The 230686-nt window shown below is 51.7% G+C and carries 209 protein-coding genes, 2 tRNA genes, 2 pseudogenes and 1 riboswitch (2 of these 214 only partly in view); of the genes and pseudogenes, 93 read left to right on the top strand and 120 right to left on the bottom strand.

Annotated elements, in window-relative coordinates; translation table 11 throughout:
* From dedD to pdxB, 7 genes are all read right to left on the bottom strand, one after another.
* On the bottom strand, positions 1–593 hold the 5' portion of the coding sequence (dedD, locus tag KKH3_RS13060) for a cell division protein DedD (RefSeq protein WP_039360292.1). Its footprint begins 142 nt before the window's first position; 593 of the gene's 735 nt are visible here — the first part of the coding sequence; its start codon is at positions 591–593; the stop codon falls past the left edge of the window.
* Complete coding sequence (folC, locus tag KKH3_RS13065) at positions 583–1851, bottom strand: bifunctional tetrahydrofolate synthase/dihydrofolate synthase (RefSeq protein WP_039360295.1); 1269 nt, start codon at positions 1849–1851, stop codon at positions 583–585. Before folC ends, dedD begins: the two co-directional genes overlap by 11 nt.
* 105 nt (positions 1852–1956) lie before the next feature.
* Positions 1957–2874, bottom strand: coding sequence for an acetyl-CoA carboxylase, carboxyltransferase subunit beta (accD, locus tag KKH3_RS13070; RefSeq protein WP_010285052.1), 918 nt, complete (start codon positions 2872–2874; stop codon positions 1957–1959).
* 224 nt (positions 2875–3098) lie between these two features.
* Complete coding sequence (locus KKH3_RS13080) at positions 3099–3761, bottom strand: DedA family protein (protein ID WP_010285058.1); 663 nt, start codon at positions 3759–3761, stop codon at positions 3099–3101.
* Between the two features lie 194 nt (positions 3762–3955).
* On the bottom strand, positions 3956–4807 hold the full coding sequence (truA, locus tag KKH3_RS13085) for a tRNA pseudouridine(38-40) synthase TruA (RefSeq protein WP_039360297.1): 852 nt from the start codon (positions 4805–4807) through the stop codon (positions 3956–3958).
* Complete coding sequence (locus tag KKH3_RS13090) at positions 4807–5817, bottom strand: aspartate-semialdehyde dehydrogenase (protein WP_039360300.1); 1011 nt, start codon at positions 5815–5817, stop codon at positions 4807–4809. The genes truA and KKH3_RS13090 overlap by 1 nt, the downstream gene beginning before the upstream one ends.
* Before the next feature lie 130 nt (positions 5818–5947).
* Positions 5948–7084, bottom strand: a complete 1137-nt coding sequence (gene pdxB / locus KKH3_RS13095; RefSeq protein ID WP_039360301.1) for a 4-phosphoerythronate dehydrogenase PdxB — start codon at positions 7082–7084, stop codon at positions 5948–5950.
* A 215-nt stretch (positions 7085–7299) separates the two neighbouring features.
* Here pdxB and KKH3_RS13100 point away from each other — a divergent pair, with 215 nt between their 5' ends.
* The 3 genes from KKH3_RS13100 to KKH3_RS13110 all read left to right on the top strand — a co-directional run bounded on the left by KKH3_RS13100 (position 7300) and on the right by KKH3_RS13110 (position 10598).
* Positions 7300–8271, top strand: a complete 972-nt coding sequence (locus KKH3_RS13100) for a DMT family transporter (RefSeq protein WP_039360304.1) — start codon at positions 7300–7302, stop codon at positions 8269–8271.
* Positions 8272–8375: 104 nt separating this feature from the next.
* Entirely contained in the window at positions 8376–9611 is a 1236-nt protein-coding gene (gene flk, locus KKH3_RS13105) for a flagella biosynthesis regulator Flk (protein WP_039360306.1), read from the top strand.
* 63 nt (positions 9612–9674) lie between these two features.
* Entirely contained in the window at positions 9675–10598 is a 924-nt protein-coding gene (locus tag KKH3_RS13110) for an alpha/beta hydrolase (RefSeq protein ID WP_039360309.1), read from the top strand.
* A gap of 70 nt (positions 10599–10668) precedes the next feature.
* Here the strand turns inward: KKH3_RS13110 and fabB are convergent, their stop codons facing one another.
* Entirely contained in the window at positions 10669–11886 is a 1218-nt protein-coding gene (gene fabB / locus KKH3_RS13115; protein ID WP_039360313.1) for a beta-ketoacyl-ACP synthase I, read from the bottom strand.
* Positions 11887–12059: 173 nt separating this feature from the next.
* On the opposite strand from fabB, the gene mnmC reads away from it, so the two are divergent.
* Complete coding sequence (mnmC, locus tag KKH3_RS13120) at positions 12060–14087, top strand: bifunctional tRNA (5-methylaminomethyl-2-thiouridine)(34)-methyltransferase MnmC2/FAD-dependent 5-carboxymethylaminomethyl-2-thiouridine(34) oxidoreductase MnmC1 (RefSeq protein WP_039360316.1); 2028 nt, start codon at positions 12060–12062, stop codon at positions 14085–14087.
* A gap of 68 nt (positions 14088–14155) precedes the next feature.
* On the opposite strand, the gene KKH3_RS13125 is transcribed toward mnmC, so the two are convergent.
* The 6 genes from KKH3_RS13125 to prmB form a co-directional block, all read right to left on the bottom strand.
* Complete coding sequence (locus KKH3_RS13125) at positions 14156–14440, bottom strand: YfcL family protein (protein WP_039360320.1); 285 nt, start codon at positions 14438–14440, stop codon at positions 14156–14158.
* Between the two features lie 33 nt (positions 14441–14473).
* Positions 14474–15019 carry an elongation factor P hydroxylase gene (locus tag KKH3_RS13130; RefSeq protein WP_039362433.1) on the bottom strand — a complete coding sequence of 182 codons (546 nt, stop codon included), beginning with the start codon at positions 15017–15019 and terminating at the stop codon, positions 14474–14476.
* 28 nt (positions 15020–15047) lie between these two features.
* A complete protein-coding gene (locus KKH3_RS13135) occupies positions 15048–15848 on the bottom strand; it encodes a sulfite exporter TauE/SafE family protein (protein WP_039360323.1) in 801 nt (266 codons plus the stop codon).
* Positions 15849–15880: 32 nt separating this feature from the next.
* Positions 15881–16723: a penicillin-insensitive murein endopeptidase gene (gene mepA, locus KKH3_RS13140; protein ID WP_039360326.1), complete on the bottom strand. Its 843-nt coding sequence runs from the start codon at positions 16721–16723 to the stop codon at positions 15881–15883.
* Positions 16724–16729: 6 nt separating this feature from the next.
* On the bottom strand, positions 16730–17815 hold the full coding sequence (gene aroC / locus KKH3_RS13145; protein ID WP_039360328.1) for a chorismate synthase: 1086 nt from the start codon (positions 17813–17815) through the stop codon (positions 16730–16732).
* An 86-nt stretch (positions 17816–17901) separates the two neighbouring features.
* On the bottom strand, positions 17902–18834 hold the full coding sequence (prmB, locus tag KKH3_RS13150) for a 50S ribosomal protein L3 N(5)-glutamine methyltransferase (protein ID WP_039360330.1): 933 nt from the start codon (positions 18832–18834) through the stop codon (positions 17902–17904).
* Positions 18835–19005: 171 nt separating this feature from the next.
* Here prmB and smrB point away from each other — a divergent pair, with 171 nt between their 5' ends.
* Complete coding sequence (smrB, locus tag KKH3_RS13155) at positions 19006–19548, top strand: endonuclease SmrB (RefSeq protein WP_039360331.1); 543 nt, start codon at positions 19006–19008, stop codon at positions 19546–19548.
* 90 nt (positions 19549–19638) lie between these two features.
* Here smrB and sixA read toward each other — a convergent pair whose 3' ends face one another.
* Complete coding sequence (gene sixA, locus KKH3_RS13160; RefSeq protein ID WP_039360333.1) at positions 19639–20121, bottom strand: phosphohistidine phosphatase SixA; 483 nt, start codon at positions 20119–20121, stop codon at positions 19639–19641.
* Positions 20122–21521: 1400 nt separating this feature from the next.
* Between sixA and KKH3_RS13165 the strand changes: the two genes are divergently transcribed.
* The 5 genes from KKH3_RS13165 (at position 21522) to KKH3_RS13185 (ending at position 27041) form a co-directional block, all read left to right on the top strand.
* Positions 21522–22070 (top strand): Csu type fimbrial protein, encoded by a 549-nt coding sequence (locus KKH3_RS13165; RefSeq protein ID WP_039362435.1) that lies wholly within the window; start codon positions 21522–21524, stop codon positions 22068–22070.
* Positions 22071–22252: 182 nt separating this feature from the next.
* Positions 22253–22789, top strand: a complete 537-nt coding sequence (locus tag KKH3_RS13170) for a Csu type fimbrial protein (RefSeq protein WP_039360334.1) — start codon at positions 22253–22255, stop codon at positions 22787–22789.
* 35 nt (positions 22790–22824) lie between these two features.
* Positions 22825–23598, top strand: coding sequence for a fimbrial biogenesis chaperone (locus tag KKH3_RS13175; protein ID WP_039360336.1), 774 nt, complete (start codon positions 22825–22827; stop codon positions 23596–23598).
* Between the two features lie 58 nt (positions 23599–23656).
* Positions 23657–26023, top strand: a complete 2367-nt coding sequence (locus tag KKH3_RS13180) for a fimbria/pilus outer membrane usher protein (protein ID WP_039360339.1) — start codon at positions 23657–23659, stop codon at positions 26021–26023.
* 4 nt (positions 26024–26027) lie between these two features.
* Positions 26028–27041 carry a Csu type fimbrial protein gene (locus KKH3_RS13185; protein WP_039360341.1) on the top strand — a complete coding sequence of 338 codons (1014 nt, stop codon included), beginning with the start codon at positions 26028–26030 and terminating at the stop codon, positions 27039–27041.
* Here KKH3_RS13185 and fadJ read toward each other — a convergent pair.
* The 7 genes from fadJ to KKH3_RS13220 form a co-directional block, all read right to left on the bottom strand.
* Entirely contained in the window at positions 27034–29250 is a 2217-nt protein-coding gene (fadJ, locus tag KKH3_RS13190) for a fatty acid oxidation complex subunit alpha FadJ (RefSeq protein ID WP_039360343.1), read from the bottom strand. The genes KKH3_RS13185 and fadJ overlap by 8 nt on opposite strands.
* Positions 29247–30560, bottom strand: coding sequence for an acetyl-CoA C-acyltransferase FadI (fadI, locus tag KKH3_RS13195; RefSeq protein ID WP_039360346.1), 1314 nt, complete (start codon positions 30558–30560; stop codon positions 29247–29249). The genes fadJ and fadI overlap by 4 nt, the downstream gene beginning before the upstream one ends.
* A gap of 189 nt (positions 30561–30749) precedes the next feature.
* A complete protein-coding gene (locus KKH3_RS13200; protein ID WP_039360348.1) occupies positions 30750–31949 on the bottom strand; it encodes a M20 family metallopeptidase in 1200 nt (399 codons plus the stop codon).
* A 95-nt stretch (positions 31950–32044) separates the two neighbouring features.
* The gene (locus tag KKH3_RS13205) at positions 32045–32899 is read right to left on the bottom strand and encodes a MetQ/NlpA family ABC transporter substrate-binding protein (RefSeq protein ID WP_039360351.1); all 855 of its coding nucleotides are present in this window, start codon (positions 32897–32899) and stop codon (positions 32045–32047) included.
* Between the two features lie 54 nt (positions 32900–32953).
* Positions 32954–33616, bottom strand: a complete 663-nt coding sequence (locus tag KKH3_RS13210; RefSeq protein ID WP_039360354.1) for a methionine ABC transporter permease — start codon at positions 33614–33616, stop codon at positions 32954–32956.
* Positions 33606–34631 (bottom strand): methionine ABC transporter ATP-binding protein, encoded by a 1026-nt coding sequence (locus KKH3_RS13215; RefSeq protein WP_039360356.1) that lies wholly within the window; start codon positions 34629–34631, stop codon positions 33606–33608. Before KKH3_RS13215 ends, KKH3_RS13210 begins: the two co-directional genes overlap by 11 nt.
* A 265-nt stretch (positions 34632–34896) precedes the next feature.
* The gene (locus KKH3_RS13220; RefSeq protein WP_076995011.1) at positions 34897–35193 is read right to left on the bottom strand and encodes a YfcZ/YiiS family protein; all 297 of its coding nucleotides are present in this window, start codon (positions 35191–35193) and stop codon (positions 34897–34899) included.
* Positions 35194–35580: 387 nt separating this feature from the next.
* On the opposite strand from KKH3_RS13220, the gene fadL reads away from it, so the two are divergent.
* On the top strand, positions 35581–36882 hold the full coding sequence (fadL, locus tag KKH3_RS13225) for a long-chain fatty acid transporter FadL (RefSeq protein ID WP_039360358.1): 1302 nt from the start codon (positions 35581–35583) through the stop codon (positions 36880–36882).
* Between the two features lie 131 nt (positions 36883–37013).
* On the opposite strand, the gene mqo is transcribed toward fadL, so the two are convergent.
* Positions 37014–38597 carry a malate dehydrogenase (quinone) gene (mqo, locus tag KKH3_RS13230; protein ID WP_039360360.1) on the bottom strand — a complete coding sequence of 528 codons (1584 nt, stop codon included), beginning with the start codon at positions 38595–38597 and terminating at the stop codon, positions 37014–37016.
* A gap of 362 nt (positions 38598–38959) precedes the next feature.
* A complete protein-coding gene (gene mlaA, locus KKH3_RS13235; protein ID WP_039360362.1) occupies positions 38960–39721 on the bottom strand; it encodes a phospholipid-binding lipoprotein MlaA in 762 nt (253 codons plus the stop codon).
* 540 nt (positions 39722–40261) lie between these two features.
* Here mlaA and KKH3_RS13240 point away from each other — a divergent pair.
* From KKH3_RS13240 to KKH3_RS13270, 7 genes are all read left to right on the top strand, one after another.
* A complete protein-coding gene (locus KKH3_RS13240; protein WP_039360364.1) occupies positions 40262–41200 on the top strand; it encodes a formate/nitrite transporter family protein in 939 nt (312 codons plus the stop codon).
* 76 nt (positions 41201–41276) lie between these two features.
* Positions 41277–41351, top strand: a tRNA-Arg gene (locus KKH3_RS13245).
* Between the two features lie 222 nt (positions 41352–41573).
* Positions 41574–43052, top strand: coding sequence for a hypothetical protein (locus KKH3_RS13250; protein WP_039360365.1), 1479 nt, complete (start codon positions 41574–41576; stop codon positions 43050–43052).
* A 138-nt stretch (positions 43053–43190) separates the two neighbouring features.
* On the top strand, positions 43191–44216 hold the full coding sequence (locus KKH3_RS13255; protein WP_039362440.1) for an IS630 family transposase: 1026 nt from the start codon (positions 43191–43193) through the stop codon (positions 44214–44216).
* A gap of 87 nt (positions 44217–44303) precedes the next feature.
* Positions 44304–44930, top strand: coding sequence for a hypothetical protein (locus tag KKH3_RS13260; RefSeq protein ID WP_039360367.1), 627 nt, complete (start codon positions 44304–44306; stop codon positions 44928–44930).
* Between the two features lie 10 nt (positions 44931–44940).
* The gene (locus KKH3_RS13265) at positions 44941–45750 is read left to right on the top strand and encodes a lysozyme inhibitor LprI family protein (RefSeq protein ID WP_234991506.1); all 810 of its coding nucleotides are present in this window, start codon (positions 44941–44943) and stop codon (positions 45748–45750) included.
* Positions 45747–46550, top strand: coding sequence for a hypothetical protein (locus KKH3_RS13270; RefSeq protein WP_039360371.1), 804 nt, complete (start codon positions 45747–45749; stop codon positions 46548–46550). Before KKH3_RS13265 ends, KKH3_RS13270 begins: the two co-directional genes overlap by 4 nt.
* A gap of 108 nt (positions 46551–46658) precedes the next feature.
* Here KKH3_RS13270 and KKH3_RS13275 read toward each other — a convergent pair whose 3' ends face one another.
* The gene (locus tag KKH3_RS13275; protein ID WP_039360373.1) at positions 46659–47156 is read right to left on the bottom strand and encodes an Lrp/AsnC family transcriptional regulator; all 498 of its coding nucleotides are present in this window, start codon (positions 47154–47156) and stop codon (positions 46659–46661) included.
* A gap of 82 nt (positions 47157–47238) precedes the next feature.
* Between KKH3_RS13275 and KKH3_RS13280 the strand changes: the two genes are divergently transcribed.
* The gene (locus KKH3_RS13280; protein ID WP_052201341.1) at positions 47239–48426 is read left to right on the top strand and encodes an MFS transporter; all 1188 of its coding nucleotides are present in this window, start codon (positions 47239–47241) and stop codon (positions 48424–48426) included.
* Between the two features lie 273 nt (positions 48427–48699).
* Here the strand turns inward: KKH3_RS13280 and KKH3_RS13285 are convergent, their stop codons facing one another.
* From KKH3_RS13285 to KKH3_RS13295, 3 genes are all read right to left on the bottom strand, one after another.
* Positions 48700–49491 (bottom strand): NPP1 family protein, encoded by a 792-nt coding sequence (locus KKH3_RS13285; RefSeq protein WP_039360375.1) that lies wholly within the window; start codon positions 49489–49491, stop codon positions 48700–48702.
* A 570-nt stretch (positions 49492–50061) separates the two neighbouring features.
* Positions 50062–50823 carry a hypothetical protein gene (locus KKH3_RS13290; protein ID WP_039360376.1) on the bottom strand — a complete coding sequence of 254 codons (762 nt, stop codon included), beginning with the start codon at positions 50821–50823 and terminating at the stop codon, positions 50062–50064.
* Between the two features lie 124 nt (positions 50824–50947).
* Positions 50948–51214, bottom strand: coding sequence for a hypothetical protein (locus KKH3_RS13295; protein WP_039360378.1), 267 nt, complete (start codon positions 51212–51214; stop codon positions 50948–50950).
* Positions 51215–51738: 524 nt separating this feature from the next.
* Between KKH3_RS13295 and KKH3_RS13300 the strand changes: the two genes are divergently transcribed.
* Positions 51739–52278, top strand: a complete 540-nt coding sequence (locus KKH3_RS13300; RefSeq protein ID WP_039360379.1) for a hypothetical protein — start codon at positions 51739–51741, stop codon at positions 52276–52278.
* A gap of 103 nt (positions 52279–52381) precedes the next feature.
* Here the strand turns inward: KKH3_RS13300 and KKH3_RS13305 are convergent, their stop codons facing one another.
* From KKH3_RS13305 to KKH3_RS13330, 6 genes are all read right to left on the bottom strand, one after another.
* Positions 52382–52954, bottom strand: coding sequence for an alpha/beta hydrolase (locus KKH3_RS13305; RefSeq protein ID WP_039360381.1), 573 nt, complete (start codon positions 52952–52954; stop codon positions 52382–52384).
* A 60-nt stretch (positions 52955–53014) separates the two neighbouring features.
* Positions 53015–54397: an ATP-dependent RNA helicase DbpA gene (gene dbpA, locus KKH3_RS13310; RefSeq protein ID WP_039360383.1), complete on the bottom strand. Its 1383-nt coding sequence runs from the start codon at positions 54395–54397 to the stop codon at positions 53015–53017.
* A gap of 120 nt (positions 54398–54517) precedes the next feature.
* Positions 54518–55252 carry a molybdate ABC transporter substrate-binding protein gene (locus KKH3_RS13315; protein ID WP_039360385.1) on the bottom strand — a complete coding sequence of 245 codons (735 nt, stop codon included), beginning with the start codon at positions 55250–55252 and terminating at the stop codon, positions 54518–54520.
* Positions 55249–56019, bottom strand: coding sequence for an ABC transporter ATP-binding protein (locus KKH3_RS13320; protein WP_039360387.1), 771 nt, complete (start codon positions 56017–56019; stop codon positions 55249–55251). Before KKH3_RS13320 ends, KKH3_RS13315 begins: the two co-directional genes overlap by 4 nt.
* A gap of 1 nt (position 56020) precedes the next feature.
* Positions 56021–57040: a FecCD family ABC transporter permease gene (locus KKH3_RS13325; RefSeq protein WP_080756542.1), complete on the bottom strand. Its 1020-nt coding sequence runs from the start codon at positions 57038–57040 to the stop codon at positions 56021–56023.
* Positions 57037–58101 carry an ABC transporter substrate-binding protein gene (locus KKH3_RS13330; RefSeq protein WP_039360389.1) on the bottom strand — a complete coding sequence of 355 codons (1065 nt, stop codon included), beginning with the start codon at positions 58099–58101 and terminating at the stop codon, positions 57037–57039. Before KKH3_RS13330 ends, KKH3_RS13325 begins: the two co-directional genes overlap by 4 nt.
* 335 nt (positions 58102–58436) lie before the next feature.
* Between KKH3_RS13330 and KKH3_RS13335 the strand changes: the two genes are divergently transcribed.
* Together KKH3_RS13335 and ypdK are read left to right on the top strand one after the other, a co-directional pair.
* The gene (locus KKH3_RS13335) at positions 58437–59462 is read left to right on the top strand and encodes an LLM class flavin-dependent oxidoreductase (RefSeq protein ID WP_039360391.1); all 1026 of its coding nucleotides are present in this window, start codon (positions 58437–58439) and stop codon (positions 59460–59462) included.
* A 357-nt stretch (positions 59463–59819) separates the two neighbouring features.
* The gene (ypdK, locus tag KKH3_RS22310) at positions 59820–59894 is read left to right on the top strand and encodes a membrane protein YpdK (RefSeq protein WP_099606229.1); all 75 of its coding nucleotides are present in this window, start codon (positions 59820–59822) and stop codon (positions 59892–59894) included.
* 140 nt (positions 59895–60034) lie between these two features.
* On the opposite strand, the gene KKH3_RS13340 is transcribed toward ypdK, so the two are convergent.
* The 15 genes from KKH3_RS13340 to KKH3_RS13410 form a co-directional block, all read right to left on the bottom strand.
* Positions 60035–60880: a prepilin peptidase gene (locus KKH3_RS13340; protein WP_039360393.1), complete on the bottom strand. Its 846-nt coding sequence runs from the start codon at positions 60878–60880 to the stop codon at positions 60035–60037.
* A gap of 88 nt (positions 60881–60968) precedes the next feature.
* Positions 60969–61715, bottom strand: coding sequence for a type II secretion system protein N (locus tag KKH3_RS13345; protein WP_039360395.1), 747 nt, complete (start codon positions 61713–61715; stop codon positions 60969–60971).
* Positions 61705–62199 carry a type II secretion system protein M gene (gene gspM, locus KKH3_RS13350; protein WP_039360398.1) on the bottom strand — a complete coding sequence of 165 codons (495 nt, stop codon included), beginning with the start codon at positions 62197–62199 and terminating at the stop codon, positions 61705–61707. Before gspM ends, KKH3_RS13345 begins: the two co-directional genes overlap by 11 nt.
* The gene (gene gspL, locus KKH3_RS13355; protein WP_039360400.1) at positions 62196–63473 is read right to left on the bottom strand and encodes a type II secretion system protein GspL; all 1278 of its coding nucleotides are present in this window, start codon (positions 63471–63473) and stop codon (positions 62196–62198) included. Before gspL ends, gspM begins: the two co-directional genes overlap by 4 nt.
* Positions 63470–64456 (bottom strand): type II secretion system minor pseudopilin GspK, encoded by a 987-nt coding sequence (gene gspK / locus KKH3_RS13360; RefSeq protein WP_039360401.1) that lies wholly within the window; start codon positions 64454–64456, stop codon positions 63470–63472. Before gspK ends, gspL begins: the two co-directional genes overlap by 4 nt.
* On the bottom strand, positions 64453–65103 hold the full coding sequence (gspJ, locus tag KKH3_RS13365) for a type II secretion system minor pseudopilin GspJ (protein WP_072034533.1): 651 nt from the start codon (positions 65101–65103) through the stop codon (positions 64453–64455). The genes gspK and gspJ overlap by 4 nt, the downstream gene beginning before the upstream one ends.
* Positions 65103–65468 (bottom strand): type II secretion system minor pseudopilin GspI, encoded by a 366-nt coding sequence (gene gspI / locus KKH3_RS13370; RefSeq protein WP_039284733.1) that lies wholly within the window; start codon positions 65466–65468, stop codon positions 65103–65105. The genes gspJ and gspI overlap by 1 nt, the downstream gene beginning before the upstream one ends.
* Complete coding sequence (gspH, locus tag KKH3_RS13375; protein ID WP_039360405.1) at positions 65465–66031, bottom strand: type II secretion system minor pseudopilin GspH; 567 nt, start codon at positions 66029–66031, stop codon at positions 65465–65467. Before gspH ends, gspI begins: the two co-directional genes overlap by 4 nt.
* A 76-nt stretch (positions 66032–66107) precedes the next feature.
* Positions 66108–66563, bottom strand: a complete 456-nt coding sequence (gspG, locus tag KKH3_RS13380) for a type II secretion system major pseudopilin GspG (RefSeq protein WP_052201342.1) — start codon at positions 66561–66563, stop codon at positions 66108–66110.
* Positions 66564–66595: 32 nt separating this feature from the next.
* Positions 66596–67822, bottom strand: coding sequence for a type II secretion system inner membrane protein GspF (gspF, locus tag KKH3_RS13385; protein WP_039360407.1), 1227 nt, complete (start codon positions 67820–67822; stop codon positions 66596–66598).
* A 1-nt stretch (position 67823) separates the two neighbouring features.
* Positions 67824–69320, bottom strand: a complete 1497-nt coding sequence (gene gspE / locus KKH3_RS13390) for a type II secretion system ATPase GspE (protein WP_039360410.1) — start codon at positions 69318–69320, stop codon at positions 67824–67826.
* Positions 69317–71269, bottom strand: coding sequence for a type II secretion system secretin GspD (gspD, locus tag KKH3_RS13395; protein WP_167371713.1), 1953 nt, complete (start codon positions 71267–71269; stop codon positions 69317–69319). Before gspD ends, gspE begins: the two co-directional genes overlap by 4 nt.
* 88 nt (positions 71270–71357) lie before the next feature.
* Entirely contained in the window at positions 71358–72221 is an 864-nt protein-coding gene (gspC, locus tag KKH3_RS13400; protein WP_039360415.1) for a type II secretion system protein GspC, read from the bottom strand.
* Between the two features lie 50 nt (positions 72222–72271).
* The gene (locus KKH3_RS13405) at positions 72272–74251 is read right to left on the bottom strand and encodes a glycosyl hydrolase family 28 protein (protein ID WP_039360418.1); all 1980 of its coding nucleotides are present in this window, start codon (positions 74249–74251) and stop codon (positions 72272–72274) included.
* Between the two features lie 126 nt (positions 74252–74377).
* On the bottom strand, positions 74378–75946 hold the full coding sequence (locus tag KKH3_RS13410; RefSeq protein WP_039360421.1) for a pectate lyase family protein: 1569 nt from the start codon (positions 75944–75946) through the stop codon (positions 74378–74380).
* A 528-nt stretch (positions 75947–76474) separates the two neighbouring features.
* Here KKH3_RS13410 and gspB point away from each other — a divergent pair.
* The gene (gene gspB, locus KKH3_RS13415; protein ID WP_039360424.1) at positions 76475–77044 is read left to right on the top strand and encodes a type II secretion system assembly factor GspB; all 570 of its coding nucleotides are present in this window, start codon (positions 76475–76477) and stop codon (positions 77042–77044) included.
* Here the strand turns inward: gspB and gspS are convergent.
* Together gspS and alaC are read right to left on the bottom strand one after the other, a co-directional pair.
* Complete coding sequence (gene gspS, locus KKH3_RS13420) at positions 77041–77454, bottom strand: type II secretion system pilot lipoprotein GspS (protein ID WP_039360427.1); 414 nt, start codon at positions 77452–77454, stop codon at positions 77041–77043. The two genes, gspB and gspS, sit on opposite strands and share 4 nt — an antisense overlap.
* Before the next feature lie 121 nt (positions 77455–77575).
* Positions 77576–78817 (bottom strand): alanine transaminase, encoded by a 1242-nt coding sequence (alaC, locus tag KKH3_RS13425; RefSeq protein WP_039360430.1) that lies wholly within the window; start codon positions 78815–78817, stop codon positions 77576–77578.
* Between the two features lie 353 nt (positions 78818–79170).
* Between alaC and dgcA the strand changes: the two genes are divergently transcribed.
* Both dgcA and KKH3_RS13435 read left to right on the top strand, forming a co-directional pair.
* Positions 79171–80151 carry an N-acetyl-D-Glu racemase DgcA gene (dgcA, locus tag KKH3_RS13430; RefSeq protein ID WP_039360433.1) on the top strand — a complete coding sequence of 327 codons (981 nt, stop codon included), beginning with the start codon at positions 79171–79173 and terminating at the stop codon, positions 80149–80151.
* Positions 80152–80193: 42 nt separating this feature from the next.
* Positions 80194–81054 carry a D-amino-acid transaminase gene (locus tag KKH3_RS13435; RefSeq protein WP_039360436.1) on the top strand — a complete coding sequence of 287 codons (861 nt, stop codon included), beginning with the start codon at positions 80194–80196 and terminating at the stop codon, positions 81052–81054.
* A gap of 80 nt (positions 81055–81134) precedes the next feature.
* Here KKH3_RS13435 and KKH3_RS13440 read toward each other — a convergent pair whose 3' ends face one another.
* A complete protein-coding gene (locus KKH3_RS13440; protein WP_039360438.1) occupies positions 81135–83588 on the bottom strand; it encodes a DUF3772 domain-containing protein in 2454 nt (817 codons plus the stop codon).
* 398 nt (positions 83589–83986) lie between these two features.
* Between KKH3_RS13440 and KKH3_RS13445 the strand changes: the two genes are divergently transcribed.
* Together KKH3_RS13445 and KKH3_RS13450 are read left to right on the top strand one after the other, a co-directional pair.
* A tRNA-Arg gene (locus KKH3_RS13445) sits at positions 83987–84063 on the top strand.
* A 177-nt stretch (positions 84064–84240) separates the two neighbouring features.
* Positions 84241–85455 carry a tyrosine-type recombinase/integrase gene (locus KKH3_RS13450; protein ID WP_039360440.1) on the top strand — a complete coding sequence of 405 codons (1215 nt, stop codon included), beginning with the start codon at positions 84241–84243 and terminating at the stop codon, positions 85453–85455.
* A 304-nt stretch (positions 85456–85759) separates the two neighbouring features.
* Here the strand turns inward: KKH3_RS13450 and KKH3_RS13455 are convergent, their stop codons facing one another.
* From KKH3_RS13455 to KKH3_RS13480, 6 genes and pseudogenes are all read right to left on the bottom strand, one after another.
* Entirely contained in the window at positions 85760–88777 is a 3018-nt protein-coding gene (locus KKH3_RS13455; protein WP_039360443.1) for a reverse transcriptase domain-containing protein, read from the bottom strand.
* A 177-nt stretch (positions 88778–88954) separates the two neighbouring features.
* Positions 88955–90055, bottom strand: coding sequence for a DUF8606 domain-containing protein (locus KKH3_RS13460; RefSeq protein ID WP_039360446.1), 1101 nt, complete (start codon positions 90053–90055; stop codon positions 88955–88957).
* A gap of 10 nt (positions 90056–90065) precedes the next feature.
* The gene (locus KKH3_RS21840) at positions 90066–90677 is read right to left on the bottom strand and encodes a restriction endonuclease subunit S (protein ID WP_080756543.1); all 612 of its coding nucleotides are present in this window, start codon (positions 90675–90677) and stop codon (positions 90066–90068) included.
* Positions 90589–91245 (bottom strand): annotated as a pseudogene (locus KKH3_RS13470) (AAA family ATPase); the annotation flags it as partial. The pseudogene KKH3_RS13470 and the gene KKH3_RS21840, both read right to left, overlap by 89 nt.
* A gap of 555 nt (positions 91246–91800) precedes the next feature.
* On the bottom strand, positions 91801–92004 hold the full coding sequence (locus KKH3_RS13475) for a helix-turn-helix transcriptional regulator (protein WP_039360449.1): 204 nt from the start codon (positions 92002–92004) through the stop codon (positions 91801–91803).
* Between the two features lie 189 nt (positions 92005–92193).
* The gene (locus KKH3_RS13480; protein ID WP_039360452.1) at positions 92194–92787 is read right to left on the bottom strand and encodes an inovirus Gp2 family protein; all 594 of its coding nucleotides are present in this window, start codon (positions 92785–92787) and stop codon (positions 92194–92196) included.
* Between the two features lie 769 nt (positions 92788–93556).
* Between KKH3_RS13480 and KKH3_RS13485 the strand changes: the two genes are divergently transcribed.
* The 12 genes from KKH3_RS13485 (at position 93557) to KKH3_RS22400 (ending at position 101151) form a co-directional block, all read left to right on the top strand.
* Complete coding sequence (locus KKH3_RS13485; RefSeq protein WP_077022189.1) at positions 93557–94405, top strand: hypothetical protein; 849 nt, start codon at positions 93557–93559, stop codon at positions 94403–94405.
* A gap of 82 nt (positions 94406–94487) precedes the next feature.
* The gene (locus tag KKH3_RS13490) at positions 94488–95363 is read left to right on the top strand and encodes a GTPase family protein (protein ID WP_080756544.1); all 876 of its coding nucleotides are present in this window, start codon (positions 94488–94490) and stop codon (positions 95361–95363) included.
* A gap of 298 nt (positions 95364–95661) precedes the next feature.
* The gene (locus tag KKH3_RS13495) at positions 95662–96216 is read left to right on the top strand and encodes a hypothetical protein (protein WP_039360458.1); all 555 of its coding nucleotides are present in this window, start codon (positions 95662–95664) and stop codon (positions 96214–96216) included.
* A gap of 28 nt (positions 96217–96244) precedes the next feature.
* The gene (locus KKH3_RS13500; RefSeq protein ID WP_039360461.1) at positions 96245–96850 is read left to right on the top strand and encodes a hypothetical protein; all 606 of its coding nucleotides are present in this window, start codon (positions 96245–96247) and stop codon (positions 96848–96850) included.
* Positions 96851–97042: 192 nt separating this feature from the next.
* Positions 97043–97516: a RadC family protein gene (gene radC, locus KKH3_RS13505; RefSeq protein WP_039360464.1), complete on the top strand. Its 474-nt coding sequence runs from the start codon at positions 97043–97045 to the stop codon at positions 97514–97516.
* Positions 97517–97555: 39 nt separating this feature from the next.
* Entirely contained in the window at positions 97556–97891 is a 336-nt protein-coding gene (locus tag KKH3_RS13510; RefSeq protein WP_039360467.1) for a type IV toxin-antitoxin system YeeU family antitoxin, read from the top strand.
* A gap of 69 nt (positions 97892–97960) precedes the next feature.
* Positions 97961–98281 (top strand): TA system toxin CbtA family protein, encoded by a 321-nt coding sequence (locus tag KKH3_RS13515; RefSeq protein ID WP_039360470.1) that lies wholly within the window; start codon positions 97961–97963, stop codon positions 98279–98281.
* Positions 98282–98398: 117 nt separating this feature from the next.
* The gene (locus tag KKH3_RS13520; protein ID WP_039362457.1) at positions 98399–99232 is read left to right on the top strand and encodes a DUF4942 domain-containing protein; all 834 of its coding nucleotides are present in this window, start codon (positions 98399–98401) and stop codon (positions 99230–99232) included.
* 93 nt (positions 99233–99325) lie between these two features.
* Positions 99326–99556 (top strand): type II toxin-antitoxin system VapB family antitoxin, encoded by a 231-nt coding sequence (gene vapB, locus KKH3_RS13525; protein ID WP_039360473.1) that lies wholly within the window; start codon positions 99326–99328, stop codon positions 99554–99556.
* Positions 99556–99960 (top strand): type II toxin-antitoxin system tRNA(fMet)-specific endonuclease VapC, encoded by a 405-nt coding sequence (vapC, locus tag KKH3_RS13530; protein ID WP_039360474.1) that lies wholly within the window; start codon positions 99556–99558, stop codon positions 99958–99960. The genes vapB and vapC overlap by 1 nt, the downstream gene beginning before the upstream one ends.
* A gap of 625 nt (positions 99961–100585) precedes the next feature.
* A complete protein-coding gene (locus tag KKH3_RS22395; RefSeq protein WP_200802235.1) occupies positions 100586–100813 on the top strand; it encodes a hypothetical protein in 228 nt (75 codons plus the stop codon).
* Positions 100814–100827: 14 nt separating this feature from the next.
* Complete coding sequence (locus KKH3_RS22400; RefSeq protein WP_200802236.1) at positions 100828–101151, top strand: GNAT family N-acetyltransferase; 324 nt, start codon at positions 100828–100830, stop codon at positions 101149–101151.
* A 364-nt stretch (positions 101152–101515) separates the two neighbouring features.
* Here the strand turns inward: KKH3_RS22400 and KKH3_RS13540 are convergent, their stop codons facing one another.
* From KKH3_RS13540 to KKH3_RS13570, 7 genes are all read right to left on the bottom strand, one after another.
* Positions 101516–101737, bottom strand: a complete 222-nt coding sequence (locus KKH3_RS13540; protein ID WP_010300175.1) for an acyl carrier protein — start codon at positions 101735–101737, stop codon at positions 101516–101518.
* A gap of 17 nt (positions 101738–101754) precedes the next feature.
* Entirely contained in the window at positions 101755–103188 is a 1434-nt protein-coding gene (locus tag KKH3_RS13545) for an AMP-binding protein (RefSeq protein WP_039360475.1), read from the bottom strand.
* The gene (locus KKH3_RS13550) at positions 103185–104303 is read right to left on the bottom strand and encodes a membrane-bound O-acyltransferase family protein (RefSeq protein ID WP_039360477.1); all 1119 of its coding nucleotides are present in this window, start codon (positions 104301–104303) and stop codon (positions 103185–103187) included. The genes KKH3_RS13545 and KKH3_RS13550 overlap by 4 nt, the downstream gene beginning before the upstream one ends.
* A gap of 129 nt (positions 104304–104432) precedes the next feature.
* Positions 104433–105569 (bottom strand): D-alanyl-lipoteichoic acid biosynthesis protein DltD, encoded by a 1137-nt coding sequence (locus tag KKH3_RS13555; protein WP_039360481.1) that lies wholly within the window; start codon positions 105567–105569, stop codon positions 104433–104435.
* An 834-nt stretch (positions 105570–106403) separates the two neighbouring features.
* The gene (locus KKH3_RS13560; protein ID WP_039360482.1) at positions 106404–107030 is read right to left on the bottom strand and encodes a hypothetical protein; all 627 of its coding nucleotides are present in this window, start codon (positions 107028–107030) and stop codon (positions 106404–106406) included.
* A gap of 11 nt (positions 107031–107041) precedes the next feature.
* On the bottom strand, positions 107042–107755 hold the full coding sequence (locus KKH3_RS21360) for a hypothetical protein (RefSeq protein ID WP_052201345.1): 714 nt from the start codon (positions 107753–107755) through the stop codon (positions 107042–107044).
* A gap of 188 nt (positions 107756–107943) precedes the next feature.
* A complete protein-coding gene (locus KKH3_RS13570) occupies positions 107944–108837 on the bottom strand; it encodes a LysR family transcriptional regulator (RefSeq protein WP_039360485.1) in 894 nt (297 codons plus the stop codon).
* Between the two features lie 324 nt (positions 108838–109161).
* Between KKH3_RS13570 and KKH3_RS13575 the strand changes: the two genes are divergently transcribed.
* Positions 109162–109563, top strand: coding sequence for a (R)-mandelonitrile lyase (locus KKH3_RS13575; RefSeq protein ID WP_039360487.1), 402 nt, complete (start codon positions 109162–109164; stop codon positions 109561–109563).
* Between the two features lie 88 nt (positions 109564–109651).
* Here the strand turns inward: KKH3_RS13575 and KKH3_RS13580 are convergent, their stop codons facing one another.
* On the bottom strand, positions 109652–109975 hold the full coding sequence (locus KKH3_RS13580) for a PTS lactose/cellobiose transporter subunit IIA (protein ID WP_039360489.1): 324 nt from the start codon (positions 109973–109975) through the stop codon (positions 109652–109654).
* Positions 109976–110206: 231 nt separating this feature from the next.
* On the opposite strand from KKH3_RS13580, the pseudogene KKH3_RS13585 reads away from it, so the two are divergent.
* Positions 110207–110416 (top strand): annotated as a pseudogene (locus tag KKH3_RS13585) (iron ABC transporter permease); the annotation flags it as partial.
* A 137-nt stretch (positions 110417–110553) separates the two neighbouring features.
* On the opposite strand, the gene arnF reads toward KKH3_RS13585, so the two are convergent.
* The 8 genes from arnF to KKH3_RS13625 all read right to left on the bottom strand — a co-directional run bounded on the left by arnF (position 110554) and on the right by KKH3_RS13625 (position 119368).
* On the bottom strand, positions 110554–110946 hold the full coding sequence (arnF, locus tag KKH3_RS13590) for a 4-amino-4-deoxy-L-arabinose-phosphoundecaprenol flippase subunit ArnF (protein WP_039360494.1): 393 nt from the start codon (positions 110944–110946) through the stop codon (positions 110554–110556).
* Positions 110946–111287, bottom strand: a complete 342-nt coding sequence (gene arnE / locus KKH3_RS13595) for a 4-amino-4-deoxy-L-arabinose-phosphoundecaprenol flippase subunit ArnE (protein ID WP_039360497.1) — start codon at positions 111285–111287, stop codon at positions 110946–110948. Before arnE ends, arnF begins: the two co-directional genes overlap by 1 nt.
* Complete coding sequence (gene arnT, locus KKH3_RS13600; protein WP_039360499.1) at positions 111284–112954, bottom strand: lipid IV(A) 4-amino-4-deoxy-L-arabinosyltransferase; 1671 nt, start codon at positions 112952–112954, stop codon at positions 111284–111286. Before arnT ends, arnE begins: the two co-directional genes overlap by 4 nt.
* Before the next feature lie 17 nt (positions 112955–112971).
* Entirely contained in the window at positions 112972–113865 is an 894-nt protein-coding gene (gene arnD / locus KKH3_RS13605) for a 4-deoxy-4-formamido-L-arabinose-phosphoundecaprenol deformylase (protein WP_039360501.1), read from the bottom strand.
* A complete protein-coding gene (arnA, locus tag KKH3_RS13610; RefSeq protein WP_039360503.1) occupies positions 113862–115862 on the bottom strand; it encodes a bifunctional UDP-4-amino-4-deoxy-L-arabinose formyltransferase/UDP-glucuronic acid oxidase ArnA in 2001 nt (666 codons plus the stop codon). The genes arnD and arnA overlap by 4 nt, the downstream gene beginning before the upstream one ends.
* Positions 115859–116842, bottom strand: coding sequence for an undecaprenyl-phosphate 4-deoxy-4-formamido-L-arabinose transferase (arnC, locus tag KKH3_RS13615; RefSeq protein WP_039360506.1), 984 nt, complete (start codon positions 116840–116842; stop codon positions 115859–115861). The genes arnA and arnC overlap by 4 nt, the downstream gene beginning before the upstream one ends.
* Positions 116835–117983, bottom strand: a complete 1149-nt coding sequence (gene arnB, locus KKH3_RS13620; protein ID WP_039362462.1) for a UDP-4-amino-4-deoxy-L-arabinose aminotransferase — start codon at positions 117981–117983, stop codon at positions 116835–116837. Before arnB ends, arnC begins: the two co-directional genes overlap by 8 nt.
* Positions 117984–118201: 218 nt before the next feature.
* Entirely contained in the window at positions 118202–119368 is a 1167-nt protein-coding gene (locus KKH3_RS13625; RefSeq protein WP_039360509.1) for a nucleotide sugar dehydrogenase, read from the bottom strand.
* A gap of 549 nt (positions 119369–119917) precedes the next feature.
* On the opposite strand from KKH3_RS13625, the gene KKH3_RS13630 reads away from it, so the two are divergent.
* The 3 genes from KKH3_RS13630 (at position 119918) to ybcJ (ending at position 122685) form a co-directional block, all read left to right on the top strand.
* Positions 119918–121465 carry a sensor domain-containing diguanylate cyclase gene (locus KKH3_RS13630; protein ID WP_039360512.1) on the top strand — a complete coding sequence of 516 codons (1548 nt, stop codon included), beginning with the start codon at positions 119918–119920 and terminating at the stop codon, positions 121463–121465.
* Between the two features lie 107 nt (positions 121466–121572).
* A complete protein-coding gene (folD, locus tag KKH3_RS13635) occupies positions 121573–122436 on the top strand; it encodes a bifunctional methylenetetrahydrofolate dehydrogenase/methenyltetrahydrofolate cyclohydrolase FolD (protein WP_039360514.1) in 864 nt (287 codons plus the stop codon).
* Positions 122437–122472: 36 nt separating this feature from the next.
* Positions 122473–122685 carry a ribosome-associated protein YbcJ gene (gene ybcJ / locus KKH3_RS13640; protein WP_010307422.1) on the top strand — a complete coding sequence of 71 codons (213 nt, stop codon included), beginning with the start codon at positions 122473–122475 and terminating at the stop codon, positions 122683–122685.
* An 85-nt stretch (positions 122686–122770) separates the two neighbouring features.
* On the opposite strand, the gene cysS is transcribed toward ybcJ, so the two are convergent.
* Together cysS and KKH3_RS13650 are read right to left on the bottom strand one after the other, a co-directional pair.
* Positions 122771–124156: a cysteine--tRNA ligase gene (gene cysS / locus KKH3_RS13645; RefSeq protein ID WP_039360517.1), complete on the bottom strand. Its 1386-nt coding sequence runs from the start codon at positions 124154–124156 to the stop codon at positions 122771–122773.
* A 302-nt stretch (positions 124157–124458) separates the two neighbouring features.
* Positions 124459–124890: a DoxX family protein gene (locus KKH3_RS13650; RefSeq protein WP_039360520.1), complete on the bottom strand. Its 432-nt coding sequence runs from the start codon at positions 124888–124890 to the stop codon at positions 124459–124461.
* A gap of 419 nt (positions 124891–125309) precedes the next feature.
* On the opposite strand from KKH3_RS13650, the gene ppiB reads away from it, so the two are divergent.
* The 6 genes from ppiB to KKH3_RS13680 all read left to right on the top strand — a co-directional run bounded on the left by ppiB (position 125310) and on the right by KKH3_RS13680 (position 131693).
* A complete protein-coding gene (gene ppiB, locus KKH3_RS13655) occupies positions 125310–125804 on the top strand; it encodes a peptidylprolyl isomerase B (RefSeq protein WP_010280320.1) in 495 nt (164 codons plus the stop codon).
* 10 nt (positions 125805–125814) lie between these two features.
* Positions 125815–126537: a UDP-2,3-diacylglucosamine diphosphatase gene (gene lpxH, locus KKH3_RS13660; protein WP_039360523.1), complete on the top strand. Its 723-nt coding sequence runs from the start codon at positions 125815–125817 to the stop codon at positions 126535–126537.
* A 190-nt stretch (positions 126538–126727) separates the two neighbouring features.
* The gene (purE, locus tag KKH3_RS13665; protein WP_039360526.1) at positions 126728–127237 is read left to right on the top strand and encodes a 5-(carboxyamino)imidazole ribonucleotide mutase; all 510 of its coding nucleotides are present in this window, start codon (positions 126728–126730) and stop codon (positions 127235–127237) included.
* Positions 127234–128304: a 5-(carboxyamino)imidazole ribonucleotide synthase gene (purK, locus tag KKH3_RS13670; RefSeq protein ID WP_039360530.1), complete on the top strand. Its 1071-nt coding sequence runs from the start codon at positions 127234–127236 to the stop codon at positions 128302–128304. The genes purE and purK overlap by 4 nt, the downstream gene beginning before the upstream one ends.
* A 538-nt stretch (positions 128305–128842) precedes the next feature.
* The gene (locus KKH3_RS13675) at positions 128843–130132 is read left to right on the top strand and encodes an HAAAP family serine/threonine permease (protein WP_039360532.1); all 1290 of its coding nucleotides are present in this window, start codon (positions 128843–128845) and stop codon (positions 130130–130132) included.
* Positions 130133–130325: 193 nt separating this feature from the next.
* Positions 130326–131693 (top strand): L-serine ammonia-lyase, encoded by a 1368-nt coding sequence (locus tag KKH3_RS13680; protein ID WP_039360534.1) that lies wholly within the window; start codon positions 130326–130328, stop codon positions 131691–131693.
* Positions 131694–131794: 101 nt separating this feature from the next.
* On the opposite strand, the gene KKH3_RS13685 is transcribed toward KKH3_RS13680, so the two are convergent.
* The 4 genes from KKH3_RS13685 to KKH3_RS13700 form a co-directional block, all read right to left on the bottom strand.
* Positions 131795–132232: a helix-turn-helix domain-containing protein gene (locus KKH3_RS13685; RefSeq protein ID WP_010280336.1), complete on the bottom strand. Its 438-nt coding sequence runs from the start codon at positions 132230–132232 to the stop codon at positions 131795–131797.
* Positions 132233–132363: 131 nt separating this feature from the next.
* Positions 132364–133179 carry a phosphate ABC transporter ATP-binding protein PstB gene (gene pstB, locus KKH3_RS13690; RefSeq protein ID WP_039360536.1) on the bottom strand — a complete coding sequence of 272 codons (816 nt, stop codon included), beginning with the start codon at positions 133177–133179 and terminating at the stop codon, positions 132364–132366.
* A 15-nt stretch (positions 133180–133194) separates the two neighbouring features.
* Positions 133195–134841 (bottom strand): phosphate ABC transporter permease PstA, encoded by a 1647-nt coding sequence (pstA, locus tag KKH3_RS13695; protein ID WP_039360539.1) that lies wholly within the window; start codon positions 134839–134841, stop codon positions 133195–133197.
* The gene (locus KKH3_RS13700) at positions 134838–137018 is read right to left on the bottom strand and encodes an ABC transporter permease subunit (protein WP_039360541.1); all 2181 of its coding nucleotides are present in this window, start codon (positions 137016–137018) and stop codon (positions 134838–134840) included. Before KKH3_RS13700 ends, pstA begins: the two co-directional genes overlap by 4 nt.
* Positions 137019–137235: 217 nt before the next feature.
* Between KKH3_RS13700 and ppk1 the strand changes: the two genes are divergently transcribed.
* The 4 genes from ppk1 to KKH3_RS13720 all read left to right on the top strand — a co-directional run bounded on the left by ppk1 (position 137236) and on the right by KKH3_RS13720 (position 141709).
* Positions 137236–139308, top strand: coding sequence for a polyphosphate kinase 1 (ppk1, locus tag KKH3_RS13705; protein WP_039360544.1), 2073 nt, complete (start codon positions 137236–137238; stop codon positions 139306–139308).
* Complete coding sequence (ppx, locus tag KKH3_RS13710) at positions 139308–140843, top strand: exopolyphosphatase (RefSeq protein ID WP_039360546.1); 1536 nt, start codon at positions 139308–139310, stop codon at positions 140841–140843. The genes ppk1 and ppx overlap by 1 nt, the downstream gene beginning before the upstream one ends.
* Before the next feature lie 232 nt (positions 140844–141075).
* A complete protein-coding gene (locus KKH3_RS13715; protein WP_039360548.1) occupies positions 141076–141264 on the top strand; it encodes a YjfB family protein in 189 nt (62 codons plus the stop codon).
* 229 nt (positions 141265–141493) lie between these two features.
* On the top strand, positions 141494–141709 hold the full coding sequence (locus KKH3_RS13720) for a YfgG family protein (RefSeq protein WP_039360550.1): 216 nt from the start codon (positions 141494–141496) through the stop codon (positions 141707–141709).
* 259 nt (positions 141710–141968) lie between these two features.
* Here the strand turns inward: KKH3_RS13720 and KKH3_RS13725 are convergent, their stop codons facing one another.
* Positions 141969–142394, bottom strand: coding sequence for an organic hydroperoxide resistance protein (locus KKH3_RS13725; RefSeq protein ID WP_039360552.1), 426 nt, complete (start codon positions 142392–142394; stop codon positions 141969–141971).
* Positions 142395–142565: 171 nt separating this feature from the next.
* A complete protein-coding gene (locus tag KKH3_RS13730) occupies positions 142566–143015 on the bottom strand; it encodes a MarR family winged helix-turn-helix transcriptional regulator (protein ID WP_039360554.1) in 450 nt (149 codons plus the stop codon).
* 216 nt (positions 143016–143231) lie between these two features.
* On the opposite strand from KKH3_RS13730, the gene mgtE reads away from it, so the two are divergent.
* Entirely contained in the window at positions 143232–144698 is a 1467-nt protein-coding gene (gene mgtE / locus KKH3_RS13735; protein WP_039360557.1) for a magnesium transporter, read from the top strand.
* Positions 144699–144763: 65 nt separating this feature from the next.
* Here the strand turns inward: mgtE and galK are convergent, their stop codons facing one another.
* Positions 144764–145927 carry a galactokinase gene (gene galK / locus KKH3_RS13740; RefSeq protein ID WP_039360560.1) on the bottom strand — a complete coding sequence of 388 codons (1164 nt, stop codon included), beginning with the start codon at positions 145925–145927 and terminating at the stop codon, positions 144764–144766.
* A gap of 9 nt (positions 145928–145936) precedes the next feature.
* The gene (gene galT / locus KKH3_RS13745; RefSeq protein WP_039360563.1) at positions 145937–146977 is read right to left on the bottom strand and encodes a galactose-1-phosphate uridylyltransferase; all 1041 of its coding nucleotides are present in this window, start codon (positions 146975–146977) and stop codon (positions 145937–145939) included.
* Positions 146978–147440: 463 nt separating this feature from the next.
* Here galT and galR point away from each other — a divergent pair, with 463 nt between their 5' ends.
* The 3 genes from galR to KKH3_RS22515 all read left to right on the top strand — a co-directional run bounded on the left by galR (position 147441) and on the right by KKH3_RS22515 (position 150506).
* Entirely contained in the window at positions 147441–148451 is a 1011-nt protein-coding gene (gene galR, locus KKH3_RS13750; protein ID WP_039360566.1) for an HTH-type transcriptional regulator GalR, read from the top strand.
* 449 nt (positions 148452–148900) lie between these two features.
* Positions 148901–150208, top strand: a complete 1308-nt coding sequence (locus KKH3_RS13755; protein WP_039360569.1) for a maltoporin — start codon at positions 148901–148903, stop codon at positions 150206–150208.
* A 172-nt stretch (positions 150209–150380) separates the two neighbouring features.
* Positions 150381–150506: a hypothetical protein gene (locus tag KKH3_RS22515; protein ID WP_255433889.1), complete on the top strand. Its 126-nt coding sequence runs from the start codon at positions 150381–150383 to the stop codon at positions 150504–150506.
* Positions 150507–150722: 216 nt separating this feature from the next.
* Here KKH3_RS22515 and KKH3_RS13760 read toward each other — a convergent pair whose 3' ends face one another.
* Positions 150723–151805, bottom strand: coding sequence for an ABC transporter ATP-binding protein (locus tag KKH3_RS13760; protein WP_039360572.1), 1083 nt, complete (start codon positions 151803–151805; stop codon positions 150723–150725).
* Positions 151806–152297: 492 nt separating this feature from the next.
* Between KKH3_RS13760 and KKH3_RS13765 the strand changes: the two genes are divergently transcribed.
* The 6 genes from KKH3_RS13765 to KKH3_RS13790 all read left to right on the top strand — a co-directional run bounded on the left by KKH3_RS13765 (position 152298) and on the right by KKH3_RS13790 (position 159826).
* Positions 152298–153530, top strand: coding sequence for an extracellular solute-binding protein (locus KKH3_RS13765; RefSeq protein WP_039360575.1), 1233 nt, complete (start codon positions 152298–152300; stop codon positions 153528–153530).
* 87 nt (positions 153531–153617) lie between these two features.
* Positions 153618–154934, top strand: coding sequence for a carbohydrate ABC transporter permease (locus tag KKH3_RS13770; RefSeq protein WP_052201346.1), 1317 nt, complete (start codon positions 153618–153620; stop codon positions 154932–154934).
* A 12-nt stretch (positions 154935–154946) separates the two neighbouring features.
* On the top strand, positions 154947–155795 hold the full coding sequence (locus KKH3_RS13775) for a sugar ABC transporter permease (RefSeq protein ID WP_039360580.1): 849 nt from the start codon (positions 154947–154949) through the stop codon (positions 155793–155795).
* 35 nt (positions 155796–155830) lie between these two features.
* Positions 155831–157045, top strand: coding sequence for a glycoside hydrolase family 53 protein (locus tag KKH3_RS13780; protein WP_039360583.1), 1215 nt, complete (start codon positions 155831–155833; stop codon positions 157043–157045).
* 227 nt (positions 157046–157272) lie between these two features.
* Complete coding sequence (locus KKH3_RS13785; RefSeq protein ID WP_039360585.1) at positions 157273–159333, top strand: beta-galactosidase; 2061 nt, start codon at positions 157273–157275, stop codon at positions 159331–159333.
* Between the two features lie 151 nt (positions 159334–159484).
* The gene (locus tag KKH3_RS13790) at positions 159485–159826 is read left to right on the top strand and encodes a glucose PTS transporter subunit EIIB (protein WP_010301002.1); all 342 of its coding nucleotides are present in this window, start codon (positions 159485–159487) and stop codon (positions 159824–159826) included.
* 416 nt (positions 159827–160242) lie between these two features.
* Here the strand turns inward: KKH3_RS13790 and KKH3_RS13795 are convergent, their stop codons facing one another.
* Entirely contained in the window at positions 160243–161208 is a 966-nt protein-coding gene (locus KKH3_RS13795) for an aldo/keto reductase (RefSeq protein WP_039360589.1), read from the bottom strand.
* 264 nt (positions 161209–161472) lie between these two features.
* Between KKH3_RS13795 and KKH3_RS13800 the strand changes: the two genes are divergently transcribed.
* The 12 genes from KKH3_RS13800 to yegS all read left to right on the top strand — a co-directional run bounded on the left by KKH3_RS13800 (position 161473) and on the right by yegS (position 179791).
* Positions 161473–162663 carry a NupC/NupG family nucleoside CNT transporter gene (locus KKH3_RS13800; RefSeq protein WP_139338624.1) on the top strand — a complete coding sequence of 397 codons (1191 nt, stop codon included), beginning with the start codon at positions 161473–161475 and terminating at the stop codon, positions 162661–162663.
* Between the two features lie 371 nt (positions 162664–163034).
* Entirely contained in the window at positions 163035–164270 is a 1236-nt protein-coding gene (locus KKH3_RS13805; RefSeq protein ID WP_039360595.1) for an MdtA/MuxA family multidrug efflux RND transporter periplasmic adaptor subunit, read from the top strand.
* Positions 164270–167392, top strand: coding sequence for an MdtB/MuxB family multidrug efflux RND transporter permease subunit (locus tag KKH3_RS13810; protein ID WP_039360599.1), 3123 nt, complete (start codon positions 164270–164272; stop codon positions 167390–167392). Before KKH3_RS13805 ends, KKH3_RS13810 begins: the two co-directional genes overlap by 1 nt.
* Positions 167389–170469 (top strand): multidrug efflux RND transporter permease subunit MdtC, encoded by a 3081-nt coding sequence (gene mdtC / locus KKH3_RS13815; RefSeq protein ID WP_039360602.1) that lies wholly within the window; start codon positions 167389–167391, stop codon positions 170467–170469. Before KKH3_RS13810 ends, mdtC begins: the two co-directional genes overlap by 4 nt.
* Positions 170470–170894: 425 nt before the next feature.
* The gene (mdtD, locus tag KKH3_RS13820) at positions 170895–172295 is read left to right on the top strand and encodes an MFS transporter (RefSeq protein WP_039360605.1); all 1401 of its coding nucleotides are present in this window, start codon (positions 170895–170897) and stop codon (positions 172293–172295) included.
* Between the two features lie 7 nt (positions 172296–172302).
* Complete coding sequence (gene baeS / locus KKH3_RS13825) at positions 172303–173670, top strand: envelope stress sensor histidine kinase BaeS (RefSeq protein WP_039360608.1); 1368 nt, start codon at positions 172303–172305, stop codon at positions 173668–173670.
* Positions 173671–173695: 25 nt separating this feature from the next.
* Positions 173696–174424, top strand: coding sequence for an envelope stress response regulator BaeR (gene baeR / locus KKH3_RS13830; RefSeq protein WP_039360610.1), 729 nt, complete (start codon positions 173696–173698; stop codon positions 174422–174424).
* 21 nt (positions 174425–174445) lie between these two features.
* Entirely contained in the window at positions 174446–175099 is a 654-nt protein-coding gene (locus tag KKH3_RS13835; RefSeq protein ID WP_039360611.1) for a Vat family streptogramin A O-acetyltransferase, read from the top strand.
* Between the two features lie 53 nt (positions 175100–175152).
* A complete protein-coding gene (locus tag KKH3_RS13840; RefSeq protein ID WP_039360613.1) occupies positions 175153–175704 on the top strand; it encodes a GNAT family N-acetyltransferase in 552 nt (183 codons plus the stop codon).
* Between the two features lie 255 nt (positions 175705–175959).
* On the top strand, positions 175960–176919 hold the full coding sequence (locus KKH3_RS13845) for a glutathione S-transferase family protein (RefSeq protein ID WP_039360616.1): 960 nt from the start codon (positions 175960–175962) through the stop codon (positions 176917–176919).
* A gap of 194 nt (positions 176920–177113) precedes the next feature.
* Positions 177114–178475, top strand: coding sequence for a prephenate-dependent tRNA uridine(34) hydroxylase TrhP (gene trhP, locus KKH3_RS13850; protein ID WP_039360618.1), 1362 nt, complete (start codon positions 177114–177116; stop codon positions 178473–178475).
* A gap of 416 nt (positions 178476–178891) precedes the next feature.
* Positions 178892–179791 carry a lipid kinase YegS gene (yegS, locus tag KKH3_RS13855; RefSeq protein ID WP_039360620.1) on the top strand — a complete coding sequence of 300 codons (900 nt, stop codon included), beginning with the start codon at positions 178892–178894 and terminating at the stop codon, positions 179789–179791.
* A 28-nt stretch (positions 179792–179819) separates the two neighbouring features.
* Here yegS and psiE read toward each other — a convergent pair whose 3' ends face one another.
* The 3 genes from psiE to thiM all read right to left on the bottom strand — a co-directional run bounded on the left by psiE (position 179820) and on the right by thiM (position 182000).
* Positions 179820–180227 (bottom strand): phosphate-starvation-inducible protein PsiE, encoded by a 408-nt coding sequence (gene psiE, locus KKH3_RS13860; RefSeq protein WP_039360623.1) that lies wholly within the window; start codon positions 180225–180227, stop codon positions 179820–179822.
* Between the two features lie 178 nt (positions 180228–180405).
* A complete protein-coding gene (thiD, locus tag KKH3_RS13865) occupies positions 180406–181209 on the bottom strand; it encodes a bifunctional hydroxymethylpyrimidine kinase/phosphomethylpyrimidine kinase (RefSeq protein ID WP_039360626.1) in 804 nt (267 codons plus the stop codon).
* Entirely contained in the window at positions 181206–182000 is a 795-nt protein-coding gene (gene thiM / locus KKH3_RS13870; protein ID WP_039360630.1) for a hydroxyethylthiazole kinase, read from the bottom strand. The genes thiD and thiM overlap by 4 nt, the downstream gene beginning before the upstream one ends.
* Positions 182001–182037: 37 nt before the next feature.
* Positions 182038–182134: riboswitch (TPP riboswitch) on the bottom strand.
* A gap of 159 nt (positions 182135–182293) precedes the next feature.
* Between thiM and ahr the strand changes: the two genes are divergently transcribed.
* The 3 genes from ahr (at position 182294) to adhP (ending at position 185625) form a co-directional block, all read left to right on the top strand.
* The gene (gene ahr, locus KKH3_RS13875) at positions 182294–183313 is read left to right on the top strand and encodes an NADPH-dependent aldehyde reductase Ahr (RefSeq protein ID WP_039360632.1); all 1020 of its coding nucleotides are present in this window, start codon (positions 182294–182296) and stop codon (positions 183311–183313) included.
* A gap of 153 nt (positions 183314–183466) precedes the next feature.
* A complete protein-coding gene (locus tag KKH3_RS13880; protein WP_039360635.1) occupies positions 183467–184390 on the top strand; it encodes a GGDEF domain-containing protein in 924 nt (307 codons plus the stop codon).
* Positions 184391–184614: 224 nt separating this feature from the next.
* Positions 184615–185625, top strand: coding sequence for an alcohol dehydrogenase AdhP (gene adhP / locus KKH3_RS13885; protein ID WP_039360638.1), 1011 nt, complete (start codon positions 184615–184617; stop codon positions 185623–185625).
* A gap of 236 nt (positions 185626–185861) precedes the next feature.
* On the opposite strand, the gene KKH3_RS13890 is transcribed toward adhP, so the two are convergent.
* Positions 185862–186629, bottom strand: coding sequence for a sulfite exporter TauE/SafE family protein (locus KKH3_RS13890; RefSeq protein ID WP_039360641.1), 768 nt, complete (start codon positions 186627–186629; stop codon positions 185862–185864).
* Between the two features lie 219 nt (positions 186630–186848).
* Between KKH3_RS13890 and KKH3_RS13895 the strand changes: the two genes are divergently transcribed.
* Entirely contained in the window at positions 186849–187751 is a 903-nt protein-coding gene (locus KKH3_RS13895) for a LysR family transcriptional regulator (RefSeq protein WP_039360643.1), read from the top strand.
* A 17-nt stretch (positions 187752–187768) separates the two neighbouring features.
* On the opposite strand, the gene KKH3_RS13900 is transcribed toward KKH3_RS13895, so the two are convergent.
* On the bottom strand, positions 187769–188542 hold the full coding sequence (locus KKH3_RS13900) for a DUF3750 domain-containing protein (protein WP_039360646.1): 774 nt from the start codon (positions 188540–188542) through the stop codon (positions 187769–187771).
* A 336-nt stretch (positions 188543–188878) separates the two neighbouring features.
* Here KKH3_RS13900 and KKH3_RS13905 point away from each other — a divergent pair, with 336 nt between their 5' ends.
* On the top strand, positions 188879–189085 hold the full coding sequence (locus KKH3_RS13905) for an ester cyclase (RefSeq protein ID WP_080756545.1): 207 nt from the start codon (positions 188879–188881) through the stop codon (positions 189083–189085).
* A 377-nt stretch (positions 189086–189462) separates the two neighbouring features.
* Here KKH3_RS13905 and KKH3_RS13910 read toward each other — a convergent pair whose 3' ends face one another.
* The gene (locus KKH3_RS13910) at positions 189463–190053 is read right to left on the bottom strand and encodes a TetR/AcrR family transcriptional regulator (RefSeq protein WP_039360648.1); all 591 of its coding nucleotides are present in this window, start codon (positions 190051–190053) and stop codon (positions 189463–189465) included.
* A 101-nt stretch (positions 190054–190154) separates the two neighbouring features.
* Here KKH3_RS13910 and KKH3_RS13915 point away from each other — a divergent pair, with 101 nt between their 5' ends.
* Positions 190155–190556 (top strand): nuclear transport factor 2 family protein, encoded by a 402-nt coding sequence (locus tag KKH3_RS13915; protein WP_039360651.1) that lies wholly within the window; start codon positions 190155–190157, stop codon positions 190554–190556.
* Positions 190557–190907: 351 nt separating this feature from the next.
* On the opposite strand, the gene guaA is transcribed toward KKH3_RS13915, so the two are convergent.
* On the bottom strand, positions 190908–192485 hold the full coding sequence (gene guaA, locus KKH3_RS13920; protein WP_039360654.1) for a glutamine-hydrolyzing GMP synthase: 1578 nt from the start codon (positions 192483–192485) through the stop codon (positions 190908–190910).
* A 118-nt stretch (positions 192486–192603) separates the two neighbouring features.
* Positions 192604–194070: an IMP dehydrogenase gene (gene guaB, locus KKH3_RS13925; RefSeq protein WP_039360657.1), complete on the bottom strand. Its 1467-nt coding sequence runs from the start codon at positions 194068–194070 to the stop codon at positions 192604–192606.
* A 171-nt stretch (positions 194071–194241) separates the two neighbouring features.
* On the opposite strand from guaB, the gene xseA reads away from it, so the two are divergent.
* The 3 genes from xseA (at position 194242) to KKH3_RS13940 (ending at position 197253) form a co-directional block, all read left to right on the top strand.
* Complete coding sequence (gene xseA, locus KKH3_RS13930) at positions 194242–195636, top strand: exodeoxyribonuclease VII large subunit (protein ID WP_039360660.1); 1395 nt, start codon at positions 194242–194244, stop codon at positions 195634–195636.
* Between the two features lie 229 nt (positions 195637–195865).
* Positions 195866–196909 carry a M4 family metallopeptidase gene (locus tag KKH3_RS13935; protein ID WP_039360663.1) on the top strand — a complete coding sequence of 348 codons (1044 nt, stop codon included), beginning with the start codon at positions 195866–195868 and terminating at the stop codon, positions 196907–196909.
* Entirely contained in the window at positions 196906–197253 is a 348-nt protein-coding gene (locus KKH3_RS13940) for a protealysin inhibitor emfourin (protein ID WP_039360666.1), read from the top strand. Before KKH3_RS13935 ends, KKH3_RS13940 begins: the two co-directional genes overlap by 4 nt.
* 5 nt (positions 197254–197258) lie before the next feature.
* Here KKH3_RS13940 and KKH3_RS13945 read toward each other — a convergent pair whose 3' ends face one another.
* From KKH3_RS13945 to ndk, 11 genes are all read right to left on the bottom strand, one after another.
* Positions 197259–197483, bottom strand: coding sequence for a zinc ribbon domain-containing protein (locus KKH3_RS13945; protein WP_039362466.1), 225 nt, complete (start codon positions 197481–197483; stop codon positions 197259–197261).
* A gap of 47 nt (positions 197484–197530) precedes the next feature.
* Complete coding sequence (locus KKH3_RS13950) at positions 197531–198490, bottom strand: AEC family transporter (protein ID WP_039360669.1); 960 nt, start codon at positions 198488–198490, stop codon at positions 197531–197533.
* Positions 198491–198582: 92 nt separating this feature from the next.
* Positions 198583–200070, bottom strand: coding sequence for a ribosome biogenesis GTPase Der (gene der, locus KKH3_RS13955; RefSeq protein WP_014916204.1), 1488 nt, complete (start codon positions 200068–200070; stop codon positions 198583–198585).
* Between the two features lie 142 nt (positions 200071–200212).
* Entirely contained in the window at positions 200213–201394 is a 1182-nt protein-coding gene (gene bamB / locus KKH3_RS13960) for an outer membrane protein assembly factor BamB (RefSeq protein ID WP_010280044.1), read from the bottom strand.
* A gap of 10 nt (positions 201395–201404) precedes the next feature.
* Positions 201405–202025, bottom strand: a complete 621-nt coding sequence (locus KKH3_RS13965; protein WP_010302828.1) for a YfgM family protein — start codon at positions 202023–202025, stop codon at positions 201405–201407.
* A 13-nt stretch (positions 202026–202038) separates the two neighbouring features.
* Positions 202039–203313, bottom strand: coding sequence for a histidine--tRNA ligase (hisS, locus tag KKH3_RS13970; RefSeq protein ID WP_039360672.1), 1275 nt, complete (start codon positions 203311–203313; stop codon positions 202039–202041).
* Between the two features lie 137 nt (positions 203314–203450).
* Positions 203451–204572 (bottom strand): flavodoxin-dependent (E)-4-hydroxy-3-methylbut-2-enyl-diphosphate synthase, encoded by a 1122-nt coding sequence (gene ispG, locus KKH3_RS13975; protein ID WP_014698959.1) that lies wholly within the window; start codon positions 204570–204572, stop codon positions 203451–203453.
* A 40-nt stretch (positions 204573–204612) separates the two neighbouring features.
* Complete coding sequence (gene rodZ / locus KKH3_RS13980) at positions 204613–205611, bottom strand: cytoskeleton protein RodZ (protein ID WP_039360674.1); 999 nt, start codon at positions 205609–205611, stop codon at positions 204613–204615.
* Complete coding sequence (gene pilW, locus KKH3_RS13985; RefSeq protein ID WP_181939657.1) at positions 205601–206380, bottom strand: type IV pilus biogenesis/stability protein PilW; 780 nt, start codon at positions 206378–206380, stop codon at positions 205601–205603. The genes rodZ and pilW overlap by 11 nt, the downstream gene beginning before the upstream one ends.
* Before the next feature lie 187 nt (positions 206381–206567).
* Positions 206568–207824 (bottom strand): dual-specificity RNA methyltransferase RlmN, encoded by a 1257-nt coding sequence (rlmN, locus tag KKH3_RS13990; RefSeq protein WP_080756546.1) that lies wholly within the window; start codon positions 207822–207824, stop codon positions 206568–206570.
* 267 nt (positions 207825–208091) lie between these two features.
* On the bottom strand, positions 208092–208520 hold the full coding sequence (gene ndk / locus KKH3_RS13995; protein ID WP_039360680.1) for a nucleoside-diphosphate kinase: 429 nt from the start codon (positions 208518–208520) through the stop codon (positions 208092–208094).
* A gap of 359 nt (positions 208521–208879) precedes the next feature.
* Here ndk and KKH3_RS14000 point away from each other — a divergent pair, with 359 nt between their 5' ends.
* The 4 genes from KKH3_RS14000 to KKH3_RS14015 all read left to right on the top strand — a co-directional run bounded on the left by KKH3_RS14000 (position 208880) and on the right by KKH3_RS14015 (position 213626).
* Positions 208880–210460 (top strand): PTS transporter subunit EIIC, encoded by a 1581-nt coding sequence (locus tag KKH3_RS14000; RefSeq protein WP_039360683.1) that lies wholly within the window; start codon positions 208880–208882, stop codon positions 210458–210460.
* Positions 210461–210473: 13 nt separating this feature from the next.
* Entirely contained in the window at positions 210474–211835 is a 1362-nt protein-coding gene (locus tag KKH3_RS14005) for a 6-phospho-alpha-glucosidase (protein WP_039360686.1), read from the top strand.
* A gap of 91 nt (positions 211836–211926) precedes the next feature.
* A complete protein-coding gene (gene sseA / locus KKH3_RS14010) occupies positions 211927–212796 on the top strand; it encodes a 3-mercaptopyruvate sulfurtransferase (protein ID WP_039360688.1) in 870 nt (289 codons plus the stop codon).
* A gap of 41 nt (positions 212797–212837) precedes the next feature.
* Entirely contained in the window at positions 212838–213626 is a 789-nt protein-coding gene (locus KKH3_RS14015; RefSeq protein WP_039360691.1) for a MurR/RpiR family transcriptional regulator, read from the top strand.
* 375 nt (positions 213627–214001) lie between these two features.
* On the opposite strand, the gene sseB is transcribed toward KKH3_RS14015, so the two are convergent.
* From sseB to trmJ, 11 genes are all read right to left on the bottom strand, one after another.
* Positions 214002–214796: an enhanced serine sensitivity protein SseB gene (gene sseB, locus KKH3_RS14020; protein ID WP_039360692.1), complete on the bottom strand. Its 795-nt coding sequence runs from the start codon at positions 214794–214796 to the stop codon at positions 214002–214004.
* A 54-nt stretch (positions 214797–214850) separates the two neighbouring features.
* Positions 214851–216158, bottom strand: coding sequence for an aminopeptidase PepB (pepB, locus tag KKH3_RS14025; protein WP_039360694.1), 1308 nt, complete (start codon positions 216156–216158; stop codon positions 214851–214853).
* Between the two features lie 201 nt (positions 216159–216359).
* A complete protein-coding gene (gene iscX / locus KKH3_RS14030; RefSeq protein ID WP_010280073.1) occupies positions 216360–216560 on the bottom strand; it encodes a Fe-S cluster assembly protein IscX in 201 nt (66 codons plus the stop codon).
* A 21-nt stretch (positions 216561–216581) separates the two neighbouring features.
* Positions 216582–216917, bottom strand: coding sequence for an ISC system 2Fe-2S type ferredoxin (gene fdx, locus KKH3_RS14035; RefSeq protein ID WP_039360696.1), 336 nt, complete (start codon positions 216915–216917; stop codon positions 216582–216584).
* 1 nt (position 216918) lies between these two features.
* A complete protein-coding gene (hscA, locus tag KKH3_RS14040; protein ID WP_039360698.1) occupies positions 216919–218769 on the bottom strand; it encodes a Fe-S protein assembly chaperone HscA in 1851 nt (616 codons plus the stop codon).
* Positions 218770–218845: 76 nt separating this feature from the next.
* Positions 218846–219364, bottom strand: a complete 519-nt coding sequence (gene hscB / locus KKH3_RS14045) for a co-chaperone HscB (protein WP_039360700.1) — start codon at positions 219362–219364, stop codon at positions 218846–218848.
* Between the two features lie 71 nt (positions 219365–219435).
* Complete coding sequence (gene iscA / locus KKH3_RS14050; RefSeq protein WP_010307854.1) at positions 219436–219759, bottom strand: iron-sulfur cluster assembly protein IscA; 324 nt, start codon at positions 219757–219759, stop codon at positions 219436–219438.
* An 81-nt stretch (positions 219760–219840) separates the two neighbouring features.
* Positions 219841–220227 carry a Fe-S cluster assembly scaffold IscU gene (gene iscU, locus KKH3_RS14055; RefSeq protein ID WP_005970177.1) on the bottom strand — a complete coding sequence of 129 codons (387 nt, stop codon included), beginning with the start codon at positions 220225–220227 and terminating at the stop codon, positions 219841–219843.
* Positions 220228–220251: 24 nt separating this feature from the next.
* Entirely contained in the window at positions 220252–221466 is a 1215-nt protein-coding gene (locus tag KKH3_RS14060) for an IscS subfamily cysteine desulfurase (protein WP_039284484.1), read from the bottom strand.
* A 251-nt stretch (positions 221467–221717) separates the two neighbouring features.
* Complete coding sequence (gene iscR / locus KKH3_RS14065; RefSeq protein WP_010280087.1) at positions 221718–222212, bottom strand: Fe-S cluster assembly transcriptional regulator IscR; 495 nt, start codon at positions 222210–222212, stop codon at positions 221718–221720.
* Between the two features lie 119 nt (positions 222213–222331).
* Positions 222332–223057, bottom strand: coding sequence for a tRNA (cytosine(32)/uridine(32)-2'-O)-methyltransferase TrmJ (gene trmJ, locus KKH3_RS14070; protein ID WP_039360702.1), 726 nt, complete (start codon positions 223055–223057; stop codon positions 222332–222334).
* Positions 223058–223192: 135 nt separating this feature from the next.
* Here trmJ and suhB point away from each other — a divergent pair, with 135 nt between their 5' ends.
* From suhB to KKH3_RS14090, 4 genes are all read left to right on the top strand, one after another.
* The gene (suhB, locus tag KKH3_RS14075; RefSeq protein WP_039360703.1) at positions 223193–223996 is read left to right on the top strand and encodes an inositol-1-monophosphatase; all 804 of its coding nucleotides are present in this window, start codon (positions 223193–223195) and stop codon (positions 223994–223996) included.
* Positions 223997–224145: 149 nt separating this feature from the next.
* Positions 224146–225264 (top strand): ABC transporter substrate-binding protein, encoded by a 1119-nt coding sequence (locus tag KKH3_RS14080; RefSeq protein WP_039360705.1) that lies wholly within the window; start codon positions 224146–224148, stop codon positions 225262–225264.
* A gap of 105 nt (positions 225265–225369) precedes the next feature.
* Positions 225370–226353: a FecCD family ABC transporter permease gene (locus KKH3_RS14085; RefSeq protein WP_370586400.1), complete on the top strand. Its 984-nt coding sequence runs from the start codon at positions 225370–225372 to the stop codon at positions 226351–226353.
* On the top strand, positions 226350–227150 hold the full coding sequence (locus KKH3_RS14090; protein WP_039360709.1) for an ABC transporter ATP-binding protein: 801 nt from the start codon (positions 226350–226352) through the stop codon (positions 227148–227150). Before KKH3_RS14085 ends, KKH3_RS14090 begins: the two co-directional genes overlap by 4 nt.
* A gap of 72 nt (positions 227151–227222) precedes the next feature.
* Here KKH3_RS14090 and KKH3_RS14095 read toward each other — a convergent pair whose 3' ends face one another.
* The 4 genes from KKH3_RS14095 to KKH3_RS14110 all read right to left on the bottom strand — a co-directional run.
* Positions 227223–228350, bottom strand: a complete 1128-nt coding sequence (locus KKH3_RS14095; protein ID WP_039360710.1) for an ABC transporter substrate-binding protein — start codon at positions 228348–228350, stop codon at positions 227223–227225.
* 118 nt (positions 228351–228468) lie between these two features.
* The gene (locus KKH3_RS14100) at positions 228469–229572 is read right to left on the bottom strand and encodes a nickel/cobalt transporter (RefSeq protein WP_039360712.1); all 1104 of its coding nucleotides are present in this window, start codon (positions 229570–229572) and stop codon (positions 228469–228471) included.
* Positions 229563–230222, bottom strand: a complete 660-nt coding sequence (locus tag KKH3_RS14105) for a DUF1007 family protein (RefSeq protein ID WP_029368353.1) — start codon at positions 230220–230222, stop codon at positions 229563–229565. The genes KKH3_RS14100 and KKH3_RS14105 overlap by 10 nt, the downstream gene beginning before the upstream one ends.
* 43 nt (positions 230223–230265) lie before the next feature.
* On the bottom strand, positions 230266–230686 hold the end of the coding sequence (locus KKH3_RS14110) for a 3-phenylpropionate MFS transporter (protein WP_039360715.1). Its footprint extends 740 nt past the window's final position; the window shows 421 of its 1161 coding nt (coding positions 741–1161); the start codon falls outside the window, past its right edge; its stop codon occupies positions 230266–230268.

Consider the following 230686-nt stretch of genomic DNA (forward strand, 5'->3'; position numbering starts at 1 on the left):
ACGGTATACGCGCGGTAGCCAGACAGACGCAGCTTAGCGACAATCTCATTCACCTTATCCGCATTTTTCAGCGCACCAAGCTGCACAATATAGGCCTGTCCGACAGGCGCTTGCTGCGTCGGCTGCGTTTCAGGCTTCACTTCCGGTTTGGGTTCCGGTTTAGGCTCTGGCTTCGGTTTCACCTCAGGTTTTGGCTGAGGCTTCGGCGTCACCGGCGTTGGTGTCTGAACCGGTGGACGCTCAACCACCACTGGCGGTGCCGTCATGGCTGGCGTATTCGTGCCAGAATGAGACGACGGCGGCGCCTGCGTCGTGGTTTCAGGTGCTGTCGTTGTCGATGATCTCGCATCAGGTGCTTCGGCTTCCGCACTGTTTTGCATTGCTGCCTCCGCCCCTTCCGGTGGCAGCGACGGGTTCAGCGCAGGCAGCGCTTCCATCTCATTGCTGTCACCCGGTTTGGGGATCAGCGGAATCGATGCAAACTCGTCCTCGTAGTGCTTTTTCTTGCCGTCCAACAGGCCGGGTAAGACGATCACGCCCAGCGCGACCAGAATAACCGTGCCGACCAGCCGATTCTGAAATTTACTCGCCATTCGCCTTCTCCTCATCCAGCGCTTCCATCACATGCGCTACCGTATGAAAAGATCCACACACAATGACGATATCCTGCTCCGTCGCCTCGGACATCGCCTGCTGCCAGGCGGTAACAACATCGGAGAACGATTGACTGCGCGTCAGGTGCTCGGCAATCTGCTGCGCCGTTGCGCCACGCGGCCCTTCCAGCGGTGCGCAATACCATTCATCTACCACCGGTGTTAAGTGGGCCAGCGTACCGGCGATGTCTTTGTCCGACAGCATACCAACGACAGCCCGCACTTTTCCGGTTTTCGGCAGCCCGGCCAAACGGTTTGCCAAATACGCTGCCGCATGAGGATTGTGTGCAACATCAAGAATCAATCGCGGTGACTCCTGCACAGTCTGAAAACGACCGGGTAATACTGCGTGCTGCAAGCCTTGTCGAATCGCTTCCTCAGTCACGTTGAGTGAAGAGTAGTGCAATGCAGCCAGTGCCGTTGCGGCATTGGCTAACGGAACGTTGGGTAACGGCAGTCGTGACAGCTCGCGCTGTTTATCCTGCCAGCTCCACGTCTCGCGCTGCATTGAATATTCCCAGTCGCGACCACGACGGCGCAACTGCGCCCCTTTCTCAGCGGCAACGTCGGCAATCGTTCCCGGCATATCCGGCTCGCCAACAACGGCTGGTCTACCCTGCCGGAATATCCCAGCTTTCTCGCGACCAATGCTTTCCCGATCGTTACCTAACCAATCGGTATGGTCGATGGCGATGCTGGTTACCACGGAGACATCCGCATCCACAATATTGGTGGCATCCAACCGCCCGCCTAGCCCTACTTCCAGAATAACGACATCCAGATTCGCCTGCTTAAAGAGTTGCAGCGCCGACAGCGTACCGAATTCAAAGTAGGTAAGCGATACCGCCCCTCTTCCGGCTTCGATATCCGCAAACGCCTGAGTATGCAGCGCTTCAGGCAATTCTTTGCCCTGAATACGTACTCGCTCGGTATAGCGAACAAGATGAGGAGAACTGTACACCCCCACCCGCAGCCCGGCGGCTAACAGAATGGACTCCAGCGTACAGCAGGTCGTTCCTTTGCCGTTTGTCCCCGCGACGGTGAAAATCGTCGCGGCAGGCTGGAGCAGTTGGAGATGTTCGGCAACCTGCTTAACGCGATCCAAGCCTAAATCAATGGCCTGAGCGTGCAGGTGCTCAAGATAATGAAGCCACGTGACCAAAGGTGACGTGGCTTGAGGTATTTGAAGAGTATCCATGAGTCCCGTTCACTAGCTTACGGTTCATTGCGGGCAGAGCGTGCGTATTGCTACTCGGTCGAGAACGACGTGGTCGAGTACCACACGTCCTGCCCATCATGTCAATTATGCGTCATCCTGTGATGATTCAGACGGCGCATCGCTGCGGATTTCCACGTCATCGTTGCCCGGTTCTGGATGGTTCGTCAGTTTGGCAAGAATGGTGGCCAGCTTGTAGCGCATTTCTGGACGACGAACGATCATATCGATCGCCCCTTTCTCAATCAGGAATTCACTGCGCTGGAAGCCCGGCGGCAGTTTTTCACGCACGGTTTGTTCGATAACGCGTGGGCCAGCAAAACCGATCAGCGCTTTCGGCTCGGCAATGTTCAGGTCGCCCAGCATCGCCAGACTCGCGGAAACACCGCCCATGGTTGGGTCGGTCAGCACAGAAATGTAAGGCAAGCCGCGATCGCGCATTTTTGCCAATGCCGCACTGGTTTTCGCCATTTGCATCAGCGACATCAGCGCTTCCTGCATACGCGCACCGCCACTGGCGGAGAAGCACACCAGCGGACAACCGTCTTCCAACGACTGCTCAACGGCACGCACAAAACGCGCACCCACAACAGACGCCATTGAACCGCCCATGAAAGAGAACTCAAATGACGCGGCAACAATCGGCATGCCGTACAGCGTGCCTTTCATCACGACCAGCGCATCTTTCTCATCGGACTGTTTCTGTGCAGAAACCAGACGATCTTTATATTTTTTGGAATCCCGGAATTTCAGGACATCCTTAGGTTCCAGTTCGCTTCCCAGCTCGACAGTGTTTTCTTTATCCAGAAAAGCCTGTAAACGGGCGCGCGCGGAAAGGCGCATATGGTGATCGCACTTCGGGCAGACACCCAGATTGCGCTCCAACTCAGCACGATAAAGAACCTGACCGCAGCTATCACATTTTGTCCAGACCCCTTCAGGGATGTTCGCTTTACGGGTCGGTGTAATATTGCTTTTGTTAAGAATTCGTTCAATCCAGCTCATTGATAACCTTTCTGCTTGAACCTGGCAAATGCCAGTCCGCTGTTCATGTTATTCCCTGACAACATTGCCAATGAAAAAATGCCTGAGACGCACGACAATCGCGGTACAAAGGCATCGGCACCCAGGGTGTTCCCAAGAACAGACCATAAATGCTGCCCATTAAACCATAACGTTCCGGTACTGTGGATAAAAAACTGGTCAAACCGGATGTTAAAATACTTCACTTATTTCACATTGCCGCGCGAAGCCGCTCTACGGTGACGGGCAATCTCAATAATGCCCGGCAGGATAGAGAGGAAAATAATCGCGACAATCAGTAATTTCAAATTTTCCTGCACCACAGGCAAATCGCCAAACAGGTAGCCCGCATAGGTGAATGACAACACCCACAACAGCGCACCAATGACATTATAGGCCGCAAAATGCCGATAGCTCATGTGCCCCATCCCGGCGACAAACGGCGCAAATGTTCTCACAATCGGGACAAAGCGCGCCAGAATTATCGTCTTGCCACCGTGACGCGCGTAAAACGCATGCGTTTTATCCAGATAGCTGCGGCGGAAAATCTTTGAGTTCGGGTTGCTAAACAGCTTCTCGCCGAACAGTCGTCCAATCGTGTAGTTCACCGCATCGCCCGTAATCGCGGCAACAATCATCAGGAACACCATCGTGTGCACATTCAAATCATTCGACGGCAGCGCCGCCAGCGCCCCAGCGACAAACAGCAGCGAATCTCCTGGTAAAAACGGCGTCACCACCAGCCCAGTCTCACAGAACAGAATCAGGAACAAAATGGCATAAACCCAGACACCATATTGCGCCACCAGTTCCGCCAGGTGAACGTCAATGTGCAGAATAAAATCAATAATAAACTGTATAAACTCCATCACAACTTCTTCTCCCAAAGTCTCTATCGAACGCACGCGGTCGATATACGCAAAGCAGCCGCACTATCCGTGTTGCCTTGCGTATAGCACGCTGAATAGCATCGTCCTTAATACGCATCGCACGCTGCCTTTTGGCCTACGGCCATCTGGCAGCGTGCAACAGGTAAAAGACGCACTCGCTACAACAAAAAACGTCAATCAGCTAAAAAGAGTGGCCCCATCGTAGGCTGCGGCAAAGCAAAACGCGCGGGATAATCTACCGCCACCAAATACAGCCCTTCGGCTCTGGCCGTTGCGCCAGCCAGCGTACGATCTTTGGCCGCCAGCAGCTCTGCAATCCACGACTCGGGGCGATTGCCACAGCCGACGTCCATCAGGCTACCCACGATATTACGCACCATATGATGAACGAACGCATTGGCCTTAATATCTACCACGATATAGTCACCGTGACGTGTAACCTTTAAATGATTTACATAGCGCCACGGCGTACGTGACTGGCACTGCACCGCCCGAAAAGAGGTAAAATCATTTTCCCCCAGCAGACATTGCCCGGCACGCTCCATGCGTTCCACGTCTAACGGGTGATAAAAATGTGTCATACCACGCGAAAGCACCGCAGGACGATAGCGGTGATTATAGATGACGTAGCGGTAGCGACGCGCCGTCGCGCTGAAACGCGCGTGGAAATCCTCATCTACCGTTTTCACCCAACGCACGGCGATATCCGGCGGTAAATTTGCATTCACGCCCATCGTCCAGGCGGCATCTTTTCGGATCGCATGCGTGGTGAAATGCACAACCTGCCCGGTGCCGTGAACGCCAGCATCGGTTCGCCCGGCGCAAAACACCTCTATCGGTTCATCCGCGACTTTGCTCAGCGCCTTTTCAAGACAGGCCTGCACGCTAGCGACATCAACCTGACGCTGCCAGCCATAATAGAGGCTACCGTCGTACTCAATGCCGAGCGCAATTTTCAGCGGGGCACGTTCGTTTTCCGCAGCGGCATCGGCCTGAGTAGCCTCCGCCTGAGTGGTTTCCGACATTACCCGAGATACTCCTGCACCAGATATTCTGCCGTTTCCACCGCCATCAGCGCGCCGCCAAAGCGAGCGTTATCGGCAACCGACCAGAATTGCAGTAGCTCAGGAATACCGTAATCATTACGCAAACAGCCGACGCTCAGTTGCCCATTGCCGGACGCATCACCCACCTGCGTCGGGTAATCCTGCTCATCGCTTACCTCGATATTCCCGGCATTGAGCAGCTCATCACGCGCTTCTTCCGCAGACAGCGGACGCAGTGATTCAAGATGAACAACCTGCGCGTGACCATAGAACACAGGGGACTGAATACAGGTCACTGAAATCGGCAATCCGTCATCCTGCAAGACTTTACGCACCTGATCGACCAGAGCGCGTTCTTCACGCACGCTGCCCGCTTCATCAGGCAGTAAAGGCAACAGATTGAATGCCAGCTGTTTCGGGAAAAGCCCAGCCTCAGGCGGAACACCATTCAGCAGACGGGCGCTTTGTCCGGCCAGATCGTCTATCGCCGCTTTACCGAGTGCGGAAACCGATAGCATATTGACGACATGCAGGCGCGAGAGCCCAGCCGCATCGGTCAACGGCTTAATCGCCGTCAGCAGTTGGCTAGTCAGGCTGTCGGCCACCGCAACAATATTGCGGTTACGATAATCTGCCAGCGTATGCGTATTTACGCCGGGCACAACCAGCGGGACATCCGGCTCCAGCGCAAACAGACCGCTGCTGTCGATAACCAGACAGCCCGCGTCCCCCGCGTCTTCCGCATAGCGGGCGCTGACATCCTGACCAGCGACAAAAAATGCCAACTGCGCCTGTGACCAGTCAAAATCAGCCACATCGGTGACCAGACAGGATTTGCCGTTAAAACGTATGGTTTCACCCGCGCTACGTTCACTGGCCAGCGGATACAGTTCACCCACTGGGAATTCGCGTTCCTGCAATAATTCCAGTAACGCCGTGCCTACTGCGCCCGTTGCGCCCAGCAGAGCAATATTCCAGCCGTCAGACATTTGGTTCTCTCCCAAATTTTGAATGAAACACAAATCATGAATGAAACCGACAGACGATAGTGACGCCGTCTGTCGGTTTATGAATAAAAAGGGTGATACTCGCGCAACACTGTCGCCAGAGGACGCGCCGTTAACGTGCATCCCGCACTGACGCCGTGAATCCCAGCGCGTTCAGGCAATCTGCGCTGTCAGCATCGGCACAGATAACATGGAGTGACGACCATTCACGTCGTTCCTGATAATGTTTACGCAGGCGATCGAATTCGCCTTCCTGATGCGCAACGTGGCGTAGCAACGCATCGTCCCGGCGCACATCATACACCAGATGCACCAGACGTTTTAGCAGCGCCTCATCCAGCGGTGCGGTCAATGTCACGTCGGCATACTCTGGTGCAGGCAAAAGTGACGAAAGCGCCACCTGCTGCGGGGTTCCGATAAACTCGCTCCATGCCTCAAACACCTGAGTGGTGCCGCGCGCTTTCCCTTCCAAAGTATAACCGGCGATATGCGCGGTGCCGATGTCTACCCGCGCCAGCAAGTCGGTCGATAACGCAGGTTCCGGCTCCCATACATCAAGAATGACGCTGAGTTTTTTACCCTGTTGCAACACCTCAAGCAGTGCCGCATTGTCCACCACTGGGCCACGACAGGCGTTAATCAGAATACGTCCGTCCGCAAACGCGTTCAGTACGGCGGCATCAACCAAATGGTGAGTACGATACGGGCCGTCGAGATACAGCGGCGTATGCAGCGTCAGAATGTCGGCATCACGCACCAGCGTGTCGAGCGGCAGGAAATCGCCCGCCTCACCGCGATCGGCTCGCGGCGGATCGCACAACAGTGTTTTCACGCCCCAGGCTTTCAGACGCGCATCCAGACGTCTGCCAACATTACCCACGCCGACAATCCCGACGGTTTTATCACGCAGTTGGAAGCCATCGCGCTCGGCTAGCATCAGCAAAGAAGAAAATACGTACTCCACTACCGCGATGGCGTTACAGCCCGGGGCAGCAGAAAACGCAATACCGTTGGCGTTAAGCCAGGTGTCATCGACATGGTCGGTGCCTGCCGTCGCGCTGCCGACAAATTTTACCGCCGAACCAGACAGCAGATCCGCGTTCACTTTCGTGACCGAACGCACCATCAACGCATCGGCCTCTGCCAGCAGATCGCGCGGTAAAGGACGTCCCGGCACGGCCTGTACTTCACCCAGACGGCTAAATAGCTCGCGGGCATACGGCATATTCTCATCAACCAGAATCTTCATTGTCTTCTCCGACATCGGTAGCCAGCCAAAAAAAGCGGGGAGATATTTTGCCACCGAATGGTGCAGAAACCCAAGGCAATTACAACGCGATATCTTCCCTTCATCGGTCCGCCCGATAAACGGGAATTTACCGCCCCCCGCTGAACGTCCTATCAGGTTGAACCCACTACAGGCCGATCGTCATACATGGTTGATAGCTATCATGTGGCTCTGCTATGTTGTTTACCACTGCCGCACTTGCCCCATTTTTATCGACCAGACTGGCAATTGGTGCGTTTTCCGTCTGGTCTGTGATGAGAAACCCAACGTTGAACGCCCTATTTCCCACCATTGCCGTCCTGATCTGGTCAATTAACGTCATCGTCAATAAGCTCTCCGCGAGCGTTATTGACCCGGCCGCTATCTCGTTTTATCGCTGGCTGCTTGCGTTCCTGGTCATGACGCCGTTCATGCTGCCAACGCTTCGCCACCATGCGGTGGCTATTCGTCAACACGCCTGGAAACTGCTCGTGTTGGGTCTGCTTGGCATGGTGTTGTATCAAAGTCTGGCCTATTACGCGGCACACACGATCAGCGCCGTGATGATGGGAATCATGGGGTCATTAGTCCCACTACTCACCGTCCTGCTCAGTATCCCTCTGCTGCGTCTGGCTCCCACACTGGGCGTCGTGCTCGGTAGCCTGCTGTCGCTGGCCGGGATTGTCTGGCTGATCGGTGAGGGACATCCAGAACAGATTCTGGCGCAGGGTATCGGCCCCGGCGAATTCATGATGTTTTGCGCGTCGCTGTCCTATGCACTCTATGGTGTGTTAACCAAACGCTGGAGCATCCCGTTGCCCAACTGGGTGTCGCTCTATGTGCAAATTGCCTTTGGCGTAGTCGTGCTGATCCCGAACTTTCTGCTGACGGACAATGTGCAGCTCAATGCCGACAATCTGCCGCTAGTGATTTTCGCTGGCATCATGGCTTCAATCATTGCACCTTTTTTGTGGATTCAGGGGGTGATGCGTCTGGGAGCCAGCAAAGCCGCCATCTTTATGAATCTGACGCCGATCTTTGCGGCGATGATCGCGATTGGCTTTTTGCACGAGCCTTTGCACCATTATCATCTGGTTGGTGGGGGCATCACGCTACTCGGCGTTATCCTCGCTCAGCGTTTACGCATCCCATTAGGGCGTAGCGCATAAGCCCCTCATGAGATTAGTGCCGTTTTAGGCGACGTCTGACTATCGGCCGTCACGGGAGATTGCTATGATTCATCTCAATCATGACGGCAGTGAGGATAATCAATATGCAACCTGTCAGTGGCCCAGGTGCCCCGCTGCCCGGCGAACGTTCAGTGACGCCGACCACCACATCACCAACTTCATCCGCCCCAAGCACTGCGGGTTCCGCCAACGGCGATCGACCGCTGACGCTGGCGCAGCGCACAACGCTGGAAAATCTGGTACTTAAAGTTGCCTCGCTGACCACATCAAAGGCAGCGGAAGTCTGGACGACGGTAAAACAGGGGTTAGGGCTGGCAGAAAATAATGAACTGCTGTCCCGCCATTACCAGCCTGCCGAGCAGATACTCCAGACGCGCTTAACGCAGGCGCAAGATAGCGGTGGACGTCAACAGCTGCTTCAGCGCCTGACAGATATGCTGTCTCAGGGAAATAATCGTCAGGCGGTCAGCAATTTCATCCAGCAACAGTTCGGCAGCACCACGCTAAGCGCGCTGAATAAAACGCAGCTACAGCAGGTTGTTACGCTGCTGCAAAACGGGCAAATTCCTCAGTCAACGGCCTCAGCGGCAGCGTCACAAACCGCTCAGGCCGCCAACTCGCCCGATCGCCCGCTTTCTCCTACGGAACAGCGCGGCTTAAATCAGTTAGTCACTCGATTAGCGACCATGACGGGGGAACAGCCAGCAAGAGTGCTGAACAATCTGATGACAATGCAGAATCTTAGCCCCGGCGACGCCATCCCGTTCAAACATCTGCCGCTGATCACGCAGTTCCTGCAAGCACAGGTTGAGCTACAACAGACGCAAACGCTGCTGCGCGCCACTTCGCCAGCGCCACAGGGAGCATCGACGCATGCCGGCACAGCGGGTGCATCGCCAGAGCCGCTGACAACTAACATTATCAATACGGCTAATGCGAGTCTGTCATCACAGCCGCTATCGGCACAGAATGCACTGTTGTCCCCGAATCTCGCCCCGTTGCAGGCTTTGTTACAACAGCCTCTGACCGCGCAGGAACAGCACTTATTGATGGATTACTCGCAGAATCGCTTCAATATTGGATTACACACTCCGCTGACGCCGATGCAGGTCAGCGATCTGCTGACGCTCCTGTTTACCCAGCGTATCCAACGTTCACAGGAAACGGACTGGACGACCACCTCATCGTTGCTGCATCCGCTGTTTAACCCGCTGATTGCCTCACTGCCGCTCAGTTGGCAATCCCTGTTTCATAAGCCGATGTTTTTGGTGATTGTCAGCACCTGCGTGGCGGCATTTCTGCTTTGGGTGTTGCTGTAGCGCACAATAGGGCTGCGCACCATCATCATTCCGCTCCGCTTGCTTTCAGTCAAAGGACATAAAATGACACTAGAGCCAAACATTGCCGAACTCGTCAATACGTTTATCCGCGAAGGCCGCCCGTCAGTAAAAAACCAAACGTTTGCAGAACGTCGTGAAGGGTATATCGCCAGTACCGTGCTGGCAGGAGATGTACCGCCTGGTGTCCATTGCGAAGAGATACACTGGCAATCACTCACGTTGCGGCTTTACACGCCCCCAAACGCACAGCCACATGCTGCGGCCGTGATTTACTACCACGGCGGGTGTTTCGTCAGCGGAGGTTTCGCGACACATGACTGTCAATTACGCAATATCGCTTTTCATAGCGGCTGCAAGGTCATTGCCGTGCAATACCGTTTAGCACCGGAACATCGCTACCCGGCAGCACATGATGATGCCTACCAGGCTGCCGAAATGATCCATGAGCGCGCCGAGATGCTGGATATTGACCCTAACCGTATCATCTTGATGGGTGACAGCGCTGGGGGACATCTGGCGTTAGTGACGGCGATACGGTTACGCGATCGCGGCGCATTTCAGCCCTGCGGACAGATCTTGATCTACCCAATGTTAGATGCTACCGCCAGTAGCGACAGCTACCGTACCAATGGCACAGACTATGTGATCACCCGAGAGACATTGATGAGTGGCTATGAAGCCTATTTTGCTTCTTTACCCGCCAGCCATTGCGAAGCTAGCCCGGCAATGCATAATCCATTAGCCGGACTGCCGTCGACCCTGATCCTTACCGGAGAATATGATCCGCTAAGAGACGAGGGAGAAGCGTTGTTCCGCGCGTTAACCGAACAGGGTGTCCCTACACAGGGTCGGCGCTATTTGGGGGTCATTCACGGCTTTTTCCAACTGGGAGGCATTAGTCAGGCGGCAAATGATGCCATGCAGGATGTCACGACAGCCATCAAAAAAATGGGCAAGCTCCGTTAAGCTTCATCACGCACAAAAAACCCCGCGGCTTACGCCTACGGGGTTTGTATTTGTCAGTGAGATAAAACGATTACTTATCGAGTTTTCTCATGACCAGCGTCGCATTCGTACCACCAAAACCGAAGCTGTTAGACATCACCGTGGTCAATTTACGCTCCGTCGGTTCAGTCACGATGTTCAGGCCAGCAGCCTGCTCGTCCAGATTTTCCACGTTGATGCTCGGTGCAACAAAACCGTGTTCCAGCATCAACAGTGAGTAAATGGCTTCCTGAACGCCAGCCGCGCCCAGAGAGTGACCGGTCATCGCTTTCGTCGCGGAAATAGCAGGCGAGTTATCGCCAAACACTTCGCGAATCGCCCCCAATTCCTTCACATCGCCAACAGGTGTAGAAGTACCATGAGAGTTCAGGTAATCGATCGGCGTATCCACACCGTTCATCGCCATCTTCATACAGCGAACCGCACCTTCACCCGATGGGGCAACCATATCCGCGCCGTCAGACGTCGCGCCGTAGCCGACCACTTCCGCGTAGATGTGCGCGCCGCGAGCCAGTGCGTGTTCCAGTTCTTCGACGACGACCATGCCGCCCCCGCCTGCAATCACGAAACCATCGCGACCAGCGTCATAGGTACGGGACGCTTTTTCTGGTGTTTCATTGTATTTGGTCGACAGTGCACCCATCGCATCAAATTCACAGGCCAGTTCCCAGCACAGTTCTTCGGCACCGCCAGCGAATACGATGTCCTGTTTGCCCATCTGGATTTGCTCAACCGCGTTACCGATGCAGTGTGCAGACGTCGCACAGGCAGAGCTGATGGAATAGTTCACACCGTGAATTTTGAATGGCGTTGCCAGACAAGCGGATACCGCAGAACCCATGGACTTGGTCACCACGTAAGGGCCAACAGCTTTCAGACCGCGCGGGCTACGCATAGCGTCAGCACCGAATACCTGATAACGCGCAGAACCGCCAGAACCGGCAATCAGTCCAACGCGTGGGTTATTCTGATAAACCTCATCAGACAGCCCGGAATCTTGAATCGCCTGCTCCATGGATAAGTAAGCATAAATCGATGCATCACTCATAAAACGCACAACTTTGCGATCGATGAGGCCAGTGGTGTCCAGTTTGACATTCCCCCAGACGTGACTACGCATGCCGGAATCTTTCAGCTCTTGAGAGAAAGTAATGCCCGAGCGGCCTTCCCGCAATGATGCCAGAACTTCCTGCTGGTTATTACCGATGCTTGATACGATCCCCAGGCCAGTAATCACTGCACGTTTCATTTAATACCTCTTCTTCCACTTATAGAGTTTGGGATTTCGCCTCGCACTTTAGCGTACAGTTGTAAGCTGAACAAGTCCGATCAGCCAAACTATCGCGAAATCATTGCTAAATTTGCGCCACAATATTCAGCTCGATAGAATCTCATCATCACTTGAATAATGAGCTTTTTGTCGTGACCAACCTCCCCATCCAACACGCGTCGTTAAGTTGGAACGCTCAGGGTACACCTGTATCGCAACAGTTTGATGACGTCTATTTTTCGAATCAGGATGGGTTGGCAGAAACCCGTTATGTGTTTTTAAAGGGCAATCAGTTTCCTGAACGTTTCACCACACACCCACGCACAGCCTGTGTGATAGCAGAAACTGGTTTTGGCACGGGTCTGAATTTTCTGACGCTGTGGCAGGCTTTTGCGGACTTCCGTCAACAGCAGCCACAGGCGACATTGCGACACCTGCATTTCATTAGCTTCGAGAAATTCCCCTTGCGTCGGCATGATTTGGCTGACGCACACGCGCAGTGGCCGGAGTTAGCCGCATTCGCAGATGAACTGCGAGAGCAATGGCCGCTACCGCTGCCGGGCTGCCATCGTCTGATTCTGGCGCAAGGTACTATCACGCTCGATTTATGGTTCGGTGACGTTAACGTCCTACTGCCTGAGCTGGATGATACGCAGAACCATCAGGTCGACGCCTGGTTTCTGGATGGCTTCGCGCCCTCCAAAAACCCAGACATGTGGACGGATAATCTGTTTCAGGCAATGGCACGTTTGTGCTGTAAAGAAGGCACATTCGCCACCTTTACTGCCGCAGGCTTTGTGCGTCGCGGTTTACAACAGGCGGGATTTCAGGTCAGCAAAATCAAAGGATTCGGGCAGAAACGTGAAATGCTGAGCGGCATTCTTCCTGATACGCTTCCCGTCACGTCGCCGACGCCGTGGTATGCACGCCCCGCCGCCAGCACGACTGGGGATATTGCGATTATCGGCGGCGGCATCGCCAGCGTGCTCACGGCACTGGCTCTGCAACGTCGCGGGGCAAATGTCACGCTCTATTGCGCGGACACAGAACCTGCCACGGGTGCCTCCGGCAATCGTCAGGGTGCGTTATATCCTCTGTTGAATAATCGGCACGATGCGGTGTCCCGTTTTTTCTCCCTCGCTTTTGACTTTGCCCATCGTCGCTACACCACGCTGGCACAGCAGGGATTGGCATTTGAGCATCAGTGGTGCGGCGTCAGCCAGCTTGCCTGGGATGAAAAAAGTGCGCGTAAAATCGAACAGATCCTGCAAGGGGAATGGCCGGAAGCGCTGGTCGTCAGCGTGGATGCACAGCAACTGGAAAATCAGAGCGGCCTGAACCCCGGCGTAAACGGCATCACTTATCCTGACGGCGGTTGGCTGTGCCCGGCAGAGCTAACGGCTTCTGCGCTGAAGCTGGCGGAGCAAAACGGTCTGTCGGTACAGATGAGTACGGCCATTTCCACACTGGAGAAAACGGACGACGGCTGGGCGCTCACCCTGAGCACAGGCCAACAGATAAACCATGCGGTCGTGGTACTGGCAAATGGTTATCACATTACCGACTGGTCACAAACCCGCCATTTACCCGCCTACGCCGTGCGCGGGCAGGTCAGCCATATTCCGACCAACCCGGTGCTAGGGCAGCTCAAACAGGTGCTGTGCTACGACGGCTATCTGACGCCAGTGAGTCCGCAGCATCAGACGCACTGCATCGGGGCGAGCTATTTACGGGGCGAAACACACTGTGAATATCGGGAAGACGAGCAGCAAGAGAATCGCCAGCGCCTGCTGAATTGTCTGCCTGACGTCGACTGGGCCAAGACGGTCGATGTCAGCGATGCGCAAGCGCGTCAGGGTGTCCGCTGCGCGCTGCGCGATCATCTACCGCTGCTTGGTGCCGTACCAGACTATGAACAAACGCTGGCTGCGTATGAAGATCGACTGCATCCTCAACACCGTGCCAACACCGTGCCAAACGCACCCTATTGGCAAGATCTGTTTATCATCGGCGCGTTAGGCTCACGCGGCCTCTGCTCCGCCCCACTCGCGGCGGAAATTCTGGCCTCGCAAATGTATGGCGAACCACTGCCGCTGGATCGCGACACGCTCGCCGCACTCAACCCGAATCGATTCTGGATAAGGAAACTGCTGAAAGGTAAGCCTGTCACGAAGGATTAATGGGGAAGAAAACTGTGCTGGTTCTACTAAACCAGCACTGACAGATTAACGATTAGCACACATGGAAATCAGTGGGTGTTATTCTGCGCTTGCTGGAACAGACGCTCCCACATCCCGTTAACCAACACCTGATCCGGCGGTGACAGTTCACCGTTTTTGATGGCGTTATTAATGCTGTCGCTAACGCGCACATGCAGTGCTTCGAGCGTCTGTTCACCGTTCTCTTCCGCTTCTGCCACCGACACCGTCAGATGACCACGCAAATAGCCGCCAGCAAACAGTTCGTCATCGCTGGCATGCTCTACCATGTCATCAATCAGCGCCAGAATGCGCGTTTCAAATTCTGCGATCATTTCTTATCCTCAAATTTTTGCGATTCCCGCGCATCACAGATCGGCTGGATACGGGAAGCTCGCCGCCGTCAGCGGTGGCGTATTGTAAAACGATTGTAATGCACGAATAAAGCTGGCCGGGCGCGCGGGAATCCCCTCTTCCAGATACTGCATCACTTGCGCATGCACACGCCGCTGGAAATCAATACGGTCCGGTTCGCAGTCGCCGTTCAGGTTGTCGCAACTGACGTTAAACGGAAAGCCTGCGGCGACACAGAACAGCCAGTCGAAAGCCTGCGGTTTGATTTCTACCCCCTCAAACTGGCTTTGCGTCGAGGCATCACGGCCATCCGGGCAATACCAGTAGCCGAAATCGACCTGCAACCGCCGTTGGGCACCCGCAATGCACCAGTGAGAAATCTCGTGTAGCGCGCTGGCATAAAAACCGTGGGCAAACACAATTCGGTGATACGGAATGTCATCATCCGCTGGCAGATAAATCGGCTCATCATCGCCTTTTACCAGACGGGTATTATATTCGTCACCAAAGCAATCATTGAAAATATCAATCAGTTGTTGATAGTGGTGAGTATTTGTCATGTTATCTGTTGTGATCATAAGCTTGTTATCATAAAAACTGCCCCAGCCAGACGGCAATATCGTGCCCGTGGCTGTCATAAATCAGCTTGCCGCTCATGATGGCGGAAACCAGCACCAGCATAGGACGAATCAGCTTTTGCCCTTTCGTCATCACCATTTTGGCTCCAAGCCGCGCTCCGAGGATCTGACCAATCAACATCGCGCCCCCGACCACCCAGACCACTTTTCCGCTGAGCATAAAAAACAACAGCCCACCGAAGTTAGAGGTAAAGTTTAGGATCTTGGCATTCGCCGTCGCTTTGGCCAGATTAAAGCCATACAGGGTGACAAAGGCCAGCGCGTAAAACGATCCGGCACCGGGGCCGAAAAAGCCGTCATAAAAACCGACGCAGCCACCTGCCACCATCGCAAACGGCAACGGCGACAGCCGACGCTGCCGATCTTCATCACCGATTTTGGGCGTTAATAAAAAGTAGAGCCCGATGCCAATAATCAGCACTGGCAGCAGTTGGCGTAGAAAATCAGCATTGATCTGCTGGATCAGCCAGGCACCAAAAGTCGAGCCGACAAACGTCAGCGCAATCGCCAGTTTCTGCTCGCCCAGATTGACCGCACGGCGGCGGATGAAATACAGGCTGGCAGAAAAGGATCCGCCGACGGCTTGAAGTTTATTCGTTGCCAGCGCCTGCGCCGGGGATAACCCCGCGGCCAGTAAGGCAGGAATAGTCAATAAACCACCACCACCCGCAATCGAATCAATAAAGCCTGCCAACGCTCCGACAAAAAACAGCACGGCCAGCATTTCTGGCCCAAGCACTAACCAGTCCATAATTATTTTTTATCTCGCGACATAGTGACTCGTTATTTCGCGACAAAATGTCTGTCGAGCAGAGCCTGACAAGACGGAGGCAACGGCGGCGTGGTTTTTTCCGGTGCTTCGGTACTCGGCTGCTTTGGTTGGAACCAGCTGGTTAACTCGGCACCGCATCCGTCACCGACAGGTGGTTCGTCCTGATCCTTACACTCTAGGCTGTCCGCCGGGCAACGCAGGCGAACATGCATATGCGCGCGATGCGCAAACCAAGGGCGAACTTTGCGCAACCAGTCACGATCGTGACCCGCTTCAATACACAGCTGTTTTTTAATCGCCGGATTGACGAAGATGCGCGTCACGTCGCTATCCAGCGCAGCGGTTTTGATCAGGGTGGTGATTTCCGGTCGCCAGACGCGTGGGTTAACGTTCAGTCCGCTGGCATTAACCAAATCGATAGGCTGCGGTTTCAGCAACTGCTGCTCGCTCCAGCGCTGTCTGGGCAATTGCAGCCAGATATCGACATCCAGACCGGATTGGTGACTGGCGTGACCGCTGCTGAAGCGTCCACCGACCGGCATTCCCATATCCCCTACCAGCACATTACCGGAGGTCCTGCGCTTGACCTCGTTGCTCAGGCGGTGAATAAACGCCAGCAGATCGGGGTGACCGAAATAGCGGCGCTGATCGACGCGCATCACCTGATAATCCAGCGACTGCAACGGCAGCGGCTGGGCACCGATGATACAGCCATTGGAAAAACTACCAATTGACTGCGGCGTACCCGCAACCGGATGCGTTATCTCCTGCCAGGGCGTTTTCGCCCATGCAACGTTCGACAGCAGTGGCGCGCTCAGTACCAGCGCGAGAACCCCGACTAACCCTTGTTTCATTATTTTTTACCAGCGAGGAACCTGACTGTTCACATCCCCACACTGTGCACGTTGGCGCAGCAGGTGATCCATTAACACAATCGCCATCATAGCTTCGGCAATCGGCACCGCACGAATCCCCACACAGGGATCGTGACGCCCGCGCGTGACCATTTCAGTCGCTTCGCCCAGACGGTTGATCGTTTTTCCCGGCACCATAATGCTGGAGGTCGGCTTCAACGCCAAGTGCGCGACGATAGGCTGACCGCTGCTGATCCCACCTAAAATGCCGCCAGCGTGATTGCTCTGGAAACCGTCCGGTGTGAGTTCATCACGGTTTTCGCTGCCACGCTTGGTGACAACCGCAAAGCCATCGCCAATTTCGACGCCTTTCACGGCGTTGATGCTCATCAGTGCGTGAGCCAAGTCGGCATCCAGACGATCAAAGACCGGTTCGCCTAATCCGACAGGCACCGATTCCGCCACGACGCTGACCTTCGCGCCAATGGAGTCGCCTTCTTTTTTCAGCGCACGCATCAGTTCATCCAAGGCTTCCAGCTTGTCGATATCTGGGCAGAAGAACGGGTTTTGCTCAACCTGTTCCCAATCTTTTAGCTCGCAGGTGACATCGCCAATCTGCGACAAATAGCCACGAACTTTCACACCATGTTGCTGTTGCAGATATTTCTTCGCAATGGCACCCGCGGCAACACGCATCGCAGTTTCACGCGCGGAAGAGCGGCCACCACCACGGTAATCGCGCAGGCCGTATTTTTGCTCATAGGTGTAATCGGCGTGACCGGGGCGGAAGACATCTTTAATCGCACCATAATCCTGAGAACGCTGATCGGTGTTTTCAATCAACAGGCCAATGCTGGTCCCTGTTGTCACGCCCTCAAAAACACCGGACAGAATCTTGACCTGATCGGGTTCGCGGCGCTGCGTCGTATAGCGGGATGTTCCCGGACGGCGACGATCCAAATCGTGTTGCAGATCCGCTTCCGTTAGCGGGATCCCCGGCGGTACGCCGTCAACAATACATCCCAGCGCAATACCGTGGGATTCACCAAATGTAGTGACGCGGAAAAATTGCCCAATACTGTTGCCTGCCATCACAACTCCTTCGCATGTGTTCTGTTTCTGTCTTACCGTCCAGCAAATGCACCAACGGTAAGACTAATGAATATCGTTACGACCGTTTAATCACGGTAAGCGCTGAAATGCGCTTTGCAATCAACCAGCTGTGACCGCGTTAGCATAAACACGCCGTCACCGCCGTTATCAAATTCCAGCCAGGTGAACGGAATTTCCGGGTATTGATCGATCAGGTGCACCATGCTGTTGCCCACTTCGCAAATCAGCACGCCGTCGTCGCTAAGATAGTCTGGCGCACAGGCCAGAATACGGCGAACCAGATCCAGACCGTCGTTGCCCGCCGCCAACCCCAGCTCAGGCTCGAAACGGAACTCCTGCGGCAGATCGAACATATCTTCTTCATCCACATACGGTGGATTAGTCACGATTAGATCATAGCGAATCGCTGGTAAATCGCGGAACAGATCAGAACGAATCGGCGTCACACGGTATTCCATACCGTGCTGCTGAATATTTTGCTCGGTTACCGCCAGCGCATCGCTGGAGATATCTACCGCATCGACTTCCGCTTCCGGGAACGCCTGCGCGCAGGCAATCGCAATACAGCCGCTGCCAGTACACAAATCCAGAATATGGTTTGGCGTTTTTGGCAGTTGCTCATCAAAATAATTATTGATCAGCTCACCGATGGGAGAACGCGGCACCAGCACACGCTCGTCCACGTAGAATTCCAGGCCGCAGAACCAGGCCTTGTTGGTCAGATAAGCGACCGGAATACGCTCATTGACGCGGCGGATCACACGTTCAACAATGCGCTGCCGTTCGCTGGTAATCAAACGGGACGTGTACATATCTTCAGGAATATCGAGCGGCAGATACAGACTAGGCAAGACTAGCTGTATCGCTTCATCCCAGGGATTATCCGTCCCGTGACCGTAATAGACGTTGGCTGCGTTAAACCGGCTGACAGCCCAGCGCAACATATCCTGAATGGTATGAAGTTCACTGACGGCCTCATCGACGAAAATTTTGTCCAAGGGTGTCCTCCGCAGACAATACTGAATGGCAAATTGGCGCTTAGTTTGCCATGAAGCCCGCGACAAATCAGCAGATATAACCGACTGAACGCGCTCCGATACAGACTTTTATTTAGCGACAGCGGGGAGACAAGGTAAACTGATCGAATGTTGACGCAAGATGAATGAAACATGAGTAAAAAATATTCGCTGAATGACGACGAATTGCAGCTTTTTCGCACGTCAATCACTGGCACAAAAAAGTTGCGTCAGGATACTTATACCCACAAACCGCTGCGCAAAAAACCAGGCGAATTACCCGCCAAACGGGTATTGCAGGAGCAGGTTGATGCCAGTTTTTATTTTTCGGATGAATTTCAGCCACAGCTGGATGCAGAAGGCCCGACGCGCTATGTCCGCCCCGGTGCCAGCCATTATGAATTGAAGAAACTCCGTCGGGGAGATTACTCACCGGAGCTGTTTCTGGATTTACACGGCCTGACGCAGCTTCAGGCGAAGCAGGAATTGGGCGCGCTGTTAGCGGCCTGTCGCCGAGAGCATGTTTACTGCGCCTGCGTGATGCACGGGCACGGCAAACATATACTCAAGCAACAAACGCCGCTCTGGCTGGCACAGCACCCTGACGTGCTGGCTTTTCATCAGGCTCCGAAAGAATTTGGCGGGAATGCTGCGCTGCTGGTTTTGGTCGCGCTAGAGGCTCCTTCGCTTGAGTAGCCCCGTCCTTCTTCAAAGAACAACACGGCGTGTCAGTCCATTACACGCCTCATACCGAAGAAATTCAGGCGTTCGACATTAGGTTAGCATTCAGGATTTCGCGCTCAGCTGCGCCGGGCTGATTTGCCAGTGCAGAACGCCATGACCTGATTCTGCTTCCACCTTCACGCAGGCAATAGCAGAGGTGGCGAACATCGGCGCGGTTTCATTCTGGCATAATTCAGCAACCAGATAACCCACCAGCGGAAGATGCGAAACAACCAGAGCCGCTCCCACACCTTCTCTCGCCAACGTTTGTAGATAATAGCTGACAAGCTGGGCATCACCACCCGGCGTCAGCTCATTCAGACAATCCGCTTCTTCCGGCAGCGGCAGCACGTCATTTACTACCTCAAGCGTTTGCTGGGCGCGCAAATAGGGGCTCACCAGGACACGCTCAATATCAATATCTTGCTCGTTCAACCAACACGCCATCTGACGGGATTCATCACGACCAGCGTCGCTCAATGGCCGAACGGCATCACTCGCTGCATCAAGTACCGCATCACCATGACGCATTATCAACACTTGCATATTACACCGCTATGTTAATGAATATATGGTATATCCTCATACTTCAGACAGTATGGGGATTGGCTTTTCTGCCATGTTGGCATACCTGTAAGGTAAACCACTTAGGGTATAACTCTCGTATTACTGTAGGTTACCTGAGTTTCTCGCTATGTAAACTCAACAGAGATCAGGTTTGGGTAGAAAAACGTATTATCTCCGCTTCCCACCCACAGCTTGTCAATCAAAATGTGGCAGGATACTGTTATAACGTTAACGGCTCTCAAGACACGTTTTTAGCGCCCCCGTCGCCAACGGGTCAATAATCGTAATGCATCAATGCTCATACCGACCTCGCCTCCATCATTAATCATATGATAAGTAAAAGTTTTATAAATATACGGCAAGACCTACCCACTCGAAATCCATAACCATATTTTCATAATGGTCATTATGTTCACTTACGATAAAATTAAAAAATAGGATACAGAATTCAGTAATAAACAAAAAAACAGCATAAAGCACTGATAAAATCAAAGATGTCAAATTCTTACACTTTTTTAACGCATATCAATTTTTGTGACATTGTTAAACAACCACTCTGGTTCTATCTTTATCTTAAATAGCAATTTTCTTTACTATTCATTTTTATAAACAAAGTAATTACACCGAATATAACGTCATATAATAAAAATAGATTGATCTTCTATTTATGGACGCATGTGGAATTCAGGATAAATCCCGAAGAATTTTTCTGTTATTTATATGCCGGACATTATTCACACCACGGAAGATATAACCTAAATAATTCGAGTTGCAGGACAAAACGTTAGCGTTTTGAACAACGCAAAGCGTTGACCCCGAAGGGGTCCAAATAACGCGGCAAGAGAAGGGCAAATTCGTCGGGAACGAATTTGACCAGCCAATGGCTGGCCTTCGGTGAGAGACAGGATGTCTCTCATTTCATTCCGATGAGCTTACTCAGGTAAGTGATTCGGGTGACTGACAAATCTGCCAGAGCAGATTTGAACGCGGCTTACAGCGGCCCCTACGGGGCGAGGTCCACGCAAGTGGGCCGAGTAGCGTAGCCAACGCACATGCAGCTTGAAGTATGACGGGTATAAAATGAGTAATACGTTTTCTTGATAGCATTACCTTAACCATACGGAACATACTGAAAGTAATAGCGATATCTATTTCAGTAGTGCGACATTTTGTGTCAATGGCTTAGACGTTCAGGAAAAAGAATACCTGCTCCGCGTTTTCCCGAACGGTAATCCATACCTATAAATATCCGTACTGATTACTCGTTATGATTACTTTTGAAATAGTCATTCTTGACGAGCAGTTTTCACGAAAAATCAATGTATTTTCGTGAAGACACTTTCGATGAAAATAAGTTAGAGGAATATAAAGGAATCGTTATGAATTCTAAGCGTATAACATTGCCTATTCTGGCTACACTTTTCACCACATTCGGCTTTTCCCACACCGCAAGCAGCGTGACGATTAACGGCCAGATCCCCGTATCCTTAACGATTACCGCCGCCTGCACGGTCAATAACGGGGGCGGCGCAGGAACCACATGGGGAACAATCGACTTTGGGTCCCACTCCGACCTGACTGCCGCAATTGATAGTCAGGTTAGCAGCACCGGAGGCAACGGTATTACAGTCAATTGCTCTGTTGGTACGCCCGCAACATTAAAGATAGGTGCTGGTGCCAACGCTACAGCGTCACTACGCACGCTTGCCCCCGGCACCGGAACCTATAACGTGCCTTACCGTTTATACAGTGATTCAACTCGCTCGACAGAAATCCCACTCAGTAGCACCACCGGTATTGCCATTGTTGCAACGGGTAATCCGCAGTTGGTTCCGATCTATGCGCGCATCCAGCCGTCAGACCAGACCGTTCTGGCTCCTACCGCAGGGTCTTATACGGACACCGTCACAGCCACTATCGAATGGTAATGTCTTATAGGCTGGCATGTTTGCATGTCGGCTTTTTTAGGGTCATTGGCTCACAATAAAGGAGCGGTTATGTCACCACATATCATACGCAATGTCGCGCTTACCGCGTGCGCGCTGCCATTCCTTCTGGTCTTGGGCATGTTCCGCGTCACTATTCAGGCCAGGTAACCGATGGTATTGCGATGCGTCTCCCATCGGCATTGATTTTATCATTTCTGCTGCCCGGTTCCATCATGCCCACGATGACGATGGCACTCACCGTGAGCAGCACATTCGATGTCACGGCTACGATACAAAAAGGCTGTGTTTTTGGCACCAGCACACTCAATAGCCAGCCCAATATGGGTACGCTTAACTTTGGGACACGCAGCGCTACGGCGACCAACGTGGATATCGCGAGCACCAGCGGCGGCGGCTCGATTGTTGCCACCTGTACACCAGGGACGAGCGCCATTATTGAACTGAGCTACGGGGCCAATGGCGGCAGCAGCGCACAACGTTATCTGAAAAATGCGGCGGGAACGCGTCTGTTGGCTTATCAGCTTTACCGCGATGCTGCGCGCACACAGGTCTGGGGAACGGGAAGTCTGGCGCTCAGCATTGTCTCTTTTCCCGCGACAACACAAACCTATACCGTTTACGCCCGCTATTTTGGCGGCACACCTCTGCCTCCCGCAGGGGTGTATACCGATAACGTAACCGTCAGCCTGACTTATTAAAAACAAAACAGGACGAACACAAGGTGAAAAGGAAAATGGCATTTTTTATTCGGGCAATGATCTTTTTATTAAGCAGTTTCGGTTCATTTTGCTTTGCCGCCAGCTCTATTCTCGTTTGGCCGATTTATCAGGTTATTGAATCGGATGAGAACAGCTCCGCGCTGTGGCTGGAAAACAAAGGTAATGCCCCCGTCGGTTTGCAAATCCGCATCATGTCCTGGAAACAAATAGACTTTCAGGATCGCTATGCCGAACAACGTAACGTGATTGCCACCCCGCCGTTCATGACGCTGGAGCCGGGTAAGCGTAATATGATACGCCTGATTCGCGTCAACCCTATCCCCGCGAATACCGAACAGGCTTATCGCATCATCATTGATGAAATTTCCACGCCTTACCAAAAAGATGCCCCGCAGATGGGTCTGCAATTCCAGATGCGTTATCTGCTGCCTCTATTTCTTGATGGTGAAGGCATCTGGACGCATAGTCGCCCAGATAAACGACGCACCAACGTTCAACCTACGTTGCCCCTACTCAGTTGGCGAATCAGCGCGCTTGGAGGAAAAAGCTATCTGTATGTCCGTAATCGCGGCCTGGTGCACGCCCGTCTGAGTAACGTTTATTGGTCAGCCGACCCGAGCGGAAAAGGAAGCCGGATAAAGGTCACCGACGGCTTTTTAGGTTATGTACTACCGGGGCAGGAGATGCGCTGGCCGTTGCCTACAGGCATATCGACACCGGGTGCGGCGATGCAGCTCTTCACCCATCTGATCGATATCACCGATCCGATTTTGATTAAACGCGAATGATGACTCGGTTAACGGCAGAGACGTGTCTAGTGGCCGTGAAGCGATGATGAAGTCAGGTATGAAGCGTAAAACCGTTGCCTTCCCCCTACTCATGTACGCTCCATTTGCGCTGTTTTATTCTGCGACGATTCTCGCGGAAGAATATACCGATCTTCCCGCGCCCCCTAGCGCCATGCCCTCACCCAGCGAATCCGTTTATTATTTAACGCTTTCCGTTAACGGACAGAGCGATAACACCATTACCCCTGTGACGTATCGTGACGGAAACTATTATGTAGATGCAGTCGCGCTGCGTCAGAATCACGTTCGCCTGTCGGAGCAAAGCGTGGGACAGGTCAATATCAGCGCTCTGCCAGACATCACCGTCGAGTACGATCAGGCCATACAGCAGCTACAGCTCACCGTACCTATGCACTGGCTCCCCGAGCAGTCCGTCGAAGGCGGAGGACAGGATATGTCGCATGTCCCTGCCCGCAGCAGCCCCGGCCTGTTGTTCAACTATAACCTTTATTACACTTCGCCTCGGAGTAATTCAGATTCGCTCAGCAGTTGGATGGAGCAGCGCTTTTTTAGCCCTTACGGAACCTTATCCAATTCAGGGATCTACTATTTCACATCGGGCAACAATAATTCACAGCAAGATGGCTATCAGCGTTTCGACACCTACTGGCGTTATAACGATAACGAACGCATGCTTACCTATCAGGTTGGCGACCTGATCAGCAATTCCCTGACGTGGAGCAACTCGGTGCGCATGGGTGGCCTGCGTGTCGCCCGCAATTTCGGTCTTCGCCCGGATATCGTGACCTATCCGATGTTGCAATATACTGGTACGGCGGCCGTACCCAGCACGCTGGATCTGTTTATCAACGGCTATAAAGCCAACAGCACCAGCCTGAATGCTGGCCCCTTCACCCTCACGAATACGCCTTACCTCAACGGCGCAGGGGAAGCGACCGTCATCACCACGGATGCGCAGGGGCGGCAAGTTTCCACCACGATCCCCTTTTACGTCTCCAACTCATTACTGAGGGAGGGATTAAGTGATTTCGATCTGTCCGTTGGCGTTTTGCGTCAGGACTATGGCGTAAAGAATAATGCCTATACTGACGATCCTGCCGTTAGCGGCATCTATCGCTACGGGTTGACCAATAAACTGACGGTATCGGCGCATGGCGAAGCGGTACAGGATCTCTATCTGCTCGGCGCAGGGGCGGATTTCACCGTTGGCCGCTGGGGCACGCTGAGTTCGTCCTACAGTCAGAGCGAAAAAGAAGCCACCGGACACCAATACACGTCGGGCTACTCCTACTACACTTCCGCGTTTGGCCTGAGCTTTCAACACGCTAAACGCAGTGAAGCCTACCGCGATTTAACCGCCGTACTCACCGAAGGCCGCCTTAGTCGGGAAAGCTATCAGGCGACGCTCAGCAGCCAAATCTTCGGTGAAGGCAACGGCTCATTCGGCGTGGGGTATTTCGATATCCGTACGTACGATGCAACCCGTACCCGACTGCTGAATTTTTCTTTTAGCCGTCAGGTCTGGCAAGACAGCTCCATTTACCTCGCGGTTAACAAATCACTGGGAGAAAACGGCTACAGCGCCCAGCTCCAGTTCGTGATGCCTTTTGGTAGAAACGGCAGTATCAATACCGGGATTCAGCGCGACAGCAATGGCGATTATTCACCGCGTGTCGGAGTGAACCGTACCGCGCCAACAGAAGGCGGATTAGGTTGGAACGCCGCGTATGGCGCAGGAAAAACCCCTTATCACCAAGGTTCCCTGAACTGGCGCGGCCCTTATGCCATGCTTGCTGGCGGAACCTATGGCAATGAGGGAAATACCACACAGTGGGGAGAACTGAGCGGCTCGCTAATCTCCATGAACGGTGGGCTTTTCGCCAGTAACCGCATTAACGACGCCTTTATTGTGGTCGATACCGAAGGATACCCCGACGTCCCGGTAAAATATGAAAACCAACTGGTGGGAAAAACCAACAAACACGGCCACTTACTCATCCCGTGGGCGGTGTCCAACTACCCCGCAAAAGTGGAAATTGATACGTTACAACTGCCAGCCAACGTCTCCACCCCACAGGTGGAATCCCGCGTGTCGGTCAAAGAAGGCAGTGGGACCGTCGTACAATTCTCGGTTAATGTCGTCCGTTCTGCCAACATCATGTTACGTAATACGGATGGCAATCCGCTCACCATCGGTACCTGGATAACGGACGAAATCAGCGGTGACACCACGATCAGCGGTTACGAAGGTCTGGCCTATTTCGCCAATCTAGGTACCGCTAATCGCTTACGCTTTACACAAGAAGATGGACAACGTTGCCGAGTGGAATTCTCACTGCCGGAATCACAGACCATGATGGCGACCGTCGGCCCACTTACCTGCCAGACTGACCCCAAAGGATGAAACGATGCTGTATCTGATAACGAAGATTCCTCTCACATTTTCCACCAACTGGCAGGCTGCACGTTGGTTACGTCTGGCTTTCCTGCTGATGGCGCTGTATTACGCGCCTGTTAGCTACGCCGACTGCACGATCTCTTCACCAAGCTCCACCACGTTGGGGCCCTATGCTTCTTCTTTGGTCGGCGTTAACGGTACGCCACAGATCGTGTCATCGGGAAGTGGGTTTCGCTGTACGGGAAGTATATTGAGTTTAGCCAGTACCAATACCATCACTGCCACAATACAAAATGACAGTAACCCCAGTGGTACAACGATGAGAATGCGCAGAGGCACAAGTTCAGATTACGTTCCCTACAGCCTATGTATGGATTCAGGCTGCGCTACACTCTATAACATCGGTTCAACCTACACATGGTCACGCACAACGCTTTTGGATCTGTTCGGCTTGTTTAACTCTCCTGATGGCACCATGCCACTCTTTATTCGAACCAGTATAGGTAACAATGTTGCCGCAGGCAGTTACACGGATACGGTAACCATCAAATGGGATTATAGTATTTGTGTCGTTGGTATATTAGGGATTTGCTCTTACGACACAGGGACGCTGATTTCCACACTCCATCTCAGCATGAACATCACGAATGATTGTCAGATCACCAGTGCGCCAAATATCAGCTTTGGTACGGCGGCGTTCCCCGCAGATTTTGCAGCGGTCAACAACAGCCTCGGGGTTCGCTGTACGCTGCTGGGCGCCTATACCGTCAAGCTCGTCAGCACCCACCCCGATGATGCTAACTGGCGCAGAATGACAGCCACCGTCGGGGGGACGCCTTACTATTTGCAATATCAGCTCTATCGCACGGGAAACATCGCCTGGACCGAGACCAACGATTACAGCGGAACGGGTACAGGGATTACGCAGAGTATCCCGTACACCGCCCGCATTAACGCCATTCAGGCCAGCAAGCCAGAGGGCGCGTATAAAGATACCGTCACGATTAACGTCACGATCAACTAGTGCTAAGGTCTTCATTGGTTGGCGGATAAAATGTCCGCCTATCTTCCCGCATCGCGAGCAGACGTTCACAGGGCGCGAACCGATCGCCATACTGCTGTTGCAGCACCAGCAGCGTTTTCACAACCGTTTCCACGCCCAGGCGATCCATATAGTGGAACGGCCCACCGAGGAAAGGCGGGAAGCCAATGCCAAATACCGCGCCGATATCACCGTCACGGGCGCACTGGATCACCCCTTCATCCAGACAACGTGCCGCCTCATTCAACATCATCATCACAGCACGCTGGCTGATCAGCGCAGGGTCGATATGCGCCTTCGCCGTGACATCCAACAGCGGATAAACCGAGCAGTCTACCTCTCTGCCCGCGTGCCAGAAACGGCGTGTTTTATTGTACCGATAGAACCCTTTCCCATTCTTGCGCCCTTTGCGCCCATCTTTCAGGATCGCATCAAACGCGGGTGGAGAAGTAAAGCGCGTGCCCAGTTCTTCACTCAGCACCGGCACAATTTTGGTCGCGACATCAATGCCAACTTCATCAAGCAACGCAAGCGGACCGACGGGGAAGCCAAAACGCACCAGCGCATAGTCAATCGATTCGATCGGTTCCCCTTCCAGCAGACAATAAGCGGCTTCGTTGATATAAGGCGCTAATATGCGATTCACATAAAAACCGGCACTGTCGCCTACGACAATTGCAGTTTTACCCTGCTTTCTCGCCAGAGCAACCGTCGTTGCGACCGTCTCTGCGCTGGTGTGAGCGTGAGGGATAACTTCAACCAGCGGCATTTTGTCCACCGGGCTAAAATAGTGCAGACCCACAACCTGCTGCGGACGGCGCGCGCCTTCTGCAATCTGGTGGATCGGCAGCGAGGAGGTATTCGATGCGAAAATCGTGTGTGATGCAGCGTGCTCTTCAATCTCCGCCACCATTTGCCGCTTCAGCGCCAGATCTTCAAAAACGGCCTCAATAACGATATCCGCATGTTCAAAACCGCGGTAGTCCGTACTACCGGAAATCAATGTCATCAACCGCTGGCGCTCCGTCGGCTTCATGCGCTTACTCTGGACGCGTTTGGTCAACAGTTGCCAGTTGTATTTCAGCGCATGGTTAATGCCCTGTTCATTGATGTCTTTAATGCGCACCGGCACCTGCCCGCGCGTTGCCGTGACGCTGGCGATCCCCCCGCCCATCAGCCCACCGCCGAGAATACCGACACGGTGGATCGGCTTCGCATCAGAAGCCGCACCAGCGGTTTTCTTTAATGCATTGGAGGCAAAGAACAGATGGCGTAGCGCGGCCGATTCCGGCGTCATCACCAGTTTGCCAAACGCTCTCGCCTCGTGCCGATACCCTTCCTCACGGCCTTTTTCTATGCCCCGACGCACCACCTGAATGATTTTTTCCGTGGCCGGATAGTTGCCGTGTGTTTTCGCCCGCGTTTTGCGTTTCACCATTTTGAACAACACGTGGCGAATCCCCGGACTACTCAGCAGTCGCGAACGCCAGCCCAGCGGCACCGCTTTGCGTTTTCCTTTTTTGAGAATCTCGACTGCGGTCTCCAGCAGGATATCGTGCGGGACGGCCTCATCAACCAGCCCCTGTCGTAATGCCTGACTCGCACGGAGGTGGCGACCGGTAAGCATAAGATCCAGCGCGCTATCCAGACCAATCAGCCGTGGCAAGCGCTGCGTTCCGCCCGAACCGGGAAGAAGGCCAAGCTGCACTTCGGGTAGCCCCAGCACCGTTTTTTCATCCAGCGAGCAGACGCGATAGTCGCAGGCCAATGCCAGCTCCAGCCCACCGCCCAGACAGGCACCGTGGATCGCGGCCACCACGGGGAACGGCAGCGCGGCAACCTGATCAAACGTTTCCTGCCCTTGCTTCGCCAGGTTTTCTGCCTGTTCGGCGCTGCTGCACTGGTTCAACATGGTGATATCCGCCCCGGCGATAAATGAATCAGGCTTGGCGGAAATAAAAATCAGTCCTCTGAGCGTCGCATGTTGCCGCGCCTGCTCGAAGACTGAGAGAATTTGTTCTGCAAATTCGCTCTTTAGCGTGTTCACCTTCTCACCGGGGACATCAATGCAAATAACACCGATGTTGTCCGGCCGAATGGTAAGGGAAAAGGCAGACGGGCTTTTCGTTGCAGGCGATGTTGTTTCCATTGCAGACGATGTTGTCACGGATAAAGGCTGTTGATCGTTCATGGCGTCACCTCCAGTACCATTGCCGCACCCAGCCCGCCAGCCGCACAGGCGGTGGTTAATCCCAGCCCGCCGCCGCGACGACGCAGTTCATTCAGCGTTTGGGTAATCATCCTCGCTCCGGTGGCGGCAAAGGGGTGTCCATAGGCAATGGATCCCCCCAGCACATTGAACTTGTCACGATCTACCTCGCCTAGCGCAGTGTTTCTACCCAGTTGATTCCGGGCGAATTCATCGCTGGCAAACAGTTTGAGATTTGCCAACGTTTGGGCGGCAAACGCTTCGTGCATATCAATGAGCGTCAGATCGGCCAGCGTCACACCAGCCCTTGCCAACGCCAGCGGGGAGGCATAAGCCGGCCCCAGCAACATATCACGCTGCACACCGATGGCGCTGAATGCATAGCTGCGCAGGTAGCCCAGCGGCGTGAGTCCCAGACTTTTGGCCTTAGATTCACTCATCATCAGCACCGCCGCCGCACCATCCGTCAGCGGCGTACTATTGGCCGCCGTGACCGTACCATGTCGGCGATCGAACGCCGGGCGTAAGCGGGAATACTGCTCCAGCGCGGAATCATGGCGCACATTGTTATCTTCGCTCAGCGCCTTGTCATAAGGTGGAACATAAGCCGTCATCACCTCATCGCGCAGCACGCCGGATTCCCAGGCCTGAGCCGCCAGCTTGTGTGAGCGGTGCGCCAGTTCATCCTGCTCTTCACGCGTGATGCCGTAGGTTTTTGCCATCTGCTCGGCGGTATCGCCCATGCGCAATCCGGTGGAATACTCCGCCACAGCGGGCGCAACCGGCAGCAAGTCTTTCGGGCGCAGGCCACTTAACAGTTTCAATTTCTGGCTCAGCGTCCGAGCCTTGTTCATATCCACCAGCGTTCTGGCCAACGCTTTGCTGACGCCAATCGGCAGCACGGAAGAGGAATCTGCGCCACCCGCAATGCCGACCTCCACCGTACCCGCCATAATGCTTTCCGCCACGTTGGCGACCGCCTGAAAGCTGGTGGCGCAAGCACGCGACACGCTGTAGGCATCGGTATGCACACTCATGCCCGTGCCGAGTACGATCTCTCGGGCGATGTTCGGCGCTTCCGGCATTTGAACCACCTGTCCGAACACCAATAGCTCGATCAATTCAGGATCGATCCCAGTGCGAACCAGTAATTCGCTGGTGACGAGTTTTCCTAATTCGATGGCAGGTACGCCATGATAGGCCGTTGCCTGCCGGGCAAATGGGGTGCGTAATCCGCTCACGAACGCAATGCGATCGCCACGACGGGTTATCAGAGGTAATACCTCGCTCATAAACGCTCCTGTTAACCGAAAATAAAGTACGCCCACAACAGGTCAGACCTGATTTCATTGTTAACCAGATAGTTACATTACGCAAAGCTGCGCAACACAAAAATGTGAAGAGCATGCGGTTGTCAGCCAACAGGGCACTCGGGATTGCCGCTGAAGCGGTGATTTCAGCAGCAATCCGATCTATTGCCGTCAGGCAGGGGAATGGGTACGGAGAAAATCGGCTTTCACGCTTTCCAGCAGAGAAGGTTCTGTCAATAGACGGTAGCCCGAGAGCGCCAGCGCCTGGGCTGCCACCAGCAACGCACGATCCCCCTGTGGGGAAACGGCAGCTTCACGAAACGCGGGCGTATGGGCGACAAGATCGTCGGGTCCAATCTTGATATAGCAGTGGCTGACGGGGATAACGTGACTGGCGTTACCAGCATCCGTAGAGCCCATTGCAACGCGTAATTCTTGCGACAGCGTCTCGCCGAGTGCGGTAAGTTCTTCGCCCACGATGGCATCCAGCGGACGGTTAATGATCAGATCCTTAATGGGGTTCTGGAAACGCGCTATTTTCACCGTCGCGCCCGTGGCAAGCGCGGCACCCTCCGCGATTGCTCTTACTTTTTCAGAGACGGCCTGCGCCCTCTTCCAGGTTGATGCCCGGATAAAAAACCGGGCGGCGGCATACTCAGGAATAATATTCGGCGCATCGCCACCATGAGTGATAATGCCATGAATGCGCGCGTCGCCCGGCAGCTGCTGACGCAGAGCGTTAATGCCGGTAAAGAGCTGGATGACCGCATCCAGCGCGTTAATTCCCTCTTCCGGCGAGGCCGAGGCATGCGCTGCACGACCAGTAAAGTGAAAATCCAGCGGATCAACCGCCAGACTGGCGGAAGTCAGATGCGTATCTTTCCAGCCGTGGAACATTAACGCAGCGTCAGTGCCATCAAACACGCCAGCATCCGCAAAGCTTCCTTTGGCGCTGCCGTTGGCACCGCCCTCTTCTGCCGGTGTGCCAAATACCCATACCTCTCCGCCGGTTTGATCCACAACCTGGGACAACGCAATGGCCGCCGCCACACTGCTGGTACCGATCAGGTTATGGCCGCAGGCATGCCCCAACCCCGGTAGCGCATCATATTCGGCCAGATAGCCAATCCGTGGCCCGCTGTTTGCCTGCCCTTTGCGCGCGACGAAGCCTGTTTCATGCCCAGCGATATCCCGCGTTACGGTAAAACCAGCGTCACGCAGCAGCTCGGTCAGGGTTTCAGCGGCAAAATACTCCTGATTGCCCAGTTCCGGTCGGGCATGAATCTGGTGGCTGACCTGTAGATATCGCTGCGCAGCCTGTTCAACATGGGACCGGATGATGCCGCGATGATGGGGGGTTAATTCACTCATTTTGCGCCTCCTGACGTTATCGTTGCGCTAGCAGCCAGCTTAAGCTGGCATGTTTAAGCAACCTGACTTCAGCAAATTGGATTTAAGCGAAAGGCTCACTGTTTTCTCAAATCGACTTCCAGCTGTTTAAGCGTGTCCTGCAAATCTTTGGCTGGCAGATTCACCACAACCGCAACACCTTTCGTATCCTCTTTCACCGCAGCGATCACATCAGGTTGGTGATACAACGCCACAATCCGCTGATAGACCGGGTTATCTTTATCCTTTTCACGGGCGGCAAACACGTTCACGTAAGGCAATGCAGACGGTGCGGTAGGATCGTCCTGAAACAGGATTTTATCGGCGGGTAAACCCGCATCGACCGCCACGCCCTGATTGACCACCGAGGCTGCCACATCTGCTAGCACGCGCGGCGTCTGCTGTGCGACTACTGGCAGAATTTTCAGCTTGCGCGGGTTTTCGATAATATCGTCAGGCGTCGCATGCAAGCCCGCGCCGTCTTTTAACGTCAATAAGCCAGAGGATTGCAGCACGTTGAGCGCACGCCCCTGATTGGAAGGATCGTTTGGCAAAGCAATCTGCGCCCCCTGCGGAATATCCGCCAGAGCACGATACTTCTCCGAATACAGCGCCATAGGCACAATTTGTGTCGCGCCGATCGGCACAATTGTCAGTTGATTGTTCACGTTGAACTGGCTTAGAAAAGCCAGATGTTGAAACGCATTAAGATCGACATCGCCGCTGGCCAACGCTTTATTCGGCAATGCATAGTCCGAAAAGCTGATGAGTTTGATGTTGATGTTTTCCGCTTTCGCTTTTTGCGCCAATACCTTCCAATACGCGTCTTCGCTTCCGGCCACGCCGATTGTCACGTCCACCGGTTTTTGTGCTGCACCCGCCTGCAAGGAGAGCGTCAAAAGCGCCCCCAATACCAACTTTTGCCATTTCATCGTTCGCTCCTTAAATGAATACCGTTTTGAATATCGTGCACCTGACGCGCCGCGCTAGCGCCGCATGATGCGACGAGAGAAATAGTTGCCCGCATGCTGTGCCAGTTGAACCAACACAATCAGAATGACCACAGTGCCCACCATGACGGAGGTGTTAAACCGGTTGTAGCCGTAGGTCATCGCCAGATTTCCCAATCCGCCGCCGCCAACCATTCCGGCAACAGCGGAGAAATCGACCAACGCCACGGTAATAAATGTCAGCCCCATAATCAGCGGGCCCAGAGCTTCCCGAATCAGCACGCCGGTAATGATTTGCAAAGGCGTGGCTCCCAATGCGCGGGCGGCTTCAATCATGCCGGGATCGACCGACATCAGGTTGTTTTCCACCACTCTCGCAATCGCACAGGCGGCAACCAGAATCATGGGGAAAATGGCGGCGGTAATACCGATGGTGGTGCCCACAACCATGCGCGTCATCGGGCTGACCGCGACCAGAAAAATAATGAAGGGAACGGGGCGCACGATGTTGATCAGCAGATTCAGCAACACAAACAGCACGCGATTCTCAAACAAGCCACCTGCGCGACTTAGAAATAACAGCAGGCCCAGGCCAATGCCCAGCACGCTGGCAAACAGCAGCGTCACCAGCACCATTGCCAGCGTTTCACCTGTGGCAACCAGCAGCGTCTGCCAGAATGTCGTCCAATCAACCTTCATCGCTCACCTCCCTGACTTCTACCGTTTGCGCCAGCGTTTCCAGCGCGGCAGCAATGCTGTCCGGTGGGCCAATAAATTCCACAATAAGGCTACCGAACAGTGCCCCCTGCAACTCGCTGATGTTGCCGTAGATAATGTTGTAATCGATAAGCGGGTGCAGGCGTGCCGTCTGTGACAGCAACGGCACGCTGGTTGAACCGTCGTGAAAAATGAGCTGGTATAACGCGCCAGAATGACGGGATTGCAGCGTTTGTAATAACCGGGGAGGAAGACGATCGTTAAAAATAGAACGCACAAAGTTGCGCGTGGTTTTATGCTCGGGGCGAGTGAAAATATCGACCACGCGGCCCTGTTCGATGACGCGGCCTTGTTCCATGACCGCAACCCGATGGCAAATGCGACGGATCACATTCATCTCATGCGTAATCAACAAGATGGTGATGTTATATTGCCGATTGATACTCTCCAGCAGTTGAAGAATATCCTCCGTGGTTTCGGGATCCAGCGCCGAGGTCGCCTCGTCGCAAATCAGGATATCCGGTGAACTGACCAGCGCTCTGGCAATGCCAACGCGCTGCTTTTGCCCTCCGGAAAGCTGTTCGGGATAGTGATCCTTCTTATCTTCCAGACCGACAAAGCGCAGCACTTCATCAACACGTTGCTGTATCTGCTGGCGATCCATTCGAGCCAAACGCAGCGGCCAGGCAACATTTCCCGCCACCGTTCGTGACTGAAATAAATTGAACGTTTGAAAGACCATGCCAATGCGCCGCCGAAGTTGGCGCAGCCCTTCTGCGGAAAGCGCGGTAATATCCTGCTGGTTAACCGTCACTTTTCCTTCCGTTGGCTGTTCCAGCAAATTAACCAGACGCAACAGCGTGCTTTTCCCCGCCCCGCTGAACCCGATGATGCCGAATATCTCCCCTTTATCGATATCCAGCGTGACATCTTTCACCGCATAAAGCGTTTTACCCTGTGTCGTAAACGATTTACTAACATGCTCAAAACTGATCAAAACAGGACTCTACTTGATGTAAAAAATAATACTGAAATTAAATAGAATCACAGAGTTATCTACCAGAAACAAAAAATGCTATCCAATTGCGATTGTTAGCTAAAGACGTGGCAGAAGGGGAAAGAAAGGATGAATTTCAGCGCAACACGTTATCGTGTTGGACAACATCAATTCAGCATCAAAGGAGAAGGAGATAAACAGCAGGGAGAAGCAAAAAAAGGGTCTGGCAGACCAGGCGATAAGACCATGCCTGCCAGAGGAAGACTTAACGCAGGCCGAGCTGGAAAATCATCGTTTCGGCCTGGCAACTGAATGTGAAATCAATATCCAGTTTCACGCCGCCGTCTACCTCTTCCAGCGTGCTGGTGATGTCGCAAGGGTCAGACTCTACCGCACGGGCTTTTTCCGTCAGCGCCGCCAGTACCACTTCCGCCTCAGAACGATCGCCGAAAACCTTGCTGTAAGACGCCGTGCAATCCGTGTTATCCATGATTGTGCCGACATCGACACAGCAGCAGGCTGCGGTTTCTTCAGCACTGCATTTGTTGATTACGTTCGTCATGCTACTTTCCTCTTAAGACTTAAGCCGCGGGAGATTTGATCCAGTTCAAATATTTTTATCTTCCTTATATTTTACTCCCTCATCCTGAAGCAGTGCCAGCACTTCATGCTGACCAGTAATTTTAGTGATATCAATCACATTACGGTGTTATATGGCAGTAAAATCGAGCAATATCTCTTCACGAAAATTAACCAAAACGTTAAGCAGATCTAAATTTCGCATCATTTTAGAAATATTTCGAACACATAAAAGCAACATTCTCGTATTCCCAACTTATACTTTGGCAACTGGTCTGATTTGTCAGGCTGAGAGCGCCCCCTACAATGCGCGTCCCTTGTTACCCCGTGTAACAACGTTAAATAACAAGCATATAAAGAGGTTTTGGTCATGAACCAGAAAAACCTGTTCAAACAATCCACAATTGCTGTTGCGGTGGCCCTGTTTTCAGCAAATGTGTCCGCAGCTGGTTTCCAGCTAAATGAATACTCATCATCGGGTCTGGGACGCGCGTTTTCTGGTGAAGGTGCCGTAGCCGACAATGCGACCTCAGGTAGTCGTAACCCGGCGACCATGACCATGTTTGACCGCCCGTCCTTCTCCGGTGGTGTCACCTATATCAACCCGGATATCGATGTTCAGGGAAAAAACTCCCTGACAGGACAAGACACCAGCGCAAAAAACATTGCACCGCACGCTTGGGTTCCGAACTTGCACTTCATCATGCCGCTTAATGAGCAATGGGCAGTTGGTGCTTCCGCTACCACCAATTATGGTTTGGCAACGGAATTCAATGATAACTATGCCGCAGGTTCTATTGGTGGGCAGACCGATCTGCTGACATCAAACCTGAACCTGAGCGCGGCCTATCGTCTGAACCAACATTTCAGCTTCGGGCTGGGAGTCAATGCTGTCTACGCTGATGCCAAGATTGTTCGTCGTGCGGGTGAACTGGCCAATGTTCCTGTCGCCGCTGGCGGATTACAGGGTGTGGTTGCAGGCCCGTCTTCAGAAGTCGCTCGTTTGGAAGGCAAAGAATGGGGTTACGGCTGGAACGCCGGCATCCTGTATGAAGTCGATGAAAATAACCGCTTTGGCCTGACGTATCGTTCCAAAGTCGATATCGACTTTAACGGTGATTACAGCAACAATCTCCCAACAGTCGCTGGTGGTACTGGTGGCGCAACGATCCCTGGCAAGCTGACGCTGAATCTGCCGGAAATGTGGGAAGCCTCTGCTTACCACCGTGTCGCACCGAAATGGGCAGTGCATTATAGTCTGACCTATACCAGTTGGAGCCACTTCCAGGAGCTGAAAGCGACTGGAAACAGTGGTAACACGCTGTTCCAGAAAGAAGAAAACTTCCGTGATGCTTACCGTATCGCACTCGGTACCACCTACTATCACGATGATAACTGGACGTTCCGTAGCGGTATCGCGTTTGATGACAGCCCCGTACCGGCTGACAAACGTTCTATCTCCATCCCGGATCAGGATCGTTTCTGGTTGAGCGCAGGCACCACCTATGCGTTTAACAAAGACGCGTCTGTTGATGTTGGTGTGTCTTACATGCACGGTAAACAAGTTGATATCAGCGAGCCTATCTCTGATAGAGCGGGTTCTCCAAGTTACACCTTTAGTTCCAAAGGGAAAGCCTGGCTGTACGGCGTGAACTTTAACTACGCGTTCTAATTGCATCTGCCATAACGTGATAAAGCAGGTAAGGCGACTTACCTGCTTTTTTATTTGTCCGTATTACCCGAAACAACGGGACAAAAAAGGCCGCTTTCGCGGCCTTAAATCGTGACGTCCAGCTAACCCGATTACTCAGGCTTAACCTCAATATAATCCAGACCCAGCGTGCTGCTGGTGTAGCTGCGGATTTTATTGGTCATTTCAATGTTCCCGTCCAGCTTCTGACCATAAGAAGGAACAATTTCTTTCAGCTTGCTCTGCCATTCCGGCGTCGCCACTTTATCTTTAAACACTTTTTCCAGCAGGCTCAGCATAATCGGTGCTGCGGTAGACGCGCCCGGAGAGGCACCCAGCAGGGCCGCAATCGAGCCATCTTGTGAACTGACAATCTCCGTCCCCAGCTTCAGCACGCCGCCTTTATCAGCATCTTTCTTGATAACCTGAACACGCTGGCCAGCAATCGTCAGTCTCCAGTCTTCTTTCTTCGCGTTCGGGAAGTATTCCTGCAACGCGGCGAAACGATCGTCGTCATCCATCATGACCTGACTAACCAGATATTTCACCAGGTCGAAGTTATCCAGACCGACGTGTGTCATCGGCATCACGTTGGAGAAGGTCACGGAACCGATCAGATCCCACAGCGAACCATTTTTCAGGAACTTGCTGGAGAAGGTAGCAAACGGTCCGAACAGCAGGACTGGCTTACCGTCAAAAATACGGGTGTCCAGATGAGGAACGGACATCGGTGGCGCACCGACGGAAGCTTTACCGTACACTTTTGCCATGTGGCGCTTCACGATTTCCGGGTTTTCTGTCACCAGGAACTCGCCACCAACCGGGAAGCCACCGTACAGATCGGCTTCAGGAATGCCAGATTTCTGCAACAGCGGCAGCGCTGCCCCACCTGCACCGATAAAGACGAACTTCGCCTTAATCACGCTTTCTTTGTCACCGTTCTTCAGATCGGCGTAAGTCACGCTCCAGGTGTTATCCGCATTACGTTTGATATCACGGACTTCTGAATTCAGGTGCAGCGCAAAGTTGGATTTGGTTTTCATTGCACCAACCAACTGACGCGTGATTTCACCATAGTTCACGTCAGTACCGATAGGCATACGGGTCGCCGCAATCTTCTGAGCCGGATCGCGACCTTCCATCACCAACGGAGCCCACTCTTTGATCGTATTGGGATCGTCAGAGAACTCCATACCACGGTACAGCGTGCTGTGTTGCATCGCATCATAGCGGTGCTTCAGGAAAGCCGTGTTCTCGTCACCCCAGACAAAGCTGATGTGCGGCACGCTATTAATGAAGGAGTGCGGATTATTCAGCACGCCGTTTTTCACCTGATAGGACCAAAACTGGCGCGAGATTTCAAAAGCTTCGGTAATTTCCAGCGCTTTACTAATATTGATTGGGCCGTCGGGATTATCCGGCGTGTAGTTGAGTTCCATGAAAGCAGAGTGACCCGTACCGGCATTATTCCAGCCGTTAGAGCTCTCTTCCGCCACGTTATCCATCCGCTCAACCATGTCGATAGACCAGTCTGGTTGCAGCTCCTGTAAATACACGCCCAGCGTAGAGCTCATAATCCCCCCGCCGATCAGTACCACATCCGTTGTCTTCTCTGTCGTTTTCGCCTCTTCAGCCATCGCCAGTGGGGCGTTAACCACCACGCTCAGGCAGAAGAACATAGCAAGTAGTTTTTTCATGCTTATATCTCTATTTTTATAAGTGCAGGTAAATAGAATTCCGGGCATTCACTAACAGATAGCCGCACCACCATGAGTAAAGGGCATCATTCCTATGACCTTTTTGTTAATCACTTTGTTAACAAAAAAATCAGCGTGCTGACGCATTTCAGCCATGATAGACAGCGCTATCCGTTAAAGACATAGCATTATTGTTATCTGACAGGAGGAAATAAATTTTAGTAAGTAAATAAACGAACAACAATGCCATAACTTTTAAGAAACAAACCACAGAATCATCATGGTAGAAGTAAGTTTAGCAGTGTTTTATAAAAGCAAAAGGCACCCGCAGGTGCCTGTGAAATGCGTGATAATACGCAATGCTATTTTGCTGAATCGATCTCATCGAGCGAGTCTTCAATGGCCGCAGCATTGGGGTTCTTCTGTGGCGTGATTTGCCCATCGCTGGCAAGGAAATCATGCCGCTGGAAGTAGGCCTCACGCACCATCAGGTAAGGATCGGAAGAGTTACTTAGCAACCCGTCGGAATCCAACAGCTGTGCCCGCGTTTCTATTCCTTCGATAACCCACTTGCCCGCCGACATCCAGAACGTCAGATAGCTCAGCATCGGATACAGCGTATCCACCACACCACCGCCGTCTTCACGAGGTGTCACACTGCCGTAGCCAGGCACCACCACATAAGGCCCGTATCCCACGCCATAATTACCCAGCGTGCTACCAAAGCGACGAGACTCTTCTTTCGCCAGCTTAGGATTTGCCATTGAGGCCACGTCAATCAGACCGCCCATGCCGAGCAAGGTATTCAGGAAGAAACGGTTAAAGTGAACCATCGCTTTGTACGGCTTGCCTTCAACGAAGTAGTTCACCATCGTCGCAGGCTCTTCCAGGTTACTGAAAAAGTTTCCCAGCCCATTACGTGCGGGTGTCGGCACATAATCACGCCAGGCCACAGCCGCAGGACGAACCAGATAAGGATCCAGAACGTCATAGTTAAAGCTGAACATGGTACGGTTAAAGCCTTCAAGCGGATCAGAACGTCCTTCTTGAGCTCGATCCCCGGAACTGGCGCAGCCGAGCAGTAACACGCTGGCAAACACCACCCCACTCAGGCGGTAATTCATATCTGTTCTCCCTGATTTATAGTGTGCTATACCCGTCATACTTCACGTTGCATGTGTGTTGGTTACGTTAACTCACCCGAATCACTTACTTGAGTAAGCTCATCGGGATTCCTTAACTTACCGCCTGCCTGCAACACGAATTATTTAGGGTATATACCCGCGACCGAAAATGGGTATTCCCGGTATCAGCCACAGCCTATCGGGCTGAGCGACAAGGGCGGGATATCGGCCAACAGTGTAACATTTTATCGCTCCATCGCTACGTTGGCTTACGCATTACTGCATTTTCAGAGGTTTACCATTTTTCTTATGGGAACAATTCGCAGCGTCGTTGCGACACGCGCTCCAGCGTGGGCGACAGCACGGTATTTCCTTGCTCCCCTCACAGCATAGCACCACCAACCTAAATCAGTGAGCCATGCTGCTCCATCCCATGTTGTAAAAACTGACTACGCTTATCATCGGGGTTGTCGGTGATCGCCCCTCAACGTCAGTACCGTTAGCCACATACCAAACGACCCCTTTGTCGAGAGAATCACTATGAATCCACCTTCAAAATCCAGACAAATCCAGCAAGAGAAAGAAAAGGATGTTGCGGTAGAAAGTGAGGAAAGCACACAAGGAAAAACGATCGATGTAGACGAGGATCACTTGCCTTCCCCCGCCGCCGCGATCCATGAAGAGATTCGTCAGGAAGGACAAAAGGAGCTGGAACGCGATGCAATCGCATTATTGTGGTCGGCGATTGCGGCAGGGATCTCCATGGGAACCTCATTCATGGCGGTCGGCATGCTCCACAACCCTCTGGTTGGCGTACCCGGCGGCTTTCTGCTGGAGTGCTTCGGTTACACCATCGGCTTTGTGATTGTCATCATGGCACGCCAGCAGTTGTTCACCGAAAACACGGTCACAGCGGTGCTTCCCATCATGCATAGGCCCACGCGGAGTAATTTCTACCTGCTTGGCCGATTATGGTTCGTCGTGCTGGCTGGCAACCTGATTGGCACAGCTCTGGCCGCCCTCGCCTTTACCTACATGCCGGTTTTTGATGGCGAAACGCGGGAGGCTTTGGTCGACATCGCGATGAAGGTCATGAAGCACTCGCCAACAGAGATGTTTGCCAATGCCGTTGTCTCCGGTTGGATTATTGCCACGATGGTTTGGATGCTGCCCCGCGCCTACTCCGCCAAACTGTGGATTATCATCATCATGACCTGGATGATTGCTTTCAGTAACCTCACCCACATCGTGGCCGGCGCCTCAGAGATTTTCTATCTGGTGTTCATTGGTCACATCCCTTGGCAGGACTTCATTTGGCCGTTTGCTCTGCCCACATTGGTGGGGAATATCATCGGCGGCACCTTTATTTTCGCACTCATCAGCCATGCGCAAATTCGCAACGACATGAGCAGTTCATCTCACGGAAAACGCCAAAAGCAGCGTGAAAGCGAGGAAACAGAACACCGACAGAAACGCTGATTGCCGACACTTTGAGCAAACGCGCCGTTAAGTGCTTATTCTCAGAGCAAAAATGCGTATAATAGCCGGGCTTCACGTCTCCATAGTTAAATGGATATAACGAGCCCCTCCTAAGGGCTAGTTGCAGGTTCGATTCCTGCTGGGGACACCATTCACACTTATCACAACGTCTACTCCCATCAACAAAAACCTGCAATACCAAATCTTCGCACCAATTCCACCGTATCAACTGGGCGTAACATTTGTTCAGCGGATGACTTGTAAAAGTGCTGATCTAAAAAAGAGTTAACCTCTCCTCAGGTAGTAAAGCCTTGTCACTAAGCATAATATTTTTTAATCTATCTTTATTGTTTTACTGGAACACAGCCTCTCAATGAAACTGGAAGATATTGCTAATTTTGCTGGAAATGTTGTCACTTTTGCTGGGTTGCCAGCACTGATTTTCTTTAATGTTTCCGCTGTTTTATTTTTCTTAAACGAATGGCGTATTCCTTTATTCTGGGGTGCCGCTTCCATCTTTATTTTAGCCTTGATTTATTACATTAGAAATCGAGTCCATCCGAAAAAGTCAACACTTTTTTTATTACTAATGCTTGCTACTGCAACAGGAAGCGCAGTGTTTTATGACCCTTATCCCAAGATTGCACAGATAAGCATTTCCGGTTTCTACCATGAAAAAGAGGGGGCTTGGGTTGGTAGTAATACCGATGAAAATACCCAAGACATCATTCGACAAATGGAAGATACGTGGAATCGTGCAACGTCTAAAGAAAACCCATCATTTCGATTTATTGAGCCTTTTGCTATCAAGAGCTGGCAGTTTCCTACACTGTTTCTAGCACATCGTTCGAAGCAACAAATTATTAAACTGGCAGAAGAAAACTCTCGTTCAGTCGTAAATCTCGTGGGTTTCACCCGCGATAGCAAACTTGATTCTCTGCATTACAGTCTAAATGAGAAAACACTAGCTCCCAACGAGCACGGTACAAGTCATGAAAATCGATGGTTTAATAATCTTTTCGCAAAAATAATTGATCACCCCACACTCATCGATAGCCAAAAACGAGAAGTCATCGCCAAGATCCTTTTTATTGATATCAATGCCCGCGCTCTTAGCATTCGAGTCGGTGAAATGGATGCCATTGGTATGGCCAATTTGATTGCTAACATACAAGATGAAATCGTCGCCTTACAGAAAAAACATTCTTTCATCAAAGACGAACTCAACTACTTGATGGCTGGCTTAACCACGTCTTTCATTGATGTATATGATGATGAATTGCCCAAAGAAATCGCCGCCGATTTTCTGGTTCAGGCACTCAATTTCTATCCCTATTATCCCTATCCGGATAAAGAAAGCTTCCAACGTGCTTATGTTAAAATGAGCTACGCGAATTGGCGTCTGAGCAATGACTCTGAAGATGATGTAACGTTACTTAGCCATTTAACACAAACCACTTATTCTTTGCCAGATATTGAATCTAAAAACGAGGTCATCAACGACTTCAGGAATCATGTTTTCCTTCCACATATTTCCCCTGTGATGTTTTATTATATGTTGGAAATGATGAAAACCGCTCACCCACTACTTGATATCCCATCTCAACAAGTGGAAAAAGTTCGTGAATTGGAAGAATACACAGACAAATTTCTCAGCTATCATCCTGGAATAGCAAATGACTTCATCGAGTTAAAAACCGTACTGCTATATAGTGTATATTACACATGGTACAAGAAGGTCAATTTGGAAAAAGATGCCGCGAGGATATTGAAAAAATATGAAGCGGTTTTGGAAAATAATAAAAACATAACGCCATTTTTAATGACTATTAACGAAAAAAAATTGCGGTAAAAAACAATAATGACGTCATAAACTCACTGACACATAATCCTTTAAATGTAGAAGTGGATTTTTAACGAGAATGAGTATATACCCGTGCTCATTGAAGATGCTTGGTTTTATGCAGCAAGGAGATCATGCTTATCCACTATTAAGATATTTATTAACGACGAACAGAAAACCGAACTTGAGCACCTTCGTGACACCACTCGTGATGGTCGTGTTCGTGACCGCATTAAAGCCGTTCTTCTTGCCTCTGAAGGTTGGACTTCTGCGATGATTGCACAGGCTCTGCGCCTGCATGAAACGACAGTAAACCTGCATATCAACGATTACGTCAACACCCGCAAACTCAAGCCTGAAAATGGTGAATCTGCAAGTCGGCTGAGTGTTGAACGAACTGCTCATTTAATCAGTCATTTATCTCTACATCTGTTCCATCATACTCGCGATATCGTGGCGTATGTCGAGCAGCGCTGTGCTATCCGGTTCAGTATCCCCAGCATGAACAAGTGGCTGCACCGTCAGGGCTTCACTTACAAAAAACCGGCGGGCGTACCCCATAAATTCAGTGAAGAAAAACAGAAGCAGTTCATTGAATATTATGAGAATTTAAAGAGAACGGCGAGCAATGAGCCGATTTTGTTTATCGATGCGGTTCATCCGACACAAGCCACAAAGCTCAGTTATGGATGCATACGGAAAGGGCATAAAAAGTCAGTTAAAACAACGGGAAGCCGAACCTGTCTGAATATACTGGGCGCGCTGAATCTGAGCGATATCGGCGGTACGGTCATTCACGATTACAAAACGATTAATGACTACACTATTGCTCTGTTTTTCATTGAGATACGTAAACGTTACCCTGATTATCGGCAGAAAATCCATGTGATACTGGATAGTGCGGGTTATCACCGAACCCAATTGATTAAAGATTGGGCTTTAGTCGTGAATATAGAGCTTCACTATTTGCCGCCTTACAGTCCGAACCTGAACGCCATAGAGCGTCTATGGAAAGTGATGAACGAGCATGCGAGAAATAATCGCTATTTTGAAAATACCCGCGACTTTCGGGATGCGATATTCAATTTTTTCTCAACCACGCTGCCAGAAATAGCGGACTCACTGACATCAAGAATTCACGACCGCTTTCAGGTACTCAAACCTGCATCTTGAGGTTTATAGGGTATATACTTGCGACCATGAATAACCTTATAATATCGAAAGGATTTATTCATTACTTGTAAGGAATACGTGTTTATTATGAAATGGAGTTATATAAAAAGCGCCGTTTGGCCTTTTCTTTTCCTTCCTCTTTCAAGTGGGGTATATGCGCAAGACTTCTCCACTTTTGTGACAGATTTCACCAATGTGTTGCAAAAAAGTAAATTATCGCAAAAAGACTATAACCAATTTATTGAACTCTCTGATTCCTATTTTATTCCCGCTAGCTATGGTGTAAGCATAGCGAAAAAAGATAAAGTCAGTTATAAAAACAACGAAATAATGCCAAAGCTGGAATCTGACGCCAGTTTTATCTTCAATGGTTCAGGTGGAAAAGCAGCTTTTATTTCATTTCTGCAAGAAATAAAAAACCTATCGCCGTCAGAGAAATATTTCGAGAAAACCTATAAAGATGCGGGGTCGGTTTTCGTCATGAATTATTATACGTTGTCATCAGGTATCATTAATATACAGATGGACATCGTTTCTCCTCCTGGCATCAAAGGAATGGTCATCAATCTGCTTAACGAAAGGGAATCTGAACTTAAACAAGAAGCAGGCGAAGGAGCTTATATATATCAATTCAAAAAAATAAATGAGACCTATAAGATGGTCGGCGCTAACGCCTATTCATCTTCAGACAAACGAATCTGCATGTCCTGCTAACGTGATTTGAATGGAATTGAAAATGATAAAAATCATAATAAAAACGCTATTATTGACAATACTTCTATCACACTATGTCAATGCAAATAATCTTGTATGTCGTAGTCCTCTCGTCATTCAGTCGTTAATCAAAGAAGATCAAGAGAAAGCACAACCCATCAGAGAACGTGTATCTTTAGAGACAATTAAAAAAATTGAATTTGAATATGACATCATTATCACAAAACTTAAAACAAAAAATAACCTAAGCTGTTTTGGCAAAGCCAAGATAAAAATCCCATCCGATGTAGTAGATTTTTTAAAATACTATCCTATTATGGAAAATGGAGACTCTAAAGCAAAAAGCATTTATCTTCTCAATATCCCCCCACACAAAAAGGGCGATGAATACATCGTATTAGACCGTATTTATTATAATGTTCATATTGCTGATAATCAGCAAGAAACCAATATTATGTATCCACATGATGAGTCAGTCTCGCACACACTTTATGGGCTGGCCTGGTTACAAGAAAATGCAGCAAGGTTGGAAGATCAATCGCCACGTTTTAAATATAATAAAGCCATTGTCGAATTCAGGGAGGCTAATAGTGCGTTAAATACTTACTGGAGCAACCTGCCAGACTATATTAAAGGGCAACTGAAAGAGGATGCGCGACAGTGGATAAAAACCAAAAATAAACAATGTGGCGCAATAGAAACCATCGCAAGTCAAAATCGTTCTCTGGAAGATCAGGCAACAATTTATACCTGCCAACAGCAGATGACCAAGGAAAGGCTGACACAGCTTGGATTGACTGAAAACAAGGACAAGAAATGAAAAAGCGCCTCTATATTATGATTGGCATTATCCTTACTTGCACGTCAGCGTATGCGAAGGAAGACTTTCAGTGCAGCGATCTCAACGCAGTGGAAGTCGTTAAAAAAACGTTTTCCGATCGCGCAAAATCCATGTTCTCTAAATCTCCTTCTCAGTCTGTTGATGCTGTGAGCGTGATGTATTCTAAATTATCCACTCAGCCACGCTGGGGAAAAACATTCTCATGTAGCCTTCGGGTTGAAATTCCCGTGAGTCAGGAAGTCGTCAATATTATTCTTAATGAAGACGATCTGATGTACACAAAAGATGAAATGAGTAAGATCGACAATAACCTTTTCACTAAAACAGGTGAAAGCAAAGACAATAGACTCAGCGATAACAGAATCGTCATTCCGTCCTTTGCCTACGATCTCAGTGTTCTTGATAATGGCAAGGAAATAAAAGTAGAGAAAAAATCTTATGACGCCCTATCCAGAGCGATTTATGCCGTAGCCTGGCTCAGTGAAAACGCTGAAAAAATCACAAAAAACGCGCAAGAAAAAACGCTTGCAAGAGAAAAGGAAGAATATCTTTTCTTTTTCACCGACGTCTATGGAATAGTGGAAGACGCACCTGAAGATATGAAAAAAAAGTTCCACGTTTCTCAAGAAACATGGGTTAAAGACAGAAATAAAAAATGCGGTGATGTCGAATCATTAGATGCTAACAATCTTTCAATTAAAGAACAGATTCATGCTTATCGCTGCCATAATGCAACAATGAATGAACAAATATCGAGTTTATCACCAGACGAGAGTTAAAGATAATATCGATGTTGCTTCAGGCTATTGCCTAATATTTTAGCAATGGCCTGAATATAAACCTCTCACCCAATTTACCCGACCTGGCCGAGCAAAATCATCAGCGAATCAACTATCGCTTGGTTGTACAGGACGCTCAAGATAGGTAGACAGAACAATATACGAGCGCGTTGAACTAACGCCCGGCACGGCGTAAAGCTGGAACAGGAGCTTTTCGAGCGACTGCGCGTCTTCTGTGCGGATCTTGAGGATCATAGCCGTATCGCCAGCAACAGAATGTACTTCTTCAACATCAGAATTACGCGTTATCTCCATCAGTTCGGATGAAACGCCCCAGCCACTGGTGTCAACGTGCACAAATGCCAGAAGATTCTTTTTTATCGCGACAGGATCGAGCAACGCGGCCGTTTTCCGTATCACGCCGTCGCGCCGAAGCCGTTTCACCCGTTCATGCGCGGCAGGAGCCGAAAGCGCAACTTTTTCCCCCAGTTCGGCATAGCTCAACGTGGCATCTTCAACCAGTTCCCTTAATAATCTTCGGTCAATGGCATCAATATCCCGTGTAGGAATGACTTTTGGCTTAATGTCATCTTTATTTATTTTCATTCTCTCATTCCTTATTTAAAACTAATACTGTTTGGTTAATAGTGTTTTCTCAGAATCATATTAAGCAAAAAGCGAAATTTCAATGTCACAACATCAACATGCTGAATTGCATCCCCATTCACGCGCGCTTCGTGTTCCTGGCGCGGCTTATGTCTTGACGTTCTGTATCGGCGTGATTGGATCCAATTCGCTACTCATGGGTCCCATCGCTCCCGAGATAGCACTATCGTTCAAGAGCATCGCCCAGTCAGTGATGCTGGCGTCGGCCGCGTTTGGTCTGGGAACCGCGCTAAGCGCCCTGTTTTTAGCGCGATACATCGATCGATTTGGCGCTGTTAGGATGTTGAAGAACGCCATGACCCTGCTGGTCATTGCCTTACTTTCCAGCGCTATTGCTTCTTCCGTCGAATGGCTGATAGCCAGCCAGCTCGTTGCCGGTATTGCATCCGGCGTCGCGATTCCGGCGATTTACACCACCGCTGCTGCTATCGCTCCCAAGGGATTGGAAAATAAAACCACTGGCGTTGTTCTTACCGGCTGGACATTAAGCCTTGTCGCCGGCGTTTCACTCGCGTCGATTCTGGCAGAACAGTTTCACTGGCGTGTCGTTTATCTGGGGATCGGCGCGCTTGCCGTTTTGGCTATCGTCATCCTTTCCCGTCTGAGTAATCAGGATGAAAATATCACGCGAGCCTCATCATCACCGCTTGCGGCACTGAGCGTGCCCGGCGTGAAATCGCTATTGGCTGCGTGTGGCGGGTTCATGACCGCCTTTTATGGGGCTTACGGCTATCTGGGGGACTATCTGTATAGTGAACTGCATCAACCGCTCAGTGCTAACGGCCTGATTGCGCTTTGCTACGGTATCGGTTTTGGCTCAGCGGCTTTTCTGGATTCGATGATAAGCAAAGTAAACCCTAAAGTGGCAATGCCATCCTCATTCCTGACAGTCGCCACGGTGTATCTCATTTTTGCCCTGTCAGGAAATAGCCTGCCAGTTATCTGCATTCTGATGCTTTTTCTTGGCACCGCTAACCACCTGTGCGTGAATTTACTGATCACTGGACTAAACACAACCGATACGTCGAAACGCGGTGCAATTATGGGGCTTAACAGCGCGGTTACCTATTTAGCCGTCTTTATCGGGAATACGCTTTTTGGTGCACTCTACCTACATTGGGGTTATACAACGGTGCTATATGCGGCGGTAGGTTTTGTGGTGATGTCCATCCTGTTCACCGTACAAATTCGAACGACCAGAAAGCGCTGAATGGCATTAATACCTTTTATCTCTTATCCAGCAGGATTTTTTGTAGCGGCACACTGAATGTGTGCCCCTGACAAGACTAGTGCAGCCCCGTCACGACTTCCCACGATACCAATATCACGTAGAGTGTGTAATTAGGTGAGCATATTTCAAGGACAGATTGCTACTGATGATTATCAAAATCAATATAAAAATCGCTATATGTCGAAAAACGCGTAGCAGGAAAAAACCTAATAATGAGAGGTATAAAAAATTATACCTCCCTTACCGTCATAACTATTTCGACGCCGTTAAACTAGCAGCCGTAAATTCTGGATAACCAGCTGGCCGACCATTATTCAGGTTAGTCAGGAAATTACTGTCTTTAAGCGGAATCGAGGCGGAACCATAGTCGAATGCATTTAATCGGTTACGCAGTTCTTCGTTACTAATACCGTCACCTGACATCGCATACCAGCTGACAATATCCGGCGTCACAAAGTTGCCGTAAGGGTTTTCCGCCTGTTCATTTGTTTTGGCAAACCGGAAAGCGTGCGTTAACGCACCGTCTTTGTGGTACACAAATTTTAGGTGACCGCCCTGCTTATCGATATTCGCTGCGGCTTCCGTCGTCAGTTTGCCGTGTGCACTGAAGCTGCCATGCGTTACTGCGCCGTTTTTAGTCCAGATGGCAACATGTTCCCAGTCATGTCGATGACCCGTATTCAAACCGCCCACTACCTGATCTTTTAAGAAATAGAGCGCATAGAAGCTACCACAATAGCGAGAGCCACCGGAATCAATACAGGCGTATCGGTGCAAGGTATTTGACGAGTCGAGAAAATTCCCCCATCGGCACCCGCCTGTCAGACTTCCTGTCGGCTTCAAACCACCGTTTTGTAACCCGCCTCGGCTAAACCCGGCACTGGGCAAACAGCCGTCACTGTCGAAATCAAATACCGGCGCAATCTCAAGCGCATTAATGCCTGACGGTAGCGCTTGATCCAACTTAGAGAAATTATCCGCATGCGCAGAAAAAGCGACACACAATATAGACATCGCCATGATCGTTTTCTTTCCTGAAAGCATTTTCACTCCTTTAGCAGAAAATAGCCCTTTTATGGACTCGTACCTTTACAGTTACAATGAAGATATATGCCCGTCATACTTCAAGTTGCATGTGCGTTGGCTGCGCTACTCGGCCCACTTGCGTGGATCTCGCCCCGTAGGGGCCGCTGCAAGCAGCGTTCAAATCTGCTCTGGCAGATTTGTCAGTCACCCGAATCACTTATCTGAGTAAGCTCATCGGGATGAAATGAGAGACATCCTGTCTCTCACCGAAGGCCAGCCATTGGCTGGTCAAATTCGTTCCCGACGAATTTGTCCTTCTCTTGCCGCGTTATTCGGCCTTATGGCCTCACCCCTTCGGGGTCAGCGCAAGCGCTGTTCAAAACGCTAGCGTTTTGTCCTGAAACTCGAATTATTTAGGGTATAACGTAATATTGACAAAAAAATTAAGGCGGGAATATTTTTAACAAGAAAGGCGTGGAAATAAAAATCATTTATTTCCAACAATGAACAAAAACATATTTAGCCTGCAAAATAATACAGGGTATTTATCTATGAAAAGCCGCTAACGTTCCTAATCCGTTCGAATATTTACTCACTAACTACATCATAACGCTGGCTTGCCTCATCAAAACGGTATTCCAGCAGAATATCGCCTCCACCGTGGGAATAGCAGTTCAGCATGATGCTGCGATTGTCTTCACCATTTTCAATATTCATATAAACAGGTGTCATGAAGAAACCAAACTGACATTGTTGAAAATCAGGCTGGAGAAGCTGATCGACATTGCCGCTCTTCTTGTTAATCGCCTTGATTCCCTCAACGACCATTCCTGCATCGCTGTTTTGATACACGCCGACGAAACTGTGAGTCGCCGTTTGCCCCCAGAAAGGAACATCGACCTGCCCTTCGACCTTGGCGGGCTGTTCGCTATCGTCAAAGGATGCCACACGCCGCAGGCTAACATCATAACGCGCCTTCCCATTTGACCACTCGCCGCGAAGTTCTTCCCCTACCTCGGTCAATTTAAAGGGGCAGTGAGTCATATCGATGCCGGACTTAACGCCCTGAACGATATATTTATCGTAGTCCTGCGGGGTATGGATTTCGCAGATTTCAAGCGAAGTCTCGGAGAGTCGCCCATACAGAGGGATCGGCGCTCTGTATTTATCGTAAAAGTAGCTCCCAAGCAGATTTTTATCTTGCTCAATACTGTATTTCTGCAACGAAAAATGAACCGGATAAGGCCCAATATGGCCTTCGTAATTGCTCACGACGTACCAGCCAGCTTGCGCTCCCCATGTTGCCGTCCACAGTCCACAGGCTATTAAGGTTGATATCCCTGCTTTCATACATTCATCCTGTCTACCCGCATATTTTAAGCCACTGATGTGTTAGCTTTTCTGCAACTCGCGTTGTATTTTTGGTGTGTCAATCATGACACCGCATCATTCAAAAACAACTTAGCGTATCAGGCTAATCATGGTGGCAGCAGGGGCAGATTTCTACCTCAGATACCGTCATGGCGGTTGTGCCTTCGCAATCCCATTCGACACGGACGGGCTGCGCTTCCTGCCCTGAGTGGTGCAAATACTTATCGACCGGGACTTCCGTCATACCGGTAATCATCTCTGTAGCGATAAGCTCATCACCAACAAAAACGCGAGCAGTTGCCAGTGAGGCTTCGCGCGTTTCGCCAACTTGCCGATACAAATAATTAACCGTCAGTTTAATACTGGGCATAGCACGTCTTAACAGGGAAAAAACAAGAAAAACAGTGTATCGCGTTCCCCCGCACTTGTAGAGCATATATGAGGCAAGGGTTATCACTACATCACGCTAATACCATGATAGTTTTATATTTTTTAAAAATGGAGAGGTTTGGTCACATAAATTCGCACGATTGGTAATCAAAAAGTTAAATCTTATGCCTTTTGGATATTAATGAAGCAGAAAAAACAGCCGATACCTTTTCTGATAGGGTGTTTTTTTAATGCAATTGCATTTTGCATAAATAGTGTTTGGCATAAATACTTTTTACATTAACTGTGTTCTCACTGAACCATTTTGTTAACGTCATAATGTTGAACAATAGGAAATTATCTCCAGCAGATTGTCCCGTCTTCCACGGAAGACAATTATCCTGCTTGTGTTGGTGACCTGAATTTTAACGATTACGATATTAACGTCTGTGGTTTTAATACACTGAAGTAACTCACTGGTAAAACCATTACCAGCATTAAATAGATATAAGAAGGAGTTATACTGTGGTGATTCCAGATATTCAACTCGTGAATGCGACTACCCCGGCAACCATGCCTCCGATTGGTGCGGCTGCTAACCCGACTGTCGTTGCAGCTATCAGCCCGGGGAATAAAACCGACACATCAACAAACTCCGACTCTCAAAATATGCCGGGTTCGAACGAGAGCACCAAAGTTACGCTCTCTTCTCAAAAGAATCGCACTGCGGAAGAAAAAGAGACGCCTCCGCCAGAGCAGGTTAAGACACAGCAGAAAGCCGCCACCGAATACTCGCTGGCAATGACGGGTATTCCTTTGTACAACGGCAAACTCATTTCCGTAGTGAAGTACCCGGATGGTAATTCTGAAATGTTCGATGCCTTTACCGGACAGCGCATCACACAAGAAGACCTGGCACTCATGGGCGCACTTCATAGTTCTGGTGGCGAACAGGTATTACATTTTGAAAGCAAAACGTCATATAGCAATTTATCTGCTGCCGAAGTTTATCAGCAGATTCAGGAAATGCTGCATGGCTCAGGCGATCAAGAAGCGGTTTCTTAATAAAAACAGATGCCAAGACAACTATATTCATTGCCCTGGCATTAAAGAAAAATATAACGTTATCTTAATAATGTAATATGACTATTTGATGGAAACTGTCCGATTAATGAGTATCAATGAGCGCCTCTGAGAACTCAGCGAGTCTTGTCAGACCATATTCCCAGGGACCAAATCCCGCTTCTGCATTAATGTGCCCAGCCTCACCAACATCAACCAGTTCACTGTCCCACGCATGCGCCCAGTATTGGGCGCGAGTGAAACTCATCAACGGATCGTTATGACTGGCAAATGTCAGTGCCGGAACCGATAGCGGTGCCGCCTGAATGCGATCGTCAATCTCAAAACGCATCGGTTCGGCAGGTGCCACCAGCATCACACCGGCGATCCCTTCCTGACCCTGCTGCACAACGTGACAGGAAGCCAGCGCACCAAAACTGTGGCCGATCAGAACCACGGGCTGTGTACAAACGCTAAGTTCACGACGGATCGCCAGCACCCAGCGATCCAGATCGGCCTGATACCATTCCCGCTGTTGTATACGGTGCCAGTGAGGGAAACGCCGTTCCCAATGGCTTTGCCAGTGTTCGTCATCGCTGTCCCGCAATCCTGGTACCAGCACCATCGTTAGCTGCTGGCTCACTTCCGTTAGCCGCCGATCGATTTCTGTTGTCTGCATCCGCTCTTAACGCTCCTGTCTGTTAGCCGTGCCCCTTCTGTCTGGTATATCAGCCACCGATTACTTTAACAATCTGGCCTTGCAGCTTTTTCCTTTGATTTTGCCTTTCTGGAGCTGCTGCAACGCGCGTTTGGCGCTGGCTTTACGGATAGCGACATAAGCATGCAGCGGGAACATATCAATTTTCCCCACTTCCGCCGCTGTTAATCCTGCATCGCCGGTTAACGCACCGAGGATATCGCCGGGACGAATTTTGGCTTTTCTGCCACCATCAATGCACAGCGTCATCATCTCAGGTTCGAGCGCAACCTCGCCACTGCGGCCAATCTCATCCGCCGGAGTCCATTTAATACGCATACCGAGATAATCTTCAATCAGATTAGCGCGGTTCATTTCCTGTGGTGTACACAGGCTCACCGCTAGCCCCTTCGTGCCCGCACGACCCGTTCTGCCAATGCGATGAACGTGAACCTCAGGATCGAAAGCCAGCTCAAAATTCACGACCAGCTCCAGCTCTTTGATATCGAGACCGCGAGCCGCAACATCGGTTGCCACCAGCACACGGCAACTGCGGTTAGCAAAACGCACCAGAACCTGATCGCGATCGCGCTGTTCCAGGTCGCCATGCAGCGCTAATACGCTAATCCCACGCATGTCCAGCGCGTCAAATACGCTTTGGCAATCACGCTTCGTGTTACAGAACACTACGCAGGACGAAGGCTGATAATTACCCAAAATGGCAATTAACAGCGGCAAGCGCTGCTCTTTCGTCGTCTCATAGAAACGTTGTTCAATGGCCGACTCTTCTACACCGTCTGCAATCTCGAAACGTTGCGGCTGACGTTGAACGCGTGCGCTGATCCGCTCGATCTCTTCTGGGTACGTAGCGGAAAATAGCAGAGTTTGACGATCGGGCGGCGTATAGGAAATCACATCATCAATCGCGTCAGTAAAACCCATATCCAGCATGCGATCGGCTTCATCCAGCACCAGCACTTTCAGGCTACCTAGAGACAAAGACTGCTTGCGTAAATGATCCTGAATACGTCCCGGTGTCCCGACAACAATATGCGGAGCATGAACCAGCGAATCGAGCTGCAGCCCCATCGGCTGACCGCCGCACAGTGTCAGAATCTTAATGTTTTGCGCAAAACGCGCCAGACGACGCAGCTCTTTGCTGACCTGATCGGCCAGTTCGCGCGTCGGGCACAGCACCAGCGCCTGCGTGGTAAAGTCGCTCACGACAATGCGATCCAGCAACCCAATGCCAAATGCTGCCGTTTTGCCGCTACCGGTTTTCGCCTTGGCCCGCACGTCTGCGCCGCTCAGAACGGCTGGCAGCGTCGCCGCCTGGACTGGCGTCATGTCGGTATAGCCCAGTTCATTAAGATTAGATAACTGCTCTGCGGGCAGCGCGAGGGAAGAAAAAGAGGTTGTACTCACAGTGATTACTCTACCAAGGACGAGATAACGAAAGGTGACGCCGAGCTAAAGAGCGGCGCAGATATGCCGCAATCATAGCAGAGTTCGTCATCGTTGACCGATTTACCTCCCATTCTGCGACTAAAACAGCGAGGCGAATCCTTCGCTCATCAGAAAGCCTTGTCCTTCAGGAGATAAAAGGTAGTTCGCCAGCAGCCGCGCCTCACGCCGGGCAGGCTTCATCACGGCCAGCATGTACTCGGCATCAATACGATAGGGAGCGGGTAAATGAACCACATGCAGATCCGGTTGATTGAGCAGTAACGGCAGATAGCTGGCATAGCCAATGTGCATATCGCTCTGCCCGGTCCGAATCAGGTAGCTCCCCGCCGTCATACCAGTTGGGATGGCATGGTCAAGCGCTCCGCCCACCAGTGGTTTCGCTTTGTCGCGCAGTTGATTTCCCCATCCCCGATGCAGATGTTCGATGCGATCAAAGAGTTGAAACGCATAATCCCCACCGGGATCGCTGCCGGGCGTTGAGGTTGACAGCACAAAACGCGGGTCACGCAGCGCCATCAGCCAGGATTGCGTAGTCAGTTCCGGCACGTTACGCATCACAATACACAGGTGGTTGCGCGTAAACACGATGGTTTCCTCCGCCAGTCCCAGCGCTTTCAAGCGTAAAGGGTGCGCGCAGTTCGCCGAGGCGAAAATATCCACCGCATCGCCGTGCATCATTTTTTCACTCAGTAGCCCCGCCGGGCCGAAAGTCGGCGTCACGTCTATCGCATAACGTTCGCTAAATGTTGCCAACAGCGGAGCGAATGCAAGGCGCAGACTGCCAGCCGCATACAGGCGAAGGGGAGTAGTCATAGTGGCTCCGTCATGGTCAATATCGATATCAGCGCATAATACGGCTGCGGCGCGATGTCCACACAGACCTGACGCATCGGAATGCCGTACAGCCGCGACAGGTTATCCTCCGTGACAACCCCATCACAGCGGCCATAAAGATAGTGCTGATTATCCATCAGAAGCAGCGCTCGATCGGCAATAGCCAGCGCGTGAGAAGGATCGTGCGTGGTCAGAAGAATGCTCAAGCGCTGCGTTTTAGCCAGATGCTTCAATAATCGCAGCACCTGCGCCTGGTTTTGCACATCAAGCGCCGCCGTCGGTTCGTCCAGAATCAATACCTGACACTCCGAGGCCAACGCACGCGCAATTAGCACGAGCTGCCGTTGCCCGCCGGACAACGCACTAAACTCACATTCAGCAAGGGAGGCGATTCCCAGCATGGTGAGTGCATTTAGAGCAACGCTGATGTCATGCGCAGAAGGCATGGCAAACAGCCGAACACGCGCAGCACGCCCCATCAGCACCATATCCAGAACGCTATAAGAAAACGGCGGCGTAAATATCTGTGGCACAAAACCAATGTGTCCATCACGCAGGATCGTCCCGGAAAGCGGTGATAAATGCCCCATCAGCGTATTCAGCAGTGTCGTTTTTCCTCTGCCGTTCGCGCCCAGAATCACCGTAATTTCCCCTTCCTGACAGCACAGATTCAACGGTGAAAAAAAGCCCTGCCCCTGTTGGTAGCCATACACCAATTCTTCTGTCGATAACCTGATGGTAGGCATATTAGCGTCCTCTCCCCTGTCGCTGTGTTTTATACAACAGCACGGCAAAAAGCGGTGCGCCGAGTAACGCAGTCAGAATACCTAGCGGAATCTCCGCCTCGCTGAGATTCCGCGCCAGATCGTCCACCAGCACCATAAAGCCTCCACCCAGCCAGAGCGACACGGGCAGCAAGCGACGATGATCGGCACCTACCAGCATGCGTGCGACATGAGGAATCACCAGACCAATCCAGCCAATACTCCCGCTGACCGCCACCTGAGCGGCGACTATCGCGGCACACAAGCTCAAAATCAGCCAGCGCAAAGGCGATACGGCGACACCCAGCGCACGCGCATCCTGCTCGCCCATCGACAACACGTTGATGTGCCAACGCAGCCGCAGCAGTAGCCCGCCGGCAAGGCCTAGCGGCACCGCCATTGTCATCAGCGAGTTCCAGTGTGCGGTAGCAAAGCTGCCTAACAGCCAGAAAACGATGCTCGGCAATTTCTCTTCGGTATCCGCCAGATATTGCATCAGGCTAACCAGCGCACCAAAAAAGCCGCTGAGGATGACGCCGGCCAGAATCAGGATCAGCACATTCTGTTTGCCGAATGCGGCGGCCATCATGAAAATCAGCAAGAGCGCCAGCATGCCGAACGTAAACGCAGACAACAGTAAAAACAACGGCGTCCAGCTTAATAGAATCGCCAGCGTGCCACCGAAGGCCGCGCCTGCGGACACACCGATGATATGCGGATCGACCAGCGGATTACGGAAAACGCCTTGCAGCGTGGCTCCGCTCAGCGCCAGCGCCGCGCCTGCACACCAGGCTAATAACACGCGGGGTAAACGTACGCTCCACACCACTTGCCGCTCGATATCCCCAAGCAAGGGATTGTTGCCAGACAGCGGCTCGACAAGGATCTGGATGATGCGCCACGGGGATAAGCTAAAACGCCCTATCCCCAGTGAACACACGGCAATCAACAGCGTGGACACCACCACCGTCAGCAGCGTGATCCGGTAGGTGCGATAACTCATTGTGCCGCAGAGGCGTCCGCACGGTAGTCCATACGGTAGAAGCGTTGGTAATACGCGTCGGCGGCTTTTTGCATATCGATATCGGTAAAGCGCTCAGGGTACAGCTTTTTCGCCATCCATAATTCGCCAATCGCTAATGCTTCCGGCATCGGGTACCCCCAGGCTTTGGCGTATTCCGGCATCAGATACACATGATGCTGTTTCACCGCATCAATCGCCTGCCAGGCCGGATCGTTGACGATCTGCGTCACGACATCCGGGTAGCGATCCTGCACGAAAATCACCTGCGGATTCCAGGCCAGCACATTTTCAATCGATACCTGTTTAAAGCCTTTTATTGAGGCTGCCGCCACATTCAGCGCCCCTGCATGCGACATCATCAGGCCGGTATATTTTCCTGAGCCGTAGGTTGTCAGGTCTGGGTTAGCCATATACACGCGAATTCGCTTTTCTTCTGGAATAGACTCCAGACGCGCACTCACCTTTTGCCGCTGCGTAAACGTAAAGTCGATCAGCGCTTCCGCCTGTTTCTGGCGCTCAACGACGTCACCAATCAGCCGAATCCCTGCCTTCAGCCCTTCGTTATATGCCGTGTTTTCATCGCTCATCGTAGGATTGATTTTGTCGGCTTCTCCCGGCTGATCCTGACGCAGCGAGATCGCCACGACCGGAATGCCTGTCCGCTCAATCTGCGCAATCATTTCCGGCGGCGCATAGTTAGCGACAAAAACCACCTGTGGCGACAGCTTTAGCAGGCTTTCAATATTCACCTGTGTGAGATCGCCCGGCATCGGTAAATCCACCAGACGCGGAGCGAGCCGCACATAATGCTCGCCCAGTTGCTTCTTCCAACTGGAAAGCACACCCACTACGCTCTCTTGTGCATCCAACTGCACCAGCAGATTTAAGGTTTGATGCTGTAACACCACCACGCGATTAACGTGATCGGGAATCGTGACATTACGCCCCAGTTGATCGGTCACCTGACGCGCCGCCCAGGCATTGGAAAACACCAAAAACAGCCCGGCAACCCACAGCGTGTAGCCAAATTTCTTTATCATGTTGGTATCCTGATTTTCGCTATATATAAAATGATACAGCGACAGCGAGAAAGAAAATACTGATCTCGCTCATAATAATATTTAGATACCAATTTTGGGGTAGATAATCCCGAGTGGATTATTTCCTAAATAACAGGCGCACTATTTACGTGAACACAGCCAAAATCCCTGACAAAAAAGCGTATTTATCCTGCTAACGTTTGGTCAGATAAACTGAATTATTACGTTAAAAAAATGATATTTATTCTCACTATTAATCGCGTAGAGTGATCCCATCACTGAATTTGCAGAACCTTGCTGTGCAGAGCGAGCCTGAATATAAGGATAAATACCCTATGAAGAAAATCGGCTTTTTATCATTCGGCCACTGGTCACCGTCACAGCAATCTGGCACGCGTTCAGCGGCTGACGCACTACTGCAATCTATCGACCTTGCCGTTGCCGCTGAGGAACTGGGCGCTGACGGCGCTTATTTCAGGGTGCACCACTTTGCTCGCCAGTTGGGGTCACCTTTCCCACTGCTGTCTGCGATTGGCGCGAAAACTAAAAACATCGAGATTGGCACTGGCGTCATCGACATGCGCTACGAAAACCCGTTGTACATGGCTGAAAACGCCAGCGCCGCCGATCTGATCTCTGGCGGACGCTTGCAGCTCGGCATCAGCCGTGGCTCGCCTGAACAGGTGATCGATGGCTGGCGCTACTTTGGCTACCAGCCGACAGAAGGGGAATCGGAAGCAGATATGGCGCGGCGTCATACCGAAGTGCTGTTGGATGTGCTGCGTGGCGAAGGGTTTGCAAAACCGAATCCGCAGCCCATGTTCCCGAATCCACCAGGTCTGCTACGTCTGGAACCTTATTCTGAAGGGCTACGTGAACGAATTTGGTGGGGTGCCGGATCAAATGCTACGGCGGTATGGGCGGCGAAGCTGGGCATGAACCTGCAAAGCTCCACGTTAAAAGATGATGAGACGGGTGAGCCTTTCCATATCCAGCAGGCACAGCAAATTCGTGCCTATCGTGCAGCCTGGGCTGAGGCGGGTCATACACGCACACCACGCGTCTCCGTCAGCCGGAGTATTTTTGCACTGATGGATCACCGCGATCGCGCCTATTTCGGCGGAAGCAGTAATGATAGCGACAAGGTGGGTTTTCTGGATGAAAACACGCGCGCGATTTTCGGCCGTAGCTATGCCGCCGAACCGGAAGCGCTCATCCAGCAGCTCAAACAGGATGAGGCGATTGCCGAAGCAGATACGCTATTGCTAACGGTGCCGAATCAACTGGGCGTGGATTACAATGCGCATGTGATCGAATCGATCCTGAAACATATCGCGCCCGCGATGGGGTGGAGAGCGTAGGCCTGCGACCTGACTCATTCAAGCCTATCCAATAGGCGTCAAACCAACGATAACAGCGTTAAGGATCGGGGAAATTGAGGGGCTATTTTTACTCAAATTTTCCCGGTTTTTTCAGCCTCTGAAACGGCTCAACGCTTTTTAATGCTATTTTGAAAATATAGTTTCTGGACCTCTTGAATTCCCCCCCTCACTCGGCGTAGATTTAGCGCCGATCCCGTCATAACTGGTGTGACTCTGGTGATGACAACGGGAAAGATTACCCTTCGGTGATATAACCGGCAGCGTAATTATTTCCTTCCATAATAAAACGCACAATCGGGATCGTTGCTGGCGTGGTTTCTGCTGGAGAACAAATCGGTGAAGTATTTTTTTATGGGTATCTCATTCTGTTTAGTCGTTTGGGTGAGTACCTTTATGCTGATGGTAGAATAACCGGTCATTTGCCTGACAACGCTTTTATTCGCTGAAGGGCATAGAGAGATAAAAAAGGCTGATGGTATTTATACCCTCAGCCTATTTTTATGCCTGCCGAACGGTGTTCAGCCGATGATTCGTATTGCTTTCGTTATTCTCTACAGATTGAATCCGTTCATTATTACGCCGAACACACCGCCCATCGCCAGCCAGGGCCCAAAAGCCAGCGGTTTAGCCGTATCCTCTTTACGCAACACGCGCCAGATAAGCGTAACAACCAGCCCGCTCAGCGCCGCCACCAAAACCAGATTTGGCAATGCCTGCCAGCCTAGCCAGGCACCCAACGCAGCCAGCAACTTAAAGTCACCGTATCCCAACGCTTCTTTGCCCGTTGTGTATTTGAATGCCCAATAAAGTAGCCACAGAGATAAATAACCGGCCATCGCGCCAACTACGGCATCGTTCAATGAGACAAATGTCCCCGACAGATTAAACAGCAGCCCCATCCATAGAAGCGACAGCGTAAGCACATCCGGTAGCAACAGCGTTTTTATATCAATAACGGTCAGCACCAACAGGAAGGACAGCAAGATCAACGCCCCCCACAGCGCCATACCGGGCTGCCAGAGCAAACCCGCCGTCAGAAAAGCCAGCATGGCGATCGCCTCCACCAGCGGATATTGCACAGATACCGATTGATGGCAGCAGCGGGATCGGCCACGCAACCACAGCCAACTGAATAGCGGGATATTGTCTTTTACCGCAATAGCCTGCTGGCAATGTGGGCAAGCCGAAGGCGGCCACCACAGGTTGTAGCGCGTATCACGCCCGGAATCGGCGGTGCCCGTTTCAAGCGCGATGTCCTGCCGCCAGCGACGCTCCAGCATAATCGGCAAGCGGTAAATCACCACGTTCAAAAAACTGCCAACAATCAACCCCAACACACCCAGCGCTCCAAACCACCACGCCGGAAACAGCTGTGCGAATTCCCTTAAATCGTCCACGTTAGTCCCTGATTGTTGATAAAGAAACGGTATGAATGAGCGGTTTATTTTGTGCTCGACGATGCAGCAATGACAACGCTTACCGCTATTACAGTAGCCGCCCCTGAAAATTCAGCGTTCTGACACCCTGTTCATCGGCTTTACCCGTGGTTGCCAGCAGTTTTTTCATCGTCGCGGGCAAGTCATTCCCGCTGCTAAGCCGCCCCGTAAAACGATATTCGCCTTTCGGGGTAACGCTGCCTTTGCCAGACAATTGCAGATGTGAGGAGGTCTGCCGCAGGCTCGCTTCTAGCGCACCTTGTTGGCAGCGTAACGTGGCCTGTGGCGTAGCGAGCACCAATCCCCCCAGCGGTGTCTTGACCCGTGCTCCCTGCCAGGTGATGTTGGCATCCAGCGATTGGCAGCCTGAACGGTCTACCGTCGCCTCCTGTAGATTGAGCTGCACGTTTCCTTCAGCCCCGATGGGTACAATAAAACGCATATGGCTGAATAAATAGCTCGCCGGTACAGAAAGCTGCCATTGATAAAACTGCGGCTGCTGCCAGCCGCGAATGATCCCGCTGCCTGCAATGCCCTCTGGTTTTTTAAACGCAATCTCCAGCGCGGGCATAAAATCCGAGAACGTGATATTCCAGTGCATATCATCCAGCATTAACGTGCGCCAGCGAAACCGTTGCAGGCTCCCCTGCCACACCGTTCCGGCGGCCTCCGCGATCACCATTCCGGCGGGCAGCGGCACGGCCGTAAGCAGACGGGCAGGCGCATAGCACACCAGGAACAGCCCATAGGCCAGAACCAGCACAATACCTGTACCGATACCGGACTTAAGCTTCATCCGTCCGTTCCAGCATCAATCTGGTAACATCTACGATTCCTGGGCTTTGCTCGACGGCATTCACATCCAGCGATATCACTTTCACGCCGTTTTTCTGTTCCAGTTCGCCAAGCCAGCGCAGCAGACTAGTAAAGTCACTCTGCCCCAGCGTCACCGATGCCTGACTGCCCTGTGGTTGTAAGCGCACGACGGTTAGTCCGTAACGCTTGGTACTTTGCGAAATCAAAATCGGCAGGCTGACGTCTCGCTGACTATTGTCCCCCTGCGCCTGATTTTCCTGCGGAATCGATGAGGCCTGTTTCTGCATCCAGTTGACCGTCTGTTGCTCGCGGGAAATCGTACGCTCCCACAGATCTTCCCGCTCCTGCCACGGCTGGAGGATAGCGTAATACACCACACAGAGCAGAAGCACCGCCGCACACACCACCATAAGCTGGCGCTCGCGCTGGCTCATCGCCTGCCAGCGTTGCCGTAATTCATTCATTGCTGGCTCCTTAATGTTACGCGGCCTTCAACCCGATCGTTTTCCTGCCGCATCTCTCCCGCCTGTACCTGATAATAAGCGGCAGCCTGCTGCTGAAATTGCTCTAGTTCCTGATAGGACGTGCCCTGCAACGCCAGCCGGAATTCGCCCGCAGTGCCGTCGTAAGACAGCGACTGAATTTTGATCGCGCTATTCTGTGTCATAAGCTGCTGTAAGGGGGTCAATTGATCGACCAGTGCTTTCCCAGTTCCTCCGGCTGCCGTGCGTTGCAGGTGCTGCTGCATCTGCGCGCGCGGGTTAACGACATTCGTCTCAGAAGGGAAAATCTGCCGATAGACGCGCACGCTTTCCTGCCGCCAATGCTCGGCCTGTTGATAAAGCTGATAGTGTGCCCAGCCAGTATCCGCCACGACAAGCAGGAGGTAACAGGCAAATGCGATCCCAACGCCGCGCCACGGCAGCAGGGTGTTTTGCCAGGCTTTATCCGGCGCATAATCGCCTTGCCGCAGATCGACCGAGGCAGGTAACTGCGCCGTTGCAGCCAGCGTGAAGAGATCTGTTTCGGGCTGTGCCTTCCATTCGCCATCGTCTTGCCACTCGTACTGCGACAGCTCACCGCCGACCGATACAGCGCTATAGCTGTATATTGCAGGCAGCGGCATAGACGCTTTCAGTAGGTCACCGCACCAGGAGGATTCCGCCGCCATCGCCTGACCCGTCGGCTGACGAAACAGCCACATGTCATCATGCTGCAACGCACTCCAGCCATCCTGGTGTTTCGGCAATACGCGGGCATCGGGCAATAACATATTGACGCTGAGCCCCAGCGCATCGCACTGTGCCAACCAACGCTGCATCCGGTTTTTTTCCACCACGGCAACCGTGCCGTCGTCGCCATGAATTTCCAGCACAGCAAAATGCAGCTTTTCTATTTCCGTCGCCAGTTGGTCTTCCAGCATGAAAGGCACGACTTGCGCCAGCTGACGCCGAGCCTGCCGGGGCAACGTCAGAGTATAAAACGTCACGTCAGTGGCCGGAACCAGAACGCGGGTAAATGCCACGGACGGATAACCCGCCAGCGCCTGACGAACCTGCTCTACGCTACCGCGCCCGTAACTCAGTAAACTTTCCCCATTGGATGAACGCACCTGCCATTCGATCTCCCCCTGTTCTTCCACCGGAAGACGAACAATGAGGCACGGATGTCGAGCGACCGTTCCTTTATTTAATGGGGTTTTTGCGGCTTTTCGCTTCCATTTTCCCGCTATTTTCATGGATTCACCGTCCTATATCCTCCATATTGCCGCTGCACGACCTGTATCTTTTGTCCACTCAGATGAAGCAAGCTACGTTGATGAAAATCGCTGTCGCCGACACGCACCTGAAGTTTTACAAAGAACCATTCACTTTTTACTGTCAGCACTCGCTGCGCGGTATTTTTACTGTTCGGGGGCAATAGCCCGGTTTGTTGCAGAACCTCAAGGCTTGCCCACCCCATACGTGGCCGCTGTTGCACCAGCGCTTTTGCCTGCGACATCGTCATTTCATTGAGGAACAAGGCGGATAACAGCGGGGCATCAAATTCAGTTAGCGTGTTGATATTAATGGACATCGCATCCACTGGCAGCGCACAGACATAAGGCAATAGCCGACGATAGAGATCGCTGTCCATGCCATATACTGCACGTAATTCGCTGATTTCACTCATTCTCTGATTAGCGGTACGATAAGGCACTGGCAACGTGGCATAGACGTCGTCCTCCGCACCGTTCGCCGACGGATAATTATCCGCATCAATCCAGTCGCGCACCGCCGCAGTGATTTTTTCTGCACGATCCGCATCTTCGCCCAGATTTTTCAATAGCAAACGGAAAACCTGCGCTGGATAAGGTGTCTTCACCAGCGTGCTCTCGTTATCCACGCCTTGATTGATCGCATTCAGATTAAAGCAGGTACGCGCATCGCTAATTTGTCCAATAATCTCCCCGCCATCGACCGGGAAACGCTGCTCCGGCTGCGACCAGCTCTGCCCGGCAAACGTGCGCCCCGGCATATTCCGCGCATCGCGCTGTAATATCTGCCCACTTAGCGTTTCCGCTCCCAAGGCATACCATTTCGCCTGCTGACGGCTCAAATGACTTTCGGTACGCAAAAACGCTTTACCTGTGCGTTCCGTAATCACCGCGGCAATCGTCACCATTAATGCCAGAATCAGGAGCACTACCAGCAGTGCCGCGCCGCGCTGACGCGACCTCATTTCACCGGTCCGGTGGTAATCAAAAATATACGCGACATTTCTCCGTAATCCCTTAAGGTCAGCACCACTTCAATCCCTTGTGGCAATTGCGTACTGTTGTCCCAGCGATCGCGCCAGGTTTTATTGCTGAAAAAGCGTAGACGGAAGCCATCGACCTGCGTGAGAAGCGGTTTTACGCCGGGTTCGAGCCCCTCAATCGGATCGGGAGTCACGTGCGTTAACCGTTCCAACGTGTGTTCCCGTAGCCGGTAGGCTACAGGCTGAAGTTCAGAGCGCGGCAGAATACCAAACGGGTTCTGCCAGCCATTGCGCATAAAGCTAACGCCCCAGTCATCACTTTTTAACTGATCGCGACCGGCGTAAAATATCGAGGTACTTCCTCTGCTGCCGCGTGCGATCATCTGGGAGAAATCGTTGTCCATTTGTGAAAACGCGCGCTGTATTTCAGCCAGACGCTCGGCCTTGCGCTGCGAAATTTCGTCATTACGCATCACACCATTCAGCACCTGAAACGCACTGAGACTCAGCGCCGCAAAAATAGCGATCGCCAGAATCATTTCCAGCAGCGTAAAACCCTGCTGGCCTTTGTGTCGTACAGGCTCTTGCGACCGTCTTGTTTGACTACACATCCTTGTTTTACTACACATTATTGCTTCACCACATAGGTACGCAGGGAAGCATCGGCGGCAAAAGCATCTTTATTACGTCGCACTTCTACATCCAGCGCTTTGGTCTGAGGGTCACCCGTTTCTACGCCCTGCCAGCGCCAATGCCAGCGCAGGCCAGCGAACTGCGTTTCGCCTCTCACCCACGACGCTTCCGGCCAGCGTTGTTCCAGCCGCAGTTGAACCTGCTGGTTTTCCGCCACCCAGCCTGCAAATGTCTTCTCTTCCAGTCGGCTCAGGCTACTTGCCTGTCTGGCCGTCGTTTGTAAAACGGCAATGCCCGCCAGCGCAAAAACACTCAGCGCGACCAACACCTCCACCAGCGTCATCCCTTTCTGTCGTCTCATCGTTTCTTACCCTGACTCATCGAGGTCACAAACCGCCCGTTGCTATCTACCTGGAGCCAATTCGAGAGCGCTTTGTTTTCAGACTTGACGAGCAGACGGAAAGGGGTGATTTCGCCACCGGGCAAAATCAGGATATCGGGGTCTTCACCACTCTGCGTTTTATCCACTTTTTTCCCATCGGCCTGAAGCAACTCAAGCCGCAATGCATCGGGCAGCGTCGCCGCTGCGCTCACTCGATGCGGTTGCCACGGCTGCCACTGATAGCCCTGCCAGCGATCGCCGCTCGGGATCGGCGTCCCTTCCGATGCCGCAGGTCGCTGGAGTTGATAAAACTGCCAGCGATTGGGATGGATACGAACACCCAGCATGTATTCGTTAACCTGACTGCTTTCAGCGGCAAACTCTAGCTGCGCCTGAAAACGAGCCAACTGCCAGGCGCTGTCATTTTGGCGCTCGGGAGGAAACGCCATGACCACCATGCCAGCCGCGATGCCAGCCAGTAACACGACCAGCATCATTTCCAGCAGGGTGAACCCCTGCTGCTTCCTCGTTGACCGCTTCATTGCGCTTTTGCCGTCCTTTTCCCGCCGCCATCGATAGCCACTACCCACAACCCATCGGCAACAAAGACCGACGTCTTTATTTCTTATCAAGATTCCAGTTGCCGATGTCATCTTCCGTTCCCGGCATGCCATCTGGCCCCAGAGAGAAGATATCCAGTTTGCCGTGCTGACCAGGATTCAGCAGTTGATAATCCGTGCCCCACGGATCCTGCGGCAGGCGGCGAATATAGCCATCGGCGGGATAATTACGCGGTTCCGGCTGTACCGTCGGCTTCGTTACCAACGCCTTCAGCCCCTGTTCTGTGGACGGATAGCGGTTGTTATCCAGCTTGTACATGTCGAGTGCGCTTTCCAGAGACACAATATCGCTGACGGCTTTTTGCCGATCCGCCTTTTCCTTATTCCCCATCAGATTCGGCACCACCAGACTCGCCAGTACGCCGAGAATGACGATCACCACCATAATTTCCAACAGGGTAAAACCACGCTGACCATAACTATGCTGCCCACCACTACGCTGAGACTGTTGCATCCTTACTTTTCCTCGTTCAATTGTTGGTTCTCTTACGAACTCATTAACGTATTCAGTTGCAGAATCGGTTGTAAAATCGCGAGTACGATAAACAACACCACCGCCGCCATGCTCACCACCAGCAGAGGCTCAAATAACCCCAGCGCCAGCGTCATCTGCGAACTGAATTCCCGATCCTGATTATCCGCCGCCCGTTCCAGCATGCTGTCCAGCTCGCCGCTGCGTTCACCGCTGGCAATCATATGGCGCATCATTGGGGGGAAAAGCGCCGTCTGTTCCAGCGCTTTGTGCAGGCTGACGCCCTCTCGTACCGCATCCGTCGCCAGAGAGAGTCGATGGCGGGCATAGTCATTGCTCATGACATCGCCGCTAATGCGCATCGCTTGTAACAGCGGCACCGCACTGGCGTTAAGAATACTGAGCGTTCGTGCATAGCGAGCCGTATTTAAGCCACGCGCTATGCGGCCGATGAGCGGTAAATGCAGCAGGCGTCGATGAAAACTGACGCGCCGCTTTTCCTGCCGCAGCATCACGCGAAACGCCATAAACCCTGCCAGAAATGCCAGCAGCATCCACGGCCCAAACGTGCGTACAGCATCGCTCATCCCCATCAACACGCGGGTTGAAAGCGGCAACGCCTGCTTCATATGAATAAACTGCTCGACAACTTTCGGCACCACGACAGACAGCAAAATGCTGACCACGGCAATCGCGACCACGGTTAGCACACACGGGTAGATCATCGCTTGCTGGATGCGACTGCGCATCTGCTGGCGCTGCTCGGTGTAGTCCGCTAACCGGTTCAGCACGGCATCAAGGTGACCGGACGTCTCGCCTGCGGCGACCATCGCGCAGTACAGCCGTTCAAAGCTACTGGGGAAGCATTTCATGGCATCAGCCAGCGAGTGACCTTCCATGACCTTGCTGCGCACCGCCGCCATCAATTGGCTCAGATGTGGCTTTTCGCTCTGTTTTGACACTGCATCCAGCGCTTCCTCCAGCGGCAACGACGCCGCCACCAGCGTAGCCAACTGGCGAGTCAATAGCGCCAAATCTGAGGTGCTGATCCGAATTTTGCGGCGTAGGGAAAATCCTGTGGAACTGGATTTCTGCTGGTCACCGCGGTTTTCATCAACCGACAGCGGCACCAGCCCGCGCTCCCGCAATAGCTGACGCGCCTGTCTGGCAGAGTCGGCCTCCTGAGTGCCACGGCATTTTTTCCCCTGCGCATCCAGCGCCTGATAGTGGTACTGTGCCATCTCATTCCTCTTTGGTTACGCGGATCACTTCTTCCCAAGTCGTGAGCCCCGCCAGTACCTTATCCAGCCCATCCTGACGGATGCTGGTTCGGCTCCCCCCCAGAATCTGCGCAATCGCCATTTCACCGTCACTGCGGTGGATCGCGGCGCGGACATCGTCATTAATCAGCACCAGCTCATGAATGCCGATACGTCCCCGGTAGCCGGTAAAGCTACACTGTGGGCAGCCAACGGGATTATGCAGCAACGTACCGGGCGCGATCCCCATCTGTTCAGCCTGAACCGGATCGACCGGATGCGGTTGACGGCAGTCAGGACACAGCGTCCTGACCAGACGCTGCGCAAGCACCCCCAGCAGAGAAGTTGACAGCAGGAAAGGCTCGACGCCCATATCCTGCAAACGAGACAGCGCGCCCAGCGCACTATTAGTATGCAGTGTGGATAACACGAGGTGACCGGTCAGCGATGCCTGCACGGCAATCTGCGCCGTTTCACCATCACGAATTTCCCCCACCAGCACAACGTCGGGATCCTGACGCAAAATGGCACGCAGCCCGCGGGCAAACGTCATATCGACTTTGGCGTTGACCTGCGTTTGCCCAATGCCTTCCAACTCATATTCGATGGGATCTTCCACCGTCATGATGTTGCGTTCCGAGGCATTCAGACGACTGAGCGCAGCGTAAAGCGTGGTACTTTTCCCCGACCCTGTTGGGCCGGTAACCAGAATAATGCCATGGGGACGATGGATCAGGCTGTCCAGCAGTTGGCGATTGCGTTCCGACATACCCAGCAGCTCAAGATCGAGCTTAACGCTGTTTTTATCCAGCAAACGCAGCACGACGCGCTCGCCGTAATTCGACGGCAGCGTGGAGACACGAACGTCAATCGCCCGCCCCCCTACTCGCAGCGCCATACGCCCATCCTGCGGGACGCGCTTTTCGGCAATATCCAGCTTTGCCATGACCTTGATACGCGACACCAGTAGCGATGCCAGTTTACGCTGTGGGCGCAAAATCTCACGCAATACGCCGTCAACGCGGAAGCGGATCAGCAAATAGCGTTCATACGTTTCGATATGAATATCTGACGCTTTATTCTTAATCGCTTCGGTCAACATGGCGTTGATGAGGCGGATAATCGGCGCATCGTCGTCGGCATCGAGCAAGTCATCGCTGTCTGGCAATTCCTCCACCAGCGTATAAAAGTCCATCTCATTGCCGATGTCTTCCATCAGACGGCGAGCCTCTTCTGAGTCGCGCTGATAGCTAATAACTAATTGCCGTTCAAATTCGTCTTCCGTAACGCGCTCAATCTTGAGCGGGCAGCCCGCAATCCGGCGCGCTTCCAGCAAAGCGGTTGGCGGCGTTTGCGCGACGCAAATCGTCTGTAGGCTTGCGTCATTTTCCCTCTGCAACAGCAGAATTTGCTGCGATCGCGCATAGGCAAAAGGCAATATGGGACGTAATTCTATAATCTGGGAGGCTACGTCACTCATTTCCCGCCCGCCGGATAGAACGCCACAATGGAGGATTGAACCTGACGGAACGTATAAGCATTCCCACCTTCCGGCAGACGCAGCAAATCGTTATTCAAAAGCCCCCCTGCACTGCCGTTCACGTCCCGCTGCTTCTCTTCTTCAGCATTGAACGAATGGTACTTACTGGCAGAGGCGCTCTGGTATTGGCTGCGATCGCGAATAATGGAAGGACGAATAAACAGCATCAGGTTACGCTTTTTCGTTTCCGTGCTGTTAGAACGGAACAAATATCCCAGCACGGGAATATCCCCCAACAGGGGCACTTTACTCGCAGACTCATTGGTACTTTTATCCAGCAAGCCGCCCACCACCACGGTTTCGCCGCTGCTGACCAGTACCGCGTTATTAACGGTACGCGTATTGAATGTTGCCCCCAGGTCAGTGCTGCTGCTGGAGGCCGCATCTGCCACGCTGGAGACTTCTTGTTCGATCTCAAGCAGGACGGAGTCACCTTCGTTAATTTGCGGCTTCACTTTCAGTTTGATACCGACCGTTTTACGTTCCACCGTTTGGAAAACGTTGTCGCCGGATGTCGTCTGCGAACCCGCTAATACGGGTACTTCCTGGCCGACGTTAAACGTCGCTTCCATATTGTCCAACGTCACGATGCTGGGCGTCGCCAGAATATCGTTCTTGCTGTTTTTGGACAGTGCCGTCAGCAGCATGCCCCAGTTGCCCTGATAGAAACCGGCTGCAATCCCGTTGAAACCGCCAAGTGCACTTGTCGCTGCCGTGCCAAGCGTTCCATCACGTCGAAATTGATCCGCCCCGGCCATCATTGTCGTGATCGGTAACCCGGTATTCGTAAATTGCGTTACCCCCGCATTTTTATTCGCCCACTGCACGCCGAGATTCATCCCATCGGCATCCTGGACTTCCGCAATGATCGCCTCAACTAACACCTGCGGACGGCGGATATCCAACTGTGAAATGACCTGTTCCAGATCGCGCATAATGTCCGGTGCGGCATTCACAATCAGCGAGTTGGTTTGCTCATGTGCCTTAATCGAGATGTCTTTGCGCAGTGCGGGCAGCGCATTTTGCTGATCGGTTTGGATACTGTCGCCAACGCCGGTGAGCACTTCGACCAGATCGGCAGCCTTGGCGTATTTGAGGTAGATAACCTTGGTGTTGCCCTGTACCGCCTGCTGGCGATCGAGCTGCTTGATCATATCAATCACACGCTGGCGTGAATTCGGCTCGCCGCGCACCAGCACCGAGTTGGTTCGCTCGTCAGCTACTACGTTGGCGGTCAACATGCCAGGCAAGGCGGATTTCTCATCCATCTTGTTCAGTTCATTCACCATCTTCACCACTTCCGTTGAGGAAGCGTAAGACAGCGGTATGCTGGTCACATTTCGATCGCCCGTCTTATCAACCCGTTCGACAATCGTCATCAACCGCTGGATCACCCCCGCGCGGCCGGTCATCAGCAGCACGTTCGACGGTTCGTAATGCACCACGCTCCCGGCACCGGCGTTGTCATTCAACTGGCGCAGCAGCGGCGCCAAATCGCGAGCGGCGACGTTGTTGACGGGCACGACACGCGTCACCACCTCATCCCCAATCCCTGGTTGTTCATCAGTTGCCAGCGGCATGGATGTGGATTTCGCATCCTTCGAGCGAATAATTTTCAGGACGCTGTTATCCATCGGAATCACGGTAAATCCATAGACATCCAGCACGCTCAGGAAGAACTGGTAATACTGCTCTTCGTTCATCATGTCATAGCTGCGTACGGTAATCGTTCCGCTGACCGATGGATCGATAATGACCGTCTTATTCAGATTCTTACTGACGGTATTGATAAACTCCTGAATATCCGTGCCCTTAAAGCTGGCGGAGAATTCGGCACTCCACGCCAATGATGACGCCATCAGCAGAACACTCCCACTGAGCAATAACATGCTCTTGCGACGTACCTGACCAAGCCATTGGTTTTTATTCTTCGAAAAAACCTGACGCTTAAAAAATCCCTGTCCCTTGCTAAACAAATTAGTGGTCTCCATCCAGTGCCAGATATATATCCTGCTGTTGACCATCACGCTCGACGGTCAAATTAAATTTGCTCATCCCTGCCAGTTGCGCCATCGCCTGCTGTGCTTGATCGGCATCACGTAAATCTATGCCGTTTAATGACACAGCGAGATCGTTATCCTGCAAACCTGCGCGGTAGAAAAGATCGGGATTTTTGCCGGGGTTTAACTGATATCCTTTCAGGACGTCTTCTTCCGTGACGGGAGAAATGGTCAGGTAGTCTTGCGCCGAGAAGGGATCTTTTTGTATCTCATCTTTCACCTGGTTAAATGCGCCAGAAGGCGTCGGCGCGCCAGCCGCTTCTTCTTCCTGATACAAATGCAGCGCCTCATAGCGCCCCTGATACTGGAGCACGACACGATCGGCAGAGATAGTCACAATTTTGGCTTCATAGCCCGGTATGGCATCGCCGACGTTACGGCTGTATTGCTGACTATCTTTAGCGATGATGGCAATCGAACGCTTGGCGTCTTCACTCGCCAACACCCCAGTCAGGCTGATATTTAACGATGTCAGCGGAATATCACCGGATAATGCGGCGTCGTTAACAGCAGACGCATCCGCATCGGGGGCATGGCCAAATAGGGTAAAATCACCCGGCGTAGCGGGTTTTTCCTTCGCCTGAGCAGGCGTGACCGACACGCCAACAATGCGTGAGTCTTCAGGTAGGAGAAGGCGCCAGGTCAATACAGCCAACTGCTGACAAATCAGCAGCAAAATTAGCCCCAACATAATACGTCGGATCAACGGAGCTGGCAGTGACCGAAAAGTAGCAACCAACGAAGTAAAAGACGGATCTTTGAAAGCTTGCAATCGTGCCATAGGTAATCATCCATAATACTCCCCACGCCGATTAGCGTGGGGAAAATGCCTTATTCCGTTGCGGCTTCCCGGGTGAGGGTCTCATCACCGCTGGTCGTCAGCGCGGCATCATTATTTACACGGTCTTCGAGCCTGATATTTTCAATATGACCGAAATTCCAGGCTCCCGGTACATTCTCAAAAATGACATTTTTAAATTCACTGTTCTTCAGGAACGTAATATCTGTGGCTTTTACATTTTTGAATTTTACATTCTCAAAATGCAAACCTTGGTGATAGGCATCACGTCCAAAAGAGAACTTATACGCATCAGCCATTTCAGCCACAGTCATCCCATCGACCATGATGCTGTTTTTCTTCGCTGTACCATCAACCGTAACGTTGGAAACGGTCACATCACGGAACTGTGCGGGTTCAGCGGCAGGCTGGGTATCGTTCACGTCCGCTTTATATTTAATCGTGAACACAAACGGTTCGTTGACAATATCACGCATCGCGTTATTACGGAATACCACGTCACGCGAGCCACCACCATAATAGGGTCGACTCTTCATACGCAGGCCAACATCCGTCTTATTCATTACGTTATCTTCAGCAACAATTTTTTCAATCCAGGCACCGGTATGGCTACCCGTGACCACCGCGCCATGCCCACGGCGGAAGTAGTTATTGAAGATCCAGGCACCGCTCTGCGCTTTTTGTCCCAGCGTAGCGACTTCGGCACCGTATCCCGCCGCAAAGTTTACGCTGTCATCACCCGTATCAAAAAAGTTATTGAATACCATGACATTCTGGCTATTGCCGAATTCAATACCATCCGCATTATTGGCATCGTACGTCGTGTGTACCAGCGCATTCATCGCCACATTTTCCGATTCCAGCACCATCACGCCGTGGAAAGCCGGGTTCAGAATCGTCAGCCCTTCCAGGTACATGTTGCTCACGCCGCGCAACGTCATCAGGCTGGAACGTCGATTTTTGTACGCCTCATCCAGCGGCATTCCTTCAGCAACAGCCTTTGCCGTTTGGTCTTTTGCCAGAATACCGTCACTACCGACATTGGCCGCTTTACTCGCACGGTAGAGCGGTAACTCATTCTTTAACTCATCAATTTCAGTAATGTTTGTATCGCTGGCTTTAACGCCACGCGTCCAGCCGTTGCCATCAATTGTGCCCTGCCCGACGATACGAATATTTTTAAACGTGCCGGCATGGCTGCTACCCTGATCGTCCGCTTCCAGTACGTTAATCAGAGAAGGCGGACGCTTCGGTAATTTAGGTGAACTGTAAGGATAGAGATAGTAGCCCCGGGCGAGTGGGTAATCATCACCATTTGCTGACCCGAGCAATATCGCACCTTTCGCGACTTCAAACGTCATATCGCTGTGCAGGAACAGCGCCCCCGTTTTAAACGTGCCGCCGTCAACCACGACTTTACACCCTTTCGGATACGCAGCTGGCGTACAGTCATCAATCGCCTTCTGAATCGCCACCGTGTCGTTGGTTACGCCATCCCCTTTCGCACCATAGTTGGTCACATTCAGTGAAGCTGGCGTAGCCGTCGTTTTCTGCACGACGGTTTCACTATCAACGGATTCTTTGCCGTCGTCATAAAGCGCACGCACCGTGAAGCGGTATTCCGTTTCCGGCGACAGATTAGCCACCTTGAAATTATGGAAGCTGACGCGGATATGCCAGTTATCGGTATCGATAGCATTGTAGAAGTTATCGATATACGGCTTGGCTGGCGAATGGGTGTTCTGGTTATCAATGGTTCCGCCCAGCAAGGTACCATTCATGTAGACACGGTAATCCTTAATGCCTGCGGCAGGTTTGGTCGGTTTCTCCCAGGCCAGTACCACGCTGTTGTCATCATAGGCTAACGTCGGCACTTTCAGATTTTGTGGCGCGGCGGAACGATCAACACCGACATTCGGCGTTGAGTCACTATCGCTGCATCCGGCAATCAGGCCACTCAAAACAACTGTCGCGCAGAGCGTAAGACGGGTACGAGGTAAAAAGTCAGTCATAGCATTTCCTGTATTTTTACTATTATTTTGTCCGATGTATTTCGCCCTGAGGCAGGCTCGTTGCCATAGAGCGAAACCTATCGGCAGAGGGTTTACAGATAAAAATAATGAGTTGGAACAGAGGTTCTACGGCAAAGAAATATCCAGTTTTCCCGCCCCAGCATTCTCCAATACATATTTCTCAACGGCGGCGATGGATTTCCCTACGCTATACACATAAGGCGGGCTCCACTCCAGTTCATTGGTGCAGGTTTCCAGCGCCCATGCCGGTACAGCCTTCCCAGACGTTGTAGCCGCGGCTTTCTCGGCTTCTTGCAATGCGCCGCATTTGTCTACTGCGATTTGATTCAAATTACTTGCCGGATTGCCATTGAACCAGGAGCCGTTGTCTTTAAATTTGCTTCCCTTGTAAGCACCGATGATCAAATTTTCATCCGCACCGCCCCCCTGGAAATTAAACACGTTACTTTCGGAAAGAATGGATGAATCGAACCCCATCCCAATGGCATACAGAATAGAGTAATTCGTATCCGTTGCCCCGCGATGGTAGTTATTCAGCAAATGCACCTGACCAAAACGAACACGCGGCGAACGCTGTACGCTGTTGTCCCATAAATTGCCTTCAAAGGTGATTCGATATTCCCCTTTATCACCATCGCCGGAGCCAATTAATACCGTTTTGTCATGTTGGGCGAAAATGTTGTAGGAAATCGTCAGGTAGTCGGCACCATCTTCTATATCCAGTAAACCGTCGTGGCGCTGGATATGCTTACCAAATAGCACCGGTTCTAAATGGTCTGGATATTCACCGTCCGTAAATGTGCAGTGATCGATCCAGACATTTTTACTGGCATTAATCGATACGGAATCATAACGCGCATTCCAGTTACCTTTATCGCCGTCGCCCGCATCCCAGGCTGGGGCAAAGTCACGCGGTGCCTGAAACGTAATATTACGGATAATAATGTTGCTGTTATCCGTTTTACCGAACGTATGGCTTAGGGTATTGAGGGATAAATAGCCTTCCACCAGTTTGGCCTCACTACCCACGCCTAAAATCGTGGTATTTGGCGGTACCTGAAATTGAATCTGCGCCTTCTGGTTATTGGCATACTGCGAACGTTGACCATTCTGCTTTTTCAACAGGTTAAGCTGTGTACTGGCCGCCGCCGCGTCGCTTCCACCAGCATCCACTGTCGCTTTCAACTGCGCCATATAATTCTGATCGAACGCTTTGACGTATAAATCAAAATCAAACGTTGTTTTATTCGGTTTGGTTTTATAATCCTCGGCGTTGGCATAGCGCCCATTACCTAAATCATCGCCACGGATAGTCCCTTGCCAGTAGATAATCTTGGGTTCTAATTTTGCCTTCAATTCTGCATCGGCATCACCGGCGATATAACGAGGACTGCGGATATTATTTAATGCATCTTTTAATTCCTGACGGCTGGTGACGACATAAATACTATTTTCATGTGCGCCCTCGCCTCCCGTCGTCGCATAAAATTTACCATCCGTATTATGATATTGCGCAGCCCAACCAAACGGTGCCATTTTCACCTGTAAATCGGGTGGAGCCGCTTCTTCCACGGGCTTATGACTATTATCACACCCAGAAAGCACGATCCCAGAAAGCGCAATAGCTACCGCACAGGTGCGTAAACGACCAGTCCTCATAACCGTTCTAAACATTTTATCCCTCAGTATTTTTTAATTATTAAAATAAAAAATAAATCCGCACAAAACCCTGCGATATTAATCGCATACTTTAAAAGTACTTTTATTCTTAATGTCGTGGCAGATTGACACTTCCCTTATTGATAAAAAAGCAGCGCACTATCTGTAGTAAAAAACCACATAATAATACTGCCCATTTAACGCGCGGGACTGTTAATTAAATGATGATGGCACCACCCCACACTGATTGATTATCGACCAACAAAAAGAAACATCATACCTACAATGGTAAAACATGGTTTCATTAAAGCAAATTCACACGTTTTTTTTGCGACCCGCATCAAGATTCCATCTGTGATTATTATGACTGTAATAGTTTTTAATCAAAATGGAGGAACTGTCACATAACCGAGAGATTCAGTTTTCTGGCGCTTTCTATTTTTTGCAAAATAAGGCAGACGGCACCATCCTACTCACCCGACTTTGGTTTATGATGTGATGCTACACGGACTAAGTACCTCCTAAATAATGAAGGATGAGCGCGTGGACAACGCACCGGACGCACCGACACACTCACAACCAGCGCTGCTTGCCAGATACCCGATGCCCGGTTATCTGATGGTTATTTATGCTCTGCTTTTTATCACGCTCGGCTGGTTCAGCCATCAGCGCTGGGGAAGCCCTGCTTCTCCTGAGCTCGCTTTGGCTGCTCAAGCAGCTACCTTGCCTGCGGCAGAAGAACAAACGCCAGCCACTCCCGCGGCTACGCCTCACCAGGCAGCCCCCCATACCGACACGCCAGCCCCCACAGAGAAAAGGACCACGCTGCCGCTACCCGCCATCAGCAATGGTGAGATTCCACCACTGACCTACAGCGCACACGTTTATACGTCGGATGAGGCCAAGCGCAGCATCACGCTCAACGGCCTGCAATTCCGTGAAGGGGATTCGCCAATAGAAGGGCTGACCTTAGAGCAGATCCAGCAGGATATGAGCATTTTCAGCGTAGAAGGCGAGGTGTTTATTCTGGAAGCACTAGAAGATTGGCCGGGCGGAAAATTCAACGAGAATGAACGTTCCGCCGACAATGAAAGTGGAAGCGCTGCGCCTTAGCCTTGGCTGCGAATGGCGTCAATAAACGGCGTCAGCGTACGGTTAAATTCCGAACACTGCGCCTCTTTTGGCGTACTGTCTTTCAATAGCCCTTGATACAGGCTTTCGCTGCGCTGCGGTAAAGCCTGATAGCTCGCGACATTCCAGCCTCGCTGTTTCGCGACAGCCAACGCGACATTGGCAATCGTCGCATCATCAGGCAGATCGCTGCGGTTACACGTCGATTTAAGATAGCGGGTGGCCGCAACCAGCGATGCCAGTTGATTCAGTTGATCGTTAGGAGAAACCGTTACCGCAGAAGACTGACCTGCCACCATTCCTTGTTGGGCAGACGTTCCTGTTTGTTGGCACCCGGCCAGCGTGACGCAAAGTAGCGTTAACGCAGAAATTTTAGACAAAGATAATGACATGACTAACTCATCCTGATTGAGATTAACGGTAGGCATTCTAGCAAATGATAAGCCGCTGTCACGGCATGTTTATGTGCTCCCGGTCAGGCGACCGGGAGCCGCGGTTATCAGAAAATCACTATCAGGCAGCAGTGCCCTTGCCGGGTAAGGATTTGCTGGTCGGTAAGAGACCGTCAGCGCGGAACATAGCCTTAATACCGCGCACCGCCTGCCGAATACGATCCTGATTCTCAATTAAGGCGAACCGAACATGGGTATCACCATAATCGCCAAAGCCAATACCGGGTGAAACGCAAACCTTCGCTTCCGACAGCAGTCGCTTGGCAAACTCCAATGACCCCATATGCGCATAAGCTTCAGGAATTTTCGCCCAGACGTACATTGACGCTTTCGGCTCATCGACCATCCAGCCTGCCTCGTGCAGACCACGAACCAAAACGTTACGGCGCTGACGATACTGCTCGGCAATATCCCGCACACACTGCTGATCGCCTTCCAACGCAGCAATCGCCGCCACCTGCAACGGCGTAAACGTGCCGTAATCGTGGTAGCTCTTAATCCGCGCCAGCGCGCTGACTAACTCAGGGTTGCCGACCATAAAGCCGATGCGCCAGCCCGCCATGTTGTAGCTTTTTGACAGCGTGAAGAACTCTACCGCGATGTCCTTCGCGCCGGGAACCTGCATGATCGACGGCGCTTTCCACCCGTCATACACAATATCGGCATAAGCCAGATCGTGGATCACTAACACGCCGTACTGTTTCGCCAACGCCACAACGCGTTCAAAGAAATCCAGCTCAACACACTGCGCTGTCGGGTTCGACGGAAAACCGAGAATCATCATTTTCGGCTTCGGAATACTCTCGCGGATAGCGCGTTCTAATTCATTGAAGAAATCGACACCGTCTACCAGCGGCACAGAACGCACCTGCGCACCGGCAATCACCGCACCATAAATGTGAATCGGGTAACTGGGGTTAGGCACCAGCACCGTATCGCCATGATCCAATGTAGCCAGCATCAGGTGCGCCAGCCCCTCTTTGGAGCCAATCGTGACGATAGCTTCGCTTTCAGGATCGATATCAACCTCATAGCGATCGGCGTACCAGCGGGAAATAGCACGGCGTAGGCGCGGAATACCTCGGGATGTCGAGTATCCGTGAGTATCTTCGCGTTGTGCAACCGTACAGAGTTTTTCCACGATATGAGGAGGTGTCGGGCCGTCAGGGTTACCCATGCTGAAATCGATAATATCTTCGCCGCGACGACGCGCAGCCATTTTTAATTCAGCAGTGATATTAAATACATACGGGGGAAGACGATCGATGCGCGTAAAACGGCGCGGAGAAGTAGAATCAGCCATAACATCCTCAAATTAACGTGAGCGCCCGGACCGTCCGAGCGACGCAGCGCCTGTAAAAAGACGCTCTACTCAACATCATTCAAATCGCAGAACCGCGTTTTCATTGACTATCGCGATACAGGCGACCTGAAGTGTGATGAGCTTATTCAAGCTATCTCAGATAATTCGCGCTGTCGATACCGTACTCATAAATTTTTCCAGCCCGGAATTAAGCCTTATCAATTTCTGGCTAAAATCGCGAAAAATGGAGAATACGCACCGGAAGAAGCATTACACTTGATGACCCACTCAGGCCTTGTAAATAAGGCACTTATGCCAGTGAGCAACAGGATAGTTAATCCAAGAGTAAGCTTATGACTGAGATGCGATATTTCACCGAAAGTTGGCCAATAGAAGGCGCCTTTACCATTTCACGCGGCAGCAAGCGCCAGGCGGATGTCGTTGTGGTGGCGCTCCAGTCCGACAACGTGGCAGGCTACGGCGAGTGCGTCCCTTATTCACGCTACGGCGAGTCCCTCGACAGCGTAATGGAACAGATTGCCTCACTGCACAGCGACTTTCGTAACGGTTTAGATCGGAAGGCGCTGCAAACCATCCTGCCCGCAGGCGCAGCACGCAATGCGCTCGATTGCGCATTCTGGGATCTGGAGTGCAAACAACATCAGCAGCGCATTTGGCAGCGTTTGGCTCTCCCTTCGCCTACAGCGCTAGTGACAGCCTATACGCTATCGCTGGATACGCCAGACCGTATGCGCCACGCCGCAAAACACAATGCCACTCGCCCTCTTCTCAAGCTAAAACTGGCGGATGCAGACGATCTGGCCAGAGTGGCTGCCGTGCGCGAAGGCGCGCCACTGGCACGCCTGATTGTCGACGCTAATGAAGGATGGGACACCGAACGCTATCTGACGCTGGTTCCTGAACTTTCCGCGCTTGGCGTAACAATGATCGAGCAGCCTTTCCCGACAGGCAAAGACGATGTGCTGGCAGACTTGCCCCGCCCGATTCCTGTCTGTGCCGATGAATCCTGCCATGATAGTCAGTCGCTGGCTGCTCTGGTCGGCCGCTATGACATGATCAATATCAAATTGGATAAAACGGGCGGACTGACTGAAGCCCTGCGCCTGCGACAATACGCGCAGGAGCAAGGTTTAAAAATTATGGTCGGTTGCATGGTGAGCACATCGCTTTCAATGGCACCCGCATTTGTCGTAGCGCAAGGTGCCGCTGTGGTCGATTTGGATGGCCCGCTGCTCTTGCAACGCGATCGCACTAACGGGCTGCACTATAACGGTAGCGAAATATTACCGCCCGACGCATTATTGTGGGGATAACGCGCGTTAACCTGCATTGAGCAACTATTAAGGAGTGTTGTGATGCAACGTCTTGTTTATGTTGATGGACAGTATTTAGAAGAAAATGAAGCAAAAATTTCTGTATTTGACCGTGGTTTCCTGTTCGCCGATGCCGTCTATGAAGTGACGGCAGTCATTGATGGCAAGCTGGTTGATTTCCCCGACCATATCACTCGCCTGCAACGCTCCTGCCGCGAGCTGTCGCTCACATTGCCTGTCACACCTGAGGCACTCAAAGAGATTCACGATGAGCTGATCAATAAAAACGATCTGAAAGAAGGCGCGATCTATTTACAGCTTAGCCGTGGCAATGCGGGCGATCGTGACTTCTATTTCCCTTCTGCCGACGTCAAATCCACGCTGGTTTTATTCACTCAGGCACGTTCGTTGGTCGGTAACCCAAAAGCCACAACCGGCCTGCACGTTGTCACCACCGAGGATATTCGCTGGCATCGTCGGGACATCAAAACCGTCAGCCTGCTCGCCGCCAGCCTGGCAAAAGAGTATGCCCATGCCAGTCAGGCCGATGATGCTTTCTTTGTTGAAGAAGGTTTCATTACCGAAGGCAGTTCCTGCAACTGCTACATCGTCCTGCATGACAACACGGTGGTAACCCGCCCACTGAGCAACGCGATTCTGCACGGCATTACACGTCAGTCGCTGCTCAAGCTGGCAGAAAAGGATGGCATTGCGCTGGAAGAGCGCTTTTTTACGCCGGAAGAGGCGTATCACGCCAAAGAGATTTTTGTCAGTTCTGCCACCATGCTCGTTCTCCCTGTCGTGATGCTGGATGGAAAAACGATCGGCGACGGCAAGCCCGGAAAAATTACTCAGCGATTGCGTGAAATCTATCTTGATATGATTAAACAGCAGGGAGAATAGCCGCGACTTACGCCCTGTAAGCACGGCTTCGATGTGCATCCGTTACTCGTTCAATGCCGAATAACGGATGGCTGAGCACATTATTTATCCTCACCCGAAATGCCATCAGGCAGCGCAAATCCTGAGTTTTCCAGCACCATCTTCTGCGGTACGGCCAGCGGAATATTTGATGCCCGTAGCCGCTTGATGATCTCAAACAGCAGATCGCTCTTCGCTTCCGATACCATTCTCGGGCTGCTGACATAGCCGGTAACGCTCAACACCATGCCCGTTGGGTTCAACTGGCTGAATTTCACTGACGGCGCGGGTGACTCCAGAATCGCATCATGATTGATGTAAGCATCCAGCAAAAGCGTTCGAACCTCTTCAGGATCGATATCGAGCGGGAACGTCAGCGCCAGCGTGGCAACCCCAAACGGGTTCCCCATCGTAATATTGCGCACGTTCTGAGAAATAAATTGAGAGTTCGGCACAATCACCGTCGAACGATCGCCCAGCTGAATTTCCGTCGCCCGCACGTTAATCCGCCGGATATCCCCTTCAACCCCGCTGATACTGACCGAGTCGCCGACTTTCACCGGGCGCTCCGTCAACAAAATCAGGCCGGAGATAAAGTTCTTCACGATCTCCTGTAAGCCAAAACCGATACCCACCGACAGCGCACTGACAATCCATGCCAGCTTGTTCCATTCAATCCCTAATGTCGCCAACGTCAGAAGGATAATCAGGATGTAGCCGATGTTGCTGAACAGCGTCACCAGCGACGCCCGGATTCCGCGTTCTAAGGTCGTTTTAGGAAGGAATTCATCTTCCAGCCAGCGTTTTGAAGTACGTAAAACATAAACCCCAACCACCAGAAAGAGCACAGCATTGACCAAATGGGCAGGCACGATGCTCAGGGTTTCCAGCCCTTTCCCGCCCCAGATTTCAACAGCTTTTTGCACCAGTTCCAGAGGGGTCGTCGTACCAAATGTTCCGTTCAGTAATGCGACGGCTGCCATTAAAATTAACAGGACTTTACCACCGGCCGACAGAATCAATGTGGCCTGAGCCAAATGCCGATCGTCCAGATTAAGCGAATTTTTCATCCGCTTACCGCAGGCATTGTTGGGAGAAAAGAGGCTTTCGCAGATATCGGTAATAAACGTTGAGAACAAATACAGGCAGGAGAACACCATGCCGATCCACACCAGTTCGAACGCCAGGAAGCGAGCCAGTGAGATATAGCCGATGACCAGCGACACCAAAATAGCAAAAGCCGTCGCCAATACCGCAAGATGAATAATGCCGGATAATGTCGAACGCGCTTCCGGCTGTTCTCCTGAGTGCACCATCTGCCGACGGATCTGATCGCTTTTCAGCGCGATCGTCCCCGCAGTAAAGGCTAAGAACAACGCAGATAAGCCATTCACCATAATGGTTGCCGCGACCGATGTCCCTACCGTCGCCGTGACTTGTTCAATAAAACCGAAAATCAGAATAATGCCAGCGGCAACGACGGGAAACGGCTTCATCGCTTTTGCGACAGGGTTAGCAATCGCAGGCAAACGCCAGGAAGGGCGTTGATTCGAAAGAAACGCCCGCCCCAATCCAGCGATCATCGAACAGAAAATTGCCTGTCGCACCAGCGCATCAAGGAACGACACGACACGCTCTGAAGCCTCACCATGACGCGTAAACGTAAAATCGATCAGATTTACCGCAATACCAATCGTGACCACGGTTGAAATAACCGACGCCGTGGCTAAAAAGCTCCGCCGCAGACGCCCTTCTGGCAGCCAGTTAATTCCCGCCCAGGCAAGACATTTCTCCATATACCGACGCCCCGCCGAACTCATGGCCATGGCGATCAAAATCAGAAGTGCAGAACCGTAACGCCAGTCCGGCTCCCAGGCGGCCGTAAAGGCATCACTTAATTGATCCTGAAAGGTGCTCAGGCGGCGGACATCTTCAGCCTGTGGAGCCACAAGCGGAGCCCAGAAGCGCCCACCCAGAATGCTACCGGAATTCAATGCCAGTTGAGTTTTCAGCGCATTACGGCGCAGAGTAACAATTTGCGCGGACAAATTGGCCGCTCCGGTGCGTAAAGCCTGAATCTGCTCAATCTGCGCATCCATTTTTGCTTTTTGCGCATTCAGGCTGTTTCGCTTACGCGTCACTTCGCTGGTTTCATTAATGCTGGAGCCGGATTCTGGTGCTGGCCCTAAAACATCCAACTGAGCCTGAATTTGAGCGCGCTGCGGCGCTACCGCATTAGCAAGATCATTAGCGTTATTCACCAACTCTTGCGTAGTGTCATTCAACGCGCCAAATTTGCTGTCGTTATTTGTGCCTGAAACCTGCTGCTTGATGTTATCTAACTGTTTTTGCAGCTTGATCAACTCGGCATCAACATTAATTTTTACAGGCGCATCGGTCTGTGCGGGCTGTGGGTCAGGGTCAGAATCCGCACTCGCCGCCGATGCAAATCCAACAGGCAGCAACAACATCGCCAGCAGACAAACGCGCAAGAATGCGGATGAAAGAATGTTCATAAATCAAAAGGTTCCAAAGTTCGACAAAATAGCGGATCCACAAATGACCGGGCGACAAACCCGGCACGTGAAAGCAGCCCACACTCATTCAAAACCCAACGAATGCCAGCGTAGTGTACCAATAGCGCAGGATGCAGAATACGTCCGATCATAACTTGAAAAGAATTACTGAACGCATCTAGCAGATAAAACTGAAATTTTCATTGCTATGTGTAGTTCATGTGAACGAGGCTCGCAATTGTGCAAAAAAATCACACCAGAGAAAGCAACATTCACCAAAGTTGTACAGGGATTCGCCGTATAGCGTAAATCCAGCGCCAACCCGTTGACTCATTGGGGCGTGTGGGTATAATCCAGCCCACTGTTGCGACAAGCAACAGCCATTTCTTTTTTGAAATGCGCCCTTAGCTCAGTTGGATAGAGCAACGGCCTTCTAAGCCGTAGGTCACAGGTTCGAGCCCTGTAGGGCGTACCATTTTAAGTTCTCCCAGACTCTACCGAATTCAACAAAACCCCGTTATATTCATTGATACCACTAGGATTTTCTGTCGCTGAGCTCCACCGAGGTCAACCCAGCATACTGGAAATCAAGTCGATGTTGGGGGCCTCTATGGGGGCTCTTCTTGTTCAATGACTATTAGGGGCCCCCACGATGCCACTTAATGCTCGACAGATAGAAACCGCCAAGCCACAAGACAAAGAATACAAACTCACTGACGGTTCAGGCCTTTATCTTCTGATAAAGCCGAACGGAGCCAAATATTGGCGTTTGAAGTACCGCGTTGCAGGTAAAGAGAAAAAATTATCTATTGGCGTTTATCCTGATATCCCGCTGGCTGAAGCGAGGCTAAAACGGGAAGAGGCTCGAAAAATCGTCGCCTCAGGTGGCGATCCTAGTGAAAAAAAGCAGGTTGAAAGACAGGCTAAAAAAATCAACATTGATAACACCTTCAAAGCCATTGCTCTCGAATGGCATGAATATAAGCGTCCTAACTGGTCGAAGGGTTACGCTGAAGACCTGATGGAAGCGTTTGAGAACGACATCTTCCCTGATATTGGTAAACGGCCTGTCGCTGAGGTTAAGCCGCTGGAAATGCTAACCACGCTGCGCAAACTGGAAAAGCGTGGTGTACTCGACAAATTGCGTAAAATTCGCCAAGCCTGTAATCAGGTGTTCCGCTATGCGATTGTCACTGGCAGGGCGGAAAACAATCCGGCATCAGAACTGGCAAGCGCCCTTCCCCCACCAAAGGCTACGCACTACCCTCACCTGCTGCCGGATGAACTGCCGGATTTTCTTCGCGCGTTATCAACTTACTCAGGCAGTAAGGTCACACAACTGGCTACACGTATCCTGATGCTTACCGGCGTTCGTACTATCGAATTACGACAAGCAGAATGGAAGGAGTTTGATTTTGAAAAAGGGCTTTGGGAAGTGCCGAAAGAACGCATGAAAATGCGCCGCCCTCACCTCGTTCCCCTTTCCAATCAAGTGATCGATGCATTGCAACAGCTATTCGCCGTTACCGGACGCTACAATCTGGTTTTCCCTGGACGTAACGACATCACCAAACCGATGAGTGAAGCTAGTATCAACCAAGTACTTAAACGGATTGGTTATCACGGCAAAGCGACAGGCCACGGCTTTCGGCACACGATGAGCACCATACTACACGAACAAGGGTATAACACCGCCTGGATTGAATTGCAGCTTGCCCATGTGGATAAAAATACTATTCGTGGGACGTATAACCATGCGCAGTATTTGGAGCAGCGTAGAGGAATGTTGCAGTGGTATGGAGATTTTATTGATGGGCTGGAGCATGAGGATGCAAGGAAGGTTGTGGTGATGGGGAAGCGAAAGTAGGTAGTAAGACATTTAGCAGAAAGGATGTCCAAGTATATTTTTTAGCATAAGAATATAAATAGCCATCCTCATAGCTAGATGGCTATTTAATTTTTCAAATTGTATGTATACACGTTTTAATTCTACGTGATTTTTCAAGGACACACATGAGAGCAACCTCTTATTTTATAAAAAATAATTAGCTACTTAAATAAACGGTAGCGATCATCATTCAATTTCAACTTACATCTGTTGGTTATGCGTTCGTAATGTCATGATGCCTCATTTTCAATAATCTAAAATCAATATTTTAAGGCAGTTTCCCTTATCCTTCTGGCAACATTTTTCGGGAATGCTCTATTTCAAATCCATCTGGTACAGGTTTAAAGGGTTTACCTGGAGAACGATAGCTACTTTGAAATTGTCGTAAAGAATGTACGTCAATCTCACCAATTACACAGTAATCGGTAATACCGCCTTTGACTCGCAGTACATCACGCCTCCAGCTATCTTTGAAGGGGCCACGGATGCGGCTATCTCCATACTGACGGTCATTGCATTGGATGATGTAAGCATGGATATCCAGCGCAGCAGATTCGACCAATGCATTGAAAGTTTCAGTATCCTGATTCCACTCTGGCACAAACAGCGCGTCAACGTTGCCACGCAGCGCTGCGCGGTAACTAATATTGGTCAGCTCACTACAAATCAACAAGGAAAAACGAAAATCACCGTGTTGAATGATGGGAGGCGTTGTCCATTTCTTTTCTGGTTTCATTTCTAGCCCTGCTAGTCGTTGTAATTCCTGCTCTTCATGCAGTGCTGGGCGTTGTTTGTCCTGACGGTAAATCATTAGTGACGGAAAACCCAACCCATCATGAGACAAGGAAGCCCATACCTGATTGCGCACCCGCGCTTTACTGGCATGTAAATATTCAATACCGGCGACAAGTGAAATCCCTCGACCTTGTAACTTACGGGCAATCCTAATAAACCAGTGCGCAGGGAGTGAGAGCTCCGGCAGAATTAAGTAACGACTGTTATGTGGTTGGGCTATCACACCGTCAAGCACGCGACATAATCGAGTGTAACGGTTGGCATCCGGATCGGCTGAACGCATGACCGCCGCAGTCCAGCTTGCCATGGACGTTTTCCAGCTGGAGACGGCAACCCCATATTTTCCAGCAGATTGGCCGTCAGGAATCTGCAATACGCCTTGTTTATCGACACAAGGTGTTTTATTACCGAGGACAAAACCACGAACAGCGAGAACAACCACTCGCATTTCTGGCCGAGCTGAGGCTGTATAAGCCTCATTGTTTAGAATAAAGAGTTCCGGCAGGCTGAAAGGCCGTGTAGCAAATAACAGTCCATGTGGCAGAATTTTAAATTTGCACCATTTCGCTACTACCTGATTACCAAAAACGACATTATCAGGCAGTAATTCTGCTGCTTTCGCACAGTGGGCTACTGTTTTCGGAGCGGGTATGCCCCGTTGAGCAATCATCTCTTTTGGTAGACCGATAAAGCGAAAAGGCATGTGTGCTAAGTCGAAAGAGAATAACCTCGCCTGCTGTTCTTGGTAGCCCTTTAATGAAAAATCACGCCCCAAATATTCTATGTCTAGCCCAAACCGGCTGTGCCAATTTTTCAAATGGTCATTCCAGGTTTGCTTACCTACCTTGGAAATACGTGGAGGAAATGCTGCAACGATAGCTTCAAGCACACTGCTAAAAAGCTGAGTCCTCCATTTGCCAATAATCTCTTCTTCAGAAAGGAGGTTATCATCAGGACACGCCTTGATCGCAAGAAGGCATTTATCTCGTACTTCATTGCAAATATTCTCGAGCGCGAAGATAAGTTTGCGCAGTTCGACAAAATCCTCACAGGCCGTGGCCAACCGAATCACTCGGGGTAGGTACACCGATAAATCAAAAAATTGTGGCAGAACAATCACATGATCAATAAATGCTCGGAAAAAAGCCTGGCGATGGCCTTTCCATGTGCCCGGTTGCAGGTCACGCTCATAGGCTTCAAAGTCGCGTAGTTTGATGGCAAAACCAGCCCTACGCATAGTCAGTGCATCTGCTTTACGCAAATTATCAGCAACTTCGCCATTACTTTGAGTTGCAGCAAGCAAATCAGTACCAACATTGTTGGAGGAATGCGGTAACCGAGGCATGGCTCGCCACTCGCTGGCTCGTTCATAAATCTGATGAGCAATAGCTTCCACCAAGGTTTTGCCTGGATCACCAGCCAAGATAAACACTTTATTCTTTGCATTTGCAAAACGTATCTGGCTGTCATTCAGATAGGTTGGTTGAAAACTGATCTGTTTGTTTTCCTCGCCCCTCACCCAGTCCAGTTTGCCGGAAGAACGAGCGAACAACCATTGCCATAGATCTGCCATGGAATGAAAATTTGCACCATTTTCCATGACCAGCATGATGTCATCAACATACCGCCCGTAATAGATAGGTGCGACTTGCTGCTCAATGACGCGATCCAGCTCGATCAGAGCTACGTTGGCAACAACAGCTGAAGCAGGGAGACCTACTGGTAATCCTTTCTTCAACGGAGTCTCCATTGCCCATGCTTTTAACGCATTAATAAATAAACGATTAAGTTTGCTTTGCTCAGCAGTGAGTTCCAACTCCAAAATATCTTTGACGAAGGTTGGATCAAGCATAAAACTGGGATTCAGTTCGTGATAGAAAGAACTAACATCAGCAGTGAGTGCTACGATTCTTTTGCTGTCACTTAGCGCGCTCCGCATAGCGTTAATGCCATTGTCACGCCAATCACGAAAAGGTTTGAGATAAGGTTGAAAAGAACCAATTGAAAGTGAATTGATGTTCTTTCCATCGAGAGTACGGCGCAGGCGGTTACCGTAAGCACAGGTAGATAATTTGGCATCAAAAAGATGTCCGACTTTCAACATCCAGAGAGTCGAGAGAACATGAAAATCCAGGCTGCATTGAGCCATTACTCGAAACTCGGCTTTGATTTTTTTTTGCTCGTTTTTCTCAGCCATTGAGTTGCAAGCATACGTCCACTTTTCAGCAGGTGAAGAAAATATGAGGCCGTTAGCTTGCGGCTCGCGCTGCTGTTCCCAGCAAGTCATGTCTACAGATTTGGTGGCCAGAAACCAGTTTCCAGTAAACTCATTCTCTTCCACCCATGATTCGTCGTCTCCCTGTATTTTTCCCAGCAGATCCGTCAAATTCGCGTGGAGGGATTCTTCGTATTCCGCAATTGCTTCCAGTGAAACATGGGATGAATAGTACAGATCGACTTTCGCTTTGCGGTAGGCAAGGCCAAGGTCTTCAAGGCTAATAATCATGCCATTCCTCTTTAAAAATAACTACATTGTCAGCTTCTAAATTACCGTCAGCCAGTTGGAAGCAACCGCTTTTATTGGCGAGAATGTAACTGTTTCAATAAAACGAATCATCCACTTTTAGAAGTCTTCATAAATACTGATTTCTTGTATAGTTGGAAAGAGATACTCCTTTGGACATTACAATTCGGCATTCCAATTTCCGAAATAACGCTTTAATTTCTCTACCGTGTGTCGCCACTTCGGCGCGGTAGGCTTGCAGACCGTATTTTGGTTACCGAAGAACCCCACTTCGTTCACCGCGTCTTGTTCACTGCGGGTTTCCAGCCATTTTACGGGAACAAAATACTCGGATTTATCGGGATCATCCGCATTCAGACGATAGAGATCGCGATACTTCAGCACATCCATCGCCAGCTTTTCTCCGTCGTCAGTGTTGATGGTGAAGCTACTGGCAGGCTCAACAGCCCCCTGCACAATACCGACGCCAACATAACCCGTTGCCGGAATTTTTACCCAAATGCGATTGCCAGGCTGAAGCTGTTTTAATGTCTGACTGTACCAGCTTCCACCGCCCGCACTGATAAAGTTGTAGTGTCGCGCCTCTTCCCAGTTGCGGCTTTGCATGTCGCCAAACGAGACGTAAAACTCCCCGTTCCAGGGCTCCTTTGCGTTGGCACTTGTGGCTGTGGCCTGTGCGGCATTGGTTTGCGTCTCACTCGGGTCGAGAAGCCACGTGCGGCTTAAGAACTGTTCATCACCGTGCTGGAATACCTTAAAGAACAGCACGTTAATCGAAATACCGTTTTTGCTCAGATAATCCACGATGCGTTCGGTGGACGAATCCAGCTCAGCCGCCACAATGATGATTTGGTGCGACTGGTTGAGTGATTCCTCTTCCAGTTCAGAGTTAAAACGTCGTTTGAACGCCTCACCGAGATTCCCACCACCGGAGAATTTTTCATAAATCTGCGACAGACGCTCGGCGGTTAAGTCATCTACCCAGGAGGCGTAATCCAGCGCCTGCGCCACCACTTCACGCGGCGTGCGATCGCGCTTGAGTTCAATCAGGATCAGCGAGGCATCCGGCGCAATCGCCAGCAGGTCGATACGCCCTTTATCGAGCGTATTTTCCTGATGGCCGATGATCATCCACTGATCAGAGAGGATAGTGGGGTCGTTTAAAATCATCTTCTCCAGCAGTTGCTCGCTGGCGAGTTTGCAGATGGTTAGCGGCTGGGGATTATCTCCTACCCGCCAGATTGCATGATGAACCGGCATCGTCTGTTCCTTAGTTTAATGCTACGTCAGTGAGTGCATCCGCCAGATGGAGTTGGGTTTGCTGGGCGGATTGCAGGCGGGATTTGAGTGTGTCACCGAGGTTTAATAGTTCCTTAACTCTTGCAATTATTTGATATTGTTCTTCTTTCGTGGGGAGAGGGATAAGGTAATTTTTTACAGTAGAAACGTTAATTCTTGGTGCCGCTCCACCCGTTGTCATCTGTCGAGCTAAAATTGTAATCAATGGACTGTTCAGAACAATCTCAAGATACTCAGATAAAACCCTATCACCAGAACGAATTAACATCATTCTTTGTCCAAGACATACTTTAACGTCTTCGGGAATTCGGCACGCAACACCTAATACCCCACCTTCACGGCTGTAAAGAATATCATTAAAAGATGGTTCTAAGCGCTGAATCCTTTCGAGATATGTTTGTTCACTTACATGACGAGAATCATTTAACTCTAAATAACCCGGCTTAATTTGATTGGTTCTAACACAAATGAATCCTTTATCAGCCCACTTTGGTGTTGAATGCGGACAATTGCTGGTTACAGAAGAGGTTTTTCTGTTGACGATAACTGTTTTCAAGGCGGTACCGTTCCGCGACAGACACATTCACACCATAAACTGTGCGAGTATAGTCCAGTGCTGCATGATCACTATCGATACGTGCGTTTTCAAGAAGCAGATGCCGCAGGTAGCGCCTGAAGCTCGCAAAATGGCTTCCAGAAAAAGTTGTGAATTTAACCGCGTAGTATTCGAAGGGGAAATTTGTCGGATCCTGCTGCAAAACTTGTCGAATGTCCTCGCCATATTCGTCAAGCATCGGTGCAATTCGCATTCTGAGGCCATCGGCATCTATGCCAGCCAGATTCTGTCGGCCATTGAGATCAGGATTGTTACCTTGATGAAGAAAGACGTCAGCGATAAGTACTGGTAGCAGATCAGCCCGACGTTCACCCGCCAGAAAATTCTCCACCGCAGATTGTGAAATAAGGGATTCAACGCCCAGAGTTTCAACACGATGTCTACTGTCACTCAAAACCAAATCAAGAGCTAGTAAGATGCTACTTTTACCCGATTCATTATCACCGATGAATATGTTTCGATCAGCATTGAAAAACAGGTCCAGGCGCGGAAACTTTTTAAAATTTTGCAGTATCAATCGAGTAATTACAGGCATGCTAAAGTCCCTATTTATGAGCGATCTAACATTATCTCCAACAAAGTGAAATTTTGTAAACTTCAACTATCAAGATAAAAACCTTACCGAAACATGATCTTACCAGTGATTTTCTTGTTTTTTTGAGAGCTGTATCCAAAATACATGGTCAGTTCAGGTTTAGAGGATATTCTAGTGCTTCTGGCTTCGATGGTTGGTTGTTACTACGAACGGAAATTGACCATCGACTAAAACCTTGTAAGCAGAGTAAGCCGTCCCTTAAGGCCAAGCAGACGGCATAGAGTTAATGGATTACAGGGTATACTGGTGGAGGTGGCGGATAGTCTTCATTGGCAGAATGGCTCTGCTTCCAGCCTCAGTACGTAATACACCTAACCTCGGTATTAGCCTGGCAGAAATAATCTGACGCGCCATACGCAAATCTGGCAGAGAAACTGCTGTTAGGCTCAGCTTGTGGAAGTTATGAATTTTTCTCGTACTAATACCCTGATAGACGGCAGCCTGCTATTCGGGTTTTGGTAAAATGGGGAGTGAGGGAGTATGAATACGTGACTACTAGCGAGATTGATCAATACGCTGCTGCACCCAAGCTTCTACTTCGCTTTTCAGCCAGCGTGAGCTACGTCCGAGCTTAATCGGTTTTGGGAATGCGCCCTCCTGAATCAGTTTGTAAAACCACTTATCGGTAAGCTGTGTAAATTTCGTAATAAACACCATGTCGACCAGCTGATCGTTCAACAGGGATGTAGTGTTACTCATGGAAAATCTCCTTTAAGTCAGTAATTTAAAGGAGGAATGGCTGATTATTGATGTAGAATGCAGCCCTCCTCAGTGGATGGAAGGCTGCGTAAAAAACTAAATAACAGGAGTACTAACCCCTTGGCTACGTTTTCGCTAATAGCCAGTGTGATCATTAAGGTGCGGATTGTTTCTATGAATTGCTTAGCATTAGGCTGTGCATCCCATTGTGCGCACTTTCCTGCTGTACTGTTTGTCACGATGTTTCGCCATATACTCAATGCGGCTACTTATGACGTCAAAGTTGGTACTTTTGTTTGCGTTTGCCCAATATAGGTAATAGCAAGGATTTTTGGGGAATGTGACAAGTGTGCGGTGTTTCTCTGCATCCAGATTCAATGCGCTGCACCATGCCTGAATGATCATATCCGCCAAATTTCCTTTTTGTGTGTAATCACCGAGCGTATAAAACGCATCTTTATTGAACATGAGCAGTGCGTGGTAATGGATTTTCGTACCACATTGATTTTGCTCCCTGACCCAGACATAGTGCAGGTCTGACTGATGAATCTGTTTACCGGGGTTGTGCTTTACCTGTCGTTTGTATTTGGCTATGAGTCGGGATTTTAGTGCGGGGGGAAAGGAACCAATAGCCCTATTGTCTTCTACATGATAGTTATCGGGGAAATGCAAATCAACGCGAACAATAAGCGTTCTATGGTGAGCCAGCAAGGCTAATTCCAACGTCTTTTTAATTTTATAAAGGTAATAGATATTATATTTTTTAAGGTATGTCTTACTCATGGAATTGTCTCAATGAATGTTGTATTTCAGACAATACACACCCCTTTAAAAATAAAATCTCGTGGTTAGTGGTAATGGCCAACTCGTTGTCCTGTTACTATCAATGACTGCTGTACACCCTAATTCCAAGGTTATCTCATCCCATGTGGCTCAAGTACCTATACCTCCCAGCATAAGATATGCATGTACGATGTCTTACTTGTCATTGATGATGATTGAAATAGGATCTAATGCTTATCATCATAGTGTTATGTGTATTAATCCCTTCTTTAATAGATATTATCCAATCCGATAGATTTTCCTGATTCTCAAAATCGAAGAAGCGCGGTGTTACCTGGCTTCTGTACCCGATTTTTGTCTTTTGATGGCGAATTTTTACTCTGGAGTTATCTCTTCTTGCTCTCCCATAAAAGCTTTGAGGAAGTTATGTGCGGGCGCATCTCTTTGCCAGTCATGGTTTTGTGCATCGGGTTCCAGATGTTGTGAATGATCTTTTTTTGCCTAGCCATAAAGCCGTTTTTTCGTCTGAAGCATTAGTGGGAGCTGCATTTCTGTGATTACAACTGATGGTCTGTGGCGTAATTTTTTACGGAACCGCTTACTGAGCAAGGATCTATGGGGAAAAGGTGATTTTCCTTGGGTATCCTTTATCATCAGCCTTACACGGCATAAAAATTTACAAACCATTGTATAAATTAGTTTTGTTTAAAAGTAGGTCACTTTTTAGTGACCTACTTTTTATTTGATTGATTAAATAAAGTGACTTACTATGACGAAGTATCCAGCGGTTAAAGGTCAATCGAACATGGCAAGCAAGCATAAAATTACAACCTACTTTTCCAATACGACAACCTATGACTGGGTGACAAATGCAGCAGCCGAACAGGGGGTGACAAAGTCGGGATATCTCGAAGGGTTAATCAGGCAGGAGATGGAACGCAATCAGGAAAAAACGATAATAAAATCAGGGATAATGATTTATGAAGTCTACACACCAAAAGAGCAATCTTGTCTATTATCTGAGCAATTCGAGCTTGCTATTTCCCCTTTAGATCTCGAAACCAAACGTAACAAATATTACAATGACATGATTCATGAGAGTCTCAATACTGCTGTATATAATGATTTTTATGGGGAGGTGACAAAAAAGTACATTCAATTACCTGACAGTGATTACTATGTTATTTTGCTAAAAACGGAATTTGAGGGAAGGATATCTACAATCAAAAAGGGGTCATTAAACCTAGCATATCATGTGATATATCAACCTTTTATTATCACTCAAGATTTATGGGATAAGCATGATGGTCGCTATGATTTTTTCAATATTCGCTATCTGAGGCAAACAGATCTTATCAATAAACAGTGGGAGCGGACTATCCCTAATAGGTATGTAGGTGTTGCACCCATTTTTGATAGGAAAAGATTGGGTAATGATAAGGGTGGGTTCTTTATTCCGGTATTGCGAGAGCCTCAAGCTTGGCAAGAAATAATTAACGATAAAACAATTCAAAAGAATCTGTCTCCTAATAAAGATGCTATTCTGGGTGTTACGGTTTCATCCAATAAGGAAAGATTTAATTTAAAAGGCTGCGAATCATTCAAAGAACCTTATTAATCACTCCGATTAAAGTTGCATTATTTTATAGCAATACATTATTCCTGTGATATTCGATAATGTGGTTATTACAGGATATAAAATGAAACAGGTATCTCAACCATACGTATTACTTACACCCGTACTTTCATCGTTACCTGATGATATTGCTGGCCGTATTCGTTATCAGCTTGATAAGGCTATTCATTATGCTCCCGTTATTGGTTTGATGGGAAAAAGTGGCGCTGGTAAATCCAGCCTGTGTAATACGCTTTTCAGCCCACCTCCAGCCAGAGTGGATGCCGTCAACGGGTGTACTCGGTGTGTTCAACGCTATCAGGTAAGTTACAAGTCGCATACCCTTAGCCTTATTGATTTTCCTGGTGTGGGTGAAACGCCAGGGCTCGACAAGATCTACTTTCGTCTTTATCAGGAATGGGCTGAGAAGTTGGATTTGATTATCTGGGTGCTGAAAGCAGATGAACGCGCCTGGAATGAGGATATCCAATGTTACAGAAAACTCCTTCAGGCCGGTGCTGATCCGGCCAGATTTCTTTTTGTTCTCAGCCAGGCGGACAAAATTGAACCTTGTCGCGAGTGGAAGAATAACCGCCCTTCTGAGCGTCAGTATAAAAATCTGATGCTCAAGACAGAACGAGTGGAATCAACCTTTAAACCTGTACACCCTGTTGTAGCTATCTCTGCTTCGGAAGGGTACAACCTGCACCAGTGGGTGGAAACATTCATCATGGCATTACCAGCCAGAGCCAGTGGTGCCGTTGTCGGCCGATTGGGAACCGTGTATAGAACAGAAAACGTGATTGGCAGTGCTCGTGAGCGTTTTGCCGATGCGGTTGGAGACATATTTGATGAGACAATCGGCAACATACTCACTTCCCAGGCTTTTTCAACAGTTCTGCTAACAGTAAGAGAACGTCTGATTTCACTGGCTAAATCACTTTGGCATATCTTCTTTTAATTCCTTTTCTGTTGGTGGCGTTATCACTTTCCTGATGATCTGTTTTAACGATCGAATACTGATTTATGATAGTTTATGCCGATTAATAAATTATTATCGATCGGTTTTATGATAGATAATGACGATCGATTTATACGTATCGATCTGAATTAACGATTATCTCTCCTTTCGCTATCCCTATACGATCTTTCACCAGCCAGCTAAAGCTATTCCTTCTGTCACTCAATCTAATTAACTGGTTAATAAGGATTATTTTCCTATTCCATCCATTTTTTCACTTTCAAAGGGTCACTTCACTATGTTTAAACCGTATCCGCTTTCCAAATATGATAGTCACGCCTGGTCTATGGCTATCGGGCTTCCCATCATCTGGGGTGTTTCTGTGATTTTTCTGCCACAACAAGTAGCCCTAACGCTCTATACCGTCTTCTCTCTGGTTTGGGTATTACTGGACCGTCTGCAACTGATGAAACAGGAAAAAGAGGCACCGGCAGTCTGGTGGTTTGTATTGCCAATGGTCTATCTACGCCAGCGTGATGAAAGGCAAGGAAAACCGTGGCGTTTATTGCAGGTATGGTTGCTTTGTACTGTCCTCTCCGTGTTGGTTGGTAATCATTTTAAAAGTCAGTCAGGGACAGATCGTCTGGCACAAAGTGCCTGTCCTGTTGTTACAAAGATTATGAAACGTCAGGGAATTGAAGAGCATTGCATTCGAGTTACTGATGTAAAAGAAGAAGTTAAAGGGCGCTTTTATCAGGCCTATGCATTGATGAATACCGGTTTTAAACAGCCGTTAACGATTGAAATCCGAGCAGATAACACCATCTATGTCACGCTCGCAGATGAAAAATAACAACTGGGCATCATGAGGAACTATTTATATGAAAAATATAATGATAATCACGCTATTGGCTATATCGCTATGGAGTTCTCAGTTGTGTGCCGCTGCTTATGATCCCAAGCCAATTAGCTATAAGAATTCTATTGTTGACACCGTTGATGTTAGACACAACAAAATAGCGGCAGGTGTTGATGATTTTATCATTATCGGTAAAAAGGGACGCAACACGGAGAAATTCGTTCTGACGTGTTATGCCAAAGACAATCAGCTAAATATCCGGTACTACCTGAAAGGTATTTACGGCGACAACGTCGAAGGCGCAACAGGAGTGACCGTGCAGTATTATCCTGATGATATTCATCAAATGAATAACAATGCTGACCATGCTAAAACACTCATGGATAGCCTCCACTCGGCTAATCTGGCAAAAGTGATTTCCAATATGCTGGATTATCGAACAGGCTCGTTTGTTTTTCATTTCTATTATAACGATGGCACCTTTGATCATAATCCGATGGGATGGAGCTATCAGTATCCTGCGACCTTGCTTGCCAAAAAGCTGGGACAGGCCCTGATTGATGCCAATGCAAGGCACTGCGATATCAAACGCGGATACAGTTCGCTTTCTGCGCTTTCTGCTCCCTAACGTTGTGTTTGTTTATCTGCTCTGAAGATGACTGGCCCACAGGGTATCTGATGGGCCAACTCACGTACTTTCCCTTGCGCCATAACAGCCACAGGCGACGATGAATCAATACTGAAAAGAATAGGGCGGCCACTCTGACCTGTTCTTTTTCTATTCATTTCCTCTCTTTCTGTTCAATTACAAGGATTCACCATGTCATGTAATTCATTGGCAGGCAGCGTTGCGTCCAAAGAACAGCGCATCATCCAGATGGCGCTGTTCCTGCTGGAAAAACGGGTACGTAAAAATGCGAGGCAGTTCAAAACCTCGGAGGACACCAAAAGTTGGTTACTGCTAGAGCTCAGCGGCCTGGAGCGTGAAGTCTTTATGGTGCTGTATCTGGATAACCAGCATCGCCTGATAGAAAAGGAAATTATTGCGCTGGGTGGTATCAACAGTACCGAAGTGCATCCGCGTGAAATCCTCAAATCTTCACTGCGTCATAACGCCGCAGCCGTGATACTGGCCCACAATCATCCTTCCGGCTGGGCAGAGCCCAGTCAGGCCGATCGCCATATCACTGACACACTGAAAAATTCCCTCTCACCGCTTGATATCAGAGTACTTGATCACCTGGTGATTGGCGGCGATGAGGTGGTGTCGTTTGCTGAACGTGGCTGGCTGTGATGATCTCACTTACCACTGCTCTCTTATAAGGAAAGCACTATGTCATTATCAGATTCCCCGGAATGGGGACTAAAACGTGCCGTTACTCCGCAATTCGGAGCTAGGCTGGTTCAGGAAGGTCACTCTCTTCATTATCTGGCAGATCGGGCCAGTGTTATCGGTGCGTTCAGCAAAACAGAAGCTCGTCATCTGGAACAGATCTTTCCTGAGTTGATTAAGCAGTTGGAACAGAAGCTACGCACGGGGGAACTGAATCCCCATAAACAAGGCTGCATCACGCTGCATTGCAACGAATGGACCTGTGAAGCCGATACGCTGGGCAGTTTTGGCTACGTGTATATTGTTATTTATCCAATTTCTGCTGCAACACAATAATCCGCTGCTTCTCTCCCCGTCCTTGGCAATTCCCTGATTTTATCGACTTAACCTGAAGAGAGTATTTCCATGCAAACATCACCTGCAATCCCGCCTCGGGAGGAACAATCCTGCCCGTTACCCATAGCCGTCTGGCATCAACTTCTGACCTATCTACTGGAAAAGCACTACGGCCTCACGCTGAATGACACGCCGTTCTGTGAGGAAAATGTGATTCAGGAGCATATCGATGCTGGCGTCACGTTGGTCAATGCCGTCAATTTTCTGGTGGAAAAATACGAACTGGTGCGTATCGATCGCAACGGCTTTAACTGGCAGGAGCAATCGCCGTTTCTCACTGCCGTTGATGTTCTCCGTGCCAGACGTGCTACCGGCTTGCTCAAAGCATAAAGACTGCGAGCCGCTTTCCAGTTACATCTCACCAAATCTATTTATTCTTCTCTCCGATGCATAATGCGCCAGCCCTGACCGGTTGGCGCATTTGCTTTTATGTATGGACCACAAATGATGCAAACTGAACCCGAGGTTTTGACCGAACACACCGAGCTGATTTGCTCGACCAACATTGAGCGTATCGTTACCGGACGTGATGCCGCGCTACAACAGATAGAACAACTCCTTAATCAGCTACAGTCGATCTCAACGCTAACGGCGACTATCGGTGGCGGCACCGCCGAAGACTGGGCATTAAAGCAAGGGCATCGCTACGATTGCTGGCTGACAGAAACGCCAGCTAAAGCGATGTCAGCCATCACTCGCACGTTGGATCGCAATATCTGGCGTGACCTGATGCTGAAATCCGGCATGCTGTCGCTGATGGATGCCGAAGCACGTAGCCAGTGGCATAAAAATCTGGATGAAGGTGAGCTACCCGCCATCAGTGAAGCCAATATTCTCAGCACCTTTGAGCAACTCCACCAAAGTAAGCTGGAGGTATTTGAGCGTGGGGTAATCAACGTATTCAAAGGACTATCGTGGGATTACAAGACCAATCACCCTTGTTACTTTGGTAAGAAAATCATCATCAATAATCTGGTGACATATAACCGTTGGGGCTTTGGCTTGAACTGGGGCTGGCGACGCGATCAACTGGCCGACCTGGAGCGTATGCTGTACTTGTTGGATGGCAAACCCATTCCTGACAACCGAGGCGATATCACTATCCGACTGATGGACCATATCCGTGATAATCCTCACAAGCAGGAATATGAAGATGAGTTCTTCAGCGTGCGTTACTTTCAGAAAGGCACCGGGCATCTCACCTTCAAGTGTCCTGACCTGATCGATCAGATGAACGATATAATCGCTAAACATTATCCGGGGATGTTGGCGGCGAGGTGATTAACCAATCATGTCACACAGGTATATCCCATTGACATATCCCATCAATATTCTATGCTATCGATAGCACAAAATTTCTCCAAGGAGATCGCCATGGAAAAAACTACAGTATTTAAAAGTAACCGCAGCCAAGCGGTACGGCTCCCCAAAGCCGTTGCACTGCCCGATGATGTGAAGCAGGTTGATATCGTTGCGATTGGTCGCACACGTATCATTACTCCGGCAGGGGAAAGCTGGGACAGTTGGTTCGAAGAACAAGGAGTAACACCTGACTTTATGATCACCAGAGAGCAACCCGATGATCAGATCAGGGAAGATTTCTGATGCTGAAATATCTGCTCGATACCAATATTTGTATTTACACCATCAAGAACAAGCCGCAGGAAGTCAGGGACGCTTTCTACCGCCATTACGGGCAGTTTGCTATCAGTGCTATCACGTTGATGGAACTGATCTATGGTGCGGAGAAATCGGTAAACCCAGAAAAGAATCTCGCCGTGATTGAAGGTTTTTCTGCTCGTCTGGAAGTGCAAACTTATGGCTTTGACGCTGCCATACATACCGGGCAAATTCGTGCCGAGCTGGCAAAACAAGGAACCCCCATCGGCCCGTATGATGCCATGCTAGCGGGTCATGCTCGGTCAGCAGGTTTGATACTGGTAACGAACAACGTGCGTGAATTTGAGCGAGTGCCTGGGCTACGAGTAGAAAACTGGGTAAGCCAATAAGCTGTATTCTGCCCTACCCCAATACAGGATATAATCCACCGCCTACTGCGGATAACCCGCAAAAAAATCCAGCCAGAAAGGTTTGGGGGCCCATTTGGGGGCCACTACGTTTTTCGAACTGGTGAAAATCCTTTTATTTCAATATAGATACGTGGCTAATTCGAATCCTGTAGGGTAAACAGACGTCAATCGACGTCTTTTTTTATGCCTAAAATTCAGTGGATTAGCTATAAATTCGCTGTTTTCAGTCAACCAGACTCTGCCGACATCTCCGTACATCAAGTAGGATTTGTTGGTATAAGTGATGGTACAAGCCCGTTCAATGAATTCTTATCCCAACAGCCAGCGTATGCCGACACCTCAATATGAAAATGTTAACTACCTTGTGCAAACAGGAGGAACGCAGCATATTGGAAAAGTGACAATTAAATATTAAGATCAGTAATTATAAAACTTAATCAATTATAATTTTCTCACTATGTTTATCAGTTGCGGAAAATTACAAACGCCAAGGAACGTTAATCAACGGAAGCAGGTCAACTTTGTTTGCGTTCATCATATTTTCTGCATTTATGCTGATAGAAAAAATCAACCTCTTTCAGCATAGCTACCTTTAAGGACGAATATGTCAAACGAAATTTTCAGATCAAGCAGAATAAAACTTTGCGCTCCCAGAGCGGAAGATGCCAAAGAAGTTTGCGTATGGCATGAGGATGCCTACTATCTACGCAACGTTGATACAGAGCCGGCTTATCCAATATCAGAAGAGAAAGCTGAAAAAGAAATCAAAGGTGGTAGTGGTGATTTCTACTTTCATTTGAGAACGCTGGATGACGACAGGCTGATAGGCTGATAGGCTTTGCCACCTTGCACAGTATCGAATGGAATAATCAACTGGCCAACCTTGCTATTGGCATAGGTAATCAAAACGATCGCGGTAAGGGGTTTGGAGGCGAAGCTCTGAAGCTGATTATGCGTTACGCTTTTATGGAGCTTAACTTGTTCCGATTGAGTCTGGAAGTCATTGCCTACAACACTAACGCAGTTAACCTTTATCTCAGGAGCGGTTTTATTAAAGAAGGCGTCATCAGGGAGGCGGTATACCGTGATAATCAGCGTCATGACCGCATCGCTATGGGTATTCTTCGTACTGACTGGCTAAAAGAGAATGTCAGTGGCATTACATATTAACAGCCACTTTCCATACCAGTCAGACGTTCACATGTACAACTGAAAGGCCCGTAAACCACGGGTCCTTTAGCATGTTAAAACGAAGCTGTGTTTATATGTAGTTCCGGTTTAATCATCTCAGCCCCCTGAACACTTCAATTATCCTCATCACGGAATATCGATTAAAATATAGAGTCAGTTTTATCTCTCTGGTTATTATCAGGTTAAATTACTACTTGTAATTCAGTCACTCTCGGCTGTTGGAAATATTGCAGTTCAATTCAGTGGGTAGTGTAAATACCCAGTATTCTTGCCCTATAAACAAAAAAACCCAGATAAACATCCGGGTCTTTAAGCAGTCAGCAAAACCGTCGCCACCTCAGGCTTAGCCGCGGTTCTCTTCGATGTAACGAGCCAAGTCCGCCGGGGTTTTCAGCACGGTGGCGACTTCGGTTGGTGGGATCACGCAGCCGTAAACGTCCTGCACTTCCAGCACCAAATCGACCGCCAGAATAGAGTCGAGAATATCGGACTCAATTAGCTCATCGTTAAAACCCACTTTACGGGATAAGATCTTTTCAAACAGCGCGAGTATTTCTTGTTCCATCATTTTTTCCTGAGTAATTAGATTGTGCGGGCATGAGTGTCCAGCAGTTTACGGTCGATTTTGCCGTTAGGGTTAAGCGGCAACGCGTCTTTGATAATAATTTGGGAAGGCACCATGTAGGGTGGGATCACCTTCGAGAGCGACGTTTTAATCGCTTCTGGCGCTAAGTTCGTCACGCAGAACGCGGCGATGCGAAGAACACCACCACCCGATTTCATTAGCGGCAGAACCACCGCTTCGCTGATGTCGGATATCGCCAGCAGGCGGTTTTCAATTTCGTTGATTTCAATACGGTAACCATTCAGTTTGATCTGGCTGTCATTGCGTCCCTGACAGTACAGTAGCCCGTCTTCGTAGCCCAGGTCGCCGGTTCTGTAGCCCCGGAACGCTTCGCTCTCCCGATGCAGCAGTTTTTCCGCATTCTCTTTCGCGAGCCCAAGGTAGCCGCGCATCACGTTTTTGCCCCAGATGATCAGCTCACCTTCAGGGGTAATTTCCATTCTGGAGTCCGGCATCATCGCGCCAACCGGTAGCAGGTCGTTTTCACTGTGCAGGATGTCATCGGTGATTTCTATGACGGTGGTCGCGATCGTTGCTTCCGTTGGGCCATAGGAGTTGAGAATTTTGGCGTATGGGAAGCGGCGGCGTAACTGTTTTACCAGCGCCTTGTTGAGCACTTCGCCAATGAACACAAAAACGTTAAGCTCAGGCAAATATTCACTGTTGAACTGGGGAGACAGCAGCCTCTGGTAGGCGAAAGAAGGCGTTGAAACCCAGACAGAAACGCCGTTGTCTTTCAGGCGGTCGAGCCAGTTTTCTGTCGCGATATCCTCTTTCGCATTCAGAACGATGTGCCCTCCGGTTGCCAGATTCGCCAGCAGCGGAATCAGAGAGAGATCGAAGCTAAATACCGCATGGTTCATCAACACCGGTACATCTGGAAGCGCAAAGTCCTCGTGTACCCACTTCATGAAATGCCACAGGCTTTCACGCCCGATCTGCACCCCTTTAGGTTTTCCGGTACTGCCGGAGGTGAACATGATATAAGCGAGATCTTGCTCGACCAACGCCTGCCCTGCCTCACCGGTAGCAATGAACTGTCTGGTCGCCACATCGTAATAATAAGGGGCGCTCGCCAGATGACAAATCTCGTTGAGCCGCTCCTGCGGATAGATGCAATCCACCGGGATATACGGAATGTTGTGCAGCAGGCAGCTATAGATTGCCACGGCAAACTCGGCCTGCTGATGTCCGTACAACACAACCGGCGAGCCAACAGGCTGCTGACAATGCTGATAGCGATCAAGCCAGTCGGTAACGGCGACAGATAGCTGTTGCCAGGTCATCGCGTCATCACTTCCGCTAATCGCCAACTGATCTGGGTTCGCGGGGGCGAGTAATACCGCCCGGAGGAAATCTTGCAGTTCCTGAAGCTCTGAGTGAAGGTTCATAGAGGAGACATTCCGCTAAAAATGTAGAGGGAGGCCGCAGCGCTTGCCAGCGTCAGAATGCGACCGATGAACACAATAACCGGATGATGTAGACAACTGCTCAGTGCTGGACTGCGTTTAGCTGACCACTGGAGCATGTTGTGAGCAACGGAAATGGCACCAAACAGCGCGCCGCTAATGACATAGTGTCGTTCGAGCCCGTTCCATGCCCCCATACAAAACAGAGTGCAGAAGATGCCAATATTCTGCGCCAGCGTTTTGTTCTGTCGGAAAAAATCGAGCTTCATCAGATTCATATAAATCGGCATAAAGACCACATCCCTCAGCCATTCAGACAGGCTGATGTGGAAGCGCCGCCAGAAATCCTGCGGATTTTTAGCCAGAATAGGCATATTGAAGTTTGCTGGAATGTTCAGGCCAAATAAGCGCCCTGCCCCGATAGCCATATTGCTGTAACCGGCAAAATCAAAGTAAAGGTAAGCGCTGTAGGCCAATGACATCACCACACCCACGCTTAACGTAAACGGGCGATGGCTCCACGACTCAATCACCAGGTTATTGATCAGCATGGCAAATAAGAACTTCTGAATAATGCCGGTAAAAATTTGTTCCATCGCGACTAAAAACTGCTCACGAGTAATGATGAAGACCGGTTTATTAATGTCATTCACCCATGTACGCCAGCGATACATCGGGCCAGCCAGAATAATAAAAGGCATAAAGAGGTAGCAGAAGTAGTGCAGGAAATGCTGACCATCTTTTTTGCTGCGATAAAGCAGCACATCAATGGCGCGGAAAGTCATAAAAGACAGGCCGATCATGCCCCAGTGGTTGTTGAGGTGTAATTTCACCAGGAACAGCGGGAGCAACGTCAGGCTGACTGCTTGCCAGGTTTTTAACCAACCTTTCTCTTTTAAGGTGACGAGAATATAAAAACTCAGGAACACGGCTACGGGAACAATGTAATCCCCCTGGAAAATATACCCCCAGCCAAACACTGCCAATACGGAGAAGGCGGATAAATACGTTAGCCGATAACTGAATACGCGATTAACCAGCGCAAACAATAATGCGGAGGAAAATAGAAGGAAAAAAAACATTCCAGAGCTGTACATCATTCATCCTTCAGAATTTTTGATATTCGAAATGCACTTTTAAACTCATGCTTTCATCAACAGAGGTCCACGCAACGAGGGTGACCGCGAGAAAGAGATAAAGGAAAAAAAGGCGAATGGCGGTTTTCATCATTTAAAACTCTCCGCAATAAATTGATCCATCGCGACCCATGCCGGTTCAGTGGGGTGCAGACGATCCCAATTCCAGCCGTTCTGATAGGGCTGCGCATACATATCAAAATAACGAACCTGATTTTCTTCCAGCATCGACCTGATCTGGCTGTCGACCGGCTGGAATTTCTGGGAGTTATTAATCGCCCACGGATTAATCGGATCGACAATAACCACAAACTGGGCATTGCGCGCTTTCAGCAGTTGGATCGTCGCCCGTAATGCTTGCATCTGTGCAGGCACAATCGGTGCGTTATCCCACTCTTCCGGCGTTTGATCGTCGGCAAACACAGATTTATCCATCCACAATGTCTCAGCACTTTGCTGACGAGACTGGTTGAGCACATGAGCCTGATTCAACTCGTGATTCCAGTCGGGAATCATGTCAGCGGCAATCTTATGAGGCCACGGTTGTGCAGACTGAGAAACAATATGTAGCATCGCCAGCCAGTCGTTTTTTATCAGCTCGCAGAAATTAGCAAATTGATAACTCACTTCCTGCCAGATAATTTGCGGATCCCAACCATAGACCTTCATTTGGCCAAAGGTTAAATGGCTGATTTCTTCTTTATCGATATGCTGTAAGTAATTGACCAAAAAGGGACGCGTCTGCTCATCCTGCATCAGCGGATCAAAAATAGATGCAGGGAAATTGTTGGCAAAAATGGCCGGGGGAATACCGTCTGAATAAAAACTATCGGGTGCCAGCAGCAAAACAACTTTACTGTTCGCGTTAAGATCGTTTTTAAAGCGCGAGAGCAGTAAAAAATGTGTGACGCTATCGACATAGCTATCGCCATAGGCCACAACCGGACGATGTAGCTGGTTATTAAAGTAATTATAGACAGCGTAATGTTCGTCTTCAGATGTCGAAACCTCAGAAGCGCCGAGAAAGAAAATCGCATTCCCCTGTAAGGCATGGGAAATGGTGGCGATCTTTTCATTTTGTTCTTTTGCCGTCCCTTCCATTGTGTTAATCAGCGGCTGGAATGTCAGCGTCGGATCAACACTCTTCACCAGCGGAGGAACGCTAAGAAACAGGATGGCAAGGGTAGCCATCAGGATATGTAAGCAGAGAGTATTTTTGATTTTCATTATAAAGTAAGACTACATAATATTTATTGTTTAAAATTTGTGAATTTTTATCTTCACGGTAAATCTATCCCTGTATTTTTGGATTATATACCAGGCTTATCTGCGATGATGAGCGTTGCTGTGTAACGGTATGTACAGTGTTTATGTCCGTCACATAATAGGGCAAACGCCCCCAACGAGCTCGAGGCAGGAGAGGGGTTCTCTGACATTCATTCGCCCTTACGCGGTTCGAATATGCTGTAGTAAAAGTTCGGTGGCAGGAACTGGCTAAGGCTCAGTTTGCTAACGATTGTGGGGATGATGGGGTTCAGTAATCTTTGGTACGATGAATAAGTACCTTATAGCATAATCCTCGCTTTCCTTTTTATTTCATCTGACAAGCCGTTCTCTTAATGTTAATTTAATAAACACACGTTCTAACTTACTCGCTCGGCATGCCTCTCCATGTTTTACAGAGCGATGTATAATTGCAAAAAAGAGTAAGAGAATAACTGATGAAAAACTATCAGACTACTATCCCTCGGATATTAATCGCCTCAATAATTCTATTTGTTATCGCCTGTTCATCCAACGCGAAAAAATCCCTAAACGATGAAACGCTAGAGTGTATGAAGTACCGCACGATGATAACGGCCCCCTTGCCGCCAGCAGAAATAGTGAAGTTAGAAAATCAGTGTGAACGATCCAGGCATTAATACCGTGGGGATCATCAGCACAGATCCCCAAAATTTCTATAGCACTCATAGCAATCGATAACACTAATGATGGAGAGCCAATAAATCGCTCAGTCATGCTATGCAAGAACCACAACGCTACCGATTGAGATGCCCGTGGTTATTCTTTAATGTCCATCAAGGCAAGGTGCTGCTTTATTTCTTCAATCAGCTTTTCTGGCCCACCTTCTTGTACAAAATCAGCAAGCGTAAATTTGAAGCCTATTGTCTTAACCAACCCCTTATTACCTAATTCAACCTCAGACTCAAGCTCAGGATAGTGTGAATTGCTCCAGACTCGATCAAATACATTATTATTTTGTATCTTCTTAGTTGGGCTAAATAGGTAAATTGCCAGATAACTTTCTGCTTGCTCTGCCGTTTTTTCTAGTTTGCAAGCATCTGGCTCCTGTTTCATATACGTTTCTTCACGATACTCCCATTCAAGTTCTCCGTCCGTAATAAGCCTGATATCTAAAATATAATCATCTGGACAGAAATAGCGTGACGCGGATTTTTTAAAGAAGGTAAAAGAGGTATCCATCAATGGTAAAAAATTCCATCCCCAGTGCTTGAATGGGCTCACACCTTTTGATGGTGAAGGGTCAAAACTAATAGGAATCCATTGAAGAAACTGCACATCCATCAATTCTCTCACCCGTTCTATCCGGGGCAATACCTGCTGATAAAATCCTGCGCAGATACGGTGTGCCTGTCTGACTTGTTGAAGCGAGTCTTCAATATTCATTCTTAACATCCTTATTTTTTGTCAGAAAAAGAAGAGAAAATATTTTTAGTTCCCTCATGCAGAGGAAACGCAATAATAAACTGAGATAATGTTTTATACTCTGGTAGCGCTACTCGAATACCATATAAGGAAAGTGCAGACAGGCAATCCCGAACAATATGCTGTTCATGAATATGAACACTCTGTAAAGATAGTAATGCATTCTTAGCATTATGCCATTCTCGCTGTATTACCTTGGTGTTATCTTTGTAGTCTTCTATTAATTTACTATTAAACCTTCCTAACGATTTGGGAATATTCCCTAATGCAATAAAAAAAAGTCGTTCTTTTTTTCTTTCATCCTGATGGTAGGCAGCAATCTCTCGTTGCCATTGTTGATGGTATTGCCAACCCCCCTCAGGTGGTTTAACTTCAATCAAAATATCGGCTTTTTCAAACTCCAGAATAACATCAGGTTCAACACTACTCTGGTCAACATTTTTCATGTCCAATGAATAACGAGGCCAAAAATTTACCTGACGATATTCACCTAATTCTGATTCAGATAAGCCAAGAAACTCACGAATAAACAGGAAACGACTTTCTGCACTCAAATAACCAATTCGTGTCCAGAATGCTGCCGTCAATAAATCCTCTCGTTTCTTAAAGACATTACGCCAGCTCTCTGGCGCTCTCCCTTCTATTTCCACTCTGCCTGCTTTTCCTTGCATAATGGCCTGAAGCATCTAATTCTCCTGATAAACCTAATAGATCACTCGGAAGGTACTCTGTCTACATGGTGTGACCTGAACGCCAGAACTACTACTAACTAGACCGAGTCGTGCCGATCATAACATCGCTCTCCAACGATGAACTACGGCTAATTAGCAAAACAAGCCGGAAAATCCGCGATAAAATGCGTTCCATCCAACCGCTAACGCGGGTAACGCAGCGCCTCCACAAACAGTGAAAAAGCAGTGGTATGCTGTTTACGGCTGGGATAATACAGGTAGTAGCCTGGAAACGGCGGGCACCATTCCGTTAGTACCCGAATCAGGCGTCCGCTGGCAATGTCATCTCGCACCGAATCTTCCGGCACATAGGCCAGACCAAGCCCAATGCGTGCCGCGTCGATCCGCTGGCGCAGGCTATTCATGGTCAGTTGTCCCTCAACACGTACCTTAATTTCCCGACCATTTTTTTCAAACTCCCACGCGTAGATACCCCCCATCGTCGGCAGACGCATGTTAATACAGCGGTGATGCTGTAAATCCTGTGGCGTCGCGGGGGCAGGATTGCGTGCTAAATAATTCGGGGAACCGACCACCGCCATGCTCATTTCCGGTGCGATACGCACGGCAATCATGTCTTTCGCCACCTGTTCACCCAAGCGAATACCCGCATCAAAGCGGCCGAGAACAATATCGGCTAAGGCGTTATCCATCGTAATTTCGACGTTAATATCGGGATAATTCGCCAAAAATGGCTTTAACATCGGCCATAATACCGAATCAACCGCATGCTCCCCCGCCGTGATACGAATGTTGCCCGCAGGCCGCTCGCGCATGTCGCCCAGCGCAATCAACTCGCTCTCAATATCTGCGAAGTGCGGGCCGAGGCTATGCGCCAGCTTCTCCCCCGCTTCCGTCGGGGCGACGCTGCGCGTGGTGCGGGTCAGCAGCCGCACGCCGAGTCGCTCTTCAAGACCGCGAATTGAATGGCTTAGTGCCGACTGAGAAAGCCCAAGCTTCGCCGCCGCTTTGGTAAAACTGCGTTCTCTTGCCACCACAAGGAATGAAATGAGGTCATTAAAATTTTCTTTTAACATCAGAGTCCCCAAAGAGTGGTGTCGTGAATGATGTCCATGTGAAGCGGCCAATCGCTAATTAAGCCACGCTGAAAATCAGCAGCAAGACAAAGCGCCTGCATTACGCGGCACGATTAATGAATATAATTCATAGCTACTTGCCTGTTTTGCCCTCTGGTGCTCTCTCATGAATCGCAGTAATGTTTTTCAACATCGCTTGCGACAGCCCGCAGGGTGACGGACAGACAAGGATGTCCGTCATAAATAAAAAGTGAAATGGCTTGCTGCCTCTGCCGTAATGTTATCCATGTTAGCCCGGCTACGACTGCCGGAAGAGAGGAAAAATTGAAAATTACCCGCAGTGGTTCACACCCGTCCCAGCCTGGCTCGGAAAGCTATTTTTCCGGCAATGTACGTATCGATGCGCCCTTTCAGGGCACCGCCCCCGCTCGGGTTGGCGGCGCGACGGTCACTTTTGAGCCCCGCGCACGCACCGCATGGCATACCCATCCGCTCGGTCAGACGCTGATCGTCACACAGGGACGAGGCTGGCTTCAGGAATGGGGTGGCGACATTCAGGAAATCAATCAGGGCGATATCGTCTGGATACCCGAAGGCGTAAAACACTGGCACGGCGCGACAGCACAAACCGCGATGACGCACATTGCCATTGCCGAGTCACTTAACGGTAGCCCGGTCGACTGGCTGGAAAAAGTCAGCGATGAGCAGTACGAAAACGGGAAATAGCATAAGGAAAAAATCGGCGCAGGGTCGAAGCAGCAAAGCCACTCAGCGTGAAGACTGAATGGCTTTTTCCCCTTGCTCAGCGATGCAGCTAGCGCATGTGGAGATTGACGCCAGAAACCTCTTTCCTGAGTTCAATTATCTCTTCAGCCAGCTCACGGCACAGCATCGCATTCATCAGGTGATCTTGCGCGTGCACGACGATAAGTTCGATATTGGTTTTTTCCTTACTCTGCTCGCCAATAAATCCGGTCTGGATCAATTGCGCCCGGTTCAGCGCCACCGCCGCCATTTTTAATAATTCATCGACGTGATCCCACTCTCCCCGGCGAGCGGATCTCAGTGCTTCCATTGCACAGGAACGTGTTTCGCCAGATTTAACAATAAGCTCAATCATCCGCGTTTCTACATCCATTTTTCCATCCCCCGAATATCAGTTGCTGTGTCACCTTTTTGTTGGTCAATTAACCCAAAATTGCAGACAAGCGCACATGACACCGAAGCAAATACGGTGCATTTGTTGTATCGCTACTTATAGCCTGCACAATAAATATAGATGATGAACCAATATTTGTTTCTGTAAATCATGATGTTATATCTCATTTCCGATGAAATAAATTTCACAGAAGCGTCAGCTTGTTTGTTTGGTGGCTGGGAGGTGTGGCAGCGCCGCGAACTGCTTGACGCCTTTCGCCAAACCATGACGCTGGCACTGAGCGGTGCCGCACTCACGACGCTCGCGGCTATCCCAATGGCCTGGCTGACGATCCGCCACCCCAGCCGCCAGTTTCGGTTTTTGGAAGGGTGTAATTACATCACCAGCTCTCTGCCGGGTATCGTCGTCGCACTGACGCTGCACGTCCACCACGCAGATGCCAGTATCATTGAACTGAAAACCGTCAGTCACGCCGCTTTCGCGATAGGCCAACAGGTCAGCCTGAGCGTGAACGGTACGGCACACGTTTTCAGTCAATAATCACCTTTGCAGGCGGCTTAGCGCACCGCCTGAGTGTTACGGCTCACCAGCCAGACGCCTAGCAGAATAATCAGGACACCGAGGGTTTTATGCAGGCTCATCGGTTCATTCAGCCACGGCAGGAAAACCGCCGCCAGATAAACCACCGCGTAGCTCAGGCTAATCAACGGATAGGCGCGGCTTAACGGCAGATAGCGCAGCACCATGAACCAGCACCCCATCGACAGCCCGTAGCAGATCACCCCGGTCAGCACCACAGCCGCAGGCCAGCCTGCCACCAACAAGCTGAGCGACGGCCAGTGCGCGAAGGAGATGCTCGGCAGCGCCAGCATGCCGCTTTTCATTAACACCTGCGCGGTGCTGGCTAGCACAATGCTGATAATCGCCCAGGCATAGCCTCTTTTTGCCATCATCCCCCCTGCATCAGATAGATACCGGTGACAATTAGCGCAATACCCCACCAGTGGTGCCTGTCCACACGCTCGCCAAACCCGTAGTGCGCCAGCAGCGTGACCAGAACGAAATTAATACTCAGCAGCGGATACGCCACGCCAAGCGGGAGATGCTGCAACACCACCAGCCACAGCAGCAGCCCGATACCGAGCAGCAAGGCCGCCACCATCAGCCATCCCAGCGTCACGCGCTGGCGTCGATGCGTCGGCAAACGCCGCCAGCACTCCGCCGCCTGTTTCTGGCACAGTTGCCCTAAACTAGTCAGCAGGCAGACGACGGCAACCAAGAGATAACTCATGGCGCGACCTGCTTATAAAACAGCAGTACGTAACGGTGCGATTTTCTCAACTGATTCGGCACAGGCAGATTGCGGTACTCATCATCGCTGTCCCGGTCGATTTTCAGCACCAGCGCGACATTTCCGCTACGCCGTTTCTCGGCAAGCCAGTCTGGAAACGCCTCCTCATCGACAAAGCGATCAGCGGAATCCGCATAGTTCAGCCCATAGTTCAGCTCGCCCCGCGCTTTAAATAAGGTGATATCGCTACGCTTCAACTCCCACGCCAGTCCGGCCGCCAGCCCCACTTCGTCGCTAAGAACATAGCGGCTGTCTTGCAGCAACGGCTGGTGGCTACGAATAAAGGTTTGGGGGTTCTTTGAATCCACCACGCTCGCCGGCATACTCCCGCCAACGAGCAGCGCCAGAAATAATGGACAGCCCGCGACCAGATAGCCCCACGCCCGCTGCTTTTTCAGGCTGACAGCGGCAAAGGCCACCCAGCCGATAAAACAGACCACACCCGAGACGATGGTCAGCCCTTCTCCCGACTGATAGAAATGCGGCACGATGATGCCGAGGCCAAGCGCGACAACGGCGAGCACCAGCACAGTGCCGAAGGCAATATTGAGCCAGCTATTGATGCGCAATACTCGTTCTCGTACGGCGGGTGCCAGCCCGGCAATCCATGCCGCCATCAGCAACGCCAGCGGTGCAAAGCACGGCAGAATATAAGTCAGCAACTTACCCTTAGCGATGCTGAAAAACAGCAGCGGCATCACCATCCAACACAGCAGAAGGAACCGCTCCGGGTGCGCCTTCCGTTCCGTCCAGCCACTGCGCAACGCGCCCGGCAGCAGCGCTAGCCAGGGGAACGTTCCGAGAATCAAAACCGGCAGGTAATACCAGAACGGAGCCTTATGCTGTGCATCGTCTTCGGCAAAACGCTGGATATGCTCAACCCAAAAAAAGTAATGCCAGTAATCGGCTTCGCGTGCATGCACCGCCAGCGCCCACGGCGCACTCAGCAATACCGCGACAACAACTGCCAGCGGCCCGAACAGCAACAGTTCCTTAATCCGCTTTTGCGCCAGCGCCACCGGTAGCACACTGATGACCGGCAACGCCAGCGCCAGAAAGCCTTTGGTCATAAACCCCATGCCACAGGCCAGCCCCATCAGCCCCCAGGCTACGAGCCGTTCACCCGTCAACGTAGCCCGCAAGATCAGAGCGTGACTGAACAGCGCCGCCGTCATCCAGAGCGTCACCATCGGATCGAGCACGCTGTAGGTGCCGATGCCATACACAAGCAGTGAGGTGAGATAGATCATCGTCGCCAGCAGCGCGGTGCGCTGGTTTTTCCACAGCAGCATCGCCAGCCAGAACACCAGCAGCGCGCTCAACCCGGTAGAAAATACCGCGGCAAAGCGCACGGCAAAATTGGTATGACCTAATAACCACTGACTGATGTTATTCAGCCAGTATCCCGCCACGGGTTTCTCAAAATAGCGAATACCCAACAAATGCGGCACGATCCAATCGCCCCGCTGAAGCATCTCGCGACTGATTTCGGCATAGCGTGTTTCGTCCGGCGACCACAGCAAACGACCGTTCAGCGGCAACAGGTAGAGTAATGCAAATAACACCATTACCACGGTGCTTTTCCGTTTTATCAGGTTTTTTTCCATGCTATCTCCCGCTCTCTTTATTCTTCCACTTGCACGCCAAGCCACCCTTCCCGTCCGGGGAACGGCGCACGTTTAATCCGCCCGACGGGCAACGTGGCTCGGTCATCAGGCAGCAATGAGGAAAGCGGACAAAATTCGATGTGCTGCTGACGGGCACGAAGCAGCAACTGACGGAACAACGCCAGCTTCGCACCGCCTTCAACCTCCGCATGGATGGTGTAGACCGGCACGCCGCGGTCATGCTGGATGGCATCAAGAATGAAATCGTTAAATTCGCCGTCGCTCACGCGCTCGCCGATGACTTCATCGTAGGTCGGCAAGGTGACCGGGATCTGCACGGTACCCAAATCACCATTTTTCAGGCGTGGTCGGAAAGGTCGGGTGCCGCGGCAGTCGCTGTTATAGCCCAGATTCCAGCGCTGCTTCATCTCGACAACGCGCGAATCGGCTCGCCAGCCCGCCACAGCGGAACAGTGCACCGGCGATAGCAGAATCGATGTTAGTTCGTCCATGCCTTCACGGAATTGCGCGGCCAACTGTGTATCCGACCAGCGGGCAACATTCGCCTGCCAGCCGTGATGATCCCACGCGTGTAGCCCCACCTCATGCCCGGCGTCGTGCGTCTGGCGGATTAACGCGCCAAACCGTGCGCCGATACGACGCCCCGGCCACGCCGTACCAGCCAGCAAGATATCCCAGCCGTAGAGCGAGGCCGCATTGGAGCGCAGCATCTTCCATAAAAAGCGCGGGCGTAGCAGGCGCCACAGGTGACGCCCCATGTTGTCCGGCCCGACGCTAAAAAAGACACTCGCCTGAATATCGAATTCCGCCAGTACATCCAGCAGCGCAGGCACGCCGTCCCGCGTACCGCGCCAGGTATCGACATCTATCCGCAGGCCAACACGCGTCATCGCTGCGCTTCCTTGGCGTCAGCGGTATTCTGGAGGTCAACGGTACGCAGGAAATAATCCAGCGTTTCCGCGACTGTTTGCTCCATCTTCACCGTCGGTTCCCATTCCAGCAGGCGTTTAGCGTTGCGAATGCTCGGCGTGCGGTGCGCGACATCCTGATAACCTTTGCCGTAATAGCTGCTGCTTTCCACGTCAATAAATCCGGCGAACGGTGGGAAGCAGTCACGCAGCGGGTGTGCATTAAAGCTGGTCAGCAGCATTTCGCCCAGTTCGCGGATACTGGCTTCATTATGCGGATTACCGATGTTGATGATCTGGCCGTCACACTGGCCGTTGCGGTTTTCAATAATGCGGAACAGCGCTTCAATGCCGTCATGAATGTCGGTAAAGCAGCGCTTCTGCGCGCCGCCATCCACCAGCTTGATTGGCGATCCTTCCACCAGATTGAGGATCAACTGGGTAATGGCACGAGAGCTGCCGATGCGTGCGGCATCCAGCGTATCCAGACGCGGCCCCATCCAGTTAAACGGACGGAACAGCGTGAAACGCAGGCCGTTTTTCGCGCCGTACGCCCAGATCACCCGATCCAGCAATTGCTTGGATACGGAGTAGATCCAGCGCTGCTTGTTGATCGGCCCGACAATCAGGCGCGAGGTATCTTCATCAAACTCGTTGTCGTCACACATGCCGTACACTTCAGAAGTGGACGGGAAAACGATGCGTTTGTTGTAGCGCACGCAGTCGCGCACGATTTTCAGGTTCTCTTCAAAGTCCAGTTCAAACACGCGCAGCGGGTTACGGGTGTATTCAATCGGCGTGGCAATCGCCACCAGCGGCAGAATGACATCGCATTTCTTGATGTGGTATTCGATCCATTCGTTATGGATGCTGATATCGCCTTCCACAAAATGGAAACGCGGATCGCCAAGAAAACGGGCGATGGCATCCGAGCTGATATCCAGCCCGTAGATCTCATAGCGTTCGTCGCGCAGCAGGCGTTCGGTCAGATGGTTACCGATAAAACCGTTCACGCCGAGGATCAGGACGCGCGTGCGGCGTCGTTGCACGCGGCTGGCGAGGTTACCCAGCCGCGCCAGCGGCATCATGCCCATTTCTGCCGCCAGTCGGCTACCCGACATATACAGCCCTGCTTCACTCTGCCCGCTGACGATCTCAAGCGCGTCTTCACCACAGGACACCACCAGCGGCGACGTCGAGATAATCGCGCCAGGCTTACCACCTATCTTGTCCTTTACAACGCGCGCGCGCCAAATCGTCACTTTACGCTCACCGAGAAACGTAAACGCGCCCGGATACGGCTCCGTCACCGCGCGGATCAGGTTGTTAATCTCACGGGCGCTTTTGTGCCAGTCGATCAGCCCATCAGCCGCCGCGCGACGTCCGAAATAGCTGGCTCGGCTTTCATCCTGCGGCGTCAGCGTAATCTCACGCGAGCGGATCAACGGTAATTGCTGCGCCAGCAAAGCGGCAGCGGCGGTACGGCATTTTCCATGCAGAGTCAGCGCAGTGTCTTCCTCGTCAATCGCCACCACGGCCTGGGCGACGATATCACCCGCATCGGCGCGGGACACCATCTTGTGCAGCGTCACGCCCGTTTGCGTTTCACCGTTCACCAGCACCCAATTCACCGGCGCACGTCCCCGGTAGCGCGGTAGCAGTGAACCGTGGAGATTGAACGCGCCAAACGCTGGCAACTGGAGAATGTCATCGCTTAATAACGTGCGGTAATAGAAGGAAAAAATAACGTCTGGTACCAGTTCCCGAATGCGGTTCACCCAGAGCGGATGGTTAATGTCTTCCGGTGCAAACACCGGCACGTCCATTTCCGCAGCCGCTTTCGCCACCGACCCATAGAAGTGATTCTCGCCCGGTGCATCGCTGTGCGTGAACACGGCTTGAATCTCATAGCCCGCGAGCTTTAACGCCTCAAGACCGACGCAGCCGATATCATGGTAGGCAAATACGATCGTTTTCATTCTTCTTCATCCCGTAAACTGGTGGTCAGTGGCGTTGCCGCACTCACTGTTTTTTGCACAAAATAGCGTGGTCGGGCACGGACATCGGTATAGATACGGCCGATGTATTCCCCCAATAGCCCCATCCCGACGAACTGCGCGCCGATAAACATGAACAACACGGCAAACAGCGTGAACACGCCCTCTGCCGCCCATTCCGCACCGAGGAACAGACGCAGGCCGATCAACAGCAGCGCCAGCAGGAAGCCCGACAGCGCAACCACGCTGCCGATCAGGCTGAGTATGCGCAGCGGTGTCGTCGTCAGGCAGGTCAGCAGGTCGTACATCAGGTTAATCAGCTTCAAAAAGCTGTATTTGGACGTGCCGAATTCGCGCTCGGCATGCATCACGTCGATCTCGATGGTTTTCCGGGCGAAGGTATTGGCAAGGATAGGAATAAAGGTGCTGCGTTCGTGGCAGCGCAGCATCGCGATGACAATGTGACGACGATACGCGCGCAGCATACAGCCGTAATCCACCATCGATTTCCCGGTTGAACGCCGGATCATCATATTGATGGTTTTCGAGGCCAGTTTGCGAAACAGCGAATCCTTCCGGTTTGCCCGTACGGTGCCGACCACGTCATACCCTTGCGCGGCGTACTCAACCAGCCGCGGGATTTCTTCCGGCGGATTCTGTAAATCGGCATCAAGCGTGATCACTACGTCACCCACCGCCTGCTGAAACCCAGCCATGATGGCCGAGTGCTGACCATAGTTGCGATTCAACAGCACGGTAATAATGTGCTTTTCCGGGTCACTCGCCGCCTCAGTCAGCAGATCCGCCGAACGATCGCTGCTGCCGTCATCAACCAGAATAATTTCCCAGGGTTTACCAATCTGCCGACAGGCTGCCAGCGTCCGTTCGATCAGTACCGGCAGACTTTCTTCTTCGTTATAAACGGGAATCACAATAGAAACATTTTTGATGTCATCACTCACGAACAGACTCCAGAATCGAGGTTAGCGCCGCAACGACGCGATCGACATCGCTGTCCTGCATATCGGGGAACAGCGGCAGCGTCATCAGCGATGCCGAATTCCATTCCGTTGCCGGCAGGTGCAAGTGGGGATAGCGCTCACGGTAGTATTTCTGCGTATGCACCGCTCTGAAATGCAGCCCGGTGCCAATGCCGCGCGTTTGCAGCGCCGCCATCAGAGCATCGCGTGAAATACCGCACTGCGCTTCATCTACGCGCACCATAAACAGGTGCCAGGCGTGCAGATGGGGATAGTCAGGAACGGCCAGCGGCGGGAGCGGCAGCGAGCGCAACTGGGTGAGATAACGTGCTGCAAGCTGCTGGCGACGGGCGTTAATCGCCGGGAGTTTATCCAGTTGAACCAGCGCAATCGCCGCATTGATATCCGCCAGATTGTATTTAAACCCCGGCGTCACCACTTCGGCCTGCGGCTTGCGCCCCTGCAATTGTCTATCGAACGCATCCACGCCCAGCCCGTGAAACTTCAGGCTGCGTAGTCGTTCGGCAAGTACCTCGTCATCCGTCACCACCATGCCGCCTTCCGCACAGGTGATATTTTTAATCGCGTGAAACGAGAATATGGCGGTGCCACGCGCACCGATCCATTCATCACGATATTGCGTACCGACGGCGTGCGCCGCATCCTCTATCAGCGGGATACCGTAGCGTTCGCTGATATCATGCAGCGCCGTCAGATCGGCCGGAGCGCCAGCGTAATGCACGGGAATAATCGCTTTGGTCTTCGGAGTGATGGCCGCCTCCACATCCTGTGGTCGCACCATCAGCGTATGCCGATCCACATCGACCATCACCGGTTCAGCCCCCAAGAGCGTGATGATATTGACGGTTGAAACCCAGGTTTGGGATGGCGTAATCACCTCGTCACCGGGGCCAATACCGAGCGCCATCAGCGTGACGTGCATTCCGCCCGTTGCCGAACTGACCGCAATCGCCTGTCGGCACCCTATTCGCTGGCAAAACGCCTGCTCTAATTGCTGACATTTCGGCCCCGTGGTTATCCAGCCGGATTGTAATACTTCAGCCACGGCAGCAATTTCCTCTTCGCCCATGTTCGGGCGAGAAAAAGGCAAAAAATCCGTCATAACGTATTCCCAAAATAAATAATGGCGAGAAATCATCATTCAGCAGTCTAAATAATGAAGCCTTAAGCCAACCTTAATTTATTACGACAATCATAAAACCACAGATAAACGGCACGACATGACAAAACAGCCAAAAGACATAACTAATTACAATGCAAAAATGAACTTTTCGAGAATAACCGAAGAGCAAAATATTGGTTTATTGATTGACGGAAAAATCAATCTTCGCCGAATAAATCTCGCGTATAGACTTTCCCCATCACATCTTTTAATTCATCGGCATAACGATTGGTAATAATAATGTCACACTGCTGTTTGAAACTGTCGAGTTGATGAATGATAGGGAAATCTAAAAAATCATCATCATCAATCCCGGGTTCATAAATCACCACGTTGATTCCTTTCGCTTTTATCCTTTTCATAATGCCCTGAATGGAAGAGAAGCGAAAATTAGTCGACCCCGCTTTCATGATGAGGCGATGGACGCCGACGGTCTTCGGGTGGCGACGAATAATCGTGTCGGCAATGAAGTCTTTTCTCGTATGGTTAGCCTCTACGATAGCCTTGATCAGGTTATTCGGCACGGTACGATAATTGGCCAAAAGCTGCCGGGTATCCTTTGGTAAACAGTAGCCGCCATAGCCGAAAGAAGGATTGTTGTAGTAATCGCCAATACGCGGATCGAGACATACGCCTTCAATAATCTGCCGGGCATTCAGTCCTAGCGATTCAGCATAGCTGTCCAACTCGTTAAAGTAGGCCACGCGCATCGCCAGAAAAGTATTCGCAAACAGTTTTATCGCTTCAGCCTCGGTTGGATCGGTAAACAGCACGCGAATATCTTTTTTTAATGCACATTCCATCAATACGTTAGCGAAGAATCTTGCCCTTTCTGACCGCTCACCCACCACAATCCGCGACGGGTAAAGACTGTCGTGCAGCGCCTTTCCCTCACGTAAAAACTCGGGCGAAAAAATGATGTTACCCGTATCCAACTGCTGGCTGATTTTCTCCGTGAAGCCAACGGGCACCGTCGATTTAATCACCATAATGGCCTGCGGATTAATCGCCAGCACGTCGCGAATCACCGCCTCTACCGATGACGTGTTGAAATAGTTGGTTTGCGGATCGTAATCCGTCGGCGTCGCGATAATCACGAACTGCGCATCGCGATACGCCTCACGCTTATCCAGCGTAGCGGAAAAATTCAGCGTCTCATGTTGTAAAAAACGCGCAATCTCGGCGTCATTAATCGGCGATTTTCGTTGATTCAACAACGCCACTTTTTCAGCTACAATATCCAACGCCACAACCTGATGCTGTTGCGCTAATAATAATCCATTCGATAAACCGACATATCCCGTTCCACTAATCGCTATTTTCATGAAGGGCTCTTTATTTCATCGCTGACTAAAAAAATATTCCGCCGCAGTATCTTTCTTCTGTTTTCATCTGAATAGAGGCGTAACATGTCAATTTATTTCTTATTTCTCTCCTACGATACACGCCCCTCATTCACAAATACTGTTTTCCTTATCCGCCGATAACATCAGCAGCACAATATCCTTATCATTAGCAATTCCAGTTAAACGCCGATTAAACATAGCGCATTTAATGATAAATAAAGATCTCCTTACACCTTGTGACTTTTTTAATTATTAGCGTAAAAATAAATTTCCATGACGTTATGTAACATAACGTTTTTTATCTTAGATAATTTTAATGAATAAACACGATGACACCTGTTTGTTTTAACTTCTTCATCAACCGTACATGGAGGGAGTATGTAGATGCTTTACTTTTTTTACCAAAGCGTCTTGCTATTGGATAAAAGCCGACAAAAAACATAAGCAGATCTCATCAATGGCAGCGCAAATGACAGAAACGTCTACACTTATCATCAGTCATTTCTTTGGCTAAGGATGGGAAGGATAATGAAGGTCAGCACACGCAACAAAGCCAGCCACTATCAGATGCCGCTCCAGAAATTGATGATCGTCTTTATGTTATTCATCATCACCACGGTAGTGGCGCTGAACGGATGGGCGATATTCAATTCCCACCAACAGCTTATCGATTCTACGGAAAAAAATGCCAAGAATCTGTCCCTGTCGCTGGCGCGTCATGCCGAAGATACGTTTTTACAAGTCGATATCCTGTTACAGGATTTACAAGAGCGCATCGAGAAGGATGGGCAATCGCCCACACAATTGAATCGTCTGGCCGATATTCTGAAAAGCCGTAAAGCGACACTGCCGCAGTTGCATGGCATTTTCATCTACGACAACAGAGGCGAATGGCTGGTGAACTCAGGAATGTCAAAACCAGCCCATGCCAATAATGCTGACAGAGAGTATTTCAAGTATCACCAGAACAACGTCAACCATTCCTTATACATCGGTAGCGTGATTCAGAGCCGCTCTACTGGCGATCTGATCATCCCCGTTTCCATGCGTATCAATAAACCAGACGGCAGTTTTGACGGCGTGCTGCTCGCCACCGTCTCGCTGAACTATTTTAAACAATATTATGGCTACTACTCCCTGGGGAATATGGATGTGCTCGCTATTCTGCTTTCCGATGGGCGAATTCTGTACGGCCGGCCTTACGATGATTCATACGTCAACCGCAATGTGTCCAACGGCCCGCTCTTTTCAGAGCACCTGAAGCAGTCAGAAAGCGGCACCGCAACGTTCGTCTCCACGCTCGATCACATCGAACGGATTTATGGTTACACCAAATTAAAGCGCTATCCTATCGTCATTGCAGCGGGTTACGATCTCAATCTGGTGCTCGATAAATGGCGGAGGGACAACCTGATCTACGGTGCCATTACGCTCATTCTTCTGTTCACGATTACCCTGCTCGGCCTGATTGTACTGAGACAAATTCGTATGAATTTGAAAAATCAGATCGATTTAACCATCGTGCGTGATGAACTCACGTCGGTTAACCACACGCTGCAAACGCTGGCGCTGTTCGATGGCCTGACGGGCTTAGCTAACCGCCGCCAGTTCGATATTTTCCTGCAACAAACCCTATTGCAGGCTGCGGAGAAGCGGCAGTGTATCGCGCTGATCATGTTCGACGTCGACGCTTTCAAGAAATATAACGACCACTATGGGCATGTGGCAGGCGATGAGTGTTTGCGCAAGATTGGTAATATCTTGAGCAATATGCTGAGGCATAACGAAAATTTGGTCGCCCGCTATGGCGGTGAGGAATTCGCTATCATTATCACCGAGGCCGATAAGCAAAGCGCGGCGGCGCTTGCTCAGCGTGCGCTGGATTTAGTACGCGAGGAAAAGATCCCGCATGAAATCACGCTGTTCCCGGAAAAAATCGTCACCATTAGCGCCGGTGTCTACGTGTTCTGCGTTGATAACCCACCACCTGCGGCATCGTCCGTTATCGATATTGCCGATGCTGCACTGTATCGCGCCAAACATGGCGGTAAAAACCGTATTGAGGTGAGTGAATAGCGGCAGCAATTGGAATTAATGTTGATGCAATACCTGACAGCACGCGCAGCTTCTGACAAAATAGCGGCCATCTCCCCCCTATTTCAAATTGATGGGTCTTTTCTCAGATGGCAGCAAAGATTATTGATGGTAAAACGATTGCGCAGCAGGTCAAAGACGAAGTTGCCGCACGGGTCACGCAGCGTTTAGCAGAAGGAAAGCGCGCACCGGGTCTGGCTGTTGTGCTGGTCGGTGAGAACCCCGCGTCACAGATTTATGTCGCCAGCAAGCGCAAGGTGTGCGAAGAAGTCGGCTTTATTTCCCGCTCTTATGATTTACCCATCACCACAACGGAATCTGAGCTGTTAGCGCTCATCGACCAGCTCAACGCCGATCGGACGATTGACGGTATTCTGGTTCAGCTTCCTCTGCCGGAAGGCATCGATAACACCAAAGTGATTGAACGCATCGCGCCAAGTAAAGATGTGGATGGCTTCCATCCTTACAACGTGGGTCGTCTGTGCCAGCGAGCGCCAATGCTGCGCGCCTGTACGCCACGCGGCATCATCACACTGTTGGAACGTTATAATATCGACACCTTCGGGCTGAATGCCGTTGTGGTCGGTGCATCCAATATTGTTGGTCGTCCGATGAGTCTGGAACTGCTGCTGGCTGGCTGTACGACTACCGTCACGCACCGTTTCACCAAAAATCTGCGCCACCATGTTGAAAACGCCGATCTGTTGGTTGTCGCGGTCGGAAAACCGGGCTTCATCCCCGGCGAATGGATTAAACCGGGTGCAGTTGTACTGGACGTGGGCATCAACCGTCTGGAAAGCGGCAAAGTGGTCGGTGATGTGGAGTTTGAAACGGCGCAGGAAAGAGCGTCTTACATCAGCCCCGTACCGGGCGGCGTCGGGCCAATGACCGTTGCCACGCTGATTCAAAACACGCTCCAGGCGTGTGAAGAGTATCATGACCACGCCGAATAATTGGCGATAAGGTCAAACACCGATAAGCAGGAATTTATGGCAACCTTTAATCTTGAAAAACATCCACACGTTGAGCTGTGCGATCTCTTGAAACTGCTGGGCTGGAGCGAAAGTGGCGCAGCAGCCAAACTGTCTATCGCCGCAGGCGACGTAACCGTTGACGGCCAAACGGAAACACGTAAGCGTTGCAAAATCGTTGCCGGGCAAACCGTTCAGTTCAATGGCGAAACGGTAAAAGTCACCGAGTAACCCTGACGGCGTCGATCATGGCGAAAAAAAGCCCGCGATTCATCTCGCGGGCTTTTTTACTGAAACGTATGCTTGGAAGAAAGCGTTACTTACGACGCCAGATCGTTCCCTGCGGGCCATCTTCAAGCACGATCCCCATTTCATTCAAGCGATCGCGAGCCTGATCTGCCAGCGCCCAGTCTTTCGCCGCACGCGCATCTTTACGCTGCTGGATTAACGCTTCGATTTCTTTCACTTCATCGTCATCCACCTGCACGCCATTTTGCAGGAACTGCTCAGGATCCTGCTCCAGCAGGCCGAGCACGCCGGACAGTTTACGCAGTGCCGATGCCAACTGGTTCGCTGCCAGCACGTCTTCCGTTTTTAGGCGGTTAACTTCACGCGCCATATCAAACAGTACCGAGTAGGCTTCCGGCGTGTTGAAATCGTCGTCCATCGCTTCGCGGAAACGGGCTTCAAACTCGTCACCGCCCTGCGCCGCCACGCTAGCATCCGTTCCACGCAGCGCCGTATACAGGCGATCCAGCGCCGCACGCGCCTGTTTCAGGTTGTCTTCGCTGTAGTTCAACTGGCTACGATAGTGGCCTGACATCAGGAAGTAACGCACGGTTTCCGGATCGTAATACGCCAGCACGTCGCGTACGGTGAAGAAGTTATTGAGCGACTTTGACATCTTTTCGCGGTCAACCATCACCATGCCTGAGTGCATCCAGTAATTCACATACGAGCCGTCGTGTGCACAGCTGGACTGCGCGATCTCGTTTTCGTGGTGCGGGAACATCAAATCTGAACCGCCGCCGTGAATATCAAAATGCGTGCCCAGCTGTTTACAGTTCATGGCAGAACATTCGATGTGCCAGCCAGGGCGCCCTTCCCCCCACGGAGAAGACCAGTGAGGCTCACCCGGCTTGGACATTTTCCACAGCACGAAGTCCATCGGGTTACGCTTCACTTCGGTAATTTCAACGCGCGCGCCAGCCTGCAACTGATCCAGATCCTGACGAGACAGCACACCATAGCCCGGCGCGGTATCAACAGAGAACATCACATCACCATTACTCGCGACATAGGCGTGGCGACGGGCAATCAGCGTTTCCACCATTTCGATGATATCGGCAATATGGTGCGTTGCACGCGGTTCGGCATCAGGGCGCAGAATATTCAATGCATCAAAATCAGCGTGCATCTCTGCGATCATTCGAGTCGTCAGTTGGTCGCTGGTTTCCCCATTCTCTATCGCACGTTTAATAATTTTGTCGTCAATATCGGTGACATTACGCACATACTTCAGTGAATATCCCAGATACCGCAAATACCGCGCCACTACATCAAACGCCACGAAAGTACGCCCGTGACCGATATGACACAGGTCATAAACGGTGATGCCACACACATACATTCCTACCTGACCGGCATGGATGGGTTTAAATTCCTCTTTTTGGCGACTCAGCGTATTAAAAATCTTTAGCATCAGGGCGTTCCAGTGTTTTTATAAAAAATGGTTTTCACAAAAAATGGGCTTCACAAAAACGTGGTCTTAACAAAGACATCGTGTTCACACGATAGGTCGATCACATTCGCTACTCGCGTCAGTAATATCAATGTATTCAGGGTTGATACCCCAACGGCGTATTGAAACCTGAACCCTACTGTATTGCAAGGTTAATAAGAGAGGGAATCGGTGAGAAAGGATAAAAATGAAATGACCCGGAAAATCCGGGCCATTTCACATCATTGGCGATGACTGACAAAAGCCATCCGCTGACAAAAAACTCAGCGCCAACGCGGATTGGACATCACAGAATATTTACCGCTACCGAGCAGAGCAATGGCAATACCGGCAAAGAAGAACACGGCCGTGCCTTCAACACCCCAGGCACCAGTTTTTGCCAGCGTAACAAAACCATCCGGGTGAACCAGCAACGTCGCCACCACCATCGTGAAGGAGAAGATCAACGCAGAAGGACGAGTAAGAATCCCGAGAATCATCAGGATCGGGGTGATAACTTCTCCGACATACACACCGTAACCAATAAAAGCAGGGAGCCCTGCACCAGCCAGCATGCCTTCAATCCCACCAATGCCGCCATGTACCTTGTGCCAGCCATGAAACAGCATCAGAACACTGAAAGACACACGCAAAAACAGCTTGCCAAAATCCGGTTTGTCTAACAGACGATTAACACCATCCAGAATACCCAGCATAGTTCACCTATCTCTTTAGAGTTATTTAGGAAAATAAGAATTACTCCCAGATTAATCTGAGTGATAAAAAAAGAATACGTTGATTATGCAAAACATTGATCTGAGGCAAAAAAAATCTCATTCAAATTAATTAACTGTCATTCTATTAATTAATCAATTTATTTGTTTTTAAAAGTCCATCCTGCCTGATTAACGCCTCGTTGCGCAATCTTCTGTAGCACACGCCTTTCCTGATAACGGCCAAAATCAGCGTAGTACACATTTTTATACGATTTTCCCATTCAGCCAACCGCCAACATCTGCACGGTAATCGCGAAGTACTGACTCAATCGACCAGTTATGCTATAACAGCGCTCTTGTTGTTCACTGTATTTTGTGAACTGCACTCTTATCACTAAGGCTATCTAGGGTTCATTATTATGATTACGCTTCATACCAACCACGGCGATATCGTTATTAACACGTTTGCAGACAAAGCGCCGGTTACCGTAGAAAACTTCCTGAACTACTGTCGCAGCGGTTTTTATGACAACACGATTTTTCACCGCGTGATTAATGGTTTTATGATTCAGGGCGGCGGCTTCGCTCCCGGCATGGATCAGAAAGAAACCAATGCGACAATCAAAAATGAAGCCAACAACGGCCTGAAAAATACCCGTGGCACGCTGGCGATGGCACGTACTAACGATCCGCACTCTGCGACTGCCCAGTTCTTTATCAACCTCGTTGATAACGATTTCCTGAACTTCCGTTCAGAGCGTGCCGATGGCTGGGGCTACTGCGTTTTCGCTGAAGTCACCGAAGGCATGGACGTTGTTGATAAAATCAAAGGCGTTGCTACCGGCCGCAGCGGCATGCACCAGGATGTACCGAAAGAAGACGTGGTGATTACCCACGTAACGGTCAGCGAATAATCCTGCCTGCATGGCAACGTTGTTTATTGCCGATCTGCATTTAAGTGTTCATGAACCGGCGATTACCGCCGGTTTTCTGCGTTTTTTACGCCATGATGCGATCCATGCCGATGCGCTGTACATACTTGGCGACCTGTTCGACGCCTGGATTGGTGACGACGATCCCCAGCCGCTACATGCCACTGTCGCTAAGGAACTGCATGCCTTACATCAGCGCGGCATCCCCTGCTATTTCGTGCACGGTAACCGTGATTTTCTGATCGGTAAGCGTTTCGCCAAGCAAAGCGGAATGACACTGCTGCCGACAGAAACGGTGCTCAATCTCTACGACCAAAAGATCCTCATTCTGCATGGTGATACCTTGTGCACTGACGATCGGCATTATCAGCAATTCCGCCGTCGGGTACACAACCCCTTTATTCAATGGCTATTCCTGCGGTTGCCTTTATCGATGCGTCTGAAGATCGCGGCGAAAATGCGGGCCACCAGTCAGCACGAAAACCAGAAAAAATCGCAGCAAATTATGGATGTTAATCACCATGCCGTGATTGAACGCTTACAGCATTATCAAGTGGAGACGATGATCCACGGCCACACGCACCGCCCGGCCATTCATCAAGTCGAGCTTGGTGAGTCTTCTGGTCGTCGCGCCGTTCTCGGTGCCTGGCATGAAGAAGGGTCGATGATTAAGGTCACACCACAAAATATCGAACTGATTTCCTTCCCATTTTAATGCGTTTCCTGCCATTGACTTAACGGTCGCTCGCCTTATTCCCCCTTCATTTCCGCATACGCAACCGTTTTCCTCGCCATAATGGCGTGGTATGCTCTACGCCCTCAACGTCAGGCCCTCCCTGTCTGGCAGACGTAAATGCGTCACGAACACGTACAATTACAGGTACAACCACAGGAGCATTACAGGCATGTCATCCAACGTTGCCCCGGCTAAAATTGCCATCATCATGGGTTCAAAGAGTGACTGGGCCACCATGCAGTTTGCTGCGGAAATCCTCACCACGCTGAACATTCCTTTTCATACCGAAGTCGTTTCCGCACACCGGACGCCGGACAAGCTATTCAGCTTCGCAGAGCAAGCAGCACAGAACGGTTTTGATGTGATTATCGCGGGCGCAGGCGGCGCAGCACACCTGCCGGGTATGCTGGCAGCAAAAACGCTGGTTCCCGTGCTTGGCGTGCCGGTACAAAGCTCAACGCTGAGCGGGGTAGACAGCCTGTATTCCATCGTCCAAATGCCTCGTGGTATCCCGGTCGGCACGTTGGCGATTGGCAAAGCGGGCGCTGCGAATGCGGCTCTGCTGGCCGCACAAATTCTTGCCCTGCATGATAATGGCATCGCCACCCGATTGGCAGACTGGCGTCAGGCGCAAACCGATGATGTCCTCTCTCATCCCGATCCGCGGGAGGAGGCATGAAACCGGTCTGCGTATTAGGCAATGGTCAATTGGGCAGAATGCTGCGCCAGGCTGGTGAACCGCTAGGCATTGCGGTTTACCCCGTCGGGCTGGATGCAGAGCCGGAATCAGTTCCGTTCCATAATAGTGTCATTACCGCCGAGATCGAACGCTGGCCGGAAACCGCCCTCACCCGCGAGTTAGCCGAGCACACAGCGTTTGCGAACCGCGATATTTTCCCGCGTCTGGCCGATCGCCTGACGCAAAAGCAGTTGCTGGACTCGCTGAATCTGGCAACGGCCCCTTGGCAACTGCTGGCTAGCGCCGAGGAATGGCCACACGTCTTCGCCTCATTAGGCGAGTTAGCAATCGTTAAACGTCGTGTCGGTGGTTACGATGGCCGTGGACAATGGCGCTTGCGCGAGGGCGAACAGCAGACATTGCCCGCAGACTGCTACGGCGAGTGTATCGTTGAGAAAGGCATTAACTTTTCCGGCGAAGTTTCGCTAGTGGGTGCCCGCAATGCGCACGGCAAATGTGTGTTCTACCCGCTCACTCATAACCTGCATCAAGATGGCATTCTGCGCACCAGCGTGGCGTTCCCTCAACCCGATCCGCAGTTGCAACAGCAGGCAGAGCAGATGCTGTCTGCAATAATGAATGCGCTGGGTTATGTCGGCGTGATGGCGATGGAATGCTTTATTGTCGGCGACCACCTGCTCATTAACGAGTTGGCTCCACGCGTACACAATAGCGGGCATTGGACGCAAAATGGCGCGTCGATCAGCCAGTTTGAATTGCACCTGCGCGCTATTCTGGACTTGCCGCTGCCGGTACCGGTTGTCGAAACGCCGTCGGTAATGGTCAATCTGATCGGCACTGACGTGAATATCGACTGGCTGGCGCTGCCGCTGGTACATCTGCACTGGTATGAGAAAGACGTTCGTCCTGGCCGCAAAGTTGGACATCTCAATCTGCCGTCGTCGGACACCGCACAGTTGCAACGCACGCTGCAATCGCTGGCTCCTCTCTTGCCAGAGGAATACCACAGCGGTCTGGCGTGGGCAGAAGAAAAGCTCACTGCCTGACAGATTAGTGACCGTTATCCGGCAGGTTGCAATCTGCCGGATAACGCTTATCGAATAACAACGCATCGGGTTGTGATGCGATGCAACAGCAGGAACCGTACTATCGACAGATCCACGAAAGAGAAAAACCATCATTACGCGTGACATCAGCAAAATTGCGTTTATTATTTCATCTGCTCTTTATTTTATTTATTGTTCATTTTTCATCACCCAGCAATTAAATAAAGTATCAATAACGAGCCGTTAAAAATATTAAAAATAAAGTATCAAAATTGATATTTAAATTTGCGCGGAAATTTATTAAAATATTTCCCGTCAATTCATTTCTGTGATCGCCTCAATATTATTCGCTGACCACCACGATATAGAATGCCGCCACAAAACAGTATTGACCTGCTGACATAATTAGCAACATGTCTTGTTCATTTTTCAAACTCTGTAACGGCAACTTGCCGATACTGTAATTTTTATAATCCACATCATGTGGCAATACTCTTGTAACGGGGTATTAATATGTTCACCGAGGAGAAATCAGTATATGAGCACCATTCAAGATAGCAGCCAGGTGTTAGAACAGGCTTCAGGATGGCGTAAAAGCGACACCGTCTGGATGCTGGGCCTCTATGGCACGGCTATCGGCGCTGGCGTATTATTCTTACCTATCAATGCGGGTATTGGTGGACTAATTCCGTTAATTATCATGGCACTGATTGCCTTCCCGATGACATATTATTCTCACCGTGCCTTATGCCGTTTTGTATTATCCGGCAAGAAAGGCGGCGAAGATATTACCGAAGTTGTTGAAGAACATTTCGGCGTCGGCGCAGGTAAATTAATCACTTTACTTTATTTTTTCGCTATTTATCCGATTCTATTAGTTTATAGCGTCGCCATCACCAATACGGTAGATAGCTTTATTACTCACCAATTACATCTGCCTTCTCCGCCGCGTGCCGTGCTGTCATTAATATTGATTCTCGGGCTAATGTTTATTGTTCGCTTCGGTGAAGCAATGATCGTTAAGGCAATGAGCATTCTGGTTTATCCTTTTGTTGCCGTACTGATGTTGCTGGCGCTTTATTTAGTTCCGAACTGGAATACCTCTGTTTTTGAGAATATTTCTCTGAGTTCCAGCATCACGGGCAACGGTCTGTTGGCGACATTATGGCTGGCAATTCCGGTGATGGTCTTCTCCTTCAACCACTCACCAATCATCTCCTCTTTCGCCGTTGCCAAACGTAAAGAATATGGTGATGACGCAGAGAAAAAATGTTCACGCATTCTGTCTTACAGCCACATCATGATGGTGCTGACCGTGATGTTCTTCGTCTTCAGCTGTGTACTGAGCCTTTCTCCGGCTGAGCTGATGGAAGCGAAAGCACAGAACATTTCTATTCTGTCCTATCTGGCGAACCACTTTAACAACCCGGTAATCGGCTATCTGGCTCCGGTTATTGCCACCATCGCGATCTCTAAATCGTTCCTGGGTCACTACCTGGGCGCTGGCGAAGGTTTTAACGGTATGATCGTGAAAACCCTACGTAGCAGAGGCAAAACCATTTCCCACACCAAACTGAACCGCATCACGGCGCTGTTCATGCTGATCACCACCTGGATTGTTGCGACGAAGAACCCAAGCATTCTCGGTATGATCGAAACGTTGGGCGGCCCGATTATCGCCTGCCTGCTGTTCCTGATGCCGATGTACGCCATCCAGAAAGTCCCAGCGATGAAGAAATACAGCGGCCACATCAGCAACGTCTTTGTCACCCTGATGGGACTGATCGCTATTTCCGCCATTGTTTACAGCCTGCGCGATCTGCTGTAAGCCCCCACGCTACTTTAACGCCGATACGTTATTTTCTAGCCATACCCTAAATAATTCGAGTTGTAGGAAGGCGGCAACCACACGAATCCCCAGGAGCTTACATAAGTAAGTGACTGGGGTGAGTGAGGGAAGCCAACGCACATACGGCTTGAAGTATGACGGGTATGCGGCGTTTTTTTTCAAGGAAATCGCTATGGTCAGCGTATTTGATATCTTCAAAATCGGTATCGGCCCGTCCAGTTCTCATACCGTCGGCCCAATGAAAGCGGGTAAAATGTTCACTGACGATCTGGTGAATCGCGCGCTTATCTCATCGGTGACACGCATCGTCGTTGATATTTACGGCTCACTCTCCCTGACGGGGAAAGGGCACCACACCGATATCGCCATCATTATGGGGCTCGCAGGTAACCTGCCAGATAGAGTAAATATCGATAGTATTCCGGCGTTTATTCAACAGGTGAAAGACACGCAGCGGCTGCCGATGCTCAACGGTCAGTATGAGGTCAGCTTCCCGCTGGAATCCTCCCTGCGTTTCCAACCTGAGAACCTGCCGTTGCACGAAAACGGCATGACTATTCGCGCGTATAATCAACAAGAACTGGTCTATAGCAAAACGTATTACTCCATTGGGGGGGGATTCGTCGTCGATCAGGAAAACTTCGGCAAACCCAATCTGGCAGAGGAAAGCGCACCCTACCCGTTCTTTTCTGCCCAGAAACTGCTGCAACCCTGTCACGATCACTGCCTGTCTTTATCCGCCATCGTCCTGAAAAACGAGATTGCGATGCATGGACGGGAAGCGCTTGAGCATTATTTTGCCGATGTGTGGAAAACCATGCAGGACTGCATGCATCGCGGCATGAATACCGAAGGCGTGTTACCTGGCCCATTGCGTGTTCCGCGCCGTGCATCGGCACTGCATCGCCTGCTGTTCATTAACGATCGTTTTTCTAACGACCCGATGGATGCGATGGACTGGGTTAATATGTTCGCGATGGCCGTATCAGAAGAAAATGCGGCTGGCGGACGTGTCGTCACCGCACCAACTAACGGGGCGTGCGGCATTATCCCCGCCGTACTGGCCTATTACGATCGCTACGTTCAACCCGTCACCCCAGAATCTTACCTGCGCTACTTCCTGGCATCCGGAGCTATCGGCATGCTCTACAAAATGAACGCGTCTATTTCCGGTGCCGAAGTGGGCTGTCAGGGAGAAGTCGGTGTGGCCTGCTCGATGGCCGCAGCCGGTCTGGCTGAGTTGCTCGGCGCGAACCCTGAACAAGTCTGCATCGCGGCGGAAATCGGCATGGAGCATAATCTGGGACTGACCTGTGACCCGGTAGCCGGTCAGGTTCAGGTGCCGTGCATTGAACGCAACGCCATCGCCTCCGTGAAGGCGATCAACGCCGCTAGAATGGCAATGCGCCGCACCAGCGAGCCACGTGTATCTCTGGATAAGGTCATTGAAACCATGTATGAAACTGGCAAAGACATGAACGCCAAGTACCGTGAAACGTCTCGTGGGGGATTGGCGATTAAAGTGGTTTTGTGCGAATAGAGAAGACTAGAGCAACCTTGTCGCGTTAAGTGCCTGACAGATCAACGCGACAATCGGGGATTAGGCATAAGGGTTAATGCGAGTAACTCCGCATTAGCCCTTTATTTTTTATCGCTTTCAGGCAGCGACCAGACAATGTTGTTTTCAGCCGCCGCGATGTACCAGTCCACGGTACTGTTAGCCGGTTTTTTGATATTTTCATGCTTGGTGAGCGCTTTGGCAGGAAACGTAGCGGCCTTCTTTCTGATACGCAGCGGCGTCTGTTTTTTCTCACCGCTAATCTGTGCATGGAAGGATTCCACTTCGGCATCGAAAAGCACGCCTTCAATCTGATGCAAACGATTCAATCCACGCAGAATAGAAAGCAGGCTACTCAGCGTAATGGATTCGCCCATTTCTGCACGCTTGATCGTCGCAATCCCTAGCCCTGCCCGTTCGGCGAGATCGACCTGCGATAGACGTTGCTGAATTCTGGAGTCTTTTATTCTCCGGCACAGCTCGGTAATAATTTCGCCTTCGTTCATGGTACTGAATTTCATCTTACCCGCCACTTGCCAGAGTCAAAAGATTTGCGCGCATTTTATCATCAATTTTTCAAATGGCACGGACAATTGATGAACGGTATCCATAATTTTCTTAGGTCATTAAAACGTAGTGGTCTGATGAAATTTCACCCAAAACGCCCGGTAATATAATCCTCCGTGCGGCGCTGCGCCGGAGAAGTGAACAGATCGTCCGTACGATTGTATTCGATCAGTTTGCCCTGATTGATAAACGCGGTGTAATCAGACACGCGAGCCGCCTGCTGCATGTTGTGCGTCACCAGCACCAGCGTGAAATGCTGCTTTAGCGTTCCCATCAGCTCTTCAACAATCAGCGTAGAAATCGGGTCGAGCGCGGAGGTCGGTTCATCCAGCAACAACACTTCCGGCTCAATGGCGATCGCCCGGGCGATGACCAGGCGCTGCTGCTGCCCGCTGGATAGCGTCAGCGCGTTGTCGCTCAATCGATCCTTTACCTCATGCCAAAGTGCCGCCGCCCGCAGCGCATGCTCAACGGCATCATCCAGAAAACGGCGATCGCGCAGTCCCTGCAACCTCAGGCCATAAATCACATTTTCATAGATCGATTTGGGAAACGGATTCGGCCGTTGAAAAACCATACCGACCCGACGGCGCAACGTGGCAACATCCAACTGTGGGTCGTTGATAGGCATCCCGTTCAGCCAGATATCGCCTTCGGTGCGGCAGTCGTCCACCAGATCGTTCATGCGATTAAAGCAGCGTAACAGCGTAGATTTGCCACAGCCCGACGGCCCAATCAGCGCCGTCACCTGATTCTTAGGAATGCGAATCGAAATATCGTTCAGAGCCTGTTTATTGCCATAGTACAGATTCAGATGTTCCACGGTTAACGTCGTCTGCTCATCACTCAGTTGATGAACATCAGGCAACGGTGCCATCTCCTTTTGTGTCATAAATCCCATAACTTCATCCTACTTTCAGAGTGATAACGAACGATATTTCTCACGCAAAACATGGCGAATGCCAATCGCCGCAAGGTTCAACCCAACCACAATCAACACCAGCAGCAGTGCGGTGATGTACACCAGCGGCCTTGCGGCTTCTACGTCTGGGCTTTGGAAAGCCAGATCGTAGATTTGGAATCCCAGATGCATAAATTTTCGCTCAAGATGCAGATAAGGGAAAATGTCATCAACCGGTAACACGGGAACTGACTTCACCACACCAACCAACATCAGCGGTGCGGTTTCTCCTGCGGCACGCGCCACGGCGAGAATTAAGCCCGTCATCATCGCGGGAACCGCCATCGGCAGCACAACGTGCCACAGCGTTTCAGCTTTGGTCGCTCCCAGCGCTAATGAACCGTGGCGCACGGACATAGGAATGCGCGACAGCCCTTCCTCCGTCGCCACAATCACCACTGGCAGCGTCAGCAGTGCCAGCGTCAGCGACGCCCACAGCAGCCCCGGCGTACCAAACGTCGGATTCGGCAGCGCTTCAGAATAGAACAGTTGGTCCAACGTGCCGCCGATGAGATACACAAAAAAACCTAACCCGAACACGCCATAAACAATGGAAGGCACCCCAGCCAGATTGACAACGGCAATCCGCACCCAGCGCGTTAAGCTGTTTTTCCCCGCGTACTCATGCAGATAAACCGCAGCAATCACCCCTAGCGGCATCACGATAATAGACATCAACACCACCATCAGCACCGTGCCAAAAATGGCGGGGAAAAGGTGGCCCGCGCTGTTGCTGTCCGGCGAATAGTGCACCAACATGAATTTCGCCTGCTCGCCCCAGTGGCTGACTTTCTCCCACAGGTTCATCGCATTTGGATACCAGGCCTGTTCAATGTCCCTGAGCGGAATAAGATGGACGCTGCCGTTCGCGTCGCGTAGCTGTACGGTATCGCGATTAATCTCCAGATTGAGTAAAGTTAACTGGTGCGACAGCTCATCGAAGCGGCGTTGCAGCTCAATACGTTCAGCCTGAAGGCGCGCTAACGCCTGATTATCCAGCGTATTGGCCTGCTGCCGCTTTTTCTCTTCCAGCCGCAGCGCCTCAAACTGCTGGTTGATCTTCGCCATCTCCCCCATGCGGATGGCCTGCGTCTTCGCGAGCAACCCCTGCACCTGCTGGACGCGATGCTGTAACGTGGCGGGGAAATCCGTCGCCACCAGCGGCTGCTCACCCTCCAACATGCCAGCCAGATAACCATAGGCCGTACCATTATTGGTACGCTTCAACACCAGAATGTCGGCAGGTTTATCAAAGCGAACAATGTCGCGCGACAGCAGCGCACGAAAGCTCTGCCCATAGATTTCACGCTGGCCAATTTTGATCAAATAACGGGTTTCAGCGTCACCGGGCGAAGAGGACAAACCGGCCTGTTCCAACTGCTGGGACGAAAGCGTCTGCTCCGCATAAATTTCCCCCATCAGCGCACGCTGTACACCGTGTTCAGGCTGCAACGTCAGCAGCCAAACGGGTTGCGGCCACAGATAGCGCATCCCCTGCCCGGCCAACAGCACGATGATCGTCAGCATCGCCAGCAGGCTAATCGAAATGGACGATGCGGTCAGCCACACCCAGGGCCTTCCCGAACGGAACCAGCGCGTCACGCGTTTTCTCCTTCATCACGGTAGCGTTGGCGTAAGCGCTGTCGGATAGTTTCAGCCAGCGTGTTCACGATAAACGTGAAAACAAATAGCGTTAATGCCGTTAAAAACAGCACCCGATAGTGACCGCTGTTCGTCACCGCTTCCGGCATTTCAATCGCGATATTCGCCGCCAGCGAACGCAGCCCCTGAAGCAGCCCCTCATCCATAATCGGCGTATTACCCGTCGCCATGAGCACAATCATGGTTTCCCCCACGGCGCGACCAAAACTCAGCATCAACGCGGCGAAAATTCCAGCACTGGCGGACGGCAGCACGACACGCCACAGGGTTTGCCACGCCGTCGCCCCCAGCGCCAACGATCCCTGACTTAAGCGAGCCGGTACGCTGAACAACGCATCTTCCGCCAGCGAAAAAATCAGCGGGATCAGCGCGAAGCCGAGAGCAACGCCCGCCACCAGCGTATTGCGTTGAACAAAATCATCGCCTAACCACTGATATAGCGGCTGTCCCAATACGGCGATTTCGATAGGCGGCGCAAGCCAACAGCCAGCCACAAATGTCAGCGAAATGGCGGGGATAAGGAATAGCACGTCCCAGCCCATAGGGAAACGGGCGCGCCAGCGCGTCGGCAGGCACTCAATCAGCCAGCCGCAGCCAAGCACGACTAGCATCCATAAAATCGGCATGACCAGAATGGCTGACAGATACGTCGCAAAATGCGGAGCCAGCCAAATGGCCGCAATCAGGCCGACAACCACCGTCGGCAGCGCGCCCATGATTTCCAGCGTGGGTTTAATCCAGCGTCGCAACGTCGGCGACATAAAACAGGCGGTATAAATCGCGGCGGACAGCGCCAGCGGTGTCGCAAAGAGCATGGCGTAAATCGCCGCTTTCATCGTGCCTAACATCAGCGGCATCATACTGAATTTGGCCTGATAGCTGTCATCCGCCGACGTGGATTGCCAGATATAGGCAGGCTCCGGGTAGTTTTCGTACCACAGCTTTTGCCACAGCCCGCGCCAGCCAATATCGGGATACGGGTTATCAACCTGATAGCGATGCCAGCCCTGCGCCGTTTCAACCAGCATGGCAGATCCGTGCGGCGAAAACGCCAGCCCCTGCGCATGAGCCGGTAACGTCTGCGTCAGCAGCGCATGCGACTGCTTGCTGGCAAACAGCGACAGTTCGCCCTGAGCGTTCAATGTGGCAAAGACTCGCCGCTGCGCCTCCGTTGCCAACAACACCGATTCGCCCACAACGTGCGGAAACTGACGAATCTCTGTCAGCGTCGCGCCCTTTTCGCTCGGCACGTCAAACCATTGGCTAATCTGCCCGTCAGCAGCCTGTACCAGCAGCGATCGTCCACCAGACAACAGTGCCAGATGCAGAGGTTCCGCCAGTTGTAACTGACGCTGTTCCCGCAGCGTCACCGCGTTCGCCTCCACCTGCCACAGCGTTAATGTCTTACCGCTGAGCACATAGACTTGCTGCCCGTCTGGCGTCAGCAGCAGTTGGTTAATCATCCCCGCCGGAAGCGTAATCTGCGCCCGTTGCCGTACGCCATTGTTATCAACCTCGGCAATAATCAAGGCATTTTCCTGCCCGATCGCCGCCACAACAGCCTGCTTTTCACCCACCGCAGCCATTGCCAAATGACGCAGCGGCTGCGCCGGTAACCCAAGCGAATACGCCTGCTCACCCAGCGGATACTCCCAGACAGGAGAATGATTTTCCGTACGTGACACCATACGTGACAATATAGGCTGAACGAAAATCAGGCGGCCATCAGGCTGACTCAGGGCATAAATCTGTCGCTCCCCCTGACTCTGCGCCAGCAAACTCAGCGCGGGCACCAGTTGAATACGCGACATCGGCTGGTTTTCCGCAAACGAAATAAACTCGCCATAGCCCTGACGGTCGATGCGAAACCCAATTTGCCCGTTGTCGCTCAGTCCCAGCGCCAGTGACGGCTCCGCACTGTGGCGCTGTACCGTTTTATGGCCGTTAATGGTGGGAGAAAGGAACAGTGGCGTCACCACATACAGCAGATAGAAGAAAATTAACAGCAGCATAGCCAAAACCAGCAGCCCGCTGCCCGCAACAATGCGGTGAGTCAAACGATCGACCCACGCTCGTCGACGATCTCGATACTGTGATGTGTTGACTATTTTTACCATTGTTCTCGCCGTTAGAGTGAAGCCGCCAGAGTCGTGTTGCTAACGTATTGCGGGTAGCATATGTTGCCTTTACGCCCATAATATGACAATGGTAAGTCTGTCTATGAATTAGATTTTATCGTCATCAACACGCCATAATGTTGTTGTACCCTATCTCCACAGCAGAAGGGTATGAATATTGGATGAACCTTCAGTACATGAGTTGAGCGGAGTGACAATGGGTCAGGACAAACTCTACATAGAGAAAGAATTAAGTTGGTTATCCTTTAATGAACGAGTACTTCAGGAAGCAGCAGATAAAAGCAACCCGTTAATCGAACGCATGCGCTTTCTGGGCATCTACTCCAGCAACCTTGATGAATTTTATAAAGTCCGTTTTGCCGATTTGAAAAGACGCATTCTGATTAACGAAGAACAAGGTCTGGACGGCAATCTGCGACATCTTTTAGGCAAAATTCAGGCGCGCGTACTCAAAACTGATCAAATCTTCGATAGCCTGTACAATGAGTTACTGCTGGAGATGGCGCGTAACCAGATTTTTCTGGTCAATGAACGTCAGGTTTCCCCTACTCAGCAAGAGTGGCTGAGGGACTACTTCCGACAATATTTGCGTCCGCATATCACGCCAATACTCATCTTTAACGAAACCAATCTGGTTGAGTTTCTGAAGGATAGCTATACCTATCTTGCTGTCGAAATTATTCGTGGCGACGAGATCAGCTACGCATTGCTTGAAATTCCTTCGGATAAAATACCGCGCTTCGTCAACCTGCCAGCAGAAGCGCCGCGCCGTCGTAAGACCATGATCCTCATCGATAACATTCTGCGTTATTGTCTGGATGACATCTTCAAGGGCTTCTTTGATTATGACGCGCTGAATGCGTACTCCATGAAAATGACGCGCGATGCAGAATACGATCTGGTTACGGAGATGGAGTCCAGCCTGCTGGAGTTGATGTCTTCCAGTCTGAAACAGCGCTTAACCGCGGAGCCGGTGAGATTTGTGTATCAGCGCGACATGCCGGATGCCATGGTCGAAATGCTACTGGAGAAACTGGGTATCTCTTCCTATGACTCCGTTATCCCCGGTGGGCGTTATCATAATTTCAAAGACTTTATTTCTTTCCCGAACGTCGGACGTGCCAATCTGGTCAATAAGCCCTTGCCACGTCTGCGGCACACCGGATTCAACCATTTTCGCAATGGGTTTGATGCGATCCGTGAGCGCGATGTTCTGCTCTATTACCCGTACCATACCTTCGAGCACGTATTGGAACTGCTGCGACAAGCCTCTTTCGACCCTAACGTGCTGTCCATCAAAATCAACATTTACCGCGTCGCCAAAGACTCGCGCATTATTAATTCGATGATCCACGCGGCACATAACGGCAAGAAAGTGACGGTAGTGGTAGAGCTACAGGCACGCTTTGACGAAGAAGCAAACATCCATTGGGCCAAGCGCCTGACGGAAGCTGGTGTACACGTCATTTTCTCTGTACCTGGGCTGAAGATTCACGCCAAGCTGTTCCTGATTTCCCGCCGCGAAGGGGAAAACATCGTGCGTTACGCGCATATCGGCACCGGTAACTTCAACGAGAAAACCGCCCGTCTGTATACGGATTACTCGCTGTTGACCGCCGACGAGCGCATTACCAACGAAGTCCGTCGCGTCTTCAACTTCATTGAAAACCCCTACCGCCCGGTCAGCTTCGAGCACCTGCTGGTGTCACCGCAAAACTCCCGCGACAAGCTTTACCAACTGATCAATACCGAGATCGAAAACGCGCTGGCGAATCGTGATGCAGGCATTACGCTTAAGGTAAATAATCTGGTGGATAAAGGGCTGGCGGAAAAGCTGTATCAGGCTTCGTCTGCGGGCGTGAAAATTAATCTGCTGGTACGCGGCATGTGCTCACTGATCCCTAATTTGCCGGGGATCAGCGAAAATATTCAGGTCATCAGTATTCTTGACCGCTATCTGGAACACGATCGGGTGTATGTCTTCAACAACGGCGGGGACAAGAAAGTCTACCTCTCTTCCGCAGACTGGATGACACGCAACATTGATTATCGCATTGAAGTCGCAGTGGAAATTCTGGATCCCATTTTGAAAAACCGCGTGCTGGAAACGCTGGATATTCTGTTCAGCGATACGGTGAAAGCCCGTGTCATTGATAAAGAATCGAGCAACCGCTATGTCTCACGCGGCAACAAGCGTAAAGTACGCGCGCAAAATGCCATTTACGACTACATCAAGGCGTTGGAGCAACCTGGAGATAAGCCTGAATAATGCCGTTAACGAACAATGAAAAAACCGAGATAAAGCCGCAAGAATTCGCGGCTATCGACCTGGGCTCCAATAGTTTTCACATGGTGATCGCACGCGTGGTAAACGGTGCGCTTCAGGTATTGGGGCGTTTAAAACAGCGAGTACATCTGGCCGACGGGCTGGACAGCAAAAACATGCTCAGCGAAGAAGCTATTCAACGCGGCCTGAGCTGTCTGGCGCTGTTTGCTGAACGCCTGCAAGGCTTCCCTGCCATGAACGTTTCTATCGTCGGAACGCACGCGCTGCGTCAGGCGGCTAACGCGCAGGAATTTTTGCGCCGCGCGGCGGACATCATTCCCTATCCGATAGAGATCATTTCTGGCCATGAAGAAGCCCGCCTGATTTTTATGGGCGTGGAGCATACACAGCCGGAAAAAGGCCGCAAGCTGGTCATCGATATCGGCGGTGGTTCTACCGAGCTGGTTATCGGTGAAGATTTCGAGCCGATGCTGGTAGAAAGCCGTCGTATGGGGTGCGTCAGCTTCGCACAGCAATTTTTCCCGAATGGTGAAATTAGCGAAGCCAACTTCAAGCGCGCCCGGTTGGCCGCAGCGCAAAAGCTGGAAACGCTGTCCTGGGAATACCGCATATACGGCTGGAAATTCGCCCTCGGTGCGTCTGGAACGATCAAAGCCACGCATGAAATTCTGGTGGAGATGGGAGAGAAAGACGGCCTGATTACCCCCGAGCGACTGGAAATGCTACGCACGCAAATCTTGCAGTTTAAGCACTTCAAAGCGCTGAGTCTGCCGGGTCTGTCCGAAGATCGTCAGTCAGTGCTGGTGCCCGGTCTGGCTATTCTGTGTGGTATTTTTGATGCGTTGGCAATCAAAGAATTACGTCTGTCCGATGGTGCGCTGCGCGAAGGCGTGCTGTACGAAATGGAAGGGCGTTTCCGCCATCAGGATATTCGTATCCGTACCGCGCAGAGTCTGGCGACCCATTACAATATCGACCGCGAGCAGGCGCGACGCGTACGGGAAACCACGCAGCAGCTTTATGCGCAGTGGGCAGAGCAAAATCCTAATCTGGTGCATCCACAGCTTGAGGCTATTTTAAACTGGGCTTCTATGCTGCATGAAGTGGGATTAGGCATTAACCATAGCGGCATGCACCGTCATTCCGCTTACATTCTGCAAAATACCAATCTGCCCGGCTTCAATCAGGAGCAGCAGCTTGTCCTGTCAATGATCGTACGGTTGCACCGTAAAGCGATCAAGCTGGAAGAATTGCCGCGGTTGAACCTGTTCAAAAAGAAACAGTATTTGCCCATGATACAACTCTTGCGCCTCGCCACGCTGTTGAATAACCAGCGTCAGGCAACGACAACGCCGGAATCGTTACGGCTGCAAACTGATGACAACTACTGGACACTGACGTTCCCACGCGACTTCTTTACCAACAACACGCTGGTACAGCTGGATTTGGAACGAGAACAGGAATATTGGCAGGACGTCACAGGCTGGAAGCTGATGATTGAGGAAGAAAAAACCTGACTGATGAAAACGTTACGTGGGAATCCGAGCCTGCACCGGACGGTGCCGTAGCGCAAAATCGCGCAGCGGTGCTGGTCGGTTAGGGCTGATTAACGTAAAGTTTACAGAGATGGGGCCGATACCAAAATGATGGCTGGCGAGAATTTTTCGCCAACGTCGTGCAACCTCGGTGGAAAGGCGCGCTTCCTTTCCATACCGGATATCAATCCAACTCAGTGTTAAGGAGAGTGAAATGGATGTATCACAGATTGCATCACTCGCGACCGACCTCAGCAACATGCGTACCAGCAATGAGGCCAGTGCGCTTGTGCTGAAAAAAGCGCTCGATAGCCAAGAGGCTGTTGCTTTAGGTATTTTGCAGGCATTACCACCTCTGCCAGCAAATCCGGCGATTGGGCGTAACGTCAATACCACGGCGTAATTCCCTTGTACTACACAACCCGCTTATCCGTTTTTGAGCGGGTTTTTTGCTGATTCCCTTTTAATGCCCTTTCCTTTTCACACCGGCCTCTAACGTCTCTCTCCTTGCACCGAACGTGCGAAAACCGGATCGACCATCATCTTTTTCACTGAGGTACATTGACCTCGCCTACTGCTTGTGCCTAAATAAACAACAGCGAATGTTCGCTTTTATAGAGGATTAACTGGTAATGTCCACGCTTACCCACAGACGACGATTATCGATACGCCCGCGACGAAGTGGCTCTCGGATCGCCCGTGCTGTTTTACTCATCAGCTTCATCATTCTTTTAGGCCGTTTTGCCTACTCCACCATTACCGCGTTTGGTCATCATCAAGACAAACAGCAGCAGCGTGCTGAACAATTACTGCTTCCTGCCAACGTACTCGCCAATCAGAAAGAATAGCGCTTAACCAATCCGTTCCTTATATTCTCTTGTTCTTCATCAGGCTTGTTGCCTTCCTATTGCTGCGCCTGTCATTCATGCCCGTTGTCATTCAGGTGATGCCATACCAATAAAAAAACGTCGGGAACGTTTTTCTACGTTGCGTAGCAACGGCCCGAAGGGTGACGGACGAGGATATCCGTCATAAAAAAAACGGCAGTGCGAATCCTCCGCAGCCACCGTTTTCATCAACCAACAGTACGTTTGTTTCAAACCGGACTTAGACGATAGTCAGAGTCACGTCGATGTTGCCGCGCGTTGCATTGGAATATGGGCAAACAATATGGGCTTTCTGCACTAAATCTTCAGCCACGGCGCGATCCAGGCCCGGCAGGGAAATTTTCAACTCAACTTCGATACCAAACCCGGTCGGGATGGCACCGATACCTACGCTACCATTTACCGTGGTATCAGCCGGGACCGCGATTTTGTCACGCGCACCGACAAATTTCATCGCGCCAAGGAAACAGGCAGAATAGCCCGCGGCGAACAGCTGCTCTGGGTTCGTCCCTTCACCGCCTGCGCCACCCAGCTCACGTGGGGTCGTCAATTTAATATCAACCGCGTTATCGGAAGACACCGCACGACCATCACGACCACCGGTGGCCTGAGCATGAGCAACGTATAATACTTTTTCAATAGACATAATGTGACTCCAGATAGTTAGGAATGGCCTAAGAGAGTGTAGATGTGACTCAGACGTCACTTAAATAGCGAAAAATTAAATCGCGAACTACTTATTTATTTAAAAAAACGACGTCGATAAGATGACGCTGGCTAACTGATTTCGCGGTGCGCAAGGCAATCGCGAGTATCTTCAAAGATGCTCAATCAGATTCTTACGCAGCGTCTCTAAATCTTTTTTGATCGTCTGCAACTGGTCAAGATGGCATTCCGTCGCGCAAAACACGCTTTCAGGAATCTCTCGAGCCTGTTGCTGAAGTGCTCGTCCTGCTTCAGTTAACCCGACCAGCACCTGACGTTCATCTTCTGTTCCTCGATTACGTACCACTAAGCCTGCGCTTTGTAAGCGCTTGAGCAACGGCGTTAGCGTGGCAGAATCAAGATACAGACGCTCGCCTAGCTCAGACACCGTCAAACCATCACGCTCCCACAGCACCAGCATCACCAGATATTGGGGATAGGTCAGATTCAATTCAGACAGCAAACGACGATACAGTTTATTCATCGCCAAATTGGCTGAATACAGTGCGAAGCACAGCTGTCCATCCAGTTTGTAAGCGTTATCGTTCATCGTCTCTGCCATCGGTATCGGTTACGTTTCTGGAACTGACTATATATCGCCCAAAACTAAGTAGCAAGCGATTTAATAATTCGTTAGATAAAAATGCATCAAAAACACGTCTGGGTACTATCGCATACCTTTCAAACGGCGATTCGCCAGTATTCCTATTCTTAATCTACTGATTTTGCGCTACGTTTAATAAAACACGGATAAAAAACAGATCGAGCATAAAACATTATGTCGAGTGTAAAAAAACTTACCGACCTCCGGCGCCGCATCTCCCTTCTGCTGTTGGAAAATAAAGAACTGGTTGAAGATATTATCAACCGGCAGCCGCGCTTGACGGAACGCGACGGCGGTGACACGGCGTTAAGTAACAAAATCGGGCTGCGTGACAAAAGTATCCTGCTCGATCAAACCGCAGAAATCAGCGAGCTTATCATCGGGCTACATGCCGCTGACCTTGCCGATTTGCTGGAGTCTTTACCGCAGGATGAACGTCTGGCGCTATGGCGACTTATCCCGATAGCGAAGCGCGGCCACGTGTTGATTGAGGCCTCTGACAGCATTTCTGACGATCTGATCGGCGATATGCAGGACAAAGAAATCCTGAGAGCGGTTCGGATACTGGATGTCGACGAGCAGGCTCAGCTGTCGCGCCTCGTTCCTCGTCATCTGCTGGGCAGAATACTGACGTCGCTTGAGCCGAAGCAGCGCGCGCAGCTACGCGCCGCCATCAATTATGATGAAGACTGTCTCGGCCACATGATGGATTTCAAGCTCATCACCGTGCGCGCCGATGTTACGCTCGCGACCGTACAGCGCTATCTGCGCTACCGCAAAAAGATCCCCAATTCCACCGATAAGCTGTTTGTTACCGATCGTAAGAACACGCTGATCGGCGAGCTGTCGCTGGCCAGTATCCTGCTCCACTCGCCCCAGGCTCTGGTTACTGACGTCATGGATGCTCAACCGTTGAGGTTCCAGCCTGAAGATAAAGTCGAAGAGGCCGCAGGGGCTTTTGAACGTTACGATTTAATTTCCAGCGCCGTGGTCGATAGCAAAGGGAAACTCATGGGACGCCTGACGATTGAGGACATCTTCGACGTTGTAAACCGGGAAAGCGACAGCAATCTGCGGCGTTCAGGGGGGTTAACACCTTCTGAAGATGTCTACGCACCTGTGTATAAATCGTTCCGCAACCGCTGGGCATGGCTGGCTATCAATCTTTGTACGGCACTTATTGCCTCACGGGTCATCGGCCTGTTTGAACATACGTTGTCCCATTTGGTGGCGCTGGCGACGCTCATGCCGATTGTTGCCGGAATCGGCGGAAATACCGGCAACCAGACGATCACCATGATTGTGCGTGCACTGGCGTTGCATCAGCTTGAACACGGCAAGAAATCGTACCTGCTGCTAAAAGAATTAGGCGTTGCGCTGGTAAACGGGGTGATATGGGGCACGATTATGGGCGTGGTAACCTTCCTACTTTATGGCAACGCCGCAATGGGTGGCGTGATGATGCTGGCGATTCTGCTGAACTTGCTGCTCGCCGCGTTGATGGGCGTCGCTATCCCGCTGATCATGATGAAACTCGGCCGCGATCCGGCCATCGGCTCCAGCGTCATGATCACTGCCATCACCGATACCGGTGGTTTCTTTATCTTTCTTGGACTAGCAACGCTGCTTCTGCTTCCTTAAGTATATGAATGTAAAAAAGGGTTTTATGAATAAAACCCTTTTTACCTGCCATTACCGGACGAGGCTTAACTCACACGCCCTGCACCGCCGGATGCCTGACACAGATAGATCGACGGCTGAAGCCCGGTGCGTGCCGGATATTCACGTTCAATCACCTGTTTAACTTCGTCAGTCAGCGCCGAAGGAATAAGGGCAACGATGCAGCCACCGAAACCGCCGCCGGTCATACGCACACCGCCCCGCTCACCAACATACTCCTGAATCAGATCCACCAGCGCATCAATCGGGGGCACGGTAATTTCAAAATCATCGCGCATGGAGACATGCGATTCGGCCATCAACATAAACAAACGGTGTGCATCCTGGCGTGCCAGCGCATCGGCCGCTTCCAGCGTACGACGGTTTTCGGTAATAACATGCCGCGCACGGCGTACCGCCACCGGATCCAGTCCCTCGATTCCGGCTTCAAATTGCGACAGTGAAACATCGCGCAGCGCCTTGACGTTAAAGTGACGCGCCGCCGATTCACACTGTTGGCGGCGTGTGTTGTATTCGCTATCCACCAGCCCACGACGCACGTTAGAATTCACGATCAGGACGTCAACGCCATCGAGCATACGCACAGAGCGACCTTCCAGGGAGCGACAATCGATCAACAGCGCCTGACCGACACGCCCTTGAGCGGAAATAAACTGATCCATAATACCGCAGCTACAGCCGACAAAATCGTTTTCCGCCTGCTGACCATTCAACGCCACATCCAACTGGCTGATATCCAGATCATTCAGCTCTTTAAACGTCTGCCCGATAGCCACTTCCAGCGAGGCCGACGAGCTTAGCCCTGCGCCAGAAGGCACATTACCGGAGACCACCATATCCATGCCGGTGAGCGGCAGGCCGCGCGCCAGCAAAAATTTCACCGTTCCACGAATATAGTTCGCCCAGGTATAGTCCGGGTGAGGCACAATCTCTTTGGCGAGATCGAATTCATCCTGCTGGTTGTCAAAATCCACCGCCACCACCCGTACGATACCATCCTGGCGTACCGCCGCGCTGACTACCGTCTGGTAATCGATAGCACAAGGCAAGACAAAACCATCGTTATAGTCGGTGTGCTCACCAATCAGGTTGACCCGGCCGGGAGCCTGAATAGCCGCGTGCGGCGCATAGCCAAATAATCGGACAAAAACAGACTCGGTTAACTGACGTAGAGAATCAATACGGCTCATAAAATGACCTCAAATTTGCTCACGAAAATGGATATCACTCACGCTGCGTAAACGTTCAGCGGCCTGCTCTGCCGTCAGATCACGCTGTGCCTCAGCCAGCATTTCATAGCCGACCATAAATTTGCGCACGCTGGCGGAACGTAATAACGGGGGATAAAAATGGGCATGTAGCTGCCAGTGTGTAATGTCATCCCCCTTGAACGGCGCGCCATGCCACCCCATCGAATAGGGGAATGAGCATTGGAACAGGTTGTCGTAACGGCTGGTCAGCTTTTTCAGGATCAGCGCCAGACAGTCACGCTGAACGTCATTTAGCTGTGGCAACCGCTGTACGGCGAACTTGGGCAGTACCAGCGTTTCAAACGGCCACGACGCCCAGTAAGGGACAACCGCCAACCAGTGATCCGTTTCCACTACGATGCGCGAACCGTCAGCCTGTTCGCGGCGAACGTAGTCCAGCAGTAGCGGCGAACCGTGACGGGAGAAATAGTCTCGCTGCTGCTCATCTTCACGCTGTACTTCGTTCGGCAGAAAATCGTTAGCCCAAACCTGCCCGTGCGGATGGGGATTGGAGCACCCCATCATCGTCCCTTTATTCTCAAAGACCTGAACCCACGGATATCGCTTGCCCAGCTCTTCAGTCTGTTCGCTCCACGTCTCGATCACCGCTTTCAACGCTGGCAGCGAAAGCTGTGGCAGACTTTTGCTGTGATCGGGAGAAAAACAGATTACGCGGCTGACGCCACGAGCTTGCTGAACACGGAAAAGCTCATCATCGCCCGATGGTGCATCCGGCGTGTCCTCCATCAGAGCTGAAAAGTCATTCGTAAAAACAAAGGTGCCCTGATAGTGCGGATTGATATCGCCAGTAATCCGTTTATTGCCCGCACATAGGTAGCAGGTCGGATCGTAAGGCGGCGGCGTAGAACGATCCGGTTCATCCTGCTGACCCTGCCAGGGGCGCTTTGCGCGATGCGGAGAAACCAGAATCCATTCGCCTTTCAGTGGATTAAAACGGCGGTGCGGATGTTCAGTTGGCTCAAACTGCATAAGCTATTCCTCAATACAAAATATACATTCGGTACAGCAGCGGGCACCATCGCAGCCAATTGTATGGCGCTAACAGCCCGTCAGCGGCCTGGAAAAGGCATCAGGTCAGTCTGTAAACATAGCCAGAGAAACACCTGAATGTAATCAGTTTCACTCTATGTTATGGATAAAATAGCTGTAATAATGCTGAATACCGATAGCTTGCTATCGTTTATCTATCACACGAGTGTAATCGGTTACCCTAAATTTAAACCTCAGACTGGTATTTTGGAAGAGAGAAATAGCCGATGATTGTTGATAGCGATCACATAAGTACGGTCTGGATCAAAAAGGAAGCGTGGTCGGATAGGTAACATCCCCCAAAAACCTGTACATTTATAAATATAAGTAATCGATTTTTCTTTTAACTTGTGCGTTAGGCTGCGCTCCGCCTCACAACGCATTTGACCGCTCAGGAATGCCAATGGCCACAATAAAGGATGTTGCTCGTCTATCAGGTGTATCAGTCGCTACGGTTTCACGCGTGATTAATAACTCACCCAAAGCCAGTACCGCCTCAAAGGAAGCCGTACACAAGGCCATGGCGGAGCTGCAATATCATCCGAACGCTAACGCCAGAGCGCTCGCACATCAGAGTGCAGAAACCATGGGACTGGTCGTTGCCGATGTATCCGATCCTTTTTTCGGGACGATGGTTAAATCTGTCGAACAAATTGCACAGGCAACGGGCAATTTTCTGCTGATAGGTAACGGCTACCACAATGCCGAGCAGGAAAAGAAAGCCATTGAACAGCTAATTCGCCACCGCTGTGCGGGGTTGATCGTGCATGCAAAAATGCTTTCAGATGAGGAACTGGCGGCGCTGATGAGCCACATTCCTGACATGGTGCTCATCAACCGCACATTACCCGGTTATGAAAACCGCTGTGTTGCACTCGACGACCGCTACGGCTCCTGGCTAGCAACACGTCATTTAATTCAGGAAGGGCATCAACGGATCGGTTTCCTTTGCTCTAATCACCAAATTTCCGACTCCGCCGATCGCCTGCAAGGCTATGTGGATGCGCTGCAAGAGCACGGCATCGCACGGGACGAACGTCTCATCGCACGCGCCTCGCCAGACGAGGTGGGCGGAGAATCTGCCATGATGGAACTCCTGAGTCGAGGCGGCAATATGACGGCAGTGGTGTGCTACAACGATTCCATGGCCGCGGGCGCGCTTTCTGTCTTGAGCGATAACAGTATCAGCGTACCGCAGGACATGTCGGTCGTCGGGTTTGATGACGTATTGATCGCCCGCTATCTTCGCCCTCGTCTGACCACTGTGCACTATCCGGTTTCCGCGATGGCGATTCAGGCAGCAGAATTAGCCATCGCGTTATCCCACGGTAAACAGCTCAGCGAAACCACGAATATGTTTAGCCCGACGCTGGTGCGTCGTCATTCCGTCAGCCCCCCTGTTAGTAAGAAATAACAACGTTCAACACAGCTTGCCGACTCATCAGGCGAGCTGTGCTTTTCACTTCCCCCAGTTTTCTTCCTCCCTGTAGCGACCTTTTTTGTGATTCCAGAAATGTTTCCAACTCGGCAACGCATCACGCCTTTTAGGCAACGTTTCGAATGCTGATATAAAAAATTTTATGCTGCATTTGAATAACACAGCCAATAGGTGTAACCAGTTACATACCATTACACAGCAAATAACATCGCATCATGACTGATAAATACTCGAAACACGGCGTGTAACATCGTTAAGTCAGTGTAAATTTTGGTGTAACTATTTTGTATTTTGTGAGAACAATCATGTCACGCGCCATTTTATTCCCCCATAATCCTTCGCCATGAGTGGAAGCGTTTTACCTCCGTTCACGTCATGTTATTTGGAACATCCACATTCTTACCCGAATAAGCGAAAGGTATATTATGAAAAGAAAACTGCTGACGACATCCATTGCGCTGAGTTTGGCAATGCTGGCAACCCCTTCTTATTCTGTTGATTTTTCAGGATACTTCCGTTCTGGCGTGGGTGTATCAAACCACGGAAAACAACAGACCGCCGATAAAGAATATGTGGGAAGATTGGGTAACGAAGATGACACCTACGGCGAAATCCAATTAGGACAGCAGCTGTATAACGAAAATGGGAAAACGTTTTACTTCGACAGTATGATCTCCATGTTCTCCAACGGCTCGAACGATAATGAAACCACAAAAGATGATGATGCCGAGTTTGGTTTACGCCAGTTAAATCTTCAGGCGAAAGGCTTTGTACCTGGGTTACCGGATGCCACGGTCTGGGCGGGGAAACGTTACTACCAGCGCCATGATTTGCACATCATCGATACTAAATACTGGAACATCTCCGGTGCAGGTGCCGGGATCGAAAACGTCAAAGCCGGTGAAGGCGCGTTCTCGTTTGCCTGGATCCGTGCCGATGCCGAAAACATGAACGTCGACTGTAGCAACAGCTTGAATAATCAGGAGTGTTCTTCCAGACAAGATACCTACAACGACCTGAACATTAACTATCTGGATGCGCGCTATGCGGGCTGGAAGCCGTGGGACGGCGCGTGGACCGAGTTTGGTATCTCCTACGCGATGCCGAATGAGGCGGACACGCAGAAAAATATCTTCCTCGCGGAAGGCCAAAAATTCGATCCGAAAGACTCGATGATGATCACCGGTGAACTCAGCCACTACTTCTCTGGCCTCAAGTCCAACCAGAAACTCGTGCTGCAATACGCCGATAAAGGGCTGGCACACAACATGGTCGATCAGGGCGGCGGCTGGTATGACGTCTGGAACATCAATGCCAATGCCAAAGGCTATCGTGTCATTCAGGCTGGTGACCTACCGATCACGGATACTATTTCTCTGAGCCATGTTCTGACCTACGGTAAAGCGGATAAAATCAGCCTATTTCGTGACAGCACAGAATTATTGTCTGCGGTAGGCCGCGGCCAATATGCCTGGACCAAAAACCAGAAAACCTATCTGGAAGCGGGTGCGTACCAGAAAAAGGATAGTTGGACCAGCGGCACGGAAAGTAAATATAGCGGCCAGAAATACACGCTGGCACACGCTTTCAGCGCCGATATTCCGATGCTGACACGCCCGGAACTGCGCTTCTTCGTTTCTTACCTGAACGGTGGTAATGAAAATAGAAACCGCTTCAACGACGATCGCAGCAACGCAGTGAACGTCGGTATTCAAGCGGAAGCCTGGTGGTAATACGGCACTAACCCTCAGCCCGACGGGCTCATCATTCTCGTCGGGCATTTCCCAAAAGGCTTTCTACGGAAAGCCTTTTTCTATTGCGAGTAACACTCGCTATCAAATTTTCACTGCATCATATGCGGTAGTACGAAAATTTCGTGCGTGTTAACTACCGAGCAAATCTGTGATGTCATCACACGCCCGACAAGGCGCGCTCAATCGCCGCAGCGCCTTGACCACTGGCTTTTCGGCGCTAATTGCGTCGCTACGCGATACCTTCGGCGTGCGTGACCGCTATTCGGGCCGCCAGTGACGCGTTCCCGACGCGGCACTGCCTTTCGCGGCATCCATGCCGCTCACCCGGCAATCACGCCCACCTCAGCGCAATTTTTTACGCCAGAGAAACCCAAAACAGCGGAATATTGAGAGACAGAAGATTTTATCAGCAGCATAAACAGCGCCCGCAAAGGGCGCTGTTTATGTTTAGAAGGGATTTTGGCTATTGAGATTCAGCGATGCAGTCGCTTAACTAGGCGCTGATACGCAGGCCATCGGCGTTGAACACTAGACAGTTATTCGGGGAGAAGAAGACCTCAATATGTTCATACGGTTTGAAAGCACTGTCGCCCGCAAGCAGCAGTTTGAAGTTATCAATCCCGCAGCATTGGCCAAACAGATAAGTACTGTTACCTAAACGCTCGACGACCTCACAGCCGAATGACAGGCGAATTCCCTCACCTTCCGGCGAAACGTGTTCCGGCCGTAGCCCCAGAGTAACCGTGCTGCCAACGGTCAGTTCACCAGTGCGAATCGGCAACTCAAGCTGCAACTGCTCGGCCACATTCACCGTCAGGCTATCCGGCGTCCAGTCAACCACCTGCGCTGGTAGAAAATTCATTTTTGGCGAGCCGATAAAGCCCGCAACAAACTGGTTAACCGGATGATAATAAAGCTCCATCGGCGATCCCACCTGCTCGACTTTACCGTAATTCATGACCACAATTTTATCGGCCAGCGTCATGGCTTCGACCTGATCGTGCGTCACGTAAATCATCGTCGTTTTCAATTCCTGATGCAGTTTGGCAATATGCAAACGCATATCCACGCGCAGCTCTGCATCCAGGTTCGACAGCGGTTCATCAAACAGGAAAACTTTCGGGTTACGCACGATAGCGCGCCCTATCGCCACGCGCTGACGCTGCCCACCAGATAGCTCCTTCGGCTTGCGCTCCAGCAGGTGAGACAGTTGCAGCGTCTTCGCCACCATCTCGATTTGGTGCTTAATCTGGTCTTTCGGTACACCATTCACACGCAGGCCATAACCCATATTCTCAGCAACGGTCATGTGCGGATACAGCGCATAAGACTGGAACACCATAGCCACGCCACGGTGAGCAGGGGCAACATCATTCACGACGGCCTCATCAATCATGATTTCACCGCCCGTGACATCTTCCAGTCCGGCAATCATTCTCAGCAACGTCGACTTACCGCAGCCAGACGGCCCAACAAAAACGGCGAACTCTCCATCTGCAATCGTCAGATTCACATCGTGAAGCGTAATCGTTTTGCCAAAATGCTTACTCACTTTATCCAACTGGATCGACGCCATAACAGTAACCTCTTGATAATTTTGCTTTTCAGGATATAAGCGCTGAGTCACAACGGCCCAGTGGTCGTCTACTCAAAATGGCTCGGTAGCCCTTCCAGACGTATCCACATCCGGCCAGGTTTACCTGCACGCTGGTCATAATCGCAATATAACAGCATGGTGTAACCGTTTGCACAAACAGGGGGTTACTTTTGTGCATAAGATCACAGCCTTTACATGTTTCGCTGGCAGACGTGGCGCACTCTGCTTAATGTAATCGCCACTGGTGTAACCGTTACCCTAGTTTGTGGAAAACGCATAATAAAGCGTCACACGCCACACAGCGACGATCACCAAACCACGTGTACTGTTAGATGCCTCATTCCCTGCGGTGTACTGCTGTGCGATGTAACGTTACACCCGCATCACACAGGGACGGCAAAAACGGCGAAAGCGGAAAGTACGCGACGATTTCCTACCATGATGGGCCCACCAGGGCTTTGAGGACTAATGATGAAAATGAAAACACTGACCACCGTCATCATGATTTCACTGGGTATCACCGGCGTACTCAGCAAATCAGCGCTGGCAGCCGACAAAGAACTTCTGGTATGGGAAGATATCAAGAAATCCGACGGCATCGCCGACGCGATCAAAGCCTTTGAAAAACAGAATAATGTCAAAATCAACGTGCTGGAAACGCCTTACGCGCAGCAGATTGAGAAACTCCGTCTGGATGGCCCGGCAGGCATCGGTCCGGATGTGATCGTGATGCCACACGATCAGGTCGGTACCGCCGTGGTTCAGGGATTGATCAGCGAACTAAAGCTGGATCAGACGTTCCTGTCGAGTTTCACCAAACCGGCACTGGAAGCACAAACCTATAACGGTAAGCTATACGGCGTGCCAAAAGCGGTTGAAACCACCGTGCTGGTGTACAACAAAGACCTAATGCCACAACCGCCGGAAAAATTCGACGACTTGTTCACGTTCTCCAAACAGCAACGTGCCGAAGGCCGCTATGGTCTGCTGGCGAAATTTGACGAAATTTATTACGCCTACGGCGTCATCGCTGGGATGGGTGGCTACATTTTCGGGCAGAACAGCAACGGTTCACCAAACGTAAAAGACATCGGTCTGGATAAACAAGCCACCATCGATGCCGTCAACTATATCAAGAAATTCTATGCCGATGGCCTGTTCCCGCCGGGTATCGTCGGTGAAACCGGCGCTAACGCCATCGATTCCCTGTTCACCGAGAAAAAAGCCGCAGCCGTAATTACCGGTCCGTGGGCGTTCCAGCCGTACAAAAACGCGGGCGTAAACTATGGCGTTGCCCCACTGCCGCTGCTGCCAAACGGCGAGCACCCGCGTTCGCTGCTGGGCGTCAAAGGCTACAGCATCTCCACCTACTCCAAAAACAAAGAGCTGGCGCAGAAATTCATTGAGTTCATCAATCAGCCTGAGTACGCCAAAGTTCGCTTCCAGTTAACCGGTGAAATCCCACCAATCGCGGCGCTGGTTGACGATCCGCTAATTAAGGACGACGAAAAATCCCGTGCTGTCGCGATCCAGTCTGGCTATGCCGTTCCTATGCCGAGCGTACCGGAAATGCAGGAAGTCTGGACGCCAGCAAACAGTGCGCTGCAACTGAGCGTGACAGGCAAGCAGGACACCAAAGCGGCGCTGGAATCTGCCGTGAAGGTTATCAAAATGCAGATCGAAGCTAACCACAGTAACCAGTAATCCCCCGCACCACCGTGGGTCAACGTGGGGCCCCCTGTTTATCCCTGAAAACGTTCGGGATGTGGGGGTACCCATGTTTTTAAGAAAATGGAGGTAGATGTGACCGTCAACGCCAGCGGCCTTACGCCACAAGAGAGAGGATGTCGCCACGCCAGAACGGCTGTATTGCTGGCGATCGTCCCCGGACTTGGACAGATTTATAATCGCCAGTTCGTCAAAGGCGCATTGTTCTTTATCATCATGGTCTGCTTCATCGGCATATTCCATGATTTCCTGCGGAACGGCGCCTGGGGGCTCATCACGCTGGGCACTGAGCTGCCGCGCGATCACTCTATTTTTCTGCTGGCAAAAGGCATTATCAGCGTAATCGTCGCCGCCTTTGGCGTCGGTGTTTACTATTTCAGCCTGCGCGATGCCTACGTGTGCGGTGCCAGACGCGATAAAGGTCTGCCGTTGAACAGCGTGAAGAAGCAATATCAAATGCTGCTGAGCGAAGGCTTTCCTTATCTGATGATCACGCCCGGCTTCATCCTGTTGGTCTTTGTCGTGGTTTTCCCGATTATTTTCGGTTTTTCCATTGCCTTTACCAATTACAACCTCTATCACACGCCACCTGCCAAGCTGGTCGATTGGGTAGGGATGACAAACTTTATCAATATCTTCCGGCTCGACCTCTGGCGTTCAACGTTCTTTGACGTGCTGCAATGGACGGTGATTTGGACGCTGATTGCGACCACACTCCAGTGCGCCGTGGGCATCCTGCTGGCGATTTTGGTGAACCAGAAAGGCCTGCGTTTCAAACCACTGATCCGCACTATCCTAATCCTGCCGTGGGCGGTGCCGGGCTTCGTCACTATTCTGGTCTTCGCGGGGATGTTTAACGAAACGTTTGGCGTGATTAATAACGGGATTCTGGCCGCATTGGGGATTGAACCCAAAGCGTGGATGACCGATCCATTTTGGACCAAAACCGCGCTGATTTTGATGCAAACCTGGTTAGGTTTCCCGTTTGTGTTCGCCATGACCACCGGCGTATTGCAGGCTATTCCTGATGATTTGTACGAAGCCGCAACCATTGACGGAGCGAGCAGTTGGTACAAGCTGACCACCATCACACTGCCGCTGGTGCTCTACTCCATCGCGCCGATCATCATCACGCAGTACACGTTCAACTTTAATAATTTCAACATCATCTATCTGTTCAACAACGGCGGACCGGCGGTGATCGGCTCTAACGCGGGCGGGACGGATATTCTAGTGTCCTGGATTTATAAGCTGACCATGTCTTCTTCCCAATATGCAATCGCAGCCAGCATCACCATTCTGCTGTCGATTTTTGTCGTGGGCGTCGCGCTGTGGCAGTTCCGCGCCACCAATTCCTTCAAACAAGACAACATGGCATAGGAAAGCGCGCAGATGAAAAAACACAGCGTTAAACGCCAGAATTTTATCAAACTCGGCCTGACCTACCTGCTGCTGGCGATGGTGGCCGTCATCATTATTTATCCACTGATCTGGACGGTTGGCGCGTCGCTGAACCCCGGCAACAGCCTGCTCAATACGTCAATCATCCCAGACAACTTCTCCTTCATTCACTATGAGGAGCTGTTTAACGGCCAGATTGACTACGCGGCGTGGTACTGGAATTCGATGAAAATCAGCTTCCTGACCATGATTCTGACGCTCGTCAGCGTCAGTTTCACCGCCTATTCCTTCTCTCGCTTCCGCTTTCGTGGCCGCCAAAACGGGCTGATGCTGTTTTTACTCTTACAGATGATCCCGCAGTTTTCCGCGTTGATCGCCATCTTCGTACTGGCGCAGATGCTGGGGCTGGTAAACAGCCATATTGCACTGGTGCTGGTTTACGTCGGCGGCATGATCCCGATGAATACCTATCTGATGAAAGGCTATCTGGATGCCATCCCGAAAGATCTGGATGAGTCCGCGCGTATGGACGGCGCAGGCAACTTCCGCATCTTTATCGAGATCATTATGCCGCTGTCTAAACCGATCATCGCGGTGATCGCCCTGTTCTCGTTTACCGGCCCGCTGGGTGACTTCATTCTCTCCAGCACCATCCTGCGCACACCGGATCAGTACACGCTGCCCATCGGGCTCTACAACCTGGTGTCGCAGAAGATGGGCGCCAGTTACACCACCTACGCCGCTGGAGCCGTGCTGATCGCGGTACCGGTCGCCATTCTTTATCTTTCATTGCAAAAGTACTTTGTCTCCGGCCTGACCTCAGGCGGAACCAAAGGGTAATTACTCAACATCTGTACCAATTCCAGGAACGTAAAATGAAAATGAAAAAACGCGTACTGATGGCCGCCATGCTCGCAACTGGCCTGTTGACCTTCTCCCTGCCGCAGACCCTGCATGCCGCAGAGAATGTGACGATCAATAAGTTGACGAACGTCCCTGCCGATTTCATCAAAGGCGCGGATATTTCCATGCTAAACGAGGTGGAAAAGCACGGCGGAAAATTTTATGACGAACATGGCAAACAGAAAGATGCCATGTTGATCCTGAAAGAGAACGGCATTAACTATATTCGTTTGCGCATCTGGAACGACCCAAAAGATGCGGCAGGCAACGGTTACGGCGGCGGTAACAACGATCTGGCTACCACGCTGGCGCTGGCTAAACGCGCCAAAGCGAACGGTATGAAAATACTGCTGGATTTCCACTACAGCGATTTCTGGACCGACCCAGCCCACCAAAACAAACCCAAAGCCTGGTCTGGCCTAAGCGCAGAACAGCTCACAACTGCCGTACATGACTACACCAAAGCCACCATTAGCGAATTCCAGAAAGCGGGCGTCATGCCGGATATGGTGCAGATCGGTAACGAATTGAACGGCGGGATGCTGTGGCCGGAAGGAAAAAGTTGGGGTCAGGGTGGCGGTGAATTTGATCGCCTCGCGGCGATGTTGAAAGCCGGTATTCAGGGCGTGAAGGAAGTACAGGGCGCGAATAACGTCAAAATCATGCTGCATCTGGCGGAAGGCACCAAAAACGACACCTTTATCTGGTGGTTCGATGAGATCGTCAAACGTAATGTCCCGTTTGATGTCATCGGTGCCTCGTTCTACACCTACTGGAACGGCCCCATCAGCGCGTTGCAGTACAACATGAACGACGTCACCAAACGCTACAATAAAGACATCATCGTGGTTGAAGCCGCCTATGCTTACACGCTGGAAAACTGCGATAACGCGGAAAACAGCTTTCAGCAAAAAGAGTTGGATGCAGGCGGCTACCCCGCTTCCGTTCAGGGTCAGGCCAATTACCTGCACGATCTGATGCAAAGCGTCATCAACGTCCCCAATCAGCGTGGTAAAGGCGTCTTCTATTGGGAACCCATCTGGCTGCCAACGCCCGGCGCAACCTGGGCCACGAAAGCGGGCATGAAATACAACAAAGACGAATGGAAAGAAGGCAACGCGCGGGAAAATCAGGCGCTGTTCGATTGCAAAGGCAACGTACTGCCTTCCATCAAAGCGTTTAAGTAAGTCGTAAACCGTATTCAGAGCGTGACAACCCGTTTAACTGAACAAGAGCGGCGATAATGGGATAGAAGAGTAAAGCGTTTGCGCCAGGGATGGCGCAACCCGAGCGTACAGGGATGTATTCACAGCGTCTTTACGATCTACCCATCATCGCCGCATAAGCACATTGCCAGCTATCTCGAACACGCAAACCGTATTCAACGCGTTGACAACCCGTTTAGGAGAAAACGATGTTCAAATTCCCCCCGCTAAGCAGCAAGGTGCCTGTTCTGCTGCACGGCGCTGACTATAACCCTGACCAATGGCTGGACGACCCAGCGGTTCTGGAAAAAGACATTGAGATGATGAAGCAGACCCAGTGCAACGTCATGTCCGTGGGCATTTTCAGCTGGTCTGGTATTGAGCCGGAAGAAGGTCGCTACGAATTTGGCTGGCTGGATAGCATCCTCGACACGCTGTATGCCAACGGTATCTTCGTTTTTCTGGCAACACCGAGCGGCGCACGCCCGGCTTGGCTGTCGCAGAAATACCCTGATGTACTGCGCGTTGGCAGCAACCGCGTGCGGGCGCTGCACGGTGGCCGCCATAACCACTGCCTGAGCTCGCCGAACTATCGCGAGAAAGTGAAACAAATCAACACCCGGTTGGCAAAACGTTACTCGCACCATCCTGCAGTAATCGGCTGGCATATTTCCAACGAATACAGCGGCGAGTGCCATTGCGATACCTGCCGCAGTACCTTCCAGAGCTGGTTGAAAGCACGCTACGGCACGATAGACGCGTTGAATAAAGCGTGGTGGAGCACCTTCTGGAGCCACACCTACACCGACTGGTCACAGTTAGAACCCCCGTCGCCTATCGGTGAAGTCTCCATCCACGGCCTGAATCTGGACTGGAAACGCTTTAACACCTCACAGGTCAGCGATTTCTGTGCCGCAGAAATTGCACCGCTAAAAGCCGAAAACCCGTCTCTGCCAACCACGACGAACTTCATGGAATACTTCTATGATTACGACTACTGGCAGTTGGCGAAGGTGATCGACTTCATCTCCTGGGACAGCTACCCGCTGTGGCATAACGCGGAAGATGACTGCACGCTGGGTGCCTACACCGCGATGTATCACGACCTGATGCGTACGCTAAAAGGTGGAAAGCCGTTCTACCTGATGGAATCAACGCCAAGCCTGACCAACTGGCAACCGATCAGTAAACTGAAAAAGCCGGGCATGCATATCCTGTCTTCACTTCAGGCCGTCGCACACGGGTCAGACTCCGTGCAGTATTTCCAGTGGCGTAAGAGCCGCGGTTCCGTTGAGAAATTCCACGGTGCCGTCGTCGATCATGTTGGGCATATCGACACCCGCGTTGGGCGTGAAGTGCAGGAGTTGGGTGACATACTCAACAAACTCGCACCGGTAGCAGGCAGTCGGGTTGACGCCAAAGTCGCCATCATTTTCGACTGGGAAAGCCGCTGGGCAATGGACAACGCCCAAGGGCCGCGCAACGCGGGGCTGTTCTATGAGAAAACCGTCACCGAACATTATCGTACGTTCTGGGAACAGGGCGTGGCGGTAGATATCATCAACGCCGATGTCGATCTCAGCGGTTATCAGCTCGTGATCGCACCGATGCTCTACATGGTACGCGAGGGCTTTGCCGAACGTGTCGATGCTTTCGTCAAACAGGGTGGCCGTTTTGTCACCACCTATTGGTCTGGCGTCGTCAACGAAACCGATCTGTGTCATCAAAACGGTTTCCCAGGCCCGCTGCGTCCTATCATGGGAATATGGGCAGAAGAAATCGATGGGCTGTACGATCATGAAAGCAACAGCATCAGCGGTCTGGACGGCAACGAGCAACGTCTGGTCGGCCCGTATCAGGTCACCCACCTGTGCGAGTTAATTCATCTCGAAGGCGCGCGGGCACTGGCAACCTATGACAGCGATTTCTACGCGGGTCGCCCAGCTGTTACGGTCAATGACTACGGCAAGGGGCAGGCCTATTACATCGCATCGCGCAACGATCTCGCCTTCCAGCGTGATTTCTTCACCACGCTGATACAAACGCTGGATTTACCGCGCGCGCTACCGTCCGACCTCCCCTACGGCGTTGTCGCTCACCGTCGTGATGACGGGGAAAGTGAGTTTATCTTCGTACAGAATTACACGGCAACGCCACAGTACATTACGTTGCCTGCCACCTACGAGGAAATGACCACAGGTAGCACACTTTCAGGGGCGCTCGACCTGTCAGGCTACGGCTGCCGGATTCTACGCCGCGCATTACAGTAAGGCTCATGCTTGTCGGTTAAGCATTACGCTACCGGGCGAACACGGTGCAGACGTTCCTACGGAACCTCATCACCGTGTTTCGCCTAACAGTAATGTTACGTAAACGGCATTATCATACGCACGCTGATAAACAAACGAAGAGGTGACTACGATGGGCAAGATTCACAATTTTCGGAAATTGTTCGCATCAATGTTGGGTAAGCAAATTACCGAGATTGAAATCGCTTCACCGCTAGACAAAGAAAACTTGCAGCAGTTGGTAACCGCCTTTGGCGGCAAAGAAAATATCGTCAGTCTGGATGCCTGCATCACCCGCCTGCGGGTCGAGGTTCATAGCCTGCGACTGGTTAACAGCGACAGTTTGCAAAAGCTGGGCGCTATCGGCGTGATTATTGTCGGTCATCAGGTACAGGCCATTTTCGGCACCCAATCGGATAACCTGCGCCGCGAACTAGCCGCCTGGTTTGAGGATGATGGCGCAGAAGCGCGCTAAATGCTCGCAGTCTCTTAGTTACATTTTTATGCCACTATTGAGGCAGTTTCGTGCGCGATAAATGTTGTGAATGTACGAATACCTTGCCGTTATCTGGCGTAAAAAATTATGCAGCGGTGAGCTTGACCGCCGAGTGAGCGACAGGACGTCGCGAAAACCAGTGCCGCGTCGGGAACGCGTCACTGGTGGCTCGATTAGCGGTCATGAACACCGATGGGACCGCGTAGCGGCATAATTCCCGCCAAAAGCCGGGGTTCATAGGGGGCTGGCGTAGCCCCCTATGTCGGGCGCGTGCTACGAGGTAGCATGAAAATGGCGGTATGATGGCGCACGAAACTATTCCCACATCCGCATGTAATTTCCACACCCGCATATAAAAGTGTAATGAAGAAACACCTGCGAAGAAGGCGAACTCCTTAATAACGACTCGCACGATCCAGCAGCTCAATATCTTCTGCTGGCAGCACCAGTCGCGTCGCACTCGCCAGTTCGGCAACCTGCTCCAGCGATGTCGCACTGGCGATCGGTGCCGTGATGCTCGGGCGGGCGATCAGCCATGCCAGCGCGACCTGCGATGGTGTCGTCTGATGCGCATTCGCCACGCTATCCAACGCTTCCAAAATGGTGCGACCGCGCTCATTCAGGTATTTTTCTACGACGCCCTGCCCGCGTGCACTTTTCGACGCATCCTTAGGCTGACGATACTTACCTGACAGAAACCCGCTAGCCAGAGAATAGTAGCTAATCACGCCAATCCCCTGCTCACGCACCAACGGCTCTAGCGCGGCTTCATAACCCTGCCGATCGTACAAATTGTATTCCGGTTGCAGCGTTTCATAACGCGCCAGATGGTTGGCTTGACTGACTTTCAGCGCCTCAGCCAGACGCGCCGCGCTGTAGTTGGATGCCCCAATCGCGCGTACTTTCCCTTCTTTAATCAACGCATCAAACGTAGCCAGCGTTTCTTCCAGTGGCGTATCTTTGTCGTCCGTATGTGCCTGATAGAGATCGATATAGTCCGTCTGCAAGCGTTGTAATGAGGCCTCGACGGCCTGACGAATATAGCGAGGAGACAGCCCTTTCTTGCCCTCCCCCAAATCCATACCCACCTTGGTCGCGATAATCACCTTGTCGCGTTGGCCACTTTTTTTCAGCCAGTTACCGATGATCGTTTCAGACTCACCGCCCTGATTACCGGGTGCCCAGCGCGAGTAAACATCGGCGGTATCAATGAAATTTAGCCCATGCGCCAATAACGCATCCAGCAGGCTGAACGATGTCGACTCATCGACCGTCCAGCCAAAGACGTTACCGCCGAACGAGAAAGGCGGAACCACGATCCCTGAACGTCCAAGCTCGCGTGTAGTATTTGATACTGACATAATCACTCTCCTTTTGAATCATGCAGAAAACATCATGAAAAATACCCGCCTACCTGCAACGTGGGTATACCAATGTGACTTTCTGTTGAGGGATAAGAATAATGAATGAACAGAAAAGTGCGAATAACGAGACGTAGCATTTAGTTTAGATAAAATCCCAAGGTATAATTGTTTTTTTGCGTCCCTCCTCTCATTTTTAATGCACGCGTTACATAAAATGACGTGGAAAATTAGGCCTGCCTCATATTTGGAGCACACATGTCCCTGTCCCATATTGCGCAATTTATTTTGGCGCTGGTTGTTGTTACGGCGCTGGCGCTGCTTGTCTGCCGCGATCGTAAAAGCATTCGTATTCGTTTTATTATTCAGCTACTCGTCATCGAGATTCTGCTTGCTTACTTCTTCCTGTACTCAAACGTGGGTTTAGGTATCGTCAAAGGGTTCGCCGCAGTATTTGACAAATTACTCGGATTTGCAGGCCAAGGGACGGACTTCGTATTCGGTGACATGGTGAATAGTGAGAAGAACCTGATTTCCTTCTTCTTTAAAGTGCTCTGCCCTATCGTCTTCATTTCCGCGCTGATCGGTATCCTGCAACACATTAAAGTGCTGCCGATCATCATCCGCGCCATTGGTACCGTTCTTTCCAAAGTGAACGGCATGGGTAAGCTGGAATCCTTTAACGCAGTCAGTTCACTGATTCTCGGCCAGTCCGAAAACTTCATTGCCTACAAAGACATTCTGGGCAAGATGTCCGAAAAACGCATGTACACTATGTCCGCGACCGCCATGTCGACCGTGTCGATGTCTATCGTCGGTGCGTACATGTCTATGCTGGATGCCAAATTTGTCGTTGCCGCGCTGATTCTGAACATGTTCAGTACCTTCATCGTGCTGTCGCTGATCAACCCTTACAAAGTCGGTGAAGAGCCGGAATTGCAGTTGGGTAACCTGCATGAAAATCAGAGCTTCTTTGAAATGCTGGGCGAATACATTCTGGCAGGTTTCAAAGTTGCCGTTATCGTGGCAGCCATGTTGATCGGCTTCATTGCACTGATTGCCGCGGTTAATGCGATTTTCAGCGCCATTTTTGGCATCAGCTTCCAGGAAGTCCTCGGCTACGCGTTCTATCCGTTCGCCTGGATCATGGGTATCCCGTCTCACGAAGCCCTTCAGGTTGGTAGCATCATGGCAACCAAACTGGTTTCTAACGAATTTGTGGCGATGCTGGAACTGCAAAAAGTCGCAGGCGAACTGTCTCCGCGCAGCGTGGGCATCCTGTCAGTGTTCCTGGTGTCCTTCGCCAACTTCTCGTCGATTGGTATTATTGCCGGCGCGATTAAAGGCCTGAACGAACAACAAGGCAACGTGGTTTCCCGTTTTGGCCTGAAACTGGTTTATGGTTCTACGCTGGTGAGCATCCTTTCTGCCGCTATCGCCGGTCTGGTGCTGTAACCTTTCATCGTGTTATAAAATTTTTATCCCTACCCATCCGGCAGCCTCGCGCTGCCGGGTTCTTTCCTACAAATCCTGACATATCTTCTATAATTTCTTCATTTTTGTCCGGCTTCCCTTGTTTAAACTAGTAAAATGCGGCCATTGGCTAATGTTGATCACTTAAGCCTTATTTTAGGAGAAACACGGGGATGAGGTTCCCGCAGGGACACCTCGTCCCGTGGTCGCTCCGTGTATCTCGGTTCTTAAACGATCGGCACGCGGTCATTGGTCCAATAACACGCTGAGTATGATAGCCAACGCACATGCCGCATGAAGTATGACGGGTAGATCGTACTTCACACGCAATCTGGAGAGAGTAATCCATCACTATGAATGCCAAACGTATCCGAGGCCTGCTGGTACTTGCCGCCATTATCGCTATTGCCGTGCTGATCTGGCGCCATTTTACCCAGACACCGCCTGCCTCCCCTGGCACAAGTGAACAGCACGCGGCCCGTACGTCACATGCGGGAAATAGTACCAGTGGCGGCGGACGCCGCGCCGCGATGCGTACGCTGGCACCCGTACAGGCGGCGCTGACACAATCCGCTTCCGTGCCTTATTACCTCTCCGGTTTAGGCACCGTGATGGCGGCCAACACCGTGACGCTGCGCAGTCGGGTGAACGGTCAGTTGATGGCACTCCACTTTCAGGAAGGGCAGCAGGTTAAAGCTGGCGACCTGCTGGCAGAAATCGATCCCCGTCCTTTTCAGGTTGAGCTGACGCAGGCGCAGGGACAGTTGGCAAAAGATCGGGCAGTGCTGGCTAATGCCCAACAGGATTTAGCACGCTATCAGCAACTGGTGAAAACCAACCTGATCTCCCGTCAGGAGCTGGATGCGCAGACCGCCGCCGTTCGTCAGGCAGAAGGCACGCTAAAAGCCGATGAAGGTGCCGTCGCCAGCGCACAGCTCCAGTTGGATTACAGCAAAATCACCGCGCCTATCAGTGGTCGGATCGGCTTAAAGCAGGTCGATATAGGGAATTACATCACCAGCGGCGATACTAATGGGATTGTCGTGATTACGCAGACTTACCCTATTGATGTCGTCTTTACCGTACCGGAAGCGGACATCTCCACGATTCTGAGTGCGCAGAAATCCGATCAGCCGCCTGTGGTAGAAGCCTGGGATCGCGCCAATCAAAAGAAACTCTCGCAGGGCATCCTGCTGAGCATGGACAACCAGATCGACACCACCACGGGCACGATCAAGCTCAAGGCGCGTTTTGACAATCTGGACGATGCCCTGTTCCCGAACCAGTTCGTGAATATCCGCATGAAGGTCGACACGCTGAAAAATGCCGTCGTCGCACCATCCGCCGCCGTACAAATGGGCAATGAAGGCCGCTTCGTCTGGATTCTGAATGATAAAAATGAAGTGAGTAAGCGTCAGGTTACCACCAGTATTCAGTACGGCCAGTTGGTTGTGGTGACCGCCGGGCTGGACGCCAATGTTCAGGTTGTGACTGACGGCATCGACCGCCTGACCGAAGGCGCGAAAGTGGAAGTCGTGCCCTCAGCGTTGACGGAGAAAACGCCCGCCATCGCTGGGGAGAAATCCTGATGCAGGATACCGTTCCAGCCAACGGCGGTGGGCCGTCTCGCCTGTTTATTCTGCGTCCAGTCGCAACGACGCTGCTGATGATCGCCATTTTGTTAGCCGGTATTATCGGCTATCGGGCGCTACCCGTTTCTGCGCTGCCCGAAGTCGATTATCCAACGATTCAGGTCATTACCCTCTATCCCGGTGCCAGCCCCGATGTGGTGACCTCGGCGATTACCGCGCCGCTGGAGCGGCAGTTCGGCCAGATGTCCGGGCTAAAACAGATGTCGACACAGAGCGCTGGCGGCGCATCCGTCATCACGCTCCAGTTCCAGCTTGAGCTATCGATGGACGTCGCCGAACAGGATGTGCAGGCCGCTATCAATGCGGCCAGCAACCTGCTGCCGAGCGATCTACCCTATCCGCCGACCTACAGCAAAGTGAATCCGGCGGATCCGCCGATTATGACGCTTGCCGTCACCTCCAGCGCCATGTCGATGACACAGGTTCAGGATATGGTGGACAACCGCATCGCGCAGAAAATTTCACAGGTGGCGGGCGTCGGTCTGGTGTCATTAGCCGGTGGCCAACGTCCGGCAGTGCGGGTAAGGCTGAACGCCCCTGCGCTAGCGGCGTACGGCTTGACCAGCGAAACGATCCGCACCGCCATTACCGCCGCCAATGTGAATTCCGCCAAGGGGAGCCTGGATGGCCCGACACGTTCAGTCACGCTCTCCGCCAACGATCAAATGAAATCCGTTGATGATTACCGCAAGCTGATTGTCGCGTGGAAGAATGGCGCGCCAGTGCGGCTTCAGGATGTCGCGACTATCGAACAGGCCGCCGAAAACATTCATCTCGGTGCCTGGGCGAATCGACAGCAGGCGATCATTATCAACATTCAGCGCCAGCCGGGCGCCAACGTCATCACGACCACGGACAGCATTAGCAAGATGCTGCCCGCGTTAAAAGCCAGTCTGCCGAACTCAGTCAACGTCACCACGTTGACTGACCGCACCACCAGCATTCGCGCCTCGGTGAAAGACGTCCAGTTTGAACTGCTGCTGGCTATCGCGCTGGTCGTCATGGTGATTTACCTGTTCTTGCGTAACGCTGTCGCCACGCTGATCCCCAGCATTGCCGTGCCACTGTCGCTGATTGGCACCTTTGCCGCGATGTATTTTCTCGGCTTCTCCATCAACAACCTGACGCTCATGGCGCTCACCATCGCCACTGGTTTCGTGGTGGATGATGCCATTGTGGTGATTGAAAACATCGCCCGCTATATCGAAAAAGGGGAAAAGCCGCTTAACGCGGCGCTAAAAGGTGCGGGAGAAATCGGCTTCACCATTATTTCTCTGACCTTTTCGCTCATCGCCGTGCTGATCCCGTTGCTGTTTATGGGTGATATCGTCGGACGCCTGTTCCGCGAATTCGCCGTCACGCTGGCGGTATCCATCCTGATTTCCGCTGTCGTTTCGCTCACGCTGACACCCATGATGTGCGCCCGAATGCTGAGCCATCAGTCACTGCGTAAACAGAACCGTTTTACCCGCGCCAGCGAACGGTTCTTCACTCGCCTGATTGATGCCTACGGCGTCTGGCTGCGCAAGGTGCTGAATCATCCGTGGCTGACGCTTAGCGTCGCACTCGGTACGCTGCTGCTGACGATTCTGCTCTATATCGTGATCCCAAAAGGCTTCTTCCCGATACAGGATAACGGCATTATTCAGGGCACCGTGCAAGCGCCGCAGACGGTCTCGTTCAGCAGCATGGCCGACCGCCAACAGCGCGTCGCGTCCATCATCATGAAAGATCCGGCGGTCGAGAGCGTATCCTCGTTTATCGGCGTTGATGGCACGAATGCCGCGCTGAACAGCGGCCGACTGCAAATCAACCTAAAGCCGCTCAGTGAACGTAGCGAACGCATTCCGGAGATCATCAGTCGCTTGCAACAGCAAACAGCACAAATTCCCGGCATCCAGCTCTATCTGCAACCGGTACAGGATCTCACCATCGACACCCAAATTAGCCGCACGCAATACCAGTTTACGTTGCAGGCGATGTCGTTGGACGAGCTGAGCGAGTGGGTGCCGACGCTGATGACCGAACTAAAAACGCTGCCGCAGCTAGAGGATGTCAGCAGCGACTGGCAAGATGGCGCGGCGGTCGCCTACGTCAACGTGAACCGCGACAGCGCCAGCCGTTTGGGTATTACGATGTCACAGGTCGACAGCGCGCTGTACAACGCCTTTGGTCAGCGACTGGTTTCCACCATCTATACGCAGGCCAGCCAATACCGCGTGGTGCTGGAACACGATACGACCAACAATACCGGTCTGGACGCATTGAACGACGTGCGCCTTATCAGCAGCGACGGCGGCACCATTCCGCTCAGCAGCATCGCCACCATTGAAGAGCGTCAGGGGCCGCTGGCGATCAACCATATCGACCAGTTCCCCTCGACGACGATCTCTTTCAACGTCGCCAGCGGCTATGCGTTAGGCGAAGCGGTTGATGCCATCACGCAGGCCGAGCAGCAGATGAACCTGCCTGCGGATATCACCACTCGCTTTCAGGGCAGTACGCTGGCGTTCCAGTCAGCACTGAGCAGCACGGTATGGCTTATCGTGGCGGCAATTGTCGCGATGTACATTGTGCTCGGCGTGCTGTACGAAAGCTTTATTCATCCGATCACCATCTTGTCTACGCTGCCAACGGCGGGCGTCGGTGCACTGCTGGCGCTCATGATGGCGGGGAACGAGCTGGATGTGATCGCCATTATCGGGATCATATTGCTCATTGGGATCGTGAAGAAAAATGCCATCATGATGATCGACTTCGCACTGGCGGCGGAGCGAGAACAGGGGATGAAACCGTATGATGCGATTTATCAGGCCTGTCTGCTGCGTTTCCGACCGATTTTGATGACCACCATGGCGGCGCTGCTGAGTGCGCTACCGCTGATGCTGAGCACTGGCGTCGGCGCAGAGCTGCGCCAGCCGCTGGGAATCTGTATGGTCGGAGGCCTGATCATGAGCCAAATCCTGACGCTGTTTACGACACCGGTGATCTACCTGCTGTTTGACCGTCTGGCGACGCGTTTCCGCCGTTTAGCGCGTCAGGAGGAAGAGGCCGAGTGAAGTTCTTCGCCCTGTTTATCCACCGCCCCGTCGCCACCCTGCTGCTGACGCTGGCTATCGCGCTCTGTGGCGTATTAGGCTTCCGCCTGTTGCCGGTGTCGCCGCTGCCGCAGGTGGATTTCCCGGTGATCTCGGTCAGCGCCTCGTTGCCCGGTGCCTCGCCGGAAACCATGGCTTCTGCCGTCGCCACGCCCCTGGAGCGCGCGCTCGGCAGGATCGCGGGCGTTAGCGAGATGACCTCCACCAGCTCGCTCGGCAGCACCCGCGTCATTCTGGTATTTAATCTCGACAGGGATATCAACGGTGCAGCGCGTGATGTACAGGCGGCCATTAACGCGGCACAAAATCTGTTGCCATCCGGCATGTCCAGCCGCCCGACCTACCGCAAAGTCAATCCGTCCGACGCGCCCGTCATGATTCTGACGCTGACCTCGGAAACCTACAGTCAGGGGCAACTGTACGACTTTGCTTCTACCCAACTGTCGCAGAAAATTTCACAGATGGAAGGCGTCGGCGATGTCTCCATCGGCGGAAGTTCACTGCCTGCCGTGCGCGTCGCGCTGAATCCGGTAGCCTTGTTTAATCAGGGAATTTCCCTCGATGAGGTGCGGCAGGCCATCGCACAGGCGAACGTACGTCAGCCGCTGGGGAATGTGGAAAACAGCCAGAAAAGCTGGCAGATACAAACCAACGATGCGCTAAAAACCGCCGATGCCTACGCGCCGCTGATTATCCACTACAACAACGGCGCTGCCGTCCGCCTGAGCGACGTCGCCACGGTAGAAGATTCAGTCCAGAACGCCCGTAACGCGGGGATGGCGAACGCGAAGCCTGCGATTTTGGTGATGATTCGCCGTGCGCCGGATGCCAACATTATCACCACGGTAGACAATATCCGCGCCGCGATGCCGGAACTACGTGCCAGCCTGCCTGCCGAAATACAGCTGGATGTCGCGCAGGATCGCTCCCCCACCATTCGCGCCTCGTTGGCGGAAGTCGAGCAATCGCTGGTTATCGCCGTCGCGCTGGTTATTCTGGTCGTCTTCCTGTTCCTACGTTCAGCCCGCGCGACCGCCATTCCGGCACTGGCCGTCCCGGTTTCGCTGATCGGCACCTTCGCCGCCATGTACCTGTGCGGCTTTAGTCTGAACAACCTGTCGCTGATGGCGCTTACCATTGCCACCGGTTTCGTGGTGGATGACGCCATCGTGGTGCTGGAGAATATTTCCCGCCACATCGAGGCCGGCATGAAGCCGTTACAGGCCTCGCTTCAGGGCGTGCGCGAAGTGGGGTTTACCGTCTTATCGATGAGTTTGTCGCTGGTGGCGGTGTTCATTCCTTTGCTGCTGATGGATGGCTTGCCGGGGCGACTATTCCGCGAATTCGCCGTCACGCTGTCGGTAGCGATCATGATTTCGCTGCTGATCTCGCTGACGCTGACGCCGATGCTGTGCGCCCGCCTGCTACGTGCCGTTCCCAAGCGTAGCCAGCCGCGCACCCGTGGTTTTAACCGCGTATTGCTCGCCATGCAGCAAGGCTACGGGCGTTCATTGAAGTGGGTGCTCAACCATGCACGTTGGGTGTTGCTGCTCCTGCTGGGCACCATTGCACTCAACGTCTGGCTGTACATCAGCATTCCCAAGACTTTTTTCCCAGAGCAGGACACAGGCCGACTGATGGGCTTTATTCAGGCCGATCAGAGTATTTCTTTTCAGGCTATGACGGTGAAACTCCAAAACTTCATGACCATCGTCAGTAGCGATCCGGCGGTGGATAACGTGAACGGGTTTACCGGCGGTTCGCGCACCAACAGCGGGTCGATGTTTATTTCGCTTAAGCCGCTGTCCGAACGTGATGTATCGGCACAGCAAGTGATCAGTCGCCTGCGCGTCAAGCTGGCAAAAGAACCCGGTGCCAACCTGTTTTTAATGCCGGTGCAGGATATTCGTATCGGCGGGCGGGAATCGAGCGCCGGATACCAATACACGCTGCTGTCTGACGATCTAAGCGAGCTACGCGCCTGGGAACCCAAGATTCGTGCTGCTTTCAGCAAACTCCCTGAGCTGGCCGACGTGAATTCCGATCAGCAGGATAAAGGCGCGGAAATGGCGCTGACCTACGATCGTGATGCGATGGCGCAGCTCGGCATCAGCGTTTCTGCCGCTAACGCACTACTCAATAACGCCTTCGGACAGCGTCAGATTTCAACCATTTACCAGCCACTAAACCAATATAAGGTGGTGATGGAAGTGGACGACGCCTACACGCAGGACGTCAGTTCACTCGACAAAATGTTCGTGATCAATAATGAAGGTAAGCCCATCCCGCTCTCTTATTTCGCCAGTTGGAAGCCGATCAACGCGCCGCTGTCGGTGAACCATCAGGGGCTGTCTGCCGCCTCGACGATCTCTTTTAATCTGCCGGAGGGCACCGATCTTTCCAACGCCACGGCGGCGATAGAAAGAACCATGACATCGCTGGGCGTGCCGTCCGCAGTACGCGGTCAGTTCTCCGGTACGGCACAGGCGTTCCAGCAGTCGCAGTCTTCGCAACTGTTGCTGATTCTGGCGGCGATTATCACCGTGTATATCGTGCTGGGCGTGTTGTATGAAAGCTATGTGCACCCGCTGACGATTCTGTCTACCCTGCCCTCGGCGGGCGTGGGTGCGCTGCTGGCGCTGGAGTGGTTCGGCGCACCGTTTAGTCTGGTGGCACTCATTGGCATCATGCTGCTGATTGGGATCGTGAAGAAGAACGCGATCATGATGGTGGATTTTGCGCTGGTGGCGCAGCGCAGCGGCGGGTTGAGCGCACAGGATGCGATTTTTCAGGCCTGCCTGCTGCGTTTCCGCCCGATTATGATGACCACGCTAGCGGCACTGTTTGGCGCACTGCCGCTGGTACTGACCAGCGGCGACGGCGCGGAACTGCGCCAACCGCTCGGCATCACGATCGTCGGCGGACTGGTGATGAGCCAAATCCTCACGCTGTACACCACACCGGTGGTGTATCTGTTTTTCGACAAGCTAAGGGGGATTCGGCGTAAAGCCCCGGAGAAGGATTTGTCATTGTCGTGACTGAACATGAACAACGATAAAGATCTAATAACATGCTATTTCAGGGGGGGAGGTTTCGTGCGCTCAAGCTTCACCGTTTTTCTAATAGCGCCCCGAACGCGCCCGACCAAGGGCGGCTCAATTGCCGTCGCCCTTGGAACCCTGGCTATTGGCGGGAAATTATGCCGCTTTGCGGTGCCTTCGGGAAAAGCATCCTCTTTACGGACCGCCGCTGACGCGTTCCCTACGCGGCATCGGCTTGCGCGGCATCCATGCCGCTTATCCGAGAGTCTGCATTTCCCTCAGCATAATTTACGCCAGGGAAAATACTCAGCGCACGAAACCTCTCCGAGATAATAATATTCGTGCTTTGAGAGCACCATGCGAAATGTGAGGACACCACCGACTATGCCCAATGTATTCAACAATCAAGAAGGTCATGAAAGATGACCCAACCAGCCTCCGTCCGCTGGCAGCTCTGGATTGTTGCCTTTGGCTTTTTTATGCAGACGCTGGATACCACCATCGTGAATACCGCGCTGCCTTCAATGGCCGCGAGTCTGAATGAAAGCCCGCTGCATATGCATTCGGTGATTGTTTCCTATGTGCTGACCGTCGCCGTGATGTTGCCCGCCAGCGGCTGGCTAGCCGATCGCATCGGCGTGAAGAATATCTTTTTCGCCGCGATTCTGCTGTTTACGCTCGGGTCACTGCTGTGCGCCCGTTCGGAAACGTTGAACGAACTGCTGGCCTCTCGCGTCATTCAAGGTATTGGCGGCGCGATGATGGTGCCAGTAGGCCGCCTGACGGTGATGAAGATCGTCCCGCGCGATCAGTATATGGCGGCCATGACATTCGTGACGCTACCCGGCCAGATTGGCCCATTAATGGGGCCCGCGCTTGGCGGTTTTCTGGTGGAATACGCCAGCTGGCACTGGATTTTCCTCATCAACCTGCCCGTTGGCATTATCGGCGCGCTGGCAACCTGGTTCCTGATGCCCAACTACACCATGCGCACCCAACGCTTCGACATCAGCGGCTTCCTCTGGCTTGCCGTCGGTATGGCCACACTGACATTGGCGTTAGACGGCAACCGCAGTCTGGGCATTCCGCCGATTGCCATTTTCGCGTTAATCGCCATTGGGCTGATCGCACTACTGAGCTACTGGCTGCACGCCCGCCACAACAAACGGGCGCTGTTTAACCTGCATCTGTTCGACACATCCACTTTTTCTATCGGCCTGACAGGCGGGCTTTTGGCACGCATCGGCAGCGGCATGTTGCCGTTTATGACGCCGCTATTTTTACAGCTAGGAATGGGATTTTCTCCGTTCCATGCCGGGCTGATGATGGTGCCAATGGTGCTAGGCAGCATGGGAATGAAGCGGGTCGTCGTACAGGTCGTTAACCGATTCGGCTACCGCCGCGTGCTGATGGTCTCCACGCTGCTGTTGGCGCTGGTCACGGCGCTGTTTGCACTGGTCGCGCTTATGAAATGGATCTGGATGATCCCGATTGTGCTGTTCTTCCTCGGTACGGTGAATGCCGTTCGCTTCTCCACCATGAACACGCTGACGTTGAAGGATCTGCCGGATACGCTTGCCAGCGGCGGCAATAGCCTGCTGTCGATGACCATGCAGTTGTCCACCAGCCTCGGTGTGAGTATCGCGGGTATTCTGCTGGGGATGTTCTCTCAACCGCACATGGCAGCGGGAAGCGGAGACACTAACATGGTATTTATTTACACCTATCTCAGCATGATCGTTATCATCGCCCTGCCCGTGTTAATTTTTAATCGCGTGCCAATGGACAGCGTCAAGCAGTCAACGCTGCCGCGTCAATCGTGAGGTCGTTATGAAATTCGGCATTACCGCTAAACTGTTTCTCGCGATTTTCGCCACCTGCATGCTAGTGCTGGTAACCATGCACTGGGGCGTACGCGTTAGCTTCGAGCGCGGCTTTATCGACTACATTAAGCGCGGCAACGAACAGCGGGTGACACAACTGCGCGATGCGCTGGCGGAACAGTATCAGCAGCACGGCAACTGGTCATTCCTGCGTAACAATGAGCGTCTGGTGTTCAAAATGCTGCACTCGATGGATCAAAACAACGATACCGACAACAGTATGCAGGGATGGCGAGTCCGTCTCTGGGTGCTCGATACCGGTAAACGTAAACTGTTTGGCTCTCCAGCGCCCATTCCCAATGAAGGCACCTGGCAGCCTATTCAGGTACAAAACCAGACGGTCGGCTGGATTGTCGCCTCGCCCGTTGAACGCCTGACCCGTAACGCCGACATCAGTTTCGATCAACAGCAACAGCGCACCAGTTGGCTGATTGTCGCACTCTCGACGCTGCTCGCGATTATTGCCACCTGGCTCACCTCGCGTGGCCTGCTCGCGCCCGTTAAGCGGTTGGTCAACGGCATGCACAGTTTGGCATCGGGGGATTTCAGCACCCGCGTAACGGCAAGCTCGCACGATGAATTGGGTAGGCTGGCACAGGATTTCAACCAGCTTGCCATCACGCTGGAAAAAAATGAGCAGTCCCGCCGCGCATTTATGGCCGATGTCTCCCACGAATTACGCACGCCGCTGGCGGTGCTGCGTGGCGAGCTGGAAGCCTTGCAGGATGGCGTGCGCAAACCCGACTCGAATTCACTGCATTCACTCCAGTCTGAGGTGACGACGCTCACCAAACTCGTGGACGACCTGCATCAGCTCACCTTGTCCGATCGCGGGGCGCTGGCCTACCGTAAAACGGCAGTGGACGTGGTGCAAATTCTGCATATTGCTATTGCCGCGTTTCATGAGCGTTTCCAGAAAAAGCAGATTACGCTCACCATCGATTTACCAACTCAGGCTGGCGTCTTTGGTGACCCGGACCGACTCAGTCAACTATTTAATAATCTGCTGGAAAATAGCCTGCGCTATACTGATGAGCGGGGTCAGTTAGCCATTACGGTGGTTCAGCAGCATAAACGCTGGGCGATTATCTGGCAGGACAGCGCCCCCGGCGTGACCGACGAGCAGCTTACGCTGATTTTCGAGCGCTTTTATCGTGCAGAAAGTTCGCGTAACCGCGCCAGCGGCGGCTCTGGTCTGGGGCTGGCGATCTGCAATAATATCGTTGAGGCACATAGCGGACGGCTGTATGCTGAACATTCACCATTAGGGGGAGTGATGATTACCATTGAGCTTCCCTTGCACGTACTTGATTGAGAACCACGCCTAAATAAGCAGAGCTATGACAACCGCACCCGATTTCGCTATGGCGTCACCGATTCTGATCGTCGAAGATGAACCCAAATTGGGGCAACTGCTGGTGGATTACCTTCAGGCAGCGGACTATGCCACGCACTGGCTGCCCAACGGCAACGATGTCGTCGAGTGGGTGCGGCAGCATTCCCCTTCACTCATTTTGCTGGATTTAATGCTGCCGGGCTGCGACGGCCTGACGCTCTGCCGCACTATCCGCCAGTTTTCCAATGTGCCGATTATTATGGTTACCGCTCGCAGCGAGGAGATTGATCGCCTGCTGGGGCTGGAAATTGGTGCCGACGATTATATTTGTAAGCCCTTCAGCCCGCGCGAAGTGGTGGTGCGCGTCAGAACGCTGCTGCGCCGCTGCGGCTGGCAAAATGACGGGCTGAAATCCACAGAGAAAACCGAAACGGCCCTGTTGATTGATAAAAGCGGCTTTCAGGCCAGCTATCTGGGGCAAAATCTCGATCTCACGCCGGCGGAGTTTCGCCTGCTCAAAACGCTCTCCACCGAGCCGGGGAAGGTGTTTTCTCGCGAAGCGCTGCTGGATAAGCTCTACGACGATTATCGTGTCGTGACCGACCGCACTATCGATAGCCATATAAAAAACCTGCGTCGTAAGCTGGAACAGCTGGATGAAGAGACCTCATTCATCCGTACGGTATACGGCATCGGCTATCGCTGGGAAGCCGCCCCCTGTAATGAGGTATAACGCCAACCGCCTTATGATGTTATGGAGACCATTGTGAACGGACCCGATCCTGATAACCGCTACCCCATGGCCGGTTTCCCCCAAGTGTGTTTCATCAAGAACATTGTCACCAATCCGAATATTGAAATTGGCGACTACACCTATTACGACGATCCCGATGGTGCGGAAAATTTCGAGCAAAATGTGCTCTACCACTATCCGTTTATCGGCGATAAATTAGTCATCGGGAAATTTTGCGCTATCGCGCGTGGCGTAAAATTTATGATGAACGGCGCCAACCATCGACTTTCCGGCTTGTCTACCTACCCGTTTCAGATTTTTGGCAACGGCTGGGAAAAAGTGACGCCGAAGCCAGAGGATCTGCCATACAAAGGCGACACGCTCATCGGCAATGATGTCTGGATTGGCTATGACGTGCTGATCATGCCCGGCATCCGCATTGGAAATGGTGCCATCATTGCGTCGCGCGCCGTGGTCACTGCCGATGTACCCGCTTATACGGTCGTTGGCGGCAATCCGGCCAAAATCCTTAAAGCCCGTTTTGCGCCGGACGTCATCGATGCATTGGAAACGCTGTGCTGGTGGGATTGGCCGCTAGAAAAAATCACGCGTCATCTGGACATCATCGCGGCTGGCGATATTGCGGCTTTGCAAGCAGGCCATCTGTCAGAGTAACCGTCTCCGTTCCACATGAATCCATTCCACACGAAGAAGAGGCTCCCACGCCAATGACTGCGCTATTTTCCGAAACCACCAGAATCGAGACACCCCGCCTGCTGCTGCGTCCGCTCTATCGTGATGATGCCCCTGCGCTGTTCGCTTTTATGTCCGACCCCGTCGTCATGCGTTTCTGGAATCACCCGCCCTGGCAGCACATCGCACAGGCACATGACGCGATTGCCGAATACTGGAGCGCGCTGTGTGCTGGGCAGCACATGAAGCTGGGTCTGGAAGTGAAAGAGAGCGGCGAACTGATCGGCACCTGCGTGCTGTTCAATCTTGAGATTGAGTCTAAACGCGCCGAAATCGGCTACTGTCTGGCAGCGAGTGCGCAAGGCAAAGGCTATATGGCGGAAGCGCTCTCTGCCCTGCGGGATTTTGCTTTTGAAACGGCCGGCCTAACCCGACTGGAAGCAGAAATCGATTCTCGCAACGTGGCCTCAGCCCGCTCGCTGGAACGGCTGGGATTCGCGCAGGAAGGACTGTTAAAGCAGCGGTGGATCGTGGACGGCGAGGTGTCCGACTCTGCGCTATACGGCCTGCTGGCGGCTAAGCGTTAGCCTAATGTTGATCCTTTAAAGATCGAGATACCAGTACGAGCACAGGGACTGTGCGAGTAAATCCATGCTTAAGTGACCGGTATTAGGTTCTAGCTTCCCATGCTGTCAAAAATACTGTCTGACTTAATGAAAATTTTGTCATTTTCTCTTTTCCCACGGCTGTTACCATTTTAGACCTACAATAATGACAGGTATCTACCCGCACTTGATGCGGAACATCGGTCACCTGCAACAGTACGGATAAGGGGAAAATAGATGTCAGGCTTAGTGAATGGCAAATGGGTTAATGGTGATGTCGCAGCAGAAGAGATCAAAAACGGGGCGTTCCACCGCGAAGAAACCAAATTTCGACAAACCGAACTGGTGCCAGAGGCGGGGCGTTACCAGCTTTTTGTCTCCTACCTCTGCCCGTGGGCCTCGCGCACGCTGATTTTCCGCAAGCTGAAAGGATTGGAAAACATCATTTCGCTCTCGATTGCTAATCCGCGTATCGCCGATAACGGCTGGGAATTTGCCACGCCACAGGATGCCGGCGAGCATGTGGGTGAGATAAACTACCTGCACCAACTGTACACCGCCAGCGTGCCCGACTACACCGGAAAAGTATCAGTCCCTGTACTGTGGGATCGGGTAGAAGGCCGCATCGTCAACAATGAATCGGCAGACATCATCCGCATGCTAAACAGCGAATTTAACGATCTGACCGGTAACCATCTTGATTTCTACCCGTCTGAACTGCACGGAGAGATCGACCGCTGGAACGAAACCGTCTACCACAACGTCAATAACGGCGTGTATAAAACCGGCTTCGCCAAAACGCAGGAACACTACAACGAGGCTGTCACCACGCTCTTCGCCACGCTGGACGAGTTGAACGATCATCTGGGTAGCCATCGCTATATTCTCGGCGACACGCTGACTGAGGCCGACTGGCGTTTATTTGTGACGCTGGTACGTTTTGACGTGGCCTATCACGGCGCGTTCAAATGTAATCTGAAGCGTATTGCCGACTACCCGAACCTGTCGAACTACCTGCGTGAACTGTACCAGTGGCCGGGTGTCGCGGAGACGGTCAATATCGACCATATCAAAGCAGGCTATTACGGTATTGCCTGGCTGAACCCGACGCAGATTGTGCCGGTTGGCCCACAGGTCGATTTATATCAGCTCCACAACCGCGAAACGCTCGGAAAATCCCGTATCGCCACGCGTTAATACGGCCTGATCTGGCCTGTTCTAGTAATGGCAGGCCATTCTTTATTTAGGTCAAACGATTGATTTACGTCAAACAATAGGCCCACTTTTCGTGTGCGTCTACTGCAATTTCCCCCTATTAGCGCTAGAATCCTCCGCCTTTAACTGCTTCCGCCGTGGAGCAGCCTGACTTGTGATCAGAATCGAGAGATACCATGTTTAAACCGGAACTGCTTTCTCCGGCCGGTACGCTGAAAAATATGCGCTACGCCTTTGCCTATGGCGCGGACGCGATTTATGCCGGTCAACCCCGCTACAGCCTGCGCGTGCGCAATAACGAATTCAACCATCAGACGCTGGCGCAAGCCATTAATGAAGCGCATGAGCTGGGCAAGAAATTCTATGTGGTCGTTAACATCGCGCCGCACAATGCCAAACTGAAAACCTTCCTGCGCGATCTGCAACCCGTGATCGAAATGGGGCCGGATGCGCTGATCATGTCCGATCCGGGTTTGATTATGCTGGTGCGGGAAAACTTCCCACAGATGGATGTCCACCTTTCCGTTCAGGCCAACGCGGTCAACTGGGCGACGGTGAAATTCTGGCAGCAGATGGGGCTGACGCGTGTGATTCTGTCCCGCGAACTGTCGCTGGAAGAGATTGCGGAAATCCGCCAAAACGTCCCGGATATGGAGCTGGAGATCTTCGTTCACGGCGCGCTGTGCATGGCTTACTCTGGTCGCTGCCTGCTGTCCGGTTACATCAATAAACGCGACCCGAACCAAGGCACCTGCACCAATGCCTGCCGCTGGGAATATAAGGTTCAGGAAGGCAAAGAGGACGACATCGGGAATATCGTTCATCAGCACGAACCTATTGCGGTGAAAAACGTTGAACCCGCGCTGGGCATCGGCCAACCGACCGACAAAGTCTTTATGCTGGAAGAAAACATGCGCCCCGGCGAGTATATGAGCGCATTTGAAGACGAGCACGGCACCTACATCATGAACTCCCGCGATCTGCGTGCCATCCAGCACGTTGAACGCCTGACACAAATGCAGGTTCATTCGCTGAAAATCGAAGGCCGCACCAAGTCATTCTATTATTGCGCCCGTACCGCGCAGGTGTATCGCCGCGCGATTGATGATGCCGTCGCGGGTAAACCGTTCGACCCAACGCTGCTGGAAACGCTGGAAGGCCTGGCGCACCGTGGCTACACCGAAGGCTTCCTGCGTCGCCACGTGCATGAAGATTACCAGAACTACGACTACGGCTATTCTGTTTCCGACCGTCAGCAGTTTGTTGGTGAATTCACTGGCGTACGCCGTGATGGACTAGCAGAAGTCGAAGTGAAGAATAAGTTTTCCTGCGGCGACAGCGTGGAAATGATGACGCCAAACGGCAATATTCAATTCACCATCGACGCGATGCAGAATACCAAAGGGCAGCCGACCGATGTTGCGCCGGGTAACGGCCATATCGTTTACCTGCCCGTACCGGACGACGTCTCACTGGACTATGCGCTCCTGCTGCGCAATCTGCCGGGCACTACCACGCGTGATCCTAACGCGGAATAAGCTGGCCATGTTGCCGGATGTCCTAACCATCCGGCAATGCCTCTCACAAGCCGATCCCTTCCTTGTAGTATGCCCCCCTATTATCGACCTTTCTCAACCGCAAATCGGTACGTCAATCGCTCGGAGGTATCGTTACAAAGCTCAGGGTTTTTTAACGAATATTAGAAACAGATCACATCAATTCGCTGGTGTTGTGGTTAATATTGCGTCGCTGAGAAAACATAGAACGAAAAATAAGCGTAGTGATACTACTAGGAACCACCTCCTTGGCCAGCTCAATCTCCCTTGAGCTGGCTTTTCTTTTTCTCCCGCCCGCTGATTTTCTCCACCGCAAACATTCACCGACTCTTCTGATTTCTACCTATCAATTTAGTGACTATTATTAATCCCACTATCCTGCTGAGGAGAAATAGGCCATGGAAAAAAATCCGGTGACGCTGCTGATTCTGAATGGGAAAAGCGCGGGTAATGAAGAACTTCGCGAGGCCATTGGTGAGCGACGCAAGAACGGCTACACGCTGCATGTCCGCGTGACCTGGGAGTACGGCGACGCCAAGCGCTATGTGGAAGAGGCGATCCAACTTAACGCAGATAACGTGATCGCCGCTGGTGGCGATGGCACCGTCAATGAAGTTGCCGCCGCATTAGCGATACAGCCGGAAGCGGTTCGCCCATGTCTGGGTATTGTGCCGCTGGGTACGGCCAATGATTTCGCCACCAGCTGTCAGATTCCGATGGAAATGCACAACGCGCTGACGCTGGCGATCAAGGGTCGTGCCACCGCCATTGATATCGCCAAAGTGAACGACAGCCACTACTTCATCAACATGGCAACAGGCGGATTTGCCACACGCATTACCACCGAGACACCGGCCAAGATGAAGGCCGCGCTGGGGAGTGCTTCATACGTGCTGCACGCGCTCTTTCGCATGGACATGCTGCAAGCCGAGCGCTGTGAGATTCGCGGGCCGGATTTTCACTGGTCGGGTGATACGCTGGTTATTGCAGTAGGGAATGGTCGTCAGGCTGGCGGCGGGCAACAGCTTTGCCCGGAAGCGCTAATCAACGATGGGATGCTGGAACTAAGCGTGCTGTCGGCAACAGAGCTGCTGCCGAACATGCTTCAAGCCTGGTTTACCGGCAGCGAAAACCAGAACATGATTTCCGCTACCCTGCCGTGGCTGGAGATCACCGCCCCAGACGATATGACGTTTAATCTGGACGGTGAACCGCTCACCGCCAAACGTTTCCATATTGAGATACTGCCTGCTGCGATTCACTGCCGACTGCCGCCCCAGTGCTCGATGCTGGAATAGCGGCGCGTTTCGACTATTCCTGTTTCAACTATTCTCGCTTCAGGCGATTACTGTTTGCCAGGTACAGCGTCACCACCAGCAGCAGGATCGCCGCGGAATACACCAGCGTATCCGACGGGCTTTTGTGATCGACAATAATCAGGCGAATGATGGCCGTAATGCCGATGTAGATAAAATAGCGCAGCGGAAAGTGATAACCGGACTGGAAATACTTCACGATCAGCGCAATAAACTCAAAATAAAGGAAATAGATCACAATGCCTTCTATCAGTTGATAGGAGGAATCTTTTTCATTGGAGATCAACAGCACTTTCGCCAGATGGAACGTTTCCTTGACTAAAAAAACTACCAGAATGATCGCCAGCACCAGCAGGCCGATATTGAGTATCGTCTGAAGCGCCTTGGCAGCTATCGCACTACGAGCAGAACCTGCCATATGTTATCCCCACATCCTATTTCACATTAACACCAAGAATTCACTGCAAAATAACCGGATGCCCTCACACTGTCACGCCAAAATACGCTTAATTTAGTTTGAAATTAGTGGCAAATATGTCATGCAAAGTACAAGTCAATTTACTTATACCCGTCATACTTCAGGCTGCATGGGCGTTTTACCACCAGCGGTGGAAATGGTGTACGGGGCCGATTCCGTGCCCAACCTCCAGCGTGTCGGCCTGCTGTAACGCCTGCTGTAAATAGTCTTTCGCTACCTTGACCGTCTCGCCCCAGCTATCGTGACGTGGTCGCAGCGCGGCCAGTGCGGCAGACAGCGTGCAGCCGGTGCCGTGCGTATGGCGTGTATTCACGCGTGGGGAGCTAAAACGCTGTGGTTCGCCCTCACAGCTGAACAGCCAGTCCGGGCTTTCCGCTTCGCTAAGATGGCCGCCTTTCATCAGCACCGCCTGGCACCCCATCGCCAGCAACGCTTCGCCCTGCTCACGCATTTCCCACTCGTTGGTAGCAGGTGACGTATTCAGCAACGCCGCGGCTTCCGGCAGATTGGGCGTAATCAGGGAAACCAGCGGCAGCAGTTCACGACGGATCGATTCCACCGCCTCGGGCGCGAGTAGCGGATCGCCACTTTTCGCCAGCATTACCGTATCTAACACCACGAAAGGCACAGCGTAATGACGCAGGCGCTCGGCAACCGCATCGACGATATCGGTCTGCGCCAGCATGCCAATCTTAGCGCTGTCGATACGCACATCGCTCAGCACGGAATCCAGCTGCGCCGCGACAAAATCCGGCTCAATCCGGTAGACGGACTGCACGCCACGCGTATTTTGCGCCACCAGCGCGGTAATGACCGACGTGCCGTAAGCACCCAGCGCGGAAAACGCTTTTAAATCCGCCTGAATTCCCGCACCGCCGCTCGGATCGGTGCCCGCAATCGTCAACGCATTGATACGCTTCATGCCAGATCCTCCGCGCGCAGAGTATAGAGTCTGTCGAGGAAGTTGGGGATAAAACTCCCCGTTCCTTGCGACGCCGAAGCCGCCTGCTGCCCCGCTAACGCCATGACATAGCATGCCGCCGCTACGTGGGATAAACGGTCCCCCTCCAAAGAGCAGAAACCGGCCACGACTGCCGACAGCGCACAGCCCGTGCCAACCACGCGCGTCATCATGCTATCGCCGCCGCTTACCGCAATATCACGTTCACCGTCCGTGACATAATCCACCGCGCCGGTCACCGCAACAATCGTCCCCACCTCTCGTGCCAGTTCACGCGCAGCAGGGAGCGCCGCCAGCGAATCATCGGCGCTATCCACGCCACGGCCTTGTACAGCTAACCCCGCTAGCGCCATGATTTCAGATGCATTGCCACGAATCGCCGCGGGTTTCCACGCCAGCAATTCCCGACAAAATTCACTCCGGAAGGTCAACCCACCAACGGCAACCGGATCGAGCACCCACGGCGTACCCGCCTGATGCGCGCTGTTTACCGCCGCTCGCATCGCCTCAGCGCGCGTGCGCTCCAGCGTGCCGACATTAATTAGCAACGCATCCGCCACCGCGCTGAACTGTGCGGCTTCTTCGGGATCGATCACCATCGCAGGCGACGCATTCAGCGCCAGCAGCACATTGGCAGTAAAAGATTGCACCACATCGTTGGTCAGGCAGTGCACCAGCGGCGAAGCAGAACGGAATTGAGTGAGTGAGATTGCTGCCTGAGCGGCAGAAAAGTCGGCAGGTCGAATGTTCATAGGTCTCCCAACCGGCGTGGAAGAAGGCGGCAACCGGTGGGGCATACCGTGACTTCCCTACGCTGGCATTATCCAGATCAGGTGGTACGGGTATTTCTCAGCCTTCACAAAGAAGGGCACCCCGAGTCATGTACTTAGACTTCGCAGCATAAGTAAGTGACGCCAGTAAAGCAAGCCATCGCCCGTGCGACGCTCCCCGACACAAAATGAAAAACCACAGGCACATTGTGACATAGAGAAAAATGCCATAACCCTTTAGACTGGCTAATCAAACCCATACGGAGGAAATTGTGATGACGATAATCAAGAGTTATGCCGCGCCGGAAGCAGGGGCAGCGCTGGAGTTGTATGAGTTTGATGCAGGTGAACTACAGGCAGAAGACGTTGAAGTCGTGGTTGATTACTGCGGCGTATGCCATTCCGATCTGTCGATGATCGATAACGAATGGGGCATGTCGAACTATCCGCTGGTTGCCGGGCATGAAGTGATTGGCCGTGTACACGCGCTGGGTGACGCGGCGAAAAGCAAAGGATTAAAGGTTGGTCAGCGCGTCGGTATTGGCTGGACAGCGCGCAGCTGTGGGCACTGCGATGCCTGTATCAGCGGCAGTCAAACTAACTGTCAGCAAGGCAGCGTGCCGACCATCCTGAATAAAGGCGGTTTTGCCGATAAGATCCGCGCGAACTGGCAGTGGGCTATCCCACTCCCTGACACCATTGATATCGAATCAGCAGGTCCGTTGCTGTGCGGCGGCATCACCGTCTTCAAACCGCTGTTAATGCACCATGTCACCGCAACCAGCCGCGTCGGCGTGATCGGTATCGGCGGCCTGGGACATATCGCGATTAAGCTCCTGCACGCCATGGGTTGTGAAGTCACAGCATTCAGTTCGAACCCGGCGAAAGAGCAGGAAGTACTGGCCATGGGTGCCGATAAAGTCGTCAACAGCCGCGATCCGCAGGCGCTGACCGCTCTGGCAGGCCAGTTCGATCTGATCATCAACACCGTGAGTGTCGATCTGGAATGGCAGCCCTACTTCAACGCGCTCGCTTATAACGGGAAATTCCATACCGTCGGCGCAGTGATGAAGCCATTCAGCGTTCCGGCTTTCACGCTTATCGCGGGTGACCGCAGCGTTTCTGGTTCTTCTACTGGTTCACCGCATGAGCTGCGTTCTCTGATGAAGCTCGCCGCACGTGCCAACGTGAAGCCGCAGACGGAACTGTTCCCGATGTCGAAAATCAATGATGCCATCCAGCACGTACGTGACGGCAAAGCCCGTTACCGTGTTGTACTGAAAGCCGATTTTTAATCGGTAAAGACGCCTGAGCGATCGGGCGTCTGCTTTTTACCCATGAGTCAGATTATCGTCATTCTCTGGACCACACCGGTCGGCACCACGCTACTGAATGCATTCAACAAATTTCATGATAGGATTGGAAAGTGATGCAAGAGGAGATCCACAATGCCTTTTAAAGAGTATGACCACGACTTCATTGATAAAAATAAGAAGACATCCTCGTCAGTAAGATTTGCCCTTTTATTATCGGTATTAATCATTATATTTAATCTCCTGTTCTTCAAGCCGCGCAACTTTCAGGAGCAGTTACACAATAATCCGGGGGTTTATACCGATTCGATTGCGCTGATTTTTCTTTTTTTTATCTTGTCATGCACCAGTAAAATATCCCTTAACCATACTTCAGCCTTATCCATTCGCCTCGGGCTCCATGTCTGGATAGGCTCAGCCACGTTTGACTTCATGGATGAATTTATCTATCAGCCTAAGCTGGTTGGGTATTATGTTGAGGACATGCTGAGAATTATTGGTATGTTTGGCGTTGGATTCGGTGTCTATACCCTGATACAACAAATCAATAATAAGTATGTCGAAGCCAGAATACAGTCATTTAGCGATGAACTCACACAGCTTCCTAATCGTCGGTTTTTTATTAACGAATTAAAAAAGCTCGAAGCGAAAACACCCTATTTATTTATTATCGATATCGACAATTTCAAAGTCATTAATGATAAATATGGACATACGAAAGGCGACGAAATATTAAGCAAATTTGGTCATATTCTTTCCCGTTTCGATAACAGTGAGATCGTCGCAACCCGAATCGGAGGCGAAGAGTTCGCGATTATTCTGTATGCCGGAACACAGAATCGGGCAGAGAAGCTGGCAAGAGAAGTGCTAAAAAATGCGAACAAAATCATTATCAAGAATATGCACCACCTTTCTGTCAGCATTGGGGCGGGTAAAAAACAGCCTCACGAACCCACCGAACACTTTATGAAACGTGTGGATGTCGCGCTTTACCAAGCCAAAAATACCGGTAAAGGCAAGGTAGAATGGGCTCTGGAACCGAAGGAAAAAACGTCGTAGTTCGCCTCTCGCCATACCAATAACACGGCCGCACGGACGCGCCCCCCTCCCTGAATTATCATAAACCCTACTCATTTCCACAACGGCGCCCCCTGCTTGCCACCTATCATTCTGTAACAAAATTAAACACTTCCTGATTAATCAACTCACTGACCAGGGTGTACTTTTTTATAGGTAGAACCGAAAACATAACCTCCACAAAACATTCAGTGAAAGGAAGACGAATGAAAGCAGCCATCGTTACAAAGGATCATTCCGTTGAGATTCAGGATAAAAAACTGCGCCCCCTCCAGCACGGCGAAGCCCTGCTAAGCATGGAGTGCTGTGGCGTTTGCCACACCGATCTGCACGTTAAAGACGGGGATTTTGGCGACGTTACCGGCATCACGCTTGGCCATGAGGGCATTGGCATCGTCAAAGAAGTGGGTCCGGGAGTGACCTCACTGAAGCCCGGCGATCGCGCCAGCGTGGCCTGGTTCTATCAGGGCTGCGGCCACTGTGAATATTGTAATAGCGGTAACGAAACCCTGTGTCGCGAAGTAAAAAACGCGGGCTACTCTGTTGATGGCGGAATGGCAGAAGAGTGCATCGTCGTTGCCGATTACGCAGTAAAAGTGCCGGATGGTCTGGACTCTGCCGCTGCCAGCAGTATTACCTGTGCGGGCGTGACAACCTACAAAGCGGTAAAAATCTCACAAATCAAACCAGGACAATGGATCGCCATTTATGGTCTGGGCGGATTGGGGAATCTGGCGCTGCAATACGCCAAAAATGTCTTTAATGCGAAGGTCATCGCGATTGATGTCAACGACGCCCAATTAGCTTTTGCCAAAGAGATGGGCGCGGATCTGGTCATTAACCCTGCGAAGGAAGATGCTGCAAAAATCATTCAGGAAAAAGTGGGCGGCGCGCATTCAGCCGTAGTCACTGCCGTTGCCCGTGCAGCATTTAACTCCGCAGTCGATGCCCTTCGCGCGGGCGGACGCCTTGTTGCCGTCGGCCTGCCACCGGAATCCATGGATTTGAATATTCCGCGTCTGGTGCTGGATGGCATTCAGGTAGTAGGATCGCTGGTTGGCACGCGTGAAGACCTGAAAGAAGCATTCCAGTTTGCGGCAGAAGGGAAAGTGAAACCGAAAGTGACTCGTCGCCCGCTGAAAGACATCAACGCTATTTTCGCTGAAATGAAAGGCGGAAAAATTACAGGTCGCATGGTAATTGATCTGTCAATGTAAACGGCGTTTTGAATATAAACGGGATAGCACTGCGCTATCCCATTTTTTATATTTAGCCAAGCGCTTGCGTATTACCAGAGCACACAAGCTGCTTACTTTTAATAGGGTACACCTCGATGTCAGGACGCGTGAAAAAGGCCATTTCCCACGGGTTCTTGGTGACGTATTCGTGGCGCACCTTTTCGTAGAGCGGAATACATAGGAATTAAGAGCGATAAATATGATGGCTCACGTCATTATTTCAGCACCAGCATAGTGATACCCACGCCGACCAGCATTAGACAAAACGCGCCGCGCAAATAAGCGACCGGAAGTTTATGAGCCACCGCGACACCCCAGGACACGCTGATGATCCCCCCCAGCGCCAGTGGTAAACCGATACTCCAGTCAACATTACCCGCTTGCGAATAAGACAGTAGCGCCGCCAGTGCGCCCGGCACGACGAGAATTAACGCCATTCCCTGCGCCTGCGTTTGTGCAAAGGCAAACAGGGTAACCAGCACTGGCACCACCACCAGACCACCGCCAACGGTAAAAATACCGGATATAAACCCACTCGCCACACCAATCAACGGCAGATATTTGGGCGATAGCGCCATCTCCGGCTTTTGGCTTCGCTTCTTGCTATACCACTGCCACATATAGTACGTCGCCAGCACCAACAGAAAAGTGGCAAACGCACGCTGGAGGTTGTGAACATCAATCGATGACGCCATGTGAGCGGCAAAGTAGGCAGACCCCGTCGCAAAAACACACATGGTCAACGCCACCCGCGTATCAATGCGGTTACGCTGACGATAGCGTAGAAAACCAATCAGCACGTTAGGCGTAATCATCACCAGCGCAGTTCCCTGTGCCATATGCTGATCCATCCCAAAGAGCACGCCCAGAATCGGAATCGCGATCAGCCCACCGCCAATCCCCAACATTCCTCCGCAAAATCCCAGCCCGATCCCCAAAAGCAAACACAACAACATATCGCTGAACATCATTAAGCTAAACATAACGTAACCAAGTCACCCATCGGGCAAAAATAGAGAGAGGACAACGCCATCCTAGGCGCAGAGCCGCATTTTGATAATCCCTGAATACTCAATGACCCTTTCCTGTCAGGAAAACCATCTGCTGTGCTAAATTACAGCGTGACATAAGAAATGTACCCGCATACTGCGCGGTATCAATACGCCCTGCTTTTCTGCCCTGCTGAGGACTCTCGATAGCTAATGATTAACCCTACGCATTTTGACCTCCAGTCGCTCCGCATCTTTTTGCAAGTTGCCCAAACCGGCAGCCTGACCAAAGCCGCAGAAAAATTCCACATTACGCTTTCGGCTTTAAGTAAACGCATCGCCGAACTGGAGCGTACCGTGGACTGTGCGCTATTTATCCGCATGCCGCGCGGCCTAACGCTAACTCCGGCAGGCAAGGAATTAGTGAATCTTGCAGGTAATGTGCTAAGCAACGTGGAGCGCATGGCGAGTGAAATGAATGACTACGCCGTTGGCGTGCGCGGCCACGTACACATGTGGGCGAACACCTCGGCGATTATTCAGTTTCTCCCGCAAGATCTGGCGTCATTCCTTCTGGCCCGGCCGCTCATTCGTATTAACCTGGAGGAAAAGCTCAGTAAGACCGTGGTGACGGCACTCGCGATGGGAGAAGCCGATATCGGCATCTTCGCTGACAATGTCGGCTCGCAGGGAGTCGAGAAGATTCCTTATCGTCAGGACAAACTTGTCGTACTCGTTCCACCCCAGCACCCGCTTTCCGCAAGACCAGAAGTCAGCTTCAACGACACGCTGGGCTACGACTATGTCGGCCTCAATAACGGCAGCTCGTTGCTAAAACAGCTGAAAGACGCTTCGGATGAGCTGGGGAGAGTGCTGCGCCTGCGGGTGCAGGTCAGCAGCTTTGACGGCATTTGTCGCATGATCGAAGCAGGGCTGGGGATCAGCGTCTTGCCGGAAGGGGCAATTCGCCAAGGCGTACTCGGCACCGGGTTACGCGCCATCAACCTCACCGACGAGTGGGCGTCACGCCAGCTCTGGCTAGGCGTGAAATCCGGCGCAACATTGCAGCCCGAAGTCGCTAATCTGCTGACACATCTGCGGCAGTGCGGCGCATAAAAGGTGAAGACCTGCCCTTATCCCTCTTCGCTACCTGTTTTCTCATAGCCGAGGCGACCAACAAAGGGTAAACGCAGCGCGGGCGGGTTCATATCCACGCCCATGTTCAGCCCCAGAATGTTGGCCTCAATCCCCTCTTCAATACCCATCGTGATACCCAACACGCCTAGCAGTGAGATCTGCACGCCGCTTCCCGATGGCGACAGCCCAACCGGGCGCGAGATCGGGCGGTAATCTTTACCAATGGCATTAGCTGGCATATCCAGCTTGAGTGCGGGCACTTCGCGGCCAATGTGCGCCAAAAACGTATTGCTATTCGGCCCCGGCCAGGCGTGGTAGGTATTCGGCCACGGATAGCTTTTGATCGCGGCCTCAATCTGCGGGATCATGGCTTCCGCCTTATCGCCACGGTGCTCCACCAACAGCTTCGGTTTCGCGCCATACCAATACGCATCGGCCACCGAACGGTTAAGACGGACGACGTTATCGCTCCCCCACCTCACGACCTCATAACGGCGATATTGGGTTTCCCCCGCTTTCTTGAAAATGATCCACGGGTGTACCGCCACCAACCCGCGCCAGCCGTAAGTCGGCGCAGCATAAACCTGCACGATAGCCGTCTGGCGAAATTGCACAGGGTTCGGTGCCAAGCCGGAAGAATCACGCTTGGCAGACCACCAGCTTTGTCCATTGAACGTTTCGCCGTTGCGCGTTGACTGCGCCCAGCTTTGCCAAAAAGACAGCAACAGCACACAAATAAACCCAATCCCCAAGAATTTGAGGTACGTCATAGGCCAAATAGCTCACAGAAAAGAGATGGAAAAGAATCGATACGCCTGCGGACGGGCGCCCACAGTGAAAATCGGTCAAACAATCATTCCGCTAGTTTACTGCCAGTTGGCAGCGAGGTTAAGAGATTGGGTGAAACATTGACCTATTTTTACGTTGCGTGAGGGATATCAAGTAAAACGTTTCCTTTTATTCTCAGCATTGATGTCACATTCTATACCCTAAATAATTCGAGTTGCGTGAAGACAGCAACCGAGCGAATCTCGGGAGCTTACTCAGGTAAGTGACTGGGGTGAGTAAGGGCGGCCAACGCACAAGCAGCTTGAAGTATTTAGTGTATAGACGCTGTCGTTGCCGAGAATGATTTGATCGTTTGCCGAATAACCATGAGTGGCCGACATATCAACGATTTCGACCATTGGAAAGCCTCCGGCAAGTCTGTTCGTTTCATAGGTATGAATATGCACCGTATTGAGGAAGGCCGCATCAAAGAAACCTGGCACTTTGAAAACTTTGATGGATTAAAAGCAGCAGAAACCGCCTGATTGGCTGTACTCGAATTCCCCGGTTGCCCGAGTTAAATCACATTAACTCGGACAAGTCATGCAATAAAAAACAAGTAAATATAAAGATCGTTACCACGGAAAAGGCATAGTAGGTCAGTTGCTAGCTGAAGCTGAAAAATTGCCTTAGAAGAAGGCTGTATCTTCGTCTATTTGGAGCCAATGAGCTTCAATGCTCCCGGTTCTTATGGGAAGAAAGGATATAAAGTTATTGAAAAAGTTGAAAACTCGCCCTCACCTGGAGAGTCACATTATTTCTTTATCAAGAATCTAAAAAAACCATCACATAAAGTAGAATGAAGCAGTACATTTTTCATCTTAGTTAACGGTCTCTTCACTGGTTACGGCCACCTATCGTGTTACAGAGCTAGAGAGCCAAGTGCAAGAGCAACCAAGGCTTCAAGCTCATCTCGGGTTGCACCGTCCCTCGCTTGAAATGAGATCATTTGCATGATGCCATGTATGAACGCTGAGCGTTGCTGAATGTCGCAGTCAGGGGAAAGTTCTCCAGCAGCACGAGCATGTTTAAGACGCGTATGTATGAGTTCACGCGTCTTATCTCGCGCAGCTTTGAGATGCGTCCGTGCCGCCTCATTCTCCGTTAGGCAGTTCACGACCCCAAGAATTAGTAGACAGCCACCGGGGCGCATGGATAAAGCAATATCAATACTGGCTTGAAACATGCGCAACAAGCCTTCATTCAGGTTTGCAGCATTGTCTAATTCTTGCATCGGTATTGCACCGACCGTTGTAATGTAGTAATCCACCGATTCACAAAAGGCTTCTTCTTTGGAACCGAAGGCTGCATAAAAGCTGGGAGGGGCAATGCCAGCTGCTGCCGTGAGATCGACCAATTGCGCCCCTTCATAGCCGCGCGCCCAGAACACCTCCATCATCGCATGAAGGGCTTTGTCCCGCTCAAAAGCGCGCGGGCGACCACGTTGAGCCATTACGTCTTCCTTTTTTTAATTTTTACTACAATATTCTATTGACCTGAGCTTTTGTAGACAATAGCATTTATTTAAATCTTACTACAAAAAAGGATCATATAATGAGTATTTCCCCCGGCGCTGTTGTCGAAGAATTCTTTCGCCGTACCGGATCAAACGACCCAGTCGAAAGGATCGCGGAACTCGTCAGCGAACAGGTCGATTGGTTTGTGGCTGGCGACACAAGCATTGTACCCTGGATTGGTCGCAAGATAGGAAAAGCCGGAGCTGCGGAGTTTTACACGCAGATCAAGGAACAGATCGCATCAGAATCTTTCGAAGTGCACGAAATCCTGACACGAGGCAATCGGGTTGTCGTGCTCGGAGAGCTTGCCTCTCGCATTTTACGAACGGGTAAACTGATCGAGTCAGAATTTTGCTTCGACTTCACTGTAGAAAATGGCGAAATCGTCCGGTTTCGTCTTTTCGAAGATAGTTTCGCTGTGGCAAAAGCCGCCATATAATTGCACTAGCACACACAAATAAGGGTATACCTTAGCCACTTTGGGTTCGTAAATATCAACCACAGTTCTTTAACCGGTCATATAGCTTGTTCTCAACCTTGCAGATAGCCAATTCGTCGGCATTGTAGCTTGGTAATGCCGTAAGTCAGGCGATTAGCAGGCTTCTTTTACCTGAAGTCTTCAAAGTATTTGTTCCTGAGTATTGGAAGCCGCGATCTTGTTCTTGGAACTGAATACTTGATGATACGAAAATTTGTCAGATAGTTTAGGCTAAACAGCAAAAAACCCGCAGTTACGCGGGCTTAGAAGTACTTTACTGCTTTTACGTGCAGGCTGTTGCAAGACGCGAAATCATTCCCACTCAATCGTGGCTGGTGGCTTACCCGACACGTCGTAAACCACGCGGGAGATGCCGTCGACTTCGTTGATGATGCGGTTGGATACGCGGCCTAAGAAGTCGTATGGCAGGTGTGCCCAGTGCGCGGTCATAAAGTCGATGGTTTCTACCGCACGCAGCGAGACAACCCAATCGTATTTACGGCCATCGCCCATCACGCCCACGGAACGAACCGGCAGGAAGACGGTGAATGCCTGACTGACTTTGTTGTACAGGTCAGCTTTGTGCAGTTCTTCGATGAAGATCGCATCCGCACGACGCAGCAGGTCACAGTATTCTTTCTTCACTTCACCCAGCACGCGCACGCCCAGACCTGGGCCAGGGAACGGGTGACGGTACAGCATGTTGTACGGCAGACCCAGTTCCAGACCGATCTTACGCACTTCGTCTTTGAACAGCTCTTTCAGCGGCTCAACCAGACCCAGCTTCATCTCTTTCGGCAGGCCACCCACGTTGTGGTGGGACTTGATCACATGCGCTTTGCCAGTCGCAGAAGCCGCAGATTCGATCACGTCTGGGTAGATGGTACCTTGCGCCAACCATTTCACATCAGCTTGCTTACTGGCTTCTTCATCGAACACTTCAACAAACACGCGACCGATGATTTTACGCTTGGCTTCTGGATCGTTTTCGCCAGCCAGTTCGCCCAGGAAGCGATTTTCCGCCGCCACATGCACAATGTTCAGACCGAAATGATCGCCGAACATTTCCAGCACCTGATCGGCTTCGTTCAGGCGCAGCAGGCCGTTATCAACAAACACGCAGGTCAGACGATCGCCAATCGCACGGTGCAGCAGCATTGCGGTGACGGAAGAATCCACGCCGCCAGACAGGCCCAAAATCACCTGATCGTTGCCAACCTGCTCACGAATACGGTTCACCGCATCGTCGATAATCTTGGCTGGCGTCCACAGGGCTTCACACTGGCAGATATCAAGAACAAAACGTTCTAACATGCGCTGACCCTGACGGGTGTGCGTCACTTCCGGGTGGAACTGCACGCCGTAAAAACGCTTCTCTTCGTTCGCCATAATGGCAAACGGACAGGTATCAGTGCTGGCAACGGTCTCAAACCCTTCTGGGATAGCCGTTACTTTGTCACCGTGGCTCATCCAGACATCCAGCAGCGGTGCGCCAGCGGCGCTCAACGCATCCTGAATATCACGCACCAGCGCGCTATCCGTTTTAACTTCCACCTGCGCATAACCAAACTCACGCTCGTTGGAACCTTCAACGTGGCCGCCCAGTTGCATCGCCATCGTCTGCATGCCATAGCACACGCCTAATACCGGTACGCCAGCATTGAACACGTATTCTGGCGCACGCGGGCTGCCAAACTCAGTGGTGCTTTCCGGGCCACCGGACAGGATGATCCCGTTCGGATTAAACCCGCGAATCTGTGCTTCCGTGACATCCCATGCCCACAGTTCACAGTAAACGCCCAGCTCACGCACGCGACGTGCCACCAATTGCGTGTACTGCGAGCCGAAATCCAGAATAAGAATGCGGTGTTGATGAATGTTTTGAGTCATGAGGAGCATGTTCCAAAAAGCAAAAGACAAAAGCGAAAAGTAAACCCAGCTAACCGCTCAGCCTTACGCAAAGGCAGAGCGGCGCAAAATAGTACAGGGTTTATAGCGTTAAATCACCTTATGAACCCATACGGTAGTTCGGTGACTCTTTAGTGATGGTAACGTCGTGAACGTGGCTTTCCTGAATGCCTGCGCCGCTGATACGTACAAACTCAGCCTGCGTGCGCAGTGCGTCGATAGTAGCGCAACCGGTCAGACCCATGCAGGAGCGCAAGCCGCCCATTTGCTGATGAACGATCTCTTTCAGACGGCCTTTATAAGCTACGCGGCCTTCGATACCTTCCGGCACCAGTTTGTCGGCAGCGTTATCGGTCTGGAAGTAACGGTCTGATGAACCTTTGGACATCGCGCCCAGTGAGCCCATGCCGCGATAGGATTTGAATGAACGCCCTTGGTACAGTTCGATTTCGCCCGGGGATTCTTCCGTACCCGCCAGCATAGAACCGACCATGACACAGGCTGCGCCTGCCGCGATGGCTTTAGCGATGTCGCCGGAGAAGCGGATACCGCCATCGGCGATGACCGGAATCCCCGTGCCTTCCAGCGCTTCAACCGCATCGGAAATCGCCGTAATTTGCGGTACACCCACGCCAGTCACGATACGGGTGGTACAGATAGAGCCAGGGCCGATACCCACTTTCACCGCGCTAACGCCCGCTTCAACCAGCGCTTTCGCGCCTGCGCCCGTCGCGACGTTGCCGCCGATAATTTCGAGGTTCGGGTATTTCGCGCGCGTTTCACGAATACGCTGTAATACACCTTCGGAATGGCCGTGTGAGGAGTCGATCAGCAGTACGTCAACGCCCGCGGCAACTAACGCATCAACGCGCTCTTCGTTACCCGCACCCGCACCAACCGCTGCGCCAACGCGCAGGCGGCCGTGCTCGTCTTTACAGGCGTTCGGTTTACGTTCTGCTTTCTGGAAATCTTTTACCGTGATCATGCCGATCAGGTGGAATTTGTCGTCAACGACCAGCGCTTTCTCGACGCGTTTTTCGTGCATTTTTTGCAGCACGACATCACGCGCTTCGCCTTCTTTAACGGTGACCAGACGCTCTTTCGGCGTCATGAACGCGCTAACCGGTTTTTCCAAATCGGTCACAAAACGCACGTCACGACCAGTGATGATACCGACCAGTTCGTTGTCTTTTGCCACGACAGGGTAGCCAGCGAAGCCATTGCGCTCGGTCAGCTCTTTCATTTCACGCAGCGTGGTTTCTGGCGTCACGGTCTGTGGATCAACCACCACGCCGCTTTCGTGTTTTTTCACGCGGCTAACTTCTTCAGCCTGACGATCAATGGACATATTTTTGTGAATAAAGCCCAGACCGCCTTCCTGCGCCAGCGCAATAGCCAGGCCAGATTCGGTAACGGTATCCATCGCTGCGGACAGCATAGGAATATTCAGGCGAATGTTTTTCGTCAACTGCGTGGACAGATCGGCAGTGTTTGGCAGAACGGTAGAATGAGCGGGAACCAGGAGGACGTCATCAAACGTCAGTGCTTCTTTAGCGATACGTAGCATGGGCAATATCTCACCAAGGTGGATGTAAGAATAGATAAAATATTGCCGTGGCATTATACAGAGCGTAATCGGTTGCCTCCAGCATTATTTTACTAAAATGCTTGATTACCTGTTTCAGGTAGGTAGTATCGATCAATTAAGTGACTGTTTTAAAATTTGATCTGGCTCACAATGTCTCAATTTCCCTCCTCTGCAATTTTTACCGTTAGCCGCCTGAATCAGACGGTTAGACAACTGTTGGAAATGGAAATGGGCCAGATTTGGCTCTCCGGCGAAATCTCCAACCTTTCTCAGCCCTCATCCGGCCATTGGTATTTCACGCTGAAAGACGAACGTGCACAGGTGCGCTGCGCGATGTTTCGTACCAGCAACCGTAGAGTGACGTTCCGCCCGCAAAACGGTCAGCAGGTGCTGATTCGGGCGAGCATTACGCTGTATGAACCCCGTGGCGACTATCAGCTACTGGCGGAAAGCATGCAGCCCGCAGGTGATGGCCTGCTACAGCAGCAGTTTGAACAGCTCAAGCAACGTCTCGCCGCCGAAGGGCTGTTCGACCAGCAGTTTAAGCAAGTGCTTCCCTCTCCTGCCAAACAGGTCGGTGTGATTACATCAGCCAGCGGTGCCGCCCTACACGATATCTTGCAGGTGTTACAGCGCCGCGATCCATCACTGCCGGTGATCGTGTATCCCACATCAGTGCAAGGCGCAGAAGCACCGTTACAAATTGTCCGCGCCATCGAGTTGGCTAACCAGCGGGATGAGTGTGATGTGTTAATCGTCGGGCGCGGCGGCGGTTCGCTGGAAGATCTCTGGAGTTTTAATGACGAACGGGTCGCCCGCGCGATTTTCGCCAGCCGCATTCCTATCGTCAGCGCTGTGGGTCATGAAACCGATGTCACCATCGCCGATTTCGTCGGTGACCTGCGTGCGCCCACGCCATCCGCCGCTGCCGAGTTAGTGAGTCGTAACCAACTGGAGCTGTTACGCCAAATACAGTCCCAGCGTCAGCGGCTGGAAATGGCGATGGATTACTACCTTGCCCAGCGCAACCGGGAATTCACCCGCCTGCACCACCGCTTGCAACAGCAGCATCCACAGCTGCGGCTGGCACGTCAGCAGGCCCAGTTGGTCAAATTACGCCAACGGCTGGATGATGCCATGCAGCAACAGCTTCGGCAGATATCACGCCGGAGTGAACGCTTACAACAGCGTCTGATGCAACAGCAGCCGCAAACCCGTATTCATCGTGCCCAGCAGCGTTTGCAACAGCTTAGCTATCAGATGCAAAGTGCGGTGGAACGTCAGTTGAATCAGAGCAAGCAGAAGCTAGGCATCGCCTGTTCGCGACTGGAAGGCGTTAGCCCGCTCGCAACGCTGGCGCGCGGCTATAATGTCACCACCGCACCAGACGGCAAGGTGCTGAAAAACGTCGCACAAATCACACCCGGTGAGACACTGAAAACCCGTTTGCAGGACGGCTGGGTAGAAAGTCAGGTCACGACGCTGATGACGAATTCAAATTCCGCGAAAAAGCGGCAAAAAACCGCATCTAAGACGCCAAAATAACGCGAACAGCATAAAACACGCGAATGGGGATTTATCCTAAAAACAACGGCGGTCCCCCATTCTTACCTCTGACATCTGAACTATACTCATTTCCAGTTCACTAATTCATATTCACCGCTTTCATCGCACGGGTTCCGAACCCTGCGCGGTGACGCGGATGGGATAAAAGACAGTGAACTTTATTGATCGTCTGTGTTACCCCAATGGTTGCCTTTCAAGGAGATGAGGTATGAAGTCCAGACCGATTTGTAGCGTGATCCCCCCTTACATTTTGCATCGTATTATCGCAAACGGCACAGACGAGCAGCGCCACTGCGCGCAACAGACGCTGATGCACGTTCAGTCATTAATGGTCAGTCACAACGCGCGCCCGGAACCCCATGAAAAATTATCCGCCGGGCAGGTAAATCGCAACATTCACGATGCCGAACAGCAACAACAATTGCCCGGCAAGCTGGTGCGCGCTGAAGGCCAACCCAGCAACGGCGATATCGCCGTAGATGAGGCCTACAACTATCTGGGCGTCACCTATGATTTCTTCTGGAAAATTTTCCAACGTAACTCTCTGGACGCCGAGGGGCTACCGCTGGCTGGTACAGTACATTACGGTCAGGATTATCAGAATGCCTTCTGGAACGGGCAGCAGATGGTGTTCGGAGATGGCGACGGCAAAATCTTTAATCGCTTCACGATTGCGCTGGATGTGGTCGCGCATGAACTCGCTCACGGCATTACCGAACATGAGGCAGGACTGATTTATTTTCGTCAGTCCGGCGCGCTTAACGAATCACTTTCCGACGTCTTTGGTTCCATGGTCAAGCAGTACCATTTGGGGCAAACCGCTGAGCAGGCGGACTGGTTTATCGGTGCCGATCTGCTGGCAGACGGTATTCACGGGATGGGGCTGCGGTCGATGTCTCACCCAGGCACCGCATATGATGATGAACTGCTCGGTATCGATCCCCAGCCTTCTCACATGAGCGAATATGTGAACACGCGTGAAGACAACGGCGGTGTACACCTGAACTCAGGCATTCCCAACCGGGCATTCTATCTGACGGCCATCGCGCTGGGCGGGCATTCCTGGGAAAAAGCCGGCCGCATCTGGTACGACACACTGTGCGATAAAGCGCTGCCACAAAATGCAGATTTCGAAATTTTCGCGCGCCACACCATTCAGCATGCCGCTAAGCGTTTTAATCACACCGTTGCCGATATCGTCATGCAGTCGTGGGAAACGGTAGGTGTGGAGGTTCGGCAGGAGTTCTTATGAAGACGCTGCCAGAGCTTAACGACGATGCCATCATTGAGCTGGCGCGTGAAGGGGGATTGGCCTTTATCCCCAAGCTGGCGGTGCCGCGACGTTTCGCGCTCGCCAGCGTACCGTCATCCGAACGGGAACGCATTTGTAACGCAATTCGTGATGCCTTTCCTCAGGCACGCGAACACGGTGAACCAGACGGCCCAGGGCGCGGTGACCAGTTCTATTACCGCATCCACATCAGCTACTGCCACCCACAGCAGAATCAATATACCGATGTTATCCTGCTGATCCCCGAAAACCGTGCGCCATCAGAGTTGGCTGAGCTGTGGCGCAACGGCGTACAGGAGTCATAACGGGTTTACTCGACCGGTGCGTAGCTGAACACGACTCGCCGTTTGGAAATCATCCCGTGCTGCTGGCAGAAATAATCCACCGCACCGCAGGCTTTCAGTTCCTGAAGCAAGTGCTTACATTCAGGACACGTAGCCTCACGTAAATAATGCTGCCGGCATCCCTCGCACAGGAACGAACCGCCAGGCTGCCACATCATCGCCTGGTGACAATCAGGACAAAGCGCATCCATCTTTTCCCCCGTTTCTGTTATCAATAACGAACCAACGTCATCAGACATTAAATCACATCAAGCGAACGCAGCACGTACAGCCCAATGGCAATCATGAAAAACGCACCAACCGTCGTCAGCCCAATAATATTGGCCGCCAGCGTCGCGTTTCCGCCCATCGCTCGCGTCATCGCATAGCTGCCAGCTGCGGTCGGCGTTGAGGAAAACAGAAAAATAATCCCCAGTTCAACACCGCGAAAACCGACCAGCCACCCACCCAACGTGAGTAATCCTGGCACAACGAGTATTTTCGCAAGGGAGGACAGCACGGCAACATTGGATGAACGAAACATACTACGCCATTCCAGACTCGCACCTGCACATAACAGCGCCAAAGGCAGCGCCATTGAGGAAATAAAGCCACCCGTTTGTTTAATCACACTCGGCATTGGCAGCTGACTCTGCCCATATGCAGCACCAAGAAGCAGGCCAATAATCAGTGGGTTCGTTACAATGCCGCGCAACAGTTGACTGACAGGGATCTTCTGTTCAGGGGATTCCCGCTGCAAACTGCGTGTTAACGTAATAACTGACAGCGCGTTGAACATAATCACCGTCACCATCAGATACAGAGAACCGATAGCGACACCTTCATCACCATAAGCACTCATCGCAAAAGCCAATCCCATCACGCCCGTATTAGAACGGAACCCACCTTGCACAAAAATGCCACGTTCTTTTGGGTCTTTAACTACACGTACCGCCGCAATTTCCAGTAACAGAAATGTCGCTAATGTTCCTATCGTCCCATAAACCACCAGCGGCCACTGGCTTGCGAAAGATTGGTGGTTACCTGCAACGCTAAAAAACAGCAGACAGGGAAGAGAAAGATTGAATACAACGCGCATGGCGGTATCACAAAACGCATCATTAAGCAGATTGAGTTTGCGTAACGCGATACCAAGCAACAACATCAGTACATTAGGCATCGTAACGTTAAATGCAAAACTCCAGGTTTCCCAGGACATGACTTTCCTTGATTGCTATTTGTTTTGTTAACTACGGTTCGTTTTGTCAGAGACAAAACGGGGCGAATATCGCTATTCACCCCATTAATACATCACTTACTTTTTTTAAGATGCGACATCAATCGCTTACGCTTGCGTAGCTGGTTTGGCGTCAGCGTATTTCGCTTGTCTGCAAAGGGGTTTTCCCCTTCTTTAAACTGAATACGAATTGGCGTACCCATCACTTCCAGCGAACGACGGTAGTAGTTCATCAGGTAGCGCTTGTAGGAATCCGGCAGGTCTTTCACCTGATTCCCGTGGATCACCACAATCGGCGGGTTATAACCACCGGCGTGCGCATATTTCAGCTTCACGCGGCGGCCTCGCACCAGCGGCGGCTGGTGATCGTCTGATGCCATTTGCATGATACGGGTCAACATCGCCGTACTGACGCGACGAGTGGCGCACGAATAGGCTTCGGTTACCGACTCAAACAGGTTACCTACACCGCTACCGTGTAGCGCAGAAATAAAGTGAATACGGGCAAAATCGATAAAGCCGAGGCGCAGATCCAGCGTCTCTTTCACCTGTTCACGCACTTCCTGCGACAGACCATCCCACTTGTTCACCACAATCACCAGTGAGCGCCCACTATTGAGGATAAAGCCCAACAGCGAGAGATCTTGATCGGAAATACCTTCACGCGCGTCGATAACCAGCAGCACTACGTTGGCATCCTCAATCGCCTGCAACGTCTTGATGACGGAGAATTTTTCCACCGTTTCCGTCACTTTGCCGCGTTTACGTACACCGGCGGTATCAATCAGAACGTATTCACGTTCATCACGCACCATCGGGATGTAGATACTATCACGCGTCGTGCCAGGCATGTCGAACACCACCACGCGCTCTTCACCCAGAATACGGTTAGTCAGCGTGGACTTACCCACATTCGGACGCCCAACAATCGCCAGTTTAATCGGCAAATCTTCGGGGTTGAAATCGTCTTCTGCTTCTTCTTCACTGGCCTGCTCTTCCGCTTCTAACGCTGCCCAGTAAGCCGCGTTCTCTTCTTCTTCGGTTAGCTCGACCGGTTCTTCTATTTCATCCTGCACAAACGGCAGCAGAACCGTTTCCAGCAGCGACGTTACGCCACGGCCATGAGACGCCGCGATCGCGTACACTTCGCCCATTCCGAGCGAGTAGAAATCCGCCGTGACCATATCCGGGTCAAGGCCATCGGTTTTGTTAGCGACCAGCACGGTCGTCTTTTCGCGGCTACGCAAATGCTTGGCAATGCCTTCATCCGCAGGCATCAACCCCGCACGGGCATCCACCATGAACAGCACGATATCCGCTTCTTCGATCGCGACCAGCGATTGGCCCGCCATGCGCGTTTCCACGCCGTCTTCCGTGCCGTCGATGCCACCGGTATCAACGATAATAAATTCATGCCCTTCCACTTCTGCACGACCATACTTGCGGTCACGAGTCAGCCCAGGGAAATCCGCCACTAATGCATCACGAGTGCGCGTTAAGCGGTTAAATAGCGTGGATTTCCCCACATTCGGGCGCCCGACCAGCGCGACGACAGGTATCATTGTTACAACCTCATTACTTATATTTCAATACGTTACAGCGAAATACTCGCTGACGATAAAAAGACGAAACGGCCCCTGATAGTGTCAGGAGCCGTTATACGAGCACACCCAAAAGCGCGGTGCTCCAAATCAATACGGTTACTTAGCGAGTGAACGCGTAGACATCACCGTTTTTCGCCTGAATCAGCAGCTTGTCGCTGGCAACCACAGGCTTGCTCAGGAAGCCCGAGCTATCCACTTTTTGCTGCGCCACGAAGCGGCCATCCGCCGTATTCAGCCAGTGCAGATACCCTTCGGTATCGCCGACAACCAAATAGCCATTATACAGCGCCGGAGCCGTTAAGTTACGGTGCAGCAGATCGCTTTGACGCCACAGACTCACGCCGCCATTGGTGTTCAATGCAACAACGCGATCGTCCTGATCGACCAGATAGATACGGTCGCCGTCGATGATGAAATCATGCACGGAACCCAGTTCACGCTTCCACAACACCTGACCAGAACGCAGATCTAGCGCAGTCATGTTGCCATTGTAACCCAGCGCGTAAACCACTTCGCCCGCAACAACCGGTGTCGTGTCGACATCGTTCAGACGATCGATTTCGGTGGCACCACTCGGCTGTGAAATACGCTGTTGCCAGATGAGCTGACCCTGATTGATCATTACGGCGTTCACACGACCGTTATCCCCCCCCACAATCGCCGCACCAAATGCGGTTGTCGGGGCAGATTCGCCGCGCAGAGACAGCGTAGGCATATCCAGATTGACGCTCCACTTGATTGCGCCATCCGCTTCATTCAATGCCTGCAACATGCCATTACTGGTGTGAATCAGTACCACACCGTCGCTGACGACAGGGCGAGACAACGCTTCGCCAGCCACTTTGGTCTGCCATACCGGCGTACCATCTTCTGCATTCAGCGCATAAACCTGCGCCCTTTCGCTGCCGACATAGACATGGTTACCAGAAACCGTTACGCCACCAGACAGCAGCGCCGGATTATTGCGGGAGAAGAAATTGGTCTTCTCTGACAGATCGGCACGCCAAATCTCTTTACCGTCACTCAGATCCATCGCTTTTACGGTGCCGCGACGATCGGCAGCAAAAACGCGGTTATCCTGCCATGCGGGGTGAAGATTGGAATAAAACTCGCCAATACCACTCCCAACCGAGCTGTTCCACACCTTGGTTGGCGTGAACTGGTTTTCCACCTGCGGCAGTGGAGACATAGTGACAACATCTTCTTCGCTATTAAACAGCGAGCATCCGCTCAGCAGGGCAACAGAAACCAGTCCTACCAAAAGTGTTTTACGCAATTGCATGGAATTCCTCTTAGCTGGACAGGTTATTCAGTTTCATACGCAGTAACGCTTGCTGTGCCTGCGATGGATTGGAAGACAACCCTTTGTTGTAGGCATCACGCGCAGCCTGATTATCCCCTTTGCTCACCAAGATATCGCCACGCACTTCCGCAGCCTGTGACGCCCAACCTTCGAGCTTGATGGCATCCAACGTTTTCAGCGCGTCATCCGCTTTGTTTTCTTGCAACTGAACCCGCGCCAAACGCAGATTCACCACGGCCAGCAGGTCGGCATCTTTAGTCTGAGACTGCGCCTGCACCAACTGCTGTGCTGCTTTAGCAAAATCTTTCTGATCAACATAATGACGAGCCAGTTCCAGAGACGCCAGCGCACCATAAGTATTCTTATTCTCGGCCGTAAATTTTTCGGTTGCCGTAATCGCATCGGCTTTGCCTTCGGCCAATTGCTCCGTCACCTGCTGATAAGATGCAGATGCCGCCATCACGCTGTCATTTTGGTGGCTTTGCCAGAAACGCCAGCCAACCAGTGCGCCGACGCCCAGCACAACACCGACAACTAACGCCTTTCCGTTCTCCGCGAGGAAACGACGTAGTGCATCAACCTGTTCATTCTCTGTGGTATAGACTTCCACGGTGTCTCTCTCCTCAATCCAGTAACGTTGCCAGCCGCGATGCGACGTCGGCCTGTGCCAATGTATCCTGTTCGCCATTGCTCAGGTTTTTAACCACAACCTGACCGGCCGCCACTTCATTTTCGCCTAATACCAATGCGACGCGTGCGCCCCATTTATCAGCGCGAGCGAATTGTTTCTTAAAGTTGCCACCGCCGTAGTTGGTCATCAGTTTCAACTGCGGCAGCGCATCACGTAATTTCTCCGCTAGCTGCATCGCAGCAGCCTGCGTTCCTGCGCCGGAAGAAATCAGATAAGCATCCACACCTGGCTGTGCTTTGAAATCTGGATTGACAGACTGCACCAGCAGAACCAAACGCTCCAGCCCCATCGCAAAACCAACCGCTGGCGTCGCGTGCCCGCCAAGTTGTTCCACCATACCATCATAACGCCCACCGGCACAGACCGTGCCCTGCGCGCCCAGACTGGTCGTCACCCACTCAAATACGGTGCGGTTATAGTAATCCAAACCGCGAACCAGACGTGGATTAACGGTATATGGGATACCGGACTGCGTTAAAAGTTCACCCAGCGCTTCAAAGTGTGCTCGCGATTCGTCATCGAGATAGTCCGTCAGCACCGGTGCGTCATTCAGCAACACCTGAATCTGCGGATTTTTCGTATCCAGAACGCGCAGCGGATTGGTATACATCCGGCGTAGGCAGTCTTCATCCAGCTGATCTTTATGCTGTTCGAGGAACGCCACTAGCGCTTCGCGATAGCGCGCACGCGCGTCTAACGAACCAATCGAGTTCAGTTCCAGCTTCACATGATCGGCGATGCCCAGCACACGCCACCAGCGAGCCGTCATCAGGATCAGTTCAGCATCAATATCCGGCCCTTGCAGACCAAACACTTCACAGCCCAACTGATGAAACTGGCGATAGCGCCCTTTCTGCGGACGCTCGTAGCGGAACATCGGGCCGACATACCACAGTCGCTGTTCCTGATTATAGAGAATACCGTGCTCAATACCGGCGCGGACACAGCCTGCCGTCCCTTCCGGGCGAAGAGTCAGGCTATCGCCATTGCGATCGTCAAAGGTATACATCTCTTTTTCGACGACATCGGTCACTTCACCGATAGCACGCTTAAACAGCGGTGTTTGCTCGACAATCGGCAAACGGATTTCATTATAGCCGTAGCCGCTAAGCACCTGTTTCAGGCTGTTTTCAATACGCTGCCACAATGCCGTTTCGGCTGGCAGGTAATCGTTCATGCCACGGATGGCTTGAATATTTTTTGCCACGTCAGTTCTCTATGCGTTTTTCAAAAAATAAACCCGATTATAGAGGGATTGGCGTCGCATCTTCAATGCGGGGCCTCCCCATCGGGTTCAGGAATCGTGAATTAGGCGGGTGACGGCAGACCGTCACACCGACAAGGTTATTTATCGACCAGATTGACGGTAATACGCTGATTTTCGTCCATCATGGAGGCTTTTGCGCGGATCTTGGCTTCTAGCTGATCGATCATCTGTTCGTTATCGAAGCGCTCTCTCTGCCGCACGCCGTCTTCATAGAAGCCACTCTTATTGTGTCCACCGGTGACACCAATGGTCGACACCAGCGCTTCACCGGGGCCATTCACCACGCAGCCAATAATCGAGACATCCATCGGCGTGATAAGATCTTCCAGCCGTTGTTCCAGTGCGTTAACCGTACCGATTACGTCAAATTCCTGGCGAGAGCAGGTCGGGCAAGCAATGAAGTTGATCCCGCGCGCACGAATGCGCAGTGACTTCAGGATATCGAAGCCAACTTTCACTTCTTCAACCGGATCGGCTGCCAGCGAGATGCGCAGCGTGTCGCCAATACCTTCAGACAGCAGCAGGCCGAGGCCGATAGCCGATTTCACCGCACCGCTTCGTGCACCACCTGCTTCGGTGATACCAAGGTGCAACGGTTGATCGATACGCGCAGCCAGCAGACGATAGGATTGCACCGCGAGAAAAACATCCGAAGCTTTGACGCTGACTTTAAACTGATCGAAGTTCAGGCGGTCGAGGATATCGACGTGGCGCATTGCCGATTCGAGCAGCGCTTCCGGCGTTGGCTCACCGTATTTTTCCTGCAAATCTTTTTCCAACGAGCCGCCGTTAACACCAATGCGGATCGGGATATTATTGTAACGCGCACAGTCAACAACCGAGCGAATGCGCTCTTCGTTACCAATATTACCGGGGTTAATGCGCAGACAGTCGACGCCGTATTCTGCGACTTTCAGCGCAATACGGTAGTCAAAATGAATGTCGGCGACGAGCGGGACATTCACCTGCTGTTTGATAAGCTTAAAAGCTTCTGCCGCATCCATTGTTGGTACGGAGACGCGGACAATGTCGACGCCAACACGCTCTAGCGCTTTAATTTGGTTGACGGTGGCTTCAACGTCGGTGGTTCGAGTGTTGGTCATGGATTGCACCGCAATCGGCGCGCCATCACCAACAGGCACCTTGCCGACGTAAATCCGTGTTGATTTTCGACGGGTTATGGGTGCAGCGTTATGCATTACTTCATCTCCAACATTGCAGTCTTACTTGAACAACATGTTATTCGGCCGTCAACGTCAAGCGTGCAACCTGACTGCTGCGCACGAATCGGCTTAAATCGACTGGCTTACCTTGAAATTGAATCTGTACCGCAGCAGGCGCACCAATTTTAAGCTTATAGGGTGCCTGACCATCCAGATTCAGTGTGCCACCATTGCGCTGCATGCCGCTGAACAGTTTCTTACCGCTGGCATCCGTGACTTCTAACCAGCAATCAGCCGTGAAGGTCATTACCAATGCATGAGCCGCAGAGGCTGGATTGGTTTCCGCTACCGTACCCGCAGCAGGTGCGACAGCCCCAGCCCCCAACAAAACATTGCCCGCAGCTTGTGGCTGTGTGGCGTTCGCCTGCGAAGGGGATTGGCTGGACGGTGCAGCAGACGGTGTAGAAGCAGAAGAAGGCGTTGAAGGTCTCTCCGATGCAGTGGCAGAAAGGTCGACTGGCGTCGAAGCCGGTGCCGTAGCAGAATCCGGTACTGCCGTTTCCTGCGCGGTGCTGTTGTCCATTAGCGGAACGGACTGCCCTTCCGTTTGTGCCTGTACCGAGCTAGCGTGATCAACCATGCTGTTGATTTCCGCCTGCTGAGCCTGATGGTTTTGCCACCACCATGCGCCCGTTAGCCCCAGAACAACCAGCACGACCAGCCAGGTGATGGTCATCAACCAGCCATCACGCTTTTTGCGACTTTTTTTCAGCGAAAAACTCTGCATCGGCGAAACAGAGATCGTTTTAGGGATAGCCTGTTTATCCACGGCAGGAAGCAGTTCATCTTCGGGTAAATGAACCAGTTTGGCATAAGAACGGATATAGCCGCGCAGAAAAGTCGGCGCTAAATCGGCTGGAGTCGTACCGTCTTCAATATCGCGAACGGTGGTAATTTTAAGGCACAAACGCTCAGCAATAGTTTGCTGAGTCAGCCCAAGGCGTTCACGCGCCTCACGCAGACGTTCACCGGGTAGTTTTGCTTCTGTTGTATCTTGGGTGGCTTCAGTATTCATTAGCTAAGAAATGCTGGTACTGTTTAGATTGTGGAAAACTTCGCGCCAGCACGTTGCCATAACGTTCTTTATCGCCATCATGGCCCGCTAACGCGGCGAAACGAATCTGTAACCATAAGCTTTCGGCACTGGCCGGAAGAGTATGCTGATAAACATCAAGCAGCAGCCGCGCTTGCTCATTTTTCCCGGCAGCAAACTGTTTGTTCGCTTCCGCCAGCAAGGCACTGCCTTTCGTCGGGTCATACTTCAGTGCCCGACTTAATAAATTGCGCGCGTCTTCAGTCTGTCCGGCGTTGAAAAAGCAGTATCCCGCATTTTCCAACGCATCAGCAACCTGACTGTAATCAGGAAGTTGTGCAGCCGCACTAAACTGTCGCTGAGCCGCTACATACTGCCCTAAACTACACAGAAACGCACCGTAATTATTCATGACGCTGCCATTTTCCGGCGCCATGTTCAACACATGCTGATAACGCTGTTCAGCCAGACGGTTTTCACCTATCCGCTGCTCGTAAAGCGCCATTCCCAACTGTGTTCGATAATCCTGCGGAGCCATTGCTACCGCCTTCTCAAGATTCTGCCGAGCCGAATCCAGATTATTGTGTGCCAGATAGGTCAACCCTAACTGCAAGCGGGTTTGGGCAACCGCTGGATTTGTCGTCTCCTGAGGCGAATGCACACACCCCACCAGCAACAGCACTGCGAACAAGCTACTCAGCCAGTTCATTCCCTGTGATAAAGACATTCCCTGCAATAGTGGCTTTGTCATCCCTGTTCCCTCGCCTTGTCGTCCTAGCCAGCCATCCTTGACTGCGAAGTTACCTGAATATGAACAGGGTGGCAGCAAGAGCTAACAACAACGCGGCGCGCCTCGCAATTTGCTTACTATTGCTCTGCAAATTAGCTCAGCAGACGACGTCGGGTTAGCGCTTACGTTAACCCGCGGCCATTTGCTATCAGACCGCTTTCACCGTGATAGGTTCACCGGCCATTTTCTTCTTCAGCGTACGTTTGGTTCTGTCTACGACTTCACCCGCCAGCTGACCGCAGGCAGCATCAATATCATCACCACGGGTTTTACGTACGATCGTCGTGAAGCCATATTCCATCAGTACCTTGGAGAAACGGTCAACGCGGCTGTTTGAACTGCGGCCATACGGCGCGCCTGGGAACGGGTTCCACGGAATCAAGTTGATCTTGCACGGTGTATCTTTCAGGCATGCCGCCAGTTGATGTGCGTGCTCGGTGCCGTCATTGATATGATCCAACATCACATACTCAACGGTAACACGTCCCTGATTCGCATTTGACTTCTCCAGATAGCGGCGTACCGCGCTCAGGAACGTTTCGATATTGTACTTTTTGTTGATCGGCATGATTTCGTTGCGGATGTCGTCGGTTGGCGCATGCAGTGAAATCGCCAGCGCGACATCGATCATATCGCCCAATTTATCCAACGCAGGCACCACACCTGACGTGGACAGCGTCACGCGACGCTTGGACAAACCAAAGCCGAAGTCATCCAGCATAATTTCCATCGCTGGCACCACGTTAGTCAGGTTCAGCAAGGGTTCGCCCATGCCCATCATCACAACGTTGGTGATCGGGCGCTGACCGGTGACTTTAAACGCACCGATGATCTTCGCCGCACGCCACACCTGGCCGATAATTTCCGATACGCGCAGGTTGCGGTTAAAGCCCTGCTGCGCCGTTGAGCAGAATTTACACTCCAGCGCACAACCTACCTGAGACGAGACACATAGCGTGGCGCGATCTTCTTCTGGAATATAAACCGTTTCAACCCGTTGACCACCCACCAGAATCGCCCACTTGATGGTGCCGTCGGACGAGCGCTGTTCGTCCACCACTTCAGGGGCGCGAATTTCAGCGATCTCCTGCAATTTGCTGCGGAAGACTTTGTTAATATCCGTCATCTGGTTGAAGTCATCACAGCAGTAGTGATAAATCCACTTCATAACCTGGTCGGCGCGGAACGGTTTCTCTCCCATCGATATGAAGAGGTCACGCATTTGCTGGCGGTTAAGATCCAACAGATTGATTTTTTCCGCACTGGCTTTGACGGATTGAGAGGCATCAGCGGACGCCGGGGAGAATTCAGACACGGTTTGCTCGGATACGGTAGTGTTAGATGCGGTAATGTTAGATGCCGTCGTTTCAGACACGACGGTTTCAGACGCGATTTGCTTAGACATTGTCAATCCTGGCCTCGTTATTACACGTTATGGCACTAAAAAGAAGGTTGAATTCGATGGTAATCACCAAAGAAACGCCCCGGACAAGTGCAGGCTCATCCGGGGCGCAGCATTGTACAAAGTTTAAAACAGGTAAGCTACCATCACCGCTTTTTTTCTGTGTCATTACTTCGGTGTCGCGCACTAACGCAACAATAAGGAAGCAACATCACAGGCTGACCTGTTATCACGCACAAAAAAATTTATCGTGCGTAACCTTTATTTCATTTACGCGCGAGGGCAAATTTCGTCATCGCTGAAGAAATAGGCGATTTCACGCTGAGCAGATTCGATAGAATCAGAACCATGTACCGCGTTCGCCGTGAAGCTGTCTGCGTAATCAGCACGCAGCGTCCCCGCCAGTGCATTTGCCGGGTTCGTGGCACCCATGATGTCACGGTTACGTTGAACGGCGTTTTCACCTTCCAGCACCTGCACCATGATTGGGCCAGACATCATGAATTCGACCAGGCCATCAAAGAACGGCTTGCCTTTATGTTCAGCGTAGAAACCTTCCGCTTGCTCACGGCTCAGACGCAGCATTTTAGCCGCAACAATGGTAAAACCTGCGCTTTCAAAGCGTGCGTAAATCGAACCAATGGCATTCTTGGCAACCGCGTTAGGTTTTACGATGGAGAAGGTACGTTCTATCGTCATATTGACCTCATTAACTAAACTGTCAGATTGCAGCCGGATTATAAGAATTGTATACCCGGCTAGTGAAAGTGGCGCAAATTATAGGTGCAGAGACCTTTGTTGCCTACCAAGGAAATAACATTTTATTAAAAAAATGTTACCTCTTATTCCTTCTTCATTAACGATTACGCCACGCACTTTTTCGTCCCCCACAGGCCTTGCGCGAAATGTAACAAATCATCCGCGATCACAGTTCTGAAGGTTACTTGTAACGTTATAGGTTATTTGTTTTTAAAACAATAAGATAACTAGAATTCCCTTATCGTTCACTGCTAGCCTTGCTGTTGTACCCACCATAATGGCCAGTAAGAGGGCTGATAATGAAAAGAGCGGTCAATGCATTGCAAAATTTCGGCAAGTCCCTGTATGGGCCGGTGCTGATACTCCCGATTGTCGGGCTATTCATCGCATTCGGGAATGTGTTCGGTAACGGCAATTTAGCGGGCTATATCCCTTTACTTAATCACCCCTTAATTCAGGATTTTGGTCAACTGGTTTCCAAATCTGCCGTAGCGATTCTGGCTAATTTGGCGCTGGTGTTCGCCGTCGGGATCCCGATCGGACTGGCGAAACGCGATAAGGGCTACGCTGCGCTGATCGGTCTGGTGATGTTTATCATCTTTATTAACGCCATGAATATCACGCTGCAATTGCAGGGCAAACTCGTGCCTGCCGCAGAAATGCGCTCCGCCGGGCAAGGCATGGTGCTGGGCGTTCAGGTGCTGGAGATGGGCGTTTTCGCCGGTATCTTGATCGGCGGATTCGCAGGCTATCTGTATAACCGCTATTCCAGTAAACAGTTTAACGGCGTGATGGCGATCTATTCCGGCCACTGCTTCGTCGCTATTCTGGTGATTCCGCTAGCAATTGCGCTAGGCTTTGCGATGAGCGCGCTGTGGCCGTTTGCTCAACAGGGTATTACCTGGCTGGCCTTCGCTATTAAAGGTGCAGGTCCTGTTGGCATCGCGATTTATGGCTTTCTGGAACGCGTGTTGATCCCCACCGGGCTCCATCATCTGGTCTATACCCCATTCCTGTACACCGAACTGGGCGGAACCGCAGAGGTGTGCGGCAAGCTGTATCAGGGCGCACGTAACATCTATTTTGCTGAAATGGCCTGTCAGGACGTCAAGCAGCTGAGTTCTACCGTGGTCTGGGATGCGCGCGGTATCAGTAAAATGTTTGGTCTGACGGCCGCTGCGCTGGCGATGTACGTCACCGCGAAGCCAGAAAAACGGCTGGCCGCCAAAGCCATCCTGATTCCGGCTGCTTTTACTTCTTTCTTGCTAGGCGTCACCGAACCGCTGGAGTTTTCCTTCCTGTTCGTCGCTCCCATGCTGTTTGCCGTCCACGCCGTGCTGACTGGCATAGGAATGATGCTGTTCTCCATCATGGGCGTGCATGCAATTGGCGCTAACGGCGTCATCGACTTCCTGCTTTATAACCTGCCGCTGGGTATCGAAAAATCCAACTGGCCGATGTACATCGTGGTCGGGCTGACGATGTCGGTGATTTATTTCTTCGTCTTCCGCTTCTTAATTCTGTACTTCGACATGCCAACACCAGGGCGTGAAACCGATGAGGAAGAGACGCGGCTGTATTCCAAAACCGAATATCAGTCCAAGACAGAGAATCAGGCAAAAACGCAGGACGCCGTGAAAGGCGATGCTCAGCTTGTTGGCGCCACCATCATCGCCGGGTTGGGTGGCAAACCCAATATCGAGGTGGTGGATAACTGCTACACCCGCCTGCGGGTCACACTCATCGACCCCGCTTTGGTAGATGAACAACAGCTTAAGAACACCGGTGCGAAAGCCGTTATCCGACAGGGTAACAACGTACAGGTGGTTTACGGACTTCACGTCAAAACTATACGCGAAGCAGTTGAAAACGCGCTTTAACAGGAGACTGACCATGACGAAATCCCCATTTATTCTGACGATTGCCGGCGGCGGCAGCACCTATACCCCGGGCATCGTAAAAAGTCTGATGGTACGTCTTGCGGATTTCCCGCTGGCAGAGATTCGTTTGTATGACATTGACGGCCAGCGGCAAGACATCATCGCGCCAGTGGTGGAAAAGGTGATTCGCGACCACAGTGACAGCATTGTCTTTACCGTCACAACCGACCCGGAAACCGCGTTTAGCGGCGCTAACTTTGTCTTTGCCCAGATGCGTGTCGGGCAGTACAAGATGCGCGAACAGGACGAGAAAATCCCACTACGTCACGGTGTCGTTGGGCAGGAAACCTGTGGCCCCGGCGGACTGGCCTACGGCCTGCGCACCATTTTGCCAATGGCTGAGCTGATCGATCTGGTTGAGCGCTATGCGCATAAAGAGGCGTGGATCGTCAATTACTCTAACCCTGCTGCGATCGTTGCCGAAGGCGTACGCCGTCTGCGTCCTAACGCCCGCGTGCTGAATATTTGCGATATGCCCGTTGCCGCGATGCGTAACATCGCCGCTGTGCTAGGCGTCGATCGTCATGACATCACGGTAGACTATTTTGGGCTGAACCACTTTGGCTGGTTTACCCGCGTGCTGGTCGATGGCGTGGATCGTATGCCAGAACTGCGCCAGCATATCGCCCGCTACGGCCTGTTGACCGCCGATGCCGCCGATACCGATCCGCAACACGCCGATCCGTCATGGGTGAAAACCTGGCGCAACATCAAACCAATCATGGATCATTTCCCGGAATTCGTACCGAATCCGTATTTGCAGTACTACCTGATGCCGAACCAGATCGTTGAGCATCAGGATCCCGACTACACGCGCGCCAATGAAGTGATGGACGGGCGTGAGAAGAAGCTGTTTGCAGCAGCGGCCAGCTACAAGGAAACCGGTATTCTGTCGGATGCGTTCCACGTTGGCGTGCACGGTTCGTTCATCGTTGATGTCGCCTGTTCGCTGGCGTTCGATCTGCGCCAGCGCCACCTGGTCATCGTCGAAAACCAAGGTGCTATCGCCAATCTGCCTTACGACGCGATGGTGGAAGTTCCGGCTTATATCACTGCACAAGGGCCAGAGCCAGTGAGAATGGGAAATGTCCCACAGTTCCATCGCGCCTTGTTGGAGCAGCAGTTGGCATCTGAACAGTTGCTGGTTGAAGCCACGCTGGAAGGCAGCTACGAGAAGGCCTTGCAGGCATTTACCCTGAACCGTACCGTGCCAACCATGCAGCACGCCAAAGCCATTCTGGACGAGATGATTGAAGCCAATCAGGATTACTGGCCGCAATTAAAACAAGCATATAGAGACGGCATCGCCCAATAATCTGCGACTTGTCGGATGAGGGAAAATCGCTGACAATGAATCTATCATTGCACATCGGAGCCGAATTCGTCGGCTCCAGCGTGGAGGAGCTATGTCAGCATCGTCTTCTGATTTGCCCGTTTCTCATGAGCGGTTTGTCTCCGCAGACTGGCTTGCCAGCCACCTGAATGACAACAGCATTACGATCATCGACGCCCGTATGCTACCACCGGGCAACAGCAACCGTGATATTCATGCCGAATACCGCGCCGGTCATCTGCCTGGCGCGGTTTTTTTTGATATTGAAACGCTGTCCGATCACAGCACCGACTTGCCGCATATGATGCCAACGCGAGAGGACTTCGCACGCGCAATGGGTGAGCTGGGGATCGATGACCAGCAGCATCTGGTGATTTACGATGAAGGCAACCTCTTCTCCGCGCCGCGTGCGTGGTGGATGCTGCACACCTTCGGCGCGACATCCCTTTCAATCCTGAGCGGTGGTCTGGCAAGCTGGACAGCGCAGAACCTACCGCTGGAACAGGGCGATGTGGCACCTAAGCCAACCACGTTTCACGCCATGTTGGATGAAAGCGCGATTCGCTCCCGCGACGACGTGCTCTCCATCAGCCGGGATAAATCAGAACAGATTGTCGATGCCCGCCCTGCCCCGCGTTTTAATGCTGAGGTGGATGAGCCGCGACCCGGCCTGCATCGCGGCCATATTCCCAACAGTTTGAACGTACCGTGGACCGATTTAGTGAGCCATGGTGCGCTAAAACCCAATGCCGAACTGGCAACCATTCTTCACAAGCACGGCGTGGATTTCACCCGTCCCATCGTCGCCAGCTGCGGCTCCGGCGTAACGGCATCTGTCGTCGTGCTGGCGCTAACGCAGTTAAATGTCCCAAATGTGACGCTGTATGATGGTTCATGGAGCGACTGGGGTAGCCGCGATGATGTCCCGATTGCGCGTGATTAATCCCGCTCGGCATTTTACTGCCTGTTGGTCAGGAGCTGTGGGTGGATAATCGGCTGGCCTCCTTAATGCAGCACGGTCAGGTGCTGACGCGCGCGGAATACCGCGTGCTGGCTTTTATCGCCGAACACTCATCGCTGATAGGCAAAATCACGGTGCGGGAGCTGGCGCAGAAGACCTATGTTTCCACAGCAACCATCATGCGGTTATGCCAGAAAATCGGCTTTAGCGGCTACAGTGAATTCATTTATCACTGCAAAACACTGCTCACGGATAATCCGCGTCTGGTTCCCTCTCCCGTCGTTACGCCCAATGACGCGTCGCTTCCTGATGCTTTTCAGCATTTTATCGACAATTATCAGCGCACGTTTGCCTACATTAGCTATCAGGATAGAGCCGCGTTCAGCGCTATCCTGCGACAAGAAAGCCACTTCTTTCTGTACGGCGCGGGATTTTCCCATCTGTTTGCCGAATATTTGGCGAAGAAACTTCAGGTGCTGGGGAAAGATGCGTTCTCTTCTGGGTTAGGGGACAGTCGAGGTATTTTTCTCAATAACGCACCAAAATATCAGGTGTTTATCGCCATCTCTCGCAGTGGGGAAACCGAGCAGGTATTGGATAAGGCGCGCATCGCCAAAAACATTGGCATGAAGGTGATCGCGTTTACCCGTGCGTCGTTGAACTCGTTAGGCGAGTTAGCCGATTTGCACTTCCGGCTCTACGATGATGCGGTTCACTATGCGGCGGAAGCCGGTGAAATTAGCTCATTTGAATCGAATCTGGTGATGCTGATCGATTTACTGCTGTTGCAGGCAACAGCGGAAAAATCGTAATCCGCCGTTGCTTGTATCAATTTACATACCCTATATACCCTAAATAATTCGAGTTGCGTGACAAAACGCTAGCGTTTTGAACAACGCCAAAGCGTTGACCCTTTAGGGCAAGGCCCATTTATGAGCCTTGTAACGCGGCAACCGCACGACAAATCGGTCTAAAACCGATTTGAACAGCGCTAGCGCTGGCCCGAAGGGTGAACCTCATAAAATGAGGTTCATTAATCCCCAGGAGCTTACACAGGTAAGTGACTGGGGTGAGTAAGGACAAATCGGCCTCGCCGATTTGAACGCCGCTTGCGGCGGCCCTTCAGGGCGAGGCTAAGGATGAGCCGAGTATTGCCAACGCACAAGCAGCTTGAAGTATGACGGGTATCAGGCGTTGCCGGTAGCCTTAAACTCCCTCAGGAAACTCCCCCACTTGCGCTCGTAAAACGGCGTAGTGTGCTTAATCATGTAGTGGCTAATGCCCGGTTCGCCTTCTTTCACCAGACACAGATCGACAGGGCGTTCGTCCGGTAACGTATCGCTGGCGACGCTGCCTGCTTCACGGATGATGGTTTCTTCATCCTGATCGGCATCAATCCCAATCAATAGATGCGGCTGTTCTTCTCCCGGCTCCTGAATCTGCGCCAGAAACGCCCGTTTTACATGACGATGCTTGGTAAACAGCTGCGTCAGGGAGTCGATCATCTGTGCTGGCATCTCGGCTGGCTGGCTCAGCATGACCTGCATATCTTCTTCAACAACACGCTGCTGAACAAAACCATTACCTTCGCCAGACAGAATATGTTCAATTTCCTGTGGCAAAAACTCTTTGCCATACGGCAGTTTAGGATTGAGGAACAGCGTGACGCCCTGTGTCATTTCAAACAGTGAACGCGTCGGCAGGGCCAGAAAAGACGCTTCTTCCGTAATCACGCTCTGTAAGGCTTCCAGAGAAGAGAAGAAGGGAATCGCGGATGAGCCATCGTCTTTTTCCCAGTGCTGAATGTTCACATTACTGCCCGCATGCAGCACCACCTCACCGGATTCATCCCCGTCATCGGTAGTGCCCAGCACAAACACCGTGGCTTCCATCAGTTCACTGAAAAACTCAGGACGATGTGCAGGTTCCGTGGCAGCCAGAATCAGCACTTCTTCCAGTTTATTACGTGGCGAAAACTCCATACTTTCCTCAACATGATTACGTTAAAAAAACCGACGCTTTAAGGCCTGAATCGACTACTTGGCGTTGCTCAGCAAGAGATTCGCCAGCGTGCGCACGCCGAGTCCCGTTGCGCCTGTCGCCCACTGATCCACCGCGCCTTTACGGTACGTCGCGGAACAGTCGATGTGCAGCCAGCCCTGCTGGTAATTTTTCACAAAGTGCGACAGGAAGGCCGCCGCCGTGCTGGCACCCGCAGTATGCGCACCACTGGCAATATTGTTCAGATCGGCAAAGCTGGACGGTAGATGGCTGCGGTGGAACTCTTCCAGCGGCAAACGCCAGAACGGTTCGTTTTCTTCTTTCGCACTTTCCTGCAATGCCGCCACCAGCTCATCATCAAAGCTGAACAGCGCGTGGTAATCGTTACCCAGCGCCATTTTCGCTGCGCCCGTCAACGTTGCACAGTCGATGATCCACTGTGGATTCTGCTCGGAAGCATCAATCAGGCCATCCGCCAGTACCAAACGCCCTTCCGCGTCGGTGTTCATGACTTCAACCGTTTTACCGTTGCGGTAGCGAATGATGTCGCCCAGTCGGAACGCATTGCCGCTCACCATGTTGTCCGCACAGCACAGGTACAGCTTCACGCGCTGTTGCAAACCACGCGCCGCTGCCAGCGCCAGTGCGCCCGTCAGGGTGGCCGCACCGCCCATGTCCGATTTCATGGAATCCATAGAGCCGCTGGGTTTCAGGCTATAGCCGCCGGTATCAAACGTAATACCTTTACCTACCAGACAAGCGAATACCGGTGCATCCGGGTTACCCGTCGGGTTATAGTCCAGCGCCAGCAGCACTGGCTGACGTTCAGAACCGCGACCGACCGTGTGCAGACCGGCATAATTTTGCTCACGCAGGTCTTCACCTTTGGTGATGCGGTAGCTGATAGCATCACACGCGACATCACACAGCAGGTCGACCGCACGGGTCGCCAACTGCTCTGGCCCCAGATCTTCAGCAGGCAGGTTGATGGTGTCACGTACCCAGTCCACAATTTTCAGTCGGTCATTAAATTCTTTCTGGTCAGCGTCATTCAGTTCTGCCCATTCAACCGTTCTTTGCCCTTTCGGCCCGCGATACCCTTGCCAAAATGCCCAGCTGTTTGCCAGATCCCAACCTTCACCGGCTAATTTAACGTGTTTAATCCCCTGCCCGTCGATCTTGCGGGCAGCACACTGGATCGTTGCCAGTGCTGCTTTACCATTCAGTGGCGCTCCTGCATGAATGGTAAAACCCTGCTCATTCACACTCAGCGTCGCTTTTTCTCCCCAGCGCGCATCAGCAGGTTCAGTGGAGAGTGAAATCAGCATGGTAGTGTTCGTCATAGTGCTTCTCCGATAATAGGTATTCCTGCCACTTTTCATGTTTGCAGGTGATGTTCATAGTTGCAGACGTTCTGCTTATCAATGCGTGTTTATAAACGCTTCGCTTATAAACACTCGGTTTGCAGATAAATAAACGGTGCATCATGACATGCAAATGTTACGAATTTTGGCACGGCCACCCAAGGCCGCCCCGTCATGTTGCTATTCTGCTTCATCTAACCAGACCAGCAGGATCGCTTCCAGAATTTTTTCATTGGAGGCATCCGGCCGATCGTCAAACTCATCTAACTCGCAGATCCACTGGTGCATGTCCGTGAAACGCACAGTTTTCGGATCGAGATCGGGAAACTGATCGTAAAGCGCTTCACCGATAGCTCGACTGTCTGTCCATTTTAATCCCATCGTGATTTCTCCCTCTTCGGATCAATGCTCACGCGCATGGTTGATCGTATAACGAGGGATCTCGACAACCAGATCGTCCCCGGCGATACGCGCCTGACAGCCCAGACGGCTTTCCGGCTCCAGCCCCCAGGCTTTATCCAGCATGTCGTCTTCGTCTTCCGTACTTTCCACCAGCGAGTCAAAGCCTTCGCGCACGATGCAGTGACAGGTGGTACAAGCACAAGATTTCTCGCAAGCGTGCTCAACGTCAATACCGTTACGCAGGGCGACTTCCAAAATGCTTTCACCGCGTTCCGCTTCCAAAACCGCGCCTTCAGGACACAGATCCTGATGCGGTAAAAATACTATCTTAGGCATGTTACACCTCATCCACAGAATGGCCTGCCAGCGCGCGACGGATAGAGGCATCCATGCGACGAGCGGCGAATTCCTGGGTTTGTTGATCGACTGTTTTAATCGCGGCTTCAATTGCCACGGGATCGCTTCCCTGCATCATCGTATGCAGGTGTTCGGATGCCGCGACAATCACGCCTTTTTCGTCATGGCTCAATAATTCTGCGTCAGCCACCAGCGCACTTTGTAAGCTTTCCAGCACGCGTGCCGCTTCCACTTTCTGCTCTGCCAAACGACGCGCGCCGATATCTTCCTTCGCATTCAGCATCGAATCGGTGATCATCGTGGCAATTTCAGTATCGCTCAAACCGTATGACGGTTTAACCTGAATGGATGCCTCAACGCCCGTTGATTTTTCCATCGCCGTGACGCTCAGCAGGCCATCTGCATCAACCTGAAAGGTCACACGAATGTGAGCCCCACCAGCAGGTAGCGGCGGCAGACCGCGCAGTGAGAAGCGCGCAAGCGAGCGGCAATCCGTCACCATTTCGCGTTCACCTTGCAAGACGTGGATCATCATGCCGCTCTGGCCGTCTTTGAACGTGGTAAATTCCTGTGCGCGGGCAACCGGGATCGTGGTATTGCGCGGAATGATTTTTTCCACCAGCCCGCCCATCGTCTCCAGCCCCAGCGACAAGGGGATCACATCCAGCAGCAGCATTTCGCTGTCTGGCTTGTTGCCCACCAGAATATCCGCCTGAATCGCCGCACCGATAGCCACAACCTTGTCTGGATCGATCGACGTCAGCGGCGTGCGGCCAAAAAATGTCCCCACCTGCTCACGCACCAGTGGAACACGCGTCGATCCGCCCACCATCACGACTTCCAGCACGTTTTCTGCCGTCAGCCCCGCGTCTTTCAGCGTACGACGGCAGGACAACAGCGTGCGTTTCACCAGCGGAGCAATCAGCGCATCAAGCTGTTCACGGGTGATATCGCCCTGCCAACCCGCGACATCCACACGCACCGACTCAGCGCTGCTGAGTGAAACTTTAGCCTTCACCGCCGCGTGGCGAAAAGCATGATCCAACTGGCGATTGTCACGATCGTGAATACCCGCCTGCTCACGCAGCCACTCTGCCAGCAGATGATCGAAATCATCACCACCCAATGCAGAATCGCCGCCCGTCGCCAGCACTTCAAAAACGCCACGGCTCAGGCGAAGAATGGAAATATCAAAGGTACCGCCGCCCAGATCGTAAATGGCAATCACACCTTCTTTACCGGAATCCAGCCCGTAGGCAATCGCGGCCGCAGTCGGTTCGTTCAGTAGGCGCAAAACGTGTAGCCCAGCAAGACGTGCCGCGTCTTTGGTGCCCTGACGCTGTGCGTCATCGAAATAAGCGGGAACGGTAATCACCACGCCATCGGGCACGCCGCCTAACGCTGCTTCCGCACGCGTAGCTAGCGCGGACAAAATATCCGCCGACACCTGTACAGGATTGAGGTTGCCAGCCGACGTCTGAATCAGCGGCAGGCCGTTATCGCTGGCATGAAAGCGATAGGGTAAATGCGGGTAACGCTGCTGAATATCGTCCAGAGAACGCCCCATCAGGCGTTTAACTGAACTGACGGTATTTTCCAAATCGTGGGCAGCAGTGTCGCGCGCGTGCCAGCCGACGCTGTGCCCATCGTGACGATAGTGAACAACCGACGGCAGCAGGTCGCGTCCGTCGCTATCCGTTAGCGTCTGAGCTTCGCCGCTACGTACGGTAGCAACAAGAGAATGGGTAGTGCCTAAATCAATACCGACAGCCAGACGGCGCTGGTGAGGTGCGGCGCTAAGGCCAGGTTCACTAATTTGTAATAAGGCCATATTGAGCTTCCATCAATTGGCTGGCGAAAAAACCGTTATGGTAATCACCATCGAGTTTTCCGCCGAATTAACCCGTTTATCTGTCCAGCAATTTTTCTTCGAGTTCTTCAACCTGTTGCTGGAGCTTGTCTAAAAAGCGTAGCTTGCGCACGGTATCCGCGGCGTCTGCCCACGTCTCATTATCGAGTTCATCACGCATGTGAGAACGGCGCTTAACGATCGTTGCCTGCAACCGCTCAGCGAAGGCCGTCAGCGCCTCGTCGGCATCAGAAAGCTGCGAGATCGCCTCCAGCTCTTCGCGCCGTTCCAGCTGTTCCATCAGGAATGCCGTGTCCTTCATCGTATGCTGTTCGTTGTTCACATCAAAACCGTGCAGCGACAACATATACTCCGCGCGTTTCAACGGATGCTTGAGCGCCTGATAGGCGTTATTGATCGTCGCTGCCTGCTGTACCGCCAGCATGCGCTCGCGCTCTGGGCTGGCAGCATAACGGTCAGGATGGAACTGCCGTTGCAAATCCTGAAAACGAGATGCAAGCAGACCGCCATCCACATCATAGCGAATGGGCAACCCGAATAACGTAAAGTAATCCATAGTGGTACTCTGGGAGTTCTGGGTAGCAGCGCAAGCCATTAATCAATCGCACGCTCACTACCCAAGAGGGGTCAGACGTTGAAACTTTCGCCGCAACCACATTCGCCGGAAATGTTCGGATTATTGAACTTAAAGCCTTCGTTCAGCCCTTCTTTGACGAAATCCAACTCGGTTCCGTCAAGATAGACCAGACTTTTGCCGTCCACGATGACTTTGACGCCTTTGTCTTCAAAGACCGTATCACCGTCGTTCAAATCATCAACAAACTCCAGCACATACGCCATACCGGAACAGCCGGACGTCCGTACGCCAAGACGCAATCCAAGGCCTTTGCCCCGGTTTGCGATGAAAGCGCTCACGCGTTGTGCCGCACTTTCGCTCAAAGAAATCGACATACTGTTACCTCGATCGTTCGCCACCTCGACCGGAATCAGGCACCGAGAGAAACGGTGCCCCGACGAGTTCAGCCGCAGAGATTACTGCGCGTCGCGTTTACTTTTGTAATCCGCAATCGCTGCCTTGATAGCGTCTTCCGCCAAAATGGAGCAGTGAATCTTCACTGGCGGTAGCTCAAGCTCTTCGGCAATCTGCGTGTTCTTAATCGCTTCAGCTTCATTCAGCGATTTGCCTTTTACCCACTCGGTGACCAGCGAGCTGGAGGCAATGGCAGAACCACAACCGTATGTCTTGAAGCGGGCATCTTCGATGATACCCTCATTGTTGACTTTTATCTGCAACTTCATCACATCGCCGCACGCTGGCGCGCCGACCATGCCGCTGCCGATAGAAGGATCGGCGTTGTCGAATGAACCCACATTGCGTGGATTTTCATAGTGATCAATTACTTTTTCGCTGTAAGCCATGATAGTCGTCCCCGCTCTGGTGAATTAATGATGCGCCCACTCGATGCTGCTGATATCCACGCCCTGCTTGAACATTTCCCACAGCGGAGAAAGATCGCGCAGACGACCGATAGATTTACGTACCAGCTCGATGGTGTAGTCGATCTCTTCTTCGGTGGTAAAACGCCCCAGCGAGAAACGGATCGAGCTATGTGCCAGCTCATCATTCATGCCCAGCGCGCGTAGCACGTAGGAGGGCTCCAGACTGGCCGACGTACAGGCAGAACCGGACGATACCGCCAGATCCTTGAGCGCCATAATCAGCGATTCACCTTCAACATAGTTGAAGCTGACGTTCAGGATGTTAGGCACGCCCTGTTCAATATCACCATTCAGGTAGACTTCTTCAATATCATTAATACCGTTCCACAGACGATCGCGCAGCGCACGCAGGCGATCCATTTCTGCGGTCATCTCTTCTTTTGCGATGCGGTAGGCTTCGCCCATGCCGACAATTTGGTGCACAGGCAGAGTGCCAGAACGCATACCGCGCTCATGGCCGCCGCCGTGCATCTGCGCTTCGAGACGAATACGGGGTTTACGACGAACATACAGTGCCCCGATTCCCTTCGGCCCATAGATTTTATGGCCGGAGAAAGACATCAGATCCACTTTTAACTGGTTGAGATCGATAGGCAGCTTGCCTACGCTCTGCGTGGCATCGACATGGAACACGATGCCCCGGCTACGGCACATGTCACCGATAGCAGCGATATCCTGCACAACGCCGATTTCATTATTGACGTGCATGATGGAAACCAGAATGGTGTCCTCACGCATTGCCGCTTCGAGTTCAGCCAGATCGATAATGCCGTTACGCTGCGGGGCCAGATAAGTCACCTCAAAGCCTTCGCGTTCAAGCTGACGACAGGTATCCAGCACGGCTTTGTGTTCGGTCTTACTGGTGATGATGTGCTTGCCCTTCTTCTGATAGAAGTTGGCAACACCTTTAATTGCGAGGTTATCGGCTTCGGTCGCGCCTGACGTGAAAACGATCTCACGCGGGTCGGCACCGACCAGTTCAGCAATTTGGTTACGGGCGATATCAACCGCCTCTTCCGCCTGCCAGCCAAAACGGTGGGAACGGGAAGCCGGATTACCGAACGTACCGTCCAACGTCAAACATTGCATCATTTTCTCAGCGACGCGCGGGTCAACCGGCGTAGTAGCTGAGTAGTCGAGATAGATAGGTAACTTCATTGCTCATAAACTCCGTACATCACTTCAAAACGTACAATGCGTTTTGTTTTATTGACAGGCTGTTTATACCCGCAGCCTCTCGGGCCAATGCAAAAAATCTGACGATGTTATCGTTGGAACAATTTATCGTCAGAACACGCCGTGATAGTCGGACTAACGCCAACGCCACATTGGGTAATGTGGTCAGGATTATGCGGCTATCGGAAAGGCAAAACGTGACGAGCAAGGGTGCTAGTCACGTTGAAGGTGTATCAGGCGCGCAGGTTAACGTTAATCGTTTCCTGGATACGTCCATTGGCGGTGCGGCGCGTGTCAGCATCCTGACGATCCGCCACATCCAGCACTTCCTTATTGTTCACCAGCTCATCCAGCGTGATGTTATTCAGGAAGTCGGTAATACGGTCACTCAGATCGCGCCACAGCGTGTGAGTCAGGCAGCGATCGCCACCCTGGCAGCCTTCGCGGCCCTGGCAGCGCGTTGCATCAACAGATTCATCGACGGCCGAAATGACCATACCAACAGCGATTTCATTCGCATTTTTACCCAGCAGGTAACCGCCGCCTGGGCCACGAACGCTGGCAACCAGTCCGTTCTTGCGCAGGCGCGAAAACAGCTGCTCCAGGTAAGACAGTGAAATACCCTGGCGTTCAGAAATATCCGCCAATGGAACGGGTCCTTCCTGGGAGTGCAGAGCCACATCGAGCATGGCGGTAACGGCGTAACGGCCTTTGGATGTCAGTCTCATGATAGTGGTACCTGTAGATAAAACATGTATTATGAAAACATGTATTGGCAGAACATACCGCGAGTCTGACATTCCTGAGTGTTTTAGTCAACTATTTAACCGAGTAAAACACTCAAGTATTATTCGTCGTGTGTTTTTTGTACCGAGCTCAGTATCCCACGCAAGATATTCAGTTCCTGACTTTCAGGCCTGGCGCGGGTAAACAGGCGGCGCAGTTTGTTCATCACCTGCCCTTGATGTGCCGGTCGGATAAATCCGGTTTGCAGCAGCGTCTGTTCAAGATGCTGATAAAACCGCTCCAGATCGTCGACCAGCGGGTACGGCGACTCTTCGTGTTCCGGCTGCCCAGCTTGTAAGCGATCCAAATGCGCGATGCGCACTTCATACGCAATGATCTGTACCGCCATCGCCAGATTGAGCGAGCTGTATTCCGGGTTCGCAGGAATCGCCACGTGATAATGGCATTTCTGAAGCTCTTCATTCGTCAGCCCCACGCGTTCACGCCCAAACACCAGCGCGACCGGCGCGTGTTCCGCTTCCTGCGCGCTACGAACGCCGCACTCACGCGGTTCCAGCATCGGCCAGGGTAAGGTTCGAGAACGTGCGCTGGTGCCAACGACCAGACCACATCCTTCGAGCGCCTGATCGAACGAATCCACAATGGTGGCATTGCCGATAACATCGCTGGCGCCTGCCGCCAACGCAATTGCCTGCGAATCAGGCTTCACCAATGGGTTGACCAAATAAAGTTTGCTTAATCCCATGGTTTTCATCGCCCTGGCCACTGACCCCATATTGCCAGTGTGCGACGTTTCAACCAGAACAATGCGAATATTGTCTAACATATGTACTCTATTGTGCGAAAGGAAGTCGTGCGAAAAGGAAACCGCCGTACTCTAACACAAACTTCGCTATTTGACTTTTCTCCTGCTATACTCTGCGCCGCTTTCCGTTCTTTAACATTCCAGTGGACCGATACCATGCATCCGATGCTCAACATCGCTATACGCGCTGCGCGTAAAGCCGGTAATTTAATTGCCAAAAACTATGAAACGCCAGACGCCGTCGAAGCTAGCCAGAAAGGCAGCAACGATTTTGTGACCAACGTTGATCGGGATGCAGAACGTCTGATCGTTGAAGTCATCCGTAAGTCTTACCCACAGCACACCATTATTGGTGAAGAATGTGGCGAGCTGGTTGGCGAAGATCCGGCAGTACAATGGGTTATCGATCCTCTGGATGGCACCACCAACTTCATCAAACGTTTACCTCACTTCGCTGTTTCTATCGCGGTCCGCATTAAAGGCCGTACCGAAGTTGCTGTCGTTTACGATCCTATGCGTAATGAACTGTTTACCGCGACTCGTGGTCAAGGCGCACAGCTGAACGGCTACCGCCTGCGCAGCAGCACTGCCCGCGATCTGGAAGGCACCGTACTGGCAACAGGTTTCCCTTTCAAATTAAAACAACACAGCAAAAGCTATATCAACGTCATCGGTGCGCTGTTCACCCACTGTGCGGATTTCCGCCGTACGGGTTCTGCTGCACTGGATCTGGCCTATGTGGCCGCGGGTCGCGTTGACGGTTTCTTTGAAATCGGCCTGAAGCCATGGGATTTTGCCGGTGGCGAACTGCTGGTACGTGAAGCTGGCGGGATCGTGACGGACTTCGTTGGCGGCCATAACTATCTGACATCCGGCAATCTGGTTGCAGGTAACCCGCGCGTGGTGAAATCCATTCTGGGCACCATCCGTGAAGAACTGAGCGACGCACTGAAACGCTAATTCCGACCCACTCTGGCCCAATAAAACGAAATTGGGCCAGAGTTGTTATTTTTCTTTACATATGAATCCTGTATACGCATTGTTTATCCTTATACGATAATAATTATCAAACTCATTACACTGATAAATTGTGAATTAGGATCGCCACCATGTTAAGAAAATCAGTAAGATCACTCTTTCTGACCGCACTCCTCACCACTCCGCTTTTCAGCTACGCTACCCAATATCCTCTTACTGTCACCGATTTCGACGGAAGAAGTGTTACCATTAAACAAGAGCCACAGCGCATCATTCTGCAAGATGGGCGCGATATTATGACGATGGCATTGCTTGACCGCGATAATCCCTTTCAGCGTCTGGTCGCCTGGAACAATCTGGCGAAAAAACAGGACACCGCAACCTGGGATATGCTGAAAGGAAAATGGCCTCAGTCCGTTGGCATTCTGGATATGGGCTTCAGTGACAAAGGCAACGTCGATCTGGAAAGCGTACTGTCAAAACAGCCGGATCTGATGATTGCCCAGCTGCGAGCAAAAGCAGCACTGAAGGAAAGCGGTGTGATCGACAAGCTCAGCGCGCTGAATATTCCCGTGCTGTTCGTCGATTATGAAGTGAATCCGGCTAAAGATACCGCTCCCAGCGTCGACCTGTTAGGAAAAGTTCTGAACCGTGAAGCCAATGCCAAAGCGTATACCGATTTCTATCGTCAACACTTCGATGCTATTCAGCAGAAAACCGCTGCAATCACCCCGAAACCTAACGTCTTTATTGAACCGATTGCTGGCAACTCAGACTCCTGCTGCTTCACACACAGCAACAGCGGCTGGGGCGGATTGATTGAAGCGGTCGGCGCGAAAAATATTGGTTCGGATTTACTGCCGGGCGCCTCAGGCTTTGTCTCGCTGGAAAAAATTATCAGCATGAAACCTGACGTCTACATTATGACAGGCTCTAAGCGTGGTAACAGTCAGGTACTGCCGTTAGGCTATGGCGCCAGCATAGAAGACGTTCGTAATCAGGCCACTACGTTGCTAAACCGCACTGGCATCAGCCAAATTCCGGCGGTTCAGGCGAAACACGTTTACGGCGTTTACCACCATTTCTACAACCATCCTTACAACATTGTTGGTATGGAATATCTGGCAAAGGACATTTATCCTCAGGCGTTTTCCAGCCTGAATCCTGATGACACGTATCACCATATCATTCAGAATTTTACCTCGCTGCCTGACAGTGACTTTATCTTTGCCTGGAAACAAGGTGAGTAATTTTTCATGAGTACAACCACTGAACCGGGTATCCGCAATACTGCCGCGGATGCCAACACCATTATGGACAACTATCGCGGCATTATTCGACGCCGCGTGGGTGTTATGGCGATACTGCTGTTGATCATCATCGGCTCGTTGTTGCTGGATTTCACGATGGGGCCTTCAGGGCTGACGCTTGATGTGCTTTGGCAGACGCTGACCGATCCGGCCAGCGCTGATGCCGGTACACGCGTGATCGTCTGGGATATTCGTCTGCCTTACGCGCTGATGGCTATCGTGGTCGGGCTGGCGCTTGGTCTGGCCGGTGCAGAAATGCAAACGATCCTGAACAACCCGCTGGCCAGTCCGTTTACACTCGGCGTTTCTTCCGCCGCCGCATTCGGTGCCGCGCTGGCTATCGTCCTCGGTATCGGCATCCCCGGTATCCCGGCTCAGTGGTTTATCTCCGCAAACGCCTTTATCTTTGCGCTGCTGGCAGCGTTACTGCTTGATGGTATTACGCGCTGGACGCAGGTCGCGACCTCCGGCGTCGTGCTGTTCGGTATCGCGCTGGTGTTCACCTTCAACGCGCTGGTTTCCATGCTCCAGTTCATCGCCAACGAAGACACGCTGCAAGGTCTGGTGTTCTGGACGATGGGCAGCCTGGCCCGCGCCTCGTGGGAAAAATTAGGCATCCTACTGTTGGTGCTGGCTATCGTGATGCCCATTTCATTGATGAGCTCATGGAAGCTGACCGCGCTGCGGTTGGGTGAAGATCGCGCGGTGAGTTTTGGCATTAACGTCCGCCGCCTGCGTTTGGCGACGCTGCTGCGCATCAGTATTTTGTCCGCCATTTCGGTCGCGTTTGTTGGCCCCATTGGCTTTATCGGTCTGGTTGCTCCGCATATCGCACGTATGATTTTCGGTGAAGACCACCGCTTCTATCTGCCGGCCAGTGCGTTAACTGGCGCGCTGGTGCTGTCGATGGCATCCGTTGCCTCGAAAAACCTCATCCCCGGCGTCATTATCCCGGTCGGGATCGTCACATCACTGGTTGGCGTCCCCTTCTTCCTGAGTATTATCCTGCGCCACAGAGGAAACGTATGAACCAGCAAACCTTTTCTGGATTACGCCTTTCCCACTTTCGCGCCGGTTACCCCAAGCGTCAGGTGATCAGTGATCTGTCCGTCCCGCAGTTGCCGCGCGGAAAAATTACCGTGCTGCTCGGTCCCAACGGCAGCGGTAAATCCACGCTGTTGCGGGCAATGGCAGGTCTGAATGCTTCCGAAGGCGAGCTGTGGTTGGATGACACCAACCTGATGGCGTTACCTTTTGCGCAGCGGGCGGAAAAAGTCGTTTATTTGCCGCAATCCCTGCCTGCGGGCGTTCACCTGCACGTGCTGGAATCGATTATCGTCGCACAGCGCGCGTCCGGCGGCATGCACAGCGCCGAAAAGCAGGATGAAGTGATGGGCCTGCTGCGTCAGTTAGGCATTGAACATCTGGCGTTGAGCTATCTCGATCAGCTCTCCGGCGGACAGAAACAGCTGGTTGGGCTGGCGCAATCGCTGATCCGTCAACCTTCGCTACTCCTGCTGGACGAACCGCTTAGCGCACTGGATTTGAACTATCAGTTCCACGTGATGGATTTGGTACGCAAGGAAACGCGCAAGCGCAACATCATCACCGTCGTGGTAGTGCATGACATCAATATCGCGCTACGTCATGGCGACCATGTATTGATGCTGCAAAACGGTAATTTGATTGCCAATGGCGCACCGGCCGAGGTGATTAGCCCTGAAAGCCTGTCAGCAGTCTATGGCGTACGTGGACGCATCGAGCGCTGTTCGCAGGGTGTGCCGCAGGTGATTATCGACGGGCTGGTCAGCGAACCGACCATCTAAGTACTTCGCAAAAAAAAGCACTGACCAACAAGGTTCAGTGCTTTTTATTATCAAGTCTACTGTCTCACAGCGTTATTTCTTCGCTGGCAGCGTGACCCAGTAGCCTGGTTGATACGGGAGCGGCAGGAACTTCTCATGGAAGGTGCGGAATGTCGCATCAGGATCGATATCCTTGAACAGCTCCGGGTGCATCCATTTTGCCAATACCTGAATCGCCACAAACTGATACGGGCTGTCATAGAACTGATGCCAGATAGCATGGGCATGACCATTGGTCGCTACCGGCAACGTTTTGAATGCCGAGCGCTCCATCAATTTTTGCAGGCGTTGCAGCGCTTCCTTCTGATCGGCTCCCGGTCCGACGCCAACCCAGCCATTCGCTGTGTTGTAGTTTTTCCAGTTAGCCCCTGTCACCACCACCACATCCGGGCGAGAGCTGATAATCTGTTCAGGATTCAGCGTACCAAACGTGCCAGGAATGATGTTCTTGGCAATGTTGTCACCGCCAGCGGCCTCAACCATGCGGCCAAAGTTCTCATCACCAAATGACATGCAGCACTCTTCGTCATAGCCGCCAGCACGGTCAATCATCACTTTCGGACGTGGGCCCTGATAGTTCTTCAACCGATCGGTGACAAGCTCAATCTGCTCACGACGGAACTTAATGATCTCTTCCGCACGCTGTGGTTTGCCAACCAGTTGGCCCATGATGTGAATGCTTTTTTCTGCGTTCTCAAACGGCTTCTCGCGGAAATCGATGAACACCACCGGAATACCCAGCGAACTGAGTTTCTCAATCAACTTGCCTTCATCCGTCGCCGCTTTTGATTCCAGATTCATCAGTACCAAATCCGGCTTCAGCGTCAATGCCTGCTCGACGTTGAAGGTGCCGTCTTTCGCTCCGCCAAAGGTCGGCAGCTTTTTAATTTCCGGGTATTTCTTTTCGTAAGCCAGATAGCCGTCGTAATCGGCTTTCGGCAAATCGTCACGCCAGCCAACTACGCGCTGGAACGGAGCCTCGGTATCAAAGGCAGCCAGCAGATAAATCTGTCGACCTTCCCCTAAGATAATCCGCTTCACTTCGGATTTGATTTCTACCTTCCTGCCACTAACGTCTTCAATAACAATCGGGTTAGCGCTGGCGATAACGCTAGCACTCAGCCCCAACAGAGCAACGACTGAAAACAGCCATTTCTTCATTATTATTCCCTTCTGCGATTATGGTTATAAATGATAATAGTTATCATTATTGAAATAATATCCTGCCGTGATTAACAGAAGCAATGGGTTTTTAACGCAGCGTTAATAAAAGGTAAAATTAACCGGAGAATGGCCGAATGCCGCCCATCATCGCGGGCTGTGCACTGAGATAAAGCAGGACGCCGGAGCCAACTAAAATCAGCCCGCCGGCAAACGCCAGAAGAGAAAAAGCCGCACGTTGCCACACGGGCGAGGCACGGTTTGCACCTAAGCGCTCAACCACGCGACGGCAGTAAAAAACCAACACGGCCAGTGCCGAGATTGTGATCGCCGTTCCGGCAGCCATCACCAGCGCAGAGGCCACGCCCCACCAATACACGCCGATCACTTTAGAGAAAAGCAGCACCAGAATAGCGCCAGAGCACGGGCGCATCCCCATCGCCAACACAATCATCAGCCGCGTACGCCAGCTGCTATCGCGCTCAAGTTCCTCATTGCTCGGGAGATGGCGGTGCCCGCAGCCGCAGTCGGCATCGTGCTGATGAGGAGAAGAGGAAAGCACAGGCATCGGGCGAAGCGCCATACGTCTATCGGTCGGTACGTTGAGCTGGGCTGCATTCAAAGAATCTACGTGCAAAGGCGTCACGCGCAAAATCGTCGCAGGCTTAGGCTGCCGAACAAGGGCGATATACAGCTGTTTCAACGCGCGGAAACAGAGCAGTAGCCCCAGCCCCGCCACGAGCACGAAGCTCCCCTTCTCCATCCAGAAACTGCTGTCATGCAACGTTCGACTCGACAGTTGTAAAATCCCTAATACCACGGTCACCAGCGCGACTGCCATCAGCCCCTGAACCAGCGACGCAGCAAGCGTCAACTTCAGGCTGCTTTTCAGCTTCGACGGATGTGTCGCCAGATAGGTCATGATGACGACTTTACCGTGCCCCGGCCCGACGGCATGAAGCACGCCATAGACCAGACTGAACATCATCAGGCTCAGCCCCGCCTGATGCGGCTGCTGTTCCACCATCTGCAACAGATGCGACATCTGCTGATGCAGCGATTTCTGCCAGATCGCGCTTTGCAGCACGATTTGCGGCCAGTATCCGACGATGTAATGCAGCGCTGAGGCCAGCAGTGCCAAAAACAGCCACAGCGGCCACAGATCGCGCAATCGGCTCAACAACGGGCGCTGACGCGGCAGCGAGCCGAGGTTCACTGACATTGCAATGTCACCCGCTGTGCAAACTGTTTCCCCAGTTCCATGTCTTCATCCGGCGCATCGTTCTTATCCAGCGACAGCGCATAGGATTGCAGTTCAGCGTTAGGTTCCGGCGTAACGAGCGAAGTTTTACAACGTGAAGCCAGCGCAGGTGCGAGCGTAACGGCCTTGTCATTCTGGTAGGACATATCGACAAAGTAGGTAGGATCGTAAGTAGAAATCAGCAAAGGCTTGCCCGCCAGCGGCTGTGGATGCGCCAGCGGCAGCACAAACTCCAGTACTGCCTGATTGCCTTTGCGGGAAAGATGATACTCCGTTGGCATCGGTGCATATTTCACGGGCTGACCATCACGATAAATATCGGTGAAATAGTGCTGCCCTAACACATTAGCCATCACTTCCGCCGCCAGTTTTTTCCAGACTTCAGAGTCCTTCTTCGCTTTCCCAGCGTCATACAACAGGTCGGCAGACGTGATGGGATCCATCGTCCACAGCATACGTAAACCAGTGATGTTGTCGTTCTTGCTCTCAACTGTCGTCTGCATATCAATAAAACTGTGTGGGTGAGCGAAAACGGGCTGGCCGAATGCCAAACCTGTCATCAGCAACGTTATCCGTCCGCACCACCGTTTCAAAGCGTTATAATGTAACATTATTTTTACCACACTACGTTATCTTGACAGTACACGCCATTTCTTACGCCTTTTCGACAGCAGTATGGTGGCTGACAGAAGGCCGAATAAACAAGGCCGGAACCGCCAGCAGCGCCATCACCCAGAACGTGCCGCCCTGCAGGTGTTCGAACAGGAAACCGGACACCATCGTCATCACCGCGATACTCCCGCCCATTGCCAACGCGGAATACACCGCCTGTAGCCGCAGAATGTCACCACCGGTACGTGCAGCGATAAAGCGCATAGCCGCCAGATGGCACACGGTGAACGTACCGCAGTGCAATATCTGTATCACAATCAGCCACGGCAGAGCCACTGTCACGCCCATCAAACCCCAGCGCACCACGCCGCATACGGCCGAGAGCAAAAGAAGCTGTCTCGCACTCCAGCGTCGGAACAGGCGCTGGCTGAAAGTAAAGATGACAATCTCCGCAACCACGCCT

Origin of the sequence: Pectobacterium actinidiae (assembly GCF_000803315.1) — a bacterium.
GTDB classification, from domain to species: Bacteria; Pseudomonadota; Gammaproteobacteria; order Enterobacterales; family Enterobacteriaceae; genus Pectobacterium; species Pectobacterium actinidiae.

Coding starts and splice junctions, on each gene's coding strand:
- folC (WP_039360295.1), bottom strand. CDS start 1,851: ATGGATACTCTTCAAATACCTCAAGCCACGTCACCTTTGGTCACGTGG.
- accD (WP_010285052.1), bottom strand. CDS start 2,874: ATGAGCTGGATTGAACGAATTCTTAACAAAAGCAATATTACACCGACC.
- KKH3_RS13080 (WP_010285058.1), bottom strand. CDS start 3,761: ATGGAGTTTATACAGTTTATTATTGATTTTATTCTGCACATTGACGTT.
- truA (WP_039360297.1), bottom strand. CDS start 4,807: ATGTCGGAAACCACTCAGGCGGAGGCTACTCAGGCCGATGCCGCTGCG.
- KKH3_RS13090 (WP_039360300.1), bottom strand. CDS start 5,817: ATGTCTGACGGCTGGAATATTGCTCTGCTGGGCGCAACGGGCGCAGTA.
- pdxB (WP_039360301.1), bottom strand. CDS start 7,084: ATGAAGATTCTGGTTGATGAGAATATGCCGTATGCCCGCGAGCTATTT.
- KKH3_RS13100 (WP_039360304.1), top strand. CDS start 7,300: ATGTTGTTTACCACTGCCGCACTTGCCCCATTTTTATCGACCAGACTG.
- flk (WP_039360306.1), top strand. CDS start 8,376: ATGCAACCTGTCAGTGGCCCAGGTGCCCCGCTGCCCGGCGAACGTTCA.
- KKH3_RS13110 (WP_039360309.1), top strand. CDS start 9,675: ATGACACTAGAGCCAAACATTGCCGAACTCGTCAATACGTTTATCCGC.
- fabB (WP_039360313.1), bottom strand. CDS start 11,886: ATGAAACGTGCAGTGATTACTGGCCTGGGGATCGTATCAAGCATCGGT.
- KKH3_RS13125 (WP_039360320.1), bottom strand. CDS start 14,440: ATGATCGCAGAATTTGAAACGCGCATTCTGGCGCTGATTGATGACATG.
- KKH3_RS13130 (WP_039362433.1), bottom strand. CDS start 15,019: ATGACAAATACTCACCACTATCAACAACTGATTGATATTTTCAATGAT.
- KKH3_RS13135 (WP_039360323.1), bottom strand. CDS start 15,848: ATGGACTGGTTAGTGCTTGGGCCAGAAATGCTGGCCGTGCTGTTTTTT.
- mepA (WP_039360326.1), bottom strand. CDS start 16,723: ATGAAACAAGGGTTAGTCGGGGTTCTCGCGCTGGTACTGAGCGCGCCA.
- aroC (WP_039360328.1), bottom strand. CDS start 17,815: ATGGCAGGCAACAGTATTGGGCAATTTTTCCGCGTCACTACATTTGGT.
- smrB (WP_039360331.1), top strand. CDS start 19,006: ATGAGTAAAAAATATTCGCTGAATGACGACGAATTGCAGCTTTTTCGC.
- sixA (WP_039360333.1), bottom strand. CDS start 20,121: ATGCAAGTGTTGATAATGCGTCATGGTGATGCGGTACTTGATGCAGCG.
- KKH3_RS13165 (WP_039362435.1), top strand. CDS start 21,522: ATGAATTCTAAGCGTATAACATTGCCTATTCTGGCTACACTTTTCACC.
- KKH3_RS13170 (WP_039360334.1), top strand. CDS start 22,253: ATGCGTCTCCCATCGGCATTGATTTTATCATTTCTGCTGCCCGGTTCC.
- KKH3_RS13175 (WP_039360336.1), top strand. CDS start 22,825: ATGGCATTTTTTATTCGGGCAATGATCTTTTTATTAAGCAGTTTCGGT.
- KKH3_RS13180 (WP_039360339.1), top strand. CDS start 23,657: ATGAAGCGTAAAACCGTTGCCTTCCCCCTACTCATGTACGCTCCATTT.
- KKH3_RS13185 (WP_039360341.1), top strand. CDS start 26,028: ATGCTGTATCTGATAACGAAGATTCCTCTCACATTTTCCACCAACTGG.
- fadJ (WP_039360343.1), bottom strand. CDS start 29,250: ATGAACGATCAACAGCCTTTATCCGTGACAACATCGTCTGCAATGGAA.
- fadI (WP_039360346.1), bottom strand. CDS start 30,560: ATGAGCGAGGTATTACCTCTGATAACCCGTCGTGGCGATCGCATTGCG.
- KKH3_RS13200 (WP_039360348.1), bottom strand. CDS start 31,949: ATGAGTGAATTAACCCCCCATCATCGCGGCATCATCCGGTCCCATGTT.
- KKH3_RS13205 (WP_039360351.1), bottom strand. CDS start 32,899: ATGAAATGGCAAAAGTTGGTATTGGGGGCGCTTTTGACGCTCTCCTTG.
- KKH3_RS13210 (WP_039360354.1), bottom strand. CDS start 33,616: ATGAAGGTTGATTGGACGACATTCTGGCAGACGCTGCTGGTTGCCACA.
- KKH3_RS13220 (WP_076995011.1), bottom strand. CDS start 35,193: ATGACGAACGTAATCAACAAATGCAGTGCTGAAGAAACCGCAGCCTGC.
- fadL (WP_039360358.1), top strand. CDS start 35,581: ATGAACCAGAAAAACCTGTTCAAACAATCCACAATTGCTGTTGCGGTG.
- mqo (WP_039360360.1), bottom strand. CDS start 38,597: ATGAAAAAACTACTTGCTATGTTCTTCTGCCTGAGCGTGGTGGTTAAC.
- mlaA (WP_039360362.1), bottom strand. CDS start 39,721: ATGAATTACCGCCTGAGTGGGGTGGTGTTTGCCAGCGTGTTACTGCTC.
- KKH3_RS13240 (WP_039360364.1), top strand. CDS start 40,262: ATGAATCCACCTTCAAAATCCAGACAAATCCAGCAAGAGAAAGAAAAG.
- KKH3_RS13250 (WP_039360365.1), top strand. CDS start 41,574: ATGAAACTGGAAGATATTGCTAATTTTGCTGGAAATGTTGTCACTTTT.
- KKH3_RS13260 (WP_039360367.1), top strand. CDS start 44,304: ATGAAATGGAGTTATATAAAAAGCGCCGTTTGGCCTTTTCTTTTCCTT.
- KKH3_RS13265 (WP_234991506.1), top strand. CDS start 44,941: ATGGAATTGAAAATGATAAAAATCATAATAAAAACGCTATTATTGACA.
- KKH3_RS13270 (WP_039360371.1), top strand. CDS start 45,747: ATGAAAAAGCGCCTCTATATTATGATTGGCATTATCCTTACTTGCACG.
- KKH3_RS13275 (WP_039360373.1), bottom strand. CDS start 47,156: ATGAAAATAAATAAAGATGACATTAAGCCAAAAGTCATTCCTACACGG.
- KKH3_RS13280 (WP_052201341.1), top strand. CDS start 47,239: ATGTCACAACATCAACATGCTGAATTGCATCCCCATTCACGCGCGCTT.
- KKH3_RS13285 (WP_039360375.1), bottom strand. CDS start 49,491: ATGCTTTCAGGAAAGAAAACGATCATGGCGATGTCTATATTGTGTGTC.
- KKH3_RS13290 (WP_039360376.1), bottom strand. CDS start 50,823: ATGAAAGCAGGGATATCAACCTTAATAGCCTGTGGACTGTGGACGGCA.
- KKH3_RS13295 (WP_039360378.1), bottom strand. CDS start 51,214: ATGCCCAGTATTAAACTGACGGTTAATTATTTGTATCGGCAAGTTGGC.
- KKH3_RS13305 (WP_039360381.1), bottom strand. CDS start 52,954: ATGCAGACAACAGAAATCGATCGGCGGCTAACGGAAGTGAGCCAGCAG.
- KKH3_RS13315 (WP_039360385.1), bottom strand. CDS start 55,252: ATGACTACTCCCCTTCGCCTGTATGCGGCTGGCAGTCTGCGCCTTGCA.
- KKH3_RS13320 (WP_039360387.1), bottom strand. CDS start 56,019: ATGCCTACCATCAGGTTATCGACAGAAGAATTGGTGTATGGCTACCAA.
- KKH3_RS13325 (WP_080756542.1), bottom strand. CDS start 57,040: ATGAGTTATCGCACCTACCGGATCACGCTGCTGACGGTGGTGGTGTCC.
- KKH3_RS13330 (WP_039360389.1), bottom strand. CDS start 58,101: ATGATAAAGAAATTTGGCTACACGCTGTGGGTTGCCGGGCTGTTTTTG.
- KKH3_RS13335 (WP_039360391.1), top strand. CDS start 58,437: ATGAAGAAAATCGGCTTTTTATCATTCGGCCACTGGTCACCGTCACAG.
- KKH3_RS13345 (WP_039360395.1), bottom strand. CDS start 61,715: ATGAAGCTTAAGTCCGGTATCGGTACAGGTATTGTGCTGGTTCTGGCC.
- gspM (WP_039360398.1), bottom strand. CDS start 62,199: ATGAATGAATTACGGCAACGCTGGCAGGCGATGAGCCAGCGCGAGCGC.
- gspL (WP_039360400.1), bottom strand. CDS start 63,473: ATGAAAATAGCGGGAAAATGGAAGCGAAAAGCCGCAAAAACCCCATTA.
- gspK (WP_039360401.1), bottom strand. CDS start 64,456: ATGAGGTCGCGTCAGCGCGGCGCGGCACTGCTGGTAGTGCTCCTGATT.
- gspJ (WP_072034533.1), bottom strand. CDS start 65,103: ATGTGTAGTAAAACAAGGATGTGTAGTCAAACAAGACGGTCGCAAGAG.
- gspI (WP_039284733.1), bottom strand. CDS start 65,468: ATGAGACGACAGAAAGGGATGACGCTGGTGGAGGTGTTGGTCGCGCTG.
- gspH (WP_039360405.1), bottom strand. CDS start 66,031: ATGAAGCGGTCAACGAGGAAGCAGCAGGGGTTCACCCTGCTGGAAATG.
- gspG (WP_052201342.1), bottom strand. CDS start 66,563: ATGCAACAGTCTCAGCGTAGTGGTGGGCAGCATAGTTATGGTCAGCGT.
- gspF (WP_039360407.1), bottom strand. CDS start 67,822: ATGGCACAGTACCACTATCAGGCGCTGGATGCGCAGGGGAAAAAATGC.
- gspE (WP_039360410.1), bottom strand. CDS start 69,320: ATGAGTGACGTAGCCTCCCAGATTATAGAATTACGTCCCATATTGCCT.
- gspD (WP_167371713.1), bottom strand. CDS start 71,269: ATGTTATTGCTCAGTGGGAGTGTTCTGCTGATGGCGTCATCATTGGCG.
- gspC (WP_039360415.1), bottom strand. CDS start 72,221: ATGGCACGATTGCAAGCTTTCAAAGATCCGTCTTTTACTTCGTTGGTT.
- KKH3_RS13405 (WP_039360418.1), bottom strand. CDS start 74,251: ATGACTGACTTTTTACCTCGTACCCGTCTTACGCTCTGCGCGACAGTT.
- KKH3_RS13410 (WP_039360421.1), bottom strand. CDS start 75,946: ATGTTTAGAACGGTTATGAGGACTGGTCGTTTACGCACCTGTGCGGTA.
- gspS (WP_039360427.1), bottom strand. CDS start 77,454: ATGTCATTATCTTTGTCTAAAATTTCTGCGTTAACGCTACTTTGCGTC.
- alaC (WP_039360430.1), bottom strand. CDS start 78,817: ATGGCTGATTCTACTTCTCCGCGCCGTTTTACGCGCATCGATCGTCTT.
- dgcA (WP_039360433.1), top strand. CDS start 79,171: ATGACTGAGATGCGATATTTCACCGAAAGTTGGCCAATAGAAGGCGCC.
- KKH3_RS13435 (WP_039360436.1), top strand. CDS start 80,194: ATGCAACGTCTTGTTTATGTTGATGGACAGTATTTAGAAGAAAATGAA.
- KKH3_RS13440 (WP_039360438.1), bottom strand. CDS start 83,588: ATGAACATTCTTTCATCCGCATTCTTGCGCGTTTGTCTGCTGGCGATG.
- KKH3_RS13450 (WP_039360440.1), top strand. CDS start 84,241: ATGCCACTTAATGCTCGACAGATAGAAACCGCCAAGCCACAAGACAAA.
- KKH3_RS13455 (WP_039360443.1), bottom strand. CDS start 88,777: ATGATTATTAGCCTTGAAGACCTTGGCCTTGCCTACCGCAAAGCGAAA.
- KKH3_RS13460 (WP_039360446.1), bottom strand. CDS start 90,055: ATGCCGGTTCATCATGCAATCTGGCGGGTAGGAGATAATCCCCAGCCG.
- KKH3_RS21840 (WP_080756543.1), bottom strand. CDS start 90,677: ATGTGTCTGTCGCGGAACGGTACCGCCTTGAAAACAGTTATCGTCAAC.
- KKH3_RS13475 (WP_039360449.1), bottom strand. CDS start 92,004: ATGAGTAACACTACATCCCTGTTGAACGATCAGCTGGTCGACATGGTG.
- KKH3_RS13480 (WP_039360452.1), bottom strand. CDS start 92,787: ATGAGTAAGACATACCTTAAAAAATATAATATCTATTACCTTTATAAA.
- KKH3_RS13485 (WP_077022189.1), top strand. CDS start 93,557: ATGACGAAGTATCCAGCGGTTAAAGGTCAATCGAACATGGCAAGCAAG.
- KKH3_RS13490 (WP_080756544.1), top strand. CDS start 94,488: ATGAAACAGGTATCTCAACCATACGTATTACTTACACCCGTACTTTCA.
- KKH3_RS13495 (WP_039360458.1), top strand. CDS start 95,662: ATGTTTAAACCGTATCCGCTTTCCAAATATGATAGTCACGCCTGGTCT.
- KKH3_RS13500 (WP_039360461.1), top strand. CDS start 96,245: ATGAAAAATATAATGATAATCACGCTATTGGCTATATCGCTATGGAGT.
- radC (WP_039360464.1), top strand. CDS start 97,043: ATGTCATGTAATTCATTGGCAGGCAGCGTTGCGTCCAAAGAACAGCGC.
- KKH3_RS13510 (WP_039360467.1), top strand. CDS start 97,556: ATGTCATTATCAGATTCCCCGGAATGGGGACTAAAACGTGCCGTTACT.
- KKH3_RS13515 (WP_039360470.1), top strand. CDS start 97,961: ATGCAAACATCACCTGCAATCCCGCCTCGGGAGGAACAATCCTGCCCG.
- KKH3_RS13520 (WP_039362457.1), top strand. CDS start 98,399: ATGCAAACTGAACCCGAGGTTTTGACCGAACACACCGAGCTGATTTGC.
- vapB (WP_039360473.1), top strand. CDS start 99,326: ATGGAAAAAACTACAGTATTTAAAAGTAACCGCAGCCAAGCGGTACGG.
- vapC (WP_039360474.1), top strand. CDS start 99,556: ATGCTGAAATATCTGCTCGATACCAATATTTGTATTTACACCATCAAG.
- KKH3_RS22395 (WP_200802235.1), top strand. CDS start 100,586: ATGTCAAACGAAATTTTCAGATCAAGCAGAATAAAACTTTGCGCTCCC.
- KKH3_RS13540 (WP_010300175.1), bottom strand. CDS start 101,737: ATGGAACAAGAAATACTCGCGCTGTTTGAAAAGATCTTATCCCGTAAA.
- KKH3_RS13545 (WP_039360475.1), bottom strand. CDS start 103,188: ATGAACCTTCACTCAGAGCTTCAGGAACTGCAAGATTTCCTCCGGGCG.
- KKH3_RS13550 (WP_039360477.1), bottom strand. CDS start 104,303: ATGTACAGCTCTGGAATGTTTTTTTTCCTTCTATTTTCCTCCGCATTA.
- KKH3_RS13555 (WP_039360481.1), bottom strand. CDS start 105,569: ATGAAAATCAAAAATACTCTCTGCTTACATATCCTGATGGCTACCCTT.
- KKH3_RS13560 (WP_039360482.1), bottom strand. CDS start 107,030: ATGAATATTGAAGACTCGCTTCAACAAGTCAGACAGGCACACCGTATC.
- KKH3_RS21360 (WP_052201345.1), bottom strand. CDS start 107,755: ATGCTTCAGGCCATTATGCAAGGAAAAGCAGGCAGAGTGGAAATAGAA.
- KKH3_RS13570 (WP_039360485.1), bottom strand. CDS start 108,837: ATGTTAAAAGAAAATTTTAATGACCTCATTTCATTCCTTGTGGTGGCA.
- KKH3_RS13580 (WP_039360489.1), bottom strand. CDS start 109,975: ATGGATGTAGAAACGCGGATGATTGAGCTTATTGTTAAATCTGGCGAA.
- arnF (WP_039360494.1), bottom strand. CDS start 110,946: ATGGCAAAAAGAGGCTATGCCTGGGCGATTATCAGCATTGTGCTAGCC.
- arnE (WP_039360497.1), bottom strand. CDS start 111,287: ATGAGTTATCTCTTGGTTGCCGTCGTCTGCCTGCTGACTAGTTTAGGG.
- arnT (WP_039360499.1), bottom strand. CDS start 112,954: ATGGAAAAAAACCTGATAAAACGGAAAAGCACCGTGGTAATGGTGTTA.
- arnD (WP_039360501.1), bottom strand. CDS start 113,865: ATGACGCGTGTTGGCCTGCGGATAGATGTCGATACCTGGCGCGGTACG.
- arnA (WP_039360503.1), bottom strand. CDS start 115,862: ATGAAAACGATCGTATTTGCCTACCATGATATCGGCTGCGTCGGTCTT.
- arnB (WP_039362462.1), bottom strand. CDS start 117,983: ATGACGGATTTTTTGCCTTTTTCTCGCCCGAACATGGGCGAAGAGGAA.
- KKH3_RS13625 (WP_039360509.1), bottom strand. CDS start 119,368: ATGAAAATAGCGATTAGTGGAACGGGATATGTCGGTTTATCGAATGGA.
- KKH3_RS13630 (WP_039360512.1), top strand. CDS start 119,918: ATGAAGGTCAGCACACGCAACAAAGCCAGCCACTATCAGATGCCGCTC.
- folD (WP_039360514.1), top strand. CDS start 121,573: ATGGCAGCAAAGATTATTGATGGTAAAACGATTGCGCAGCAGGTCAAA.
- ybcJ (WP_010307422.1), top strand. CDS start 122,473: ATGGCAACCTTTAATCTTGAAAAACATCCACACGTTGAGCTGTGCGAT.
- cysS (WP_039360517.1), bottom strand. CDS start 124,156: ATGCTAAAGATTTTTAATACGCTGAGTCGCCAAAAAGAGGAATTTAAA.
- KKH3_RS13650 (WP_039360520.1), bottom strand. CDS start 124,890: ATGCTGGGTATTCTGGATGGTGTTAATCGTCTGTTAGACAAACCGGAT.
- ppiB (WP_010280320.1), top strand. CDS start 125,310: ATGATTACGCTTCATACCAACCACGGCGATATCGTTATTAACACGTTT.
- lpxH (WP_039360523.1), top strand. CDS start 125,815: ATGGCAACGTTGTTTATTGCCGATCTGCATTTAAGTGTTCATGAACCG.
- purE (WP_039360526.1), top strand. CDS start 126,728: ATGTCATCCAACGTTGCCCCGGCTAAAATTGCCATCATCATGGGTTCA.
- purK (WP_039360530.1), top strand. CDS start 127,234: ATGAAACCGGTCTGCGTATTAGGCAATGGTCAATTGGGCAGAATGCTG.
- KKH3_RS13675 (WP_039360532.1), top strand. CDS start 128,843: ATGAGCACCATTCAAGATAGCAGCCAGGTGTTAGAACAGGCTTCAGGA.
- KKH3_RS13680 (WP_039360534.1), top strand. CDS start 130,326: ATGGTCAGCGTATTTGATATCTTCAAAATCGGTATCGGCCCGTCCAGT.
- KKH3_RS13685 (WP_010280336.1), bottom strand. CDS start 132,232: ATGAAATTCAGTACCATGAACGAAGGCGAAATTATTACCGAGCTGTGC.
- pstB (WP_039360536.1), bottom strand. CDS start 133,179: ATGGGATTTATGACACAAAAGGAGATGGCACCGTTGCCTGATGTTCAT.
- KKH3_RS13700 (WP_039360541.1), bottom strand. CDS start 137,018: ATGGTAAAAATAGTCAACACATCACAGTATCGAGATCGTCGACGAGCG.
- ppk1 (WP_039360544.1), top strand. CDS start 137,236: ATGGGTCAGGACAAACTCTACATAGAGAAAGAATTAAGTTGGTTATCC.
- ppx (WP_039360546.1), top strand. CDS start 139,308: ATGCCGTTAACGAACAATGAAAAAACCGAGATAAAGCCGCAAGAATTC.
- KKH3_RS13715 (WP_039360548.1), top strand. CDS start 141,076: ATGGATGTATCACAGATTGCATCACTCGCGACCGACCTCAGCAACATG.
- KKH3_RS13720 (WP_039360550.1), top strand. CDS start 141,494: ATGTCCACGCTTACCCACAGACGACGATTATCGATACGCCCGCGACGA.
- KKH3_RS13725 (WP_039360552.1), bottom strand. CDS start 142,394: ATGTCTATTGAAAAAGTATTATACGTTGCTCATGCTCAGGCCACCGGT.
- KKH3_RS13730 (WP_039360554.1), bottom strand. CDS start 143,015: ATGGCAGAGACGATGAACGATAACGCTTACAAACTGGATGGACAGCTG.
- mgtE (WP_039360557.1), top strand. CDS start 143,232: ATGTCGAGTGTAAAAAAACTTACCGACCTCCGGCGCCGCATCTCCCTT.
- galK (WP_039360560.1), bottom strand. CDS start 145,927: ATGAGCCGTATTGATTCTCTACGTCAGTTAACCGAGTCTGTTTTTGTC.
- galT (WP_039360563.1), bottom strand. CDS start 146,977: ATGCAGTTTGAGCCAACTGAACATCCGCACCGCCGTTTTAATCCACTG.
- galR (WP_039360566.1), top strand. CDS start 147,441: ATGGCCACAATAAAGGATGTTGCTCGTCTATCAGGTGTATCAGTCGCT.
- KKH3_RS13755 (WP_039360569.1), top strand. CDS start 148,901: ATGAAAAGAAAACTGCTGACGACATCCATTGCGCTGAGTTTGGCAATG.
- KKH3_RS22515 (WP_255433889.1), top strand. CDS start 150,381: ATGTCATCACACGCCCGACAAGGCGCGCTCAATCGCCGCAGCGCCTTG.
- KKH3_RS13760 (WP_039360572.1), bottom strand. CDS start 151,805: ATGGCGTCGATCCAGTTGGATAAAGTGAGTAAGCATTTTGGCAAAACG.
- KKH3_RS13765 (WP_039360575.1), top strand. CDS start 152,298: ATGAAAATGAAAACACTGACCACCGTCATCATGATTTCACTGGGTATC.
- KKH3_RS13770 (WP_052201346.1), top strand. CDS start 153,618: ATGGAGGTAGATGTGACCGTCAACGCCAGCGGCCTTACGCCACAAGAG.
- KKH3_RS13775 (WP_039360580.1), top strand. CDS start 154,947: ATGAAAAAACACAGCGTTAAACGCCAGAATTTTATCAAACTCGGCCTG.
- KKH3_RS13780 (WP_039360583.1), top strand. CDS start 155,831: ATGAAAATGAAAAAACGCGTACTGATGGCCGCCATGCTCGCAACTGGC.
- KKH3_RS13785 (WP_039360585.1), top strand. CDS start 157,273: ATGTTCAAATTCCCCCCGCTAAGCAGCAAGGTGCCTGTTCTGCTGCAC.
- KKH3_RS13790 (WP_010301002.1), top strand. CDS start 159,485: ATGGGCAAGATTCACAATTTTCGGAAATTGTTCGCATCAATGTTGGGT.
- KKH3_RS13795 (WP_039360589.1), bottom strand. CDS start 161,208: ATGTCAGTATCAAATACTACACGCGAGCTTGGACGTTCAGGGATCGTG.
- KKH3_RS13805 (WP_039360595.1), top strand. CDS start 163,035: ATGAATGCCAAACGTATCCGAGGCCTGCTGGTACTTGCCGCCATTATC.
- KKH3_RS13810 (WP_039360599.1), top strand. CDS start 164,270: ATGCAGGATACCGTTCCAGCCAACGGCGGTGGGCCGTCTCGCCTGTTT.
- mdtD (WP_039360605.1), top strand. CDS start 170,895: ATGACCCAACCAGCCTCCGTCCGCTGGCAGCTCTGGATTGTTGCCTTT.
- baeS (WP_039360608.1), top strand. CDS start 172,303: ATGAAATTCGGCATTACCGCTAAACTGTTTCTCGCGATTTTCGCCACC.
- baeR (WP_039360610.1), top strand. CDS start 173,696: ATGACAACCGCACCCGATTTCGCTATGGCGTCACCGATTCTGATCGTC.
- KKH3_RS13835 (WP_039360611.1), top strand. CDS start 174,446: ATGGAGACCATTGTGAACGGACCCGATCCTGATAACCGCTACCCCATG.
- KKH3_RS13840 (WP_039360613.1), top strand. CDS start 175,153: ATGACTGCGCTATTTTCCGAAACCACCAGAATCGAGACACCCCGCCTG.
- KKH3_RS13845 (WP_039360616.1), top strand. CDS start 175,960: ATGTCAGGCTTAGTGAATGGCAAATGGGTTAATGGTGATGTCGCAGCA.
- trhP (WP_039360618.1), top strand. CDS start 177,114: ATGTTTAAACCGGAACTGCTTTCTCCGGCCGGTACGCTGAAAAATATG.
- yegS (WP_039360620.1), top strand. CDS start 178,892: ATGGAAAAAAATCCGGTGACGCTGCTGATTCTGAATGGGAAAAGCGCG.
- psiE (WP_039360623.1), bottom strand. CDS start 180,227: ATGGCAGGTTCTGCTCGTAGTGCGATAGCTGCCAAGGCGCTTCAGACG.
- thiD (WP_039360626.1), bottom strand. CDS start 181,209: ATGAAGCGTATCAATGCGTTGACGATTGCGGGCACCGATCCGAGCGGC.
- thiM (WP_039360630.1), bottom strand. CDS start 182,000: ATGAACATTCGACCTGCCGACTTTTCTGCCGCTCAGGCAGCAATCTCA.
- ahr (WP_039360632.1), top strand. CDS start 182,294: ATGACGATAATCAAGAGTTATGCCGCGCCGGAAGCAGGGGCAGCGCTG.
- KKH3_RS13880 (WP_039360635.1), top strand. CDS start 183,467: ATGCCTTTTAAAGAGTATGACCACGACTTCATTGATAAAAATAAGAAG.
- adhP (WP_039360638.1), top strand. CDS start 184,615: ATGAAAGCAGCCATCGTTACAAAGGATCATTCCGTTGAGATTCAGGAT.
- KKH3_RS13890 (WP_039360641.1), bottom strand. CDS start 186,629: ATGTTTAGCTTAATGATGTTCAGCGATATGTTGTTGTGTTTGCTTTTG.
- KKH3_RS13895 (WP_039360643.1), top strand. CDS start 186,849: ATGATTAACCCTACGCATTTTGACCTCCAGTCGCTCCGCATCTTTTTG.
- KKH3_RS13900 (WP_039360646.1), bottom strand. CDS start 188,542: ATGACGTACCTCAAATTCTTGGGGATTGGGTTTATTTGTGTGCTGTTG.
- KKH3_RS13910 (WP_039360648.1), bottom strand. CDS start 190,053: ATGGCTCAACGTGGTCGCCCGCGCGCTTTTGAGCGGGACAAAGCCCTT.
- KKH3_RS13915 (WP_039360651.1), top strand. CDS start 190,155: ATGAGTATTTCCCCCGGCGCTGTTGTCGAAGAATTCTTTCGCCGTACC.
- guaA (WP_039360654.1), bottom strand. CDS start 192,485: ATGACTCAAAACATTCATCAACACCGCATTCTTATTCTGGATTTCGGC.
- guaB (WP_039360657.1), bottom strand. CDS start 194,070: ATGCTACGTATCGCTAAAGAAGCACTGACGTTTGATGACGTCCTCCTG.
- xseA (WP_039360660.1), top strand. CDS start 194,242: ATGTCTCAATTTCCCTCCTCTGCAATTTTTACCGTTAGCCGCCTGAAT.
- KKH3_RS13935 (WP_039360663.1), top strand. CDS start 195,866: ATGAAGTCCAGACCGATTTGTAGCGTGATCCCCCCTTACATTTTGCAT.
- KKH3_RS13940 (WP_039360666.1), top strand. CDS start 196,906: ATGAAGACGCTGCCAGAGCTTAACGACGATGCCATCATTGAGCTGGCG.
- KKH3_RS13945 (WP_039362466.1), bottom strand. CDS start 197,483: ATGGATGCGCTTTGTCCTGATTGTCACCAGGCGATGATGTGGCAGCCT.
- KKH3_RS13950 (WP_039360669.1), bottom strand. CDS start 198,490: ATGTCCTGGGAAACCTGGAGTTTTGCATTTAACGTTACGATGCCTAAT.
- der (WP_014916204.1), bottom strand. CDS start 200,070: ATGATACCTGTCGTCGCGCTGGTCGGGCGCCCGAATGTGGGGAAATCC.
- bamB (WP_010280044.1), bottom strand. CDS start 201,394: ATGCAATTGCGTAAAACACTTTTGGTAGGACTGGTTTCTGTTGCCCTG.
- ispG (WP_014698959.1), bottom strand. CDS start 204,572: ATGCATAACGCTGCACCCATAACCCGTCGAAAATCAACACGGATTTAC.
- rodZ (WP_039360674.1), bottom strand. CDS start 205,611: ATGAATACTGAAGCCACCCAAGATACAACAGAAGCAAAACTACCCGGT.
- pilW (WP_181939657.1), bottom strand. CDS start 206,380: ATGACAAAGCCACTATTGCAGGGAATGTCTTTATCACAGGGAATGAAC.
- rlmN (WP_080756546.1), bottom strand. CDS start 207,824: ATGTCTAAGCAAATCGCGTCTGAAACCGTCGTGTCTGAAACGACGGCA.
- ndk (WP_039360680.1), bottom strand. CDS start 208,520: ATGACGATAGAACGTACCTTCTCCATCGTAAAACCTAACGCGGTTGCC.
- KKH3_RS14000 (WP_039360683.1), top strand. CDS start 208,880: ATGAAAAGAGCGGTCAATGCATTGCAAAATTTCGGCAAGTCCCTGTAT.
- KKH3_RS14005 (WP_039360686.1), top strand. CDS start 210,474: ATGACGAAATCCCCATTTATTCTGACGATTGCCGGCGGCGGCAGCACC.
- sseA (WP_039360688.1), top strand. CDS start 211,927: ATGTCAGCATCGTCTTCTGATTTGCCCGTTTCTCATGAGCGGTTTGTC.
- sseB (WP_039360692.1), bottom strand. CDS start 214,796: ATGGAGTTTTCGCCACGTAATAAACTGGAAGAAGTGCTGATTCTGGCT.
- pepB (WP_039360694.1), bottom strand. CDS start 216,158: ATGACGAACACTACCATGCTGATTTCACTCTCCACTGAACCTGCTGAT.
- iscX (WP_010280073.1), bottom strand. CDS start 216,560: ATGGGATTAAAATGGACAGACAGTCGAGCTATCGGTGAAGCGCTTTAC.
- fdx (WP_039360696.1), bottom strand. CDS start 216,917: ATGCCTAAGATAGTATTTTTACCGCATCAGGATCTGTGTCCTGAAGGC.
- hscA (WP_039360698.1), bottom strand. CDS start 218,769: ATGGCCTTATTACAAATTAGTGAACCTGGCCTTAGCGCCGCACCTCAC.
- hscB (WP_039360700.1), bottom strand. CDS start 219,364: ATGGATTACTTTACGTTATTCGGGTTGCCCATTCGCTATGATGTGGAT.
- iscA (WP_010307854.1), bottom strand. CDS start 219,759: ATGTCGATTTCTTTGAGCGAAAGTGCGGCACAACGCGTGAGCGCTTTC.
- iscU (WP_005970177.1), bottom strand. CDS start 220,227: ATGGCTTACAGCGAAAAAGTAATTGATCACTATGAAAATCCACGCAAT.
- KKH3_RS14060 (WP_039284484.1), bottom strand. CDS start 221,466: ATGAAGTTACCTATCTATCTCGACTACTCAGCTACTACGCCGGTTGAC.
- iscR (WP_010280087.1), bottom strand. CDS start 222,212: ATGAGACTGACATCCAAAGGCCGTTACGCCGTTACCGCCATGCTCGAT.
- trmJ (WP_039360702.1), bottom strand. CDS start 223,057: ATGTTAGACAATATTCGCATTGTTCTGGTTGAAACGTCGCACACTGGC.
- suhB (WP_039360703.1), top strand. CDS start 223,193: ATGCATCCGATGCTCAACATCGCTATACGCGCTGCGCGTAAAGCCGGT.
- KKH3_RS14080 (WP_039360705.1), top strand. CDS start 224,146: ATGTTAAGAAAATCAGTAAGATCACTCTTTCTGACCGCACTCCTCACC.
- KKH3_RS14085 (WP_370586400.1), top strand. CDS start 225,370: ATGGCGATACTGCTGTTGATCATCATCGGCTCGTTGTTGCTGGATTTC.
- KKH3_RS14090 (WP_039360709.1), top strand. CDS start 226,350: ATGAACCAGCAAACCTTTTCTGGATTACGCCTTTCCCACTTTCGCGCC.
- KKH3_RS14095 (WP_039360710.1), bottom strand. CDS start 228,350: ATGAAGAAATGGCTGTTTTCAGTCGTTGCTCTGTTGGGGCTGAGTGCT.
- KKH3_RS14100 (WP_039360712.1), bottom strand. CDS start 229,572: ATGTCAGTGAACCTCGGCTCGCTGCCGCGTCAGCGCCCGTTGTTGAGC.
- KKH3_RS14105 (WP_029368353.1), bottom strand. CDS start 230,222: ATGTTACATTATAACGCTTTGAAACGGTGGTGCGGACGGATAACGTTG.